This window comes from Pseudomonas imrae (assembly GCF_046352735.2).
Taxonomy (GTDB): domain Bacteria; phylum Pseudomonadota; class Gammaproteobacteria; order Pseudomonadales; family Pseudomonadaceae; genus Aquipseudomonas; species Aquipseudomonas imrae.
In genome coordinates this window covers 4,293,549-4,524,234 of record NZ_CP110853.2, presented here as the reverse complement: position 1 = coordinate 4,524,234, position 230,686 = coordinate 4,293,549, and the positions used below count along the sequence as shown (strand labels likewise).

General features: G+C 59.0%; 202 protein-coding genes, 1 other RNA gene and 1 riboswitch (1 of these 204 running past the window's edge). Of the genes, 112 read left to right on the top strand and 91 right to left on the bottom strand.

The annotated features are described in order from the left end of the window. Positions 1-427, bottom strand: partial view of an NADP(H)-dependent aldo-keto reductase gene (locus tag OQ460_RS20525; protein WP_410019182.1) — the start only. Its footprint begins 614 nt before the window's first position; the window shows 427 of its 1,041 coding nt (coding positions 1-427); the start codon lies at positions 425-427; its stop codon lies beyond the left edge, outside the window. A 247-nt stretch (positions 428-674) separates the two neighbouring features. Here OQ460_RS20525 and rplM point away from each other — a divergent pair, with 247 nt between their 5' ends. From rplM to OQ460_RS20485, 8 genes are all read left to right on the top strand, one after another. After that, on the top strand, positions 675-1,103 hold the full coding sequence (gene rplM, locus OQ460_RS20520; RefSeq protein ID WP_154744692.1) for a 50S ribosomal protein L13: 429 nt from the start codon (positions 675-677) through the stop codon (positions 1,101-1,103). 14 nt (positions 1,104-1,117) lie between these two features. Beyond that, positions 1,118-1,510 carry a 30S ribosomal protein S9 gene (gene rpsI / locus OQ460_RS20515; RefSeq protein ID WP_003171743.1) on the top strand — a complete coding sequence of 131 codons (393 nt, stop codon included), beginning with the start codon at positions 1,118-1,120 and terminating at the stop codon, positions 1,508-1,510. 267 nt (positions 1,511-1,777) lie between these two features. Then, entirely contained in the window at positions 1,778-2,371 is a 594-nt protein-coding gene (petA, locus tag OQ460_RS20510; protein ID WP_038443372.1) for a ubiquinol-cytochrome c reductase iron-sulfur subunit, read from the top strand. Beyond that, positions 2,371-3,582: a cytochrome b gene (locus OQ460_RS20505; RefSeq protein ID WP_084376333.1), complete on the top strand. Its 1,212-nt coding sequence runs from the start codon at positions 2,371-2,373 to the stop codon at positions 3,580-3,582. Before petA ends, OQ460_RS20505 begins: the two co-directional genes overlap by 1 nt. After that, the gene (locus tag OQ460_RS20500) at positions 3,582-4,361 is read left to right on the top strand and encodes a cytochrome c1 (RefSeq protein WP_410019181.1); all 780 of its coding nucleotides are present in this window, start codon (positions 3,582-3,584) and stop codon (positions 4,359-4,361) included. The genes OQ460_RS20505 and OQ460_RS20500 overlap by 1 nt, the downstream gene beginning before the upstream one ends. Before the next feature lie 150 nt (positions 4,362-4,511). Next, positions 4,512-5,129 (top strand): glutathione S-transferase N-terminal domain-containing protein, encoded by a 618-nt coding sequence (locus OQ460_RS20495; protein ID WP_106578651.1) that lies wholly within the window; start codon positions 4,512-4,514, stop codon positions 5,127-5,129. 17 nt (positions 5,130-5,146) lie between these two features. Beyond that, complete coding sequence (locus tag OQ460_RS20490) at positions 5,147-5,566, top strand: ClpXP protease specificity-enhancing factor (RefSeq protein ID WP_410019180.1); 420 nt, start codon at positions 5,147-5,149, stop codon at positions 5,564-5,566. A 163-nt stretch (positions 5,567-5,729) separates the two neighbouring features. Next, positions 5,730-6,482, top strand: a complete 753-nt coding sequence (locus OQ460_RS20485) for a FadR/GntR family transcriptional regulator (RefSeq protein WP_410019179.1) — start codon at positions 5,730-5,732, stop codon at positions 6,480-6,482. A gap of 60 nt (positions 6,483-6,542) precedes the next feature. Here the strand turns inward: OQ460_RS20485 and OQ460_RS20480 are convergent, their stop codons facing one another. Then, positions 6,543-7,700 carry a phospholipase gene (locus OQ460_RS20480; protein ID WP_410019178.1) on the bottom strand — a complete coding sequence of 386 codons (1,158 nt, stop codon included), beginning with the start codon at positions 7,698-7,700 and terminating at the stop codon, positions 6,543-6,545. Between the two features lie 232 nt (positions 7,701-7,932). Between OQ460_RS20480 and kdgD the strand changes: the two genes are divergently transcribed. The 5 genes from kdgD (at position 7,933) to OQ460_RS20455 (ending at position 14,481) form a co-directional block, all read left to right on the top strand. Then, positions 7,933-8,844, top strand: coding sequence for a 5-dehydro-4-deoxyglucarate dehydratase (kdgD, locus tag OQ460_RS20475; RefSeq protein WP_410019177.1), 912 nt, complete (start codon positions 7,933-7,935; stop codon positions 8,842-8,844). A gap of 54 nt (positions 8,845-8,898) precedes the next feature. Next, on the top strand, positions 8,899-10,344 hold the full coding sequence (locus OQ460_RS20470; RefSeq protein WP_410019176.1) for an aldehyde dehydrogenase family protein: 1,446 nt from the start codon (positions 8,899-8,901) through the stop codon (positions 10,342-10,344). A 94-nt stretch (positions 10,345-10,438) separates the two neighbouring features. Continuing rightward, positions 10,439-11,803 carry an MFS transporter gene (locus OQ460_RS20465; RefSeq protein ID WP_410019175.1) on the top strand — a complete coding sequence of 455 codons (1,365 nt, stop codon included), beginning with the start codon at positions 10,439-10,441 and terminating at the stop codon, positions 11,801-11,803. A gap of 12 nt (positions 11,804-11,815) precedes the next feature. Further along, the gene (garD, locus tag OQ460_RS20460; RefSeq protein ID WP_410019174.1) at positions 11,816-13,369 is read left to right on the top strand and encodes a galactarate dehydratase; all 1,554 of its coding nucleotides are present in this window, start codon (positions 11,816-11,818) and stop codon (positions 13,367-13,369) included. Positions 13,370-13,539: 170 nt separating this feature from the next. Beyond that, positions 13,540-14,481 (top strand): AEC family transporter, encoded by a 942-nt coding sequence (locus OQ460_RS20455; RefSeq protein WP_410019173.1) that lies wholly within the window; start codon positions 13,540-13,542, stop codon positions 14,479-14,481. On the opposite strand, the gene OQ460_RS20450 is transcribed toward OQ460_RS20455, so the two are convergent. The 6 genes from OQ460_RS20450 to gatC all read right to left on the bottom strand — a co-directional run bounded on the left by OQ460_RS20450 (position 14,478) and on the right by gatC (position 19,702). Further along, positions 14,478-14,858, bottom strand: a complete 381-nt coding sequence (locus OQ460_RS20450) for a carboxymuconolactone decarboxylase family protein (RefSeq protein ID WP_410019172.1) — start codon at positions 14,856-14,858, stop codon at positions 14,478-14,480. The genes OQ460_RS20455 and OQ460_RS20450 overlap by 4 nt on opposite strands. Beyond that, positions 14,855-15,901 (bottom strand): calcium/sodium antiporter, encoded by a 1,047-nt coding sequence (locus OQ460_RS20445; protein WP_410022068.1) that lies wholly within the window; start codon positions 15,899-15,901, stop codon positions 14,855-14,857. Before OQ460_RS20445 ends, OQ460_RS20450 begins: the two co-directional genes overlap by 4 nt. 59 nt (positions 15,902-15,960) lie before the next feature. Next, a complete protein-coding gene (locus tag OQ460_RS20440; RefSeq protein WP_410019171.1) occupies positions 15,961-16,332 on the bottom strand; it encodes a septal ring lytic transglycosylase RlpA family protein in 372 nt (123 codons plus the stop codon). Between the two features lie 158 nt (positions 16,333-16,490). Next, positions 16,491-17,936, bottom strand: coding sequence for an Asp-tRNA(Asn)/Glu-tRNA(Gln) amidotransferase subunit GatB (gene gatB / locus OQ460_RS20435; protein ID WP_410019170.1), 1,446 nt, complete (start codon positions 17,934-17,936; stop codon positions 16,491-16,493). A gap of 10 nt (positions 17,937-17,946) precedes the next feature. Continuing rightward, complete coding sequence (gatA, locus tag OQ460_RS20430; protein ID WP_410019169.1) at positions 17,947-19,398, bottom strand: Asp-tRNA(Asn)/Glu-tRNA(Gln) amidotransferase subunit GatA; 1,452 nt, start codon at positions 19,396-19,398, stop codon at positions 17,947-17,949. 16 nt (positions 19,399-19,414) lie between these two features. Beyond that, positions 19,415-19,702, bottom strand: coding sequence for an Asp-tRNA(Asn)/Glu-tRNA(Gln) amidotransferase subunit GatC (gene gatC / locus OQ460_RS20425; protein ID WP_410019168.1), 288 nt, complete (start codon positions 19,700-19,702; stop codon positions 19,415-19,417). A 210-nt stretch (positions 19,703-19,912) separates the two neighbouring features. On the opposite strand from gatC, the gene mreB reads away from it, so the two are divergent. The 8 genes from mreB (at position 19,913) to tldD (ending at position 31,106) form a co-directional block, all read left to right on the top strand. After that, positions 19,913-20,950 carry a rod shape-determining protein MreB gene (gene mreB / locus OQ460_RS20420; protein WP_002555108.1) on the top strand — a complete coding sequence of 346 codons (1,038 nt, stop codon included), beginning with the start codon at positions 19,913-19,915 and terminating at the stop codon, positions 20,948-20,950. A gap of 139 nt (positions 20,951-21,089) precedes the next feature. Then, positions 21,090-22,196: a rod shape-determining protein MreC gene (mreC, locus tag OQ460_RS20415; RefSeq protein ID WP_410022067.1), complete on the top strand. Its 1,107-nt coding sequence runs from the start codon at positions 21,090-21,092 to the stop codon at positions 22,194-22,196. After that, entirely contained in the window at positions 22,196-22,684 is a 489-nt protein-coding gene (gene mreD, locus OQ460_RS20410; protein WP_410019167.1) for a rod shape-determining protein MreD, read from the top strand. Before mreC ends, mreD begins: the two co-directional genes overlap by 1 nt. 51 nt (positions 22,685-22,735) lie before the next feature. Then, positions 22,736-23,332, top strand: coding sequence for a Maf family protein (locus OQ460_RS20405; RefSeq protein ID WP_410019166.1), 597 nt, complete (start codon positions 22,736-22,738; stop codon positions 23,330-23,332). 69 nt (positions 23,333-23,401) lie between these two features. Continuing rightward, positions 23,402-24,859 (top strand): ribonuclease G, encoded by a 1,458-nt coding sequence (gene rng, locus OQ460_RS20400; protein ID WP_410019165.1) that lies wholly within the window; start codon positions 23,402-23,404, stop codon positions 24,857-24,859. Positions 24,860-24,934: 75 nt separating this feature from the next. After that, positions 24,935-28,750: a YhdP family protein gene (locus OQ460_RS20395; protein WP_410019164.1), complete on the top strand. Its 3,816-nt coding sequence runs from the start codon at positions 24,935-24,937 to the stop codon at positions 28,748-28,750. A gap of 48 nt (positions 28,751-28,798) precedes the next feature. Then, positions 28,799-29,647, top strand: a complete 849-nt coding sequence (locus tag OQ460_RS20390) for a carbon-nitrogen hydrolase family protein (RefSeq protein ID WP_410019163.1) — start codon at positions 28,799-28,801, stop codon at positions 29,645-29,647. 16 nt (positions 29,648-29,663) lie between these two features. Further along, complete coding sequence (gene tldD, locus OQ460_RS20385; protein ID WP_410019162.1) at positions 29,664-31,106, top strand: metalloprotease TldD; 1,443 nt, start codon at positions 29,664-29,666, stop codon at positions 31,104-31,106. A 44-nt stretch (positions 31,107-31,150) separates the two neighbouring features. Here tldD and yjgA read toward each other — a convergent pair whose 3' ends face one another. Next, a complete protein-coding gene (yjgA, locus tag OQ460_RS20380; RefSeq protein ID WP_410019161.1) occupies positions 31,151-31,672 on the bottom strand; it encodes a ribosome biogenesis factor YjgA in 522 nt (173 codons plus the stop codon). Between the two features lie 108 nt (positions 31,673-31,780). On the opposite strand from yjgA, the gene pmbA reads away from it, so the two are divergent. The 6 genes from pmbA to OQ460_RS20350 all read left to right on the top strand — a co-directional run bounded on the left by pmbA (position 31,781) and on the right by OQ460_RS20350 (position 37,053). Next, positions 31,781-33,127: a metalloprotease PmbA gene (gene pmbA, locus OQ460_RS20375; RefSeq protein ID WP_410019160.1), complete on the top strand. Its 1,347-nt coding sequence runs from the start codon at positions 31,781-31,783 to the stop codon at positions 33,125-33,127. Between the two features lie 155 nt (positions 33,128-33,282). Beyond that, a complete protein-coding gene (locus tag OQ460_RS20370) occupies positions 33,283-33,678 on the top strand; it encodes a FagA protein (protein WP_410019159.1) in 396 nt (131 codons plus the stop codon). Further along, entirely contained in the window at positions 33,671-35,044 is a 1,374-nt protein-coding gene (locus tag OQ460_RS20365) for a class II fumarate hydratase (RefSeq protein ID WP_410019158.1), read from the top strand. Before OQ460_RS20370 ends, OQ460_RS20365 begins: the two co-directional genes overlap by 8 nt. A 27-nt stretch (positions 35,045-35,071) precedes the next feature. After that, positions 35,072-35,515, top strand: coding sequence for a hypothetical protein (locus tag OQ460_RS20360; RefSeq protein ID WP_410019157.1), 444 nt, complete (start codon positions 35,072-35,074; stop codon positions 35,513-35,515). Between the two features lies 1 nt (position 35,516). Further along, entirely contained in the window at positions 35,517-36,128 is a 612-nt protein-coding gene (locus OQ460_RS20355) for a superoxide dismutase (RefSeq protein ID WP_410019156.1), read from the top strand. 31 nt (positions 36,129-36,159) lie between these two features. Further along, the gene (locus OQ460_RS20350) at positions 36,160-37,053 is read left to right on the top strand and encodes a ZIP family metal transporter (RefSeq protein WP_410019155.1); all 894 of its coding nucleotides are present in this window, start codon (positions 36,160-36,162) and stop codon (positions 37,051-37,053) included. 22 nt (positions 37,054-37,075) lie between these two features. Here the strand turns inward: OQ460_RS20350 and OQ460_RS20345 are convergent, their stop codons facing one another. The 10 genes from OQ460_RS20345 to OQ460_RS20300 all read right to left on the bottom strand — a co-directional run bounded on the left by OQ460_RS20345 (position 37,076) and on the right by OQ460_RS20300 (position 44,083). Beyond that, positions 37,076-37,348, bottom strand: coding sequence for an HPr family phosphocarrier protein (locus OQ460_RS20345; protein ID WP_410019154.1), 273 nt, complete (start codon positions 37,346-37,348; stop codon positions 37,076-37,078). 16 nt (positions 37,349-37,364) lie between these two features. Further along, a complete protein-coding gene (gene rapZ, locus OQ460_RS20340) occupies positions 37,365-38,222 on the bottom strand; it encodes an RNase adapter RapZ (protein WP_410019153.1) in 858 nt (285 codons plus the stop codon). A 2-nt stretch (positions 38,223-38,224) separates the two neighbouring features. Then, positions 38,225-38,689 (bottom strand): PTS IIA-like nitrogen regulatory protein PtsN, encoded by a 465-nt coding sequence (gene ptsN / locus OQ460_RS20335; RefSeq protein WP_410019152.1) that lies wholly within the window; start codon positions 38,687-38,689, stop codon positions 38,225-38,227. Positions 38,690-38,699: 10 nt separating this feature from the next. Then, positions 38,700-39,005: a ribosome hibernation-promoting factor, HPF/YfiA family gene (gene hpf, locus OQ460_RS20330; RefSeq protein WP_003171804.1), complete on the bottom strand. Its 306-nt coding sequence runs from the start codon at positions 39,003-39,005 to the stop codon at positions 38,700-38,702. Positions 39,006-39,078: 73 nt separating this feature from the next. Further along, positions 39,079-40,572 (bottom strand): RNA polymerase factor sigma-54, encoded by a 1,494-nt coding sequence (locus OQ460_RS20325; protein ID WP_410019151.1) that lies wholly within the window; start codon positions 40,570-40,572, stop codon positions 39,079-39,081. 185 nt (positions 40,573-40,757) lie between these two features. Beyond that, entirely contained in the window at positions 40,758-41,483 is a 726-nt protein-coding gene (lptB, locus tag OQ460_RS20320; protein WP_410019150.1) for an LPS export ABC transporter ATP-binding protein, read from the bottom strand. Beyond that, on the bottom strand, positions 41,483-42,016 hold the full coding sequence (gene lptA, locus OQ460_RS20315) for a lipopolysaccharide transport periplasmic protein LptA (RefSeq protein ID WP_410019149.1): 534 nt from the start codon (positions 42,014-42,016) through the stop codon (positions 41,483-41,485). The genes lptB and lptA overlap by 1 nt, the downstream gene beginning before the upstream one ends. After that, positions 42,003-42,575 (bottom strand): LPS export ABC transporter periplasmic protein LptC, encoded by a 573-nt coding sequence (gene lptC / locus OQ460_RS20310; protein ID WP_410019148.1) that lies wholly within the window; start codon positions 42,573-42,575, stop codon positions 42,003-42,005. Before lptC ends, lptA begins: the two co-directional genes overlap by 14 nt. Before the next feature lie 8 nt (positions 42,576-42,583). After that, a complete protein-coding gene (locus OQ460_RS20305) occupies positions 42,584-43,108 on the bottom strand; it encodes a KdsC family phosphatase (RefSeq protein WP_410019147.1) in 525 nt (174 codons plus the stop codon). Continuing rightward, the gene (locus OQ460_RS20300; RefSeq protein WP_410019146.1) at positions 43,109-44,083 is read right to left on the bottom strand and encodes a KpsF/GutQ family sugar-phosphate isomerase; all 975 of its coding nucleotides are present in this window, start codon (positions 44,081-44,083) and stop codon (positions 43,109-43,111) included. A 286-nt stretch (positions 44,084-44,369) separates the two neighbouring features. Between OQ460_RS20300 and OQ460_RS20295 the strand changes: the two genes are divergently transcribed. The 10 genes from OQ460_RS20295 to hisC all read left to right on the top strand — a co-directional run bounded on the left by OQ460_RS20295 (position 44,370) and on the right by hisC (position 52,356). Continuing rightward, positions 44,370-45,179 (top strand): ATP-binding cassette domain-containing protein, encoded by an 810-nt coding sequence (locus tag OQ460_RS20295; RefSeq protein ID WP_410019145.1) that lies wholly within the window; start codon positions 44,370-44,372, stop codon positions 45,177-45,179. Continuing rightward, positions 45,179-45,976 (top strand): lipid asymmetry maintenance ABC transporter permease subunit MlaE, encoded by a 798-nt coding sequence (gene mlaE / locus OQ460_RS20290; protein WP_410019144.1) that lies wholly within the window; start codon positions 45,179-45,181, stop codon positions 45,974-45,976. The genes OQ460_RS20295 and mlaE overlap by 1 nt, the downstream gene beginning before the upstream one ends. Continuing rightward, positions 45,976-46,443 (top strand): outer membrane lipid asymmetry maintenance protein MlaD, encoded by a 468-nt coding sequence (gene mlaD, locus OQ460_RS20285; RefSeq protein ID WP_410019143.1) that lies wholly within the window; start codon positions 45,976-45,978, stop codon positions 46,441-46,443. Before mlaE ends, mlaD begins: the two co-directional genes overlap by 1 nt. A gap of 11 nt (positions 46,444-46,454) precedes the next feature. Further along, complete coding sequence (locus OQ460_RS20280; protein WP_410019142.1) at positions 46,455-47,108, top strand: MlaC/ttg2D family ABC transporter substrate-binding protein; 654 nt, start codon at positions 46,455-46,457, stop codon at positions 47,106-47,108. Continuing rightward, on the top strand, positions 47,105-47,410 hold the full coding sequence (locus tag OQ460_RS20275; RefSeq protein WP_410019141.1) for an STAS domain-containing protein: 306 nt from the start codon (positions 47,105-47,107) through the stop codon (positions 47,408-47,410). The genes OQ460_RS20280 and OQ460_RS20275 overlap by 4 nt, the downstream gene beginning before the upstream one ends. Positions 47,411-47,524: 114 nt before the next feature. Beyond that, on the top strand, positions 47,525-47,764 hold the full coding sequence (locus OQ460_RS20270) for a BolA family protein (protein WP_410019140.1): 240 nt from the start codon (positions 47,525-47,527) through the stop codon (positions 47,762-47,764). A 23-nt stretch (positions 47,765-47,787) separates the two neighbouring features. After that, positions 47,788-49,053, top strand: coding sequence for a UDP-N-acetylglucosamine 1-carboxyvinyltransferase (murA, locus tag OQ460_RS20265; protein WP_410019139.1), 1,266 nt, complete (start codon positions 47,788-47,790; stop codon positions 49,051-49,053). Between the two features lie 168 nt (positions 49,054-49,221). Beyond that, entirely contained in the window at positions 49,222-49,857 is a 636-nt protein-coding gene (gene hisG, locus OQ460_RS20260; protein WP_003188599.1) for an ATP phosphoribosyltransferase, read from the top strand. Between the two features lie 126 nt (positions 49,858-49,983). Beyond that, positions 49,984-51,300: a histidinol dehydrogenase gene (hisD, locus tag OQ460_RS20255; RefSeq protein ID WP_410019138.1), complete on the top strand. Its 1,317-nt coding sequence runs from the start codon at positions 49,984-49,986 to the stop codon at positions 51,298-51,300. Between the two features lie 3 nt (positions 51,301-51,303). Further along, positions 51,304-52,356, top strand: coding sequence for a histidinol-phosphate transaminase (hisC, locus tag OQ460_RS20250; RefSeq protein ID WP_410019137.1), 1,053 nt, complete (start codon positions 51,304-51,306; stop codon positions 52,354-52,356). A gap of 130 nt (positions 52,357-52,486) precedes the next feature. Here the strand turns inward: hisC and OQ460_RS20245 are convergent, their stop codons facing one another. Together OQ460_RS20245 and upp are read right to left on the bottom strand one after the other, a co-directional pair. Continuing rightward, a complete protein-coding gene (locus OQ460_RS20245; protein WP_410019136.1) occupies positions 52,487-53,761 on the bottom strand; it encodes a uracil-xanthine permease family protein in 1,275 nt (424 codons plus the stop codon). Positions 53,762-53,763: 2 nt separating this feature from the next. Continuing rightward, positions 53,764-54,402 carry a uracil phosphoribosyltransferase gene (gene upp, locus OQ460_RS20240; RefSeq protein WP_135287439.1) on the bottom strand — a complete coding sequence of 213 codons (639 nt, stop codon included), beginning with the start codon at positions 54,400-54,402 and terminating at the stop codon, positions 53,764-53,766. Positions 54,403-54,564: 162 nt separating this feature from the next. On the opposite strand from upp, the gene OQ460_RS20235 reads away from it, so the two are divergent. The 3 genes from OQ460_RS20235 (at position 54,565) to OQ460_RS20225 (ending at position 55,956) form a co-directional block, all read left to right on the top strand. Continuing rightward, on the top strand, positions 54,565-55,122 hold the full coding sequence (locus OQ460_RS20235) for a hypoxanthine-guanine phosphoribosyltransferase (protein ID WP_025856323.1): 558 nt from the start codon (positions 54,565-54,567) through the stop codon (positions 55,120-55,122). Positions 55,123-55,125: 3 nt separating this feature from the next. Next, positions 55,126-55,593 carry a WbuC family cupin fold metalloprotein gene (locus OQ460_RS20230; protein ID WP_410019135.1) on the top strand — a complete coding sequence of 156 codons (468 nt, stop codon included), beginning with the start codon at positions 55,126-55,128 and terminating at the stop codon, positions 55,591-55,593. 75 nt (positions 55,594-55,668) lie between these two features. Then, on the top strand, positions 55,669-55,956 hold the full coding sequence (locus OQ460_RS20225) for a PA4642 family protein (RefSeq protein ID WP_410019134.1): 288 nt from the start codon (positions 55,669-55,671) through the stop codon (positions 55,954-55,956). An 85-nt stretch (positions 55,957-56,041) separates the two neighbouring features. Here the strand turns inward: OQ460_RS20225 and mqo are convergent, their stop codons facing one another. From mqo to OQ460_RS20210, 3 genes are all read right to left on the bottom strand, one after another. Further along, positions 56,042-57,550 carry a malate dehydrogenase (quinone) gene (gene mqo, locus OQ460_RS20220; protein WP_410019133.1) on the bottom strand — a complete coding sequence of 503 codons (1,509 nt, stop codon included), beginning with the start codon at positions 57,548-57,550 and terminating at the stop codon, positions 56,042-56,044. Next, entirely contained in the window at positions 57,551-57,727 is a 177-nt protein-coding gene (locus tag OQ460_RS20215) for a hypothetical protein (RefSeq protein ID WP_410022104.1), read from the bottom strand. It abuts the gene before it with no gap. 554 nt (positions 57,728-58,281) lie between these two features. Continuing rightward, complete coding sequence (locus OQ460_RS20210; RefSeq protein ID WP_410022066.1) at positions 58,282-58,515, bottom strand: hypothetical protein; 234 nt, start codon at positions 58,513-58,515, stop codon at positions 58,282-58,284. Positions 58,516-58,709: 194 nt separating this feature from the next. Here OQ460_RS20210 and OQ460_RS20205 point away from each other — a divergent pair, with 194 nt between their 5' ends. Continuing rightward, the gene (locus OQ460_RS20205) at positions 58,710-59,294 is read left to right on the top strand and encodes a YajG family lipoprotein (protein WP_410019132.1); all 585 of its coding nucleotides are present in this window, start codon (positions 58,710-58,712) and stop codon (positions 59,292-59,294) included. Between the two features lie 114 nt (positions 59,295-59,408). Here OQ460_RS20205 and OQ460_RS20200 read toward each other — a convergent pair whose 3' ends face one another. Next, positions 59,409-59,615 carry a hypothetical protein gene (locus OQ460_RS20200; RefSeq protein ID WP_410019131.1) on the bottom strand — a complete coding sequence of 69 codons (207 nt, stop codon included), beginning with the start codon at positions 59,613-59,615 and terminating at the stop codon, positions 59,409-59,411. Between the two features lie 182 nt (positions 59,616-59,797). Here OQ460_RS20200 and OQ460_RS20195 point away from each other — a divergent pair, with 182 nt between their 5' ends. Further along, a complete protein-coding gene (locus tag OQ460_RS20195) occupies positions 59,798-60,055 on the top strand; it encodes a hypothetical protein (protein ID WP_410019130.1) in 258 nt (85 codons plus the stop codon). Between the two features lie 58 nt (positions 60,056-60,113). On the opposite strand, the gene OQ460_RS20190 is transcribed toward OQ460_RS20195, so the two are convergent. Then, complete coding sequence (locus OQ460_RS20190) at positions 60,114-61,277, bottom strand: 1-acyl-sn-glycerol-3-phosphate acyltransferase (protein WP_410019129.1); 1,164 nt, start codon at positions 61,275-61,277, stop codon at positions 60,114-60,116. Positions 61,278-61,423: 146 nt separating this feature from the next. Here OQ460_RS20190 and OQ460_RS20185 point away from each other — a divergent pair, with 146 nt between their 5' ends. The 4 genes from OQ460_RS20185 (at position 61,424) to OQ460_RS20170 (ending at position 63,516) form a co-directional block, all read left to right on the top strand. Continuing rightward, positions 61,424-61,606, top strand: coding sequence for a CPXCG motif-containing cysteine-rich protein (locus tag OQ460_RS20185; protein WP_410019128.1), 183 nt, complete (start codon positions 61,424-61,426; stop codon positions 61,604-61,606). A 9-nt stretch (positions 61,607-61,615) separates the two neighbouring features. Beyond that, positions 61,616-61,876: a putative signal transducing protein gene (locus OQ460_RS20180; protein WP_410019127.1), complete on the top strand. Its 261-nt coding sequence runs from the start codon at positions 61,616-61,618 to the stop codon at positions 61,874-61,876. Between the two features lie 36 nt (positions 61,877-61,912). Further along, positions 61,913-62,533, top strand: a complete 621-nt coding sequence (locus OQ460_RS20175) for an SOS response-associated peptidase (protein WP_410019126.1) — start codon at positions 61,913-61,915, stop codon at positions 62,531-62,533. Between the two features lie 164 nt (positions 62,534-62,697). Further along, entirely contained in the window at positions 62,698-63,516 is an 819-nt protein-coding gene (locus tag OQ460_RS20170; RefSeq protein WP_410019125.1) for a M48 family metallopeptidase, read from the top strand. A 71-nt stretch (positions 63,517-63,587) separates the two neighbouring features. Here OQ460_RS20170 and OQ460_RS20165 read toward each other — a convergent pair whose 3' ends face one another. The 3 genes from OQ460_RS20165 to OQ460_RS20155 all read right to left on the bottom strand — a co-directional run bounded on the left by OQ460_RS20165 (position 63,588) and on the right by OQ460_RS20155 (position 66,429). Then, positions 63,588-64,172 carry a TMEM165/GDT1 family protein gene (locus OQ460_RS20165; RefSeq protein ID WP_410022065.1) on the bottom strand — a complete coding sequence of 195 codons (585 nt, stop codon included), beginning with the start codon at positions 64,170-64,172 and terminating at the stop codon, positions 63,588-63,590. A gap of 90 nt (positions 64,173-64,262) precedes the next feature. Beyond that, a riboswitch (yybP-ykoY riboswitch) is annotated at positions 64,263-64,382 on the bottom strand. Between the two features lie 51 nt (positions 64,383-64,433). After that, a complete protein-coding gene (locus OQ460_RS20160; protein ID WP_410019124.1) occupies positions 64,434-65,432 on the bottom strand; it encodes a methyltransferase in 999 nt (332 codons plus the stop codon). Positions 65,433-65,463: 31 nt separating this feature from the next. Next, the gene (locus tag OQ460_RS20155; RefSeq protein ID WP_410019123.1) at positions 65,464-66,429 is read right to left on the bottom strand and encodes a 2-hydroxyacid dehydrogenase; all 966 of its coding nucleotides are present in this window, start codon (positions 66,427-66,429) and stop codon (positions 65,464-65,466) included. A gap of 84 nt (positions 66,430-66,513) precedes the next feature. On the opposite strand from OQ460_RS20155, the gene OQ460_RS20150 reads away from it, so the two are divergent. From OQ460_RS20150 to OQ460_RS20130, 5 genes are all read left to right on the top strand, one after another. After that, positions 66,514-67,143, top strand: a complete 630-nt coding sequence (locus OQ460_RS20150) for a LysE family translocator (RefSeq protein ID WP_410019122.1) — start codon at positions 66,514-66,516, stop codon at positions 67,141-67,143. Between the two features lie 145 nt (positions 67,144-67,288). Next, positions 67,289-68,971: a fatty acid--CoA ligase gene (locus tag OQ460_RS20145; RefSeq protein ID WP_410019121.1), complete on the top strand. Its 1,683-nt coding sequence runs from the start codon at positions 67,289-67,291 to the stop codon at positions 68,969-68,971. Positions 68,972-69,306: 335 nt separating this feature from the next. Next, complete coding sequence (locus OQ460_RS20140; protein WP_410019120.1) at positions 69,307-71,166, top strand: DUF1302 domain-containing protein; 1,860 nt, start codon at positions 69,307-69,309, stop codon at positions 71,164-71,166. 43 nt (positions 71,167-71,209) lie between these two features. Next, on the top strand, positions 71,210-72,574 hold the full coding sequence (locus OQ460_RS20135) for a DUF1329 domain-containing protein (protein WP_410019119.1): 1,365 nt from the start codon (positions 71,210-71,212) through the stop codon (positions 72,572-72,574). Positions 72,575-72,842: 268 nt separating this feature from the next. Then, positions 72,843-75,581, top strand: a complete 2,739-nt coding sequence (locus OQ460_RS20130; protein WP_410022064.1) for a LuxR C-terminal-related transcriptional regulator — start codon at positions 72,843-72,845, stop codon at positions 75,579-75,581. Between the two features lie 422 nt (positions 75,582-76,003). Here OQ460_RS20130 and OQ460_RS20125 read toward each other — a convergent pair whose 3' ends face one another. Genes OQ460_RS20125 through OQ460_RS20105 form a run of 5 tightly spaced genes read right to left on the bottom strand, consistent with a single transcriptional unit; the run spans position 76,004 to position 79,820 of the window. After that, a complete protein-coding gene (locus OQ460_RS20125) occupies positions 76,004-76,348 on the bottom strand; it encodes a hypothetical protein (RefSeq protein WP_410019118.1) in 345 nt (114 codons plus the stop codon). A 23-nt stretch (positions 76,349-76,371) separates the two neighbouring features. Then, positions 76,372-76,929 carry a PqiC family protein gene (locus OQ460_RS20120; RefSeq protein WP_410019117.1) on the bottom strand — a complete coding sequence of 186 codons (558 nt, stop codon included), beginning with the start codon at positions 76,927-76,929 and terminating at the stop codon, positions 76,372-76,374. Positions 76,930-76,946: 17 nt separating this feature from the next. After that, positions 76,947-78,602 carry an intermembrane transport protein PqiB gene (locus OQ460_RS20115; RefSeq protein ID WP_410019116.1) on the bottom strand — a complete coding sequence of 552 codons (1,656 nt, stop codon included), beginning with the start codon at positions 78,600-78,602 and terminating at the stop codon, positions 76,947-76,949. After that, on the bottom strand, positions 78,583-79,227 hold the full coding sequence (locus tag OQ460_RS20110; RefSeq protein WP_410019115.1) for a paraquat-inducible protein A: 645 nt from the start codon (positions 79,225-79,227) through the stop codon (positions 78,583-78,585). The genes OQ460_RS20115 and OQ460_RS20110 overlap by 20 nt, the downstream gene beginning before the upstream one ends. Further along, positions 79,224-79,820 carry a paraquat-inducible protein A gene (locus OQ460_RS20105; RefSeq protein WP_410019114.1) on the bottom strand — a complete coding sequence of 199 codons (597 nt, stop codon included), beginning with the start codon at positions 79,818-79,820 and terminating at the stop codon, positions 79,224-79,226. The genes OQ460_RS20110 and OQ460_RS20105 overlap by 4 nt, the downstream gene beginning before the upstream one ends. 204 nt (positions 79,821-80,024) lie before the next feature. Here OQ460_RS20105 and OQ460_RS20100 point away from each other — a divergent pair, with 204 nt between their 5' ends. Then, a complete protein-coding gene (locus tag OQ460_RS20100; protein WP_410019113.1) occupies positions 80,025-80,669 on the top strand; it encodes an MBL fold metallo-hydrolase in 645 nt (214 codons plus the stop codon). Between the two features lie 211 nt (positions 80,670-80,880). Further along, on the top strand, positions 80,881-81,645 hold the full coding sequence (locus tag OQ460_RS20095) for an OmpA family protein (protein ID WP_410019112.1): 765 nt from the start codon (positions 80,881-80,883) through the stop codon (positions 81,643-81,645). A 62-nt stretch (positions 81,646-81,707) separates the two neighbouring features. Here the strand turns inward: OQ460_RS20095 and OQ460_RS20090 are convergent, their stop codons facing one another. The 4 genes from OQ460_RS20090 to OQ460_RS20075 form a co-directional block, all read right to left on the bottom strand. Beyond that, the gene (locus OQ460_RS20090; RefSeq protein WP_410019111.1) at positions 81,708-82,289 is read right to left on the bottom strand and encodes a BON domain-containing protein; all 582 of its coding nucleotides are present in this window, start codon (positions 82,287-82,289) and stop codon (positions 81,708-81,710) included. Beyond that, positions 82,286-82,879 (bottom strand): phosphoheptose isomerase, encoded by a 594-nt coding sequence (locus OQ460_RS20085; protein ID WP_007904374.1) that lies wholly within the window; start codon positions 82,877-82,879, stop codon positions 82,286-82,288. The genes OQ460_RS20090 and OQ460_RS20085 overlap by 4 nt, the downstream gene beginning before the upstream one ends. A gap of 104 nt (positions 82,880-82,983) precedes the next feature. After that, positions 82,984-83,355 (bottom strand): YraN family protein, encoded by a 372-nt coding sequence (locus OQ460_RS20080; protein WP_410019110.1) that lies wholly within the window; start codon positions 83,353-83,355, stop codon positions 82,984-82,986. Further along, complete coding sequence (locus OQ460_RS20075) at positions 83,355-85,166, bottom strand: penicillin-binding protein activator (protein ID WP_410019109.1); 1,812 nt, start codon at positions 85,164-85,166, stop codon at positions 83,355-83,357. The genes OQ460_RS20080 and OQ460_RS20075 overlap by 1 nt, the downstream gene beginning before the upstream one ends. Before the next feature lie 186 nt (positions 85,167-85,352). Between OQ460_RS20075 and rsmI the strand changes: the two genes are divergently transcribed. The 18 genes from rsmI (at position 85,353) to lpxC (ending at position 104,852) form a co-directional block, all read left to right on the top strand. Further along, a complete protein-coding gene (rsmI, locus tag OQ460_RS20070; protein WP_410019108.1) occupies positions 85,353-86,258 on the top strand; it encodes a 16S rRNA (cytidine(1402)-2'-O)-methyltransferase in 906 nt (301 codons plus the stop codon). A 94-nt stretch (positions 86,259-86,352) separates the two neighbouring features. Then, an RNA gene (rnpB, locus tag OQ460_RS20065) (RNase P RNA component class A) lies at positions 86,353-86,706 on the top strand. 355 nt (positions 86,707-87,061) lie between these two features. Further along, on the top strand, positions 87,062-87,517 hold the full coding sequence (mraZ, locus tag OQ460_RS20060) for a division/cell wall cluster transcriptional repressor MraZ (RefSeq protein WP_410019107.1): 456 nt from the start codon (positions 87,062-87,064) through the stop codon (positions 87,515-87,517). Further along, positions 87,514-88,461 (top strand): 16S rRNA (cytosine(1402)-N(4))-methyltransferase RsmH, encoded by a 948-nt coding sequence (gene rsmH, locus OQ460_RS20055; protein WP_410019106.1) that lies wholly within the window; start codon positions 87,514-87,516, stop codon positions 88,459-88,461. Before mraZ ends, rsmH begins: the two co-directional genes overlap by 4 nt. Next, complete coding sequence (gene ftsL, locus OQ460_RS20050; RefSeq protein ID WP_410019105.1) at positions 88,458-88,751, top strand: cell division protein FtsL; 294 nt, start codon at positions 88,458-88,460, stop codon at positions 88,749-88,751. Before rsmH ends, ftsL begins: the two co-directional genes overlap by 4 nt. Continuing rightward, a complete protein-coding gene (locus OQ460_RS20045) occupies positions 88,751-90,493 on the top strand; it encodes a peptidoglycan D,D-transpeptidase FtsI family protein (protein ID WP_410022063.1) in 1,743 nt (580 codons plus the stop codon). The genes ftsL and OQ460_RS20045 overlap by 1 nt, the downstream gene beginning before the upstream one ends. Further along, entirely contained in the window at positions 90,493-91,956 is a 1,464-nt protein-coding gene (locus tag OQ460_RS20040; protein WP_410019104.1) for a UDP-N-acetylmuramoyl-L-alanyl-D-glutamate--2,6-diaminopimelate ligase, read from the top strand. The genes OQ460_RS20045 and OQ460_RS20040 overlap by 1 nt, the downstream gene beginning before the upstream one ends. Further along, the gene (locus OQ460_RS20035) at positions 91,949-93,319 is read left to right on the top strand and encodes a UDP-N-acetylmuramoyl-tripeptide--D-alanyl-D-alanine ligase (RefSeq protein WP_410019103.1); all 1,371 of its coding nucleotides are present in this window, start codon (positions 91,949-91,951) and stop codon (positions 93,317-93,319) included. The genes OQ460_RS20040 and OQ460_RS20035 overlap by 8 nt, the downstream gene beginning before the upstream one ends. After that, positions 93,319-94,401 carry a phospho-N-acetylmuramoyl-pentapeptide-transferase gene (gene mraY, locus OQ460_RS20030; RefSeq protein ID WP_410019102.1) on the top strand — a complete coding sequence of 361 codons (1,083 nt, stop codon included), beginning with the start codon at positions 93,319-93,321 and terminating at the stop codon, positions 94,399-94,401. Before OQ460_RS20035 ends, mraY begins: the two co-directional genes overlap by 1 nt. Positions 94,402-94,407: 6 nt before the next feature. Beyond that, the gene (gene murD, locus OQ460_RS20025; protein WP_410019101.1) at positions 94,408-95,754 is read left to right on the top strand and encodes a UDP-N-acetylmuramoyl-L-alanine--D-glutamate ligase; all 1,347 of its coding nucleotides are present in this window, start codon (positions 94,408-94,410) and stop codon (positions 95,752-95,754) included. Further along, positions 95,751-96,974 carry a putative lipid II flippase FtsW gene (gene ftsW / locus OQ460_RS20020; protein ID WP_410019100.1) on the top strand — a complete coding sequence of 408 codons (1,224 nt, stop codon included), beginning with the start codon at positions 95,751-95,753 and terminating at the stop codon, positions 96,972-96,974. Before murD ends, ftsW begins: the two co-directional genes overlap by 4 nt. Continuing rightward, positions 96,964-98,034 carry an undecaprenyldiphospho-muramoylpentapeptide beta-N-acetylglucosaminyltransferase gene (gene murG / locus OQ460_RS20015; RefSeq protein ID WP_410019099.1) on the top strand — a complete coding sequence of 357 codons (1,071 nt, stop codon included), beginning with the start codon at positions 96,964-96,966 and terminating at the stop codon, positions 98,032-98,034. The genes ftsW and murG overlap by 11 nt, the downstream gene beginning before the upstream one ends. After that, on the top strand, positions 98,027-99,472 hold the full coding sequence (gene murC / locus OQ460_RS20010) for a UDP-N-acetylmuramate--L-alanine ligase (protein ID WP_410019098.1): 1,446 nt from the start codon (positions 98,027-98,029) through the stop codon (positions 99,470-99,472). The genes murG and murC overlap by 8 nt, the downstream gene beginning before the upstream one ends. After that, on the top strand, positions 99,469-100,425 hold the full coding sequence (locus OQ460_RS20005; RefSeq protein ID WP_410019097.1) for a D-alanine--D-alanine ligase: 957 nt from the start codon (positions 99,469-99,471) through the stop codon (positions 100,423-100,425). The genes murC and OQ460_RS20005 overlap by 4 nt, the downstream gene beginning before the upstream one ends. A gap of 4 nt (positions 100,426-100,429) precedes the next feature. Next, complete coding sequence (locus OQ460_RS20000) at positions 100,430-101,296, top strand: cell division protein FtsQ/DivIB (RefSeq protein WP_410019096.1); 867 nt, start codon at positions 100,430-100,432, stop codon at positions 101,294-101,296. A gap of 15 nt (positions 101,297-101,311) precedes the next feature. Continuing rightward, complete coding sequence (gene ftsA, locus OQ460_RS19995) at positions 101,312-102,571, top strand: cell division protein FtsA (protein ID WP_410019095.1); 1,260 nt, start codon at positions 101,312-101,314, stop codon at positions 102,569-102,571. Between the two features lie 66 nt (positions 102,572-102,637). Further along, the gene (gene ftsZ, locus OQ460_RS19990; RefSeq protein ID WP_057444456.1) at positions 102,638-103,828 is read left to right on the top strand and encodes a cell division protein FtsZ; all 1,191 of its coding nucleotides are present in this window, start codon (positions 102,638-102,640) and stop codon (positions 103,826-103,828) included. Positions 103,829-103,940: 112 nt separating this feature from the next. Then, complete coding sequence (gene lpxC / locus OQ460_RS19985) at positions 103,941-104,852, top strand: UDP-3-O-acyl-N-acetylglucosamine deacetylase (protein WP_410019094.1); 912 nt, start codon at positions 103,941-103,943, stop codon at positions 104,850-104,852. Between the two features lie 71 nt (positions 104,853-104,923). On the opposite strand, the gene OQ460_RS19980 is transcribed toward lpxC, so the two are convergent. From OQ460_RS19980 to OQ460_RS19955, 6 genes are all read right to left on the bottom strand, one after another. Beyond that, on the bottom strand, positions 104,924-106,414 hold the full coding sequence (locus tag OQ460_RS19980; protein WP_410019093.1) for a sensor domain-containing diguanylate cyclase: 1,491 nt from the start codon (positions 106,412-106,414) through the stop codon (positions 104,924-104,926). Between the two features lie 84 nt (positions 106,415-106,498). Further along, entirely contained in the window at positions 106,499-107,821 is a 1,323-nt protein-coding gene (locus OQ460_RS19975) for an OprD family porin (RefSeq protein WP_410019092.1), read from the bottom strand. A 348-nt stretch (positions 107,822-108,169) separates the two neighbouring features. After that, positions 108,170-109,534: a heavy metal sensor histidine kinase gene (locus OQ460_RS19970; RefSeq protein ID WP_410019091.1), complete on the bottom strand. Its 1,365-nt coding sequence runs from the start codon at positions 109,532-109,534 to the stop codon at positions 108,170-108,172. After that, positions 109,524-110,201 carry a heavy metal response regulator transcription factor gene (locus tag OQ460_RS19965; RefSeq protein WP_410019090.1) on the bottom strand — a complete coding sequence of 226 codons (678 nt, stop codon included), beginning with the start codon at positions 110,199-110,201 and terminating at the stop codon, positions 109,524-109,526. The genes OQ460_RS19970 and OQ460_RS19965 overlap by 11 nt, the downstream gene beginning before the upstream one ends. Positions 110,202-110,210: 9 nt before the next feature. Further along, complete coding sequence (locus OQ460_RS19960) at positions 110,211-113,306, bottom strand: multidrug efflux RND transporter permease subunit (protein ID WP_410019089.1); 3,096 nt, start codon at positions 113,304-113,306, stop codon at positions 110,211-110,213. Next, positions 113,303-114,460 (bottom strand): efflux RND transporter periplasmic adaptor subunit, encoded by a 1,158-nt coding sequence (locus OQ460_RS19955; protein WP_410019088.1) that lies wholly within the window; start codon positions 114,458-114,460, stop codon positions 113,303-113,305. The genes OQ460_RS19960 and OQ460_RS19955 overlap by 4 nt, the downstream gene beginning before the upstream one ends. A gap of 212 nt (positions 114,461-114,672) precedes the next feature. On the opposite strand from OQ460_RS19955, the gene OQ460_RS19950 reads away from it, so the two are divergent. Both OQ460_RS19950 and OQ460_RS19945 read left to right on the top strand, forming a co-directional pair. Beyond that, on the top strand, positions 114,673-114,915 hold the full coding sequence (locus tag OQ460_RS19950; RefSeq protein ID WP_410019087.1) for a hypothetical protein: 243 nt from the start codon (positions 114,673-114,675) through the stop codon (positions 114,913-114,915). A 162-nt stretch (positions 114,916-115,077) separates the two neighbouring features. Beyond that, complete coding sequence (locus OQ460_RS19945) at positions 115,078-115,860, top strand: transporter substrate-binding domain-containing protein (RefSeq protein ID WP_410019086.1); 783 nt, start codon at positions 115,078-115,080, stop codon at positions 115,858-115,860. Here the strand turns inward: OQ460_RS19945 and OQ460_RS19940 are convergent. The 6 genes from OQ460_RS19940 to OQ460_RS19915 form a co-directional block, all read right to left on the bottom strand. After that, positions 115,857-116,603 carry a YkgJ family cysteine cluster protein gene (locus tag OQ460_RS19940; protein WP_410019085.1) on the bottom strand — a complete coding sequence of 249 codons (747 nt, stop codon included), beginning with the start codon at positions 116,601-116,603 and terminating at the stop codon, positions 115,857-115,859. The genes OQ460_RS19945 and OQ460_RS19940 overlap by 4 nt on opposite strands. Before the next feature lie 104 nt (positions 116,604-116,707). Next, the gene (locus tag OQ460_RS19935) at positions 116,708-117,190 is read right to left on the bottom strand and encodes a GNAT family N-acetyltransferase (protein WP_410019084.1); all 483 of its coding nucleotides are present in this window, start codon (positions 117,188-117,190) and stop codon (positions 116,708-116,710) included. Between the two features lie 3 nt (positions 117,191-117,193). Then, the gene (locus tag OQ460_RS19930; RefSeq protein WP_410019083.1) at positions 117,194-118,096 is read right to left on the bottom strand and encodes a chemotaxis protein; all 903 of its coding nucleotides are present in this window, start codon (positions 118,094-118,096) and stop codon (positions 117,194-117,196) included. A gap of 125 nt (positions 118,097-118,221) precedes the next feature. Then, a complete protein-coding gene (locus OQ460_RS19925) occupies positions 118,222-119,196 on the bottom strand; it encodes a 2-hydroxyacid dehydrogenase (protein WP_410019082.1) in 975 nt (324 codons plus the stop codon). A 162-nt stretch (positions 119,197-119,358) separates the two neighbouring features. Next, positions 119,359-120,327, bottom strand: coding sequence for a LysR family transcriptional regulator (locus OQ460_RS19920; RefSeq protein ID WP_410019081.1), 969 nt, complete (start codon positions 120,325-120,327; stop codon positions 119,359-119,361). Between the two features lie 109 nt (positions 120,328-120,436). Then, positions 120,437-122,380 carry a hypothetical protein gene (locus OQ460_RS19915; protein ID WP_410019080.1) on the bottom strand — a complete coding sequence of 648 codons (1,944 nt, stop codon included), beginning with the start codon at positions 122,378-122,380 and terminating at the stop codon, positions 120,437-120,439. 500 nt (positions 122,381-122,880) lie between these two features. Here OQ460_RS19915 and OQ460_RS19910 point away from each other — a divergent pair, with 500 nt between their 5' ends. The 4 genes from OQ460_RS19910 to OQ460_RS19895 are packed head-to-tail and all read left to right on the top strand — an operon-like array spanning position 122,881 to position 127,648. Continuing rightward, a complete protein-coding gene (locus OQ460_RS19910; protein WP_410019079.1) occupies positions 122,881-124,392 on the top strand; it encodes an efflux transporter outer membrane subunit in 1,512 nt (503 codons plus the stop codon). An 11-nt stretch (positions 124,393-124,403) separates the two neighbouring features. Beyond that, entirely contained in the window at positions 124,404-126,587 is a 2,184-nt protein-coding gene (locus tag OQ460_RS19905) for an FUSC family protein (RefSeq protein WP_410019078.1), read from the top strand. Then, complete coding sequence (locus tag OQ460_RS19900; protein WP_410019077.1) at positions 126,577-126,777, top strand: DUF1656 domain-containing protein; 201 nt, start codon at positions 126,577-126,579, stop codon at positions 126,775-126,777. The genes OQ460_RS19905 and OQ460_RS19900 overlap by 11 nt, the downstream gene beginning before the upstream one ends. 10 nt (positions 126,778-126,787) lie before the next feature. Then, a complete protein-coding gene (locus tag OQ460_RS19895; protein ID WP_410019076.1) occupies positions 126,788-127,648 on the top strand; it encodes an efflux RND transporter periplasmic adaptor subunit in 861 nt (286 codons plus the stop codon). Positions 127,649-127,655: 7 nt separating this feature from the next. Here the strand turns inward: OQ460_RS19895 and OQ460_RS19890 are convergent, their stop codons facing one another. After that, entirely contained in the window at positions 127,656-128,057 is a 402-nt protein-coding gene (locus OQ460_RS19890) for a nuclear transport factor 2 family protein (RefSeq protein ID WP_410019075.1), read from the bottom strand. Continuing rightward, positions 128,057-129,244 carry an MFS transporter gene (locus OQ460_RS19885; protein ID WP_410019074.1) on the bottom strand — a complete coding sequence of 396 codons (1,188 nt, stop codon included), beginning with the start codon at positions 129,242-129,244 and terminating at the stop codon, positions 128,057-128,059. Before OQ460_RS19885 ends, OQ460_RS19890 begins: the two co-directional genes overlap by 1 nt. A 111-nt stretch (positions 129,245-129,355) precedes the next feature. Here OQ460_RS19885 and OQ460_RS19880 point away from each other — a divergent pair, with 111 nt between their 5' ends. Next, the gene (locus tag OQ460_RS19880; RefSeq protein ID WP_410019073.1) at positions 129,356-130,219 is read left to right on the top strand and encodes a LysR family transcriptional regulator; all 864 of its coding nucleotides are present in this window, start codon (positions 129,356-129,358) and stop codon (positions 130,217-130,219) included. Positions 130,220-130,236: 17 nt separating this feature from the next. Here OQ460_RS19880 and OQ460_RS19875 read toward each other — a convergent pair whose 3' ends face one another. From OQ460_RS19875 to yaaA, 15 genes are all read right to left on the bottom strand, one after another. Then, positions 130,237-131,049 carry an SDR family oxidoreductase gene (locus OQ460_RS19875; protein ID WP_410019072.1) on the bottom strand — a complete coding sequence of 271 codons (813 nt, stop codon included), beginning with the start codon at positions 131,047-131,049 and terminating at the stop codon, positions 130,237-130,239. A gap of 22 nt (positions 131,050-131,071) precedes the next feature. Beyond that, the gene (locus OQ460_RS19870) at positions 131,072-131,536 is read right to left on the bottom strand and encodes a multidrug transporter (protein ID WP_410019071.1); all 465 of its coding nucleotides are present in this window, start codon (positions 131,534-131,536) and stop codon (positions 131,072-131,074) included. A gap of 178 nt (positions 131,537-131,714) precedes the next feature. Beyond that, positions 131,715-133,166: a mannose-1-phosphate guanylyltransferase/mannose-6-phosphate isomerase gene (locus OQ460_RS19865; protein ID WP_410019070.1), complete on the bottom strand. Its 1,452-nt coding sequence runs from the start codon at positions 133,164-133,166 to the stop codon at positions 131,715-131,717. A gap of 149 nt (positions 133,167-133,315) precedes the next feature. Further along, a complete protein-coding gene (locus OQ460_RS19860; RefSeq protein ID WP_410019069.1) occupies positions 133,316-133,972 on the bottom strand; it encodes an alginate O-acetyltransferase AlgF in 657 nt (218 codons plus the stop codon). Positions 133,973-133,986: 14 nt separating this feature from the next. Beyond that, positions 133,987-135,165 carry an alginate O-acetyltransferase gene (locus OQ460_RS19855; protein WP_410019068.1) on the bottom strand — a complete coding sequence of 393 codons (1,179 nt, stop codon included), beginning with the start codon at positions 135,163-135,165 and terminating at the stop codon, positions 133,987-133,989. A gap of 11 nt (positions 135,166-135,176) precedes the next feature. Then, on the bottom strand, positions 135,177-136,709 hold the full coding sequence (locus OQ460_RS19850) for an MBOAT family O-acyltransferase (RefSeq protein ID WP_410019067.1): 1,533 nt from the start codon (positions 136,707-136,709) through the stop codon (positions 135,177-135,179). Between the two features lie 217 nt (positions 136,710-136,926). Further along, on the bottom strand, positions 136,927-138,036 hold the full coding sequence (locus OQ460_RS19845; RefSeq protein WP_410019066.1) for a mannuronate-specific alginate lyase: 1,110 nt from the start codon (positions 138,034-138,036) through the stop codon (positions 136,927-136,929). An 8-nt stretch (positions 138,037-138,044) separates the two neighbouring features. Continuing rightward, complete coding sequence (locus tag OQ460_RS19840; RefSeq protein ID WP_410022062.1) at positions 138,045-139,493, bottom strand: alginate O-acetyltransferase; 1,449 nt, start codon at positions 139,491-139,493, stop codon at positions 138,045-138,047. An 11-nt stretch (positions 139,494-139,504) separates the two neighbouring features. Continuing rightward, on the bottom strand, positions 139,505-141,082 hold the full coding sequence (gene algG / locus OQ460_RS19835; protein WP_410019065.1) for a mannuronan 5-epimerase AlgG: 1,578 nt from the start codon (positions 141,080-141,082) through the stop codon (positions 139,505-139,507). Between the two features lie 14 nt (positions 141,083-141,096). Then, positions 141,097-142,581, bottom strand: coding sequence for an alginate export family protein (locus OQ460_RS19830; RefSeq protein WP_410019064.1), 1,485 nt, complete (start codon positions 142,579-142,581; stop codon positions 141,097-141,099). Continuing rightward, positions 142,578-143,960, bottom strand: coding sequence for an alginate biosynthesis TPR repeat lipoprotein AlgK (gene algK / locus OQ460_RS19825; RefSeq protein WP_410022061.1), 1,383 nt, complete (start codon positions 143,958-143,960; stop codon positions 142,578-142,580). The genes OQ460_RS19830 and algK overlap by 4 nt, the downstream gene beginning before the upstream one ends. A gap of 149 nt (positions 143,961-144,109) precedes the next feature. Next, the gene (locus OQ460_RS19820; protein ID WP_410022060.1) at positions 144,110-145,279 is read right to left on the bottom strand and encodes a PilZ domain-containing protein; all 1,170 of its coding nucleotides are present in this window, start codon (positions 145,277-145,279) and stop codon (positions 144,110-144,112) included. 50 nt (positions 145,280-145,329) lie between these two features. Beyond that, positions 145,330-146,799 (bottom strand): mannuronan synthase, encoded by a 1,470-nt coding sequence (alg8, locus tag OQ460_RS19815; RefSeq protein ID WP_410019063.1) that lies wholly within the window; start codon positions 146,797-146,799, stop codon positions 145,330-145,332. A 103-nt stretch (positions 146,800-146,902) separates the two neighbouring features. After that, positions 146,903-148,219: a nucleotide sugar dehydrogenase gene (locus OQ460_RS19810; protein WP_410019062.1), complete on the bottom strand. Its 1,317-nt coding sequence runs from the start codon at positions 148,217-148,219 to the stop codon at positions 146,903-146,905. Positions 148,220-149,093: 874 nt separating this feature from the next. After that, on the bottom strand, positions 149,094-149,873 hold the full coding sequence (gene yaaA / locus OQ460_RS19805; protein WP_410019061.1) for a peroxide stress protein YaaA: 780 nt from the start codon (positions 149,871-149,873) through the stop codon (positions 149,094-149,096). 153 nt (positions 149,874-150,026) lie between these two features. On the opposite strand from yaaA, the gene OQ460_RS19800 reads away from it, so the two are divergent. The 5 genes from OQ460_RS19800 (at position 150,027) to moaE (ending at position 154,145) form a co-directional block, all read left to right on the top strand. Then, positions 150,027-151,151 carry a polysaccharide deacetylase family protein gene (locus tag OQ460_RS19800; RefSeq protein ID WP_410019060.1) on the top strand — a complete coding sequence of 375 codons (1,125 nt, stop codon included), beginning with the start codon at positions 150,027-150,029 and terminating at the stop codon, positions 151,149-151,151. A gap of 346 nt (positions 151,152-151,497) precedes the next feature. Beyond that, on the top strand, positions 151,498-152,892 hold the full coding sequence (locus OQ460_RS19795) for a PhoH family protein (protein ID WP_410019059.1): 1,395 nt from the start codon (positions 151,498-151,500) through the stop codon (positions 152,890-152,892). Positions 152,893-152,980: 88 nt separating this feature from the next. Then, positions 152,981-153,454, top strand: coding sequence for a cyclic pyranopterin monophosphate synthase MoaC (gene moaC, locus OQ460_RS19790; RefSeq protein ID WP_410019058.1), 474 nt, complete (start codon positions 152,981-152,983; stop codon positions 153,452-153,454). Beyond that, the gene (moaD, locus tag OQ460_RS19785; RefSeq protein WP_410019057.1) at positions 153,451-153,693 is read left to right on the top strand and encodes a molybdopterin converting factor subunit 1; all 243 of its coding nucleotides are present in this window, start codon (positions 153,451-153,453) and stop codon (positions 153,691-153,693) included. Before moaC ends, moaD begins: the two co-directional genes overlap by 4 nt. A 2-nt stretch (positions 153,694-153,695) precedes the next feature. Then, complete coding sequence (moaE, locus tag OQ460_RS19780) at positions 153,696-154,145, top strand: molybdopterin synthase catalytic subunit MoaE (protein ID WP_410019056.1); 450 nt, start codon at positions 153,696-153,698, stop codon at positions 154,143-154,145. A gap of 70 nt (positions 154,146-154,215) precedes the next feature. Here moaE and OQ460_RS19775 read toward each other — a convergent pair whose 3' ends face one another. The 3 genes from OQ460_RS19775 to OQ460_RS19765 form a co-directional block, all read right to left on the bottom strand. Then, the gene (locus OQ460_RS19775) at positions 154,216-155,355 is read right to left on the bottom strand and encodes an NAD(P)/FAD-dependent oxidoreductase (RefSeq protein WP_410019055.1); all 1,140 of its coding nucleotides are present in this window, start codon (positions 155,353-155,355) and stop codon (positions 154,216-154,218) included. 28 nt (positions 155,356-155,383) lie between these two features. Beyond that, a complete protein-coding gene (gene rhlB / locus OQ460_RS19770) occupies positions 155,384-156,841 on the bottom strand; it encodes an ATP-dependent RNA helicase RhlB (RefSeq protein ID WP_410019054.1) in 1,458 nt (485 codons plus the stop codon). Between the two features lie 78 nt (positions 156,842-156,919). Beyond that, positions 156,920-157,594, bottom strand: coding sequence for an alpha/beta hydrolase (locus OQ460_RS19765; protein ID WP_410019053.1), 675 nt, complete (start codon positions 157,592-157,594; stop codon positions 156,920-156,922). A 347-nt stretch (positions 157,595-157,941) separates the two neighbouring features. On the opposite strand from OQ460_RS19765, the gene OQ460_RS19760 reads away from it, so the two are divergent. The 9 genes from OQ460_RS19760 to OQ460_RS19720 all read left to right on the top strand — a co-directional run bounded on the left by OQ460_RS19760 (position 157,942) and on the right by OQ460_RS19720 (position 166,197). Next, complete coding sequence (locus tag OQ460_RS19760) at positions 157,942-158,973, top strand: amino acid ABC transporter substrate-binding protein (RefSeq protein WP_410019052.1); 1,032 nt, start codon at positions 157,942-157,944, stop codon at positions 158,971-158,973. 65 nt (positions 158,974-159,038) lie between these two features. Next, on the top strand, positions 159,039-160,220 hold the full coding sequence (locus OQ460_RS19755) for an amino acid ABC transporter permease (protein ID WP_410019051.1): 1,182 nt from the start codon (positions 159,039-159,041) through the stop codon (positions 160,218-160,220). Between the two features lie 10 nt (positions 160,221-160,230). Further along, on the top strand, positions 160,231-161,328 hold the full coding sequence (locus OQ460_RS19750; RefSeq protein ID WP_410019050.1) for an amino acid ABC transporter permease: 1,098 nt from the start codon (positions 160,231-160,233) through the stop codon (positions 161,326-161,328). Between the two features lie 11 nt (positions 161,329-161,339). Beyond that, positions 161,340-162,104: an amino acid ABC transporter ATP-binding protein gene (locus tag OQ460_RS19745; RefSeq protein WP_410022059.1), complete on the top strand. Its 765-nt coding sequence runs from the start codon at positions 161,340-161,342 to the stop codon at positions 162,102-162,104. 242 nt (positions 162,105-162,346) lie between these two features. Continuing rightward, positions 162,347-163,006, top strand: coding sequence for a FadR/GntR family transcriptional regulator (locus OQ460_RS19740; protein ID WP_410019049.1), 660 nt, complete (start codon positions 162,347-162,349; stop codon positions 163,004-163,006). Next, on the top strand, positions 162,996-164,303 hold the full coding sequence (locus OQ460_RS19735) for a CynX/NimT family MFS transporter (protein ID WP_410019048.1): 1,308 nt from the start codon (positions 162,996-162,998) through the stop codon (positions 164,301-164,303). Before OQ460_RS19740 ends, OQ460_RS19735 begins: the two co-directional genes overlap by 11 nt. Positions 164,304-164,390: 87 nt before the next feature. Continuing rightward, complete coding sequence (locus OQ460_RS19730) at positions 164,391-164,864, top strand: nuclear transport factor 2 family protein (RefSeq protein WP_410019047.1); 474 nt, start codon at positions 164,391-164,393, stop codon at positions 164,862-164,864. A gap of 33 nt (positions 164,865-164,897) precedes the next feature. Further along, entirely contained in the window at positions 164,898-165,182 is a 285-nt protein-coding gene (locus OQ460_RS19725; protein ID WP_410019046.1) for a GIY-YIG nuclease family protein, read from the top strand. A gap of 85 nt (positions 165,183-165,267) precedes the next feature. Then, complete coding sequence (locus tag OQ460_RS19720; RefSeq protein ID WP_410019045.1) at positions 165,268-166,197, top strand: glutathione S-transferase family protein; 930 nt, start codon at positions 165,268-165,270, stop codon at positions 166,195-166,197. On the opposite strand, the gene OQ460_RS19715 is transcribed toward OQ460_RS19720, so the two are convergent. Then, the gene (locus OQ460_RS19715; RefSeq protein ID WP_410019044.1) at positions 166,194-166,562 is read right to left on the bottom strand and encodes a glutaredoxin family protein; all 369 of its coding nucleotides are present in this window, start codon (positions 166,560-166,562) and stop codon (positions 166,194-166,196) included. The genes OQ460_RS19720 and OQ460_RS19715 overlap by 4 nt on opposite strands. Beyond that, positions 166,562-167,566, bottom strand: coding sequence for a nucleoid-associated protein YejK (gene yejK / locus OQ460_RS19710; protein ID WP_410019043.1), 1,005 nt, complete (start codon positions 167,564-167,566; stop codon positions 166,562-166,564). The genes OQ460_RS19715 and yejK overlap by 1 nt, the downstream gene beginning before the upstream one ends. A 397-nt stretch (positions 167,567-167,963) precedes the next feature. On the opposite strand from yejK, the gene OQ460_RS19705 reads away from it, so the two are divergent. After that, on the top strand, positions 167,964-168,245 hold the full coding sequence (locus OQ460_RS19705; protein WP_155581180.1) for an HU family DNA-binding protein: 282 nt from the start codon (positions 167,964-167,966) through the stop codon (positions 168,243-168,245). A gap of 63 nt (positions 168,246-168,308) precedes the next feature. Here OQ460_RS19705 and rlmF read toward each other — a convergent pair whose 3' ends face one another. The 8 genes from rlmF to OQ460_RS19665 form a co-directional block, all read right to left on the bottom strand. Continuing rightward, entirely contained in the window at positions 168,309-169,328 is a 1,020-nt protein-coding gene (gene rlmF / locus OQ460_RS19700; protein WP_410019042.1) for a 23S rRNA (adenine(1618)-N(6))-methyltransferase RlmF, read from the bottom strand. Positions 169,329-169,559: 231 nt separating this feature from the next. Beyond that, on the bottom strand, positions 169,560-172,406 hold the full coding sequence (locus tag OQ460_RS19695) for a valine--tRNA ligase (RefSeq protein WP_410019041.1): 2,847 nt from the start codon (positions 172,404-172,406) through the stop codon (positions 169,560-169,562). Positions 172,407-172,854: 448 nt separating this feature from the next. Next, positions 172,855-177,186 (bottom strand): RHS repeat domain-containing protein, encoded by a 4,332-nt coding sequence (locus OQ460_RS19690; RefSeq protein ID WP_410019040.1) that lies wholly within the window; start codon positions 177,184-177,186, stop codon positions 172,855-172,857. Continuing rightward, positions 177,183-181,358, bottom strand: a complete 4,176-nt coding sequence (locus OQ460_RS19685) for a hypothetical protein (RefSeq protein WP_410019039.1) — start codon at positions 181,356-181,358, stop codon at positions 177,183-177,185. Before OQ460_RS19685 ends, OQ460_RS19690 begins: the two co-directional genes overlap by 4 nt. Positions 181,359-181,568: 210 nt before the next feature. Beyond that, positions 181,569-182,978 (bottom strand): hypothetical protein, encoded by a 1,410-nt coding sequence (locus OQ460_RS19680; protein WP_410019038.1) that lies wholly within the window; start codon positions 182,976-182,978, stop codon positions 181,569-181,571. Between the two features lie 187 nt (positions 182,979-183,165). Continuing rightward, positions 183,166-183,558: a DNA polymerase III subunit chi gene (locus tag OQ460_RS19675; protein WP_410019037.1), complete on the bottom strand. Its 393-nt coding sequence runs from the start codon at positions 183,556-183,558 to the stop codon at positions 183,166-183,168. A 7-nt stretch (positions 183,559-183,565) separates the two neighbouring features. Further along, complete coding sequence (locus OQ460_RS19670) at positions 183,566-183,994, bottom strand: DNA polymerase III subunit chi (RefSeq protein ID WP_410019036.1); 429 nt, start codon at positions 183,992-183,994, stop codon at positions 183,566-183,568. Between the two features lie 135 nt (positions 183,995-184,129). Beyond that, positions 184,130-185,620 carry a leucyl aminopeptidase gene (locus OQ460_RS19665; RefSeq protein WP_410019035.1) on the bottom strand — a complete coding sequence of 497 codons (1,491 nt, stop codon included), beginning with the start codon at positions 185,618-185,620 and terminating at the stop codon, positions 184,130-184,132. 283 nt (positions 185,621-185,903) lie between these two features. Here OQ460_RS19665 and lptF point away from each other — a divergent pair, with 283 nt between their 5' ends. The 10 genes from lptF to tadA all read left to right on the top strand — a co-directional run bounded on the left by lptF (position 185,904) and on the right by tadA (position 196,303). Next, on the top strand, positions 185,904-187,022 hold the full coding sequence (gene lptF, locus OQ460_RS19660) for an LPS export ABC transporter permease LptF (protein ID WP_410019034.1): 1,119 nt from the start codon (positions 185,904-185,906) through the stop codon (positions 187,020-187,022). After that, positions 187,015-188,094: an LPS export ABC transporter permease LptG gene (gene lptG / locus OQ460_RS19655; RefSeq protein ID WP_410019033.1), complete on the top strand. Its 1,080-nt coding sequence runs from the start codon at positions 187,015-187,017 to the stop codon at positions 188,092-188,094. The genes lptF and lptG overlap by 8 nt, the downstream gene beginning before the upstream one ends. 151 nt (positions 188,095-188,245) lie before the next feature. Continuing rightward, positions 188,246-190,045 (top strand): translation elongation factor 4, encoded by a 1,800-nt coding sequence (gene lepA, locus OQ460_RS19650; RefSeq protein ID WP_410019032.1) that lies wholly within the window; start codon positions 188,246-188,248, stop codon positions 190,043-190,045. A gap of 5 nt (positions 190,046-190,050) precedes the next feature. Next, on the top strand, positions 190,051-190,905 hold the full coding sequence (gene lepB / locus OQ460_RS19645) for a signal peptidase I (RefSeq protein ID WP_410019031.1): 855 nt from the start codon (positions 190,051-190,053) through the stop codon (positions 190,903-190,905). 154 nt (positions 190,906-191,059) lie between these two features. Next, on the top strand, positions 191,060-191,749 hold the full coding sequence (gene rnc / locus OQ460_RS19640) for a ribonuclease III (RefSeq protein ID WP_410019030.1): 690 nt from the start codon (positions 191,060-191,062) through the stop codon (positions 191,747-191,749). After that, positions 191,742-192,644, top strand: coding sequence for a GTPase Era (era, locus tag OQ460_RS19635; RefSeq protein ID WP_410019029.1), 903 nt, complete (start codon positions 191,742-191,744; stop codon positions 192,642-192,644). Before rnc ends, era begins: the two co-directional genes overlap by 8 nt. 154 nt (positions 192,645-192,798) lie before the next feature. Next, positions 192,799-193,488, top strand: coding sequence for a DNA repair protein RecO (gene recO / locus OQ460_RS19630; RefSeq protein WP_410019028.1), 690 nt, complete (start codon positions 192,799-192,801; stop codon positions 193,486-193,488). Between the two features lie 51 nt (positions 193,489-193,539). Further along, complete coding sequence (gene pdxJ, locus OQ460_RS19625) at positions 193,540-194,283, top strand: pyridoxine 5'-phosphate synthase (protein WP_410019027.1); 744 nt, start codon at positions 193,540-193,542, stop codon at positions 194,281-194,283. 137 nt (positions 194,284-194,420) lie between these two features. Further along, positions 194,421-195,803, top strand: a complete 1,383-nt coding sequence (locus tag OQ460_RS19620) for a multicopper oxidase family protein (RefSeq protein ID WP_410019026.1) — start codon at positions 194,421-194,423, stop codon at positions 195,801-195,803. Then, the gene (gene tadA, locus OQ460_RS19615; protein WP_410019025.1) at positions 195,803-196,303 is read left to right on the top strand and encodes a tRNA adenosine(34) deaminase TadA; all 501 of its coding nucleotides are present in this window, start codon (positions 195,803-195,805) and stop codon (positions 196,301-196,303) included. The genes OQ460_RS19620 and tadA overlap by 1 nt, the downstream gene beginning before the upstream one ends. 123 nt (positions 196,304-196,426) lie before the next feature. On the opposite strand, the gene cmoB is transcribed toward tadA, so the two are convergent. From cmoB to OQ460_RS19580, 7 genes are all read right to left on the bottom strand, one after another. Next, positions 196,427-197,383, bottom strand: a complete 957-nt coding sequence (gene cmoB, locus OQ460_RS19610; protein ID WP_410019024.1) for a tRNA 5-methoxyuridine(34)/uridine 5-oxyacetic acid(34) synthase CmoB — start codon at positions 197,381-197,383, stop codon at positions 196,427-196,429. Further along, positions 197,380-198,123, bottom strand: coding sequence for a carboxy-S-adenosyl-L-methionine synthase CmoA (cmoA, locus tag OQ460_RS19605; RefSeq protein ID WP_410019023.1), 744 nt, complete (start codon positions 198,121-198,123; stop codon positions 197,380-197,382). The genes cmoB and cmoA overlap by 4 nt, the downstream gene beginning before the upstream one ends. A 157-nt stretch (positions 198,124-198,280) precedes the next feature. After that, on the bottom strand, positions 198,281-198,928 hold the full coding sequence (locus OQ460_RS19600; RefSeq protein ID WP_410019022.1) for a lysoplasmalogenase: 648 nt from the start codon (positions 198,926-198,928) through the stop codon (positions 198,281-198,283). Position 198,929: 1 nt separating this feature from the next. Continuing rightward, positions 198,930-199,319 (bottom strand): protease inhibitor I42 family protein, encoded by a 390-nt coding sequence (locus tag OQ460_RS19595; RefSeq protein WP_410019021.1) that lies wholly within the window; start codon positions 199,317-199,319, stop codon positions 198,930-198,932. Positions 199,320-199,490: 171 nt separating this feature from the next. Continuing rightward, positions 199,491-201,911, bottom strand: coding sequence for an endopeptidase La (gene lon, locus OQ460_RS19590; protein ID WP_410019020.1), 2,421 nt, complete (start codon positions 201,909-201,911; stop codon positions 199,491-199,493). A gap of 239 nt (positions 201,912-202,150) precedes the next feature. Then, a complete protein-coding gene (locus OQ460_RS19585) occupies positions 202,151-204,562 on the bottom strand; it encodes a glucose/quinate/shikimate family membrane-bound PQQ-dependent dehydrogenase (RefSeq protein ID WP_410019019.1) in 2,412 nt (803 codons plus the stop codon). Positions 204,563-204,952: 390 nt separating this feature from the next. Continuing rightward, positions 204,953-210,730: a dermonecrotic toxin domain-containing protein gene (locus OQ460_RS19580; RefSeq protein WP_410019018.1), complete on the bottom strand. Its 5,778-nt coding sequence runs from the start codon at positions 210,728-210,730 to the stop codon at positions 204,953-204,955. Between the two features lie 195 nt (positions 210,731-210,925). Between OQ460_RS19580 and OQ460_RS19575 the strand changes: the two genes are divergently transcribed. Next, positions 210,926-211,171: a VF530 family DNA-binding protein gene (locus OQ460_RS19575; RefSeq protein WP_410019017.1), complete on the top strand. Its 246-nt coding sequence runs from the start codon at positions 210,926-210,928 to the stop codon at positions 211,169-211,171. 4 nt (positions 211,172-211,175) lie between these two features. Beyond that, a complete protein-coding gene (locus tag OQ460_RS19570) occupies positions 211,176-211,799 on the top strand; it encodes a Pr6Pr family membrane protein (protein ID WP_410019016.1) in 624 nt (207 codons plus the stop codon). A 31-nt stretch (positions 211,800-211,830) separates the two neighbouring features. On the opposite strand, the gene OQ460_RS19565 is transcribed toward OQ460_RS19570, so the two are convergent. Both OQ460_RS19565 and OQ460_RS19560 read right to left on the bottom strand, forming a co-directional pair. Then, on the bottom strand, positions 211,831-212,598 hold the full coding sequence (locus OQ460_RS19565; protein ID WP_410019015.1) for a siderophore-interacting protein: 768 nt from the start codon (positions 212,596-212,598) through the stop codon (positions 211,831-211,833). Further along, positions 212,595-213,167 carry a PadR family transcriptional regulator gene (locus OQ460_RS19560; protein WP_410019014.1) on the bottom strand — a complete coding sequence of 191 codons (573 nt, stop codon included), beginning with the start codon at positions 213,165-213,167 and terminating at the stop codon, positions 212,595-212,597. The genes OQ460_RS19565 and OQ460_RS19560 overlap by 4 nt, the downstream gene beginning before the upstream one ends. Positions 213,168-213,688: 521 nt before the next feature. Between OQ460_RS19560 and OQ460_RS19555 the strand changes: the two genes are divergently transcribed. The 7 genes from OQ460_RS19555 (at position 213,689) to OQ460_RS19525 (ending at position 222,046) form a co-directional block, all read left to right on the top strand. Continuing rightward, positions 213,689-214,192, top strand: a complete 504-nt coding sequence (locus OQ460_RS19555) for a CS1 type fimbrial major subunit (RefSeq protein WP_410019013.1) — start codon at positions 213,689-213,691, stop codon at positions 214,190-214,192. Positions 214,193-214,309: 117 nt separating this feature from the next. Further along, positions 214,310-216,829: a CS1-pili formation C-terminal domain-containing protein gene (locus tag OQ460_RS19550; RefSeq protein WP_410019012.1), complete on the top strand. Its 2,520-nt coding sequence runs from the start codon at positions 214,310-214,312 to the stop codon at positions 216,827-216,829. Positions 216,830-216,860: 31 nt separating this feature from the next. Next, positions 216,861-218,108, top strand: a complete 1,248-nt coding sequence (locus OQ460_RS19545) for a hypothetical protein (protein WP_410019011.1) — start codon at positions 216,861-216,863, stop codon at positions 218,106-218,108. Positions 218,109-218,189: 81 nt separating this feature from the next. Beyond that, a complete protein-coding gene (locus OQ460_RS19540; RefSeq protein ID WP_410019010.1) occupies positions 218,190-218,948 on the top strand; it encodes a molecular chaperone in 759 nt (252 codons plus the stop codon). Positions 218,949-218,953: 5 nt separating this feature from the next. Then, positions 218,954-219,436 (top strand): CS1 type fimbrial major subunit, encoded by a 483-nt coding sequence (locus tag OQ460_RS19535; protein ID WP_410019009.1) that lies wholly within the window; start codon positions 218,954-218,956, stop codon positions 219,434-219,436. A 638-nt stretch (positions 219,437-220,074) separates the two neighbouring features. Next, positions 220,075-220,719, top strand: a complete 645-nt coding sequence (locus OQ460_RS19530) for a hypothetical protein (RefSeq protein WP_410019008.1) — start codon at positions 220,075-220,077, stop codon at positions 220,717-220,719. A gap of 73 nt (positions 220,720-220,792) precedes the next feature. Then, complete coding sequence (locus tag OQ460_RS19525) at positions 220,793-222,046, top strand: hypothetical protein (protein ID WP_410019007.1); 1,254 nt, start codon at positions 220,793-220,795, stop codon at positions 222,044-222,046. A 19-nt stretch (positions 222,047-222,065) separates the two neighbouring features. Here the strand turns inward: OQ460_RS19525 and OQ460_RS19520 are convergent, their stop codons facing one another. Both OQ460_RS19520 and OQ460_RS19515 read right to left on the bottom strand, forming a co-directional pair. After that, the gene (locus OQ460_RS19520; protein WP_410019006.1) at positions 222,066-227,180 is read right to left on the bottom strand and encodes an NEL-type E3 ubiquitin ligase domain-containing protein; all 5,115 of its coding nucleotides are present in this window, start codon (positions 227,178-227,180) and stop codon (positions 222,066-222,068) included. Between the two features lie 145 nt (positions 227,181-227,325). Then, entirely contained in the window at positions 227,326-230,424 is a 3,099-nt protein-coding gene (locus tag OQ460_RS19515; RefSeq protein WP_410019005.1) for a transglycosylase domain-containing protein, read from the bottom strand. Positions 230,425-230,686: the final 262 nt, after the last annotated feature.

The window sequence follows — 230,686 nt, the reverse complement described above, 5'->3', positions numbered from 1 at the left end:
GCCCGAAGAAGTTGGTGCTGCGCTCCGGCCAATGCAGCTGGTAAAGGTCGATCCAGTCGGTCTGCAGGCGCTTGAGGCTGGCATCCAGGGCCTCGACGATATGCTTGCGGTTGTGCTTGAGGTGGCCGTCGCGAATATAGTCGATGGTGTTGCCGGGGCCGGCGATCTTGCTGGCGAGGATCCAGTCGGCCCGGTCGCCGCGGCTTTTGAAGTAATTACCGATATAGCGCTCGGTGGTGGCGTAGGTTTGTGCCTTGGGCGGCACTGGGTACATTTCGGCGGTATCGAGGAAGTTGATCCCTGCGGCCTTGGCTCGTTCGATCTGGGCGAAGGCCTCTGCCTCGCTGTTCTGCTCACCCCAGGTCATGGTGCCGAGGCAGATCGCGCTTACATTCAGATCAGTTCGGCCCAGCTGTCGATAATCCATCGGGTGCTCCTTCGGCAAAACAATCATAAAAGCAGGTTGAATTTTTTTTCGCAATCTGCATAATTGCCCACCTCTTTCTGCAGTGGAAGTGATGCGCCGCCTGCCGAAGAATCTTGCCGTTGAACGGACGCGCCGACCCGAGCCCCCGATAGCGTCTGTATCCGGCTGCCTTTGACTTGTCAAAGTACGCACTATTCAGTAAGATCCGCCGTCTAATTTACAGGGCGGCCCCTGAGGCTATTAAAGAATGACAACTTTTACTGCAAAACCGGAAACAGTTCAGCGCGACTGGTTTGTCGTCGACGCCGCTGGTCAGACCCTGGGTCGTCTGGCCACTGAAGTCGCCAGCCGTCTGCGTGGCAAGCACAAGCCTGAGTACACCCCTCACGTTGATACCGGTGACTACATCGTGATCATCAACGCTGAGCAGGTACGTGTTACCGGCAACAAAGCGCAAGACAAAATGTACTACCGTCACTCCGGTTTCCCAGGCGGTATCAAGTCTTCCAATTTCGAAGGCCTGATTGCCAAGAAGCCTGAAGCCCCGATCGAGATCGCGGTCAAAGGTATGCTGCCGAAGGGCCCACTGGGTCGCGACATGTATCGCAAGCTGAAAGTCTATGCGGGCGCTGCTCACCCTCATGCTGCTCAGCAGCCCCAAGAACTGAAGTTTTAACGGAATAGTTCATTATGTCGGCGACTCAAAATTACGGCACTGGCCGTCGCAAAACCGCAACCGCACGCGTTTTCCTGCGTCCGGGCACTGGTAACATCTCGATCAACAACCGCACTCTGGACAACTTCTTCGGCCGCGAAACTGCCCGCATGGTAGTTCGTCAGCCGCTGGAATTGACCGAGACCGTTGAAAAGTTCGACATCTACGTCACCGTTATCGGTGGCGGTGTAAGTGGTCAAGCTGGCGCAATCCGCCACGGTATCACTCGCGCTCTGATGCAGTACGACGAAACCCTGCGTGGCGCTCTGCGCAAAGCTGGCTTCGTGACTCGCGATGCTCGTGAAGTTGAACGTAAGAAAGTCGGTCTGCGTAAAGCGCGTAAGCGTCCGCAGTACTCGAAGCGTTAATTCGCTTTTACGTTCCAGAAAACGCCCAGCCTCCTCACGGAGCTGGGCGTTTTTTATTGCTTGCAATTTATGCAGGTTTTTTCTCTGTGACAACTTGCCACATCCGTAGACCCCCTATACTACAAGGCTTGGAGGCGGGGCTGCGGGTAATTACCTTGTCAGAGGTGGGGCTTTTCATTACCATTCGGCAAAATTTTTATAAGTTCAGATTTAATACTTAGTAGACGCCTGATTTAACAGGCCAAAAAGCTGATGGGAGAGGACTGAATGAGCAATGACGGCGTGAATGCAGGCCGGCGTCGCTTCTTGGTAGCAGCCACATCCGTGGTGGGTGCTGCAGGAGCGGTGGGGGCTGCGGTCCCGTTCGTGGGGTCATGGTTTCCCAGTGCCAAGGCGAAAGCCGCAGGTGCACCGGTGAAGGTGAATGTCAGCAAGATCGAGCCAGGCCAGCAAATGATTGCTGAATGGCGCGGCCAGCCAGTCTTCATCGTTCGTCGTACCGAGGAAATCCTGGGGAATCTGAAGAAGATCGAAGGCCAGTTGTCTGACCCCGAGTCTAAGAATTCCGACCAACCCGCCTACGCCCAGAACGAAGTACGTTCGATCAAGCCAGAGATTCTGCTGCTGGTCGGTTTGTGTACCCACCTTGGTTGTTCGCCTACCTTCCGCCCGGAAGTGGCGCCTGTGGATCTGGGCAAGGACTGGGTCGGCGGTTATTTCTGCCCGTGCCACGGTTCTCACTACGACCTCGCCGGTCGCGTCTACAAGTCGCAACCTGCTCCCCTGAACCTGCCGGTTCCGCCGCACAACTACGAGTCTGACGACGTTATTGTCATTGGTGTCGATAAGGAGAGCGCGTGATGAGCAAGTTCATGGATTGGGTGGATGCGCGCTTCCCCGCCACCAAAATGTGGGAAGACCATCTCAGCAAGTATTACGCTCCGAAGAACTTCAACTTCTTCTACTTCTTTGGCTCCCTGGCACTGCTGGTTTTGGTCAACCAGATCGTTACCGGTGTCTGGCTGACCATGAGCTATACCCCGTCGGCAGAAGAGGCGTTTGCTTCCGTCGAATACATCATGCGTGATGTCGAGTACGGCTCGATCCTGCGCCTGTTGCACTCCACTGGCGCTTCGGCGTTCTTCATCGTGGTCTATCTGCACATGTTCCGTGGCCTGCTCTACGGCTCGTACCAGAAGCCTCGTGAATTGGTGTGGGTGTTCGGCATGCTGATCTACCTGGCGCTGATGGCCGAAGCCTTCATGGGTTACCTGCTGCCGTGGGGCCAGATGTCCTACTGGGGCGCCCAGGTAATCATCTCTCTGTTCGGTGCGATCCCGGTCATCGGCAACGACCTGACCCAGTGGATCCGTGGTGACTACCTGATTTCCGGTATCACCCTGAACCGATTCTTTGCCTTGCATGTGGTGGCCTTGCCGATTGTGATCCTCGGCCTGGTGGTACTGCACATCCTGGCGCTGCATGAAGTCGGCTCGAACAACCCTGATGGCGTGGACATCAAGAAGCACAAGGACGAGAACGGCATACCGCTGGACGGCATTCCTTTCCATCCGTACTACACCGTGAAAGATATCGTTGGTGTGGTGGTGTTCCTGTTCGTGTTCTGCTCGATTGTGTTCTTCTTCCCGGAAATGGGCGGCTATTTCCTCGAAAAACCGAACTTTGAACAGGCGAACGCATTCAAGACGCCGGAACACATCGCCCCGGTCTGGTACTTCACGCCGTTCTACGCGATTTTGCGGGCGATCCCCGACAAGCTCCTGGGCGTTATCGCCATGGGCGCGGCCATTGCGGTGCTGTTCGTATTGCCTTGGCTCGACCGTAGCCCGGTCAAGTCCATGCGCTACAAGGGCTGGATGAGCAAGATCTGGTTGTGGGTATTCTGCATTTCGTTCGTGATCCTGGGTGTGCTGGGCGTATTGGCGCCGACTCCAGGCCGCACGCTGCTGTCGCAGGTCTGCACCTTCCTGTATTTCGCCTACTTCATTCTGATGCCGTTCTACACCCGGCTCGAGAAGACAAAACCGGTTCCGGAAAGGGTGACTGGCTGATGAAAAAATTATTCGCTGCATTGATTCTTGCTGCCCTGCCGGCCCTGTCTTTCGCTGCCGGTTCAGGCGTGGAACTGGAAAAAGTCGACATCGACGTTTCCGACAAGGCTGCCATGCAGGACGGCGCCCGTACGTTCGCCAACTATTGCATGGGCTGCCACAGTGCCAAGTTCCAGCGTTATGAGCGTGTCGCCGATGACCTGGGAATTCCTCATGAGCTGATGCTCGGCAATCTGGTGTTTACTGGTGCCAAGATTGGCGATCATATGAACATCGGCATGCAACCTGATGACGCCAAGGCCTGGTTCGGTGCCGCACCACCTGACCTGACCCTGGTGGCGCGCGTGCGTGGCACCGATTGGCTCTATGGTTACCTGAAGTCGTTCTATGAAGACCCGACGCGCCCATGGGGTGTGAACAACAAGGTGTTCCCGAACGTCGGCATGCCTAACGTACTGGTCGGCCTGCAAGGTCGCCAAGTGGTGGGATGCAAACAGGTTCAGGTCGTTGAAGACGGCAAGAAGCAATATGATCCGTTGACCGGTACGCCTCTGACCCATGAAGCGTGTGATCAACTGACCATCGTGCCCAAGTCTGGTACGTTGAACGAAGAGCAGTTCGATGAGAAGGTCAAGAACCTGGTGACCTTCCTGGCCTACTCGGCCAACCCGGTGAAGCTGGAGCATCAGCGCATCGGTACCTACGTGCTGCTGTACCTGGCTTTCTTCTTTGTATTCGCCTATTTGCTCAAGCGTGAATACTGGAAGGATGTGCATTGATCCAACCGTAGGCAATTGCTGTTAATCTTGCGCGCCCAGCGACATCTCTGAACAGGTAACGATCTGGTTGATCCAGGTGTTACGGGAGATGCTCACTGGGCGCGCTCGTTTTTGAGCTTTCCATAATTTCAACAAGCGAGGAGGACCGCCATGGGCGTGACCAACCGGTTGGCCTGTTACTCCGACCCCGCCGACCACTATTCCCACCGAGTACGTATCGTACTGGCTGAGAAGGGTGTCAGCGCCGAGATCATCAGTGTGGAGGTCGGTCGTCATCCGCCGAAACTGATCGAAGTGAACCCTTACGGCAGCTTGCCCACCCTGGTCGATCGTGACCTGGCGTTGTGGGAGTCAACCGTGGTGATGGAATATCTGGATGAGCGTTACCCGCATCCGCCTTTGTTGCCGGTGTATCCGGTGGCGCGTGCCAACAGCCGCCTGCTGATCCATAGGATCCAGCGTGACTGGTGTGGCCTGGTGGATGTGATACTGGATTCACGCAGCAAAGAAGCTGTCCGTGTTCAGGCACGCAAGGAGTTGCGTGAGAGCCTGACAGGGGTTTCGCCGCTGTTTGCGGATAAACCTTTTTTCCTCAGTGAGGAACAAAGCCTGGTGGATTGCTGCCTATTACCCATACTCTGGCGTTTGCCGATTCTGGGCATTGAACTGCCGCGGCCTGCCAAGCCGCTGCTTGATTACATGGAGCGCCAGTTTGCGCGTGAGGCTTTCCAGGCGAGTCTGTCTGGTGTCGAACGCGACATGCGCTAAGGCTTAAGGAGCCGTTGATGAACTCCAGTCGACCTTATCTGGTCCGCGCGCTCTACGAGTGGATTGTGGATAACGATTGCACCCCGCACATGCTGGTCAATTCCGAGTTTCCTGCGGTGCAGGTGCCACAAGGTTTTGCCAGTGATGGCCAGATTGTCCTGAACGTTTCGCCCAGTGCCGTGCGCCAACTGCATATGGACAATGAAGCGGTCAGTTTTGAAGGGCGTTTTGGCGGTGTACCGCATACGCTCTATGTGCCTATCGGTGCCATCCTGGGGATTTATGCCCGTGAGAATGGGCAGGGCATGGTGTTTGATCTGGAGTCGTCCCTTGAAGACGACGAAGCGATCGAACTCGAAAGTGACGATGATCTGCCACCGCCGGATTCCGAGCCGCCGCGTCCCACCGGCCGGCCGAGTCTGAAAGTGGTGAAGTAATAAGCATGCGCCCATGGGCACGTGTTGGAAAATGCCTCGGCTTTGCCGGGGCATTTTTTTGCGTGAAACAAAATCGTGCAGGTTAAAGTCATGCCCAACGGTGATCGTACAACCGCCTTGGGCTATGATGCACCTTTACGATCGCCGAGATAATTGATTGCCCATGGAAAACACCAACACTGCCCCGCGTATGCCCCGCAAGCGTCGCAGCCTTGCCCAGGAACTGGTCACGGTGTTGTCCGAGCAGATCCGCGATGGGCAACTCAAGCGCGGCGACAAGCTCCCCACCGAATCGGCGATCATGGAGGCCCATGGCGTCAGTCGCACAGTCGTGCGTGAGGCTATCTCGCGCTTGCAGGCTGCGGGGCAGGTGGAAACCCGTCACGGCATCGGCACCTTTGTGCTGGATACGCCCAGCCCCAGCGGCTTCCGGATTGACCCGGCCACTGTGGTGACGTTACGTGATGTGCTGGCAATTCTTGAGTTACGTATTAGCCTGGAAGTCGAGTCCGCAGGCCTGGCAGCCTTGCGTCGCAGTGATGAGCAACTGGCCGGCATGCGTGCCGCGCTCGATGCCCTGAATGAAAGCGCCGCGCATGCCAGTGATGCCGTGGCGTCAGACTTCCAGTTCCATTTGCAGATTGCCCTGTCGACCGGTAATCGCTATTTCACCGACATCATGACCCACTTGGGTACCAGTATTATTCCGCGTACACGCTTGAATTCGGCGCGCCTGGCCCATGATGACCAGCAACATTACATGGGCCGCCTGAGCCGCGAGCACGAAGAGATCTACGAGGCGATCGAGCGTCAGGATTCGGACGCGGCGCGGGCGGCCATGCGCTTGCATCTGACCAATAGCCGGGAGCGGCTGCGCCAGGCTCATGAAGAGGCGCAAGCGCAGCGCGGGTTGTAGGGGCGATCTAGCTCGCTAGAAGCAAGAGCGCCGCCTTAATCCAGCTGGACCAGACTTCGGTCAGGTTGTCGGCGTGTTGGGTTGGTAGTCCTTAAGCAACAGATACGTGCTCCAGCCCCACCAGTCATTGGTCCACTGCTTGTCATTGAGATTGTTGACGTCCGTGCGGCGCAGCACCTTGTCGCCTTCGGCCTTGAACAATGGCGAGAAGTTATTCTGCGGATTGTTCGCAGCATTCAAATCCGGCACATGCAAAGGGGCCTTGAAGGTTGCGGGGGAGGGCAGGACACCGCTGATAAAGGTGTCGAAAATCTCATCCGCCGAAGCCTGCACCGCCCGTTTGACCTGTGTTCGATTGGCGGCGCCGTTGGCCCCGAAATAGCGTTTATCGCCATAGGCATGCCACGTATCGCCCAAGGCGTTGCGTACTTTGAGCCCGAACTTGCTGTCCTCATCGTGCATGAAGCGGCTGATCAATGAGCCCAACTCTCCCGGCGTGACCACGGCTGCCAGTTGCTTGCGCGGCACTCGCAAATGTCCGGCCGAAAAAAGGTCGGTCAAAAAGTGATCAGCAAAGCCGTTCATGGCATAGGCCAATTCAAGTTGCTGGATACTGGCGTTTTGATGGGCCACGACCGCCTGTTGCAGGGCGGCGGTATGGCCTGCAAGGTAGGCCGACAATGCCCACTCCCCGAAATGATCGGCGTTGTCTGCGGCAAGTTGCAGATAACGTCCCAGCGGAACCAGAGCCGATACTAGGCTGCCACCGCCGGTAATACGGTTCCACTCTTCAGACAACGTATCCCCAAGAGCTTCATAGGCATCATGTGCTGGTCTGCCTTCCCTGATGGCTTGGTTGACCGCGTTGATTTCCTTTTGCATCACCTCCAGGATTTTCCCGGCCTCGTCCCGTGACGCTGGCAATACCGCCAGGGAGTTGAACGCTGCGGTAAATCGCTGGATGCGCTCGCTTGTCGACCCTCCGTCGCTGATGGCTTGGCCCGGAACGCCATAGAAATCCCCTCCCAGGGCGATGATCTGGCCATAGGTCAGGGCCAGGCCGTTAGGCAGATGCAACTCGACCTGGGAGCCAGGAATTGCCGGCTCGCCTTGCACAAAGCGCAATAAGGTTTCATCGCCGATGGCGGTGTGTTCGCCGCCTTCGAAGCGCAGGGAAGGGCGGGGGTCGCGGGTGATGACTGCTTCAGCTTCTGACATGTTAGCTCCTTGCTATGTCGTAGGATTGCTCTTTTTTAACTGTATGTATATACAGTTGTAGTTAGCATAGAGGAATAATTTCCTACGTCAAGAAGCCTGATATAGACGCTGCCAAAAGGTTGGGCGCTGTTCGATGGAGCGAAAGACGGTTGACGAATATTTTTATAGTTGTACGATGACGTACGACATAACCGATCAACGAAAAATTGTCTTTATCCAGGGTGTTCGAATAATGAATCCACAAGAACTGAAGTCCATCCTCTCTCACGGCCTGTTGTCTTTCCCCGTGACCGATTTCAACGCCCAAGGTGACTTCCACCAGGCGGGCTATATCAAGCGTCTGGAGTGGCTGGCCCCTTACGGCGCGAGCGCCTTGTTCGCTGCTGGCGGTACCGGTGAGTTTTTCTCCCTGGCGGCCAGTGAGTACTCCCAAGTGGTGAAAACTGCTGTTGATACCTGTGCTACCAGCGTGCCAATCCTCGCCGGCGTCGGTGGCTCTACGCGCCAGGCTATCGAGTACGCTCAGGAAGCCGAGCGTCTGGGGGCAAAAGGTCTGTTGCTGCTGCCGCATTACCTGACTGAAGCCAGCCAGGACGGCGTCGCCGCTCACGTTGAGGCGGTGTGCAAATCGGTAAAAATCGGCGTGGTGGTCTACAACCGCAACGTCTGCCGCCTGACGGCGCCGCTGCTGGAGCGCCTGGCCGAGGCATGCCCGAACCTGATCGGCTACAAAGATGGCCTGGGTGATATCGAGCTGATGGTTTCGATTCGCCGTCGCCTGGGTGATCGTTTCAGCTACCTCGGCGGCTTGCCGACCGCAGAGGTTTACGCTGCTGCCTACAAAGCCCTGGGCGTACCGGTGTACTCATCGGCGGTGTTCAACTTCATTCCGAAAACTGCGATGGATTTCTACCATGCCGTGGCTCGGGAAGATCACGCCACCATTGACAAAATCATCGATGATTTCTTCCTGCCCTACCTCGACATTCGTAATCGCAAAGCCGGTTATGCGGTGAGTATCGTTAAGGCAGGCGCAAAAATCGTCGGCTACGATGCAGGCCCCGTGCGCACTCCGCTGACCGATCTGCTGCCAGAAGAGTACGAAGCCCTGGCCGCCCTGATCGACAAGCAAGGCGCGCAATAACCCATCACCAAAGCCGCTGATTCTTCAGCGGCTTTTTGCGTCAGGAGAAGATTCGTGTCTCAGTCAAAACGTTATGAAAACTACATTGGCGGCCAATGGGTGGCTGCTGCTGACTACTCGGCCAATATCAACCCTTCGGAGTTGTCCGATGTCATCGGCGATTATGCGAAGGCTGACCTGGGCCAGGTCAACGCCGCCATCGATGCGGCTCGTGCCGCATTCCCGGCCTGGTCGACTTCCGGTATCCAGACTCGCCATGATTGCCTGGATAAAGTCGCCAGTGAAATCCTCGCCCGCCGGGAGGAGCTCGGTACCCTGCTGGCCCGGGAAGAAGGCAAGACCCTGCCCGAAGCCATCGGCGAAGTGACCCGCGCCGGTAACATCTTTAAATTTTTTGCCGGTGAGTGCCTGCGGTTATCGGGCGACTACCTGCCGTCAGTGCGTCCCGGCGTTAACGTTGAAGTCACCCGCGAAGCCTTGGGTGTGGTTGGCCTGATCACCCCGTGGAATTTCCCGATTGCCATTCCTGCCTGGAAAATCGCCCCGGCCCTGGCCTACGGCAACTGCGTGGTGCTCAAGCCCGCGGATCTGGTGCCTGGCTGCGCCTGGGCATTGGCCGAAATTATCTCCCGCGCCGGGTTCCCGGATGGGGTGTTCAACCTGGTAATGGGTAGCGGTCGCGTGGTCGGTGATGCGCTGGTCCAGAGCCCGAAGGTCGATGGCATCAGTTTCACCGGCTCCGTCGGCGTCGGCCGGCAGATCGCTGTCAGTTGTGTGTCGCGCCAGGCCAAGGTGCAACTGGAAATGGGTGGGAAAAACCCGCAGATAATCCTCGACGATGCCGACCTCAAGCAGGCAGTCGAGTTGTCGGTGCAAAGTGCGTTCTACTCCACCGGCCAGCGCTGCACGGCGTCCAGTCGCTTTATCGTGACGGCAGGGATTCATGACCGGTTCGTCGAGGCCATGGCCCAGCGAATGAAGTCGATCAAGGTCGGTCATGCCTTGCAAAGCGGTACCGATATCGGCCCCGTCGTTTCCCAGGCCCAGTTGGAGCAGGACCTCAAGTACATCGACATCGGCCAAGGCGAAGGCGCACGGCTGGTGAGCGGCGGTGCTGTGGTGACGTGCGATACCGAAGGTTACTACCTGGCGCCCACGCTGTTTGCCGACAGCGAAGCCAGCATGCGAATCAGCCGTGAAGAGATTTTCGGCCCGGTGGCTAACGTGGTGCGGGTGGCGGATTACGACGCGGCACTGGCGATGGCCAACGATACCGAGTTCGGGCTGTCGGCGGGCATTGCCACCACATCGCTGAAGTACGCCAACCACTTCAAGCGCCACTCCCAGGCCGGGATGGTGATGGTCAACCTGCCGACGGCGGGTGTGGACTATCACGTGCCATTCGGTGGCCGCAAAGGTTCATCCTACGGTTCGCGTGAGCAGGGTCGCTATGCGCAAGAGTTCTACACCGTGGTGAAAACCAGCTACATCGGTTCGTAAACGCAATACTTGTGGGAGCAGGCAAGCCCGCTCCCACATACAGCAGTAACAAACAATTACCCGCAAAAAAAATAACTAGTGGGAGTATTTCTACATGCAAGCGACCAAGCCCACGCACGTCCGTTATTTGATCTTGCTCATGCTGTTTTTGGTGACTACGATCAACTACGCCGACCGCGCGACTATCGCGATTGCAGGCTCCAGCCTGCAAAAAGACCTCGGCATCGACGCGGTCACCCTCGGTTACATCTTCTCTGCATTCGGTTGGGCCTATGTGGCCGGGCAAATTCCCGGTGGCTGGCTGCTGGACCGTTTCGGCTCGAAAAAAGTCTACGCCCTGAGCATCTTCACCTGGTCGCTGTTCACCGTACTACAAGGCTATGTGGGTGAGTTCGGCATCTCCACCGCTGTGGTAGCGCTGTTTATGCTGCGTTTTTTGGTGGGCCTGGCCGAAGCGCCGTCCTTTCCCGGCAACGCGCGCATCGTGGCCGCCTGGTTTCCGACCGCCGAGCGCGGTACGGCATCAGCAATCTTCAACTCGGCGCAGTACTTCGCCACAGTGTTGTTCGCGCCGCTGATGGGCTGGATTGTCTATAGCTACGGCTGGCAGCACGTGTTTATCGTGATGGGGGTGATCGGCATCGTGTTCTCGATGGTCTGGCTGAAAGTTATCTACAGCCCGCGCCAACACCCGATGATCAATGAGGCCGAGTTCAAGCACATCGCTGAAAACGGGGCGATGGTCGACATGGATCAGGACAAGGCCAAGGGTAAGAAATCTGACGGGCCGAAGTGGGATTACATCCGCCAGTTGCTGACCAATCGCATGATGCTTGGCGTGTACCTGGGCCAATACTGCATCAATGGCATCACCTACTTCTTCTTGACCTGGTTCCCGGTGTATCTGGTGCAAGATCGTGGCATGACCATTCTCAAGGCCGGTTTCATCGCTTCGCTGCCGGCGATCTGCGGGTTTATCGGTGGCGTGCTGGGCGGAGTCATTTCCGACTACCTGCTGCGCAAGGGCCATTCGCTGACGTTTGCACGCAAAGCGCCAATCATTGCCGGCCTGTTGGTTTCCAGCAGCATCATTGCCTGCAACTACGTGGATGTTGAATGGATGGTGGTGGGCTTCATGGCCTTGGCTTTCTTCGGCAAAGGCGTAGGCGCACTGGGCTGGGCGGTGGTTTCCGACACGTCTCCAAAACAAATCGCCGGCTTGAGCGGTGGTCTGTTCAATACCTTCGGTAACCTGGCGTCGATTACCACGCCAATCGTCATCGGCTACATCATCAGCACCACCGGCTCGTTCAAATGGGCCTTGGTGTTTGTGGGCGCCAATGCGCTGGTGGCGGTGTTCAGCTACCTGGTCATCGTTGGCCCGATCAAGCGTGTCGTGCTTAAAGAACCGCCGAACAACGGCGCCGAGCTGACCAATCTTTCCCAAGCTCATTCCTGAAGGGGCCGTGTGATGCAGTTGATTGAACATGCCGACTCGCCGCGCTCCATTCGTTTGCATGAACGAGATAACGTGGTGATCGTGGTCAACGATCAGGGCGTACCGGCCGGGACGGAATTCCCGGATGGCCTGGTCACCGTGGATTTCGTTCCTCAAAGCCATAAAGTGACCCTGGAAGATATCCCCGAAGGCGGTCAGATTATTCGCTACGGCCAGACCATCGGTTATGCGCTGCAACCGATACCCCGGGGCAGTTGGGTCCAGGAAGATCAATTGCGCATGCCAACGGCGCCGCCACTGGACAGCTTGCCGCTGTCCACCGAGGTGCCCGAGGCGCAGACGCCGCTGGATGGATTTACCTTCGAGGGCTATCGCAATGGGGATGGCACCGTCGGCACCCGCAATATCCTGGGGATTACCACCACGGTGCAGTGCGTGACCGGCGTGCTGGACCATGCGGTCAAGCGTATCAAGGACGAATTGCTGCCCAAGTATCCGCACGTCGATGACGTGGTGGCGTTGACCCACAGCTACGGCTGCGGTGTCGCGATTACCGCGACGGACGCCTACATTCCGATTCGTACCGTGCGCAATCTGGCGCGTAACCCGAACCTGGGCGGCGAAGCTCTGGTGATCAGCCTTGGTTGCGAGAAATTGCAGGCCGGGCAGGTTATGCATGACAACGACAGCTCTGTCGACCTCAGTGAACCGTGGCTGTACCGGCTACAGGATTCCAGCCACGGCTTTACCGAGATGATCGAACAGATCATGGAACTGGCCGAAACCCGCTTGAAGAGGCTGGATCAGCGCCGCCGCGAGACTGTGCCTGCGTCGGAGTTGATTCTGGGCATGCAGTGCGGCGGCAGTGATGCGTTTTCGGGTATCACCGCCAACCCGGCATTGGGCTACGCCTCCGATCTGTTGCTGCGTGCCGGCGCGACGGTGATGTTTTCAGAAGTCACCGAGGTGCGGGACGCCATCTATCTGCTGACGTCCCGGGCCGAGAACCAGGACGTCGCCCGGGAGTTGGTGCGGGAGATGGACTGGTACGATCGCTATCTGGCCAAGGGCGAGGCCGACCGCAGCGCCAACACTACGCCGGGCAACAAGAAGGGCGGGTTGTCGAATATCGTCGAGAAGTCCCTGGGCTCTATCGTCAAGTCCGGCAGCAGTGCGATCAACGGCGTGCTGGGGCCGGGGGAGCGCGTCACGGGCAAAGGCCTGATCTTTTGCGCAACGCCGGCCAGCGACTTTGTCTGTGGCACGTTGCAGCTGGCGGCCGGGATGAATCTGCACGTATTCACTACCGGGCGCGGCACGCCTTATGGCTTGGCGATGGCGCCGGTGGTGAAGGTTTCGACCCGTACGGAACTGGCGCAACGCTGGCCGGACCTGATCGACATCGATGCCGGACGAATCGCTACCGGTCGTGCGACGATCGAAGAGTTGGGCTGGGAGTTGTTCCACTATTACCTGGATGTCGCCAGTGGCAGGAAGCAGACCTGGGCCGAGCAGCACAAGCTGTATAACGACATCACCTTGTTCAACCCGGCACCCATTACCTGAGACCGAGTAGCCTGCATTCGCGAGCAAGCCCCACATTCGACGGTATTTATCCTGTAGAAATGCGGTCAATGTGGGAGCGGGCATGCTCGCGAAAGCGGCATACCAGACGGAGCGACCTCCACTGGCTTATCATTAGCCACCTGACGACGCTCACCAAGGTTCTCCCCGGCATGCTGGCTATCTTCCTCCAAACCCTCACCATCACCGCGCCGGTGTTTGCCATGCTGTTTCTCGGCGCGCTGCTCAAGCGCATCAACTGGATCAACGACAATTTTATCCACACCGCCTCGGCTCTGGTGTTCAACGTCACCATGCCAGCGCTGCTGTTTCTCGGCATTCTCCACGCGGACCTGCACTCGGCACTCAAACCCGCCTTGTTGATCTACTTCTGCCTCGCCACCCTGGTGAGCTTTGTGGTGGCGTGGTGCTGGGCGATCTTTCGTTGTCCGCGTGAAGACCGTGGCATTTACGCCCAGGGCGCTTTTCGCGGCAACAACGGGGTGATTGGCCTGGCACTGGCGGCCAGTATGTACGGTGACTACGGCATTTCCCTCGGTGCGATCCTCGCGGCGCTGGTGATTCTGTTCTACAACACCCTGTCGACCATTGTGCTGGCGGTCTACAGCCCGGTGATCAAGTCCGATCCCTGGAGTATCTGCAAGAGTGTGCTGGCCAACCCGCTGATCATCAGCGTGATCGCCGCCACGCCATTTGCCTACTTCCAGATTGGTTTGCCCGGCTGGCTGGAGAAATCCGGGCAGTACCTGGCAGACACCACATTGCCGTTGGCGTTGATCTGCATCGGCGGAACCTTGTCCCTGGCTGCGTTGCGCAAGAGCGGCAACATGGCCTTGAGCGCCAGCTTGATGAAAATGCTCTGGTTGCCGGTATTGGCGACGTTTGGCGCATGGCTTTATGGCTTCCGTGGGCCAGAGCTGGGGATTCTGTTTTTGTATTTTGGTGCGCCGACGGCGGCTGCCAGTTTTGTCATGGCTCGGGCCGCGCAGGGCAATCATGAGCTGGCGGCGGCGATTATCGTGATCACCACCTTGATGGCGGCGGTGACCACCAATATCGGGATCTTTGTATTGCAGGCGGGAGGCTGGATCTAGCCTTGTTGCGGGTAGGTGTCGATCACTTCCTGGGCTGCGCGGAACGCATCGATTGCTGCCGGTACGCCGGCATATACCGCGCAATGCAGCAGTGCCTCGCGAATCTCTTCGACAGTGCAGCCATTGTTCAGCGCGCCGCGCACATGGCCCTTGAGCTCTTGCGGGCATTTGAGGGCGGTCAGGGCGGCGAGGGTGATCAGGCTGCGGGTCTTGAGCGGTAAACCTTCGCGGTTCCAGACTCCACCCCAGGCGTGTTCGTTGACAAAATCCTGCAGTGGCTGGGTGAATTCGGTGGCATTGCCCAGGGCACGGTCGACAAACCCGTCACCCATTACCTGGCGACGCATTTCAAGCCCGGACTTGTGTTGATCGGTCATTGCGAATCCCTCTTGTGTTGGCGGTACCAGGCGCGCAGCGAAGTACACAGCAAGAACGCCACCAGCGCCGGCAGGACGTAATACAGCATGAGTTTTTCCAGCTTGTTGGCCAGTGGCATGCCGGTGGTGAACGACATCACGTGCAGCCCATACGCCAAGTACAAGCCCAGCAACAGCAAACCCTCGGCCCGGGTAATCCGGTAGCCGGTATAGAACACCGGCAAACACAGCACTATGACGCCGAGCATGACCGGCAGATCGAAGTCCAGGGCGTTCGGGGACACCGATAGCGCCGACGGCGCGACCAGGGCGGTGAAACCCAGCACTCCCAGCAGATTGAACAGGTTACTGCCGATCACGTTGCCCACCGCAATCTCTCGCTCGCCGCGCAGGGCTGCGATCAACGAGGTCGCGAGGCAGGGCAGGGAGGTGCTGACGCCAACGATGGTCAGGCCGATGACGCGCGCGGACAGACCCAGGTCGTTGGCCACTTCCACGGCGGCGCCCAATACCAAGTGCCCGGCGAGCACCAGCAGCACAAGCCCGCCGATCATCCAGAGCAAACTGCTCAGCCACGGGGCCTGGACCAGCGTGTCGCGGGTGCGCGGGCGGCGGGAATAGCGAGTCTGGTACAGCAACAGGCCCAGGTAGGCGATCAGGGCGAGCAACAGGAGCAGGCCGTCAACCGGCGTCAGCTCATTATTGCTGGCGAGCACGAAGACCAGCAGCCCGGCGAAGATCATCATCGGGATATCCAGGCGCACCAGTTGTCGGGATACCCGCAGCGGAATGATCAACGCCGACAGGCCGAGGGTGACGAGGATATTGAAGATACTGCTGCCGATCACACTGCCCACGGCAATATCGGTACTGCCGGCCAGCGTCGCTTGCAGGCTGACAGCTATCTGCGGTGCGCTGCTGCCGAAGGCAACGATACTCAAGCCAATGATCAGTGGCCTGACCTTGAGGCTGGCGGCCAGGCGCACGGCGGCGCGCACCAGCACTTCGGCGCCGGCTATCAGCAACAGCAAGCCGCTGACCAGTTCGATCAGGCTCAATGGCGAGAGGGAGTTTAATCCGAAAATGGTCAGGGCTCCGTCAGTCAGTTGCTCAGGGCTTGCACACGTACGCGTGCGGTTCCGCTGCGCAGCATACCCAAGTGTTCAGCGGCCTTGCGCGAAACATCGATCAGGCGGCCACGGGTGTACGGGCCGCGATCATTGATTCGGAGCACGACGCTTTTGTCATTGTTCAGATTGGTGACTTTCACCCGCGTACCGAAGGGCAAGCGGCGGTGAGCGGCGGTCAAGGCGTGCTGGTTGAAGGGCTCACCGCTGGCGGTTTTTTTGCCGTGGTGCCTTGCGCCGTAGTAAGACGCGGTGCCGGTCTGGTCATAGCCGTTGGGATCGATTACGCCGCTGGCACAGCCGGTCAACAGAGAGAACAAGGCCAGGAGGCCGAGTAGACGCTTCATTTTCAAGGTGTCCCCGAAATTAATGTGGGAACCGGCTCATGTGGCAGTTGGGTTGCCTGCGATAGCATCACCTCGGTGCATCTGAAACACCGAGGCATTTGCATCGCGGGCAAGCCCGGCTGCCACATGAGCCCGTTCCCACAGGGCGGCAACCGTTATCAGCCCTCGAGCTTGCTTTTCAGCAGTTCGTTGACCTGTTGCGGGTTGGCCTTGCCTTTGGAGGCTTTCATCGCCTGGCCGACGAAGAAACCGAACATTTTGCCGCGCTTGGCTTCATCCGCTGCACGGTATTGTTCGACCTGTTCGGCATTGGCCGCGAGCACCTCATCAAGCACGGCCGAGATCGCGCCGCTGTCGGTGACTTGCTTGAGACCGCGCTGCTCGATGATCTCGTCAGCATTGCCTTCACCGCTGGACATCGCTTCAAACACGGTCTTGGCGATCTTGCCGGAGATGGTGTTGTCCTTGATGCGCAGCAACATGGCGCCCAACTGCTCGGCTGAAACCGGGGCTTCGTCGATTTCCAGGCCCTGTTTGTTCAACAGGCTGCCCAGTTCGACCATGACCCAGTTGGCCGCCAGTTTGGCGTCGCCGGCGATACTCACCACCTTCTCGAAGTAGTTAGCTTGTTCGCGGCTCGAAGCCAGCACGCTTGCGTCGTAGACCGACAGGCCGAATTGCGCCTGGAAGCGCTCGCGTTTCTGCGGCGGCAATTCGGGCAAGGTGGCACGGATATCATCGAGAAACGCGTCCTCAAGTATCACCGGCAACAGGTCCGGGTCGGGGAAGTAACGGTAGTCGTTGGCTTCTTCCTTGCTGCGCATGGCGCGGGTTTCGTCTTTGTTCGGGTCGTACAGGCGGGTTTGCTGGATCACCTTGCCGCCGTCTTCGATCAACTCGATCTGGCGACGCACTTCGGTATTGATCGCTTTCTCGATGAAGCGGAACGAGTTGACGTTCTTGATCTCGCAGCGGGTGCCGTACTCCACCTGGCCTTTTGGCCGCACCGACACGTTGCAGTCGCAGCGCAGGGAACCTTCGGCCATGTTGCCGTCGCAGATGCCCAGGTAACGCACCAGCGCGTGGATCGTCTTGACGTAGGCCACGGCTTCCTTGGCGCTGCGCATGTCCGGCTCGGAAACGATCTCCAGCAGCGGTGTGCCGGCACGGTTCAGGTCGATGCCGGTGGCGCCGTTGAATTCTTCATGCAGGCTCTTGCCAGCATCTTCTTCCAGGTGCGCACGGGTTACGCCGACACGTTTGATCGTGCCGTCTTCCAGCGGGATGTCCAGGTAGCCCTTGCCGACAATCGGCAATTCCATCTGGCTGATCTGGTAGCCCTTGGGCAGGTCTGGGTAGAAGTAGTTCTTGCGGGCGAACACGTTGTGCTGGCCGATCTCGGCGTCAATCGCCAGGCCGAACATCACCGCCATGCGCACCGCTTCCTGGTTCAGCACTGGCAGCACGCCGGGCATGCCCAGGTCTACCAGGCTGGCCTGGGTGTTGGGCTCGGATCCGAACGTGGTGGCGCTACCGGAGAAAATCTTCGATTGGGTGGCGAGCTGGGTATGAATCTCCAGCCCGATCACAACTTCCCATTGCATAGTGTTCTCCTCAGAAGCCGGTAGGGGTGCGAGTGTGCCAGTCAGTGTTCAACTGGTACTGGTGCGCCACATTGAGCAGGCGGCCTTCCTGGAAATACGGGGCAAGCAGCTGCACGCCGACCGGCAGGCCATCGACGAAACCTGCTGGCATGGACAAACCCGGCAGGCCCGCGAGGTTGGCGGTGATGGTGTACAGGTCTTCCAGATACGCGGCCACCGGGTCGCCATTCTTGGCGCCGAGTTTCCAGGCCGGGTTCGGCGTGGTTGGGCCGATGATCACGTCGACTTCATTAAAGGCTGCCATGAAGTCGTTCTTCACCAGGCGACGGATCTTTTGTGCCTTGAGGTAGTACGCGTCGTAGTAGCCGGCCGACAGCGCGTAGGCACCGACCATGATCCGGCGCTGCACTTCGGGGCCGAAACCTTCGCCGCGGGAGCGTTTGTACAGGTCGGTCAGGTCCTTGGGATCTTCACAGCGGTAGCCGAAGCGCACACCGTCGAACCGCGACAGGTTGGACGAGGCTTCCGCCGGGGCGATCACGTAGTAGGCAGGAATCGCGTGCTGGTTGTTCGGCAGGCTGATTTCCTTGATCACAGCGCCGAGCTTTTCCAGCTCCTTGACGCTGTTGTGCACCAGCTCGGCGATACGCGGGTCAAGGCCGGCGCTGAAGTACTCTTTTGGCAAACCGATGCGCAGGCCTTTGATCGAGGTATTGAGGCTGGCGCTGTAGTCCGGCACAGGCTCGTCGATGCTGGTGGAGTCCTTGGAATCGAACCCAGCCATGCCTTGTAACAATATCGCGCAGTCTTCGGCAGTGCGGGCCAACGGGCCGCCTTGGTCGAGACTGGAGGCGTAGGCGATCATGCCCCAGCGGGAGACGCGACCGTAGGTCGGTTTCAGGCCGGTGAGGTTGGTGAAGGCGGCAGGCTGGCGGATCGAGCCGCCGGTATCGGTGGCCGTGGCCGCTGGCAGAAGGCGCGCGGCAACGGCGGCTGCCGAACCGCCGGACGAACCGCCGGGCACGTGTTCCAGGTTCCACGGGTTTTTCACCGCGCCGTAGTAGCTCGATTCGTTGGCCGAGCCCATGGCGAATTCGTCCATGTTGGTCTTGCCCAGGGTCACGGCCCCGGCTTCGGCCAGCTTGGCCACGACGGTGGCGTCGTAGGGTGCCTTGAAGTTGTCGAGCATCTTCGAGCCGCAGCTGGTGCGAATGCCCTGGGTGCAGAACAGGTCTTTGTGGGCGATCGGTGCGCCCAGCAGGGCACCATTCTCTCCGTTGGCGCGACGGCTGTCGGCGGCCTTGGCCTGGCTCAGGGCCAGTTCTTCGGTGAGGCTGATGAAGCTGTTGACCTTCGGGTCCAGCTCGGCGATACGCGCCAGCAAGGTCTTGGTCAGCTCTTCGGATGAAAACTTTTTGTCGGCGAGACCGCGGGCGATCTCGGCCAGAGTCAATTGATGCATTGCAGGCTCTTTCCCTTTAGTCGATGACTTTCGGAACCAGGTACAGGCCGTTTTCGACCGCTGGCGCGATGGACTGGTAGGCCTCGCGATTGTTGCGTTCGGTCACGACGTCTGCGCGCAGGCGCTGGCTGGCTTCCAGTGGGTGAGCCAGGGGCTCGATGCCGTCGGTATTCACGGCCTGCATTTGGTCGACCAGCCCCAGAATGCTGTTCAGGGCTTCGGTGGTCTGTGGAAGATCGGCTTCATTGAGGCCAAGCGAGGCCAGATGAGCGATTTTTTCCACGTCGGAGCGTTCAAGCGCCATGGGATTCTCCAGTGGAAAACAGAACGGAGGCTATCCGTGTGTTAGATTGTCGGAACACTATCGCATTTCTACGGTCATATGGCCGCGATTGTGGGGTTAGGTGCGCAGAAAGTCGGCCAATTTAACATATTGGCGCCTTGCCCAAAATCCCTGTCGTTGTTAGAGTTTGCCGCACTTTTTTACCCACGCGTTGCCTAGGGTCCTTTCCCCATGTTCAAGAAACTGCGTGGCATGTTTTCCAGCGATCTTTCCATTGACCTGGGCACTGCCAACACCCTTATTTACGTGCGCGAGCGCGGTATCGTCCTGAATGAGCCATCGGTTGTGGCCATTCGGACCCATGGTAATCAGAAAAGTGTCGTTGCCGTGGGCACCGAGGCCAAGCGAATGCTCGGCCGCACACCAGGCAACATTGCCGCCATTCGTCCGATGAAAGATGGCGTGATCGCCGATTTCAGCGTTTGCGAAAAGATGCTGCAGTACTTTATCAATAAAGTTCACGAAAACAGTTTCCTGCAGCCCAGCCCTCGTGTGCTGATCTGCGTGCCGTGCAAGTCCACCCAGGTGGAGCGTCGTGCCATCCGTGAATCGGCCCTCGGTGCCGGTGCCCGTGAAGTGTTCCTGATCGAAGAGCCAATGGCGGCCGCCATCGGTGCCGGCCTGCCAGTTGAAGAGGCTCGCGGCTCTATGGTGGTGGATATCGGTGGTGGTACTACCGAAATCGCCCTGATCTCCCTGAACGGTGTGGTGTATGCCGAATCCGTACGTGTAGGTGGCGACCGCTTCGACGAAGCGATCATCACTTATGTGCGTCGCAACTACGGCAGCCTGATCGGTGAATCCACCGCCGAGCGCATCAAGCAGGAAATCGGTACCGCCTACCCAGGTGGCGAAGTTCGCGAAGTCGACGTTCGTGGTCGTAACCTGGCCGAGGGCGTACCACGGGCCTTTACCCTGAACTCCAATGAAGTGCTGGAAGCTCTGCAAGAGTCTTTGGCGACCATCGTTCAGGCTGTGAAGAGCGCCCTGGAGCAGTCGCCGCCTGAGCTGGCTTCTGACATCGCCGAGCGTGGCCTGGTACTGACCGGCGGTGGCGCCTTGCTGCGTGACCTCGACAAGTTGCTGGCCCAGGAAACCGGTCTGCCGGTGATCGTCGCCGAAGATCCGCTGACCTGTGTTGCTCGTGGTGGTGGTCGTGCATTGGAAATGATGGATAAACACACCATGGATCTGCTCTCCAGCGAATAAAACTCACTGGGGCATCCATGTTTCGCTCGCAGGCAGCACTTTGCAGTGCTGCCTGTTGGCGTTTATCTTCTTCAATCTGCATCCAGACCGGTTTGATGCTGTATGAGTAACCTGAACATTTGCCTGGGAGGAGCGGCCTATTAAACCGCTTTTCACCAAGGGTCCTTCGCTGGGCGTGCGCCTGTTGGTGCTGGTCGTGCTATCGGTCGCGCTGATGGTGGTCGATGCGCGCTTCACGCTGCTCAAGCCAGTGCGTAGCCAGATGTCGCTGGTACTGATGCAATCCTATTGGATTACCGACCTGCCGCAACGGCTATGGCAAGGTGTGGCCAGCCAGTTCGGCAGTCGCACTGAACTGGTTGCCGAGAACGAAAAACTCAAGACTGAAAACCTGCTGCTGCAGGGGCGCATGCAAAAGCTGGCGGCCCTGACCGAGCAGAACGTGCGGCTGCGCGAGTTGCTCAACTCTTCTGCGCTGGTCAACGAGAAAGTCGAAGTGGCCGAGTTGATCGGCATGGATCCCAACCCCTTCACCCATCGCATCATCATCAACAAAGGTGAGCGCGACGGTGTGGTTCTTGGACAACCGGTGCTTGATGCCCGTGGGCTGATGGGGCAGGTGGTGGAGCTGATGCCTTACACCTCCCGCGTTCTATTGCTTACCGATACCACCCACAGCATTCCGGTGCAGGTCAACCGCAATGGCCTGCGCGCGATCGCCAGCGGCACCGGTAACCCTGAACGTCTGGAGCTGCGTCATGTGGCCGACACTGCCGACGTCAAGGAGGGTGACCTGTTGGTCAGTTCCGGCCTGGGGCAGCGTTTCCCGGCGGGTTACCCGGTGGCGACGGTCAAGGAAGTGATCCACGACTCCGGCCAGCCGTTTGCCATCGTGCGCGCGGTGCCTACCGCCGCCTTGAACCGCAGCCGTTACCTGCTGTTGGTATTCAGCGACAGCCGCACGCCTGAAGAGCGCGCCAATGAAGCGGCGGTGGCCCAGGAAGCGGAAGATAAGCAGAACGGTATTGTGCCCGCTGCGCCCGCGACCGTACCGACCCCTGCCGTGCCGACGGCGCCCGCCGCAACGCCAGCGATACCGGTAAGCCCGGCTACCCCCGCTGCAGCCGTTCCCTCGCCGGCCGTACCGGCCACCCATGCCAGCCCGGCAACGGTTACGCCTGCAGCCGCGCCTGCCGCGCGCCCTGCGGTGCCTGCACCGGCAACCACTCGGCAGAGGGAGGAATAATGGCCGGTATTCATTCACGCAACGGCTGGATCGTCTGGCTGACGTTCGCCATTGGCTTGCTGCTCAGCGTCTCGCCGATGCCGCAGTTCATGGAAATCCTGCGCCCGTTGTGGCTCGCCTTGCTGCTGGCATTCTGGTCCCTGGCATTGCCTCACAAGGTCGGCATGGTTACGGCCATGTGTCTTGGGCTGGCGGAGGACGTGCTGTATGGCACGCTGTTGGGCCAGAATGCCTTGATCCTGACCCTGATCACCTTTCTGGTACTGTCATTGCAGCAACGCTTGCGCATGTTCCCGATGTGGCAACAGTCGCTGGTGATCCTGGTGATTTTCGGCCTGGCCCAGTTGGTGCAATTATGGCTGAGCGCCTTGACCGGCAATCGCCAGCCGACGCTGGCGCTGGTCTTGCCCGCCTTGGTGAGTGCGCTATTGTGGCCCTGGATCAGCTTTGGCCTGCGTGGTCTGTGTCGTCGTTATAAAATCAATTGAATGGATCGCGAGGCTCTGCCTGGTTATCGAACCCTACAGGGAGAGTCTGGAATGAATTCGCTTTATCTGGCCTCCGGCTCCCCTCGGCGGCGTGAACTGCTGACTCAGATCGGTGTACCTTTCACCGTGGTCAGCGCCTCGATTGACGAGACGCCGTTGGCGGGCGAGTCGCCTGCAGCCTACGTCGAGCGTCTTGCTTGCGCCAAGGCGAAGGCCGGCCTGGCCACGCTTGCCGATATTTGCGGTGTCTGTGTGCTTGGTGCCGATACTGCGGTCATCCTCGACGGGAAAATTCTTGGCAAACCACTGGATCAGGCCGACGCCCAGGCCATGCTGCTGGCCCTTTCTGATCGTGAACATGAAGTCCTGACGGCGATTGCCGTGTTGGATGGCCAGCAATGCGCGACGCGGCTGGTCCGCAGTCACGTGCGTTTGCGCTCGATTTCTGCACAAGAAGCCATGACCTACTGGCACAGCGGTGAACCCCAGGACAAGGCTGGCGGCTACGCTATCCAAGGCTTGGCGGCAGTATTTGTGGCCGGGCTCAACGGAAGCTACTCCGCGGTGGTCGGGCTGCCGGTTTGCGAAACTGCAGAACTGCTGGGGCATTTCGGCATACCCTGTTGGCAACATCTTTCCATGCGCTAAACGCCGTATTTCAGCGCCATACCCAAGCGATCGGCCACTATTGTGAAAACGCCTGAACGAGACCCAGCCATGAGTGAAGAGATTCTGATCAATATCACGCCGATGGAATCACGCGTGGCGGTGGTAGAAAACGGCGTTTTGCAAGAAGTGCATGTCGAGCGCACCCAGAAGCGTGGGATTGTCGGCAATATCTACAAAGGCAAGGTCGTGCGAGTGTTGCCTGGCATGCAGGCGGCGTTTGTCGATATCGGCCTGGACCGAGCTGCGTTCATCCACGCTTCGGAAATCTCCCAGCGTGAAGGTTCGGCCGTGGAAAGTATCAGTGCCCTGGTGCATGAAGGGCAAAGCCTGGTGGTGCAAGTCACCAAGGACCCAATTGGTTCAAAGGGCGCGCGGCTGACCACGCAACTGTCGATCCCCTCGCGGTATCTGGTGTATATGCCGCGCACCGCCCATGTCGGCATCTCGCTGAAAATCGAAGACGAAGCCGAGCGCGAGCGCCTGAAAAAGGTGGTCAGCGATTGCGTCGCAGCGGAAGGCATCAAGGAAACCGGCGGTTTTATCCTGCGCACGGCGGCAGAAGGCGCTGGCGCTGATGAAATCCTCATGGATATTCGCTACCTGCGCCGCTTGTGGGATCAGATCGATACTCAGATCAAGACCATCGGCGCGCCGAGCGTCATCTATGAAGACCTGGGCTTGGCCTTACGCACTTTGCGGGATTTGGTCAGCCCCAAGATCGAGAAGATTCGTATCGACTCGCGGGAAACCTTCCAGCGCACTACGCAATTTGTTGCCGAACTAATGCCGGAAATTGCCGACCGTCTGGAACATTATCCGGGCGAGCGACCGATATTCGACCTGTACGGCGTCGAGGATGAGATCCAGAAAGCCCTGGAGCGCAAGGTGCCGCTCAAGTCCGGTGGCTACCTGGTGGTGGATCCGGCGGAAGCCATGAGCACCATCGACGTCAACACCGGCGCTTTTGTCGGCCACCGCAATCTTGAAGAGACCATCTTCAAGACCAATCTTGAAGCTGCCACGGCGATTGCCCGCCAACTGCGCCTGCGTAACCTCGGCGGGATCATCATCATCGATTTCATTGACATGGAAGATGAAGAGCATCAGCGACAAGTGCTGCGCACCCTTGAGAAGCAGCTGGAGCGCGATCACGCCAAGACCAACATCATCGGCATTACCGAGTTGGGCCTGGTGCAGATGACCCGCAAGCGTACTCGCGAAAGCCTGGAGCAAGTGCTGTGCGAGCCGTGCAGCAGTTGCCAGGGGCGCGGCAAGTTAAAAACCCCTGAAACGGTCTGCTACGAGATTTTCCGGGAAATCCTGCGAGAGGCGCGTGCCTATCAGGCCGAAGGCTATAGAGTTCTGGCCAACCAGAAGGTGGTTGATCGATTGCTCGATGAAGAGTCGGGTAATGTCGCGGAGCTGGAAGGTTTTATTGGCCGAACCATTCGTTTTCAGGTCGAAACCATGTATTCCCAGGAACAATACGACGTGGTGCTGCTCTGATCCGCATCCGTCCTTTTCAACGAGACCGGCAGACGATGATCTGCCGTGCGCCTATTGCTTTGAGGGTCGCCTGACATGGAGCGTCTGACACGCTTTTTTGCCGCACTGACCCGTTGGGGACTTGGCCTTTGTGCGCTGTTGCTGGTACTGGCGGCGGTCTACGTCAGCCTGGGCCGTGAACTGACCCCTCTGGTGGCCGAGTACCGCGCCGAAATCGAGGCCAAGGCGCAGGCTGCGGTCGATATGCCCGTCAGCATCGGCAGTCTGGAAGGGCGCTGGAGCGGTTTTGCACCGGTATTGCTGGCTCACGACGTGATGGTTGGTCAGGGCAGCAGTGCTCTGCGCCTGGACCAGGTGCAAGTGGTGCCCGACTTGTGGGCCAGCCTGCTGGCGCGGGACGTGCGTATCGCTCATCTGGAGGTCAGCGGCCTGCAGGTCAGCGTCAAGGAGGACAAGGACGGTCATTGGACGCTGCAAGGCCTGCCGGTACAGGATGAGCAGCCCCTGGATCCGGAGCAAATGCTCTTGCGGATGCAGCAGGTTGCACAGGTTTTGGTGCTTGACAGCCAAGTCACCTTGCAGCCGTTCGAGCAGGCGCCATCGACTCTGACCTACGTGGGCTTGAGCCTGCAGACCGGCTCTGTCAACCAACGCCTCGACGCCCGCATGACCCTGCCTGACGGCCAGCCGCTGGCGCTCAATCTACGTAGCCGGATTCGTGCCAGCCAATGGAAAGACGCGCAAATCCAGGCCTACCTGAGTCTGCCCCAAAGCAACTGGGCGCAATGGATTCCGGCGAAACTGACCCGGCAATGGAAACTCACTGAACTCAAAGCCGGCGGTGAGGTTTGGCTGACCTGGAATAAAGGCACCGTCCAAAGCGCCGCCGTGCGCCTCAATGCTGCGCAACTCAAAGGCAGTTATGCCGAGCGTAAACCGGCCCATATCGAGAACCTGGCCCTGAACGCTTATCTGCAACGCGATGAGCGTGGCCTCAAGGTGATTTTCGATTCGCTGGCGATGAACCTGGGGCAAACCCGTTGGGAGTCGCGCCTGCAATTGCAGCAGACCCTGGCCACGGACAAGGATCAGGAAACCTGGCACTTGCAGGCTGATCGTCTGGACCTGACGCCAATAACGCCATTGCTCAATGCACTGGCGCCGTTGCCGGAAGGTGTTGCCACAGCGGTCGAGCGCCTGAAGGCCACGGGCATGTTGCGCAATGTGCTGGTGGACTACCGGCCTCAGGAAACCGGCGACCAGCGCGTCAGCTTCGCTGCCAATCTGGAACGGGTCGGTTTTGACGCCTATTTCGGCGCGCCGGCTGCACGCAATGTCAGCGGCAGTATCAGTGGCGACCTGGGACAGGGTGAGTTACGCATGGACAGCAAGGATTTTTCCTTGCACCTGTTTCCGATTTTCGCCAAGCCCTGGCAGTACATCCAGGCCAACGCTCGCTTGACCTGGAAACTCGACAAACAAGGCTTCACGCTGATTGCACCGTATATCAAGGTGCTGGGGGAAGAGGGCAAGATCGCTGCCGATTTCCTGATCCGCCTGCATTTCGATCATAGCCAGGAAGACTATATGGATCTACGGGTCGGCATGGTTGATGGCGACGGTCGCTTCACTTCCAAGTACTTGCCCGCGGTGTTGAGCCCTGCACTCGATGAATGGCTGCGCACGGCAATCCTCAAAGGTGCCGTCGACGAAGGCTTCTTCCAGTATCAAGGTTCGCTGAACCATGACGCGGTAATCGCCGCGCGCAATATCAGTCTGTTTTTCAACGTGCATGACGCCGAACTGGCGTTCCAGCCAGGCTGGCCGCATGTGCGCAACGTCGCCGGTGAGGTGTTTGTCGAAGAGACCGGCGTGCGCATTCTGGCCAGCAAAGGCCAGTTGCTCGACACCCAGGTCAAGGACATCTACGTCAATATTCCCCACGCGCTTCCCGGTCAGGACAGCCACCTGCTGCTTACCGGCGGTTTCTCCGGCGGACTGGGCGATGGTCTGAAAATCCTCCAGGAAGCGCCGATAGGTACGGCTTCGACGTTTGCCGAATGGAAAGGCGAGGGCGACTTGCAGGGCTCGCTCAACCTCGATATCCCCTTGGCCGAGGGCGCCGAACCGAAGATCGTGGTGGATTTCAAGACTGACAAGGCGCGTCTGCAACTGGCGGAGCCCGCGCTGGACCTGAGCCAGCTCAAAGGTGACTTCCGCTTCGACAGCGCCAAGGGGTTGAGCGGCAAGAACATCAGTGCCAAAGCCTTTGATCAGCCGGTCACTGCGCAAATTTTTGCAGAGGGCAAGCCCGGCAGTATCAGCACACGGGTCACCGCCAAGGGCCAGGTGACGGTCAAGCGGCTCACCGACTGGCTGAACGTCAGCCAGCCGCTGCCGGTATCCGGGGATATTCCGTATCAGCTTCAGCTCAACCTGGACGGCGCCGACAGTCAGTTGATGGTCACGTCCAATCTCAAGGGCGTGGCGCTAGACCTGCCAGCGCCTTTTGGCATGCCAGCCAGCCAGGTCCGCGACAGTGTGTTCCGGATGACCTTGCAGGGTGCAGAGCGGCGCTACTGGTTTGATTACGGCGAATTGGCGAACTTCACTTTTGCCGCGCCAGCGAACAATTTTGCTCAGGGTCGCGGCGAGTTGTTCCTGGGGAATGGCGATGCCTTGTTGCCTGGTGGCAAAGGGCTACGCATTCGTGGCGTGTTGTCTGAACTGGATATCACTCCCTGGAAAAAAATGCTGGATGGCTACGCTGGTAGTGATCCTGGGGGCAATGCCAAGCAGCTGCTGAGCGGTGCTGATTTCAAGATCGGCAAGCTGACGGGCTTTGGCAGCGAATTCGATCAGGTCAGTCTGCAATTGGATCGTAAGCCGAGTGCCTGGGGCCTGCGGTTTGATAGCCAGCAAGCCAAAGGCACCGTCGGCCTGCCGGATGCCAAAGGCGCGCCCATTGCGATCAATCTGCAGTATGTGAAGCTGCCAGCGGTCGATCCTACTGTTCAGGCCGACGAAAATGCGCCAGATCCGTTGGCTGATATTGATCCCAAGGATATTCCCGCGCTGGATATCGCTATTGATCAGTTGTTCCAGGGGCCTGACTTGATCGGAGCCTGGTCGCTGAAAGCCCGGCCAACCGCCAAAGGCATGGCTTTCAACAGCCTTGACCTGGGCCTCAAGGGCATGCAGCTCAAAGGCGCCGGTGGTTGGGAAGGTGCGCCGGGAAGTACCAGCAGTTGGTACAAGGGGCGCCTGGACGGCAAGAACATTGCCGATGTGCTCAAGGGGTGGGGTTTTGCTCCAACCGTTACCAGCAAAAGCTTTCATCTGGATGTCGACGGACGTTGGCCAGGCTCGCCCGCCTGGGTAGGACCCAAGCGTTTCTCCGGGAGCCTGGATGCCAGTTTCCGCAAAGGCCAGTTCGTTGAAGTGGAAGGCGGCGCCCAGGCACTACGCGTGTTTGGTTTGCTGAACTTCAACTCGATTGGTCGCCGCTTGCGCCTGGATTTCTCGGATCTGCTGGGCAAGGGCTTGAGCTACGATCGGGTCAAGGGGCTGCTGGCCGCGAGCAATGGGGTGTTTGTCACCCGTAATCCGATCACCCTGACCGGGCCATCGAGCAATCTGGAGCTTAACGGCACTCTGGATCTGGTGGCTGATCGCGTGGATGCCAAATTGCTGGTGACCTTGCCGGTCACCAATAACCTGCCGATTGCCGCGCTGATTGTCGGCGCACCGGCCATTGGTGGTGCGCTGTTCCTGATCGACAAGTTGATCGGTGACCGGGTTTCGCGTTTTGCCAGCGTTCAGTACAAGGTGGAAGGCCCCTGGAAAGACCCGAAAATCAGTTTCGACAAGCCATTTGAAAAACCACAGTAAGTGCCTGTGGAGTAGCATGGCCTCATGCTTTCTATGGAGTGCGAATCCATGACCTTTGCTGTCATTCAGATGGTCAGTCAGAGCGACGTGCTGGCCAACCTGGTGCAAGCCAGGCGGCTGCTGGAGCGGGCTGCGGCAAATGGAGCGCAACTGGCGGTGTTGCCGGAAAACTTCGCCGCCATGGGCCGGCGCGACGTGGCCGATATCGGCGTTGCCGAAGCCTTGGGTGAAGGTCCTATCCTGCCCTGGTTGAAACAGACCGCTTGCGACCTCAACTTATGGATAGTGGCTGGCACGTTGCCATTGCCGCCGCTGGATCAGCCCCGTGCCAAGGCCAATGCCTGCTCGTTGTTGATCGACGCTCAGGGCCAGACAGTCGCGCGTTACGACAAGCTGCATTTGTTCGACGTCGACGTGGCAGATGCACGGGGTCGTTACCGTGAGTCCGATGACTATGCTTACGGTGCGCAAGTGGTGGTGGCGGACACGCCGGTAGGACGCGTCGGGCTGACGGTCTGCTACGACCTGCGTTTCCCGGAGCTATATAGCGAATTGCGTGCTGCGGGTGCCGAATTGATCACAGCGCCGTCGGCATTTACGGCGGTAACGGGAGCTGCACATTGGGACGTACTGATCCGCGCCCGAGCCATCGAGACCCAGTGTTATGTGCTGGCGGCCGCCCAGGGCGGTGTACATCCCGGGCCGCGTGAAACCTATGGGCACGGAGCGATCATCGACCCTTGGGGGCGCGTGCTGGCGCACCAGGATCAGGGTGAAGCGGTGTTATTGGCCGCACGCGACAGCATTGAACAGGCGTCGATACGGGCGCGCATGCCGGTGGCAAACCACCGGCGCTTTTTTTCGCAGGGCGCACAGCGGCCTGTTTCAGAACGATGAATTTAAGGCCAAACCTATGAGCGAGTTGTTGTCCTCAGTCAGTGAACACCTCCTGGCGCCCGGTGGCGTGACCATCGAAAGCCTGCAAACCGTGCTGGGTGACCTCGCCGGTCCCGGTATCGATGCAGGCGACCTGTATTTCCAGGGGCAGATCTCCGAGTCATGGACCCTTGAGGACGGGATCGTCAAGGAAGGCAGTTTCAACCTTGACCAAGGGGTTGGTGTGCGGGCGCAATCGGGTGAGAAGACCGGATTTGCCTATAGCAATGCCATTACTCTTGAAGCCCTGGGGCTGGCCGCCCGTGCTGCGCGCTCGATCTCCCGTGCCGGGCAGAATGGCACCGTGCAGGCATTCCGTACCCAGGACGTGACCCAACTGTACGGCCCGGACAATCCTCTGGAAGTGATCAGCCGGGCGGAAAAAGTCGAGCTGCTCAAGCGCGTGGATGCCGCAACCCGCGCCCTGGACCCGCGTATCCAGCGAGTGACTGTGAACATGGCCGGCGTTTGGGAGCGCATCCTGGTGGCGTCTACCGATGGAGGCCTGGCGGCGGACGTGCGGCCATTGGTGCGCTTCAATGTCAGTGTGATTGTCGAGCAAAATGGTCGTCGCGAGCGCGGTGGGCATGGCGGTGGCGGGCGCACGGATTATCGTTATTTCCTCGCCGAGGACCGTGCGATGGGCTATGCCCGCGAAGCCCTGCGCCAAGCGTTGGTCAATCTGGAAGCGATTCCGGCTCCGGCCGGTACCTTGCCGGTGGTGTTGGGGTCCGGCTGGTCTGGCGTGCTGCTCCACGAAGCGGTGGGCCACGGCCTGGAAGGCGATTTCAACCGCAAAGGCAGTTCGGCTTACAGCGGGCGCATGGGTGAAATGGTCGCTTCCAAGCTCTGCACCATTGTCGATGACGGTACTTTGGCGGGCCGTCGCGGCTCCTTGAGTGTTGACGACGAAGGCACGCCGACCGAATGCACGACCTTGATCGAAAACGGCGTGCTCAAGGGCTACATGCAAGACAAGCTCAACGCTCGCTTGATGGGCGTGGCGCGCACCGGTAACGGTCGTCGAGAATCTTATGCGCACCTGCCGATGCCGCGCATGACCAACACCTACATGCTCGGTGGCGAAAGCGACCCGGCAGAAATCATCGCCTCGGTGAAGCGTGGTATCTATTGCGCCAACCTCGGCGGCGGCCAGGTAGACATCACCAGCGGCAAGTTCGTGTTCTCCACCAGCGAAGCGTATTTGATCGAAGACGGCAAGATCACTGCACCGGTCAAGGGTGCAACCCTGATCGGCAATGGTCCGGAAGCCATGAGCAGGGTGTCGATGGTCGGTAATGACCTGTCGTTGGACAGTGGCGTGGGCACGTGCGGCAAGGATGGGCAGTCGGTGCCGGTGGGTGTCGGCCAGCCAACCCTGAAGATTGATGCGATCACCGTGGGTGGTACGGGGTCGTAAGGAGGGGAGCTTCGGGTGGCGAAGGTCGCCACCCGGGAAGAGGATCAGCGCAGGCCGCGTTGAGTCTCATCCAGCTCACGGATGTACTTGAAGATTTTACGGCTGGAGGCCGGTGCCTTGTTTTGCGCCAGTTCGTGCTGGGCCTGACGGATCATCGAGCGCAATTGCTGGCGATCGGTATCCGGGTAGTCCATGACGAACTTCTCCAGGACTGCGTCATCGCCTGTGATCAGGCGGTCACGCCAACGCTCCAGATTATGAAAGCGTTCGTTGTACTGGCGAGTGGAGGCATCCAGTTGGTCGAGCAAGGTCAAAATGGCGTCAGTGTCCTGGTCGCGCATCAGTTTGCCGATAAATTGCAGGTGCCTTTTACGCGCGATATTCGCGGTGTGCTTGGGGGCATCGTCCAGAGCCCGGCGCAAGGCGTCGGTCAACGGCAGTTTTGCACGCAAGTCGGGCTTGAGTGTTGTAAGGCGCTCGCCGAGATCAACCAGAGCATGCAGCTCGCGTTTGACCTGGGTTTTGCTTTTCTCCCCATCGAGGGAGTCGTCGTAAGAATCAACCATGGTGGCAGTCCGCAAAGAAACGCCGCCATGATAACCAGTCGGGGGCCGCTTGTCCGGCCCGGTCGCTCGAAGGCCTTAACCGAAAGCAGAATTTGAGTGGAGAAAACCATGAGTGCAACCCAAAGCGTCGGTCCGCAAGCGTTACCGGCACTGCAGGAACAAGTCGAGCAGATCCTGGCCGAGGCCAGGCGCCAGGGCGCGAGCGCCTGTGAAGTGGCGGTGTCGCTTGAGCAGGGGTTGTCGGCGTCGGTCCGCCAGCGGGAAGTGGAAACCGTTGAGTTCAATCGCGACCAGGGTTTTGGTATCACTCTGTACGTGGGGCAGCGCAAAGGCTCCGCCAGCACGTCGGCCAGCGGTCCGGAAGCGATCCGCGAAACCGTGGCCGCGGCGTTGGCAATTGCCAAACACACCTCCGAAGATGAGGCCTCGGGTTTGGCGGATGCGGCCTTGATGGCGCGCGACTTGAAGGATTTCGATCTGTTTCATGCCTGGGACATCACCCCGGAGCAGGCGATAGAGCAGGCCCTGACCTGTGAAGCGGCGGCATTTGATGCCGATAGCCGGATCATGAATGCCGATGGCACAACCTTGAGCACTCACCAAGGCTGCCGCGTTTATGGCAACAGTCATGGATTTATCGGCGGCTACGCCTCGACGCGTCACAGCTTGAGCTGCGTGATGATCGCCGAGGCCAATGGTCAGATGCAGCGTGATTACTGGTACGACGTCAACCGCCAGGGTGAATTGCTGGCCGATCCGGTGAGCATCGGCCAGCGCGCGGCGCAGCGGGCGGCGAGCCGTTTGGGGGCGCGTCCGGTGCCGACGTGTGAAGTGCCGGTGCTGTTTTCGGCGGAACTGGCCGGTGGCTTGTTCAGCAGCTTCCTGGGGGCGATTTCTGGAGGCAATCTTTACCGCAAGTCGTCTTTCCTGGAGGGCGCGCTGGGCGAAAAGTTGTTTCCCGAGTGGCTGACCATCGATGAGCGCCCGCATTTGATGGGCGCAATGGGCAGTTCGGCTTTTGACGGTGATGGCCTGGCGACCTACGCCAAGCCATTCGTCGAGAACGGCGAGTTGGTGTCCTACGTGTTGGGCACCTATGCCGGACGTAAGCTTGGCTTGCCCAGCACCGCCAACTCCGGTGGTGTACATAATTTGTTCGTGACTCATGGCGAGGAAGACCAGGCAGCGCTGCTGCGACGCATGGGGCGAGGTTTGCTGGTGACTGAACTGATGGGCCATGGCCTGAATATGGTGACTGGCGATTACTCCCGGGGGGCGGCTGGCTTCTGGGTGGAGAACGGCGAAATACAGTTCGCCGTCCAGGAAGTGACCATCGCCGGCAACATGCGTGACATGTTCAAGCAAATTATCGCGGTCGGTAACGATCTGGAATTACGCAGTAATATCCGTACCGGTTCGGTGTTGATCGAACGCATGACGGTTGCCGGAAGCTAAAACCCAAACGCGATAAACCCAGGCGCGTCATCGATCCGATGGCGCGCTTTTTTTTGCTTGAAATATCACAGGCGCAGAAGAGAGCAGGGTCGAGTACTTGTTTTGATTCTTAATATCATTTAATAATGAATATCATTACCGAATGAGCGCGGATTATGAGTTCTGTCCTGCATGAGGATCCCTATCTGGAAAGCTGGCGCTGGATGAGTCGCCAGATTCGCTGTGGACTTGATCCTGACGAGCCGCGCCTGATCGAACACTATTTGAACGAAGGCCGTTACTTGGGCTGCTGCACAGCAACTCATCCGTGGACCATTGCCGAGACTTCCTTTCGTTTATTGTTGGACACCGCCACAGATATCGCTTTGCCATGGCACTGGCGCTCGCTGTGCCTGGACCAGGCCTGGCGCCCGCTGCGTGACCTGGAAAACCTAGCTCGCTGTGCCTGCCGCCTCAAGCGTTGGCAGACGTTTGCCTGGCAGCTTGCCACGTGTGAGTTGCTGCCCTCGATTTCCCACTCTGACCTGGTGCAAGGATCCTCCGATGATTAACCGTATCGAACGCGACAGCATGGGCGAACTGCAAGTACCCGCCAACGCCCTGTATGGCGCACAAACCCAGCGTGCGGTGAATAACTTTCCGATTAGCCACCAGCGTATGCCGGCGCAATTCATCCGCGCCCTGATTCTGGCCAAGATCGCGGCCGCCAAGGCCAACGTCGAGCTCAAGCAGATCGGTGAGGCCCAGGGCAGGGCGATTGTCGATGCCGCCCAAGGTCTGCTGGAAGGCGACTTCATGCAGCATTTTCCGGTGGATGTCTTCCAGACCGGTTCCGGCACCAGTTCCAACATGAATGCCAATGAAGTAATTGCAACTCTGGCCAGCCGCCTGCTGGGTGAGCCAGTCAACCCAAACGATCACGTCAACTGCGGGCAGAGCAGCAACGACATTATCCCGACGACGATCCATGTCAGCGCCGCGCTGGTGTTGCACGAACAAACCCTGCCGGCTCTGTTGCATCTGGTGCAAGTCATTGAGCACAAGTCCGTGCAAGTGCACCCTTTCATCAAGACCGGCCGTACTCACCTGATGGACGCCATGCCGGTACGCATGAGCCAGGTGCTCAACGGCTGGGCGCAGCAGCTCAAGGCCAATATCGCTCACTTGCAGGATTTGTTACCGAGCTTGCAGGCACTGGCGCAAGGCGGTACGGCAGTGGGTACTGGAATCAACGCCCACCCGCAGTTCGCGGTGGGTTTCAGCCAGCAACTGAGTAACTTGACCCATGTGCAATTTCGACCAGGCAAAAACCTGTTTGCATTGATTGGCTCCCAGGACACGGCTGTTGCAGTTTCCGGCCAACTCAAGGCCACTGCAGTATCGCTGATGAAAATTGCCAACGATCTGCGCTGGATGAACTCCGGCCCGCTCGCCGGCCTCGGTGAAATCGAACTCGAAGGCCTGCAGCCCGGCTCATCGATCATGCCGGGCAAGGTCAATCCTGTTATTCCCGAGGCCACGGCCATGGTCGCGGCACAAGTGATCGGCAATGACACAGTCATCACCGTGGCCGGCCAGTCCGGTAACTTCGAACTGAACGTGATGCTGCCGATCATTGCCCAGAACCTGCTGAGCAGCCTGGAGTTACTGGCCAACTCCAGCCGTTTGTTGGCTGACAAGGCAATTGCCAGCTTCAAGGTCAACGAGCCCAAGCTCAAGGAGGCTTTGTCGCGCAACCCCATCCTGGTTACTGCGCTTAACCCGATCATCGGCTACCAGAAGGCTGCGCAAATCGCGAAGAAGGCCTATGAGCAAGGTCGGCCGGTGATCGATGTCGCACTTGAACACACCGATCTGCCCCGCAGCCAACTGGAAGTCTTGCTGGATCCGGAAAAGCTCACGGCTGGTGGCGTGTAATTACCGACCCTGCTTTGGAGGCTCACCATGGAGCACTGGAAACGCACGATCGAACGAGCCAATCGCTGCTTTATGCAAGGCGAACTGGTGGATGCCCGCGAGCTTTATCTGCAGGCGCTTGCCCTGGCCCAAGTGCTATTCGAGCGTTGGAGCGATGCCGACGAAGCAGTGGCGGCCTGCGTCATTTCCCACCACAACCTGGCGGACCTGCACCTGCGGTTGAACCAGCCGGAGGAGAGTGCGGAGTACCTCTGCGCCATTCACCAATGTTTGCTGCAAGCCATGCAGGACAGCCGGTTGACCCCGGCATTGCGCGAAGCGGCCCTGCGCCAGAGCAGCAAGACCTATGTCGAACTGTTGAATTTCATCAGCGATCACGGCGAGTACCCACGCACCCATCGCTTGCTGGACAGTCGCGCGCAGCAATCGAGCGCACCGAACCGCAGCAGCCCCACCTATGGAGCACATTGATATGACCTACACCTTGCCTGCCTTGCCTTATGCCTACGATGCGCTGGAGCCGCATATCGATGCGCAAACCATGGAAATTCACTACACCAAGCACCACCAGACCTATATCAATAATCTCAATGCTGCGGTCGAAGGCACTGAGTTTGCTGGGTGGCCGGTAGAAAAACTGGTCGCCAGTGTCCAGCAGTTGCCAGAGAAGCTGCGAGCAGCAGTGATTAATCAAGGGGGAGGGCATGCGAACCACTCGCTGTTCTGGGCGGTCATGTCACCCAAGGGCGGCGGTAAGCCGAGTGGAGCGCTGGGCAAGGCTATCGATGAGCAACTGGCTGGCTTCGATGCGTTCAAGGAGGCCTTTACCAAAGCCGCGCTGACCCGCTTCGGCAGCGGCTGGGCCTGGCTGAGCGTGACCCCGAAAAAGACCCTGATAGTGGAAAGCAGCGGTAACCAGGACAGCCCGTTGATGAATGGCAATACACCGATTCTCGGCCTGGATGTCTGGGAGCATGCTTACTACTTGCTCTATCAAAACCGTCGACCCGAATACATCAACGCGTTCTATAGCGTCATCAACTGGCCGGAAGTCGCCGAACGCTACCAGGCGGCCTTGGCTTGATACTTTCTGATAACAAGACCTAAGGTCGACTATGGGCACTGAAATATTGGCCGACAGCCGCGTGCGAATGTTCCGTTATGCGTTTGGATCGCTGCTGCTATTGGCAGGAACTGCATTGCTGGTAGCCCAGGGGCTGGCCTGGTTGAACCTGGAGCCGCGCATGCTGCGCGCGCTGCAGGGCGGTGCCCTGTGTGCCTTGGGAACGGCGCTGGGCGCAGTGCCTGTCTTGGTAATCCGTCGAATGCCGCTGGCGATAAGTGACACTTTGCTTGGTTTCGGCGCCGGCGTGATGTTGGCGGCGACGGCGTTTTCACTGATCGTGCCGGGGATTGCCGCTGCCGAAAACCTGGGGTTGACGCCTTGGGCTTCAAGTGGCTTGGTCAGCTTCGGCATCATGTTGGGTGCATTCGGGTTGTTTCTGGTGGATCGCAAGGTGTCTGGTGCCAGTCCAGACACGCTGGTGGGCACGCCCGAAAAGCCGGTCGTTCCACCGCGCATATGGCTGTTCGTATTTGCGATCATCGCCCATAACATTCCTGAAGGCATGGCGGTGGGGGTGTCGGCAGGCGGCGGCATGCCTGACGCCGACAGCCTGGCCATGGGCATCGCCTTGCAGGATGTGCCAGAAGGCCTGGTAATTGCGCTGGTGTTGGCAGGGGCGGGGATGTCACGGCTCAAGGCGTTTCTGATCGGTGCTGCATCTGGGCTGGTAGAGCCGCTCTTTGCGATACTCTGCGCCTGGTTGGTGAGCCTGGCCGAGATGTTGTTGCCCCTGGGCCTGGCATTGGCGGCTGGGGCGATGTTATTGGTGGTCACGCATGAAGTAATTCCCGAGTCGCGGCGCAATGGCAATGACAAGCTCGCCAGCCTGGGATTGTGTATCGGGTTTTGTCTGATGATGACGATGGACACGGCGCTGGGGTGAAACGATGTAATCGGGGTGGGGGTTACTCACCCTCCCCGAAGTAATCATTGATCAAATCCACCAAGGCTTTCATTGCTTGTTCTTCCTGCTCGCCTTGTGTCTTCAGATGAATCTTGGTGCCTTTGCCTGCGGCGAGCATCATCATCGCCATGATGCTCTTGCCATCCACCATGGTCTCCGGCGTGCGCCCGGCGCGAATATCGCAAGGAAACTGACCTGCGACCCCAACGAATTTAGCTGACGCACGAGCATGCAAGCCCAGTTTGTTGATGATTTCAATTTCCAGAGCGGGCATCGCGGGTGTGTTCCTTTCAGCTAAGGTCGCGGTGGCGGACCTGGACATTCTTGAGGATTTTCTGCAAGGCCTGACCCAGGCGCTCGGTCAGGTAGACAGAGCGGTGGTGGCCACCGGTGCAGCCAATGGCAATAGTGACATAGGCCCGATTGCTGGCTGCAAAGCGTGGCAGCCATTTAAGCAGGTAACTGGAGATATCCTGGAACATCTCCTCGACGTCCGGTTGTGCGGCAAGATACTCGGCCACCGGCAGGTCCAGGCCTGACTGATCGCGCAGTTCCGGCTTCCAGTAAGGGTTGGGCAAGCAGCGCACGTCGAACACCAGGTCGGCATCCACAGGCATGCCTCGCTTGAAGCCAAAGGACTCGACCAGAAAGGCAGTCCCCGGCTCTGGCTGGTTCAGCAACCGAAGCTTGATGGCATCGCGCAGTTGATAAAGGTTCAGGCTGGTGGTGTTGATCTTGAGGTCAGCCAGGTCAATGATCGGTCCCAGTAACTTGGTTTCGTCTTCGATGGCTTCGGCCAGTGAGCGGTTCGCGCTGCTCAGCGGGTGGCGGCGACGGGTTTCGGAGAAACGCTTGAGCAGCGTTTCTTCGTCGGCATCCAGGTACAGCACATCACAATGAATGTGCTTGCTGCGCACCTCTTCCAGTAGCTGCGGGAAGCGTGTGAGATGGCTGGGCAGGTTGCGAGCGTCGATGGACACCGCCACCAGCGGCTGCGCCAGTTCCGTGTGGATCAATGCACGCTCGGCCAACTCAGGCAGCAAGCCGGCCGGCAGGTTGTCGATACAGTAGAAGCCGTTGTCCTCGAGGACATTAAGGGCGGTGCTTTTGCCCGAGCCGGAACGGCCACTGACGATGATCAAACGCATGATTACTGCCCGCTTTGTTCATCCAGGACAACCTGATAGAGCGCCTCATTGCTTTTGGCGCTGCGCAATTTGTCGCGTACATCCTTGCGGTCGAGCATGCTGGCGATCTGCCGGAGTAGTTCCAGGTGTGCATCGGTGGCCGCTTCCGGGACCAGCAGAACGAACAACAGGTCTACCGGCTCACCGTCAATGGCGTCGAAGTCGATTGGGGCGTCCAGGTGCAGCAGGGCGCTGACGGGCTGCTCGCAGCTTTTAAGTCGGCAATGAGGGATTGCGATGCCGTTGCCAAAACCGGTTGAGCCAAGTTTTTCACGGGCGATCAGGGCCTCGTAGACATCTTGCATCTCCAGCTCGGGCACTTCGCGACCGATCAGGTTGGCAATCTGTTCGAGGGCTTTCTTTTTACTGCCGCCCGGCGCGTTCACGAGCGAACGGCCGGGGGTCAGGATGGTTTCAAGTCGGATCATGGGGGGAGAGTTAACGACCTGTACCTTGCATCAGGTGCAGATTCTTTTCCTTATGCTTTATGAGTTGGCGGTCCAGCTTGTCGTACAGCGAGTCAATTGCCGCGTACATGTCTTCATGTTCCGCGTTGGCGACGAGTTTGGCGTTCGGTACGTGCAAGGTGGCCTCGATTTTCTGCTTGAGCTTATCGACCTCCATGATGACTTGCACGTTGGTGATCTTGTCAAAATGCCCCGCAAGCTTGTTCAGCTTGCTCTCGGTGTATTCACGTAGGGGTTTGGTGACTTCCAGCTGGTGTCCACTGATGTTGACTTGCATACAGCTTCTCCTTCGTTGCCAGTGCATAAAGCGGCAGGCAAATGCCTGCCACTGGAACGCTGTGGCCCACCCGTCACATCAACCGTTTACGCTCGCTGGACGGCGCGATTCCAAGGGACTCGCGGTATTTGGCGACGGTTCTACGGGCGACCTGAATGCCTTGTGCCTCCAGTAAACCAGCGATCTTGCTGTCACTCAACGGCTTTTTCTGATTTTCCGCGGCAACCAGTTTTTTGATGATCGCGCGGATCGCTGTGGACGAGCATTCGCCGCCTTCGGAGGTGCTGACGTGGCTGGAAAAAAAGTACTTCAGCTCATAGATACCCCGTGGGGTATGCATGAATTTCTGTGTGGTCACTCGGGAAATAGTCGACTCGTGCATGCCTACCGCTTCGGCAATGTCGTGCAGGACCAGCGGCTTCATCGCCTCATCGCCGTATTCCAGGAAGCCACGCTGGTGCTCGACGATCTGTGTGGCCACTTTCATCAAGGTCTCGTTGCGACTTTGCAGGCTCTTGATGAACCAGCGGGCCTCTTGCAACTGATTGCGCATGAACGTGTTATCGGCGCTGGTGTCTGCCCTGCGGACGAAGCCGGCGTATTGTGGGTTGACTCGCAGGCGTGGCACTGACTCCTGGTTGAGCTCTACCAGCCAGCGTTCGTTGTCCTTGCGCACGATTACATCCGGAACGACATACTCCGCCTCGCTCGACTCGATCTGCGAGCCAGGGCGAGGGTTGAGGCTTTGTACCAGTTCGATGATCTGGCGCAGGTCGTCTTCCTTGAGCTTCATGCGGCGCATCAATTGGCTGTAATCGCGGCCGCCCAGCAAGTCGATATAGTCGGTGACCAATCGCTGCGCTTCTGTCAGCCACGGCGTCTTGGCAGGCAACTGACGCAACTGCAACAACAGGCATTCGCTGAGGTTGCGGGCGCCGATGCCGGCCGGTTCAAATTGTTGGATGCGGTGCAGGACGGCTTCGATTTCGTCCAGTTCGATGTCAAGTTCCGGGTCGAAAGCCTCAAGAATCTCTACAAGGGTTTCGTCCAGGTAGCCCTGGTTATTGATGCAGTCGATCAGGGTTACGGCGATCAGGCGATCGGTGTCTGACATCGGTGCCAGGTTCAGTTGCCACAGCAAATGACTCTGCAGGCTCTCGCCGACAGAGGTGCGGGTGGTGAAGTCCCACTCATCATCGTCGTTGCTGGGCAGGCTGCTGGCGCTGGTCTGGTAGACATCTTCCCAGGCTGTGTCCACCGGGAGTTCATTGGGAATACGCTCGTTCCATTCGCCTTCTTCGAGGTTATCCACCGTCGGGGCGGTTTCCTGATAGGAGGGTTCCTGCACGTCGGTGTTGGGTTTTTGCTCGATGTTGTCGGCCAGGGGGTCGGCGTTATCGAAGTCGTCGCCTTCTTCCTGGCGTTCGAGCATCGGATTGGACTCCAGGGCCTCCTGGATTTCCTGTTGCAGGTCCAGGGTCGACAATTGGAGCAGGCGGATGGCTTGTTGCAGCTGCGGTGTCATCGTCAGCTGCTGGCCCATTCTCAGGACTAGCGATGGTTTCATGGCAGGGGCTTAACACCTTATTCGCCGGCGCAGTGCGCCATCCACGACAGGGCGCGTGAGCGCCAAACATAAGCAAATTATATGCCTGATATCGGTGGCTTTGCCTAGAGCGCGGTAACAATAAAAACTATGAGGTTTTTATTGACTTGCGCGCTCTCTGGCGCTGAGCCATGACACCATGGTGTTTACAGGCGGAACTCATGGCCCAGGTAAACTTCCTTGACCAGTTCGTTGGCCAGGATAGTGGCGGCGTCACCTTCGGCAATCAGTTGGCCATCGTTCACGATATAAGCGGTTTCGCAGATATCCAGGGTTTCGCGCACGTTGTGGTCAGTGATCAATACTCCAATGCCCTTGGCCTTGAGGTGATGGATGATCTGCTTGATATCGCCCACCGAGATTGGGTCCACACCGGCAAAAGGTTCATCCAGCAAGATGAATTTCGGTGCAGTGGCCAAGGCGCGGGCGATCTCCACGCGGCGACGTTCGCCGCCGGACAAGCTCATGCCGAGGTTGTCGCGAATATGGTTGATGTGGAATTCCTGCAGCAGGCTTTCCAGCTCTTTGCGGCGGCCGTCGCGATCCAGTTCCTTGCGAGTTTCAAGGATTGCCATGATGTTGTCTGAGACTGACAGTTTGCGGAAGATCGACGCCTCCTGAGGGAGATAGCCGATACCGGCGCGGGCGCGACCGTGCATGGGCTGGTGGCTGACATCCAGGTCGTCGATCAATACACGCCCCTGATCCGCCTGGACCAGGCCAACAATCATGTAGAAGCAGGTAGTCTTGCCTGCACCGTTGGGGCCAAGCAGGCCGACGATCTGGCCGCTGTCGATCGACAGGCTGACGTCGCGCACGACCTGACGGCTTTTATAGGCCTTGGCCAGATGCTGGGCTTTCAGGGTTGCCATTACTGGGCCTTCTTCTTCGGCTGGATAACCATGTCGATGCGTGGACGTGGCGTAGTGACGTTGCTGCCATTGGCGCGACCAGCGTTGGCGACCTGTTTCACGGTGTCATAGGTGATTTTTTCACCCTCCGTGGAGTTACCGTCGGTGCTCAGGACCTTGGCTTGGTCAATCAGTACAATGCGGTTTTGCTGGGCATGGTACTGGATTGTCTTGCCATAGCCTTTCATCGGGCCGGCGTCGGTTGCCGATTGCTTCTGCTCGAAATAAGCCAGGTTGCCCACCGAGGTCACGACGTCGATATCGCCATTGGCAGTGCGGGTAAGCGTCACCTTGTTACCGGTGATCTTCATCGAGCCCTGGGTGATGATCACGCCACCGGTGTAGGTCGCGATGCCTTGCTTGTCATCCAGTTGCGCATCGTCAGCCGAGATGTGGATCGGTTGCTGGCTATCGTTCGGCAGGGCCCAGGCGCTCACGCTTCCCAGTGCTGCGCCCAGGCCGAGCAAAATAGGGAGGGTTTTAACGAGCCTCATACTGTCCTCTTACGTTCGATAGCAGGTGTATCCTGCTTTCTTTCAAATACGCTTTCATTCCCTTGCCAGTCGATACACCGCCAGCTCCGTCGATTCTAACGTTTTGCTCGGTCTGCGCATATTGCTTCTGGGGGAATACGGTCATGCGACTGCTGGTGATCACGGTCTGGCGATTCTCGGCATCGGTGCGGGCAATGCGTACGGAGTCGATCAATTCCACTTCGGTGCCGTCCGGATTGACTTCGCCGCGCTTGCTGGTGACGTGCCAAGGATATTCAGTGCCGCGATACAGATTCAGGTCTGGGTTGGTCAGCAATGTGACCTCCGTGGCCTTCAGGTGTTCGACCTTGTCCGAAGTCATCTCGTATTGCACCTTGCCATCGGGCAGGAACTGCACGCTGTAGGCGTTGGTGGCGTAATAGTCGATGGCGCCCCCGTCGACCCGCGCAACAGGCTGGTCGAGGAAGCGCTCCGGGCTGATATTCCAGTAGCCCACTGCCAGGAACAGAGCGGCGATGGTCCCGAATATCAAAAAGTTGCGAATCTTTTTACTCAGCATAGATAGCTCTATAGGTAGGCGGCGTGGGCCGCTTCAAGGCTGCCCTGTGCGCGCAGGATCAGCTCGCAGAACTCGCGGGCGGCGCCTTCGCCGCCGCGGGCCTGGGTAATGCCATGGGCGTGTTCGCGCACAAATACTGCGGCATTGGCTACGGCCATGCCCAGGCCGACACGGCGGATCACCGGCAGGTCAGGCAAGTCATCACCCAGATAAGCGACTTGCTCATAGCTTAGGTTCAGTTTGCCAAGAAGCTCATCCAGAACCACCAGTTTATCCTCGCGGCCCTGATAGAGGTAAGGAATCCCCAGATTTTGTGCGCGGCGTTCCACAACCGGCGTTTTTCTGCCGCTGATGATTGCCGTTTGCACGCCAGAGGCCATCAGCATCTTGATGCCCTGACCGTCGAGGGTATTGAATGTCTTGAACTCGCTGCCATCTTCGAGAAAGTACAGGCGTCCGTCGGTCAGTACGCCGTCAACATCGAAAATTGCCAGTTTGATGGCCTTGCCTCGTTGCAACAGATCGGTGCTCATTTACATCACTCCTGCGCGAAGCAGATCGCCAAGGTTGAGGGCGCCGATCGCTCGATCATCGTTGTCGACCACTACCAGGGCACCGATCCTGTGGTCTTCCATGATCTTCAGGGCTTCGGCCGCGAGCATTTCGGCGCGGGCGGTCTTGCCGTGGGGGGTCATCACATCGTCGATGGTCGCTGTGTGGATATCGATAGGGCGGTCCAGGGTGCGGCGCAGATCGCCGTCGGTGAAAATCCCGGCCAGGCGACCATCAGATTCCAGGATTGCCGTCATGCCCAGGCCCTTGCGGGTCATTTCCATCAGCGCATCCTTGAGCAGGGTGCCGCGCGGCACGCTGGGCAATTCGGTGCCGGAGTGCATGACGTTTTCCACTTTCAGCAGCAGGCGACGGCCCAGGGCACCGCCCGGATGGGAAAAGGCGAAATCTTCGGCGGTGAACCCACGCGCATCCAGCAGGGCCACGGCCAGGGCGTCACCCATGACCAGGGCAGCAGTGGTGGAGGAGGTCGGCGCCAGGTTCAGCGGGCAGGCTTCATGAGCCACATTTACATTCAGGTTGACTTCGGCGGCCTTGGCCAGCGTCGAGTCCGGGTTGCCGGTCAGGCTGATCAGCTTGATGCCCAGGCGCTTGATCAGCGGCAGCAAGGTGACGATTTCATTGGTGGTGCCGGAGTTGGACAGGGCCAGGATAATGTCGTCGCGGGTGATCATGCCCATGTCACCATGGCTGGCTTCGGCTGGGTGAACAAAAAACGCAGTGGTACCGGTGCTTGCCAAAGTGGCCGCAATCTTGTTGCCAATGTGCCCTGATTTGCCCATGCCGACCACGACCACGCGGCCTTTGCTGGCCAGAATCATCTCGCAGGCGCGGACGAAATCTGCGTCGATTCGGACCAGCAAGCCTTCTACGGCTTCAAGCTCGAGGCGGATGGTGCGCTGTGCGGATTGGATAAGATCGCTGGATTGGCTCATGTTTGAAATCGTATAGCCTGACGAAAAGTCGGCGATTATAGCGGTAATGATCAAAACCCTCACGCAAGTTCGTCAGGCTTCGTTCGCACGGGCTGCGGGATGCGTCGCAAATAGGCTTTCTCACCTGTCCTGTTTCTGAGCAAGCTCTGTTCCGGCCTTGGGCGCTTTAGCCGAGCAGTGATATAGTTCGCCGCCAGTTCGGTCCGCGCAGCCCATGTGTCTAACTGTGGAAACCAGTTGTCACAAACATGGTCCTGAGTGAGAAGCTGCATCCCAAGGAGTTTAGATGAGTGCCGATAACGCCTACGCGGTCGAGCTGAAGGGTCTTTCCTTCAAGCGCGGTGCGCGCAGCATCTTCAATAATGTCGATATTCGCATTCCCCGCGGCAAGGTCACCGGCATCATGGGGCCTTCCGGTAGTGGCAAGACGACGCTACTGCGCCTGATGGGCATGCAGTTGCGCCCAACTGCCGGTGAAGTGTGGGTCAATGGCCAGAATCTGCCGCAACTGTCGCGTAGCGATCTGTTCGATGCGCGCAAGCAGATGGGCGTGCTGTTCCAGAGCGGCGCTCTGTTCACCGACCTCGACGTCTTTGAAAACGTGGCATTCCCGCTGCGGGTGCACACCCAACTGTCCGATGAAATGATTCGTGACATCGTGTTGCTGAAACTGCAGGCCGTCGGGCTGCGCGGAGCCATCGACCTGATGCCTGACGAGCTTTCCGGCGGCATGAAGCGTCGTGTTGCATTGGCGCGTGCCATTGCCCTTGATCCGCAGATCCTTATGTACGACGAACCGTTCGTCGGCCAGGATCCCATCGCCATGGGCGTACTGGTGCGCCTGATCCGCTTGCTCAATGACGCGCTGGGCATCACCAGTATCGTGGTTTCCCACGACCTGGCCGAAACGGCGAGCATCGCTGACTATCTTTATGTCGTCGGTGATGGCCAGGTGCTGGGGCAAGGTACGCCTGAAGAGCTGATGAACGCCGATAATCCGCGTATTCGTCAGTTCATGACGGGCGATCCCGATGGCCCGGTGCCTTTTCACTTTCCGGCAGCGGACTACCGCTCAGACCTTCTGGGGAAGCGCTGATGCGTAAAACTTCTTTAATCGAGAAGATTCGTCTTTTCGGTCGTTCCGGTATCGACATTGTCGAAGTACTTGGGCGTTCAACGATTTTCCTGTTCCATGCCTTGCTTGGCCGTGGCGGTATCGGCGGTGGTTTTGGCCTGCTGCTCAAGCAGTTGCACTCGGTGGGCGTGATGTCCCTGGTGATCATCGTGGTCTCCGGGGTGTTCATCGGCATGGTGCTGGCGTTGCAGGGGTTCAATATCCTCTCCAGCTACGGTTCCGAGCAGGCGGTCGGGCAGATGGTGGCCCTGACCCTGCTGCGCGAGTTGGGGCCGGTGGTGACAGCGTTGCTGTTTGCCGGTCGTGCCGGTTCTGCGTTGACGGCCGAAATTGGCAACATGAAGGCCACCGAGCAGTTATCCAGCCTGGAAATGATCGGCGTGGACCCGCTCAAATACATCGTTGCACCACGCCTGTGGGCCGGCTTCATATCCCTGCCGTTGCTGGCGATGATCTTCAGCGTTGTCGGAATCTGGGGTGGTTCGTGGGTTGCGGTGGACTGGCTGGGCGTCTACGACGGCTCCTACTGGGCCAACATGCAGAACAGCGTGACCTTTAGCGGTGACGTGCTCAATGGGATCATCAAGAGCATCGTCTTCGCTTTTGTAGTGACTTGGATCGCCGTATTCCAAGGCTACGACTGTGAACCCACTTCAGAAGGGATCAGTCGTGCCACCACCAAGACCGTTGTGTACGCCTCGCTGGCGGTACTGGGCCTTGACTTCATTTTGACCGCCTTGATGTTTGGAGATTTCTGATGCAAAACCGCACTGTGGAAATCGGTGTCGGCCTTTTCTTGCTGGCTGGCATCCTGGCTTTACTGTTGCTCGCCCTGCGAGTAAGTGGCCTGTCGGCCAGCCCGACTACCGATACTTATAAACTTTACGCCTACTTCGACAATATCGCCGGTTTGACGGTCAGATCAAAAGTGACCATGGCCGGTGTGACCATCGGCAAGGTCACGGCAATCGATCTGGACCGCGACAGCTTCACCGGCCGAGTGACTCTGCAACTGGACAAGAAGGTGGATAACCTGCCGACTGACTCCACTGCATCCATTCTTACGTCGGGCCTGCTGGGCGAAAAGTACATCGGTGTCAGCGTGGGCGGGGAAGAAGCCTTGCTCAAGGATGGCGCGACCATTCATGACACACAGTCGTCGCTGGTGCTGGAAGACCTGATCGGTAAATTCCTGCTTAATACGGTTAGCAAAGACGCCAAATGAGGAGCTTGTTGATGATCTCTACCTTGCGACGTAGCTTGTTGGTGCTGCTAGCAGCCTTGCCATTGATGGCTAGCGCCGTGGCGGCGCCTTCGGCACACGACATTATTGATCGGACCACCAAAGAATTGCTGGCAGATCTTGCCGCCAACAAGGAAAACTACAAGCACAACCCGAGCGAGTTCTACAACGCTCTTAACGGGATCGTGGGCCCTGTGGTAGACGCTGACGGTATTTCCCGCAGCATCATGACCGTCAAGTACTCGCGCAAGGCTTCGCCTGCGCAAATGCTGCGCTTCCAGGAAAACTTCAAGCGCAGCCTGATGCAGTTCTACGGCAATGCCTTGCTGGAATACAACAACCAGGGCATCACCGTTTCTCCGGCCAAGGATGAGTCCGGCAACCGCACCAGCGTCGATATGCAGGTCAAGGGCAACAACGGCTCTGTCTATCCGGTTTCCTATACCCTTGAGAAAATCAACGGTGAATGGAAGGTGCGCAACGTGATCATCAACGGCATCAACATCGGCAAGCTGTTCCGTGACCAGTTCTCCGACGCAATGCAGCGCAATGGCAACGACCTGGACAAGACCATCGACGGTTGGGCTGGTGAAGTGGCCAAGGCCAAGGAAGTCACCGACGGCGCAGCAGAGAAGCCGACCCCATGACTGAGACGGCTGTTCGTCAAGGCGAGGCCGGCGAGCTGCTCTTGAGTGGCGTGCTGGACTACCGCACCGGGCCTGCGCTGCGCAAGCAGGGCCAGGCACTGATCAATGCCAGCACCGCGTCCGCGCTGGTGCTGGATTGCTCGGCGGTGGCAAAGTCCAGCAGCGTTGGCCTGTCGTTGCTGCTGTGTTTCATGCGAGACGCAGCAGCCGTCAATAAACCTGTGAGTATTCGTGCATTGCCCGATGACATGCGTGAAATTGCCCAGGTGAGCGGTTTGACCGAGTTGTTGGCACATCCCTAATACACATTATTGAAGAAGCCCCCCGTCAGAGTCCTGCTATGCGGGGTTCGCAGGCGCGGGGCTTTTTTGTATGATGTGCGACCCGTGCGCACTGGGCGCCGATAGAGGTTGAGCATGCAGGCCCTAGAAGTTAAGAGCTTCCTTGAAGGAAAGCTGCCTGGAACGAAGGTAGAAGTTGAAGGCGAAGGCTGCAACTTCCAGCTGAATGTGATTAGTGATGAACTGGCGGCATTGAGCCCGGTCAAGCGTCAACAACAGATCTATGCCCATTTGAACCCGTGGATTACCGATGGAAGCATCCATGCGGTCACTATGAAATTTTTCAGCCGCGCGGCCTGGGCCGAGCGCACCTGAGCCCCCAAGGCGTCGAGATTCTTATGGATAAATTGATTATTACCGGCGGTGCCCGCCTTGACGGCGAAATCCGCATTTCCGGGGCTAAGAACTCGGCCCTGCCGATCCTCGCCGCGACCCTGCTGTGCGATGGCCCCGTTACCGTGGCCAACCTGCCGCACCTGCACGACATCACCACCATGATCGAGTTGTTCGGTCGCATGGGCATTGAGCCGGTGATCGACGAGAAACTGGCGGTCGAAATCGATCCACGCACCATCAAGACCCTGATCGCACCGTACGAACTGGTGAAAACCATGCGTGCCTCGATCCTGGTGCTGGGCCCGATGGTCGCCCGTTTCGGTGAGGCTGAAGTAGCACTGCCTGGCGGTTGCGCCATTGGTTCGCGTCCGGTGGACCTGCACATTCGTGGCCTTGAAGCCATGGGCGCAACCATCGACGTCGAGGGCGGCTACATCAAGGCTAAGGCGCCGGAAGGCGGCCTGCGTGGCGCCAACTTCTTCTTTGATACCGTCAGTGTGACCGGTACCGAGAACATCATGATGGCCGCTGCCCTGGCCAACGGCCGTAGCGTCCTGCAAAACTCTGCGCGCGAGCCCGAGGTGGTCGACCTGGCCAACTTCCTGATCGCCATGGGTGCCAAAATCAGTGGCGCCGGTACCGACACCATCACCATCGACGGTGTGAAGCGTCTGCACTCCGCTACCTATAAAGTCATGCCGGACCGTATCGAAACCGGTACCTATCTGGTTGCCGCCGCCGTGACCGGTGGTCGCGTCAAGGTCAAGGACACCGATCCGACCATCCTTGAAGCCGTCCTGGAAAAACTCAAGGAAGCCGGTGCAGAAATCACCACGGGTGAAGACTGGATCGAGCTGAACATGCATGGCAAGCGGCCAAAGGCTGTGAACGTGCGTACGGCTCCGTACCCAGCCTTCCCGACCGACATGCAGGCGCAGTTCATCTCCCTGAACGCGATTGCCGAAGGCACCGGCGCAGTCATCGAGACTATCTTCGAAAACCGCTTCATGCATGTGTATGAACTGCATCGCATGGGCGCCAAGATCCAGGTCGAGGGCAACACGGCTATCGTCACCGGCACCGAGAAGCTCAAGGGCGCGCCAGTCATGGCGACCGACTTGCGTGCTTCGGCCAGCCTGGTGATTTCGGCCCTGGTTGCCGATGGCGATACCCTGATCGATCGCATCTACCACATAGACCGTGGCTACGAATGCATCGAAGAGAAGCTGCAGATGCTCGGCGCGAAAATCCGCCGCGTACCGGGCTAGTCTTTGCTGCGACAGGCACAGAAACCTGCCTGACCGGGATGAGCACGCGCATTGGCGGTTGCCATCCCGGATGAATTTGTTTCAAATCGAGGCTGTAATGGCCTCGATCTGTGTCTGGCGCCGATTGCGACCAGACAGCAATAGCCTGATGAAGGACTGACATTTTCCATGTTGACCATCGCACTGTCCAAGGGCCGCATCCTTGACGACACTTTGCCGCTTCTGGCTGAAGCGGGCATCGTGCCGACCGAGAATCCGGACAAAAGCCGCAAGCTGATCATTCCCACGACTCAGGACGATGTGCGCCTGTTGATCGTGCGTGCCACAGACGTGCCGACCTACGTGGAGCATGGCGCCGCCGATCTGGGCGTCGCCGGTAAAGATGTGCTGATGGAGTACGGTGGCCAGGGCCTGTATGAGCCTCTGGATCTGCGCATTGCCCTGTGCAAGCTGATGACCGCCGGACGCGTTGGTGATGTCGAGCCCAAGGGGCGTCTGCGAGTGGCAACCAAATTTGTCAATGTGGCAAAGCGTTACTACGCAGAGCAGGGCCGTCAGGTCGACATCATCAAGCTCTACGGCTCGATGGAGCTGGCGCCGCTGATCGGTCTGGCAGACAAGATCATCGACGTCGTCGACACCGGCAATACCCTGCGTGCCAATGGCCTGGAGCCCCAGGATTTCATTGCTGACATCAGCTCCCGCCTGATCGTCAACAAAGCTTCGATGAAGATGCAGCACGCCCGAATCCAGGCGTTGATCGACACCCTGCGCAAGGCAGTGGAGTCTCGACACCGCGGTTGACTCATTCGCGCGGCCTTAGGTTGCGCCCGTCTATCCGCCTCATAGCCAGAATTCTCAGGTGCCCAAGCGGAGCGAACGGTAGTTTAGGGCGCCTGAGTCTTTGCCAATTCTATTGAGGCCCTCGCTATGACCACGTCCACTGCAATTGCCCGACTCAACGCCGCCGACCCGGATTTTGCCCATCATCTGGATCATCTGCTGAGCTGGGAAAGCGTGTCCGACGACTCGGTCAACCAGCGTGTACTCGACATCATCAAGGCCGTGCGCGAGCGCGGTGATGCAGCGTTGGTGGATTTCACCCGCCAGTTCGATGGCCTGGACGTTGCCTCCATGGCGGATCTGATCCTGCCGCGTGAGCGCCTGGAGTTGGCCCTGACCCGCATTACCGTGCCCCAGCGTGATGCACTTGAAGTAGCGGCAGCCCGAGTGCGCAGTTATCACGAGAAACAGAAACAGGACTCCTGGAGCTACACCGAGGCTGATGGCACAGTGCTAGGGCAGAAAGTCACGCCACTGGACCGCGCGGGCCTGTACGTGCCGGGTGGCAAGGCCTCCTATCCGTCTTCGGTGCTGATGAACGCTATCCCTGCGAAAGTCGCAGGCGTGACCGAAGTGGTCATGGTCGTGCCGACCCCACGGGGTGAAATCAACGAGTTGGTGCTGGCAGCTGCCTGCATTGCCGGGGTTGACCGCGTCTTTACCATCGGCGGCGCCCAGGCGGTGGCAGCATTGGCCTACGGCACCGAAAGCGTGCCGAAGGTCGACAAGGTGGTGGGCCCTGGCAATATCTATGTCGCCACCGCCAAGCGCCATGTGTTTGGCCAGGTCGGCATCGACATGATCGCCGGCCCGTCGGAAATCCTCGTGGTGTGCGACGGCCAGACCGATCCGGACTGGATCGCCATGGACCTGTTCTCCCAGGCCGAACACGATGAAGACGCCCAGGCGATTCTGGTCAGCCCTGACGCCGAGTTCCTCGACAAGGTGGCGGCCAGCATCGCCAAGCTGTTGCCGACCATGGAGCGTGCCGAAATCATCGAAAAGTCGATCAATGGCCGTGGCGCGCTGATTCTGGTGCATGACATGGAGCAGGCTATCGAAGTGGCCAACCGAATCGCCCCGGAGCACCTGGAGCTGTCCGTAGCGGACCCACAGGCCTGGCTGCCATCGATTCGCCATGCCGGTGCGATCTTCATGGGGCGCCACACCAGCGAGGCCCTGGGCGACTACTGCGCCGGCCCGAACCACGTGCTGCCGACCTCCGGCACCGCGCGCTTCTCGTCGCCGCTGGGGGTGTATGACTTCCAGAAGCGTTCGTCGATCATCTTCTGCTCGCCACAAGGTGCTTCCGAACTGGGCAAGACCGCTTCAGTACTGGCTCGGGGTGAGTCCCTGAGCGCCCACGCACGCAGTGCCGAATATCGCATCGTCAAGGGAGACTGAAAAATGAGCAAATTCTGGAGCCCTTTCGTCAAGGATCTCGTGCCTTACGTGCCCGGCGAGCAACCGAAGTTGACCAAGCTGGTCAAGCTCAACACCAATGAAAACCCCTACGGCCCATCGCCGAAGGTCTTGGACGCGATGCGGGCTGAGTTGAACGACAACTTGCGCCTGTACCCGGACCCCAACAGCGACCTGCTCAAGCAGGCCGTGGCCAAGTATTACGGGATTAATGCCGACAAGGTGTTCCTCGGTAACGGTTCCGACGAAGTCCTGGCACATATCTTCCATGGATTGTTCCAGCACGATCTGCCGTTGCTATTCCCGGACATCAGTTACAGCTTCTATCCGGTGTACTGCGGGCTCTATGGCATCAAGTTCGATGCGGTGGCGCTGGATCAACAGTTCCAGATCCGCGTGGCGGACTATGCCAGGCCCAACGGCGGGATTATCTTCCCCAACCCGAACGCACCCACTGGCTGCGTGCTGGCGCTGGATGCGGTGGAGCAAATGCTCAAGGCCAGTCCTGACTCAGTGGTGGTGGTCGATGAAGCCTATATCGATTTTGGTGGCGAAACCGCCATCAGCCTGGTGGACCGTTACCCGAACTTGCTGGTGACCCAGACGCTCTCCAAATCGCGTTCCCTGGCCGGTTTGCGCGTCGGGTTGGCCGTGGGACATCCCGATTTGATCGAGGCGTTGGAGCGGGTCAAGAACAGCTTCAACTCCTACCCGCTGGATCGCCTGGCGATTGTTGGCGCAGCGGCGGCGTTTGAAGACCGTGAGTATTTTCAGAAGACTTGCCAATGGGTGATCGACAGCCGCAACAAGGTGGTTGCGCAGTTGGAAGGCAAGGGCTTTGATGTCTTGCCGTCGGCGGCCAACTTCATCTTTGCTCGCCACCCACGACACGACGCGGCCGTGTTGGCAGCCAGGTTGCGGGAGCAAGGGGTGATTGTGCGGCACTTCAAGCAGGAGAGGATTGCCCAGTTTCTGCGGATCAGCATCGGCACGCCTGAGCAGAACCAGGCGCTGATCGATGGCTTAAGCGATCTCTAGCCACACTGAAGACCAAAAAAATGTGGGAGCGGACTTGCTCGCGACAGCAGTGAATCAGTCGATGTATTCGGTGACTGACACACCGCTATCGCGAGCAAGCCCGCTCCCACATTTGGTGCTGCGGCGTTAGTTAGAGCAACGGCTCATCCGGCTTCTTGTGCTTCCAGCCATCATTGCCTGGCAGCAGCAGGTTCAAGCCAATCGCCACCACCGCACACAGGGCAATCCCCTTCAGGCCAAAGTCATCCGGACCCGTGCCGGTGCCAATCAGCACACCGCCGATCCCGAATACCAGGGTCACCGAGACAATCACCAGGTTGCGTGCCTCGCCCAGGTCGATCTTGTGGCGAATCAACGTATTCATCCCCACGGCGGCAATCGAGCCGAATAGCAGGCACAGAATCCCGCCCATCACCGGCACCGGGATGCTTTGCAACAGTGCGCCGAACTTGCCGATAAACGCCAGGCCGATGGCAAATACAGCTGCCCAGGTCATGATTTTCGGGTTGTAGCTCTTGGTCAGCATCACCGCGCCAGTCACTTCTGCATAGGTGGTGTTGGGTGGGCCGCCGAACATGCCGGCGGCGGTCGTGGCGATCCCGTCACCCAGCAGTGTGCGATGCAGGCCGGGCTTTTTCAGGTAGTCACGACCGGTCACGCTGCCAACGGCAATCACGCCACCGATATGCTCGATGGCCGGTGCCAGGGCTACCGGTACGATAAACAGGATCGCTTGCCAGTTGAATTCCGGCGCAGTGAAGTGGGGCAGGGCGAACCACGGCGCAGCCGCAATTTTTGCCGTGTCCACCACGCCGAAGTAGAACGCCATGGCAAAACCCACCAGCACTCCGGCAATGATTGGTACCAGGCGAAAGATGCCTTTGCCGAACACGGCCACGATCAGCGTGGTCAGCAGCGCCGGCATCGAGATCATCATCGCCGTCTGGTAATGAATCAGCTCTGCGCCATCCCCGGATTTGCCCATCGCCATGTTCGCCGCAATCGGCGCCATGGCCAGGCCGATGGAGATGATCACCGGTCCGATCACTACGGGTGGAAGCAGTCGATCAATGAAACCGGTGCCCTTGACCTTCACTGCCAGGCCCAGGAAGGTATAGACGAAACCTGCCGCCATCACGCCCCCCATGGTCGCTGCGAGGCCGAACTGGCCCTTGGCGAGAATGATCGGCGTGATAAAGGCAAAGCTCGAAGCCAGGAATACCGGCACTTGCCGGCCCGTCACGATCTGGAACAACAGCGTGCCCAGGCCAGCGGTAAACAGTGCGACGTTTGGATCAAGGCCTGTGATCAGCGGCATCAACACCAGCGCGCCAAATGCCACGAAGAGCATTTGTGCGCCAGACAGGATCTGGCGCCAAAGCGGGTCGTTGAATTCATCCTGCATGCTTACGCGTCCTTCTGCTTGGTACCGAAGATCTTGTCGCCGGCATCGCCCAGGCCAGGGATGATGTAGCCATGCTCGTTCAGGCGCTCATCAATGGACGCGGTGTAGATCTGAACGTCCGGGTGAGCTTTCTCGACGGCTGCGATGCCTTCGGGGGCGGCGACCAGCACCATGGCGCGGATATCCTTGCAGCCGGCTTTCTTCAACAGGTCGATGGTCGCGACCATGGAACTTCCGGTGGCGAGCATCGGGTCGATGATCATCGCCAGGCGTTCGTCGATTTCCGGAACCAGTTTTTCCAGGTACGTGTGGGCCTGAAGTGTTTCTTCGTTGCGAGCGACACCCACGGCGCTGACCTTGGCGCCAGGGATCAGGCTCAGCACACCTTCGAGCATGCCGATACCGGCGCGCAGGATCGGCACTACAGTGATTTTCTTGCCGGCGATTTTCTCGACCTGGACGGGACCGGCCCAACCGGGGATCTCGTAGTTTTCCAGGGGCAAGTCTTTAGTGGCTTCGTATGTCAGCAACGCTCCGACTTCCTGAGCAAGCTCACGGAAGTTCTTCGTGCTAATGTCGGCGCGGCGCATAAGGCCGAGCTTGTGTCGGATCAGCGGGTGGCGGATCTCGCGAGTGGGCATGGGAAAGGCTCCGGCGGCGGGCAAAAAAACCGGCCTAGATTAATCTATCTCGGGGTGTTGTCCTATAGACATCAAGTACGTTAGTCCATAAAGGCTTGAACGTTGCGTCCCAGAAGCGTACCTTCGCCCGCTTTTCTTGCCACAGTACCCCTGGAGAGCGCCATGTCCGCTGATCTCGAGCATATCCGTCAAATCATGCGCGAGGCTGACTGCCTGTACACCGAAGCGCAGGTCGAAGAAGCGATCGCCAAGGTCGGTGCGCACATTACACGCGAAATGGCCGACACCAATCCTGTAGTGTTCTGTGTAATGAATGGCGGCCTGATTTTTGCCGGAAAACTGCTGACTCACCTGCAGTTCCCCCTGGAAGCGTCTTATTTGCATGCCACCCGCTATCGTAACGAAACCAGTGGCGGCGACCTGTTTTGGAAGGCCAAGCCGGAAGTCTCGTTCATTGACCGGGATGTTTTGATCATCGACGATATCCTTGATGAAGGTCATACGCTGGGTGCGATCATCGATTTCTGTAAACACGCGGGCGCCCGCAAGGTACATACCGCCGTGTTGATCGACAAAGACCACGACCGTAAGGCTCGCCCGGACCTGAAGGCCGATTACGTCGGCCTGCCATGCATTGACCGTTATATTTTTGGTTATGGCATGGACTACAAGGGCTACTGGCGCAACGCTAACGGGATTTTTGCTGTTAAAGGAATGTAACCAATGGCCACTTTTCTCGATCAAACGCTATTTGCCGAATTGGCCGAGAAAGCGGCCACCAGCCCCCGTGGACGGCATCATCACAACTTCCACCAGATGCAAGAGCCTTGTCATCGCCTGGCGGTGGGCATGCGGCCCAACACGTACGTGCCGCCCCACCGGCACTTGAGTGCCGACAAGGCTGAAACCTTGCTGGTGCTCAAGGGGCGCCTGGGTTTGCTGATCTTCAGCGAGAGTGGGGATGTGCTCGCCAAGCGAGTGATGCAGGCGGGCGGCGATTGCCAGGGCGTCGATTTGCCGCCCGGCGTATTTCACGGGCTTGTGGTACTGGAACCCGATACCGTGATGTTCGAATGCAAGGCGGGACCCTATCGGCCGGTGGGCGAGGGTGAACTGGCCAGTTGGGCGCCCCGCGAAGGCGATGACGCAGTGGCCGAGTATCAACGCTGGATGCTTGCCCAGTTCGATTGAGCAACCTGTTTCCTCACTTCTGGCTCACAGGTAGACTTCCAGTCCCGTGTAAATGTCTGCAGGCTGGAGTCGTAAATGCGCAAAGATAAGAAACAGGTGATTGGTGATGAAATCGGTGACGAGCAGATCAAGCTGTTCCTGGATTTCGAGCCGGTCGACGCCACTTCGCCGTCCCTGCACAAGCTGATCAAGGCCTATCGCGGTTTGCGTATCGACGATTTCGAGCGTTTCCTGGGCTTTTTCAAGGAGGCCGGCCTGGATCTGGATGGCAAGGATGAGCATGGCCAGACTTTCGTCGATGTGATCAAGGACCAGCGCAACGCAGCTGAATACATCGAATTGATCGAGCAAGCGCGCGGCTGATTTCCCCGGACAAAAAAAGCGCCCCGTTCTCAGCCAGAGAGCGGGGCGTTTTTTGTTGCTCGACCGTAGGAGTGAGGGGCAAGCCTCAAGCGTAGCTTTCGGTTTCGCTGCTTTGTTCAACAAGTTCCAGGCTGATGTTGTTCTGTGTACTGATCTTGCGGTACAGCTCGGCATCGGTCTCCAGGACTTTTTCCCGGGCCGGGAAAATTTCCTGCAGCTTGGCGGCCCATTCGCCATTCGTCTTGGCCGGGAAGCAACGTTCAATCAGGTCCAGCATGATCGACACGGTGACCGAAGCGCCAGGAGAGGCGCCCAGCAGCGCCGCCAACGAGCCGTCCTTCGCGGCTACCAGTTCGGTACCGAACTGCAGCACGCCACCTTTCTTCGGGTCTTTCTTGATGATCTGCACCCGTTGGCCGGCCACCTCCAGACGCCAGTCTTCGGCCTTGGCTTCGGGATAGAAGCGGCGCAGGGATTCCAGGCGTTGCTCCATGGATTGCATCACTTCGCTGACCAGGTATTTGGTCAGGTCCATGTTATCCCGGGCCACGGCCAGCATCGGGCCAATGTTGCCGGCACGCACCGACATCGGCAGGTCGAGGAACGAGCCGTGCTTGAGGAACTTGGTGGTGAAACCGGCATATGGCCCGAACAGCAGGGACTTCTTGCCTTCGACCACACGGGTATCCAGGTGCGGCACCGACATCGGTGGCGAGCCCACCGCCGCCTGGCTGTAGACCTTGGCCTGGTGCTGCTTGACTACTTCCGGGTTATCGCAGCGCAGCCATTGGCCGCTGACCGGAAAGCCGCCAAAACCTTTGCTTTCTTCGATGCCCGAGGCCTGCAACAGCGGCAGGGCTGCGCCACCGGCGCCGAGGAATACAAACTTGGCGTCCACGTCACGACTGTTGCCGCTGTTGACGTCCTTGATACTCACGGTCCAGCCGGTGCCGTTGCGCTTGAGGCCGGTGACGCGCTTGCTGTATTTGACCTGGGCGTCGGCCGAACTGGTCAAGTGGCTGAGCAACTGATTGGTCAGGGCGCCAAAATTGACGTCGGTACCGTTCATTACACGGGTGGCGGCGATTTTTTCATCGGCGGGACGCCCCGGCATCATCAGTGGCATCCACTCGGCCATTTCCGCGCGATCCTCGGTGTAGTGCATGTCCGAGAACGCGTGGTGCTGGCTGAGGGTTTCAAAGCGTTTCTTGAGGAACGATACGCCTTTCTCGCCCTGCACGAAGCTCAGGTGCGGCACCGGGCTGATAAAGGATTTGGATGAGCCGAACGTGCCTTTCTTGGTCAGGTAGGCCCAGAACTGCTTCGACACCTCGAACTGGGTGTTGATGTGCACGGCCTTCTTGATGTCGATGGAGCCATCGCCTGCCTGCGGCGTGTAGTTGAGCTCACACAGTCCGGCGTGGCCGGTACCGGCGTTGTTCCACGGGTTGGAACTCTCCGCGGCACCCGAATCCATCAGCTCAACGACTTCCAGCTTGAGACCGGGGTCGAGCTCCTTGAGCAGTACGGCCAGGGTGGCACTCATGATGCCTGCACCTACCAGTACTACGTCGACTGCTTCGTTATGCGCCATTTAACGCGTCTCCAAAATCTGCAGCACCATATTGACGGCATGGCTGCCAGGAGTGACGGGGCGGTTCACGTGATGCCCCAGGTTACCCATGGCCAGGATCGCCATGTCCGATTCTTCGCAATTTTTTGCAACTTCAGCGGACGCTGCCGACCGGGCCTGATCTGCGTATGAACGCATTTAAAGGCACCTGTGGCAATTCGACTTATGGTCAAGTACGTCCGATCGTGCAACCAAATCCGTAGCGGACAGGCTTCAAACCCAAGTATCTGGGGAGTACTCGGTCCTGTGTGGTGGTGCAGTGCCAGAGGCTGGTGGTGCTTGTACAAACGCCAAACTATTCATTTGCTCGCCACACTCTTGTGAAGTTGTGAAAACCCGTTTTTTCACGCTCTTTTGAAGACGTGAACCTCAAAAAAGGGCTGCCCCAGCCTGGCACCTGGCCCGAAACTACAGCCGATGGACGGCTAGACGGGCAAACAACTCAAGTGGCCGAGCGCAATGGCAGCTCTGGCAGATTCGGTAAAGACGGTGGTTTTGCAGAAAAACAGCAAGCTCGCCAGCTTCACTCGATCTGTGTGGGCGGCTCTCTGTGGGCGGTGCGGGGGAGCTAATGCCAGGGCATTAGCGATGCTGCGAGGCCCGATCAGGAGACGTCCTTATAATCGGGGGGAGATTGTAGCGAAGAACGCTGGGGAAATGGTCGTGTTTTATGACTTTTATTAGCCGTTCGGTCAGGCAGCCAACGGCTGGCGCGGCAGCGACCGTGGTGCGGGGTGACTCAAGCGGGCACGGGCAGGCAAGGGATGGTGCATCCAGCTCAGGCGGATTTCCTCGACTTCGACCCATCCTTCCCCCACAGGCGGCAGGCTGCACTGCTTGAAAGCCTGGCAGCGGCCTTGTTGATCAAGTAGCGCAAAGTGGCGGTGGACCGGCTTTGGCGTAAACAGGTTCCAGAGAAAACTCATCATGGTTGGCCTCCTGATAGTTGAGGCAAGGTTGCCTTCTGCGGATGACACCACGGTGTAATGGCTGTGACATATCGGTGACACTGAACCGCCTCCGGCGACTCGGGTCCGAGGTTGTAACTGATGCTAGTTCCCGGCAATGGCCCACCGCTATACTGCGGGCCTGTCGGTACCTGATTTCTGGAGAGAAGCGCATGTTGCAACGTCTGTTGTTCGGTTTGATCACTGTGACCTGTTTGACCCTGGTTGGCTGCGCCAACAGCCCGCAACAACTCAGCCCGCAACCGAAGGTCACTGCGCAACTGACCCCGGTGGGTCACGGTCAACCGGTGTCGGTCCGCGTGGTCGATGGGCGCCCGTCGCCAGCCCTGGGTTCCCGCGGTGGCCTATACCCGGAGACCGCCATCATTTCGGTGACCGGCCAGGACCTGCTGCCTAAGCTGCAAGCCCAGGCTGAAGCCGCGGTGCGCCTGCTGGGCTTCACTCCGTCCAACTCCCCTGGTGCTCCCCAGTTGACGGTCACGCTGGCCGAATTGAAGTACCAGTCGCCCAAGGACGGCTTGTATGTGACCGAAGCTTCCATCGGCGCGACGTTCCGCTCCGACGTCAATGCCGGTACCCGCCGCTACAGTGGCCGCTACGCGGCATCCCTGAATCAGCGCTTTGGCATGTCGCCAAACCAGGAAACCAACACCAAGCTGGTCAGTGACGTGTTGAGCGACGCCCTGACTCGCCTGTTCAAGGATCCAAGCATCGGTCAATTGCTCGGTTCGCAATAATCCAGCTCGGCCATGACTGCATTCAAGTAGTGGTCATGAGCTTTTCGTAGCAGCTGTCTAGCGTCAGCTGCTATGCATACTCGGCTCCGAAACCTGCGCCGCTATCTACGGGCTTCAAGCCGCCTCGACGTAAAAATCCAGCACACTCACCCCGGTCAGCAGGTCCAGCTCTGGCAGGTCGGCATGCTCGTGCCCGCCAAGCGCGCAATACACCAGCCAGCGCCGGTCTTGAACATTGAATGCAAGGCTGCCAATCAGCGTCTCCTGCTCGTCGCTTGGGGTGATCAGGTACAGCCGATCCTGGTTTTGCGCGTGCAACATGACAAGCTCCCGGACGTTCGAAGGGCAACAGAGTGGCTTGTTAAGGTGACGTTCAGGTGACGGTGTAAATTACTCGCTACATTGGCCGTCAATGGGGAAGGAGCTTTGATGCGCAGGAGCGTGCACTTCGTTCAGGTGTGCATTTGAACGAGGCCCCGGCCACTGTTATACCGAGGTTTGCGATGTCGCTGTCGGCATTACTGGTCAATACCGCTGCACTGTTGATCGCCTGCCCTGGCGCCGGGTTGCTGTTCATTACCCGCCTGCGGGCGCAACGGGCATCAGCCCACCTTGCCGCATTGAGCGAAGAGCGAGCGATCGACCAACCGATGTTGTTCCTGGATGCGCGCATCGAGCGTAGCCATCGCCTGGGTTACCGCATCGGGTTTGCCTGCCTGACGCTGGCGCTGGCGGCTTCCTGGCTTAGTACCTGCGTGTAAAAACACCATCAAGCAAATGTGGGAGCGAGCAAGCCCTCTCCCACATTTTGATAAGTGTTTACAGGGCAATCCCGGCCTTGACCCGATACTGATTGCGTACCGGTGTCGCATATTGCAGCACCAGATAGGGCCGATGTTCCGCCGGGCAGGCACTCAAACGCTGCTCCCACTCGATTTTCGCCTTGGCCAGCTCATCGGCGGCAAATATCTCGGCAGCCGTTGGCACCTGCAATTGCGGGTCGGCGTCGCTCCACTGGGCATACGCCAGGTAATGCACCGGAAACAGGCGGTAGCCGCCGAGGATCTGACGATCCATCTCGATCGCCAGTTGCTTGGTATCGTCGAAGCGCTCGGTGATCGGCAAGGCAAAGTTGACGTGGACCCGGCCTTTGTAACCAGTGATCCCCAGGGCGATGCTCACGTCATCTTCACCTGGCGCCTTGTTGTAGGTGCCGGTGGTTGCGCGGATATACAGCTCGCGGGCCTTGGCCGAATCGCACGGGTCGTACTCGTAGCTGATGGACACCGGCGTCAGGTTCAGCGACTGGATGACATCGGCGAACGGTTCGTCCTTGCGACTCATGTGGAACATCTTGAGGATCGCAGATTCGGTGCGGTCGTCCCCGTCCTTGGCACGGCCTTCGGCCTGGGCGATCCAGATCGACTGGCAGTCGTTGCGAATCGAATGGTTGATGTACGCCGACAACAATTGGTACGCCGCCATCTTCTCGCGCCGACCGGTAATGGAGCGGTGTACGATAAAACTCTTGTTCAGGCGCATCAGGTCGCTGACAAACGGCTTTTGCAGCAGGTTATCGCCGATGGCGATGCGGGGGGTCGGCAAGCCCGCGTGGTACACCGCGTAATTGACAAAGGCGGGGTCCATCACGATGTCGCGATGGTTGGCCAGAAACAGGTAGGCCATGCCGGACTTGAGTTGTTCGACGCCGGTGTAGGTAACGCCGTCGGTCGCCCGGTCAATCGTGTGATCGACGTAAAACTCGACTTTGTCCTGCAAGGTAGCAACGGTGGTTACACCGGCGAACTCACGGCGCAGCTTTTGCGCGATCAGCGGCTTGAGCAGCCAGCCGAAGGTGCCGGCAAAACGCGGGAAGCGAAAGTGGGTCAGGATGTCCAGAAAGGCCTTGTCACTGAACAGCCTGGCCAGCACTGCCGGGACTTCGCTGTCGTTGTAAGGTCGGATGGTATCGAATTCGCCCATCATGCTCTCTTGTTAGAAACGGCTAAGGTAGGTAAAGGTTTGGATCGATAAGTGACAGGGCGCGATCCGAGCAAATGGCATCAAACGCAAATTGCCCTGCAAATAGACCGGCGATTATACGCACAAGTCACTTGGGAGACCGCGCGATGCTGGAAACCGAATCGTACGATTGTCCTTATTGTGGCGAGCCAGTCGAAGCTGTACTGGACCTGTCCGCTGGCGATCAGAACTATATAGAAGACTGTCCGGTGTGTTGCCGGCCGATTAACTTCGAGCTGCAGGTACACGATGGTGAATGGATGCTTTATGTGAGCAATGAGAACGAATAGGAGGCGGCCATGCAGCGAGTCTACGAGCCGGAAAATCTGATGGAAGGCGAATTGCTGCAACAAATGCTCGCCAGTGAAGGTATCGATGCGCATCTGGTCGGGCGTCATTTGCTCGGTGGTACCGGCGAACTGCCGATATTTGGCCTGCTGGGGCTGGAGGTCGAGAACGACCAGGCCTGTTACGCCCGCGAGCTGATTACCGCCTACATCGGCGCGCAACCGGTGTCAGGCGATGACTCTGACAGCGTTCCCGACGTGCTGGTCTGTTAGGCTGTTGACCGGTTTATCCAAGAGTCGTGTTACCCCATGTGTGGACGTTATGCCCTGTTTCGCTGGAATCCTGCCTTCGCCGCCCTGCCGGGGTTTCCGGCAGATCAGCAAGCCCAGTGGAACATTTCCCCTAATGATTCGGTGTTGATCCAGCGCCAGGCCGGCGGTCAGCGTACGCTGGCGCGGGCGCGCTGGGGGTTGACCCCGCCGTGGCTCACTGACTTGTCCCGTACCCCGGCCCATGCGCGCGCGGAAACCCTGGCCGAACAACCGATGTTTCGCGAGGCATTTCGCCAGCGCCGCTGCCTGTTACCGGCCAACGGGTTCTACGAATGGCGTGGCACCCAGCGTAAGCGACCGTACTGGTTGACGCCAGGAGAGGGCTCGACGCTGTTCTTCGCGGCGATCTGGGAGGCTTATCCGGTGCAGGAGCAGGTCTGGTTAAGTACGGCGGTGGTGACCCAGGCTGCGCAGAACCAGCGGCGCCCGCTGATCCTGGACGCTGCGGGGCAGGCGGCCTGGCTTGATCCCGAGACCCCGCTGCACACATTGCAGGCGCTATTGGCCAGCGACCCCGCAGTGTTGCGTGAGCGGGTGCTGGCCAATCTGGTGAATGACCCGAAGTTGAATGCTCCGGAGTGCCTGACGCCGGGGTGATTCCAGGCCTGTCATATCGGCGTCCTGTGTGTTGCGCGATTCAGCAGCAAGGGCGATCGTCGGAGTGGGCGTTATCCGAAATTCGGCAGTTAGATCTCCTGTGTATCTGGCGCCAATACCATGGACCGCCTACGATACGCATCATGTTTTCAGGGAGAACGTTTATGAAGAAACTTTTGGCGTTAAGTGCATTGGGCGCAGCATTGCTGCTGGCCGGTTGTCAATCGGTCAACACTACCAGCGGCGGTGCTGTCGGGGTAGAGCGCAAGCAGTACATGTTCAGCATGTTGTCGAGCCAGGAAGTCGACCAGATGTATGCGCAGTCCTACCAGCAGACGCTGGGCGAGGCCAGCGGCAAGGGCCTGGTGGACAAGTCCAGCGCCAACGCCAAGCGTGTCCAGGCCATTGCCAAGCGTTTGATCGCCCAGGCGCCCACTTTCCGGGCGGATGCCGCGCAGTGGAAGTGGGAGGTGAACCTGATCAAAAGCGATGAGATGAACGCCAACTGCGGGCCTGGCGGCAAGATCTTCGTCTACAGCGGGTTGATCGACAGCCTCAAGTTGACCGACGACGAGTTGGCGGCGGTCATGGGTCATGAAATCGCCCACGCCTTGCGTGAACACGGTCGTGAAGCCATGTCCAAGGCTTATGGCATCGAGATGGCCAAGCAGGGCGCCGGTGCGTTGTTCGGCCTGGGTCAGGACAGCCTGGCGCTGGCCGACACCGTGGCCAACTACGGCATGACCTTGCCTAACAGCCGCGGCAATGAAAACGAAGCGGACCTGATCGGCCTGGAATTGTCGGCCCGTGCGGGCTACAACCCGAACGCCGCGATCACGCTCTGGAACAAGATGGCGAAGGCTTCGGAGGGCGCGCCACCGGAGTTCATGAGTACGCACCCTGCATCCGACAGCCGGATCGCTTCGTTGCGGGCGGCCATTCCGAAAGTGATGCCGTTGTATCAGCAGGCCAAAAAGTCCTGATTCACGGCTGACCTTTGCAGGTTCCCCGCCTGCCGGCGATGCCGGTAAGCAGGGCTCCTGCAGGTTGTGGGTTAGATCCACCCGCTGCTTTGCATGGCGTTGTACACCGCAACCAGTGCCAGGATGAAAAACGCCGAGGCCGCCAGTCGCCGAATCAGGGTCAATGGCAGTTTCTCCGCAGCGAAATTTCCCGCCAGAACCACCGGCACGTTGGCAATCAGCATGCCCACGGTGGTACCGATAATCACTAGCCATAGTTCCGGATATTGTGCCGCCAGCATCACCGTGGCGATTTGCGTCTTGTCGCCGATTTCAGCGATGAAGAATGCAATCAGCGTGGTCAGGAATGGACCGAACTTGCGCGAGGTGCTGGTTTCGTCGTCATCGAGCTTGTCCGGCACCAGGGTCCACAGCGCTGTGGCGCAGAAGCTTGCGGCCAAGATCCAGTGCAGTACCGCGTCCGAGAAGAAGCTGCCGAACCAGGCACCCACGGCACCGGCGGCCGCGTGGTTGGCCAAGGTCGCGGCCACGATACCGGCGATGATGGGCCAGGGCTTGCGAAAGCGTGCAGCAAGAATGAGCGCGAGCAGTTGCGTCTTGTCGCCGATTTCGGCCAGGGCAACGATTGCAGTTGGAACGAGGAATGAATCCAGCATCAGGTAGGTTTCCAGGGGGCGGGTCGACACGGCTATGACACGTACAGCCTTCCCGCCCCGGGTAAGGTGTGCGTGTCATAGGTCTTGTCAAACCCCGGTCCGTCTATGCGGACTCCTGGGTCGCATACGCCATGGTCTGCTGACCAAGTATGTTGACGTATGCCGGACGAGCATGGTGCTCGTGGGAGACTACTCCCCTAGGACGGAGCGGATTCTGCCTTGGCAAACCCCGTTCGGCAAGCCTTCTTTTTCAAGTCCCCCTCAGCCGCGCTTGGCACGGTAGATGCGAAAGCCCTGGCCTTCGGCCTTGATCGCGCATACGCCAAGATGCTCTTCGATCAGGGGTTGGTATTTCAGGAAGCTATTGGCAACCAGCCGAAGTTCGCCACCGTTTTTCAGATGTTGGCGTGCTTTTCGCAGCAGGTTTTCCGTAGCGAAGTAATCGGTGTGTACCCCGACATGGAACGGCGGGTTGCTCAAGATCGAGTCCAGGCCCATCGGCGCGGCGTCGATGCCATCGCCCGTCAGCACTTGCGCTTCCAGGCCGTTGGCGGCCAGGGTCAGGCGGCTGCTGGCGGTGGCGAAGGCATCCACATCGAGCAATGTGACGGTGTTGTGGGGGTAGCGACGCTTGACCGCTGCGCCCAGCACGCCGGCGCCGCAGCCAAAGTCCAGCAGATGGCCGCTGGGCAGTTTGTCCAGATGCTCAAGGAGCAACGCAGTACCTCGATCCAGGCGGCCATGGCTGAATACACCAGGCAGGCTGACCACTTTGAGCGGCCCATCGGCCATTGGTACCTCAAACACTTGGGCCAGGCTTTCCAGGTCCGGCGCCGCCGGGGCGTTGCCCACGGTGACTTGCCACAATTGGCAATGCCGCGCGTTGTCCAGCTTGCGCGGTTTGCCGAAGGCGTTCAGCTGTTTTGCAGCACTCTCGATACCGCCACGTTTTTCTCCGACCAGAAACATCTCGGCACCGGGCAGGCGCGCGGCTACGGATTTGATGATGTAGTCGGCCAGGTCCTTGGACTTGGGGAGAAACACTACCGCCGAATCGAATGCCGCCGCAGGGACATTCACTCCGAAATGGCTGCGCTCGGCGAAACGTGCGTCCAGCGCAGCCTGATCGCCGGCATGCCAGCACCAACCGTGGGCGTTGGGCAGGCGCCCGAGCAGGTCGTCGGCGGGCAAGCCGGCCAACAGCAGGTTGCCTTGAAAAAGTTCGGCCTGGCGAAGCAGTACTTCACTGCGCGGATCCATGGTCTGCTCCCTGAAAAAGGAGCGCAGTTTATCAACTGACGACGCGCTGCGGTGTACCGCTGAAAAAGCCCTGGGCGTTTTCGGTCAATTGCCCGACGATTCGCTGCCTGGCTTCACGGCTGCCCCAGGCGCTGTGAGGGGTCACGATCAGCCGCGGGATATCGGCGGCCAGCAGTGGATTGCCGGCGGTGGGTGGCTCGACGCTCAGCACGTCGGTAGCCGCACCGCCCAGATGACCATTGCGTAATGCGTCTGCCAGGGCCTGTTCGTCGATCAAACCACCGCGTGCGGTATTGACCACGAATGCGCCGGGCTTGAGCAGTGCCAGTTCGCGAGCACCGATAAAATGGCGCGTGTGCTCATTCAGTGGGCAGTGCAGGGTCAGGGCGTCGATCTGTGGCAGCAACTCATCCAGTGGTACACGGTCAGCCCGTGCCGGGCGGCCGGGAATTGCCCCCAGCAGCACGCGCATGCCAAAGGCTTCGGCCAGGCGCGCGACGGCGCCGCCCAACTCGCCGTGGCCAAGCAGGCCAAGGGTTTTACCTTCCAGCTCGACAATCGGGTAGTCCAGCAGGCAGAACTGCCTGGCCTGCTGCCACAGGCCCGCATCGACGTCTTTCTGGTAATCCTTCAAGCGTGTGGCGAGGTTGAGCAGCAGCATGATCGTATGCTGTGCCACCGATGGCGTGCCGTAGCCCTGGCAGTTACTCACGGTAATGCCCCGGGCGCGGGCGGCGGCCAGGTCGACGTTGTTGGTGCCGGTGGCGGCAATCAGGATCAGTTTCAGTTCGGGGCAGGCCGCCAGGGTCTTGGCGTCCAGCAGGATCTTGTTACTGATCGCCACTTGCACGCCTTGCAGGCGTTCAATGACTTGATCCGAGGTGGTCTGCTGGCACAGCTGCAGTTCGCTGAAGCTTTCCCGCAGCAGGCTCAAGTCCAGATCTCCCAGGTCCAGGGAAGAGTGATCGAGGAAGACGGCGTGGCGATTGTTCGTCATCAACTGTACCTTTTGCGACTGGGTTTGAAGGCGTAATCTGCTGAGCCTATCAGATGAAATAATCAGTTACTTCCTGGAGTGTGCATGTACCTCACTGAGTTCTTGACCGTGGTTCTGATTCACTTGCTGGCAGTGGCCAGCCCTGGGCCGGACTTTGCCGTGGTGGTGCGCGAGAGCGTGACTCATGGGCGCCGCGCAGGCACGTGGACGGCGTTGGGTGTCGGATCGGCGATTTTCCTGCACGTAGGCTACTCATTGCTCGGTATTGGCTTGATCGTGTCCCAGTCCATCGTGCTGTTCAATGCATTGAAGTGGGCAGCAGCAGCTTACTTGCTGTACATCGGCTTCAAGGCCCTGCGCGCGCAACCGGCCAAGCCAGCGGGCGAAGAGGACTTGCACCGGGAAGTCGGCGAGCGCACCGCTCGTGGCGCATTTACCTCGGGTTTCGTCACCAATGGCTTGAACCCCAAGGCCACGCTGTTTTTCCTGTCGTTGTTCACGGTAGTGATCAACCCCCATACACCATTGGCGATCCAGGCCGGTTACGGGGTGTACCTGGCGACTGCGACGGCGGCCTGGTTTTGCCTGGTGGCCATGCTGTTCAGCCAGCAACGGGTTCGCGCAGGGTTTGCACGCATGGGCCACTGGTTCGACCGGACCATGGGCGCGGTGTTAATTGCCATTGGGGTAAAGCTGGCTTTCACCGATCGCTAGTTGTGCAGTAAATCGGCCAGTGCTGGCTTGTGGCTAGCACTGGCTGGGATCTGCAAATCATTCCTTCGGCTGATTTGGCCGGCGCGCAAGGTCTCTAAAGTGCAAATCCTTTAGCCAAGACCGTGCAGTCATAAAAGGGATTCGTATGTTGCAGACTCGTGTCATTGCGCCCGCCAAAGGTGCGTACCAGTATCCGCTGTTGATCAAGCGCCTGTTGATGTCTGGCGTACGCTACGAGAAAACCCGGGAAATCGTCTATCGCGACCAGTTGCGCTACACCTATCCGACCCTCATCGAGCGTGTCGCCCGCCTGGCCAATGTGCTGACCGAAGCCGGAGTCAAGGCGGGTGACACCGTGGCAGTGATGGACTGGGACAGCCATCGTTACCTGGAGTGCATGTTTGCGATCCCGATGATTGGCGCGGTGGTCCACACCATCAACGTGCGTCTGTCGCCGGAACAGATTCTCTACACGATGAACCATGCCCAAGACCGTTTCGTACTGGTCAACGCTGAATTCGTCGGGCTCTATCAAGCCATCGCTGGTCAACTGACCACCGTCAACAACACCCTGTTGTTGACCGATGGCGAGGAAAAAACCGCCGACCTGCCCGGCCTGGTCGGCGAGTACGAGCAATTGCTGGCCGCCGCCAGCCCCCAGTACACCTTTGAGGACTTCGACGAGCATTCAGTGGCCACCACGTTTTACACCACGGGAACCACCGGTAACCCCAAAGGTGTGTATTTCACCCATCGCCAACTGGTGCTGCACACCATCGGCGTGGCGACCATCATGGGCAGCGTCGACAGCGTGCGGCTGCTGGGGACTAACGATGTCTACATGCCAATCACGCCGATGTTCCACGTGCATGCGTGGGGATTGCCCTATGTGGCCACGATGCTCGGGCTCAAGCAGGTCTACCCCGGCCGCTACGATCCCGAATATCTGGTGGAACTGTGGCGCAAGGAAAAGGTGACGTTCTCCCACTGCGTACCGACCATCCTGCAAATGCTGCTCAACGCCAAGGCTGCCCAGGGCGTGGATTTTGGCGGTTGGAAAATCGTCATCGGTGGCAGCGCCCTGAACCGCACGCTCTACGAAACCGCCAAGGCCCGTGGCATTCAGTTGACCGCTGCGTATGGCATGTCCGAGACCGGGCCGCTGGTGTCCTGTGCCCACCTCAACGAAGAATTAATGGCTGGCACCGAGGATGAGCGCACCACCTACCGTATCAAGGCAGGTGTGCCGGGGCCGCTGGTGGAGGCTGCCATCATCGACGGCGAGGGCAACTTCCTCCCGGCCGACGGTGAGTCCCAGGGCGAACTGGTGCTGCGTGCGCCATGGCTCACCGAGGGGTATTTCAACGAACCGCAAAAAAGCGCCGAGCTCTGGGAAGGCGGCTGGATGCATACCGGCGACGTAGCCACCCTCGATGCCTTCGGGGTGATCGACATTCGCGACCGCATCAAGGATGTGATCAAGACCGGCGGCGAATGGATCTCTTCGCTGGCGCTCGAAGACCTGGTCAGCCGTCACCCAGCGGTACGCGAAGTAGCGGTGGTGGGGATTGCCGATCCGCAGTGGGGCGAGCGCCCGTTTGCGTTGCTGGTGGTGCGTGAAGGCCAGGCAATTGGCGCCCGCGAGCTCAAGGACCACCTCAAGCCGTTTGTCGAACAGGGCCACTTGAGCAAGTGGGCCATTCCGAGTCAGATTGCCATTGTTACGGAAATTCCCAAGACCAGTGTCGGCAAGCTCGACAAGAAACGTATCCGTATCGACATCATTGAATGGCAGGCCAATAACAGCACCTTCCTTTCTACACTCTGACGTTGCCTGCCGTGCCCTCGAGGGTGCGGCAGCGCTCTATTACAAGCCTTTGACTTGTTATTTAGCGATTTTCAGCCATCCTCTTTCGCGTCAGCCCTTGCTGGCGTGGCGAAAGGACTGTGGCAGACGGGTTGGTGATGCAAATCACACTTTAGAGGGATCAAGCGATACCCCCTGCTGGCTATAGTTCCTCCGAGAGTTTTTCAAGAGTGCGGCGTTGCGGGCCATGGTGGTTCGACGCTCGTCCGGCCTTGGGATCGTTGTGTCCCGGCCGTTACAAGCATGTTTGAAAGGGCTCGCTGCCATAACAATAAAGTGCACATGGAGTAGCGTCGATGACCTCAGTAAACCAGTTCTGGCGCCGGGCGAGATTGCCCCTGGCGGTCAGTCTTGCCTCGACCCTCGCCGGGCCCGCATTCGGCGTCAGTTTCAACATCGGTGAAATCGAAGGCAGCTTCGATTCGTCCCTGTCGGTGGGCGCCAGTTGGGGCACGTCCAAGCCCAACAAGGACCTGATCGGCGCCAACAACGGCGGCAACGGTTTGTCCCAGACCTCCGATGACAGCCATTTGAACTTCAAGCGTGGGGAGACGTTTTCGAAGATCTTCAAGGGTATCCATGACCTGGAGCTGAAATACGGCGATACCGGCGTGTTTGTACGCGGTAAATACTGGTATGACTTTGAACTCAAGGACGAAGGTCGTCAGTTCAAGGACATCAGCGACAACAACCGCAAAGAGGGTGCCAAGTCCTCGGGCGGGCAGATTCTCGATGCGTTCATCTACCACAACTACTCCATCGCCGATGCCCCGGGTTCGGTGCGCTTTGGCAAGCAGGTGGTGAGCTGGGGGGAAAGTACGTTCATCGGCGGCGGTATCAACTCCGTCAACCCGATCGACGTATCCGCATTCCGTCGTCCGGGGGCGGAGATCAAGGAAGGCCTGATTCCGGTCAACATGTTCTATGTGTCGCAGTCGTTGACCGACAACCTGTCGGCGGAAGCCTTCTACCAGTTGGAGTGGGACCAGACGGTCACTGATAACTGCGGCACGTTCTTCTCCCAGCCGGATGTGATTTCCGATGGCTGCAGCGATAACTTGCGTGTTCTGAACAAGCGCTCGACCATCCCAGGCGCTGCGTTGCCGACGCTCGGTGCATTGGGTGTGGATGTCAATGACGAGGGTGTGTTGGTACGGCGTGGCCCGGATCGGGATGCGCGCGACAGTGGCCAGTTCGGCGTAGCCATGCGCTACAACTTTGAACCGCTGGATACCGAGTTCGGCGCCTACTTCATGAATTACCACAGCCGTGCGCCGATTTTCAGTGCGCAGGGTGCGCCATCCGCGGCCTTCACTCGTCCGCTGGGGCCGCTGGGAGCATTGCGCCCATTGATCGTTGCTGGTAGTTCCAACTACTTCGTCGAGTATCCGGAAGATATCCGCCTTTATGGCTTGAGCTTTTCCACCATGCTGCCTACCGGCACCGCCTGGAGCGGTGAGTTGAGCTACCGGCCAAACGCTCCGGTGCAATTGAGTACTACCGACATTCTGTTCGCCGGTGTTACACCGATACCCGGTTATGGCAACGCTTCAGTGCTCAAAGGCTCGCCGGGTCAGGATTTGCATGGCTACAACCGCAAGGAAATTACCCAGTTCCAGACTACCTTCACGCACTTCTTCGATCAGGTCATGGGTGCGAGCCGCTTGACTACCGTCGGTGAAATCGGTGTAACACGCGTGGGCGGCCTGGAAAGCAGGTCCGAGGCCCGTTATGGCCGTGACCCAGTGTTCGGTCCAGGCGAGCTGCCAGGTGGGTTCTGCAATGCGCTCAATAACTCCACCGCCAACGGCGCCGGTCTGCCAAACGCTGGCGGTCTGAACACCAACTGCAACAATGACGGCTTCACTACCTCCACTTCCTGGGGCTATCGCGCCCGTGCAATCTGGGAATATCCAGACGTCTTTGCTGGGGTCAACCTCAAGCCTAGCGTGGCATGGTCCCATGACGTGAAAGGTTACTCGCCAGGTCCTGGTGCCAACTTTGAAGAGGGTCGCAAGGCTGTCAGCCTGGGTGTCGATGCGGAGTATCAGAACACTTACACCGTCAGCCTGAACTACACCAACTTCTTTGGTGGCGACTTCAGCACGACGGATGACCGCGATTTCGTCGCTTTAAGCGCCGGCGTCAACTTCTAAGCACACTCTTTCAAGCAGTACGTATTTTCAGGAAGTCCAGAACATGAAAATAACCAAAAGTCTGTTGCACGTGGGTGTGCTAGGACTGTCGATCATGGCCAGCAGCGTCATGGCGGCAGTCTCGGCGGATGAAGCCGTCAAGCTGGGAACTACACTGACGCCGATGGGCGCGGAAATGGCCGGTAACGCTGCCGGCACCATTCCTGCCTGGAAAGCGCTGCCAACCAACGCCGGCGCCGTGGATGCCAAGGGTTTCCTGGCCAACCCGTATGCCAGCGAGCAACCGCAGTTCATCATCACCGCGCAGAACGTCGAACAGTACAAAGACAAGCTGGCGCCGGGGCAGTACGCGATGTTCAAGCGCTACCCCGAAACCTTCAAGATGCCGGTGTACACCACGCATCGTGGCGCTACCGTGCCTGCTGAAGTGTTCGCCTCCATCAAGAAGAACGCCACCACTACCAATCTGGTTGGCGGCGGCAACGGCCTGGAAAATTTCGAGACCGCGATCCCGTTCCCAATCCCTAAAAGTGGCGTCGAAGTCATCTGGAACCACATCACGCGCTATCGCGGCGGCAGTGTGACGCGCCTGGTGACCCAGGCTACGCCGCAGGCCAATGGCTCTTACAGCCTGGTGTATTTCCAGGATCAGTTTGTGTTTCGCGACAAGATGAAGGATTACAATCCGGCCAATCCGGGCAATATCCTGTTTTACTTCAAGCAGAAAGTGACCGCTCCGGCGCGTCTGGCCGGTGGTGTGCTGCTGGTACACGAAACCCTCGACCAGGTTAAGGAGCCGCGTGCAGCCTGGGTCTACAACGCGGGTCAGCGCCGTGTGCGCCGCGCACCGCAAGTTTCCTATGACGGCCCTGGCACCGCAGCCGACGGCCTGCGTACCTCCGATAACCTCGACATGTACAACGGTGCGCCGGATCGCTACGACTGGAAACTGGAAGGCAAGAAGGAAATCTACATCGCCTCCAACAGCTACAAGCTCGACGATCCGAAGCTCAAGTACGCCGACATCATCAAGGCCGGCCACATCAACCAGGATCTGGCGCGTTATGAGTTGCGCCGCGTCTGGCACGTGGTTGCGACCCTGAAGGAAGGTCAGCGCCACATCTATGCCAAGCGTGACTTCTATATCGACGAAGACACCTGGCAGGCTGCGGTGATCGATCATTACGATGGTCGTGGCCAATTGTGGCGTGTGGCTGAAGCTCACGGCGAAAACTACTACGACAAGCAAGTACCGTGGTACGCCCTGGAAACCCTCTACGACTTGCAGTCCGGCCGCTACTTGGCACTGGGTATGAAGAACGAAGAGAAAAAAGCGTATGACTTCGGCTTCACGGCTACCACCAGCGACTTCACCCCGGCGGCCTTGCGCCAGGACGGGGTTCGCTAACCTGTTGTAAACGAGGCCGCATCCTCGTAGTGGGAGCGGGTTTGCTCGCGGAGAAGGTGGATCAGTCAATAAATCTGGAGACTGATTCACTACCATCGCGAGCAAGCCCGCTCCCATATTTGTTTCAGGGATATCGGGAGCGTTCCCGGATATTTCTTGTTGTAGTCTTTTTCAGCTAATTGTTGCAAAGATCTACAAAGCACTCGCTTTTACCGCTAGTCTGCGGACATCTGCAATGCCGACCACAGCCTTCTACAAGAGCCCGGCGATGACTGATCTGTCCCGAATCCAAGGGCCTGCCAGTGCGGTAGTTCCCGCCCTGGAAGAGCGCTTCTATCGACCCCCACTGCCCGATGGCTACGTGTTGCGACCGCGCCTGTGCGAGCGTCTGGGCGCGGGCCTGGAGGGGCGGCTATTGCTGGTCAGCGCGCCGGCCGGGTTTGGCAAGAGTTCGCTGGCAGTGGAGTTTTGCCAGAGTCTTCCTGCTCATTGGCAAAGCCTGTGGCTGGGACTCAGCGCTCGGGACAGCGATCCTGGGCGATTCCTGGAGCGCCTGCTCGATGGTCTTCAGCAATATTTCCCGCAGTTGGGCGCCCAGGCATTAGGCCTGTTGAAGATGCGTCAGCGCCATCAACCGTTTGCCTTTGAAGAATGGCTGGATGGTTTGCTTGACGAGTTGACGGTTCACTTGTCCACGCGCGCACCCTTATTGTTGGTATTGGATGATTATCATCTGGCCCAGGGGCCGGTGTTGGACCGTTGCCTGCAATTTTTCCTCAATCATTTGCCCGACGGCCTGCTGGTGCTGGTCACCAGTCGCCAGCGCCCGGACTGGCACCTGGCGCGGCTGCGCCTTTCCAGGCATCTGCTGGAGCTGCATGAGCATGACCTGCGCCTGACTCGCGATGAGTCGCTGGCGTTGCTTGACCGCCACAGCAGCTCATTGCGTGGCGAAGCATTGGATAATCTGATTCGCCGTAGCGAAGGTTGGGTCGCCGGCCTGCGCTTCTGGTTGCTGGCAGCCTCCGAAGCAGGCAATCAGGCGGATTTGCCTCAAGGCTTGAATGGTGGCGAAGGGCTTATCCGCGATTATCTGTTGGAGGAGGTGATCGATTGCCTGCCGCCGGAAGTCCAGGGTTTTCTCTACGATACGGCCTCTCAGGAGCGTTTTTGCAGCGAACTGTGTGACGCGATACGCGAGGCCCATGACAGCGCGGAGATCCTGCGCTACCTGCAATCCCATCAAGTATTCCTGGTACCGCTGGACGAGCAGGGCCATTGGTACCGTTATCACCATCTGTTTTCCGATCTGCTGCGCACACGCCGCTCGGCGAACGCGATGTTGCCCGCTGCCACCCTGCACCTGCGCGCGTGCCGCTGGTTCAATGCCCAAGGGCTGCTGGATGAGGCGGTTGAACAGGCACTGCGCGCCGGCCATCTGGATGTGGCGGCGAACCTGGTGCAAAACCTATCCGAAGAGCAACTGTTGGCCGAGCAAAACGTGGGCATGCTGTTGCGCTGGAAAATGGATTTGCCCGATAGCCTGTTGATCAGCACGCCGCGCTTGATCGTGCTCTACAGTTGGGCCCTTGGGCTGGCGTGCCAGTTGGATGCGGCGCAAGAATTGTCCAGTCATCTCAGTCGATTTCTGCCGGCGCCTTCGGCCACAGCGCAGAAATCGATGCTGGCCCAATGGTTGGCCCTTAGCGGAATTATCGCCCGTGGGCGCGGAGACCGCGAACTGACTCAGTTGTATTGCAGCGAGGCGTTGGAAAGCCTGCCGCAGAAACGTTATGGCCAGCGGCTGATGTGTTTGTCGACGCTGTCTAACCTGGCCATTGCAGACGCCGACCTGTGGCGGGCCCGTGGCTTGAATCGCGAGTCTCTGGAGTTGGCGCAGCGGGTCGGAAACCCGTTGTTCGAGGCGTTGGCGCACTATGACCGAGCGCGAGTGCTGCACGCCCGTGGTGAAATCCTGCGCTCATTGGACGAAGTGCGTGAAGGGCTGCAACGCTTGCATGGCCTGGCACCCCAGCGTCTGTATGCAGTGCGCGCCCGCCTGACGTCGTATGAGGGCTTTTTACTGCTGATGCGCAGCCAACCCGAGACCGGCATGTTGCGCTTACGGGCGGGGATTGCCGAAGCACGTGCCTGCCGCGACATCAGTGTGCTGATCGGCCATTGTGTCATCGCCAATCATGAGGGGCGTCGTGGCGATTTCCCCAAGGCCTTTGCCGAGTTGGCCGAGGTGGAGCGGCTGATGCACATCTGGGACGTGCCACCGATTTACTATCTGGCCATGATCACCCTGATCAAGTGTGAGCTGTGGCTGGCTCAAGGACGCACCGACCTGGCCGGTGCCTGGCTGACGCGATTGGGGCAGACCTATAGCGGCGAACAGGCCGCCGCTGCTCCGGAGTTTCATCCGCAACTGGCGCAACATATCGAACTGCAACAAGCGGCGTTGGATGCCATTCGCGGGCAACCCGAAGCGGCACGGCACCGGCTTGAAGCGTTGGCTTGCCAATCCAAGGCCAATGGTCGGCAGATGGTTGCGGTGATGGCCCTCACGCAACAGGTATCGTTACTGCTGGGTGAGGGCCAGGCCACGTTGGCCCGCCCGGTTTTCGCTCAGGCCTTGCAAGCAGCTGCGGGCGGTGCATTGCAACCCTTTCAGCGGATTTTGGAGCATTATCCCGACTGGACGCGCGAGCAATTGGACCAGGCACCAAATAACCTGTTGAGCCAAAGCCTATGTGCGCTTTTACCGACCGTCGTGCCACGGGTGTCGAGTGACCCTGGGCATACCAGTGAAACGTTGAGCGTGCGAGAGGTGGCGGTGCTGCAATTGATCGCGCAGGGTTTTTCAAACCAGGAGATCAGCAATCAGTTGTTTATCTCCCTGCATACGGTCAAGACCCACGCCAGCCATATCAACAGCAAGCTTGGCGTCGAGCGTCGCACTCAGGCTGTGGCCCGGGCGCAAGCGTTGGGACTTATTGGCTAAAGTTGTCTTGGGGCACGGCACGAGGGACGCTTGGGAAGAATTCCAATATCACGATGAAACACTGTTCTTCGTTCTGGTATTGGAGCCTCCAGCCGAGCTTATCGCTTAACCATTGCACCAGTTCCAGGCCCAGGCCGTATCGAAAATCCGTGCCGTCTTCCCCATGATCACTGACTCCTATGTGATTGACCATGCTCAGCATTTTCGGCGTACAGGTGATTTCTGCAGTGCATTGGTAGCAGGTTACCGATGCTGATTCAGCACGCGTTGTAGGGGAACGGGTAGACACCATCCTGGATATTCAGTACGAGTGTGCGATTCGGGTACTTAAGCGGTGCGCCCAATGTTCCGAGACGTGTGTCGTGCTTCCTGCCTCTCCACGGACCTGAAATCGCTATACCGTCTTGGGGGGATCCTGCTTTTCAAAGTGATCGAAAGTTCCAGACGATCTCCACCACCCGTCCTGCGATCAAGACATAGGTCAGAAGCAGCAATATCTGCAGCACCAGGTGATAACGCAGCCTGGCAAGCCTGCGAATGCCATCGCTGATATTCAGCAGCATCAGCAGGGTAGACACTATGATCAGGCCCAATCCTGCAAGGCTGGATGCCAGGACCCCGAGGAAAAGCTCATAGCTTCCACTCAGCACGTCGGTCCCTGCGGCAAAAAGCAGGGCGCAGACCAGCAGGTTCTTTACATTGTCGAAGATCTTCGTACACAGGTCGTTGTCCAGTAGATGTATATAGCGCTTCCAGATCTTGTGCATGGCTTACTCCGTCGGATCACTGTTCACTGGGAGGCAGGGCAATCCGCCGCCCCACGGTCTGCAGCCTGATTGATCACGGTGGCCAGTCGTCTGACGTTGTTTTGATGGGCAATCACCAGTTCATCGATGCCTTGGCCCGAAGGCGATTGCAAAACTGTTCGGCAGGTCAGCAGCGGGCTCTTGCTGGCTGGGCTCTGGCGAAGGCGCCATTTGACATCAAGCAGCGCGTACTGGCCGGGAATCGAGTCAAAACGCTGCACGTCCAGGCGCACCGACACACTATGTCGAGGGTTGCTGCTGCTCAGTTGATCGGCCAGGGCGCTGCGCAACTCATCCACCAGGCTGGCGGCCCACCACTGGGTTTCAAGAATCGCCACACCACTGTCACCCTGGCGGATTACCACCTGCGGTCGGTCGACCTGGGGCGGAACACTGATGCTTTCAATGCGAATCTCCGCACCCTGTGGTGGCGTGGCCGCGCTCACGGGAGTCAGGGTATGGAACTGGATCGGTTCACTGCGGCAGGCGCTGAGCAGCAATAGCCCGGTAATGACCAGCGTGACTCTTGACGAGAAAACCATGGCAGTTACTCCTGTGGTCAGTTACGGGGCGGCCCTTGCAGATCTCGTGGGGCAGCATTGTCGGGGCGGCCGCGAATCAGTGACTCCGGATGGCGTCCCAGGTAATCCGAGAGTTCACGCAGGGAGCGTGACATGCGCTCAAGCTCGCCCAGGGTCTGGGTCAGTTGCTCCCGTTGCGGTGAGTCTTCGGCCAGGGTTGCACTGGCCGATTGCAAGGTTTTGCTGACGTCTGTCAGGGTGGTTTGCACGCCAGGCAGGGTCTTGGCATTGAATTGGACAAGACCCTTGCGCAGCTCGACGAGATTGCTGTCGAGATTGCCAGCGATGCGTTCGATCGGCAATTGGCTGATCTTGTTGACGATGCCTTCAAGCTTTTCCTGGAGTTGCTCCAGGTTGCCAGGAATGGTTGGAATGCTGACGGGCCGAACACTTGCATCAAAGGTGACTTTCTCGGCTTTCGGATAGAAGTCCAAGGCAATATAGAGCTGACCAGTCAGTAAGTTGCCGCTGCGTGCCTGGGCGCGCAAGCCGTTCTCGATGAATGTGCCCATCAGCCGGACGCCCGCGGCTTCATCGTTGGGATCATGATTCAGCACCTTGAGCATCTTGGTATGGGCCTGGCCGAGCCGTTGTGGGTAAATCACGATACCGACGTTGACCGGGAAGCTGCGTTTTTCTGCATCGAAATCCAGGTTGATGGCCACCACCTTTCCAAACTCGATCCCCAGGAACTCCACCGGAGCACCGACCCTGAGCCCGCGCAACGCCTGCTCGAAACGCAGGCTCAGGTATTGCGCCTGGCCATTGGGGGGGGCGAGGGCAGTTTGCTGGTCGGGGAACAGTTCATAGGCATATTCTTCGGCAGCGGGCTTGTCACCGGGGCTGTATTCCGGTGCGCGAAAGGCAATGCCGCCCACCAGCAGGGTCGACAAGGACTCGGTCTTGAGCGAGAAACCATTGGCGCCGAGGCTCATGTCGATACCGCTGGCGTTCCAGAAGCGAGTGTTTTCCGTAACGTAGACATCGTTGGGCGCGTGGATGAACACGTCGATGTCCACCCCTTTGCCGTCAGCGGCCAGCGCGTAGGTCACGACCTGGCCGACGGGGATCTTGCGGTAGTACACCGGCGAGCCGATGTCCAATGACCCCAGGTCCTGGGTGCGCAAAGTGAAGCGCTTGCCCGGCTCGCCATAGGTAATGGCCGGCGGGGTTTCCAGGCCCTTGAACTGCTTGGCGCGTGTGTTGGACTGGCCGATGTCGGCGCTGATGTAATCCCCGGACAGCAGCGTGTCGATGCCTGAAACCCCGCCTGCGCCTATACGCGGGCGTACGACCCAGAATTGCGAGTCCTCGCGAGTGAAGCTCTCTGCCTGCTTGGCGAGCTTGATGGTCGCCTTGACGCTTTTTTGATCATCACTCAGTGCAACATCGGATACCTGGCCGATGACCACGTTGCGGTATTTGACTTCGGTTTTGTTGGCGGTCAAGCCACTGCCGGTCTTGAAGGTGATGGTAATGGAGGGGCCTTCCTGCAGCAGGCTGTGGACGACCAGCGATAGACCTACCAGCACCGCGACGATCGGCACGATCCACACCAGCGAAACACTCAAACGTCGGGTCTTGATCGGCGCCTGGCCGGGGGGCTGCGCTGTGTCAGTGCTGTGCGGCTTCATCGGCGATCTCCTCAATGCGTGGGGTTTCCCAGATAAGGCGCGGGTCGAAACTCATCGCCGACAACATGGTGAATACCACCACCAGGCCAAAAAACAGAATGCCCAGGCGTGGTTCGATAGTACCCAGGGCCTGAAACTTCACTAGTGCAGCAACCAGGGCTACCACAATCACATCAAGCATCGACCAGTAACCGATCAGTTCGACGAAGCGATACAGCTTCGAACGCTCCTTGCGCGCCCACAGGCTGTTGCGCTGTACCGTCACCAGCAGCAGGCTCAGTACGACAAACTTGATCCCAGGCACGGCAATACTGGCGATGAAAATGATCAGGGCAATATCCCAGGCGCCGTGCTGCCAGAATTCCAGCACGCCGCTCATGATGGTGCTGTCAGCGCCGGAGCCGAGCATTGTGGTGTTCATCACCGGCAATAGATTGGCGGGTATGTAAAGCACCAGCGCTGTGAGCAGATAGGCCCAGGTACGTGTCAGGGAATTGGTCTTGCGCCGATGCAAGGCAGCGCCGCAGCGCGGGCATTGCTCGGGCTCCTCGCGCATGTCACATGGCAGGCCGCACCCATGGCATAGGCAGAGATTGAGCTCGCTGGCGGTCGGAGGCCGGCTCATAAGGTGTCCCACAGATCACGCACATCACGCCCGGCGATCCGGATCAATAACAGGCTGAGTGCCGCCAGGGCAAAGAGGCCGATACCCGGCAGCACGTCAAGCATCCCCGCCAGCTTGAACACGGCGACCATCGCACCCAGCAGGCAGACCTCCAGCATGCTCCATGGCCTGAGCGCTTCCAGCCAGCGCATGCACGTCTTGAATGCCGGCGAGCGCCTGCCCGCCATGGCGAAGCTCAGTACCCATATCAGCAACAGCAACTGAAAAACCGGTGCGATGATGATCGAGATCGCCGCCACCAGCGCGATAAAGGTAATCGGCCCCAGGCTCAGCGCCAGCACCGAATCCCATAACGTGGCGCTGTTTTTCAGCCCTTGCAGGCTAATGCTCATCACTGGATAGAAGTTGGCAAAAACCCACAATACAGAGGCGGTCACGGTCAGCGCCAGACGCTGCTCCACCGACAGCCCGTTATAGCGCTGGAGTACACTGGCACAACGACTGCAGAAGGTTTTCTGATGTTTGGCGAGCGTGACTTTTTCATACACACAGTCGCAGTGCTCACAGATAATCAGCGGTTTGTCAGTCGCCATAGGCTCCACTCGAAACACTAGGGTTTTCAGGGCTATCATTGAGCGTTTTCAACTGAGTGAAAGGCGCTTGAAAAGCTTAGCAGTTGGTAGCTTGTGCGCCTGTCTGAATCCAGGCGATGTACCAATCCCGATTGACCGGTCTGTTGTTGCGCTAGTCGGGCCTACTCTGTAACCACTATGCCATCGACCCAAGCAGGCTCATCCATGACTTTCGCAACACCCACCTTGATCCGCGAAACCTTCCCCGTCGGCCCGTTGCAGTGCAACTGCACTATCATCGGCGACCCCATCAGCAAAAAGGCGATCGTGGTCGATCCCGGTGGCAACCCCGAGTTGATCCTGGCGCGACTCGATGCGCTGGGCCTGAAGGTGGTCAGCATCATCCATACTCATGCACATCTTGACCATTTCCTGGCCTCCGGGCAGTTGAAGGAAAAGACTGGCGCCACGTTGCACCTACACAAGGAAGATCAGTTTCTTTGGGATAACCTGGAAATGCAGTGCCAGATGTTTGGTGTGCCGTATACGCCGGTGCCATCGCCGGATCGCTGGTTGACTGATGATGAAGAACTGGCCTGTGGCTGCGGCGTGGCGCTGCATACGCCGGGGCATACACCAGGTTCCATGAGTTTCTGGTTTGCCGATGCCAAGTTGCTGATTGCCGGGGATACGCTGTTCCGGCGCGGGGTGGGGCGTACGGATTTGTGGGGCGGCGATCAGGCAACCATCGTGCGGTCCATCAAGCAGCGGCTCTACACCCTTGATGAGGAGGCTACCGTGGTGACGGGGCATGGCCCGGATACGCGCCTGGGGGAGGAGATGCGGGAGAACCCATTTGTCCGGGCTTGACGGGACGTTGGTCTGCAAGCGCGTTGTTGCAAAATGGCAGGTGGTTGGTTGCGCGCATCTGCTACGGTTTCTGTAGGCACTCTGTTGTCATCTTTTGTTGCGTGTGCAGGTGTGGTCGCGGAATTTTTACCGTTTGTCGCGATCAAAACCCCGCACAGGTCCATTGCCAATGTCCTCTGCATCACAGAATGCAAAAGTAGGAGCTTCCTTCATGTTCACTTCACGTCGTCTGCTTGTTGTTGCTACGGCTGTAGCCTTGTTGTCGGGCTGTGCTTCACCCAATCCTTACGATGGCAGCCAAGGACAGGCCAACACTGGTTCTCAAGGCATGAGCAAAACCGCCAAATACGGTGGGCTCGGTGCACTGGCCGGCGCATTGGCTGGTGCGGCCATCGACCATGACAACCGTGGCAAGGGTGCGCTGATTGGCGCCGCCGTCGCCGGTATTGGCGCTGCGGGCTACGGGTACTACGCTGACCAGCAGGAAAAGAAACTGCGTGAAAGCATGGCCAATACCGGGGTTGAAGTTCAGCGTCAGGGCGACCAGATCAAATTGATCATGCCGGGCAATATCACCTTCGCAACTGACTCCGCGGCGATTGCCAGCAGTTTCTACACGCCGTTGAACAACCTGGCGGGCTCTCTCAAGCAGTTCAGCCAGAACACCATTCAGATCGTCGGTTATACCGACAGTACCGGCAGCCGCCAGCACAACATGGACCTGTCCCAGCGTCGTGCGCAAAGCGTGGCTACTTATCTGACGTCCCAGGGTGTCAGCGAGGCCAACCTGAGTGCTCGCGGAGCCGGCCCGGATAACCCGATCGCCAGCAATGCCGACGTCAACGGACGCGCCCAGAACCGTCGTGTCGAGGTTAACCTTGGCCCGATCCCAGGCCAGCAGTATGGCCAGCCCCAGCAACAAGCACCTCAGCAGAACAATGAGTTCCAGGGCAATCCGTACCAGCAATATCAATAAGCGACAGCCAAAAAAAGGCGCCGTGCAGTCAATGCACGGCGCCCTTTTTTGTGCCGACTACATCAGTCGATGTATTCGAATACTTTGACGATCTTCTGTACGCCGGAGACGCCCTGTACTAGGTTGGTGGCGCGGGTGGCTTCCTGTTGAGTCAACAGGCCCATCAGATAAACGATACCGTTGTCGGTGACGACCTTGATGCGTGAGCCGGGAATCGCGCTATCGGCCAGCATTTGTGCCTTGATCTTGGTGGTCAGCACAGCATCGTTGCTGATTGCCAGCAGCGTGATGGGTTGCATCACCTGCAATTCGTTGTGAACCTTTTTGACCCGTTGAACGGTCGAGGCCGCTTGTTCTGCCTGGGACTTGAGAGTCTCGTTCGGAGTTTGCCCGGCGAGCAGCACGATACCGTTGAAGCTGGTCACGACGATGCGCGATGCACCGTTGCCCAGGTCGGGAGCAGCTTTGGAAACATTGACACCGACCTTGGTTTCGATCAATGAGTCGTCAATCTTGCTGCCAAAGGTGCGTGTACCCCTGTCATCCTGGATTGGTGTATCGCGTGTCGCGGTAATTGCCGAGGTGCAGCCGCTGATACCGAGGCACAGCGTGATGGCCAAAAGGCTGAGGCGGTTAACGGTCATTCTTCACTCCCGAACAGTTGGCTGTCGATCAGATCGCACAGGCAATGGATCGCCAGCAGATGGACTTCTTGAATACGTGCGGTGACATTGGCCGGGACGCGAATTTCCACGTCCTCGGGCAAAAGCAGCGAGGCCATGCCGCCGCCATCACGCCCGGTCAATGCTACGACAATCATTTCGCGATCATGTGCGGCCTGGATCGCTTGAATAATGTTCGCCGAGTTACCGCTGGTGGAAATCGCCAGCAGTACATCGCCCGGTTGGCCGAGGGCGCGAATCTGTTTGGAAAAGATTTCGTTGTAGCTGTAGTCGTTGGCGATCGAGGTAATCGTCGAAGAGTCTGTGGTCAGGGCGATAGCCGGCAAGCTCGGCCGCTCGCGCTCGAAGCGGTTGAGCAGTTCGGAGGAGAAATGCTGGGCATCGCCGGCTGACCCACCGTTGCCGCACGAAAGCATTTTGCCCTCGTTGAGCAGGGCGTTGACCATGACTTGGCTGGCTTGCTCGATGTGCGGTGCAAGTACGTCCATCGCCTGTTGCTTGGTATCGATACTGGCCTGGAAAAGCTGGCGAATTCTGGATTGCATGTCCATCTGTGTGACCTTAAGTAGCGCGGCTGTTTGGCACAGGAAATGTGCAGCCCGCAAAGCAAAGAGCAAAAATATGCAGTAAAAAAACGATTCGGCCTGGATGTTGCTCAGCCGTCAAAGGCATTGCGCAACCAGTTCAGGTCAGCGGTTCCGTGCGGGGTGCTTTCTATGGCTACCACATCGAAACGGCAGGGAGAGTCGGCCCAGCGATGTTCACTGAGCAGGAAAAACTGCGCGGCGAGTATCAACTTTTGACGCTTGCGCTCATCGACACTGGCGAGCGCACCACCCCATTGTGCGTGTTTTCTGTAGCGGACTTCGACAAATACTACTGTATCGCCGTCAAGCATGACCAGATCAAGCTCGCCGCGTTTACACAACCAGTTCTGCGCCAAGAGGCGCAGACCCTGTTGCCGCAGGTGTTCAAGCGCTTGATGTTCGGCATCCTTGCCGCTTTGCGAGCTGGACCGCTGGGGCATCAGCGCGAAGTGTCGGGCAGGCGTTGAACCTGGCCGCTGACGAACTGCGCCCATGGCATCTGGCGTTCGACTCGTTGGCTCGGGCTCATGCCCAGGTTGCCGGAAAGGCCATCAATACGTGTATCCGGCAGTGCCTTGAGCTGACCCAGTCGCGGCACCAGGCGATAGGCATCGACGCCCATCGCATAGAGCCGGCCCAGGCTTCCATTGGCTTGCGGCCACTGTGCGGCAACCTGATTACGCAATGGATCGGTGGTGTCGAGCAGCCACGGCGTTTCGCAAAACATGACACCGTTCATGTCGTTGTACTGGTTCCTGTCGCCACTGGCGCTGAAAACGTGGGACGTGGCATACACCGGAACATCCCCTGCGTACTGGAAGTTCAGGGTCGGCTTGATCTGCTGGGCCTGTTGTGGCGTTACCGCGAGGAAGAGGAACTCGATGTCCCGGCTGCGCGACGGCTGTGCCGAGACGTCGGTGCCGACCGTGCTTTGCAGGCTCTTGGCGCGACCTTCGCTTTGGCGCAGTTTGAACAGATCGGCAATCTGTTGGGCCAGGGCAACGGGCTGGTCAACGTGTTCGACCCCGATTATGGTGCCGCCGTTGGCTTCCCAGTCCTGGCGGAAGGCCCTGAACACCCGATCGCCCCACTCACCTTTGGGCACCATCACGGCGGCACGGTGCAGGCCGTCGGCGCGAGCCCGGCGAGACGCTTCGCGAGCTTCGTCTTCGGCAGCCAGGCCAAACTGGAACAGTTGTGCCGGACCTTGGTCGTTTTCGCTGTAGTTCAGGGCCAGGGTAGGGATGGGCAACTGCGCGCGGGCACTGAGTTGCTTGACCAGGGGTTTTTCCAATGGGCCGACCACCAGTTGCACGCCGGCAGCCTGGGCCTTGCTGTAGAAGTCATCGATGGATGTCAGACGCGAGGTGTCATAGAACTCGATGACCGGTGGTTTCTGCCCGGCTTGTTCAGCCTGGTAGTGCGCGGCCATGAACCCTTCACGCAACGCCTTGGCGACGGAGGCAAGCGGGCCTTCCTGAGGTAGCAACAAGGCGATCTTGTTCAGGGGCTGGCTGGCAAGCTCCTTGAGCTTGACCAGTGGCATCGGCAACTGCACTGCAGCTGGATGGCTAGGGTTCTGCGAGCGCCAGGTATCGATGGCGGCTTGCTGTTGTTCCAGGGTGCCAGCGCTCTTGATGGCCTGCGCCAGGCTGATCCAGCCATCCAGTGTCGGATTGCCGGATGCCTGCAACTGCTCGGCAGGCAAGGCCGCAATCAAGGTCCAGATGGCTTCATGATTGCTGCTTGCCGCTTCGCCGGCCAGCAGTGGGGCCAGGGCGACACGCTCGCGAGCGGCAGCCAGGGTCTGGCCATCGGCTTCATAGGCGCGGGCATGTACAGTCCCGGTGCGAACCTGTTGTTCCGGCGGCAACTGCCCAAGGTTTTGCAGGCTTGGATGGTTCAGTGCTGTCAACGCCGCCTTGGGTTGGTTGCGCGTCATGGACAGTTCTGCTGCCAGGGTGCTGGCAAATACTTGGGCAGCAGGCTTGAGGCCGCCCAATGGCACTTGTGCCAGGATCTGCGCGGAGCGTCCGGGATTGTTCTGGTGGAATGCCATGTCTGCCGCGCTCAGGCGTAGCAGTGCAGCTTGTTCCGGGGTCTTGGCCGAACTCGCCTGTTCGAGCAGTTGCTCGATGCTGGCATCCGGGGTCCGTGGGAGTTCGCCAAGGCTTGACGAGGGCGAGCTGGCGCAAGCCGCCAATAGGGCAGCGAGGCAGAAGGCAGAGAACAGCCGCAGGCAAGCGATCATGTAAGTGTTCCTGATACCGATCAAATTAGCGTGGAATTGTACCCAAGCACTGGCCGGGGCGCGATGTTACTGGCGTGAAACCGTCTATTTAGATCGTGAAAATGTTGCGCAGCGTCACGATAAACGACAAACAGACAGGTCGAGCACGCTTTCGGTGACGCATTTTTTTGATGTCTACGCGCTACAATGTGGCTTTTGCCAATCATTGAGGTGTGCGCTTTGACTGCTCCAGGTCCTTTGAATTCCACTGCTGGCTCGCTTTTTGTGGTGGCGACGCCCATTGGCAACCTGGACGACATCAGTGCGCGGGCGTTGAAAGTGTTGCGCGAAGCTAAATTGATCGCGGCTGAAGACACTCGGCATTCCCTGCGGTTATTGCAGCATTTCGGTATCACGACGCCATTAGCCGCCTGCCATGAGCACAACGAGCGTGAAGAGGGCAGCCGTTTTATTACGCGTTTGCTTGCGGGTGATGACGTGGCGTTGATTTCTGATGCAGGGACGCCACTTATCTCCGACCCGGGGTACCACTTGGTACGCCAAGCGCGAGCCGCAGGTATCAATGTAGTGCCTGTTCCGGGTGCGTGCGCGCTGATTGCTGCATTGTCGGCGGCGGGGTTGCCGTCGGACCGCTTCATTTTCGAAGGCTTCCTGCCAGCCAAGGCCGTCGGGCGCCGTGCACGGCTCGAGCTGTTAAAGGAAGAGCCGCGCACCCTGATCTTCTACGAAGCTCCTCATCGCATCCTTGAATGCCTGCAGGATATGGAGTTGGTGTTTGGGGGGGAGCGCTTGGCGTTACTGGCGCGGGAGCTGACCAAGACCTTCGAGACCCTCAAGGGCCTGCCTCTGGCCCAGTTGCGTGAGTTCGTCGAGAGTGACAGCAATCAGCAGCGCGGCGAGTGCGTCGTGTTGGTTGCTGGCTGGACGGCGCCAGAAAGTGAAGATGCGGTAGGCAGCGAAGCCATGCGAGTCCTGGATTTGTTGCTCAAGGAAATGCCTCTCAAGCGGGCTGCCGCGTTGGCTGCCGAGATAACCGGTGTGCGCAAGAACGTGTTGTATCAGGTGGCCCTGGATAAGCAAAAGGGCGAATAGTTCCGACCTTTGTCCGCATTACGTCGGAAGGTGATGGCAATGCTGTCTTTTATTGCTTGTCCTCAGGGCTCGGTGCCGTTAACCTTCGCGGCGGAGAGTCGATTGGACAGTCGCTGCCCTCTATGAAAATTAGGGGGGGGAGGAAAGTCCGGGCTCCATAGGGCGAAGTGCCAGGTAATGCCTGGGAGGCGTGAGCCTACGGAAAGTGCCACAGAAAATAACCGCCTAAGCACTTCGGTGCCGGTAAGGGTGAAAAGGTGCGGTAAGAGCGCACCGCACGACTGGCAACAGTTCGTGGCTAGGTAAACCCCACTTGGAGCAAGACCAAATAGGGTTCCAAGGCGTGGCCCGCGCTGGAACCGGGTAGGTTGCTAAAGATGTCCAGTGATGGCCATCGTAGACGAATGACTGTTCAAGACAGAACCCGGCTTATAGATCGACTCTCCACCTTATTTCCTTCTGTGCGAGTCTCGGGCAGAAACCAGGTAGTAGCGCAAGAATCCCTCCCTGCCAAATCAATGGCAGATGTGTCTTCGTAATACCAAAAAAATCTTACTCTTAATAAATTACTTTAAGTTCAAGCCCTAGCTCTATGAGCTATTTGGGTTTGTTGAGTCAAAAACATCGTCAAACTCTCGTTTCTCCTCGTGTTGCGCTCCTAAATCTCCGTTCTGTAAGGCTTTTCCTTTAATCCGCGCCTTGACGGTGTGGTAGGCGCATTCCTATAGTGTGCGCAAGTGGCGGAAAGTGGCACAAAGTGGGTTTTTTGAACGTAAAACGCTAAAATTTGGAGAAACGCACCGGTGTTTCGCGGAGCTAACGCTATCAGTCTCGATGCAAAAGGCCGTCTCGCCATGCCGAGCCGGTATCGTGACGAGCTCAATTCGCGAAGTTCCGGGCAGTTAATCATCACCATCGATGCCGTTGACCCTTGTTTGTGCGTTTACCCCCTCGATGAGTGGGAGTTGATTGAAACCAAGTTGCGGGCCTTACCTTCATTGCGTGAAGAAAACCGTCGCCTGCAACGATTACTGATTGGTAATGCCGTCGATCTCGAACTCGACGGTAGTGGTCGTTTTCTGGTTCCGCCACGTTTGCGCGAATACGCCAAGTTGGATAAGCGCGCGATGCTGGTGGGCCAATTGAACAAGTTCCAATTGTGGGACGAGGATGCCTGGGACGCTGTTTCTGCAGCTGACCTGGCTGCTATTCAACAACCGGGCGCCATGCCTGATGAACTGCGTGATTTGATCCTGTGACTATTGATAGCGGCTTTAACCACATCACCGTACTGCTTGACGAAGCCGTCGAGGCTCTCGCCGTACGCGCGGATGGCTGCTATCTGGACGGGACCTTCGGCAGGGGCGGGCACAGCCGGTTGATACTCAGTCAGCTCGGGTCCGACGGCAAACTTCTCGGGTTTGACAAAGACCCTCAAGCGATTGCCACCGGGCAAGCGCTAGCGGCCGAAGACGGCCGCTTTGTCGTTGTGCAGCGCAGCTTTGCCGAGCTGGGTGCCGAAGTGGCCGAACGCGGCATGGCGGGCAGGGTGGCCGGGATCCTGCTCGACCTGGGCGTGTCCTCGCCACAGCTCGATGACCCGGAGCGCGGCTTCAGTTTCATGAACGATGGCCCGCTCGATATGCGCATGGATCCCTCTCGTGGCATCAGCGCTGCGCAGTTCATTGCCACCGCTCCAGTGGAGGAAATCGCCCGCGTATTCAAGGAGTACGGTGAAGAGCGTTTCGCTGGACGCATGGCGCGTGCCGTGGTCGAGCGCCGGGAAATCCAGCCGTTTGAACGCACTGCCGACCTTGCTGAAGTATTGAAAGTCGCCAACCCGGCGTGGGAAAAGGGCAAAAACCCGGCCACCCGTGCATTCCAGGGCCTGCGCATTTATGTGAATAACGAACTCGGTGATCTGGAGGCTGGCCTCGAAGCCGCCCTGGAGGCCCTGGAAGTGGGCGGTCGCCTGGTGGTGATCAGCTTCCATTCCCTGGAAGACCGTATCGTCAAATTGTTCATGCGTCGCTTGGTCAAGGGCGAGTCCGACAACCTGCCACGCAACCTGCCGGTACGTTTCGAAGCTTTTGTGCCGAAAATCAAAATCCATGGCAAAGCGCAGTTCGCTTCCGAAGCCGAACTCAAGGCCAACCCACGCTCCCGTAGCGCCGTCATGCGCGTCGCGGAGAAGCTGCGTTGAGCAGGCTCTTTGCCAAGCCCCTCCCGGGCGGCAGCTTCTTTATGTTGCTGTTGTTTGTCGGCGTGTTGGTGTCCGCGATTGCGGTGTCCTACAGCGCCCACTGGAACCGTCAATTGCTTAATACCCTGTACGGGGAATTGAGCGTGCGCGACAAGGCGCAAGCAGAATGGGGTCGGTTGATTCTCGAGCAAAGCACCTGGACGGCTCACAGCCGTATCGAGGTGTTGGCCGCCGAGCAACTGAAGATGCGTATTCCGGGCGCTGCAGAAGTTCGAATGGTGGCGCCATGATGAAGCTTGAAGGCGCACTTTACCCGTGGCGTTTCCGGCTGGTGCTGGGGCTGCTGGCATTGATGGTGGGTGCGATTATCTGGCGCATTATCGACCTGCAAGTCGTTGATCGAGACTTCCTGATCGGCCAGGGCGACGCTCGCAGCCTTCGCCATATTCCGATTCCTGCACATCGCGGCCTGATAACCGACCGTAATGGCGAGCCGCTGGCCGTCAGTACGCCAGTAACGACCTTGTGGGCCAATCCCAAGGAACTGCAAGTCTCCAAGGACAAGTGGTCAGAGCTGGCGATAGCTCTTGATCAGGACCCGAAGGCCTTGAAGGAGCGTCTGCAGGCCCAAGCCAGTAAAGAATTCATCTACCTAGTGCGTGGTCTGACTCCCGAGCAAGGCCAGCGGGTACTTGACCTGAAAATCCCTGGTGTCTATGGCATCGAGGAATTTCGGCGCTTTTATCCCGCGGGCGAAACTACAGCCCATATGGTTGGTTTTACTGATATCGATGATCGCGGTCGTGAAGGCGTAGAGCTTGCCTATGATGAATGGCTGGCCGGTGTTCCCGGCAAGCGGCAGGTGATCAAGGATCGGCGCGGCAGATTGATCAAGGATGTGCAGGTCACCAAAAACGCCAAGGCCGGCAAGCCCTTGGCGTTGTCGATTGACTTGCGTCTGCAATACCTGGCCAATCGTGAGCTGCGCAACGCCATCATCGAAAACGGCGCCAAGGCTGGCAGCCTGGTGATCATGGATGTGAAGACCGGCGAGATTCTGGCCATGGTCAACCAGCCAACCTATAACCCGAATAATCGTCGTAACCTGCAGCCGGCGATGATGCGTAACCGCGCCATGATCGATGTGTTCGAGCCGGGTTCGACGATGAAAGCCATCTCAATGAGCGCCGCTCTGGAAAGCGGGCGCTGGAAACCTGCCGACAAGGTCGAGGTTTACCCGTACACCATGCAGATAGGCAAATATACGATTCGTGATGTGTCTCGCGGTGAAGGTCCTGTGCTGGACTTGGCCGGTATCCTGATCAATTCCAGTAACGTCGGCATGAGCAAGGTGGCCTTCGATATAGGCGGCGAGTCCATTTACCAGCTGGCGCAAAAAATCGGTCTGGGCCAGCCCACGGGCCTGAACTTTCCGGGCGAGCGCGTCGGCAACCTCCCGAACTACCGCGAATGGCGCAAAGCTGAAACCGCGACCTTGTCTTACGGCTACGGCCTGTCGGTGACTGCCATCCAATTGGCCCATGCCTTTTCGGTATTGGCCAACAATGGCCGGATGACGCCGCTGAGCCTGATCCATCTCGACGAAGCACCGAAGTCCGAACAGGTCATTCCGGAAAACGTCGCCAAGACCATGCAGACCATGTTGCAACAAGTGATCGAAGCACCGCGCGGTGTATTCCGCGCCAAGGTGCCGGCGTATCACGTGGCAGGCAAATCCGGTACTGCACGTAAAACCTCGGTGGGCACCAAGGGCTATGCAGAAAATTCCTACCGTTCGTTGTTCGCTGGTTTCGGCCCTATGAGCGATCCGCGTTACGCCATCGTCGTGGTCATCGATGAGCCGAGCAAGGCGGGTTACTTCGGTGGCCTGGTGTCGGCACCAGTGTTCAGCAAAGTGATGTCCGGCACTCTGCGCCTGATGAACGTCATTCCCGACGATCTGCCGCCTACCCAGCAAGCGACCGCTGGGCCGCCGGTAGCTGTCGCAAAAGCCAATGGAGGGCGCGGCTGATGTCTCTTAGCCTGAACAAGATTTTCGCCCACGCTGGTCGCGACCTGCTGATTCGCGAGCTGAGCCTGGATAGTCGTAGTGTGCGTGCCGGTGATCTGTTCCTCGCCGTACCGGGCGGCAAGCTCGACGGTCGTGCGCACATTGCCGACGCCTTGCAGCGCGGTGCGGCGGCAGTGGCCTATGAAGTGGAGGGCGCGACTGTACTGCCGATCACTGATGTGCCGTTGATCCCGGTCAAGGGCCTGGCGGCGCAATTGTCGGATATCGCAGGGCGTTTTTACGGTGATCCCAGCCGCCAGCTCAACCTGATCGGCGTTACCGGCACCAATGGCAAGACCAGCGTTACTCAACTGGTGGCCCAGGCTCTTGACCTGCTGGGGCAGCACTGCGGCATCGTCGGTACACTGGGCACCGGTTTTTATGGTGCGCTGCAAAGCGGCCTGCACACTACGCCTAACCCGATTGCGGTCCAGGCGACCCTGGCTGACCTGAAAAAGGCCGGTGCCAAGGCTGTGGCCATGGAAGTGTCGTCCCATGGCCTGGACCAGGGGCGTGTGACTGCCTTGGCGTTCGACGTGGCAGTGATGACCAACCTGTCGCGCGATCATCTGGACTATCACGGTTCCATGGAAGCTTACGCCGCTGCCAAGGCCAAACTGTTTGGCTGGAATGACCTGAAGTGCCGGGTGGTGAACCTGGACGATGAGTTCGGTCGCCAACTGGCGGCTGAAAAAAGCGAAGCGCGCCTGATCAGCTACAGCCTGGAAGACGCCAGCGCCTACCTGTATTGCCGACAGGCCCAGTTCGATGACGAGGGCGTGCGCGCTACGCTTGTGACGCCGCAGGGCGAACATCATTTGCGCAGCACCTTGCTCGGGCGCTTCAACCTGAGCAACGTGCTCGCGGCCATCGGTGCCTTGCTTGGCCTGGATTACGCCCTGGACGAAATCCTGCGTGTACTGCCCAAGCTTGAAGGTCCTGTCGGTCGCATGCAGCGTCTCGGCGGCGGGACTCAGCCGTTGGTAGTGGTCGATTACGCTCACACCCCGGATGCGCTGGAAAAGGTTCTGCAGGCACTGCGTCCTCACGTCAAGGGCGAGTTGTTGTGCCTCTTCGGTTGTGGTGGTGATCGTGACCGTGGCAAGCGCCCGTTGATGGCCGAAATCGTCGAGCGATTGGCAGACCGTGTATTGGTCACCGATGACAATCCGCGCAGCGAAGCGCCGAGCCAGATTTTCGATGATATTCGCGCAGGCTTTAAAGACGCATCGCAAGTGACGTTCGTCGCCGGTCGCGGTGCAGCCATTGCCCAATTGATCGCCAGCGCCGGTGTTGATGATGTGGTGGTGCTGGCTGGCAAAGGCCACGAGGACTACCAGGAAATCAACGGTGAGCGTCATGCTTTCTCTGATCTGGTGGAGGCCGATCATGCCTTGACCGCGTGGGAGGTTGCCCATGCTTGACGCGATGAAATTCAGCGAACTGACCCAGGCCTTGTCGGCCCGTGTGGTGTCGAGTGATTGCAGTTTCGACGGCGTCAGTATCGACAGTCGCAATATCAAGCCGGGGCAACTGTTTGTCGCCCTGGCCGGTCCGCGTTTCGATGGGCACGACTATTTGAATGAGGTCGCCGCTAAAGGCGCGTTCGGTGCCTTGGTGCAGCGTGAAGTTGCCGACTCGACACTGCCGCAGTTACTGGTGGCTGACACCCGTCTGGCCCTTGGCCAATTGGGCGCGCTGAACCGCGCCGCGTTCGCCAATCCGGTTGCAGCCATCACTGGCTCCAGCGGCAAGACCACCGTCAAGGAGCTGCTGGCGGGCATCCTGCGTACGCGCGGGCCGGTACTGGCCACCCGTGGCAACCTGAATAACGATTTCGGCGCTCCGCTGACCCTGCTCGAACTAGCCCCGGAACATACCGCGGCCGTGATCGAGTTGGGCGCATCGCGTGTTGGCGAAATTGCCTACACCGTGGCCATGACCCGGCCGCACGTTGCCATTATCACCAATGCGGGTGCTGCTCACGTTGGCGAGTTTGGTGGGCCTGAGAAGATCGTCCAGGCCAAGGGCGAAATCCTGGAAGGCCTGGATTCTTCCGGTACCGCCGTACTGAACCTCGACGACAAAGCCTTTGAAACCTGGCGTGTACGTGCTGCCGGACGCAAAGTATTGAGCTTTGCGGTGCAGAACACGGCGGCTGATTTTCATGCCTCCCATATCACCATGGATGCCCGTGGCTGCCCGGCCTTCATCCTGCACACCCCACAAGGTGACGAGCAGGTGCAACTGAACCTGCTGGGCAACCACAACGTCGCCAACGCCCTGGCCGCCGCCGCCGCCGCCCATGTCCTGGGCGTGTCGCTATTCGGTATTGCCACCGGCCTGGGCGCGGTGCAGCCGGTCAAGGGGCGCACCGCGGCTCAGCTGTCCACCAATGGCATGCGCGTTATTGATGACACTTACAACGCCAACCAGGCCTCGGTCTGTGCCGCCGTCGATCTGCTCAAGGGTTTTGACGGGCGCAAGGTGCTGGTCCTCGGCGATATCGCCGAGCTGGGCGATTGGGCTGAGCAGGCTCACCGCGAAGTCGGTGCCTATGCCATTGACAAGGTCGATGCCCTTTACGCCGTCGGTCCGAACATGTTTCACGCCGCCAAAGCCTTCGGCGCTGGCGCGCAGCACTTCGCCAGCCAGGCCGAGCTGATCAAAGCGCTGATTGCGGCTGAACAAGACCAACACACAACCATTTTGATCAAGGGATCGCGCAGCGCGGTGATGGAAAACGTCGTCGCGGCCTTGTGTGGCTCAAGTACGGAGAAACATTAATGCTGCTGCTGCTGGCTGAGTATCTGCAACAGTTCCACAAAGGCTTCGCGGTCTTTCAGTACCTGACCCTGCGCGGGATTCTGGGTGTGCTGACTGCGCTGTCTTTGTCGCTGTTCCTGGGGCCATGGATGATCCGCACCCTGCAGAGCCTGCAGATCGGTCAATCCGTGCGCAATGATGGCCCGCAGTCGCACCTGTCCAAGTCCGGGACGCCAACCATGGGCGGTGCGTTAATCCTGTCGTCCATCGGTATCAGCACTTTGCTCTGGGCTGACCTGAGCAACCGCTACGTCTGGGTGGTGTTGCTGGTGACCCTGTTGTTCGGTGCCATTGGCTGGGTTGACGACTACCGCAAGGTGATCGAGAAGAACTCGAGGGGGCTGCCAAGCCGCTGGAAGTACTTCTGGCAGTCGGTATTCGGCCTGGGCGCGGCAATCTTCCTCTACATGACTGCGCCAAGCGCCGTGGAAACCACCCTGATCCTGCCGATGCTCAAGGATGCCAGCATCCCGCTGGGTGTTGGTTTTGTAGTCTTGACCTACTTTGTGATCGTCGGCTCCAGCAACGCGGTCAACCTGACTGATGGCCTCGACGGTCTGGCCATCATGCCAACCGTGATGGTCGGTGGTGCGCTAGGTATTTTCTGCTACCTGTCGGGCAACGTGAAGTTTGCCGAGTACCTGTTGATTCCGTATGTGCCGGGAGCGGGTGAGCTGATCGTATTCTGCGGTGCGCTGATCGGTGCAGGCCTGGGCTTCCTGTGGTTCAACACTTATCCGGCCCAGGTTTTCATGGGCGATGTAGGCGCTCTGGCGCTGGGCGCCGCGCTCGGCACGATTGCGGTGATCGTGCGCCAGGAAATTGTCCTGTTCATCATGGGCGGTGTGTTCGTGATGGAAACCCTGTCAGTGGTGATCCAGGTCGCCTCCTTCAAGTTGACCGGACGCCGGGTGTTCCGCATGGCACCGATTCACCACCACTTTGAACTCAAGGGCTGGCCTGAGCCACGTGTGATCGTCCGTTTCTGGATCATCACCGTGATTCTCGTACTGGTTGGCCTTGCCACCCTGAAACTGAGGTAGAAACGAGTGTCCCTGATCGCTTCTGACCACTTCCGCATCGTTGTCGGCCTCGGCAAGAGCGGCATGTCCCTGGTTCGCTTCCTGGCGAACAGGGGCACGTCGTTTGCCGTCGCCGATACGCGGGAAAATCCACCGGAGCTGGTCACGCTGCGCCGTGACTACCCGCACGTGGAAGTGCGTTGTGGCGAGCTGGACGTCGAATTCCTGTGCCGTGCCGATGAGCTCTATGTGAGCCCAGGCCTGGCGCTGGCGACTCCTGCCCTGCAAGCGGCAGCGTCCCGCGGCGTGAAGCTGTCCGGTGATATCGAGTTGTTTGCACGTAACGCGAAAGCTCCCATCGTTGCGATCAGCGGTTCCAACGCCAAGAGCACGGTTACTACCCTGGTTGGCGAAATGGCCGCTGCGGCCGGCAAGCGTGTGGCGGTGGGCGGCAACCTCGGCACTCCTGCCCTGGATCTGCTCAGCGACGACATCGAGTTGTACGTGATGGAGCTGTCGAGCTTCCAGCTGGAAACCACCGACCAGCTCAATGCTGAAGTAGCCACCGTATTGAACGTCAGCGAAGACCATATGGACCGCTACAGTGGCCTGCCAGCCTATCACCTGGCCAAGCACCGGATCTTCCGTGGTGCGCGGCAAGTGGTGGTCAATCGTCAGGACGCCCTGAGTCGTCCGCTGATGGGCGAAGGCCTGCCGTACTGGACCTTCGGCTTGGGCAAACCCGATTTCAAGGCGTTTGGTATCCGCGAAGAGAACGGCGAGAAATACCTGGCCTTCGAATTCCAGACACTGATGCCCGTACGTGAGCTGAAAGTTCGCGGGGCCCACAACCAGTCCAATGCCCTGGCGGCCCTGGCGTTGGGGCATGCGGTTGGCTTGCCGTTCGATGCCATGTTGTCGAGCCTGCGCTCCTTTGGCGGCCTGGAGCATCGCTGCCAGTGGGTTCGTGACCTCGATGGCGTCAGCTACTACAACGACTCCAAGGCGACTAACGTCGGCGCGGCATTGGCGGCTATCGAAGGCCTTGGTGCCGACATCGAAGGCAAGCTGGTGTTGATTGCTGGCGGTGATGGCAAAGGTGCCGACTTCAAGGACCTTAAAGGTCCAGTGGCTGATCATTGCCGTGCCGTGGTGCTGATGGGGCGGGATTCGGACTTGATCGCCGCTGCCCTGGGTAACGCCGTGACACAGGTGCGTGCTACCTCTTTGGACGACGCTATCGCCCACTGCCAAGCCCTGGCCCAGCCGGGTGACGCGGTGCTGCTGTCGCCAGCCTGCGCCAGTTTCGACATGTTCAAGAACTACGAAGAGCGCGGCCAGCTGTTCGCCCGTGCCGTGGAGGACCTGGCATGAGCCTCGACCTCAAGAACATCATCAAGCCTTACCCGTCGCCAATCATTACCGGGCGCGGGATCGACCTTGACTTCCCGATGCTTGCCGGTTGCCTGGCGTTGTTGGGCCTGGGCCTGGTGATGATCACCTCGGCTTCCTCGGAAGTGGCTGCCGTGCAGTCGGGCAACACCCTTTACCATATGATCCGGCACCTGATTTACCTGGTGATCGGTCTGGGCGCCTGCATTGTCACGATGATGGTCCCGATTGCCACCTGGCAGCGCCTGGGTTGGTTGATGCTGCTCGGTGCCTTCGGCTTGCTGGTGATGGTGATCATTCCCGGCATTGGCCGTGAAGTGAATGGTTCGATGCGCTGGATTGGCTTTGGGGCTTTCAACGTACAGCCGTCGGAAATCGCCAAGGTGTTTGTAGTGATCTACCTGGCGGGTTACCTGGTACGTCGCCAGAAAGAAGTACGCGAGAGCTGGATGGGCTTCTTCAAACCATTCATCGTGTTGTTGCCCATGGCTGGCCTGTTACTGATGGAGCCGGATTTCGGCGCCACCGTGGTGATGATGGGGGCAGCCGCGGCGATGCTGTTCCTCGGTGGTGTGGGTCTGTTCCGCTTTGCCTTGATGGTCGGGCTGGCGGTGGCGGCAGTGACGATTCTGGTGCAGGCGCAACCCTATCGAATGGCGCGACTGATCACCTTTACCGATCCCTGGGCCGACCAGTTCGGTTCCGGCTATCAACTGACCCAGGCGTTGATCGCCTTTGGTCGCGGCGAGTGGCTCGGCGTCGGCTTGGGCAATAGCGTGCAGAAGCAGTTCTACCTGCCTGAAGCACATACCGACTTTGTGTTCTCGGTGCTGGCCGAAGAGTTGGGCGTGGTCGGTTCTCTGGTCACCGTCGGCCTGTTCGTGTTCGTCTGCGTGCGGGCCATGTATATCGGTTTGTGGGCCGAGAAGGCCAAGCAGTTCTTCGCGGCTTATGTGGCGTATGGGCTGGCTTTCCTGTGGATCGGCCAGTTCCTGATCAACATCGGCGTTAACGTCGGCCTGCTGCCGACCAAAGGCCTGACCTTGCCGTTTCTCAGTTATGGCGGTAGTTCCCTGGTGATTTGCTGTGCCTGCCTTGGCTTGCTGCTGCGTATCGAGTGGGAGAGTCGAACCCATCTGGGCAGCGAAGAGATGGAATTCAGCGAAAGCGACTTTGCCGAGGAGCCGACCCATGGGCGCTAACGTGCTGATCATGGCGGGCGGCACCGGTGGCCATGTGTTCCCGGCGCTGGCTTGCGCCCGTGAGTTCCAGGCCCGTGGCTACACGGTGCATTGGCTCGGCACGCCGCGCGGCATTGAGAATGAGCTGGTGCCGAATGCCGGCTTGCCGCTGCATTTGATCAACGTCAGCGGCCTGCGCGGCAAGAGCAAACTGGCCCTGCTGAAGGCGCCGTTCGTGCTGCTCAATGCGGTATGGCAAGCGCGCAAGGTGATCGCTGAATTGAAGCCGGTTTGCGTGCTGGGATTTGGCGGCTATGTGACCGGTCCGGGCGGTGTCGCCGCTCGGTTGTGCGGTGTACCGGTGATTGTCCACGAACAGAACGCCGTCGCCGGGACTGCCAACCGCTTGTTGGCGCCATTGGCGGCGCGGGTCTGCGAGGCGTTCCCGAATACTTTTGCGGCTATGGACAAACGCCGTACTACCGGCAATCCGGTGCGTACCGAGTTGTTCATGGATATCGCGCGCCAGGTCCTGGCCGGGCGCAAGGCGCATCTGCTGATCCTGGGTGGAAGCCTGGGCGCCGAACCGCTGAACAAGCTGCTGCCTGAAGCCGTGTCGCAACTGCCCCTGGAACTGCGCCCCGAGATCTTCCATCAGGCGGGCAAGAACCACGATGAAGTGACCGCCAATCGCTATCGCGATGCCGGTGTCGAGGCCAACGTACAGCCTTTCATCAAAGACATGGCCCAAGCCTATGGCTGGGCCGACCTGGTGGTCTGTCGCGCAGGTGCGTTGACCGTCAGTGAATTGGCTGCAGCCGGCCTGCCGTCCTTGCTGGTGCCTTTGCCCCACGCCATCGACGATCACCAGACCCGCAACGCCGAATATTTGGCCGGGGAGGGCGCTGCCTTCCTGCTGCCGCAAAGAACGACTGGCGCCGCCGATTTGGCCGCACGCCTGACAGAGGTTTTGATGCAACCGGAACGACTCAATAGCATGGCGAGCACCGCAAGCCGCCTGGCCAAACCCGATGCCACCCGTAACGTGGTCGATATCTGCCTGGAGGTGGCCCATGGTTGAGAATCAAAAAGCCATGCCGCAACCGGAAATGCGCCGTATCCGTCGTATCCACTTCGTCGGGATCGGCGGTGTGGGGATGTGCGGGATTGCAGAGGTGCTGTTGAACCTGGGTTATCAGGTTTCCGGTTCCGACCTGAAGACCTCGGCGGTCACTGAGCGCCTGGAGTCCTTCGGTGCGCAGATCTTTATCGGCCACCGTGCCGAGAACGCCGCCCAAGCCGATGTGCTGGTGGTTTCCAGTGCCGTGAACACCTCCAACCCGGAAGTCGCCACCGCGCTGGAGCGCCGTATTCCTGTTGTGCCACGCGCTGAGATGCTCGCTGAGCTGATGCGCTACCGCCATGGCATCGCCGTCGCCGGTACCCACGGCAAAACCACCACCACAAGCCTGATCGCCTCGGTGTTCGCGGCCGGTGGCCTGGACCCGACGTTCGTGATTGGCGGCCGGCTGAATGCAGCAGGCACCAATGCACAACTGGGGACCAGCCGTTACCTGATCGCCGAAGCCGATGAAAGCGACGCCAGCTTCCTGCACTTGCAGCCGCTGGTGGCCGTGGTTACCAACATCGACGCCGACCACATGGCGACTTACGACGGCGACTTCAACAAGTTGAAGAAAACCTTCGTCGAATTCCTGCACAACCTGCCGTTCTACGGATTGGCGGTAGTGTGCCTGGACGACCCGGTAGTGCGTGAAATCCTGCCACAGGTCAAGCGTCCAGCCGTGACCTACGGCTTCAGCGAAGATGCCGACGTGCGTGCGATCAATGTGCGCCAGAAAGGCATGCAGACGTTCTTCACCGTGCTGCGCCCTGATCGCGAACCGCTGGATGTGTCGGTGAACATGCCCGGCAACCACAACGTGCTCAACTCCCTGGCGACTATCTGCATCGCTACCGACGAAGGCGTCAGCGATGAAGCCATTGTCGAAGGCCTGTCGGGCTTTGCCGGTGTGGGACGGCGCTTCCAGGTCTATGGGCAATTGCCGGTCGAAGGTGGCGACGTGATGTTGGTGGACGACTATGGTCACCACCCCACCGAAGTCGCTGCCGTGATCAAGGCCGTGCGCGGTGGCTGGCCGGAGCGTCGCCTGGTGATGGTCTACCAGCCGCACCGCTACAGCCGTACCCGCGATCTATACGACGATTTTGTCAATGTACTGGCTGACGCCAACGTATTGCTGCTGATGGAAGTCTACCCGGCCGGTGAAGAACCGATCCCCGGCGCCGACAGCCGCAAGCTGTGCAACAGCATTCGCCAGCGCGGTCAATTGGACCCGATCTACATCGAGCGCGGCGTCGACCTGGCGCCCATCGTCAAGCCGTTGCTGCGGGCAGGCGACATCCTGCTTTGCCAGGGCGCCGGTGATATCGGTGGCCTTGCTCCGAAACTGTTGGCAAGCCCGTTATTCGCTACTGCACAGGGAAAGTCGAAATGAGCAATGACTATGGCTCTCTGGTCTCCACCATCAAGCCCGCTGAGTTTGGCCGCGTCGCTGTGTTGTTCGGCGGCAAGAGCGCCGAGCGCGAAGTGTCACTGAAGTCTGGCAATGCGGTGCTCCAAGCCCTGCAAAGTGCGGGTGTGGATGCGTTTGGCATCGATGTGGGCGACGACTTCCTGGCGCGCTTGCAGACCGAGAAGATCGACCGTGCCTTCGTTATCCTGCACGGCCGTGGTGGTGAAGACGGCAGCATGCAGGGCTTGCTGGAGTGCGCCGGCATTCCTTACACCGGTAGCGGCATCCTCGCCTCGGCGCTGGCCATGGACAAGTTGCGCACCAAGCAGGTATGGCACAGCCTGGGTATTCCGACCCCGCGCCACAGCGTTCTGTGCAGTGAAGACGATTGTATTTCCGCAGCCAAGGAACTGGGCCTGCCTTTGATCGTCAAACCTGCCCATGAAGGCTCCAGTATCGGCATGGCTAAAGTGAACTCGGCCGCCGAATTGATCGACGCATGGAAAGCGGCAAGTACCTACGATTCGCAAGTGTTGGTGGAACAGTGGATCGCCGGTCCCGAATTCACCATCGCAACCCTTCGTGGCCAGGTATTGCCGCCTATCGCGCTGGGCACCCCCCACACGTTTTATGACTACGACGCCAAGTACCTGGCCTCCGATACCCAGTACCGGATCCCATGCGGCCTTGACGCAACCAAAGAGCAGGAATTGATGGACCTCACGGCGAAGGCCTGTGAGGCACTGGGTATTGCCGGTTGGGCACGGGCAGACGTGATGCAGGATGACCAGGGCAACTTCTGGTTCCTTGAAGTCAACACTGCTCCGGGCATGACCGACCACAGTTTGGTACCGATGGCTGCACGCGCAGCCGGACTGGATTTCCAGCAGTTGGTGCTGGCCATCCTGGCTGCAAGCATTGAGGCGCGGGGTTAACACCATGCAAGGCGCATCGCTTCGTCATCAGCCACCCGCTCCCGGCCGCAAGCCGGTGCCGCGTGGTGCCAGCCGGATGGTGGCTAAAGAGCCGATGTCGGCGCGCCTGCCGAAAGCCAATTTTGGTTTTCTCAAGGCCTTGTTCTGGCCAGTGCTGTTGGTGGCGTTGGGCTTTGGCACTTATGAAGGTGCGCAGCGCCTGCTGCCTTACGCCGACCGGCCGATCACCAAGATCAGCGTGCAGGGTGATTTGAGCTACATCAGCCAGCAAGCCGTGCAGCAGCGGATCGCGCCTTATGTGGCGGCCAGCTTCTTCACTGTTGACCTGGCGGGTATGCGCTCGGAGCTGGAGCAAATGCCTTGGATCGCTCACGCCGAGGTGCGTCGGGTTTGGCCGGATCAGGTGACTATCCGCCTGGAAGAACAACTGCCCGTGGCCCGTTGGGGTGACGAAGCGCTGTTGAACAACCAGGGCCAGGCTTTTACCCCGAGAGAGCTGGCCAACTACGAGCATTTGCCGCAGTTGTTCGGGCCACAACGGGCGCAGCAACAAGTGATGCAGCAGTACCAGGTCTTGAGCCAGATGCTGCGGCCACTGGGCTTCTCCATCGCGCGACTGGAATTGCGTGAACGGGGCAGCTGGTTTTTGACGACCGGGGCAGGCAGTTCCGGCCCGGGCATCGAGTTGTTGCTGGGACGCGACCACTTGGTGGAGAAGATGCGCCGCTTTATCGCCATCTATGACAAAACCTTGAAAGAACAGATTACGAACATTGCGAGCATCGACCTGCGTTACGCCAACGGCCTGGCTGTTGGCTGGCGGGAACCGGCTGCGCCCACGGCAGCGCAGCCCGCTGTCGCGAAGAATTAAGAAGAGGCAGGACCCATGGCAAACGTGCAAAGCGGCAAAATGATCGTCGGTCTCGATATCGGCACCTCCAAAGTGGTGGCGCTGGTAGGCGAGGTCGCGGACGACGGCACGCTGGAAATCGTCGGTATCGGCACGCATCCGTCGCGGGGCCTGAAGAAAGGCGTGGTGGTCAATATCGAGTCCACCGTGCAATCGATCCAGCGCGCCATCGAAGAAGCGCAACTGATGGCCGGCTGCCGGATTCACTCGGCATTCGTTGGCGTCGCGGGCAATCACATCCGCAGCCTGAACTCCCACGGCATTGTTGCGATCCGCGACCGTGAAGTCAGCTCGGCTGACCTGGAACGTGTGCTGGACGCTGCACAGGCCGTGGCTATCCCGGCTGACCAACGAGTGCTGCACACCCTGCCGCAGGACTACGTGATCGATAACCAGGAAGGCGTTCGTGAGCCCCTGGGCATGTCGGGCGTGCGGTTGGAAGCCAAGGTTCACGTGGTGACCTGCGCCGTCAACGCAGCGCAGAACATTGAAAAATGCGTGCGTCGCTGTGGCCTGGAAATCGACGACATCATTCTTGAGCAACTGGCTTCGGCGTACTCGGTATTGACCGACGACGAAAAAGAACTGGGCGTGTGCCTGGTGGACATCGGCGGCGGCACCACCGACATCGCGATCTTTACCGAGGGTGCGATCCGTCACACCGCGGTGATCCCAATCGCTGGCGACCAGGTGACCAACGACATCGCCATGGCGTTGCGTACCCCGACCCAGTACGCCGAAGAAATCAAGATCCGTTACGCCTGCGCCCTGGCCAAGCTGGCCGGTGCCGGCGAGACCATCAAGGTGCCAAGCGTGGGCGACCGTCCACCGCGCGAACTGTCGCGCCAGGCCCTGGCTGAAGTGGTCGAGCCACGCTACGACGAACTGTTCACCCTGATCCAGGCGGAACTGCGTCGCAGCGGCTACGAAGATTTGATCCCGGCCGGCATCGTGCTGACCGGCGGCACCTCGAAGATGGAAGGCGCGGTCGAACTGGCCGAGGAAATCTTCCACATGCCAGTGCGCCTGGGCGTGCCCCATGGCGTCAAGGGCCTGGGCGACGTGGTGCGCAACCCGATTTATTCCACCGGTGTGGGCCTGCTGTTGTACGGCCTGCAAAAGCAGACCGACGGCATTTCCTTGTCGGGCATCGGCAGCCGCGAAAGCTACAGCAGTGACGAGCCGAAAACGCCGTTGCTGGAGCGTCTGCAAGCCTGGGTGAAAGGCAACTTCTAAAGATTTACCGCAACACCGTTTCAAGTAGTAGGCGAAAAAACTAGAGAAAATGAAAGGAGAGGGAAAATGTTCGAACTCGTAGACAACATCCCCGCAAGCCCGGTCATCAAAGTGATCGGTGTCGGCGGTGGCGGCGGCAACGCTGTCAACCATATGGTCAAGAGCAACATTGAAGGCGTTGAGTTCATCTGCGCCAACACTGATGCCCAGGCCCTCAAAAGCATCGGCGCACGCACCATCCTGCAATTGGGCACAGCTGTGACCAAGGGCCTGGGGGCTGGCGCCAATCCGGAAGTCGGCCGTCAAGCCGCACTGGAAGACCGTGAGCGCATCGCGGAAGTATTGCAGGGCACCAACATGGTGTTCATTACCACCGGCATGGGTGGTGGTACCGGTACCGGTGCTGCGCCGATCATTGCCGAAGTGGCGAAGGAAATGGGGATTCTCACCGTTGCGGTGGTGACTCGTCCGTTCCCGTTCGAAGGCCGCAAGCGCATGCAGATCGCCGATGAAGGCATCCGTCTGCTGTCCGAAAGCGTCGATTCGTTGATCACTATTCCCAACGAGAAGCTGCTGACCATCCTGGGCAAGGATGCAAGCCTGCTGTCCGCGTTCGCCAAGGCTGACGATGTACTGGCCGGTGCCGTTCGCGGTATCTCCGACATCATCAAGCGACCAGGCATGATCAACGTCGACTTTGCCGACGTACGTACCGTGATGAGCGAAATGGGCATGGCGATGATGGGCACTGGCTGCGCCAGCGGTCCGAACCGTGCGCGTGAAGCCACCGAAGCGGCGATCCGCAACCCGCTGCTCGAAGACGTGAACCTGCAAGGTGCGCGCGGCATCCTGGTTAACATCACTGCAGGTCCTGACCTGTCCCTGGGTGAGTACTCCGACGTGGGTAGCATCATCGAGGCGTTTGCTTCCGAGCACGCGATGGTCAAGGTCGGTACCGTTATCGATCCGGACATGCGCGACGAACTGCACGTGACCGTGGTTGCCACTGGCCTGGGCGCAAAAATCGAGAAGCCTGTGAAGGTTATCGACAATACCGTTCATACCAGCCAGGCCTCGGCTGCCGCTCCAGCACCTGCTCGCCAGGAACTGCCGTCGGTGAACTATCGTGACCTGGATCGTCCGACTGTGATGCGTAATCAGGCTCAGGCCGGTGCTGCTGCGTCCCGTAGCCCGAATCCGCAAGATGATCTGGACTATCTGGACATCCCGGCATTCTTGCGTCGTCAGGCCGATTAATGGAATGTATCAGGGCTATGAAGGTGATTGGTGTTCAGCAAAGGTCTGGTCTGCTATTATCGCCAGCCTTTGTTGATACCAGTTCGCAATTTGCGCTGAAGCGGTCCAAGCCATGATTAAACAACGCACCCTGAAGAATATTATTCGTGCCACAGGTGTAGGTCTGCACTCCGGGGAGAAGGTATACCTGACCCTCAAGCCTGCACCTGTCGACACCGGCATCGTGTTTGTGCGTGCCGACCTGGACCCAATGGTGCAGATTCCTGCTCGCGCGGAAAACGTTGGCGAAACCACGATGTCGACCACATTGGTCAACGGTGACGTCAAAGTGGATACGGTGGAGCACTTGCTCTCGGCCATGGCTGGCCTGGGCATCGATAACGCCTACGTCGAGCTCTCCGCGTCCGAAGTCCCGATCATGGATGGCAGCGCTGGACCTTTTGTATTCCTGATTCAATCTGCCGGCCTGGAAGAACAGGACGCAGCCAAGAAGTTCATTCGCATCCTGCGGGAAGTGACAGTAGAAGATGGCGACAAGCGCGCTACCTTCGTCCCGTTCGAAGGCTTTAAAGTGAGCTTTGAGATCGATTTCGATCACCCGGTATTCCGTGACCGCACCCAAAGTGCAAGCGTGGATTTTTCCAGCACTTCGTTCGTAAAAGAAGTCAGCCGCGCCCGTACCTTTGGTTTCATGAGTGACATCGAGTACCTGCGCAAGCACAACCTCGCACTCGGCGGCAGCGTTGAAAACGCCATTGTGGTCGACGCGGATGGTGTACTGAACGAAGACGGCCTTCGCTACGAAGACGAATTCGTGAAGCACAAGATCCTCGATGCAATCGGTGACCTCTACCTGCTGGGCAATAGCCTGATAGGCGAGTTCAAAGGCTTCAAGTCGGGTCATGCATTGAACAACCAGCTCCTGCGCAAGTTGATTGAGCAGAAAGATGCTTGGGAAGTCGTGACCTTCGAAGATGCCAGCACCGCACCGATCTCTTACATGCGTCCCGTTGCGGCGGTGTAAGTAACAACTCTCTTTCTTTAGTTTTTAAAGGCTGCCTTCGGGTGGCCTTTTTTATGGGCGATTGTTGCCCCTTATAGAAGGTCGGCATCAACGGTGCGGTTACGCCCGCCATGCTTGGCCGCATACAGCGCCTGGTCAGCGCTGAGCAGCAGTTGCTCCAGACTGGACGGGTTTTTTCGGTCCCCGGTACTCAAGCCAACACTTACGGTGATAGGCCCCACGCTTCCTGCTACCGGAGGCAGTTTTTCGACGCTGCTGCGGATCTGTTCGGCAATCACTCGCGCGCCTTTGGCGTCGGTATGGGGCAGGATCACCGCGAACTCTTCCCCACCATAGCGCGCCGCCAAGTCGGCAGGTCGGCGGATGTTACTGGCGATCACCTGTGCCACGTTGCGCAAGGCGTCGTCACCGCCCTGATGGCCGTGCCGGTCGTTGAAGGCCTTGAAGTGGTCGACGTCGATCATTAATAGCGCCAAAGGCTCGCTGGAGCGTTGGGCGCGGTCCCATTCCAGGCGTAGCCGCTGGTCCAGGATGCGGCGGTTGGCCAGGCCGGTGAGGGCGTCTGTGGCTGCCAGTTCTGACAGCACCTTCTCGGCACGGTAGCGGCGCCGCAGTTCCAGGCGCAGCATCCAGGTCAGCCATAACAGGCCGATACACAACACGCCGGTGGCGCCAGCGGTGAGCCACGCCGCGCGCCTCCAGGCAGCGAACACGTCGTCGTTGGCCAATGCTACCACTACGATCAACGGCAAATGTCCGACGCTGGTAAAGGTAAAGAGCCGCAATGTGCCGCTGCTGGCGGAGATCGCCCTGAAGCTGCCGCTGCCTTCTTGCAGCATGCGTTTGAAGTTGGGGCGCGAGCTCAGGTCTTTATCGATCATGTTGCGTTCCAGCAATGGTTGCTGGGCCAGCAGGATGCCCTGATTGTTCAGCAAATTGATGGTATTGCCGCTACCGATGGTCAGGCTGTTGAACAATTGGTCGAAGTACGCCAGGCGCATGGTTGCCACGGCGACACCGGAAAACTCGCCGTTGGGCCCGTTCACCCGGCGGCTGAATGCAATACGCCATTCCTGGTCGCAATCACAATGGATCTTGAATGGGCGGCTGATGAACAGTCCGATCTCGGGGTTATTCTGGTGGACCTGGAAGTAGTCGCGGTTGGCGAAGTTTCGCGCAGTGGGCCTCAGCGTGGAAGAGTCGGCTATCACCTGGCCGGTGGCGTCGAGAAGCAGGACTTCGCCCTTGTAGGGAGCTGCTGTGGATTGATCGAATTGCAGTTTGTGCCGAACATCGAGCGGCACCCCCGGTAAGTCATTACTCGCGGCGCTGATCAATCCTTGCAGCGCCAGTTCATACAACTCGATGTTACGCAGTACATCGGCGTTGATCAGTTGGGTGATGTTGCTGGTTGAACGTTGGGCGGTCTGCAGCGTGCTGGCATGTTCGCGGATCAGCAGCACGGCGACGATGATCATGATCAGCGTAACGGTAAGACCACTGCCCAGAATCAGCAAAAGCTCCGGGCGGGCGGGCAGTTTATGGGCGCGGCGATGGCTCATCGAATTGGTTTCGGCGGTGACGATGATGGCAGTTTAGTTCGGCGCGCTGAAAATTAAGTCATTGGCAAAAAAGAAAATTCACCCTCAGAAGACATCGATTGGGTAGTCGACAATCATTCGGTACTCATCCATATCCCGATCCACTGCCCCATAGCCATTGCCCCCGCGATTGCTCGCCCATTGCAGGCGCACCGAAAGATCCTTGGCCTTGCCACCCTGCACCACATATTTGAGATCGATATCCCGTTCCCAGTGCCTGGCGTGCTTGCCGTCGGCGCTGTACCAGGCCGAATAGCCACGGCTGTTGGGGTCGACCTTGGTCAGGTCGGTCTTGCCGCTGGAGTAGGACACGGCCGAAGTCAGGCCCGACAGGCCAAGGCCGGCGAAGTCATAGGCGTACTTGAGTTTCCATGAGCGCTCGTTGGGGCCGTTGAAGTCCGAGTATTGTTGGGAGTTGTCCAGGTACACGCTGTCGCCCTGGGCGATGTAGTCGAACGGCGTGTCGCCGTTGACCCGCTGGTACGCGGCGGTGACGCTGTGATTGCCCACGCCCACGGTGAAATGCAGGCTGTAGGTGTTGTTATCGATATTCCCCAGCAGGGCATGGCCGGTGTCTTGGGTATGGTAGAAGTGCAGGCCGGGGTTGAGGCTGACCAGGTCATTGAGCGCGTAGGTGTAGTCCAGGTCGTAGTAGTACTGGTTCCACACATCCTTGAGTTCGGCGGCGTACAGGTTACTGGTCAGCCCTGGCAGGCCGCTCCAGGCTACACCGGCCCAGTTCATGTGCTGGCTGTCCTGGCCCTTGGGCAGTGCGCCATAGCTGGTGCCGATGCGTCCGTGGCCGCTCTGGTTGTAGAGCTTGGCAAAACTGGCCTGGCCGCCTTCGAACATCCAGTCGTCAAGGCTGTGATTGGTCAGGCTGACGCCACGGAAGGTCTCGGGCAGCATGCGCGTCATGCCGCCGGCAATCACCGGGTTGTTGAGGAACAGGTCACCGGCTTTGAGTTCGGTATCGAAGGCGCGCATTTTCAGGGTGCCGCCACCGGTGGAGAACGAGCCGGGCGCTTTGCCGTTGCCGCTGCCGTACGGCAGGATGCTGGAGCCGTCGGTGCCACCGCCGCCGTCCAGTTTCAGGCCGAGCATTGCATGGGCGTCCAGGCCAAAACCCACGGTGCCCTGGGTGTAGCCAGACTCGAAGATCCCGAGAAAGCCCTGGCCCCACTCCTTGCTGTCGTCAGTGTGGATGTCGCGGCGGTCGCGATTCATGTAGTAGTTGCGGGTGTTGATAATGAGGCTGGAGCCTTCGACGAATCCGTCGGCGGGAGGGGCATCTGCGGCATGGGCGAGAGGGGAGATAGTTGCTGCAATCGCGAGGAATAACGGGGTGAATGTCTGCACGGGTTTCACCGGGGGAGCTCCTTTGGGTAAGTCTGAATGGCCAATGTTGTGGGGTGTTCCTGGCCTTTTTTACGGCAAAAAAAAGCCGCTGAAGTCAGCGGCTTTAAGACAGATTCCCAGTGTAGAGCCCTGGAAATAAGTCGAGGGAAATAGCAGGGCGGGTCGGCTGTCTTTGCCGTCTCGCTCGTCGATGCGACATATTGGCGCAGGCGAGCGGTACGGTACAGAGTGTAACAAGATAATGACTGTTACCAAAATAGCAACAGTAAAGGCGGTGAGGATCTGCCTATGGGGAAGGGCTTGTGTGGGAGCGGGCTTGCTCGCTCCCACATTTTGATTGTGTAGCGGTTTTAAAATTCAGCTCGGCAGAGTGATGCCAAAGGTGTTGCCACCGTGCTCGCTGCGCACGAACACATCCCCGCCATGCATCAAGGCAATCGCCTTGACGATGGCCAGCCCCAACCCATGATTGGCCCCGCTGTTACTGCGCGAGGCGTCGACCCGGTAGAAGCGCTCGAACAACCGGGGCAGATGTTCGCTGGCGATCAGTTCCCCTGGATTGGTTACGCCGATCAGCACTTGTTGCTCCTGCGCTTCAATCCACACCTCGATCACCTGCCCCGGCGAGGTGTGCTGTACGGCATTGTTCAGCAGGTTGATCAGGGCCCGACGCAAATGGGCCTTTTCGATCCGGACCTGCGCATCGCCGAGTACCGTGACCTGCACCTGGGCGTCTTCGAGGATAAAGTCCAGGTAGTCGAGAGTAGTCGCCACCTCAGCGGCCAGGGAGCATTCAATCAGCTTGGTGGCCTTGCTGCCCTGGTCGGCGCTGGCCAGGAACAGCATGTCATTGATGATCGAGCACAGGCGCTCCAGTTCTTCCAGGTTCGATTGCAGTACTTCGAAGTAATGCTCGGCTGAACGACCACGGGTCAGTGCCACCTGGGTCTGGCCGATCAGGTTGGTCAGCGGCGAGCGTAACTCGTGGGCCACGTCGGCGTTGAACGATTCCAGGCGTGAGTAGGCGGTTTCTACCCGTTCCAGGGCCGAGTTAAAGGAATTGACGAACTGCTTGAGTTCCGGCGGCAACGGCGACAGTTGCAAGCGGCCTGAGAGTTTGGGTGGTGCCAGTCGTTGCGCTTCATTCGAGAGTTTGATCAGCGGCTCGAGGCCGATGCGCGCGACCCAGAAGCCCAGCAGCGAAGCCAGTACCACGCCGACAAACGACAGGCTGATCAACGCCATCAGCAAATGATGCTGGGTAGCGCGGAAGTTGGCTGTATCGATGGCGATCATGAACCGCAGCGGCGGACGCTGGTCCTTGGCGGGGAACTGACTGACCAGCACCTTGAAGGGATACGCATGCTCCGGCAGGTATAAGTCGCGCTTGCCCATCGGCCCTGCGGCGAATTCGCGGATGCGCGCATCCGGGTTGCCGTACTCATAGGCCGGGTCGCTGCTGACCACCCAGAAGCGAATACGCTTGTCCTCTTCCCCCAGCAACTTGAGTTTGCTGGCCATCTTCCCCCAGTGATCCGGCGTACCGAAGCGGGTGATCGACGACTCCAGTACGCTGTAGCGCGCATCCAGCTCGGCCCCCGGCAGCAGCCCCAGGCCACGGTCAACCTGTTGATACAACGCACCGCCGATCAGCAGGAAAATCACCAGCGCCACCAGGCTGAACATGCCGCTCAGGCGCAGGGCGATGGAGTTACTCGACATTGCGGTTCTCCAGCACATAGCCCATGCCGCGGATGGTGTGCAGCAGCTTGTGCTCGAAGGGCCCGTCGAGCTTGGCCCGCAGGCGCTTGATCGCCACTTCGACCACATTGGCATCGCTGTCGAAATTGATGTCCCAGACCATTTCCGCAATCGCCGTCTTCGACAGGATTTCCCCCTGGCGCCGGGCCAGGATGCTGAGCAGCGAGAACTCCTTGGCGGTCAGGTCCAGGCGCAGGCCGGCGCGGCTGGCTTTGCGGCTGATCAGGTCTATCCACAGGTCGGCGATGGTCACCTGCACCGGCTCATGCCCGCCGCTGCGCCGGGTCAGGGCTTGCAGGCGGGCGACCAGTTCGAGGAAGGAAAACGGCTTGCCCAGGTAATCGTCGGCGCCTTCGCGCAGGCCGCGAATGCGGTCCTCCACACGCTCGCGGGCGGTGAGCATGATCACCGGCGTCTGCTTGCGTGCCCGCAGTGCGCGCAGCACGCCAAAACCGTCGAGGCCGGGCAGCATCACATCGAGCACGATCACTGCGTAGTCGCTTTCCAGGGCCAGGTGCAGGCCCTCGATGCCGTCGCGGGCCACGTCCACCGTGTAGCCTTGTTCCGTCAACCCGCGATGCAGGTAGCCGGCAGTCTTTTCTTCGTCTTCAATAATCAGGACGCGCATGACCCCGCCTCACTGTGTGGTCGCCAGCCCGAGGGCCGACTTGGGTCTGTGGAAAAGTTTCTCGAGATACAAGTATATGACCGGCGTGGTGAACAGCGTCAGCGCCTGACTCACCAGCAACCCGCCGACCACCGCGATCCCCAGGGGCTGGCGCAGCTCAGCGCCGGGACCTGAGCCGAGCATCAGCGGCACTGCGCCCAGCAACGCGGCGAGGGTGGTCATGATGATCGGCCGGAACCGCGTGACACAGGCTTCATAAATCGCATCGGCGGGCGCCAAGCCACGAACGCGCTGGGCTTCCAGGGCAAAGTCGATCATCAGGATGCCATTTTTCTTGACGATGCCGATCAACAGTACCAGGCCGATCAAGGCCATGATGGAAAAGTCCTGGCCCAGCAGCCACAGCATGATCAGTGCGCCCAGGCCGGCAGAGGGCAGGGTCGAGATGATAGTCAGCGGATGCACGAAGCTCTCATACAGCACGCCGAGGATGATGTAGACCGCCACCAACGCCGCGAGGATCAGCCACGGTTGACTGGCCAATGAACTCTGGAACGCCTGGGCTGCGCCCTGGAAGTTTCCGATGATGGTGCTCGGCATGCCGATCTCGTTCTTGGCCTGGTCGAGCATGATCACCGCGTCTCCCAGGGCCACCCCCGGCGCCAGGTTGAACGACAGGTTGGCCGCCGGGAACATGCCGTCATGGCTGATGGACAACGGCCCGACGGTCGGCGGATCAACCTTGGCCAGGGCCGACAGCGGCACCATTTCACCGTTCAGGGGCGAGCGCAGGTAGAAGTAGTTCAGACTCTCAGCCTTGCCCCGCTGCTGGCTGTCCAGCTCCAGCACCACTTGGTACTGGTTGGTCTCGGTCTGGAACTCATTGACTTGGCGTTGGCCGAATGCATCGTAAAGCGCTTGGTCGACATCGGTGGCAGTCAGGCCGAAACGCGCGGCAGCCTGGCGGTCGATGCTGATGTGGGTGATGCTGCCGCCCAGTTGCAGGTCGTTGGACAGATCGCGAAAGGCCGGGTTGGCACGCAGTTTTTCGGTCAGGCGCTGGGTCCAGGTGTTCAGAGTCGCACCGTCGTTGCTCTTGAGCACGTACTGGTACTGGCTGCGGCTGGGCCCGGAACTGAGGTTGATGTCCTGGCCGGCGCGCAGGTACAGCACGATCCCCGGGACCCGGGCCAATTTGGCGCGGATCCGGTCGATAAACTGGCTGGCCGACACATCACGCTCACCCCGATCCTTCAAGGCAATCCAGAAGCGGCCGTTGGCGATGGTCTGGTTACTACCGGTCACGCCCACGGAGTGAGAGAAGTTTTCCACAGCTGGGTCAGCCTGGATGATCTCGGCCAGGGCTCGGTGCTTGGCCACCATATCCGGGTAGGACACATCGGCCGCCGCCTCGCTGGTGCCGAGAATAAAACCGGTGTCTTGTACCGGGAAAAAACCCTTGGGAATAAACACGTAGCCGGCCACGGCCAGGCCCAGGGTTACGGTGAAGATAGCGAGCATCGTGCGCGGATGGGCCAGTGCCCGTCGCAGGTTCCGGGCATAGCTGGCCAGCAGGCGTTCGCCAAAGCCCGGCTGGTCGTGGGGGCGGTGAGTGGGGGCGCGCATGAACTGCCCGGCCAGCATCGGCGCCAGGGTCAGGGACACCACCACTGAAATCAGAATGGTCGCCGTGGCGGTCAGGGCAAACTCCTTGAACAGCCGCCCGACCACGCCGCCCATGAACAGCAGCGGGATAAATGCCGCCACCAGCGAAAAGCTGATGGACACCACAGTAAAACCGATCTCGCCGGTGCCCTTGATCGCTGCTTCCCGCTTGTCCAGGCCCGCCTCAAGATGGCGATGGATGTTCTCCACCACCACAATCGCATCGTCCACCACAAATCCCACGGCGATGACGATGGCCACCAGCGTCAAGTTATTCAGGCTGAACCCCATCACATACATCAAGGCAAAAGTGGCCACCAGCGATACCCCCAGCACGCTGGAGACAATCAGGGTTGCCGACCACTGGCGCAAGAACAGCGCCATCACTGCCACCACCAGCAACACCGCGATCAGCAGGGTGATTTCCACTTCATGCAGCGAGGCACGAATGGTCTTGGTGCGGTCTGACAGCGAGCTGACCTCCACCGACGCCGGCAGCATCGCCTGCAGGCGCGGCAGCTCGGCCTGGATGCGATCGACTGTGTCGACGATATTGGCCCCTGGCTGGCGGAAAATCACCAGGTTGACCCCTGGCGTATCACCGGACCATGCCTGCACGTAGGCGTTCTCCGGACCATTGATCACCCGCGCCACATCGCGCAATTGCACCGGCGCGCCGTCCTTGTACGAAACAATCAGCTCACCGTATTCCTCGGGGTGGAACAGTTGATCGTTGGTCGACAACGTCGACACGCTGTCGCGCCCATACAGCGCGCCCTTGGCCAGGTTCAGGCTCGATTGCTGGAGCACCAGGCGGATGTCGGCCAGGGTCAGGCCAATGGCGGCGAGTTTGTCCGGCGAGGCTTGCACGCGGATCGCCGGGCGTTGCTGGCCGGTGATGCTGATCTGGCCGACCCCCTCGATCTGGCTGATCTGCCGGGCCAGAAGGGTTTCCACGTAGTCGCTCAGTTCGGTTCCGGGCATGTTGTTGGAGCTGATGCTGAGGATCAGCACCGGGCTGTCCGCCGGGTTGACCTTGCGCCAGGTCGGCAGGGTGGGCATATCGCTGGGCAACTTGCCGGCCGCGGTGTTGATCGCCGCCTGCACTTCCTGGGCGGCGGTATCGATGCTCTTGTCGAGGGTGAACTGCAGGGTCAAGAGGCTGGAGCCCAGGGCACTGCTGGAAGTCATCTGTGTCATTCCAGGGATGGCGCTGAATTGCACTTCCAGGGGCGTTGCCACCGAGGACGCCATGGTATCGGGGCTGGCTCCGGGCAGTTGGGCGGTGACCTGAATCGTCGGAAACTCCGCCTCTGGTAGTGGTGCGACGGGCAGTCGTGAGAAGGCGATCAAGCCCACTAGCACCAAGGCAAAGGTCAGCAACAGCGTGGCAACCGGATGGTCGACGCACCAGGCGGATAGCGAACGCTGGCCTCTCATGACGCGGGCTCCGCCTGGACGGCTTGCGGCGCCTCCTTGAGAATATTCACCCGGGCGCCGGCCGTGAGCCGCGATTGGCCGTCGCTGACCAGTACATCACCGACCTGTACGCCCCGGATGACGTTCACGTCGCTGTTTTGATAGCTCACTTGCACCGGCACGATGTCCACTTTGTCGCCGTTGACCCGATACACAAAGTGCGAGTCCAAACCGCGCTGGACGATCGTTGGCGGCACCACTAGGGCGTCTTTGTCGATGGCCGTCTGGATTTTCACCGTGACCAGTTGGCCGGGCCAGAGTTTTTGCGCAGCATTGGTGAATTCGGCCTTGGCGCGAATGGTGCCAGTGGTGGCACTGATCTGGTTGTCGATCAGGCTCAGGTGTCCTTCGCCCAGCAGATTGGCGGTTGGGCCATCGGTATCGGCGCCCATATACGCGTCGACACTGGCCGACTGCTGTGCCGCGATCAGGTTTTGCAGGGTCGGCAACATCTGTTGTGGCAAGGAAAACTCGACGGCGATCGGGTCGATCTGAGTCACGGAGAACAATCCCTGGGCATCGCTCATGCGCAGGAAGTTGCCTTCATCTACGCTGCGGATGCCGACGCGGCCGGTGACCGGTGAGTGGATCTGCGTATAGGACAGTTGCACCTGGGCTGCATCGATAGCCGCCTGGTTGCCTAGAACCGCGGCCTTGAGCTGGTTGACCAGCGCCTGCTGCTGATCGTAGGTCTGCCTGGACACGCCATCGTCGGCACTCAGCAGTTTGTAGCGCTTGAGATTGACCAGTGCCACTTGCAGTTGTGCCTGACTCTCCCCCCGCTGAGCCTTGGCCTGGTCGAGACTGGCGCGGATCGAGCGGTCGTCGAGGGTTGCGAGTAGCTCGCCAGCCTTGACCAGTTGACCCTCCTTGACCAGCAAACGAGTGAGGATACCGTCGATTTGCGGCCGGATCACCACGCTGTGCAGCGACAGTACCGAACCGATGCCCGTGACATAGCGCGGCAAGTCCTGCTCAACGACTGTCATCACCCGCACTGGCACGGCGCTGGAGGGCACCAATCGGGTTTTGGCCGGTCGAGTCAGGGCCCAAACTGCAATAGCCAGCACCACGATACCACCCACGACTAATAGCATTTTTCTTCGAATGAGCATGTTATGAGGCGCCAAAGTAGAGGGCTGAGAGATTTGGGGGCGTATTTATAGCCTGCCAATCCGGTCAGTAAGGTGACCGCTATCTGACAGGCGCGTCAGCAAACTCGCGACCATTCATAAGGCAATGGTCAAAGACTCAGGCCGCACAGGTATACTTCCTGCCAGCGTGACACCACTTGGGTCCGCGTCATTTTTGTACTCCCGGAGCTTTCATGAATTCCCCGACACAACACCCTGTTGATGCTGTCGACGCTGTTGAACACGCCGACACTGACAGCGTAGAGACAGCCGCGACAACCGAGATCCCGGCATTCAAGTTTCCGTTCAAGCCGGGCGAGCTGGCCGGGGCCAAAAGTGCCGCCCAGCCCTGGTACAAGAACGGTGCCAAGAACGGCCACACCAAGTCCCCGGGCATGGCTCCTCCGGGCACTCGTCGTTCGATGGGTAAACGCTGAGAGTAATAAGTTTCACGCATGGTGGGATTTTGCCTACGGTCTTTGCGGATATTTCTGCTTGTAGGCCTACGACCGTTTCTTGAAAGCTTGCACCGCCTCTGCTCACCGGCTCTTCTCCGGGACTGGGCGTGAGGCTGGACTTTCCGGAAAAGGACGTTTCCCGTGGCCCTGATACGTACCTGTGTAGTGCTCGCCCTACTGCTTTCGTTGGATGCCGCCGCGGCGCTTGATCAGCCTCGGCGTGAAATCCGTTTTGCCGTTGCTGCGCAATTTCCCCCCTTCCAGAGCCGCAACCCGCAAGGGCAGTTGGTTGGCCTGAACATCGAACTGGGCAACGCCCTGTGCGTGCAGCTGAATGTGCGGTGCATCTGGGTTGATCAGGTGCTTGTGGAAGATTTTCCCGCCCTTGAGGCCCGGCAATTCGATGCGATCATGGGCATGGCGCCCACCTCCAAGCGACGGCGCTGGGTGAGCTTCACCGATAATCTCTACCCCTTCACCACACGTCTGGTCGCACGTAGAAACTCAGGCCTTATACCTACCGTAAGCTCCCTCAAGGGCAAGCGTGTCGGTGTATTGCTGGGGAGCAACCGCGAGGCTTTTGCCCTGTCGAAGTGGGCGCGCAAAGGCGTCACGGTCAAGAGTTTCTGGCTTAATGACGAATTGGTACGCAGCCTGGTGGCGGGCGATATCGATGCGACCTTGCAAGGCACCGTGGAGATCCGTGATGCCTTGCTCGACACCGCTGACGGGCAGGCTTTCGACTTCCTGGGGCCAGCTGTTTCGGCTGAGCTGCTGGGCGATGGGGTGGCGATCGCGCTGCGCAAAACCGATACGGCGTTGCGCAGTGAACTCAACTGCGCCCTTGCACAACTGATGCAAAACGGCGAGTACCAGCGGATCATCCAACCCTATCGTCTTGAAGCACCGCCCTTTGGACGTTAAGCCGCGCGCAACGGGATAAACGCATAGTTGGAGGGCTCCTCAGTGGCGATCTGCGCCCCTGCATCCAGCAACTTTTCGGCAACATCCAGCCCCGATACATGAAACACCCATTCATTGGCGGTCGACGGCTGGCCGCCAGCCAACTCCAGCGCCTGGGCAAACGCGCCCATGTCTGGCAGGTAGGCGGTAAACCCGTCGCCCTTGAGCGCCGTGGTGCGGATACCCAGCAGGGTGCAGACCGCTTCCTTGGCCCCTACGTCATTACGGTCGGCCTGGCGTGAGCGCTGGATCAATGCTGCCAGCTCCTGGTCCATCAACTCGCCACCGGCGATCAGTAGCGGACCCTGTTCCCAGGATTGCGGTGGGCAATCCTTGGCGACGGGGTTCAGCGCAATATGTGGGTTGATCTCCATCGGGTAGATGCGACATACCAACGGGCGACGCTCATAAATGCGGCACAGGTTGTCTTCGTCAAGATTCCGGCAGCGTCCGGCGTTATAGGCCGCAAAGGTGATTGCCACAAACGCCTCGGTCGTGCCGCTGGGTACTACCACCGAGCGACGTTGTGCATGCTCGCGTTGCTGCGGCGCCAGGCCCAGGCCATTGCCCAGGAACCCCTCCACTAGAATGATGACATTGCCGCCGTCTGCCGCCCACATCCGGGCTTCGTCGAGGGTCAGGGGCACATGATGGTCAGTGCAGCATTTGCCGCAACCGACGCAGGAAAAGTGGGTGGTGGTCATGGGAGTCTGTCACCAGGCTAGGTCAGAAGGCGCATGGGCTCGGTGACGGGTTTACACCTCCGCCCACCGCGCAGGCCTTGGGCAAAGCAAGTTATGCGCCAGCCTCAGTCTTCGGTAACCCGGTCGCGCAGCACAAACACCATGCCGGCGGTTTCATACAGATGACGGGCGCGGGTATTGGATTCGCGCACCTTGAGGTCGACAAACGCCTCGCCACGCTGCTGGAACACCAAAAAACTGTGCAGCAGCAAGGCTCGGCCCAGGCCTTGCCCCTGCGCCGTAGGGTGAATGGCCAGGCTCTTGATAAAGGCACTGGTCCAGCACTGCGCTACCCCGAGAATGCCGTGGGCGTTGCTGGCTACCAGACAAAGCCTGGGGTCGAACTCGGCATTGGTGACGAACTGTTGACGCCACTGGTCAAGACTGCCCACACGGCCACCGCCTTGCTCCTGCGCCATGCACAGCACCGCATGGATCGCCGGGGCTGAGGCGTCTCGGTAGTGGTCCAGGCGAATATCCGCCGGCCATTGCGGCGCGGGCAGGGCACCCATGAGGTCTCGGCGCAGCAGCTGGAAATACTCGCTCATTCGTTACCTGCCCTGCTGTGCCACACAGTGGGCTGCGACGACCAGGCATTTGGTCAGCTCTGGTGACGAGAACTTTGTCAGCACCGCATCGGCGCCTGCCAGGCGGGCTTTTTCACTGTTCATCGCGCTGTCGAGCGAGGTGTGCAGCAAAACGTAGAGGTTCTGGAAATCCGGGGTTTCGCGCAAGGTGCGGGTGAGAGCGTAGCCGTCCATCTCGGACATCTCGATGTCGGAAACCACCACATTGATTTGTTCGGCCGTACCTTGCAGCTCCAATAGGCAGTCGATGGCCTCCCTGGCGCTTCGGGCAGTGTGGCATTGCAGGCCGAGATTGCGCAGGGTGTGTACCGATTGCTGCAGGGCGACCTGGCTGTCATCCACCACCAGGATCCGCGCCCTGCCCAGTATTTCGGCTTCTTCCATGGTCAGGTCGGTAGGCGCTACTTCGATCGGTGCAGGTGCGATGGCGTGAATGACTTTTTCGATATCCAGCACTTGTACCAACACCCCGTCGACCTGGGTGACACCGGTGATAAACGAACGACTGCCACCGGAACCAAACGGCGGCGGGCGAATATCGGTAGTCAGGCAATGGACGATGCGGCTCACTGCCTGTACATGCAGGCCTTGCTTGGAGCGGCTGACGTCAGTGACGATCAGGCAACCGCCGTCCGGGTCTTTCAAGGGCATTTCGCCCAGCGCTCGACTGAGATCGATCACCGACAATGCAGCCCCGCGCAGGGTGGCGATGCCTTTGACGTGGGGGTGGGACTCCGGCAGCTTGGTCAAGGGCGGGCAAGGGATGATTTCGCTGACTTTCAGCAGGTTGATTGCCATCAGCTTGCCGCTGCGCAAGGTAAAGAGCAGAAGCGAGAGAGAGTCTGCGCGGGCTGTGGTGGTGGACATGGCAACCTTCTGTGGATCAGCGGGAACGAGCTATGAAAGGTTATCGACGCACATGCCAAAAACTATAGGAGCGTGGGCGTTGCCACGTTCTCGCTCGCTTCTGAGCAGATCGGCTTGCCTAAGGCTCAAGCCTTCCATACCTGCGGGTTGACCAGATCCTGCGGCCGCTTGCCCAGCAATGCGCTGCGCAGGTTATCCAGGGCGCGGTTGGCCATGGCGTCGCGGGTTTCATTCGTGGCCGAGCCGATGTGGGGCAGGGTTACGGCGTTACTCAATTGGAACAACGGCGACTCACTCAGCGGTTCTTGTTCATAGACATCGAGCCCGGCGCCGCGAATGCGCTGGTTCTGCAAGGCTTCAATCAGCGCTGGCTCATCGACTACCGGCCCGCGGGAAATATTTACCAGAATTGCACTGGACTTCATCAGCCCCAGCTCGCGATGGCTGATCAAATGCCTGGTCTTCTCGCTCAATGGCACCACCAGGCAGACGAAATCCGCCTCGCCCAGCAATTGGTCGAGGCTGCGAAACTGCGCGCCCAGTTCGTGTTCCAGCGCAGTCTTGCGGCTGTTGCCGCTATAGAGGATCGGCATGTTGAAACCCAGGCGAGCGCGACGGGCAATGGCTGCGCCGATATTGCCCATGCCGACGATACCCAGTGTCTTGCCGTGTACATCACAACCAAACAACGGTGCGCCGACGCTGGCTTTCCATTGCCCTGCCTTGGTCCAGGCATCCAGCTCGGCGACCCGGCGGGCGCTGCTCATCAGCAGGGCAAAGGCCAGGTCTGCGGTGCTTTCGGTGAGCACGTCCGGGGTGTTGGTGAGCATGATCCCGCGTTCATTGAAGTACGCCACGTCATAGTTGTCGTAGCCGACCGACACGCTGGAGACCACCTCCAGTTTGCTCGCGCCTTCAAGCTGTGCCCGCCCCAACTTGCGACCAACACCGATCAGGCCGTGGGCATGAGGCAGAGCCTCGTTGAATTGAGCACCGATATCGCCCAGCTTGGGGTTGGGGGCGATGACGTCGAAGTCCTGCTGCAGGCGTTCGATCATTGCGGGCGTGACACGGCTGAAGGCAAGAACGGTCTTTTTCATTGCGGGCTTGGCTCATCGACAGGAGGAATGCCAAGCAAGCTAACATTTATCCCGATGCTGCAAAACCACTCTGTGGCAGCAGGGCGCAGGCTTATGTGGGAACGGCGGTGCGACGATTGGACTTGCTCGTTCCCACACAAAGCCCGCCCTGATTTGCAATGCCTACAAGGGCAGCCGTGTGCTGCCGACATTCCCGCTCAGCTCATACGCCACCAATTCCGCCTGGTGCGCAGCCAGTATTTCCGGCAGCGAACCACGCAGGTATTCCACCCAGGTCTTGATCTTGGCATCCAGGTACTGGCGGGACGGGTAGATGGCGTACAGGTTCAGTTCCTGGGACCGGTAGGTCGGCATCATCCGCACCAGCGTGCCGTTGCGCAGGCCCTCGATGGCCGCGTACACCGGCAGCAGGCCGACCCCCATGCCGCTGATGATCGCAGTCTTCATGGCGTCGGCGGAGTTCACCAGAAACGGCGAGCTGTTAATGCTCACGCTTTCCTGGCCGTCAGGGCCGTTGAAGGCCCACTTGTCCAGTTGGATCACCGGGCTGACCAGGCGCAGGCAGGCGTGGTTGAGCAAGTCACTGGGCCGTTGCGCGCAGCCGTTGGCTTTGACGTAGGCCGGCGAGGCACAGACGATGCTGTAGGTGATCCCCAGGCGCTGGGACACGAATCCGGAGTCCGGTAGCTCGCTGGCGAGCACGATGGACACGTCGTAGCCCTCGTCCAGCAAGTCCGGCACGCGGTTGGCCAGGGTCAGGTCAAACGTCACGTCTGGATGGGTACGGCGGTAGCGCGCGATGGCATCGATCACAAAATGCTGGCCGATGCCGGTCATCGTATGCACTTTCAATTGCCCGGCGGGGCGTGCATGGGCATCGCTGGCCTCGGCCTCGGCTTCTTCGACATAGGCCAGGATTTGCTCGCAGCGCAACAAATAGCGCTTGCCAGCCTCGGTCAGGGCGATGCGACGGGTGGTGCGGTTGAGCAAGCGGGTTTGCAGGTGGGCCTCAAGATTGGAGACCGCGCGCGATACGTTGGCTGTGGTGGTGTCCAGTTGCACGGCGGCAGCGGTGAAGCTGCCGGCCTCGGCGACACAACTGAAGGCGCGCATGTTTTGCAAGGTGTCCATGGGGTGCTCTCAAGGGAGATGGCAAATTGTGACACGAAGTTACCCGTGGGTGTGCCTGACGATGAGCTGACGTCAAGAGTATCGCTTTGGGTACCGGGTCCGGGTCAGCTCAGGACAGTTTCCAGGCTTCACTGACTTTAGCCTTGTAATAAGTGTCAAGGTAGGTCTGCAGCATGTGTTTGAACGCTATCTTGGCTTGGGCGTGATGCCCGTCTTGCGGGCTGTCCTGGGCCTTTTTCGCCTGTTGGAGCAGCGCTTCGACATCACGGCAAAGCTGGGGGTTGATACGCCTGATGGTTTCAATTTCTCCAGTCAATACCGCGCCATGGTTTTGTTCGGCAATGTTGTCGAGCAGGGCCTTGATATCGTTCTCGTGTGCGTTGACATAGGTATCCCATGCCCGGTTGCCGTGATCGCCCCCCAGCAGTTGATAGGCGATGGGCAGGATGAAGTCGAGGGAGTCGCAACCCAACTGCTCGTTTTGAATGTGTCGCTTGATACGGGTTGATTCTATTTCCACGTCGATAAGCTGGCTGGCCATTTCGGGAAGCCTGACCGTTGAATGTTTACTGGTCATATGGAGCGTGCGCAGTATCACCGGTTGATGATCCTTGATTTTTACCAGGATATTGCTGGATCGGCGGTTAGGGGTGCCAAGCACGGAGTCAGTTATGGAACCAATCAGGTTCTCCCATGAGAAGTTTTGTTGGCCAATGCCTGACAGCACGCAGCCCAGAGCCTTTTTCAAGGCTTTCGCTGCATCAACCTCGTCAATATGGATCTCCAGGTAGTCGCCGCTCAGGTGCGGGTCGTCTTCATGCCTGTGGATAAAGTGAATGGTTATGCCTTTGCCCGGCGACGCTTGCGCCGTATCGGATAAGTCTGCGCGTGCCGTAGCGGTTGCGGTGCGGGTGTGGGTGCTGGAAGTGAATGTCTTGAGGGCCGGCGGGCGGAGCAGATCATGATTTTTGGCCATCAACTCACGCAGTTTTTTATCGGTGGGTTCATCGACGCCCGACCGCAACTTGCGTACGACATAACGTTCGAGCAGTGCCTGGGATTGCCGATTGATTTCGTGCAGGGTGTCGTTCAATTCGCTAGGTAATACAGGCAGGCAGGCCTGATGGGTAAAGCGTCGGCTGCTGGATAGCCGATGCTGCTGCATATCCCTGAGCAACTGGGCACTATCATCGCCCGCATGCTGGCGGGCATTGAGTTTGCGCTCGGCCATTGCGGGATACCGGTCATATAAGTCGACAATATCCATGGCTCTGTATTTTTTTGCCAGGGTCAGGTTGAGCGCAATATCGGTGTTGAAGTTTAAAAATTCAAAACACTCGATGGCCGTGCGAGTGCCACAACTGAGGACCATTCCACGTTGTTTTTCCACGGCTTCAGGCGTGGAGCCAAAGCTTGAGAACGCAATGTCGCCGAGTCCATTCACGGCCAGGCTCTCCTTGACAAAAGACTGGCTGAGGTTGGCATACAGCCGGTTCCGTTCAAGGTGATTTGAAACGCTTGTGATTTGGGTGAAGTACTTTGCGGCGCTCGTGCGACTTTCGCTTGCGCGGGCACTCAGCGAATGGCTGTTCGTTTCGACGTAGGCCTTGAGACTTTTATATTCCCGGGACGTCAGCAGGCCGATGCCAAGGGTGCTTTTGTGCTTGCTTACGTTGGGGAACGTGGATTTCACCTTCAGCAACAGGCTGTTGATGCGGGTGTCTTGCAGGCGCATGTCTGCAGTCAGGCCCAGGTGTGAATCGTTGGCAAGGTAAGGCCCTGCACTGAGTTGCCTGCTCGGTATCAACTGATACTCGTAGCCGATATGCCGGTGGTTGGACCGCACACCTGCGGTGTTGATGTAGCCAAGGGCGGCGGACATTGTTTCTGTGAGCTGTTGATGTTTTTGTTCACTGGACGCGGCCCGGAACTGCCATTTGAGCGCACGACATAATTTGTAGTCTTCGTGGCTGCCGGTTTGTCGGGCCAGGAGATGTTCGGCTTTTTTGAAGAAATCGTAGAAATCCGAGAGTTCCTGGGCATCAAGCTCCAACTGCGGATCAGTGTGGGTGATTTTATGATGCAGCTCGGTGATGGCCCGAATCTTATCGGTCCCTGGCGAACCGGCCTGCAGTTTTTTCAAAACCACGTCTACGATCCACCGCGCATCCCGTTGCGGCGGCAGGGGCAGGGCGCTTGAGTTGCCTGAGGTGCTCTTCAACTGCCTGGACAAGGGGCTCGAAGTGCCCGACTCGAGAGGGGCAGTGGCGAGTTCGCGTGAAGTTACGCTCAGTACCGGTCGCATACCAATTCTCCTGCTCTCCTGAAGATGGGAAGGATATAGCGAAGAAATTCTGACGGAAGATGTGCGAGGTGGTTGTCAGAGTACTGCTCGGCGTCTCGGGGAAATGGTTAGAACGTATTTCTATTGCCGTTCGGATTATCGTCCGTACGGTAACAAAGATTCACAGGAATCCCACCTTATCGCCACCCGGCCTGCCCCCTAGAATTGTCCCTCCTTACCCCGCCATACCAGCTCAGGAATTCACAGCAGTGCCGCGTCGCATCAGCAGAGAGCTGAAGACTCTCAGTGTTTGGGCTTTATCGTTAGCAATCAGCGGCTGCATCTCAAACGCAGGCATCGCGCCCCAGGGCCAGGCCCTGAGTGCCGACAACCTTGCCACCGACGACGCCATCCGAAGCGCCGCACAGGACGCCCGTTGGCCCACCGTCAAATGGTGGCAAGCCTACGGTGATCCCCAGCTCGACCGCTGGGTCGAACTCGCCACATACGACAGCCCGAGCATGGCCATGGCCGCCGCTCGGGTACGTGAAGCGCGAGCGATAGCCGGGATTGCCGAATCGGCCGAGTCGTTGCAGATCAATAGCGATTCCACCTTGAAACGCCATAACTGGCCTAAGGATCAGTTCTACGGACCTGGCGAACTGAGTGATGCCACTACCTGGGACAATAACTCCACCCTGGGCCTGAGCTACGCGTTCGACCTTTGGGGACGCGAGCGTAACGCCAGCGAGCGCGCCGTCGACCTGGCGCATATGCGCGCCGCCGAAGCGCGCCAGGCCCAGCTCGAATTGCAGAGCAACGTAGTTCGCGCCTATATCGAGCTGTCGTTGCATTACGCCAACCGCGATATCGTCGCCGCCACGCTGGCCCAGCAACAACAGATTCTCGAGCTGGCCAACAAGCGCCTGGAGGCAGGGATCGGCACGCATTTCGAAGTCAGCCAGGCCCAGACCCCGTTGCCGGAAACCCACCGCCAACTGGACGCCCTGGATGAAGAAATCGCCCTGAGCCGTAATCAACTGGCGGCGTTGGCCGGCAAGGGGCCGGGAGCGGGCGCACAACTGCAACGGCCGGGCCTGTCACTTGCCGCGCCATTGAAGCTGCCGTCCACCTTGCCCGCGCAATTACTCGGTCAGCGCCCGGACGTGGTCGCCAGCCGCTGGCAAGTCGCGGCGCAAGCGCGTGGTATCGACGTTGCTCACGCCGGTTTCTACCCCAACGTCGATCTGATTGGCAGCCTCGGTTACATGGCGACCGGTGGCGGCATGCTGGAGTTTCTGGCCGGCGGCAAATTCAACTACAGCGTCGGTCCGGCGATTACTTTGCCGATCTTCGACGGCGGCCGGCTGCGTTCGCAGTTGGGCAAGGCCAGCGCGGGTTATGACATCGCTGTCGCCCATTACAACCAGACGTTGATCAACGCCCTCAAGGGCATCAGCGATCAGTTGATCCGCCGCGAATCCATGGACAAGCAACAAGGCTTCGCCGCCCAATCGCTGGCCTCGGCGCAGAAAACCTACGACATCGCGATGATCGCCTACCAGCGCGGTCTCACGGACTACCTCAATGTGCTGACTGCGCAGACTTTGCTGTTTCGCCAACAGCAGGTGCAGCAACAGGTCCAGGCCGCGCGCTTGCGTGCCCATGCCGAGTTGGTAACCGCACTGGGCGGTGGTGTAGGCGCCGGTGATGACGTACCGGCGCCAGGCAAAACCTTACCCGGCAAAATCCCGGCGGCATTGGCCGTGTTTGATCACTGATCAGGTTTCCCATGACTCCCTTGCTTGTACCGCTGCGTTGGTTGCATTCCCTGGAATGGCGGCGTGGATTCTTCGACTGGGTACGCAGCGACGGCGTGACCTGGGTCTACATCTTCAAAGTGTTGGTTGCCGCGTTCCTGACGCTGTGGCTGGCGATGCGTCTGGAGCTGCCGCAACCGCGTACCGCGATGATCACCGTGTTTATCGTCATGCAACCCCAGAGCGGCCAGGTGTTTGCCAAGAGCTTCTATCGCTTCCTCGGCACCCTGGCGGGGTCGGCGGTGATGGTGCTGTTGATTGCCTTGTTTGCGCAGAACACCGAGTTGTTCCTCGGCTCGCTGGCGATCTGGGTGGGCATCTGCTCGGCAGGTGCTGCGCGTTATCGCAATTTTCGCGCCTACGGGTTTGTCCTGGCGGGATATACCGCGGCAATGATTGGCCTACCTGCTTTGGCCCACCCGGACGGCGCGTTTATGGCGGCGGTATGGCGGGTGCTGGAAATCTCCCTGGGGATACTCTGCGCGACCCTGGTCAGCGCTGCGATCCTGCCCCAAACCGCCAGCGCCGCGATGCGTAACGCCTTGTACCAGCGCTTCGGGGTGTTCGCGTTGTTTGTCACCGACGGTCTGCGCGGTCGCAGCCCGCGCGACGGCTTCGAAAGCAGCAATGTGCGTTTCATCGCCGAGGCTGTGGGGTTGGAGGGGCTGCGCAGCGTCACGGTATTTGAAGACCCGCACATGCGTCGGCGCAATGGGCGCCTCAGTCGCCTGAACAGTGAATTCATGGGCATCACTACACGTTTCAACGCCTTGCATCAATTACTCGAGCGCCTGCGCAGCGATGCGGCAGACCATGTGGTCGCCGCCATCAAGCCGGGCTTGCAAGACCTGGCCGAATTGCTCGATGGCTTCAGTGGGCGTGCGTTGACCAGTCCCGATGCCGCTCGGCTGGTGGGGCAATTGACGGCCTACAAAGAGCACCTGCCCGCCAAGGTGCGCAGCCTGCGCTCGAGTTTTCAGGAGGCCGCGCCCAGCGACGCCGAACTGTTGGATTTCCATACGGCTTACGAATTGCTGTATCGCTTTGTCGATGACTTGCATGGGTATGCACAGACCCACGCGTCCCTGGCCGATCACAGTCATGCGCGCGAGCATTGGGATGAGCCGTATACCCCGCAGACCAACTGGCTGGCCTGTGCCGCTTCGGGCATTCGCGCAGCCTTTATTTTGGTGGTGCTGGGCAGTTACTGGGTGCTCACGGCATGGCCCAGCGGCGCCACCATGACCCTGATTGCGGCGGCCACCGTGGGCCTTTCGGCCGCCACACCGAACCCCAAGCGCATGGCGTTTCAAATGGCTTGCGGCACCTTCATTGGTGCCTTGGTGGGGTTCGTCGAAATGTTCTTTGTATTCCCCCGCATCGATGGTTTCCCCCTGCTGTGTGTGATGCTTGCTCCGGTCATTGTATTCGGCGCCTTCCTCTCTTCGCGGCCGCGTTACGCGGGGGTCGGCCTGGGTTTACTGATCTTCTTCAGCACGGGCTCGGTGCCGGACAACCTGACGATCTACAACCCCTATAGTTTTATCAATGACTATATTGCGATGATCCTCGGCATGTTGGTGTGCGCCGCCGCCGGCGCGATCATTCTGCCGCCCAACAGCCCGTGGTTGTGGCGCCGCCTGGAGCGGGACCTGCGTGAGCAAGTGGTGTATGCCATCAGCGGCAAGCTCAAGGGCCTGGCATCGAGTTTCGAAAGCCGCACCCGCGATTTGCTGCATCAGGCTTATGGCCTGGCTGTCGGCCAGCCGTTGGTGCAGCGCAACTTGTTGCGCTGGATGTTCGTGGTGCTGGAGGTCGGCCACGCGATCATTGAGTTGCGCAAGGAACAGGCGATCCTGCCGATTCACCCGGCCTATGCCCAATCCCAGCCCTGGCGCCAGGCGATCCGGGTGATGGGGCGTTCGTTGATGCGTCTGTTCCTGCAACCTGGCCAGAGCAATCTTGAGCGCGCACTGGTGGCTGTCGACCACGCCATCAGCCGAGTGCAGGCCACCGACGAACCGTTCGCCCCGCACTTCGACACCTCGGCCCTGCGTCGGGTGAAAAGCTACTTGCACTTTATTCGCACCTCCCTGCTGGACCCGCAATCGCCGCTGGCTGCCCTTAAGCTTGAAGGATCCACCGATGCCCCGTGAAATCGCATTCCACGGCGTTTACATGCCAACCATGACCTTAATGTTCTTCATCGCGGCAGGGCTTGCCTGGGCGCTGGATCGCTTCCTCGCAGGTTTTGACCTGTACCGTTTTTTCTGGCATCCGGCGCTACTGCGCTTGAGCCTGTTCGCTTGTCTGTTCGGCGCTCTGTCGCTGAGCGTCTACCGTTGAGAATGTCCCGATGAAAAAGTTTTTCAGCCTGCTCGCGACTCTGTTGGTGCTGGCCCTGGCGATCTGGATCGGCCGCACGTTGTGGGTTCATTACATGCAAACCCCGTGGACCCGTGACGGTCGGGTGCGCGCCGATATCATCAACGTCGCGGCCGACGTTAGCGGCGAGGTGATCGATGTCCCGGTACGCGATAACCAGTTGGTGAAAAAAGGTGATCTGCTGATGCAGATCGACCCCGAGCATTACCGGATCGCGGTAAAGCAGGCGCAATCGCTGGTGGCGTCACGCAAGGCCACGTGGCAGATGCGCAAGGTCAATGCCCACCGCCGCGCCGATCTCGACGCGCTGGTGATCTCCAGGGAAAACCGCGACGACGCCAGCAATATCGCCGATGCTGCCCTGGCTGATTATCAACAGGCCCGGGCACAACTTGAGGCTGCCGAACTGAACCTCGAGCGCACCCAGGTGTTGGCGGCGGTGGACGGTTATGTGACCAATCTCAATGTGCATCGCGGGGATTACGCACGTATCGGTGAAGCAAAAATGGCCGTGGTGGATATGAATTCGTTTTGGGTCTACGGGTTTTTCGAAGAGACCAAGCTGCCGCATGTAAAGGTGGGCGCCAAGGCTGACATGCAGTTGATGAGTGGTGAAACCCTCAAGGGGCATGTGGAGAGCATCTCCCGGGGGATCTATGACCGCGATAACCCCGAGAGTCGGGAGTTGATTGCTGATGTGAATCCGACCTTTAACTGGGTGAGGCTGGCCCAGCGGGTGCCGGTGCGGATTCACATCGATCAAGTGCCGCCAGGGGTGCTGCTGGCGGCGGGGATGACGTGTACTGTTATTGTCGAGCCAGCGTTGGAATGATTCTGGATCACCCCTGACAGTACGTCTCGTGCAAATGCCGCCATAACAATGCGCCACTGGCCTGCTTCTCAAACACCACGGTAGCCCGCCGATCGGTCTGGGCTCCACTGTCATCGACCTGATGCTCGCGGTAAGTCACGGTTGCGCCTCGCGCATGACGGTCGATGCCGCTCATTTCGCTCAACGTGATTTTCAACCCCGGACGCTGGCCACCCAGGCGGTTGAACAAATCACGCACCCCAGCCGCGTCCACTCGTGCGCCGCTGGACGGTGCGATCATGCTGAAGTCCGGGGAGAAGCGCGCCAGCAGGTTTTCCAGGGTGCCCTGGGGCGCAACACCGGCAAACCATTGTTCGATCTCGACGTGGGTCTGGATCACTTCTGCAAAAAAATCACGGTAATCAATCATCAATGAGGCTCGCAGGCTGGGTGTAGCAGTGTGCGCACTCTGGACGTATCCAGGCGCAGCACTGCAAAGAGCGGAAGCAGTGTCAGGGCTGCCGCCATCGTGAAGGTTATGGTGAAGGAATCAAAGGCTGACAACAGCGCACTGAGCGCCGCCGCGCCCAGGCAGAAGCTCAATTGCCGATTGATATTCCACAACGCGCTGGCATGCCCCATGTGTTCGGCGCGGATATCGACAAACGCCAGGGTCTGCGCGGTGCTGCTGCACAGGCTGGAGCCCAGGCCCATCAAGGCGTAGGCGCAAATGATCAGGGCAGGTTCGGCGGTGTTGAGCAATAAGATACCGCCGCATTGCACGAGCATGCCCACCAATAGCAGCGGCTTCGGCCCCCAGCGATTGAACAGTTTCTTGCCCAGGTAAATCGCCAGCGCCGATGCCAGTGCCCAGGGCAACATCAGCGCGCCGGTGCGGGTTGCGTCATATCCCAGGCGGTGCAGATACAGGATGGCGATCAGGCTTACGCCGATAAATACCCCTGGAACAAACAGGTAAATCAGCATCGCGATTCGCAGCATCGGGTTGTTGGCGTGTTTGAACAGGCTGCCCAGTTCCAGCTTGGGGCGGATAGCGCTGGGGGTGTCGGGTTTTATCCACAGCATGGCCAGCAGCAGGGTCATCAGTGCCAGCGGCAGGTTGGCATAGAAGATCCAGCGCCAGGACACACTGTCGACAATCAAGCCACCCAGTGCCGGTGACAGCGCCGGAACCAGCAACGCCACCGACATCACCCTGGCCGTCAGTTGGCTGCGTTCGGCTGCCGGAAAATGCCGGTAGGCCATGGCTTGCCCCACCGGAATCAGCAGTCCGCCGCCCACGCCTTGCAACAGGCGCCAGCCGATCAGCGCTTCAATCGAACCGGCCTGGCCCACCAGCATCGAGGCAACCGCGAACAGCAGCAGGCTGACAGCAATCAAACGTCGTTCGCCCATGGCAGCAGCCAGCCAGACGCTCAGTGGAATAATCAGCGTCAGGCCGATCAGGTAGGCGTTGCTGATCCACGCCAACTGCGAGACCGAGGCCTGAAGCTCCCTGGCGATATCCGGGTAGGCAATCGTGGCGACAAACATGTTCACCAGGTCCAGCGCGAAGCCGAGCAGAAAGATCCAGGCGATTTTTGAACGGTAGGCCATCGGGGTGTTCCTGGGTTGAGTGACGGCAGGGTAGAGTGCCGGCAGTGCTTGGGAAACCTCGCTTTGACTGTTAGTTTGTCAAAATTATTTTGACAAACGAGAGCGCCGCCGATGGTCAGCCTGGACCGATTCGATACTTTCAAGGCCGTGGTCGAAGCCGGTTCGCTGACCGCTGCGGCGGACTTGCTGGGGCAGACCCGAGCGGTGGTCAGCTTCAATCTCAAGCGTCTGGAAGCCGAGTTGGGCGTGACCCTGCTGACCCGCAGCACTCGTCAATTGGCGCTCACTGATGCCGGCGAACGCTTCTACCTGCGTTGCACGCGGATGCTGGAGGAGGCGCGGCTGGCAGTGGAGGAGGCGCGCTCCGAGCATGCCCAGCTCAAGGGCACGCTGCGTATCACCACCACCGTGGAATATGCCTTGGCCGTGGTCGCGCAGGCGGTGGAAGCCTTCCGACGGCTACATCCGGACCTCAACATTCACTTATCCACATCCTCGACCCATGCCGACCTGATTTCCGAACGTTTTGACGTGGCTATTCGCCTGGGGCGCCTGCTGGACTCCAACCACCGGGCGGTGCAGTTGTCGAGTTTCGAGGTGTTTGCGGTGGCGGCGCCAGAGTTTTCCGGGGTCAGTACGCTGGAGGAGTTGGAACAGTTGCCGAAGTTGGGACATGGTCGGCTGACCGAGTTATCTGTGACTGACCCGGCCGGCCTCGAACATCTTTATCGACCGGGTCCCGGCAAGACGTCGCTGGTGGCCGATAGCGCGGCTATCCTGCAAGCCTTCGCCCTGCGTGGGCATGGCGTGGCGATCTTGCCGCAATGGCTGGTGCAGGAGGACCTGGAGGCAGGAAGGTTGGTGCGCCTGTTGGCGCGCTACCGCTTCGCCCCGCAGGGCGTGTATGCGATGTACCCGGATACCCGGCATTTACCGATGAAGGTGCGGGCGTTTATTGATTTCATGAAGGGATAGAGCCCTGCCCCAGGGCATTACAGCGTCTTATCGAGCCCAAAGCGCTTCTTCAAGACCTTCTCCAGCAATCCCTTGGGCAACAGCGCCGCCATCAACGGCAACGCCCGGCTGCCATTGCCTGAGCGCAACAGGCGTGGTGGCGAGTCTTGTTGCACGGCCTTGAACACTTGTGCGGCAAACGCCGTGGCCGGTGTCGGTTTGTCCTGGGAGGCTTGGCTGCGCGCACGGATGTTCTCGCGCAGCGGCCACCATGGCGATTGTTGATTGATCAACAATTCGGCCTGGGTGCCGGCGTTTTTCGCAAAGTGGGTATCGATGGCACCTGGCTGCACTTCCATCACCCGCACGCCAAACGGTGCCAGCTCCATGCGCAACGCATCGCTCACGGCATGCACGGCGGCCTTTGAGGCGCAGTAAGCGCCGGCAAATGGCGTCACCAACACCCCGGAAACGCTGCCGATGTTCACCACCAGCCCTTTGCGCTGGCGCAGGGCCGGGAACAGTGCCTGGGTTACGCCGACGATGGAAAAGACATTGGTCTCGAATTGTCGCTGCATCGCTTCGGTACCGCCATCGAGCAGCGGGCCCATGGCGCCGTAGCCGGCATTGTTGACCAGCACATCGAGCTCGCCCAATTGCGCGGCCAGTGTCTTGAGTGCAGCGCCGTCGTTAACGTCCAGTTGCACAGCATGAAAGCCTGCGCTGGCGAGCGCGGCGACGTCTTCATGGCGACGGGCGCTGGCCCATACTTCATAGCCGGCCGTCTTGAAGGCATCGGCCAGGGCGCGGCCAATGCCGCTGGAGCAACCGGTGATAAGTGCGTTAGGCAATGGGGGCAGTCCTTTGTTGTTGTCAGTCAGAGAAGCTGCCTTGCAGGTGCTCGGCACGAAACTCCAGGGTTTGTGGGCGATAACCAGGGCGCAGTGGCGGGATCGGCAGGCAGTCTTCCCAACTCGCTCCGGCCTGTAACTCGCCGGGGCCGCGGTAGCGTGGAGCAGCATAGACGTTGTCAGCCAGGTTCACCGTATCGCCTGGCGCATACGCGGCGACCCGCCAGCGCAATTCGGTCAGGGGCACGTCGTTGCCGTTGTTCAGTTTGAGTTGCAAGGGCCGGTCTGCCGGGCATTGCTGGGGGGCGTAGTTGATGCGCAGTTCCAGGCGTGCCAGTTGCGAGGCTTCGCGGTTGTCCAGCCACACAACCCAGACCGCCACCAGCCCGAGGCCGACGGCTGCCGCCAGGGAAACAGGCAGAGCCCTGGCCGGGTAGCGCAGCAGCAGGACCAGCCAGGTGATGATCAGTAGGACGCCAAAGAACATGGGAACCGCCTCGCGAATGGATGAACCATCCTACCTGTGGCTGGGTGAGGTTGCCTATCGCGACTTGCTCGCGATGAGTTCCTCAAAGTCGCCACAAGGCCCAAACAAAAAGCCCCCACCCAACCCACTGCGGATAGGGGACGCAATGGGTTGGGTGAGGGCTTCTTGTACGACTGTTTTACTGCGCGATAGTTTTCACCGACACGCCACGTTCAACCGGCGTGGAGCGCCCGTAGATATCCTCAAACCGCTCGATATCGTCTTCGCCCAGGTAACTGCCCGATTGCACTTCGATGATCTCCAACGGGATCTTGCCCGGGTTGCGCAGGCGATGTACCGAGGCAATCGGGATATAGGTGGATTGGTTCTCGGTGAGCAGGAACACGTTCTCGTCACAGGTCACTTCGGCCGTACCGCTGACCACGATCCAGTGTTCGGCGCGGTGGTGGTGCATCTGCAGTGACAGGCACGCGCCCGGCTTGACCGAGATATGCTTGACCTGGAAGCGCCCGCCCATGTCCACCGAGTCGTAGGAGCCCCACGGCCGGTAGACTTCGCAGTGGTTCTGGGTCTCGCTGCGGCCCTGCTGGTTGAGGGTGTTGACCATCTGCTTGACGCCCTGGACCTTGTCCTTGTGGGCAATCATCATTGCGTCCTTGGTTTCCACCACCACGATGTTGTCCAGGCCGATCACCGACACCAGCTTGCCATTGCCGTGGATCATGCAGTTACGGCTGTCCTGGATCACCACGTCGCCTTTGCTGACGTTACCGTCGGCGTCTTTGTCGTTGACGCTCCATAGCGAAGCCCAGCAACCCACGTCGTTCCAGCCGGCGATCAGCGGTACCACGCAGGCGCGTTGGGTTTTTTCCATCACGGCGTAGTCGATGGAGTTGTCCGGGCAGCATGCGAACGTGGCTTCATCGAAGGTCACGGTGTCGGCATCTTGCTGGCTGCGCTCGAGGGTCAGCATGCAGGTGTCGTAGATGTCCGGGTCGTGCTTTTTCAGCTCTTCCAGGAAACGGCTGGCGCGGAACAGGAACATGCCGCTGTTCCAGAAATAGCCACCGCTTTTGACAAACTCGACTGCACGCTTTTCATCCGGCTTTTCGACGAACTGCTGCACGCGGCTGACACCTTCGGGCAGCAGCGAATCATTGGTCGACTTGATGTAGCCATATCCGGTTTCCGGGCGCGTGGCCGGTACACCGAACAGCACCATCTCGCCACGCTCGGCCGCCACAGTGGCCAGGGCCAGGGCGCGTTGCAGGGCTTTCTGATCGTCCAGCACATGGTCGGCCGGCAGCACCAGCATCAGCTCGTCACGGCCTTCGTTGACCAGCATCATCGCCGTCAGTGCTACTGCCGGAGCGGTGTTGCGGCCAAAAGGCTCCATCAGGATGCGCTGGGTGTCGAGCTTACGGGCGCTCAGTTGTTCGTTGACGATGAAACGATGGTCCTTGTTGCAGACCACGATAGGCGCGTCCATGCCCTCGAACACCAGGCGCTCCAGGGTCTGCTGGAACAGCGTGTGTTCACCGGTCAGGGCCAGGAACTGCTTGGGAAACTGCTTGCGCGAAAGCGGCCAAAGACGTGAGCCGCTACCACCGGAAAGGATTACTGGAATCATGGTGTATCTCCTTGAATCTGTATGGGTCAGAGCCTGTAGGCGCGGGCTTGCTCGCGATGGCGTCAGCTTGGTGTAACTGAGACACCGAGTCGCCTGCATCGCGAGCAAGCCCGCTCCCACCAGGGGAAATGCGTCAATTCAACCGTTGTTTAGCGGGTCGACACCGGGCGCTTTACCCAGACTGGCGACAGGCTCGAACCGGAACCGGTGACATACAGCACGGCAGCCTCACCGCGCTCCAGGGCCACCGGCTTCACGTCACCGACTTTCTGGTCACCTTCGTACAACGCCAGGCTGACCTTCACCGGGTTGATTTCACGCTCGCCCCGAGCCTTGGCCGCCACGGCCTTGACCACTTCGGTCTTGCCATCGGCGGTCTTCAGGCTCAGGGACTTGTCACTGAGGTTCTGCACGCGTACCAGGGATTTTTGCTTGTTCTTGAATGGTGGCTCTTCGATCAGTTGCGGCTGGCCGCTGGCGCTGTTGACCAACGTGTAGTAGTGATCGGCTGCCAGCTTGACCGTTACGTTCTGGCTACCGACTTTGGCGCTGTAATCGCCGCCTGGCAAGAAACTAAAGTCACTGCTGCCCAATGGCGCAACGTCGTTCAGCGCGGTATTGCCGACAGTGGCGCTGACTTCCTGATTGCTGGCGTTGAACAGGCGCACGAAGCTTGAGCCTTTCGGCGCGACGGGACCGTACAGCGCGGCATCGCCACCGGCAAAGGCAGACATCGATACCACGCTCATGCCAGCAACCAGTGCAAGGGTCTTGGCGAGACGACGAGGAGTTTTAGTGAAAGTCATGGTGTACCTCTCTTTCAGTTTTGCGCCCGGTCGGGCGTCTCGGATTTTGGGGTGTTGATTGCCATGTTCTGTTGGTGCGTACCGGCTTCTCTGAGTTGTGCGACCCACTGCGGGTCGGCATCGCCGATTTCGTTGTTGACTGGCAGATAGCGTTCAGGAAACTCCCAGATCAGTACCTGTGGCGGGCTGTTCTTGAAGTCATCGCTTTTGAGGTAGCTGAGCATCGGCAGGATCGGGCCGTGGCCGTCTTCGGAGTAATTCACCACTTCGCTGCCCAGGGCTTGTTTCAACGCTCCGACGAAGTTCCAGTTGGGGTTGGCGCTGTAGCTGGTGCCCACCAGGGCCACCGGCATTTCGCTGTCGGCGAACAACGCGTCGTCGCCGGCTGCCTGGGACTGCACTGCGTGGGTCACGCGTTTTTGCAGCGGTTCCTTGGGCGGCATCAGGTTTTCGAACAGCGGATCCAGCGGCAGGAACAAGCGCAGGTCACCGCTGTGTGGGGCAATGCCCTCGGCATCGGTGACAAAACGCTGGGGTTCGCCGCTGAGCAGGGTCCTGGCGTTGATGGCCTTGGCCAGTTGCCTGGCCGCGACTTCAGCGCCGTCCGGGGTCCAGTGGGTGTCGGTGCGCAGGAACACTTGCTGGCCGTGGAGCTTGGCCTGTTGCAATGGGCCCAGCAGGTCAGGAGCGATGATCTTGTCGGCGGCGACCCGCGCATGGAAGTCCTGGTAAAGACCGCCATGAACATTCGCCGGGCGCACTTCCCCCAAGTGTTCCGGATACAGGCGCACCTTGGCCGGGACAATCGCCATCACCAGTTGCACACCCTTGGCCTTGAGTTGCTGGCGTACGCCTTCGACCAGGGCATAGTTATCTTGCAGGTTTTGCTCTGCGTTGGCCGTGGGGTTGAATTCCTCGTCGCTGTACAGCCAGTGATCGCGACCCAGCACCACGCCGGGGCGTCCTTCGTTGAACAACTTGTAGTCCAGGGCGGCCCAGAGATTGGTGCCCAGGCGCTTGATCGGGAACTCATCGTCATAATGGGTTTCGACCGCCTTGGCCCAACGCCCATTGAGCACGCTGGCATCGGCGTTGGTGGTGAAACCGAAGAAACTGCGGATCGACCAGGCGCCCAGGGCGACTAGCAGGGCCATGAACAGCGCGGTGTAGAGGACGCGTAATGAACGGGTCATGGTCGGCTCCCTCAGAACTGAAAGTAAAGGAACGGCGAGAAGCTTTGCGCCGAGAGTTTGAGTATCGAAGCCACGAACAACAGCAGGATCAGTGCGCGCATGGCGTAGCGGGGCCAGTCGGCCGCCCAGTAGGCCGGTTGCACGGCGGCGTTGCTGCCGACGCTGAAACCGGGCTCCTGGATACTGCCGGGGTTGTCGCCAGGCACGGCCTTGATCAGGCTTGGGTCGGCAGGCCGGGTTTTTTCGGCCGGACGATCGCGGTAAAAGTCCCGCAGCCCGAAGAACGCCAGCGTGGCGTACGCCACCACCATGGTCGCTACCTGCAGGCCGGTGAGGTTGGCGCGGTTGAGTTCCGACAGCGACCACTCGCCAAAGCTGAACATCGCACCGTACATGCGCCCGGCAACGTGCAGGTTCTCGGCGCGGAAGATCACCCAACCCATCACCACCAGCAAGAAAGTAAAGGCCCAGCGCACCGGGTTGAAGCTGCGCGGCGAGGTGTTCAGTCCGATGGCTTTTTCAATCGCCAGCCACATGCCATGCCAGGCACCCCAGACGATGTAGGTGATGTTTGCACCGTGCCACAGGCCGCCGAGCAACATGGTCAGGAACAGGTTGCGGTAGGTGGTCAGCGTGCCCTTGCGGTTGCCGCCCAGCGTGATGTACAGGTAGTCACGCAGCCAGGTCGACAGGCTGATGTGCCAGCGCCGCCAGAACTCGGTGATCGATTGGCTGATGTACGGCTGCTTGAAGTTTTCCATGAAACGGAAACCCATCATCAAGCCCAGGCCGATGGCCATGTCGCTGTAGCCGGAGAAGTCGAAATACAGCTGTGCGGTATACGCCAGGGCGCCCAGCCAGGCGTCGCCGGTAGTCGGGTTTTGCAGGGCGAAACAATGGTCGGCGACCACCGCGAGGGTGTCGGCAATGAATACCTTCTTGATGAACCCCTGCATGAACCGCGTGCAGCCCTCGGAGAATTTATCCAGGGTGTGGGTGCGGTTGTTGAACTGGTCCGCCAGGTCGCGAAAGCGCAGCACGGGGCCGGCAATCAAGTGCGGGAAAATCGCCACGAACGCCGCAAAGTCGATCAGGTTGCGGGTCGCCGGCGTATCGCCCCGGTAAACGTCGATGATGTAGCTGATGGACTCGAAAATGTAGAACGAGATACCGATCGGTAACAGCACATGGGTCAGGATAAACGGCTCAAGGCCCGCTGACTTCATCATCAAGTTGATGCTGTCGACGCCGAAGTTGGCGTACTTGAAGTAGCCGAGGATGCACAGGTCGACCGCCACGCCGAGCAGCAGCCAGCGCTGCGCCGGCTTGGTGCGCACCCCGGCTGCACCGACCTTGAGGCCGATCCAGTAGTTCCACAGGGTGACGGCGGCGAACAGCGCCAGGAAGTCCACTCGCCACCAGGCGTAGAACACATAGCTGGCAATCAGCAACAGCAGATTGCGATAGCGTTGCCCGCTCAAGTAGTACATGCCGAGAAAGATCGGCAAGAACAGAAACAGGAACACATTGGACGAGAAAACCATCCCGATCTCTCCACGTTTAACCAACAGTCAAGGGCCAACGGCCCCCCCAAACCCCCCCCACGAAAAACGGGGAGGGCGGTATTACATTTCCACTGTCGAAACCGGCTCGAAATGTGGGAGCGGGCTGCTCGCGATGACGGTGTTTCAGTCGACATCGATGTTCAATGTCAGACCGCAATCGCGAGCAAGCCCGCTCCCACATTTGGACCGAGCACGGTCAGCTGCCTTTGTTGCCTTTCTCATGTGCCGGGTCGTAGACCTTGGTCAGGTCGCCGCCCAGGCGAAACGTCTTGAACGGCTGCATTTCATGCTTGCGCTCCAGCACATCCGGGGCGCAGGTGTAGAGGGTGCAGAACGGTTCGAGCCAGGCGAATTTCGAGTCCTGCTTCAGGTCTTTCATGTCCTGCTCTTTGCCGTTCTTCTGTTCGAAGATGTCCGGGTCTTCAACTCCCGCCAGCACCTTTTCACCCAGGCGCTTGAGCGCGCCGTTGTTTTCACCGCGCACATCCACGCCGTTGACCAGGGCAAAACTGGCGATCATCGACAACGGCGGCAGGGCGTAGTTGTGGTAGGCCAAGGCCCGCTGCTGACGCTTCATTTCATTGGGCAGGAACCCCTGGGCATCCACCTGGTTGGCGCCGACCTTGTATTCCTTCACCGCCCAATCAAATAGGTCGCGACGGTTGGTGGCGATGGATGTCGCCATCACCGACCAGGCGGCCCAGTACGAGTGGTTGTTGATTTTTTCCAACGGCAGGTTGTCCCAGTCACTGACCACCTGGTCGGCCAGTTTGTTGAACCAGGCCTCGATCAGTTGCGACTCCTGCTGGTGGTTGGCCAGCGGACGGGATTCGGAGAACTTCAGGCGTACATAAGCTGAAGCCATGCTGCCCAAGGCCCATTTGCGCATCGACTTGCCGGTGTGGTTGAAATCCTTGGACATCAACGCATCCGCCTTGGCCCAGGAAACCAGCCAGTTCAACGTGCATTCCAACTGCTCTGGGCGGCCATCGCGCATGAATTGCATGACGCGCTTACTGGTGTCTTTTTCCAGCCTGGTGATGTCGGCGGTACTGTCGCGAAAGGCTTTTTCCGATTGCACATTCAGCGTCGAGCGCGCCTTGTCGGAGCCTTCATACTTGCTGCGAAACTGCAGTGGCCCGGTGTAGGGCGTCGGCATGGTGTCGCAACCGTCCTTGAAATCGCCGGTCTTGAACGCCTCGATCGGCGCGAAATAGCCTTGTGGTGGACGCAATGGCGCGGCGGCATTCACCGCGCCGGCAAACATTGCCAGGCCCAGCAGTGTTGGAGTCAATAGCTTGTGCATAAGTAACCTCATTGCCCGACCGATGCGGTCTGTTGACCACCGGAAGGGAATACGTTGCGTGTGCAGATTTTTGCTTCGACTTTTTGCGCGGCGCCACCTGCTTCGGGGCCCTGGACTTCCACGGCCAGCAGGTTTTGCGAGGCCCAGTCTTCATCGGTGCGCAGTTCAAAGGCGAAACGCCCGTCTGTGTCGGATGTCTCGGGTTTGTCGATCTTGATGTCTTCGTGGCGACCGTTCATGTACCAGAGGGTGGCTTGCAGGGTTTTCACCGACGGGTCGGCGAAGCGAATGTCGACCTGATGGTTGCGGTTGCGCAGGTCCATGTTCTGGCTGTTGACCATCAGCTCATTCTTGCCGGGCTTGAGGGTGGTGCTGGCGCTCATCTGCGCCGGCTTGCCTTCGCAGCCGTTGTCCAGCAGCGACATCATCTGGCGATAGATGGTCTCCTGGTCGAGTCGATACAGCGGTGAGAACTCCCAGATCAGGATTTTTGGTGGGTTTTTCTGGAACTCGTCGCTGCCCAGGTATTGCAACATCGAGCCTTCCAGGCCGCCGCCGGGGAAGGCGACATTGAGGATATCGGCGCCGATCTCTTCTTGAAGAAAACCGGCGAAGTTGTAGTTCTTGCCACTGTGGCTGGTGCCCACCAGGGTGATCTGCGGGTTGCCGGAATCGCCGAACAGGTCGCCGTCGCCCGCTTCGCCCTTGGGTTCGGTGGTGAACTGGTCCATATACTGGATGGCGTAGCTGGTGCCGCACAGTTGCCCTGCCATGTTGTGCAGGGTGCCAGTCTTGCCCATGCGCCCGGACTTCTTGGTCTGGAACTCACGCTTGGGAATGTCGGCAAACTCAGGCATCTGCTTGACCCTGGCCGCCACGATCTTCGCGGTGCGCTGGGCGCCGTAAGGGGTCCAGTGCTGGTCACCACGAAAGTAGAAGTCATGGGCCGGCAATTCATCAGGCAGTTGTTCGTTGGTCAGTGGCGAAAGGTCCGGCACCACATAGCCCATCTTGGCAAAGCGACCGAGCATGGACTTGTAATTGCCCAGCGCCTTGTTGAAATCGAACCTGGCTTTCTCTTCTGGATTGAGCTTGTTGCGATTCACCAGGCCACGGGTCGGCTGGTACACCATGACCAACTCCACGCCCTTGCTCTTGAACGCATCGTGCAGTTGCTGCATGCGTTTGTAGCCGGCGGGGCTGGTGTCGAACTCGGTGCGCAGGTCTTCCTGGGTACGGAACAACCAGTCGCCCTGGGCTTGCACCAGGGTGGTGAAGTTCTGCTGGTAGCGCGTGGTGTAGTTTTTCGCGTCATGGGCGGCCGGGCACAGGTTGCAGCATGGCTGGGCAGTGAACGTCGGTGCTTGAACTTCATCGGCGCGCGCGCCGCTGCTGGCAGCCAGGATGCCGAGGGTCAGGCCCGAGAGGCTGAGTAGCTTGATCATGTGTGGGTGCATAAAGGTCATCCTCAGTCCTGCAATTGGGTCTGGCGTTCGACAGGGTCGATCAGCACGGCTTTCTGCTGGCGTACCAGCAGGTCGAGAATTTCATCCTGGCGTTCGCCGAGAATCCCCGAGAAGCTGATGCCGCTGGATTTGGTTGGCGCAAGCATCGAGACGCGATACAGCTCGATACTCAACGGCGAGTCGATGGACAGCGGCCCACTGCCGTTGGCGGCCAGTTCACCGCCCACCACAATCAGCGACACCTGGGCGTCGAACGGGTCGAGGGCGATGTCGCGGTCGGTATCGGTCAAGTCTTTGATGTGGCCGTAGACGCCCGTCAGGCCGTTGGCCATGGCAATGTTTTCGTACAGGCGAATGTTCACGCTGTTACGCACCCGGATGCCGTGGCGGCGGTTGCTGATCACCCGGTTGCCCCACAGCAGGTTGTCACCGCTCTCATAGAGGGTGATGCCATCGGTGTGGTTGCGGTAGATCTCGTTGTCGGCGATCAGGTTGTTGACGCTGTTACGGTCGATCACCAGGCCCGAGAGCTTGTTGTCGTAGCTTCGGTTGTTGAAGATGAAGCTGTCGTTCACTTCTCGGGAAATGATGATGCCGTGTTTCTTCTTCGTCCCGTAGACGGTGTTGTCGGCGATGATCAGCCCGTGGGAACGGTCATGGGGGTCGATGCCGTAGACGATGTTGTCTTTGTAGGTGCTGCCCTTGATCACAAAGCCTTCGGTTTCGTAGCAGTAGAAGCCGTACCACATGTCCGAGAATTCGGAATCGATAATCCAGCCGGTGGGCTCTTTACGCTTGAGCACCTTGGCCATGTTCGGCGTGTACTGGGAAATACTCACGCCGTAGGACTTACTGTTGGCGTAGCCGAAGCTGGCCATCTTGCTATTGACGATGTAGGTCTCGGTGCCGCCCCAGGCCAGCAAGAACGGGCGGAATTCCTTGGCTGACTGGAATGTCGCCGGGCCATTGCTCTTCTCGCGCCAGCCGGTGATTCTGGTATCGCTGACAAACAACTGGCCGTCGTTGACCAGGAACGAGCCGGCTTCCTGGGACAGGCGCAACTCCTGGGTCTGTTTGTCGATTTCCAGGATGCCGTTCTGGCCGACCACGATCGGCAACTTGGCCAGGAATACGCCGGGCGAGGTTTCGCGCAGGTATTGCCTGGGCACCTTCTTGACCAGGTCCTTGAGGTTCATGTAGCCGTCATCGACAAAAATCGCCTGGGGAATACCGTGCTGGCGCACCACCCATTCGGCCATTTTGTTATCGCCGCCGATAAAATCCTTGAGGGCGTTTTCCTGCATCATCCGGCGAACGCTGACCTTGCCGGGTTTGCTGCGCACGATCTTTGCCGCAGCCGCTTCGGCGGTGTAACCCGACAGGTCCGGCAGTGTCGGCTTGGCCATCTCCAGCGGCGCGGTGGGCGGGCTGGTGATGGTGTAGGTCTTGGCTTGTTGCAGCTCTTTGGCGGTGGTCGGCGCTTTGACTGCGGGCTCGACATTGGCCATGGCCGAAGCGCTGGCCAGCAGCATCGCTGCAACCAGCAGGCTGACCGAGCCTTTGCGGGCTTGAGAATTCATTGCGCAGGCTCCCATCAGAAGCGCCAGATCACGTCGACAAAGGCGCGGTGCATGTACGAGTCGACTTGCTTGCCATAGGCATCCCCCGGCTTGAACACACCGCCACGAAAGCGCACCAGCGCCGAAGGTTCGTCAATGGACTGGCTGAGGGCGGCCGGCAGCAGGCCGTTCTTGAAGTACTTGGTGACCACCAGGTCCATCTCCTGGCCGAGGTCCTTGTTGCCGTCTTCAAGGGGCAGGGAGGTGCTGGACAGAATCGCACCGGTTGGATCGGTGGTGTTTTCCAGTGCATCGATGCCGTTGCTGCCGACGGGTTTGTTACCGTCCACGCGCCAGAATTTGTGATAGACCAGGCTGGCGTCGTAGTCGGCGTTCAGTTGCCAGGAGCCGAACAGGCTCATGGACTGCAGGTTATTCATCTCGCCACGGAACGCTTCACCGAAACGGTGAACCCGCGAACGGGTACCGGTGAAGTTCGAACGGTTGCTTTGCAGGCCGTTCTGTTCGTAGTCGGCGCTGGCACGGGCGTAAGCCGCCCCTACCTGCCACTGTGGGTCAAGGCGCAGGCGGACGCCGAGGTCGGTGGCCCAGCCGTCGACATCGGTGTTGCGCTTGGCGTTGGCGGGAGGGGTGCCGTCGGCGTTCAGGGCGTTGACGTTACTACGCTCGCCCTGCATGCCGGTGACGCTGGCCCAGTAGTTGAGCGTGTTGGTGTTGCGCCAGTTATAGGCATCACTGTTGGCTTCGATGCCGAGCCAGGTCAGGTCGCCATTTTCGCGCTTGTCCAGCGAGTCGGCGGCCACGCCCGGTTGCGGGTAATCGAGCTTGCCGTCGTCCTGGGTGTGATGGCCGTGCAGGCCGATCCAATGGCCGGGCGTCCACTGGTAGGCCGCATCGGCATAGAAGTGCTGGCGGTCCTTGTCCTCTGGGGACAGCTCCTTGAGGTCGGTACGGTACTCGCTGAAACGTTCGGCGGCGCCGACATTGGCCTTGAGCAACGTGGTGTCGAAGGTCCAGTTCAGCGCTTCGATGTTGGTGTCGCGCCATTGCCCGTCGTCGTTGCGCAGGCGCTGGCGGCCGAGCTTGAGGATCTCGCCGGGGTAGGGCGTGAAGCCGCTGTAGCCGACCCAGAACTCACGCAGGGCCAAGTAGTTCTTCTTGGTCTTGCGGTCGTCGTTGCTCGACTGTTCAGTGCTGTCGCCATCGGACTGTTGCAGCGTGTCGGTCTCGATGATGTCGCTGGAGGCAACTGCCTGGCCCATGGCATAGGCGCTCCAGTTACCGCGTTCGCCATAGATCCACGGGCGCACATCCAGGCCGATCCCGTTGACGTCGCCGCCACGTTGGGTGCCGAGGTCGCGGTCGTCCTCGGACTGGCCGGTGATTTTCACGTCCAGGCCGAAGTTCTTGCTTTCGGTCAGGGCCGCCAGGGTCGGGCACGACCACAACAGGGCGAAGGTCAGGCCAATACCGGCCTTGACGAATGGATTGAGTTTCATAGGGATTCCTCGCCGTCTTCTTCTTGCAGGGCGTGCAGTTGCAGCGTGTTTTTCTGCGGCAGGGCGCCACGGGCGGCCAGTTCCTGTTGCAGCAGGCGTTGACCTTCGGCGCGCTGGGCCGGCGGCAGTTGGGCTTCGAGCTGCGCGGCCAGTTCGTTGGCCTGTGGTGTGTCCTGGGTTTTCGCCAATTGACTGAACACGTAGGCATTCAGCGGATCGGGCTTGGTGCCCTTGCCTTGGGAAAACAGCTGGGCGATGGCGAAGTCGGCGCTGTTCTGACCATTGCGCGCAGCAGTCAGCAAGTGATCGAGTGCCTTCTGCGAGTAGACCTGGCCCAGGTAGCCACGGCGGTAGATCTGGCCCAGGTAATAATCGGCGGCCACTTCCTGGCCCTGGGCTTTCTGGAAATGCGCCTCGGCGGCCTTGGCATCGGCCGGGACCCACTTGCCTTCGTAGTAGAGCTTGCCCAGCAACAGTTCGGCGCGGGGCTGGTCGGCGGCGCGGCCGTTGTCCAGGTACTTCATCATCTGGTCGACGTCGCCCATCTCGGGGAAGTCGTAGAGTAACTGCGCGAGGCTGACCCAGGCCGCCGGGTAGCCAGGGGCGATTTTTTCCAGCAGGGCCTGGGCGGTCTTCTCATCGGGTGTGCCCAGGGTCGAGTCGGCCAGCACCCGGGCCACACTGTCCACCCGTTGCGCGGTAACGGTGCCACGGTTGTAGCCTGCTTCCACTTGCTTGAGCAGCTCGGCTTGTTGCTCGGGCTGCTGGCGTTTCTGGTAGACGGTGGCGAGTTCGACGTAGCAGATATCCGTGCTGTTCAGCGCGGCCTTGCAGATTTTTTCGATGTCGTCCAAGTTCTGATCGTAAGTACCCTGGGTGCGGTACAGCAGCACTTGCGCCAGGCCCGCCTCCGGGTAACCGGCGGTACGCCAGGTATTGATCTGTTGCTGGGCGTTGATGCTCGGGAAATCCTGGGGGTACTGCAGGTACAGCATGGCCAGCGGGATCAGGGTGTTGCCTTGACCATTTGCAAAAGCTTTTTTCAACAGGCTTTCGGCTTCATGGTGCTCGGCCTCGGTGGCGCCGGGCTTGGCCACCAACAGGCGACCCAGGCGCGCCTGGGCCCGCGGAGAAATTGCAGCGGCCGTCCGGTAGGTCGCCTCTGCCTGCTTGATTTGTGCAGGGTCGCGGCTGTCGACCTGGATATCCGCCAGGCCTACCTGGGCTTCGCTGTAGCCCAGGTCCGCCAGTTGTTGGTAATTCTGCGCCGCGGTGGCGGTGTCGCCACGCTTGAGGGCCTCGTTGGCCAGGCGCTGGTCGGGCAGTCCGGCGCAACCGGCGAGGCTGACCGCAAGGGCCAGCAACGCCACAGGTCGGATGTGGGAGCGGGCTTTTGTGGGAGCTGACTTGCCTGCGATGCGGGCGGCTCGGTTTGGCTGATGTACCGAGTCGATGCAATCGCGGGCAAGCCCGGTTCCCACAGAATCGGGCTCCCACAGGGATTGTGGTGATTTTAGATTTTCCATGGTTACAGACCTGCAGCCATGGCTTTGTCGATCAGCCAGTTCAGGGACGGGCCACGGTCGCTGGTGACTTCCACCGGGCGGCCGGCGTAGATGCTGTCCAGCGGTGCATCGGGCTTGATCTGTACACGGATGTCGGAGGACAGGTCAGCGCTGTTCAAGCTGGTGCTGCTGACGATGGTGCCGGTGCGTACCTGCGCCTCATCGGCTACCTGGAAGCTCACGGCGGTGCCCGGGCGCACATCGGCAAACTGGCGATAGGTAAAGCGCGCCTCGACATTCGCCTGGCTGCCGCGTGGAACCAGTTGGAAGATCACGTCGCCTTTGCTGGCGTACTGGCCGTCAGCGACCAGTTGCTGGGCCACGACGCAGTCGCATGGTGAGGTCAGGGTGCCGGTCATTTGCTTGCCGAACAGCTCTTCAACCTTGGCTGGCTGCAACTGGTCTTCGCCCAGATGCCCCTTGAGCACATCGAGCATGCTGGTGCTGAAGGTCGCCAATGGTGCGCCCTTGGCCGCCACGCCGTTGCCTTTGATCAGGCTCTGCACCGTGCCGTCGCGGGGCATGGTCACGTTCATGCCCGGCACGCTCACCAGCCCGGCCTGGGCGTGGCTGACAAAATACATGCCATACATCGACTTGAAGATGAAACCGAACGCCGCCAGGCCCACCAGGAAGATTGCCAGGCTGAAGGTCACCGCGCGCAAGCGGCCAAAAGCGCTCATGCCGCTGCCGCCGTCCTTGATCTTGCGCGCCTTGGTGAAGTTGTCGCGCTGCAGGGTCGCCAGTACGTCGCCCATGGTCACGATGTCGCCGGACAAGTGCGAGGTGATCAGGTGGCGCAGGGTGGAAATGTCTTGTGCGTCGAGGTTCTGGAACTGGCAACCGGTGCGGCCGGTCTGGCGATCATGGGAACGCACCAGCAGCTCCACATCCATCGCCAGCCCCAGGTTGTCGATCACAAATTGCAACCGGCCCTTGTGTACATCGCCTACCTTCAACGGTTGCTGGGCCGCGTTGAAGGCCAGGCCCCCGGCGGACAGGTCGATGACCCGCACTTCCGTGGGCGTGCGGTCGGCCCCGAAAAAGCGCAGCTTGGCCGGGATCTTCACCCGGGCGTGCTGGCGCTGGGCTTCAGACTCGTGGACAACGTTGGCGTTTACAGAAGGGTTCATTGGGCTATTCATGGCGGTGTAATTCCTCAGTTAATTCAGGCGTGGCTGGGTCAGACCATCATCAGCAACACGGCGACGAAAATGCTGCCGGCGGAGAAGGTCATGGTCCGAGACGACCAGGTGTTGAACCAACGTTGTGCGCTTTCCAAATCGCGGGTCAGTTTGGTGTCCTGGCGGGTCCAGGACTGTTGATCAAGGCGGAAGAACACGTAGATCTTCACCAGCGCGCCCATGATCTGGTTGTAATAGAGAATCAACGGGTAGGCCGGGCCGATCTTGTGGCCGGAGCACGACAGCAGCAGCGTCAGGATCAAGCGTGTGATACCGATCCACAGCAGGTAGGCGAGGATGAATGCACCGCCGTACTTGAAGGTGGCAATGATCGCGACCGTCAGGCCAAGCAGCGACGTCCACATCGACACGCGTTGGTCGAACAGCACCACGCTGGTGAACGCGCCCAGGCGTTTCATGCCCAGGCCCAGGGCCCGCGAGTTCTGGCGCAGGTTGTTGCCGTACCAGCGGAACATCAGCTTGCGGCTGGCCTTGATAAAGCTCTTCTCAGGTGGATGCTCGACCGTGTTGATCGCCGCGTCCGGCACATAGAACGTGTCGTAACCCAGGCGCATCAGGCTGAACCAGCTGGACTTGTCATCGCCGGTGAGGAACTTGAAGCGGCCCAGGCGCCAGTGTTGCAGCGAGTCACTTTCCACATCGGCGATAAAGCCTGGGTCAGTGACCACGCTGGCGCGAAATACCGACATGCGTCCGGTCATGGTCAATACGCGCTTGGACAGGGCCATGGAGCACATGTTGATGTGACGCTGGGCGAAGCGCAGTTTGTGCCACTCGCTCATGATGTAACCGCCGCGCACTTCGCAGAACTCATTGGTGGTCAGGCCACCGACATTGCCGAACAGTTGGAACCACGGCACGGTCTTGCGCACAACACCTTCGGCGAGCACGGTGTCGCCATCGATCACCGCCACTACGGCGCGCTCGTCCGGCAAGTGGCGTGAGATGGCGCGGAAGCCGAAGGCCAGGCCGTCGCGCTTGCCGGTCCCGGCGATACGCACGAAATCCAGTTTGACGTGGGCGGGTGGGTTCATTTTGGCCCACAAACTCTTGACCAGCAGTTCATCGGACATTTCCACCAGCGAGCAGACCACCGTGGTGGGGAAGCCGCATTCGATCGCTTCGCGAATGACCGAGCTGTAGACCTGTGCGGTGGTCAGCGCGTCGATACGGAAGCTGGTGACCATCAGGAACACATGGGAAGGGTCCGCGGCCTTGCCCAGCTTGCGTACCTTGCGGCGCAGATGCGGGTAGACCACGTACAGGAACACCATGCCGCGCACAAAGTGGGTGGCACCCATCGAGTAGCGCCAGATACCGACGGCGCCAATCAGGAAGATGAAATTCTTCGACTCCGAGTCGAACGTGCTCGCCGGCAACATCAGGGCAAGGAGCATTAAAAGCCCTATAAATAACAGCCAGCCAGTAACTTGGTTTAGCCTTTGCATATGTCATCCGTCACAGAGAAGTAGGGCTGCAAGCCGCAAGCCGCAAGCCGCAAGAAAACCGCTTCTAACTTGCCGCTTGCCGCTTGAAACTCGCCGCTGCTCCTTACCAACAAATGCCTTCGGTGCGGCCCGATACGCTGGTGGCCTTGGACATGAAGCCCACCAGGTCGATCACTTGCTTGCCGTGTGGTGCGTTGTGCGCCAAGGCCCGGAATTTCTCGTCGCGATTGCCGAGGATGATCACATCGCAGTTGTTGATCACTTCGTCGAAGTTGGCGTTGAGCAGGGACGACACGTGGGGGATTTTCCCTTCGATGTAATCCTTGTTCGCGCCGTGAACGCGGGCGTATTCGACGTTGCTGTCGTAGATGCTCAGGTCGTAGCCCTTGCCGATCAGCATTTCCGCCAGCTCGACCAGCGGGCTTTCGCGCAGGTCATCGGTGCCGGCCTTGAAGCTCAGGCCCAGCAGGGCGACTTTGCGTTTGTCGTGGCTTTCGACGATATCGAAGGCGTTCTGTACCTGGGACTCGTTGCTGCGCATCAGGGAGTTGAGCAGCGGCGCTTCGACGTCCAGCGCACCCGCGCGATAGGTCAGGGCGCGTACGTCCTTGGGCAGGCAGGAGCCGCCGAACGCAAAGCCCGGGCGCATGTAGTACTGGGACAGGTTGAGGGTCTTGTCCTGGCACACCACGTCCATCACTTCGCGGCCATCGACGCCTACGGCCTTGGCGATGTTGCCAATCTCGTTGGCAAAGGTCACTTTGGTCGCATGCCAGACGTTGCAGGTGTACTTGATCATCTCGGCGACAGCGATGTCCTTGCGGATAATCGGCGCGTCGAGTTCTTCGTACAGCGACTGCAGCACGTCGCCGGAGGCCGTGTCGAACTCGCCGATAACGGTCATCGGTGGCAAGTCGTAGTCAGCGATAGCGGTGCTTTCGCGCAGGAATTCCGGGTTGACCGCTACGCCGAAATCGACACCGGCTTTCTTGCCGGAGCAATCTTCGAGGATCGGGATCACCACATTGGCCACGGTACCGGGCAGCACCGTGCTGCGCACGACGATGGTGTGGCGGCTGGTCTTGTCACGCAGGACAAAACCAATCTCGCGGCACACCGATTCGATGTAGTTGAGTTCCAGGTCGCCGTTCTTCTTGCTCGGCGTGCCGACGCAAATCATCGACAGGTCGGTGTCACGAATCGCTTCGGCGAAGTTGGTGGTGCCGCGCAGTCGGCCGGTTTGGATACCCTGGCTCAACAGTTCGCCCAGACCCGGTTCAACGATCGGGGATTTTCCCGCATTGATCAGGTCGATCTTTTCCTTGGAGATGTCTACGCCCACCACTTCGTGGCCCCGTGCAGACAGGCAACCGGCACAGACAGCGCCCACGTAACCCAAACCAAATATGCTGATGCGCATCGCATTTACCTCTGTATTAATCACGCCATTCAATGGCCGGAGTTCATGTTTTCAAGCATCACTCATGCATTGGAAAGTTCGGCGAATAGACGCCGAAGTACCATATGCAGGCATAATAAAAGTCGAGTGACTAACTAATGCACTCAAGTTGTGCGCAGCGTGGCCTTGTTATTGAAGCTTGCCCTGAAATGCAGCCAGCCTTCCTCGTGGAAGCGCTTGGCGCCAGTGCCGAAAGGGTTTTTGCATGTATAAAGTCTATACATTTCAACCGCTTATGGTGTGTCACTGACCCATGTAGGGGACTCAGCCTTGGCCTTTTGGGAAATAGCAATAAAGTGTTATCGCTTGCCCTCAACTAAAAGCGGGTGTTTAGACCGTAGTGTTAAAGTTGATATGACAACTTCGTTACTGCTCTTTGGTCACCGTGTAAGTCATCTCGTACGAATACAGAGATAATCGTTACCGGTGGTATGAGCGGCACCTGAAGACATAGTTCCTGTCCGCTCATCCTGTTTCCGGAATTTTTTTGAAATATTAGTAAAGATGGCACTAGTGCTATATTGATGGCACTTGTTATTTTAACGCGTAGTTATGGGGAGTTCAGCGAGAGGTATAGTTTTGTGCCACTACTGTTTGAAAAAAGTGGTGCCACTACGAAAAAAAATGCCGAATGTCGAGTGAAAGAAATGTAAGACATTTATCTGGTGTGTTTTTGACGCCAAATAAATGGCATTTTGGGGCGCAGCGCGGATAAAAACGTGGGAGGGGGCTTGCTCCCGATAGCGGTGTGTCAGTCACTTCATATATCGACTGCTCCACTGCAATCGGGAGCAAGCTCCCTCCCACATTTGGATCTCTGGATGCTGGTGCGGCCTTATTCCGGTGCGTGATCGCGCAGGAACACCAGGTTGTCGGGCCTGGACTGCTCGGCATTGAAGCGATAGCCCTGCACATCGAACTGTTGGAGTTGGGCCGGATCATTGATGCGTTCTTCGATGACGAAGCGGCTCATCATGCCCCGGGCCTTCTTGGCGTAGAAACTGATGATCTTGTACTGGCCGTTTTTCAGGTCCTTGAATTCGGTGTTGATGATCCTCGCGTTCAGGGCAGGGCGCTTGATCGCCGAGAAGTACTCGTTGGACGCCAGGTTGAGCAGCACGTCATCACCTTGCTCGGCCAGGGCTTCGTTGAGCCACTCGCTGATACGCTCGCCCCAGAAGGCGTAGAGGTCCTTGCCACGGGCGTTGGGCAGCCGGGTGCCCATTTCCAGGCGGTACGGCATCATCAGGTCCAGCGGGCGCAGCAGGCCGTATAGGCCGGAAAGCATGCGCAGGTGATCCTGGGCGTAGGCGAAGTCCGCTTCCTTGAAGGTTTGGGCATTCAGGCCGGTATAGACGTCGCCTTTGAATGCCAGCAACGCCTGTTTGGCGTTGGCCGGTGTAAAGGCCGGAGTCCAGCTGCCGAAGCGCGCGGCGTTGAGGCCGCCGATCTTGTCGGAAACATGCATCAGCTCGCTGATCTGCGCCGGGCTCAATTCGCGCAACTGCTCGATCAGTTCCTGGGAGTGGTCCAGGTATTGCGGCTGGGTAAAGCGCGCAGTCACCGGCGCTGACTCGAAATCGAGGGTTTTGGCTGGGGAAATCACCATCAGCATGAAGTCGTCTCCTGTAATCGTCGGGGGATTCTAGGGGGTTGGGGCGCATGACTCCACCTATCACGCCAATAGATGCCATATGGTTCTCCCTGTGGGAGCCGGGCGATTGTGATCGTCTATAGTGGCCGACGACTCTGGAGGGGGAGACCCGTTGTGCGAATTATGCTTTTGTTGTGTGCCTGGCTGACGTGCCTGGGCGCCCAGGCGGCCAGTGTGGATGTCGCCAGCCTGGACCGCAGTTCCTGGCCGGAAAACCTCGGCAGCCCGGCGCTGTTCGATGTGGCGTCACGGGCCGAAATCCTGATGTTCGCCAACGCCCTGCTGACCACCGAGGCTCTTGACGAATCAGCACTTAAACAGCGCCTGGGGTTGAGAAACATCAACCTGGGTGCGATTGACGACCTGCGCCGCCGTCTGTGGCAACGGCTGCTGGAGAACTACGCGTTCGCCGAGCAAAGCTGTGAGCAGGACGCCTCGTTTTGCTACCTGGTGGACAACATGGACGACCTGCGCAAGCAGGCCGGCAAGTTCGCCGTCGGTGCGGACTCTTTCTATGCAGGCTGGGCCGAGCCCAGCCGAATGTTTCACCTGCGCTATTTGGATGAACAACTGCGCAAGGCCGCCTTGTTCCCGCAGATCAGCAGTGAAGTGGCGCGTTTTGGCGACGTTGAGCGCAACGGTGATGAACTGAGAGACCGGCTGTTTGTACTGACATTCGACGGCGGCCCGACACCGGTCGACGGCAATACCGACTGGCTGGCCGACTACCTGCGCAAACAGAAAATGAATGCTGTGTTCTTTGTGCTCGGCAACAGCCTGCAAACACGCCTGGAGCGCAGTTCAGGCGCCGATATGCAGGCGCTCTACCAAGGCCAGTGCGTGGGCGTCCAGGGCTGGCAGTACCGTTCTCACAGCCATTGGGTCGACTGGCAAGACTCCATCACGCGCAGCGCTGCGTTGGTGCAAAACCTGCTGCCGGAGAATTATCTGCCGTTGTTTCGCCCGCCCTATGGCCAGCGCCGTGCCGACAGCCAGGGCTTTTTCCAGGCTCAGGGTCTGCAGGTGGGTTTGTGGGACATCGACTCGCAGGATGACGCCGGCAAGCTCAAGGCCGAGGAGTCGGCACAGCGGGTGCTGACACTGATGTTGCTCTGGCGCAAAGGGGTGATTGTGTTTCATGACACTCAGGACAAGGCACGCACAGCTCTGCCGTGGTTATTGCAGGCGACGGCGCAAAGCGGGTTGGGTTGGCAGGATTGTCGCGAGGCGTTTCGCTGAAAAGAGCAAGTGCCCGGCCCTGTTGGAGATAAGGCATTTTTGGGCTGAATTGGTGCGACATTTCGATGCAGGCGGACTTCCGACTTTAACGGGGTGCGCGGCCCTCGGCTAGTGCTATTCGTCATCCTGAAAAATAAACTTCAAAAAAGCGTCAAAGTGCTTTTTCCTGTCATCGGTTTTGCGGTATTACGAAGTCAGACCGCCGAAACCTGCAACACAGGTGGCGTCTTCCAAGACTCCTCTTGTGGCAATGCACTTGACGCCCCTCAAGTGTGTTCGGTGGTCGAATCGAGGCGCAGCACTGTCATGGTATTGCGTCGACTGGCTCCCACAAAGGTGACCGAGTATGGATGATCATGGACGTACCCCTTCTTCCAACCAGCCAATCCTTTATGTGCTTGATACCAACGTATTGATCCACGATCCAAATGCGCTGCTCAATTTCGAAGAACATCACGTCGCCATCCCGATGATCGTGCTTGAGGAGCTGGACAAGCTCAAGAGCGGGCACCACAGCGTTGCCGCCGAATGCCGCCAGGCGATCCGCCTGATCGACAAGACCCTGGGAGAAGCTTCGCCCGAAGATGTCGAGGTCGGTGTACCGATCCAGCGTGGCAAAGGCGGACCCAAGGGATTGCTGTCGATTCTGATGAACAAGCGCAGCGAACCCAACAGCCTGCTGCCGGAAAACCTCAACGACAACAAGATCATCAATCAATTGATCGACCTGCACGCGCGCGACAAGGACCTGCGCCTGGTGCTGGTGACCAAAGACATCAATATGCGCCTCAAGGCACGAGCGTGTGGGATCGCTGCCGAGGACTACAGTACCGACCAACTGGTCGACGATGTGTCGATGCTGTCCCGTGGATATCACATGATGACCGGCTCGTTCTGGGACCGTGTCAGCAAGGTCGAGACCCGCCAGGACCATGGTCGCACCTGGCATCAGGTGCAACTGATCGACAATCTGCCGGCAGTGCATATCAACGAATTCATCGTTGACGAACAGGGCTTTGTCGGCTGGATCAAAGAGATTCAGGTCGATAAGCTGCTGATCCTCGACCTGCATCAGGAACCCCTGTTGCACCAGGAAGCCTGGGGCCTGAAACCGCGTGATATCTACCAGAGCCTGGCGCTGTACGCGCTGCTCGATCCGGACATCCACCTGGTCAACCTGACCGGCGCCGCAGGCTCGGGCAAGACCATCCTCGCCCTGGCAGCCGCGATCGAACAGACCATGGTCACCAAGCGCTATCGCCGCATCATCGCCACTCGCAGCGTGCAGGGCCTGGACCAGGAAATCGGTTTCCTGCCCGGAACCGAGGCGGAGAAAATGGAACCGTGGCTGGGGGCGATTACCGATAACCTCGAAGCCTTGCACATGGATGACGAAAACACCCATGGCAGCGTCGACTACATCCTCAGCAAAGTGCCGTTGCAGTTCAAATCCCTCAACTACATACGGGGTCGCAGCTTCCAGCAAAGCCTGATTTTGATCGATGAATGCCAAAACCTTACGCCGCACCAGATGAAAACCATCATCACCCGTGCCGGCGCCGGTTCAAAAGTGGTGTGCCTGGGCAACCTGGCACAGATCGACACTCCTTACCTGTCCGCGACCAGCTCCGGGCTGACTTACCTGACGGAACGCTTCAAGGACTTCCCCAACGGCGTGCATATCGCCTTGCAGGGCGTCCCTCGTTCGATTCTGGCCGAATACGCCGAATCTCATCTGTAAACGCGGTTAGTGTGGTAGGGGGCTTGCTCCCTCCCACATTTATTGTGTGTTAGGTTTACAATCCAGGCTCCTGATCAGGAGTATCCCTGTGCTGACTCATCTCGATTCCCAAGGTCGCGCCCATATGGTCGACGTCACCGATAAATCCGTGACGTTCCGTGAGGCCGTGGCCGAAGCGCGGGTGCGCATGTTGCCCGACACCCTGAAAATGATCGTCGATGGTGCCCATCCCAAGGGCGATGTGTTCGCCGTGGCGCGGATCGCCGGGATCCAGGCGGCGAAAAAGACCAGTGATCTGATTCCGCTATGCCATCCGCTGATGTTGACTGGAGTCAAGGTCGAACTCAGCGCCGAAGGTCATGATGCGGTGCATATCGTTGCCCGCTGCAAGCTCTCCGGGCAGACCGGCGTGGAGATGGAAGCACTGACCGCCGCCAGCGTTGCTGCGTTGACCATCTACGACATGTGCAAGGCGGTGGATCGGGGCATGACCATCGAAAACATTCGCCTGCTGGAAAAGCTTGGCGGCAAGAGTGGGCATTTCAAGGCGGACCAGGCATGAGCGTCAACGTGCTGTTTTTTGCTCGCTATAGCGAGGCGGTTGGCCTGGACTCGTTGGAAATGGAAGGCGACTTCGCCACCGTTGGCGCTGTGCGCGAGGCGTTGGCAGGCGACTCGGGCTTTGAAGTGCTCAACGAACCGAGCTTGATGTGCGCGCGTAATCAAGAGCTGTGTTCCCTCGACGAGCCGCTGGATGACGGCGACGAGGTGGCCTTCTTTCCACCTGTGACCGGAGGCTGATCATGGCCATCCGTGTGCAGCCTGAACCCTTCGATCCGGGTGCCGAAGTCAATGCCATGCACGCGGCCAACGTTGGCGTCGGTGCGGTGGTGAGTTTTGTCGGTTATGTCCGCGACTTCAACGACGGTCTGGATGTGGCAGGAATGTTCCTGGAACACTACCCGGGCATGACTGAAAAGGCCCTCGGCAAAATCGCCGTCGAGGCTGAGCAGCGCTGGCCGCTGCTTAAACTGCAAGTGCTGCACCGCATCGGCGCCCTGGAGCCGGGTGAACCCATCGTGTTCGTTGCGGCGGCCAGTGCCCATCGCCAGGCGGCGTTCGATGCCTGTGGGTTTGTCATGGATTACCTGAAGACGCGTGCGCCGTTCTGGAAGAAGGAAGCCACTGCCGAAGGTCCGCGCTGGGTAGAAGGGCGCGCCAGCGATCGCGCCGCTGCCGACCGCTGGAAGTAACAGGCCTGGAATCAACCGAGATTCAAATGTGGGGCTTGTGTGGGAGCGGGCTTGCTCGCTCCCACAGGGGTTATGTGTTGGTTTTGAGGAGGCGTTTGGGCGACAGTAATGCCTCAGTCAATCCAAAATCGGCCAGTGCGTCGGGTATTGGCTCACCCCGCACCAACGCCGCACTGGCCTGGCCCATGGCCGGTGAAGTCTGGATCCCGTAACCTCCTTGGGCGGCCACCCAGAACAGGCCTTCCACCTGCGGATCGAACCCACACACTAGGTCGCCATCGCTGACAAAACTGCGCAGGCCGGCCCAAGTCCGCGCGGGACGGCGGATGGTCAAGGTGGTCGCTTCTTCGATCTGATAAATACCCATGGCGATGTCCAGCTCTTCGGGCTGAACGTCGTGTGGCTCAACCGGGTCGGCATTGGCCGGTGAACCCAGAAACATGCCGGCATCGGGCTTCATGTAGAACGAGCCGTCGAGGGCCGCCAGTTCCGGCCAGCCATGGATATCCAGGCCGGCAGGCGGGGCGAAGACAAAGGCGCTGCGCCGTTTGGGTTGCAGGCCGATTTTTCTTGCGCCGGCCAACTCACCGACATGATCGGCCCAGGCGCCCGCCGCATTGATAATGACCGGCGCACTGAAGCGTTGCTGCGAAGTGCGCACCTGCCATTGGCCTTCCGGATCACGGCTCAGCTTCTGCACTTCGTGGTCGGTATGGATGACGCCGCCGTTGCGCCGGATACCACGCAAATAGCCCTGGTACAGCGCATCAGTGTCGATATCGCAGACCGTCGGGTCGTAGATGGCGCCATGGACTTTTTCACGGCGCAGGATCGGCATCATGGCCATGGCTTCCTCGATGTCGAGCAAGCGAGTCTGTGCAACCAACGCCTTGGCGCTCAAATACTGGCGCTGCAGTTCGTCAGGGTCACCGATAAAGTCCACCAGCAGTTCGGCACGGGGCGTCAGCAACGGATGTTCGGTGAAACCTCCCGGAGGGTGATCGAAGAAGGCGCGGCTGCCCAGGGTCAGGGCACGCACTTGCGGCGTGCCATAGGCCGCGATATACAGCGCAGCGGAGCGGCCGGTGGAGTGATAGCCGGGCATTGACTCACGTTCCAGCACAATCACCCGGGCGTGATGCGACAGCCAGTAGCCGGCGGATGCGCCGGCAATGCCGCCACCGATAATGATGTAGTCGGCCTGGTTCACGCCGTCCTCCTCGCTCCTGCCGGAGGGTTTATGGGCGTTTGCGCTCGACCGCACGCAGCAGGTGCGTCGCTGGCGTTTCGCAACTGATCTTGCGACCCAACAGAGCTTCGATCGACGGCAATTGATACGAGTCGTCTTCACCGGCAAAGCTGATGGACACGCCTGCAGCCCCCGCGCGGCCAGTACGTCCAATGCGGTGCACGTAGTCGTCCGGCACTTCCGGCAGTGTGAAGTTGATCACGTGGCTGATGCCATCGATATGAATCCCGCGACCGGCCACGTCGGTGGCTACCAGCACACGGATCTTGCCTTCGCGAAAGCCTTCGAGGGTCTTGATCCGCTTGTGCTGCGGCACATCGCCAGACAGTTGCGCGGCGTTGACGCCATCGCGTACCAGGCGCTCTTCGATGCGTCGCACTTCATCCTTGCGGTTGGCGAACACCATCACCCGCTCCCAACCGTTGTCGTTGACCAGGTTGTAGAGCAACTTGTACTTGTCGGCACCGGCTACGGCGTAGATGTGTTGTTCTACGTTTTCACTGGCGACGTTCAGCGCTTCGATCTCGACGATGGACGGCTCGGTGGTCCACTGCTTGGCGAGGTTCATCACGTCTTCGGTGAAGGTTGCGGAGAACAGCAGCGTCTGGCGCTCGTTTTTCGGCGGGGTCTGGCGAATGATCTGGCGTACTTGGGGGATGAAGCCCATATCGAGCATACGGTCGGCTTCGTCCAGCACCATTACTTCAACCATGTCCAGGTGGACGTCGCCGCGCTGGTTGAAGTCCAGCAAACGGCCCGGCGTGGCTACCAGGATGTCGCAATGACGCGCTTCCAGGTGCTTGAGCTGTTTGTCGAAGTCCATGCCGCCGACGAACGTCATGACGTTGAGGCCGGTGTACTTGGTCAGGTCGGCGGCGTCCTTGGCGATCTGCACTACCAGTTCCCGGGTCGGGGCGATGATCAGTGCGCGCGGCTCACCCATGTAGCGCTCTTTGGGCGGCGGGGTCTGCAGCAACTGGGTAATGATCGAAATCAGGAACGCAGCGGTCTTGCCGGTGCCGGTCTGGGCGCGGCCGATGGCGTCCTTGCCCGCGAGGGTAAAGCCCAATACCTGCGCCTGGATCGGCGTGCAGTACGGGAAGCCCAGGTCCTGGATGGCGTGCATCAGTTCCGGGGCGAGCTTGAAATCATGAAAGCGGGTTTTGCCTTCCTGGGGTTCGACGACGAAGTCTTCCAGTTTCCACGGCTTTACGACAGGCTTTGGTGCGCGTTCGCGGCGTGGTTTTTCAGGCAGGGGGACGGTGGCTTGAACCTCAGCTGCGGGCGTTGCGGGCGACTGTTTCGGCGAGGCAGCGGGGGCGCTTCGGCCGGGCTGTCGAGGCTCGTTGCGGCTGCCCGAAACTTTTGCAGGTACGCCGGCAACAGGGGGGAGCGGCTCAGCCTCGCTTTTACCGAACATCTTTTTGAGTGCTTTGAGCACGGTCATCTCATCAATTGGTTAAGGAATATACGCCGGCCAGTGTAATGCAAGAATCGGGCGCGGCGTAGTGCGTTGGTCATACGGCTACACAATGTTTGTTTTTCCGCCCAGGCGGGCAATCAGCCAGGTACCGATATCGCGTATCTCCTGGGGTAACACTTCATGGCCCATTGGGTATTCCTGCCATGTAACGGTGACACCGCGCTGCTTTAAATGCTCGTAGGCGCTGCGGCCCATGGCATTTTGCACCACCTCGTCGTATTGGCCGTGCAGGCAGAGGGTGGGAATGCGTTGCTGGCTGGCGGATAACTCAAGCTCATCGCTGAAGGTCGGCGCATAGGTCGACAGCGCGATAACACCACCCAAGGCGCCCTGCCATTTGAGAAACGCGGTGTGCAATACCACGGCTCCACCTTGGGAAAAACCAGCAAGGAAAATTCGCGAAGCGTCTATCCCGCTGCTTTTTTGCGCCTCGATCAAATCAGTGACGGTTTTCGCCGAAGTCTCCAACTCTTCCAGGCTGATGGAACGAGCGGGGCTCATGGCCTTGATGTCGTACCAACTGGGCATCTCGTAGCCGCCATTAATAGTCACCGCGCGGGTTGGCGCCTGAGGCAAAACGAAGCGGGTGGACAGCAGCGCTTCCTGCAGCGCCTCGGCCACCGGCAGAAAGTCGTAGCGGTCGGCGCCCAGGCCATGCAACCAGATAACGCAAGCGTCTGCGGGCTTGGCGGGCTGAAGAATCAAGGGTTCGCTCATGTGTGCTCCATTAATGTGCGCGCGCAACGCGGCGGTGCATCGGCGCAGTGCGCGACAGGTTGATCTGTTAAGAAGATGTCGCCAGGTTGAATCTTTTTCTATTGACCGCAGGCTGAATCGACTTAGTCGACACTCTGGTACGGCGCTTGCTATGCCTAAGGCGATGTCAGGTCTCTTCTGTGACGGTAACACTATCAGTGACGACCGCTTGCAGGATAGCAACTGGACTTACAGCAACAGCTTCGTACCGTTCGACCCCAAAAAAAACCAACATGGGTCGATATCGCCTCAAAAGGGTGCGGTGAAGCTGCAGCTCCGACACAACAAGAGCAAAACTGGAGGTTTGAATGAAGGTATTGAAATCCACCCTGGCCATCGTGACTGCGGCGACCGTATTGGGTATCAGCGGTTTCGCGCAAGCGGGCGCCACTCTGGATGCGGTACAGAAGAAGGGCTTTGTGCAATGTGGTGTGAGCGACGGCTTGCCGGGTTTCTCGGTACCGGATGCTACTGGCAAGATCCTCGGCATCGATGCTGACTTCTGCCGTGCTGTCGCCGCCGCTGTATTTGGCGACGCGACCAAAGTCAAATTCAGTCAATTGAATGCCAAGGAGCGTTTCACCGCGCTGCAGTCCGGCGAAATTGACATCCTGTCGCGCAACACCACCATGACCAGCTCCCGTGACGCGGGCATGGGCCTGAAATTCCCGGGCTTCATCACCTACTACGATGGCATTGGCTTCCTGGTAAACAAAAAGCTTGGGGTCAAGAGCGCCAAGGAACTGGACGGTGCAACCATCTGCATCCAGGCCGGTACCACCACTGAGCTGAACGTTTCCGATTACTTCCGTGGCAACGGCCTGAAATACACCCCGATCACGTTCGACACCTCCGACGAAAGTGCCAAGTCACTGGAGTCCGGGCGTTGCGACGTGCTGACCTCCGACAAGTCCCAACTGTTCGCCCAGCGCAGCAAACTGGCTGCGCCGAAAGACTACGTGGTGCTGCCGGAAACAATTTCCAAGGAACCACTGGGCCCGGTCGTGCGTAATGGCGACGACGAGTGGCTGGCAGTCGTGCGCTGGACTGGCTACGCCATGCTCAATGCTGAAGAAGCCGGCATTACCTCGAAAAACGTCGAAGCCGAAGCCAAGTCCACCAAGAACCCGGACGTCGCTCGTATGCTCGGTGCCGACGGCGAATACGGCAAGGACCTGAAACTGCCGAAAGACTGGGTTGTGCAAGTCGTCAAGCAAGTCGGCAACTACGGCGAAGTATTCGAGAAAAACCTGGGCAAGAGCACCCCGCTGGAAATCGACCGCGGCCTGAACGCGCTGTGGAACAACGGCGGCATTCAATACGCACCACCAGTGCGCTGATGGTTCTGTCACCCGGTGGGCCAACCGCCGGGTGATGTTCTGTTCCATTCTTTGCGGGGCACTTCATGCAAAATTCAATTGGCGCACCCAAGCAGAGGCTCAGCCTCAGCGATCCACGCGTGCGTGCCTGGGTATTTCAGATCGTCACGATTGTGGCGGTCGTCTCGTTGGGCTGGTTTCTGTTCGATAACACGCAAACCAACCTTGAACACCGGGGCATTACCTCCGGTTTCAGCTTTCTGGAGCGCAGTGCCGGTTTCGGCATCGCTCAAACCCTGATCGACTACACCGAAGCGGACAGTTATGCCCGCGTCTTCGTCATCGGGCTGCTCAACACGCTGTTGGTGACGTTCATCGGTGTAATCCTGGCGACGATTCTGGGTTTCATCGTGGGTGTGGCCCGACTGTCGAAGAACTGGATCGTTGCCAAGCTGGCAACCGTATTTGTGGAGGTTTTTCGCAACATTCCGCCACTTCTGCAGATCCTGTTCTGGTACTTCGCCGTGTTCCTGACCATGCCTGGACCGCGCGCCAGCCATAACTTCGGTGATGTGTTCTTTGTCAGCAGTCGTGGTCTGAACATGCCGGCGGCACTGGCCGCTGACGGGTTCTGGCCATTCGTGACCAGCGTTGTGCTGGCTGTCGTTGCCATCGTGCTGATGACCCGTTGGGCCAACAAACGTTTTGAAACCACCGGTCAGCCGTTCCACAAGTTCTGGGTCGGACTGGGGTTGCTGCTGGCGATCCCGGCGCTGTGTATCCCGATCTTCGGCGCACCAGTGCACTGGGAGATGCCGGAACTCAAGGGTTTCAACTTCGTCGGTGGCTGGGTGCTGATCCCCGAACTGCTGGCGCTGACCTTGGCCCTGACGGTTTACACCGCAGCGTTCATCGCTGAAATCGTGCGCTCCGGGATCAAGTCGGTGAGCCACGGCCAAACCGAAGCGGCGCACTCGTTGGGGCTGCGCAATGGTCCGACCCTGCGCAAAGTGATCATCCCGCAAGCCCTTCGCGTGATCATTCCACCGCTTACCAGCCAATACCTGAACCTGGCGAAGAACTCTTCGCTGGCGGCCGGTATCGGGTATCCGGAAATGGTCTCGCTGTTTGCCGGTACGGTGTTGAACCAGACCGGGCAGGCAATCGAAGTCATTGCCATCACCATGAGTGTGTACCTGGCGATCAGTATCAGCATTTCCTTGCTGATGAACTGGTACAACAAGCGCATTGCGCTGATCGAGCGGTGAGGAAACGCGCATGACATCCCATACTTTCAAACCCGACATGCCCCCGCCAAGCAGCAGCATCGGCGTGGTGGCATGGATGCGCGCGAACATGTTCTCCAGTTGGCTCAACACCTTGCTGACATTGTTCGCGTTCTACCTGATTTACCTTGTGGTCCCGCCGATTCTCGGTTGGGCGATCATCGACGCCAATTGGGTCGGCACCACCCAGGCTGACTGCACCAAGGAAGGCGCCTGCTGGGTGTTTATCCAACAGCGCTTCGGCCAGTTCATGTATGGCTACTACCCGGTGGACTTGCGTTGGCGCGTGGACCTGACCGTATGGTCGGCGATTGTTGGCGTGGCGCCCTTGTTCATCTCGCGCTTCCCGCGCAAGGCAATCTACGGCCTGGGTTTCCTGGTGCTGTATCCAATCATCGCCTGGTGTCTGTTGCACGGTGGCGTGTTCGGCCTGACTACCGTGGCGACCAGCCAATGGGGCGGGTTGATGTTGACGCTGGTGATCGCCACGGTCGGCATTGCTGGCGCCTTGCCGCTGGGGATTGTGCTGGCGCTGGGACGACGCTCCAACATGCCGGCGATTCGTGTGGTCTGCGTGACCTTCATCGAGTTCTGGCGCGGCGTGCCGTTGATCACTGTGCTGTTCATGTCTTCGGTGATGCTGCCGCTGTTCCTGCCCGAAGGCATGAACTTCGACAAGCTGCTGCGAGCACTGATCGGGGTGATTCTGTTCCAGTCGGCCTATGTGGCTGAAGTGGTGCGCGGTGGCTTGCAGGCGATTCCCAAGGGGCAGTACGAAGCCGCTGCCGCGATGGGGCTGGGTTACTGGCGCAGCATGGGCCTGGTGATTTTGCCGCAGGCCTTGAAGATGGTGATCCCGGGGATCGTCAACACCTTCATCGCGCTGTTCAAGGACACCAGCCTTGTGATCATTATCGGCCTGTTCGACCTGCTCAACAGTGTCAAGCAAGCCGCCGCCGATCCCAAATGGCTGGGCATGGCCACCGAAGGCTATGTGTTCGCCGCCCTGGTGTTCTGGATTTTCTGTTTTGGTATGTCGCGCTATTCCATGCACCTGGAACGCAAGCTCGACACAGGCCACAAGCGTTAGGAGTTCCAATGATGAGCGAAGCAATCAAACAGCCTGTGAGCCCTGAAGGCATTATCCAGATGCAGGGCGTCAACAAGTGGTACGGCCAGTTCCACGTATTGAAAGACATCAACCTCAACGTCAAGCCGGGCGAGCGTATTGTGCTGTGCGGTCCGTCGGGCTCGGGTAAGTCGACCACCATCCGCTGCCTCAATCGCCTGGAAGAGCATCAGCAGGGCCGCATCGTGGTCGACGGCGTAGAACTGACCAACGACCTCAAGCAGATCGAAACGGTGCGCCGTGAAGTCGGCATGGTGTTCCAGCACTTCAACCTGTTCCCGCACCTGACCATCTTGCAGAACTGCACGCTGGCGCCGATGTGGGTGCGCAAGATGCCCAAGCGCAAGGCCGAGGAAATCGCCATGCATTACCTGGAGCGGGTGCGTATCCCGGAGCAGGCCCACAAGTTTCCGGGGCAACTGTCCGGGGGGCAGCAACAGCGCGTGGCGATTGCCCGGGCGCTGTGCATGAAGCCGAAAATCATGCTGTTCGATGAGCCCACTTCAGCGCTCGATCCGGAGATGGTCAAGGAAGTGCTCGACACTATGATCGGCCTGGCCGAAGACGGCATGACCATGCTCTGCGTAACCCATGAAATGGGCTTTGCGCGAACCGTGGCCAACCGCGTGATCTTCATGGACAAGGGCGAGATTGTCGAACAGGCGGCGCCGAACGACTTCTTCGACAACCCGCAGAATGACCGGACCAAGCTGTTCTTGAGCCAGATCCTTCATTGATTGAAGTGTGACGCCTGACAATAAACCCGGTTCTGGAGCCTAATGCCGGTCAGTTAAGCAACCCCCCTGTGGAGCAAGCCCGCTCCCACAGGTTCTGCTTTTTGACTGACCGGCATTAGGCTCCAGGGCCGGGTTTGTTTTTGTCCGCTTCCCTTCTTAAAAACCGATGCGTTGTTTCTGTAGGAAAGTCCGAATAAGCTGTAGGTAAATTCATCCTATGATTGGACGAAAGCCTGCAGGTCATGACAGATATCGCTCCCTTGATCAAACGCTCCCTGGTCGATCAGGCCCTGGAGCAGTTGCGCCAGCGCATCACCCAGGGCAAATGGGCGGTGGGCGCGCGCTTGCCCACCGAACCCGAACTGTCCGCCGAGCTGGGCATCAGCCGCAATACCGTGCGCGAAGCCATGCGCGTATTGGCGTTTTCAGGGTTGATCGAGATTCGTCAGGGCGATGGCAGTTACCTGCGTTCGATGACTGACCCGTTGGGGGCGATGAGGGCCATGTCTCATTGCTCTTTGGCCCAGGCCCAGGAGACACGGCAGATTCTTGAAGTCGAAGCCGTTGGCCTGGCCGCGTTGCGGCGTACCGATGAAGACCTGCAGGCCTTGCGTGAGGCGCTCGCCAAGAGTGCGGCGCATTACCATGGTGAACTGGAGGCGTATATCTGCGCCGACCTGATCTTCCATCGCCGTCTCGTGGAGGCTGCGCACAACCCTGCGTTGAGCGAGTTGTATCACTACTTTTCGAGCATTGTCGGCGCGCATCTGCGTCAAACCCTCAGTGCCCAGCCACGTCGCCAAGCCGTTTTCGACCTGCACGGTGCGCTGCTTGATGCCGTGGAGCAACAGGACGCGGAACTCGCCAAGACCCTTTCCCGGCAATTGATCAATGAACCTTGAACCCGAGCAGGCCATGTTGCGTAAAGAACAGCCCGATTCAAAAAGTGCCCTTGAAGAACTGCTGATCGACGCGGAGGCCGATGATGCGCAAGTTCAGCACCACGTGCCTGTGGTCAACCGCCCATGGCTGTTGCTGCTGGGCCTGATTCTGGTTGCGTTGAACCTGCGCCCGGCGCTATCGAGCATGGCGCCGTTGCTCAGCGAAGTGTCGGCAAGCCTCGGCCTTTCAGCGGCCAGGGCCGGCTTGCTGACCACCTTGCCGGTACTCTGCCTGGGCCTGTTTGCACCGCTGGCTCCGATCCTGGCACGGCGCTTTGGCGCCGAGCGGGTCGTGCTGGGAATCTTGTTGACCCTGGGCGGCGGGATCATTTTGCGCAGCTCCTTTGGTGAGGTCGGACTGTTTGCCGGCAGCCTGTTGGCCGGTGCCAGTATCGGCATCATCGGCGTGCTGTTGCCCGGTATCGTCAAGCGTGACTTTGCCAGGCACGCCGGGACCATGACCGGCGTCTACACCATGGCCCTGTGCCTGGGTGCGGCGCTTGCAGCCGGTGCCACCGTACCCTTGAGTCATTATTTTGCTGACAGCTGGAGTATCGGCCTGGGTTTCTGGGTGCTGCCGGCACTGGTGGCGGTGCTGTGCTGGTTGCCCCAGATCGGCCAGAAGCAGGGTACGCACCAGGTGGCGTACCGCGTGCGCGGTTTGCTGCGTGATCGTCTGGCCTGGCAAGTGACCGTGTACATGGGGCTGCAATCGTCCCTGGCCTATATCGTTTTTGGCTGGTTGCCTTCGGTCCTTATCGGGCGCGGGCTAACCGCGACCCAGGCGGGGCTGGTGTTGTCGGGCTCGGTGATTGTTCAACTGGCCAGCTCCCTGGCGGCGCCGTGGCTGGCCACCCGCGGCAAGGATCAGCGCCTGGCAATCGTGATTGTGATGCTGCTGACCCTCGGCGGGTTGTTCGGTTGCCTGTATGCACCGCTGGAAGGTTTGTGGGGCTGGGCGATTCTCCTGGGGCTGGGGCAAGGCGGCACGTTCAGCCTGGCCCTGACCTTGATTGTGCTGCGCTCACGGGACTCGCATGTTGCTGCCAACCTTTCGAGCATGGCCCAAGGTATCGGTTACACCCTGGCCTCCCTGGGGCCCTTGGCGGTCGGCCTGGTGCACGATTGGACCGGTGGCTGGGACGCGATCGGATGGATATTCGCGGTCATCGGCCTGGGTGCGATCATCGCCGGGCTCGGGGCGGGCAGGGCGTTGTACGTTGGGGTCAGCAGTGAAAAAGTCACAGATCAGCGCTGAGGCTATTTGCGTGGCGAATGACGATAGTCTTCGCCGCGATGCCGGATTATCTTGCAGGTCTATTGAAACGACTTTCGGAGGTTGCCCATGAGTGATGCCCACAACGCCCTGATCACCCGTTTCTATGAGGCCTTTCAGCGTCTGGATGCCGAGGCCATGGCGGCCTGCTATACGGACGATGTGGTGTTCAGCGATCCTGCCTTCGGTGAGTTGCACGGGCATGCCGCTGGCGATATGTGGCGTATGCTGACCACACGCGCCAAGGACTTTTCCCTGACCTTTGATACTGTGCGCAGTGACGAGTCCACTGGCAGTGCCCATTGGGTGGCGACTTACCTGTTCGGCGCCACAGGCAACACCGTGGTCAACGATATCCAGGCGCGGTTTGTGTTTCGCGACGCCAGGATTTGCGAACACCATGATCACTTCGACCTGTGGCGCTGGTCTCGCCAGGCCCTGGGCACCAAAGGCCTATTGCTGGGCTGGACGCCGTTAGTGCGCAATGCGGTGCGGGTCCAGGCCTTGAAAGGGTTGAAGGCGTTTCAGGCCGGTCGTGGATAAGAGGGAGATCCGTTGCGTTTGCCAGAACACCTTGTGAACAATCCGCTTGAACCCGTCGCGCCGAAGCCTTGGTTTGTCTATCTGGTTCGCGCGGCCAATGGCTCGTTGTATTGCGGGATCAGCAATGACCCGGTACGCCGCTTTGCCTCTCACCAGAGCGGCAAGGGCGCGCGCTTTTTTCTCTCAAGCCCTGCGGTGGCGCTGGTCTATACCGAAGCCTGCCCCAGCAAGAGTGAAGCGCTGCGCCAGGAACGCCTGATCAAGAAGCTCAAGAAAAGCGCCAAGGAGTGCCTGGTGGCCAGTGCATCATCACGCTGATTGATAAATGCCCATCAGGCGTACGGGTAGGCCACGATGTATTGGCGCGTTAAGCTGCACGCCCACCCATCAAGCGGATGCCAGTATGTCTGAGTTGATTCTTCATCATTACCCTGCATCACCGTTTGCACAAAAGGCTCGCCTGTTGCTGGGCTTCAAGGGCCTGTCCTGGCGCTCGGTGCATATCCCACCGATGATGCCTAAGCCGGACCTGACGGCCTTGACTGGTGGCTACCGCAAAACCCCGGTATTGCAGATTGGCGCCGATATCTATTGCGATACCGCACTCATCGCTCGCCGCCTGGAACAGCAACAACCAACACCGACCCTGTTTCCCGCACAACAGGCAATGATCGCGCAGGCGTTTGCCGGTTGGGCCGATTCCGTGGTGTTCGCCCATGCGGTCAGCCTGGTGTTCCAACCTGAGTCGGTGGCGGTACGTTTTGCCAAGCTGCCCCCGGAAGCGCTCAAGGCGTTTATCGCCGACCGTACGGGCCTGTTCAGCGGCGGCAGCGCAACACGCGTACCGTTGGCGCTGGCGCAGCATCAATGGCCGACAATCATGGCACGCCTGGAGCAACAGTTGCAGGAGCAGCCAGGCGGCTTTCTGTTCGGTGAGCCGTGCATTGCTGACTTTGCCATGGCGCACCCCTTGTGGTTCCTCAAGGCGACGCCGGTGACCGCACCTTTGGTCGATGCCTATCCTGGCGTTGCGGCATGGTTGGCCCGGGTACTGGACTTCGGGCAGGGCTCCGCCAGCGAAATGAGCGCCGAACAAGCGCTGGAGGTGGCTCGAAACGCCACGCCCGCCGCTTTGCCCCGGGACATGTTCGAAGACCCGAATGGCTTCAAGGCGGGCCAGCAGGTGACGATTGCCGCGATTGACTACGGGATTGATCCTGTGGCGGGAGAGTTGCTGTTTGCCGGTCGCGAAGAGCTGATCCTGCGTCGTAGCGATGAGCACGGCGGTACGGTGCATGTGCATTTCCCGCGCCTGGGGTTTCGCATCGACTAAGGCAACCGCTGTTGCTGTTTTAGCGCAGTGTCGATTGCCTCCGGATTGTAATCGCGCAGCAGCGTGCCATTCACATCGGCAAATGGAATCCCGCCGCCGCCCAGGGCTGTGTAGGCCTTGCGGCCCTCGGCGTCTTTGTCGATATCGATCGTGGTGTAGGGAACGCCTTTCTGATCGAGAAAACGCTGGATCTGTTTGCAGTACCCACACCAGTCTGTGGTGTACAGCGTGACCCGAGCGTTGGCGCGGACCTGCTCGGTTGCCACTCCGGAAGGGTTGAACAAACGCTCGATCTTGCCCCAGTTCTGGATAACGACCACCACCAGCAACACCAGCAGGACTTTCTTCAGGACCCCGCCGAGCATCAGTTGCGGCGCTTGAGCTGGTCGGTCAGTTGCGTCGGCAGACCCTTGATGATCAGCGTGCCGGCTGCTTCGTCGTATTCGATCTTGTCACCCAGCAGGTGCGCTTCGAAACTGATGGACAGGCCTTCGGCGCGCCCGGTGAAGCGGCGGAACTGGTTGAGGGTGCGCTTATCCGCCGGAATCTCCGGCGACAGGCCGTAATCCTTGTTGCGGATATGGTCGTAGAAGGCTTTCGGCCGATCTTCGTCAATCAGCCCCGACAGCTCTTCCAGGCCCATCGGCTCACCGAGCTTGGCCTGGCTGCTGGCATAGTCCACCAGGGTCTTGGTTTTCTCGCGGGCGGATTCGTCCGGCAGATCTTCGCTTTCGACGAAGTCACTGAAGGCCTTGAGCAAGGTGCGGGTTTCACCCGGACCGTCGACGCCTTCCTGGCAGCCGATAAAGTCGCGGAAGTATTCCGAGACCTTCTTGCCGTTCTTGCCCTTGATAAACGAAATGTACTGCTTCGATTGTTTGTTGTTCTGCCACTCGGAGATATTGATCCGTGCGGCCAGGTGCAACTGCCCCAGATCCAGGTGACGCGAGGGCGTCACATCCAGTTGATCGGTCACCGCCACGCCTTCACTGTGGTGCAGCAGGGCGATGGCCAGGTAGTCGGTCATGCCTTGCTGATAGTGGGCAAACAACACGTGGCCACCGACAGAAAGGTTGGACTCTTCCATCAGCTTTTGCAGATGTTCAACGGCAATCCGGCTGAATGCCGTGAAGTCCTTGCCGCCGTCGAAATACTCCTTCAACCAGCCGCTGAACGGGTGCGCGCCGGACTCGGCATGGAACAAGCCCCATGCCTTGCCTTGTTTGGCGTTATAGCTCTCGTTGAGGTCGGCAAGCATGTTCTCGATGGCCGCCGACTCGGCAAGTTCGGAGTCGCGGGCATGGAGAACTGCAGGTGTGCCGTCGGGTTTTTTGTCGATCAGGTGGACAATGCAATGACGGATCGGCATGGGCTTCTCGGCTGGTTGAATGGGAGCAGCGCAGCTCCCCGGAAAAAGTCGCCAGTGTACCGCACCCGTTGGTCGTAGAGGGTCTGATGGGCAGTTTGGCTGCCTTCCGACGGCCCATATGGGGTTTTTTCACGTTTTAGAGCGATAAAGCTGACCAAATGGGTAGCTAGAGGCGGATATTTCCCCGTCTCTGTGCTAGTTTTGCCCCGTCTTACGCGAAGTCTCAGCGTTAAGCGTGCATTCAGCATTTGTCAGGTCGAACCAAACCCCGTTTCTGGTATCTATAACCCCGATCTCTCGTGGTTATGGCCAGGGGTGCCAGACCATGACGGTCGGGCTCGATAGCTGACACTGCACTCTGCAATCCAAATGAATTTGATAGGGAAGGAACACCACAATGGCTATTACTAAAGACCAACTGATCGCTGACTTGGCTGAAGCTGTAGACGCACCTAAAACCACCGTGCGTGCTCTGCTGGACCAACTGGGCCAAATCGTTGCTGATCAGCTGGAAAATGGCGGCGAAATCACTCTGCCAGGCGTTGGCAAATTGAAAGTGACTGAGCGTCCTGCCCGTACTGGCCGTAATCCGTCGACTGGCGCAGCCATCGAAATCGCTGCCAAGAAAGTGATCAAGCTGGTTGTGGCCAAAGGCCTGACCGACTCGGTCAACAAGTAAGACGCAGCAAAAAAACCGTGCTCCGGAGCGATCCGGGCACGGTTTTTTGTTGCCTGCGATTTATCAGTCGCGAACCCAGCGCTGACGCCAGATCTGCTGTTCGTTCTTGGTCTGGAAGGTCCAGGCGACAAAGCGGCTTTGCTTCTGGCCTTGGGACATTTCCACCACTTGGCTTTCCAGCGCGCCGGCTTTTTTCAGGGCTGTCTCGATCGCGGGCAAGTTTGACGCTTTCGACACCAGGGTGCTGAACCACAACACCTTGTGGGCAAAGTGCGCGCTCTCAGCAATAAGCTGTGTCACAAAACGCACTTCGCCGCCTTCACACCACAACTCAGCCGACTGGCCACCAAAGTTCAGCACCGGCAACTTGCGCTTGGGATCGGCTTTGCCCAGGGCGCGCCATTTACGCTCGCTGCCTTTGGTGGCTTCGTCCATGGAGGCGTGGAACGGTGGGTTGCACATCGTCAGGTCAAAGCGCTCACCCGGCTCCAACAGGCCCAGCAGGATGTGCTTGGGGTTGGCTTGCAAGCGCAACTGGATGACCTTGCTCAGGTCGTTGGACTGCACGATCGCCTTGGCCGCGGCCACGGCGGTCGGGTCGACTTCCGAGCCGAGGAAGTTCCAGCGGTACTCCATGTAGCCAATCAGCGGGTAGACACAGTTGGCGCCCATACCGATGTCCAGCACTTTGACGATCGAACCCCGCGGAATCTTGCCTTCATTGGTGCTGGCCAGCAGATCGGCGAGGAAGTGTACATAGTCCGCGCGTCCTGGTACCGGTGGGCACAGGTAATCTGCCGGGATATCCCAATGCTGGATGCCATAGAACGATTTGAGCAACGCCCGGTTGAACACCCGCACCGCATCGGGGCTGGCGAAGTCGATGCTTTCCTTGCCATACGGGTTGATGATCACGAATTGCGCCAGTTCCGGTGTGGTCTTGATCAGCGCCGGGAAGTCGTAACGGCCCGTGTGGCGGTTGCGCGGGTGCAGGGTGGCCTCTTTGCGCAGTGCGACGGGTTTGGCCGTGGCTGCGGTTTTAGGCTTCTTGCGCGGAGGTTTAGGTGTGCTGGGGGCGGTCATGTTGATTCTGGTGTTGGCTCAAAGTGACGTGCATTGTCACACATCTTGATGAGCACAACTCGTTCAAATGTGGGAGCTGGCTTGCCTGCGATGCAGGCGACGCGGTGTAACTACCAAGCCCGGGTGATGCCATCGCAGGCAAGCCAGATCCCACACTGATTGGGTTTTCAAGCAGAAAAAAGAGGCCCGGACAGACTGTGTAAAGGCCCCTTTTCCTACACGGTGCCCACCTTACAGGCTGGAAATCCGCGCATGTTGCTCTGCCAGCTTGCCCAAAGCCTGTTCAGCTTCAGCCAGTTTGGCGCGCTCTTTGTCGATGACTTCGGCCGGCGCCTTGTCGACGAAGGCGGCGTTGGACAGCTTGCCACCCACTCGCTGTACTTCGCCTTGCAGACGCAGGATTTCCTTGTCGAGACGGGCCAGTTCCGCGCCCTTGTCGATCAGGCCGGCCATCGGCACCAGCACTTCCATCTCGCCGACCAGTGCGGTGGCGGACAGCGGTGCTTCGGCGTCTTCGGCCAATACAGTAATCGACTCCAGCTTCGCCAGCTTCTTGAGCAGTGCATCGTTCTCAGTGAGACGGCGCAGGTCTTCGGCACTGGCATTCTTCACGAACACGGCCAACGGCTTGCCCGGCCCGATGTTCATTTCGGCGCGGATGTTGCGCGTGCCGAGCATCAGGGTCTTGAGCCATTCGATATCGCTTTCGGCGGCTTCATCGATGCGTGATTCATTGGCCACCGGCCAAGGCTGCAGCATGATGGTCTTGCCTTCGATACCAGCCAGCGGCGCCAGGCGCTGCCAGATTTCTTCGGTGATGAACGGCATGAACGGATGTGCCAGGCGCAACGCCACTTCCAACACGCGCACCAGGGTGCGACGGGTGCCGCGCTGGCGTTCAACCGGCGCGTTTTCGTCCCACAGCACCGGCTTGGACAGTTCCAGGTACCAGTCGCAATACTGGTTCCAGATGAACTCGTACAAGGCCTGCGCCGCGAGGTCGAAACGGAACTGGTCGAGCTGGCGGGTCACTTCGGCTTCGGTACGTTGCAGCTGCGAGATGATCCAGCGGTCGGCCAGGCTCAGCTCATAGGCTTCGCCGTTCTGGCCGCAGTCTTCGCCCTTATCCAGCACGTAGCGCGCGGCGTTCCAGATCTTGTTGCAGAAGTTGCGATAGCCTTCGACGCGGCCCATGTCGAACTTGATGTCGCGACCGGTGGATGCCAGGGAGCAGAAGGTAAAGCGCAGGGCATCGGTGCCGTAGCTGGCGATGCCATCGGCGAATTCGTCGCGGGTCTGCTTTTCGATCTTCTTCGCCAGTTTCGGCTGCATCAGGCCCGAGGTGCGTTTCTGCACCAGGGTTTCCAGGTCGATGCCGTCGATGATGTCCAGCGGGTCGAGGACGTTGCCCTTGGACTTGGACATCTTCTGGCCCTGGCCATCACGCACCAGGCCGTGTACGTACACGGTCTTGAACGGAACCTGCGGCGTGCCGTCCTCGTTCTTCACCAGATGCATGGTGAGCATGATCATCCGGGCAACCCAGAAGAAAATGATGTCGAAGCCGGTAACCAGCACGTCAGTGGAGTGGAATTTCTTCAGGAACTCGGTCTGCTGTGGCCAGCCCAGGGTCGAGAAGGTCCACAGGCCGGAGCTGAACCAGGTGTCCAGCACATCGTTGTCTTGTTGTAGCGCAACATCCGGGCCCAGGTTGTGCTTGGCACGCACTTGGGCTTCGTCGCGGCCTACATAGACTTTGCCCGACTCGTCGTACCAGGCCGGGATCCGGTGGCCCCACCACAGCTGACGGCTGATGCACCAGTCCTGGATGTCGCGCATCCACGAGAAGTACATGTTTTCGTACTGCTTGGGCACGAACTGGATACGACCATCTTCCACGGCGGCAATCGCAGGCTCGGCCAGCGGCTTGGTGGACACGTACCACTGGTCGGTCAGCCACGGCTCGATTACGGTGCCGGAACGGTCGCCCTTCGGCACTTTCAGGCCGTGGTCGTCGACGCTCACCAGCAAACCGGCGGCGTCGAACGCGGCCACGATCTGCTTGCGTGCTTCGAAACGGTCGAGGCCGGCGTATTCGGCCGGGATCTTGCTGTCGATGCTGTCGTTCAGCGTGCCGTCCAGGTTGAACACCTGGCAGGCCGGCAATACGGCGGCGTTCTTGTCGAAGATGTTCAGTAGCGGCAGGTTGTGGCGCTTGCCGACTTCGTAGTCGTTGAAGTCGTGGGCCGGGGTGATTTTCACGCAGCCGGTGCCGAACTCGGGGTCGCAGTAGTCGTCCGCGATGATCGGGATGCGGCGGCCAACCAGCGGCAGCTCGACAAACTTGCCGATCAGCGCCTGGTAGCGCTCGTCGTTCGGGTTAACGGCGACGGCGGCGTCGCCGAGCATGGTTTCCGGACGGGTGGTGGCGACGATCAGGTAATCGTTGCCCTCGGCGGTCTTGGCGCTGTCAGCCAGCGGGTACTTGAGGTTCCACAGGAAGCCTTTCTCGTCGTGGTTTTCCACTTCGAGGTCGGAAATCGCCGTGTGCAACTTGGTGTCCCAGTTGACCAGGCGCTTGCCGCGGTAGATCAGGCCGTCTTCATGCAGGCGCACGAAGGCTTCTTTAACGGCTTCCGACAGCCCGTCGTCCATGGTGAAGCGCTCGCGGCTCCAGTCGACGGACGAGCCGAGGCGGCGAATCTGACGGCTGATATTGCCGCCGGACTGGTCTTTCCATTCCCAGACTTTCTCGAGGAATTTCTCGCGACCCAGGTCATGACGGTTCTGGCCGGTGGCTTCGAGTTGGCGCTCCACCAGCATCTGCGTGGCGATACCGGCGTGGTCGGTACCCGGCTGCCACAGGGTGTCTCGACCCTGCATGCGGCGGAAACGGATCAGCGCATCCATGATCGCGTTGTTGAAGCCATGGCCCATGTGCAGGCTGCCAGTGACGTTCGGTGGCGGGATCATGATGGTGTAGGAATCGCCCGCGCCTTGCGGGGCGAAATAATTCTCGGACTCCCAGGTGTTGTACCAGGAAGTTTCAATGGCGTGCGGCTGGTAGGTCTTATCCATGCGCGGCGGGACCCTAGTTGGCATTAATTCAGGAAAGCCGGCAAGTATAACGGGGATAGCGGGCTGCGCGTAGAGCGAGGTGCCGAAGGGGGACCGAAATTTGCGTCACCCTGAAGGTTTCAGGCATGTAGATGCGTCGCCGCCGCGAGCTACAAATAACACCTACGTCTGCGAGAACTCGGAACTGAGGCAATTCTGGACAAGGAGACTGCCGCAAACGCAATCGGCTGAGGACTGTGAAGCTTTACTACTGGAAGGCGCGAGCCTGGAAATGGTCATGGGGTAATAGCAATAAAACCTTTGAATATCCGATCAAGCTTGGGGTTTGAAATTTCCATCAGCAAAAATATAAAAACTATGATTCTTCAGGTTGTTATATTAGTGAGGTTTTTATAAAAGGACGGAGCCTCACAAGAGGCTCCTATATAAAAAATGATAAATCGGTTGATCACGAAACTTTTACAGGTCTGCTAGGGAACCACTGCGGCCTATAGATAGGCATGAGGATTTCTTTGGTCGAACTGTCCATGTAGCCTGATTTTCTTACAGTGAAGTAGCGCTTTTGTGCATAAGTATTTTTAATTTGGGTGCTTAGTGAGTATTTTTGAGCCTCTATAAGAATTTCAGCCACTTCCTCAGGTTCATGAGCTGCTGTGAGGGGCTGAATAAAGCCCTTGACTGGCCTCCTTGTAAGCTTCGAAAATTGAGCCGCGAACGAATTGGGCCCCTCTGAAGAGTGACACATAAGTAAACGAATAGTATCGTATTGATCAAAGTCGACGCCTCGATGGATCAGCTCAGAGTATAATTTTTTAGCGTTCCACACAGTTTCTGTTCCGAATAATTCAAGGGTGCCGGGAGTTTTAGGTATTTTTATGTCCCTTCCTAAAATGGTTATTGGTTTGATTTGGCGATTTATAAAGATGTTGAATTCACCAGGGTTAACTTCAATGCCGTGCCCGGCGATATTAAGACGACGCCCTTTGTTGTAAGTATCTTCAAACATGTAAGTGCTGTCTTGAATGTGGGCGATCTCTTTCATCGTGCCACCAAGTTCAACGTTAGCTCGCGCCCGTGGGTTTTGGGTAACCCAGCTCCTCGCCTTTAGCGCTCGCGCTTTAAGTAGCTTGCTAACGCAGTGGAGTTTCACGGTAGTACGCAGGACGCGCAAAGCTTGAGCGCCCGCGCGAGCGCCGCTTACGATTGCTGCCCCTATTTTCGCGATGCCCCCGGCGAAGAGATCGAGCATGCTCACCCCAAGTGATACCCAGCCGAGTGCTTGCGACAGGGCCGGGTTGCTTTGTTGAAGTGCCAGGGACGCGGCTCCCGTGGCAAATGCTGCCGTTCCAACTGTGAGGAGAATCGCGGCCAGCAACCCCCCGGACGCGATTGATCCGATAATTGCCAGAGCAAAAAACACTCCCAGCAGCGCCCATTCCCACCACTCTGCCGGTTCGTGGTAGGGAGGGGCCGTATCCCGGATCATGTCGTCAAGCGAAGTCAGGCTCATGGCTTCGTCACGGCGGCTCATCATGATATGCCCGCTTGGGTCATGCCAGTTCACCGGATCTCTGCCGGCACAATACGCCCTGTCGTTAAGCCCGCCAGCTCCAAACGGGCTTAGGTTATCGCCTTGATAAAACGCCTGGTGCCTTGGGTCATATACCCGGTAGCCGTGCCCGGGGTGGTAGCTCCCGGTGATCGGATCGACACATTGGCTGTTATAGCCCATGCCGCTTTTCATAGCATTCAATCCCGCCAGTGGCGCTTCGCCCCATGGCGTAAAATTGACCGATCGGCTCTGCCATTCTCCCTGGCTGTTCAGCGAAAACTCTTCGCCACCGCCATGTTGGGGGTCTGGCATGATAAATAAGATTGCGGTGGTTTCGCTTGCGCCCAGACCTTCGCGCATGTGCACTGCCAGGCCGGCTTCTTCATCCAGAGCACGACGTCTGATAGTTTGTCCTTGCGCATCCAGCCACACTTCACCGCACAACTGGTCATTGCTGTATTGCAATATCCTGCGTTCTTGCTTCGCTTCATCCCACTGTGCCGCCAGACGCCCTTCTTCATCATATTCATAGGAGGCAAGCAAGGCCGCGGTTTCTGGAGCGTAGACGGATTGCAACTGGCCGGTGGCGGTGTAGGTGAGTGTCTGTTTCTGCTGATTGGTCGTCAGGTTGCCGTTAGAGTCATAATCCAATGTTGTTGTTACTGTGCCAGATGCGTTACTGACACTAACCTTTGTGCGCCAAGTGGGTTGGGTATTGTTTTCATAACTGTAAGTTCGCGTTTCAATTTCACCCCCCACAAAGGTGGAGGTACAGGTCAGAAGATTACCTATTGCATCATAGGTATAGGCCTGATCGATGAGGGGCTCGCCATTTACATCCAGAACGTCGTAGCCGTCGACAGTGTCAACGGACCAGGCTTTCAGTTCGTCGCGCCCACCGTCCCCTGTCGTGTAATACTCGAATGTTTCCGTTCTGGTAGCCGTGCTTTCCCCGTCTCGATACCATGCCTTGGTTAATAGTTGCCCAATAGAAGACCAAGTCTGTACGTATCGGCTCCTGACCTTATCGTCCAGCCGATAAGTACGCTGCGCTTCCCTGCCGAACGCGTCGTAAACATAATCCACCGTCTGTTTTCGCCCCGTGCCCATGTCCTGTACGGTCACCTGCTCGCACTCCCCCTGTGCGCCATATCGATAACGGTATTCCAGACGGCCACGTCGTACCCGAGTACGGCGGTTTTGTGTATCCGTCCAGGCACGGGTTGCAATCCCACTGGGGTGCAGCACATCGGCTATCTCACCCCGCAGGGAGTGTCGACTGCGCCGCGTCTGTGAGAAACCACGTATTACTCGATCAGTGCGATAGAGCCCCAGGAGTTGTGGATACACGCTCGAATAGGTGATCGTGCTTTGGGGAGCGTCTGGTGTTGCTGGGCGGTTGGCATGCATTGCTCGGGTCAACGTGTTGTAACTGAAGACACCCAGCAACCTGCCAGGGCTTTTACTAGGTGACGTTGTTTTTTTTTCATACCAGGCAACGGTATTGCCGTCATCACTGTGTATGGCGTAGACCCGAGTGTTGTCTGGCCTGACATATCCTGTGTCATCAAACGTGTATTGCTGGGTTGAGCCAGCCGCTCCCACAGTCAGAGCGCTAATCTTGTCTCCCTGATTGCCGTCGCCGTGCAAGCGCCGTTGCCCCAGTACCTTCGTCTCGCCGCTTTGGGCCTTCACGCTGATGTGGGTGGGGATGCTGCTGAGTCCCTGGTATGCCCATTCGACCACTGTCCCGTCAGGAGCATTGATCTGGCTGCGGCGGCCCAGTTCGTCATAGGCTGTATCCCATTGACGCGCTTTTTCGTTGCCGGGCAGTATTTCTGTAACGCGGGTGCGTTGACCCCTGGCATTAACGAACGCTTCAGTCGAAAAGCCCGTGTCGACTGCTGCTTTGCTGTCGGCGTCCCAGCGCTTATATATCTGCTTGAGCGTTACCTGGCCGTTATGATGATTGCGCTGCGTCATCTCCAAGGCGTTCTGCGGCCCCTTGAGCAGGGTGCCCGTCAGGGTTTCGGTGGTCAGGGTCTGGCTATCCGCTTCATTTTTCGTGGCGCTATTTTCTGCCTGCCAGAACCAGTCTCCAAGCTTGTCCGACAGACGGATGCCGTTATTGCTCAGGCGCAGGCCTCCCGGCAGATAGTCATATACGCGCTGCTGTACAACCTCTCCATCCACGCCATAAATGACCTCCTGCAAGCACACGTAGTTGCTTTGAGCGTGATCAGTGCCGGCGGTACGCTGAAGTTCCCAGCGTATCGGGCGCTGCAGGCCGTCATATCTCACCTGTCCACAACGACCGTCTGGCCCGATAGTCCTGATTAAGGGGCCATTGTCATCGTCTATCCACGCAAATGTCTGGAGAGGTTGGCCACCATCTGGTGCCGTACCCTGTAAAAAGCGGTTTAAGTCGTATGGAGACTTAATGCTGCTGAGCAGCCGGTCGCGGGCATCATAGGTGTGATGCACCATGTTTATTGGCTGGCCCAGTTCATCCTGTTGGGTTTCGCGTAAGACCTGCCCGCTGCGGGCTGACCGGATCTGTTGGGAAAGGATGGATGTAAATGTGCTGTTCTTGATTTTTAATGTGGTTTCACTTTTCGCATGCAATGTCCCAGCGGTCGAATCAGCGGTTAAGGTCTCTACCAGCACGCGGGTTTGACGGGCGCTGTTGTCTTTGTACCAAACGGTGGTGGTTGTCACGGTTTTGAGAGCATCACCGCTGTCGCTACGTACAACTTGCTGCAGGCTCACTGACAACCCTGTGCGCCCTGGCGCCATGGTTACGATCCAAGGCTCCTCGCTTGTATCCACGGCGACGCCTTCCAGGCTCAAAACAGTGTCTGGAGTCAGCACGCCCTGCTGGTTTTTTGTTGCTTGCGCGTAGCCGTACAGGGTGAGTGTTGCCTGCGACACACTGTTGTCAGGGAACCTCAGATACTGACACTGGCCCATCAACGGCGGCTGTTCGGTATCAGGTATTTGTGCGCATCTCAGCTTGACGGCGTCCGATAGCAGCGTTGCGTCTTCCAGCTTTAGAGCCTCTAGCAGGCTCTCGACCTTGGGGACTTTATTGTCGGTAGTGTCAGGGTAATAGCACAGAAATGTAGTCTGGCCATCGTCAGTCACGATTTGTTGTGGCAGCCCCAGTACCACGTCATAGGTCATGGTGGTGGTTTCAATCGCGGCTGTGCTTTCGGTTATCTGACTCATGACTGACTCTCCTCGGTGGTGACCGGGGCCACCTGCAAACCTTCAGTTGTCACGGTGGTTTTGATGGGTTGAGTCGCCCAGCGGTACTGCGCAGTGATGCTGCTACCTTGAACTTCGTCGGGGTATTCCATTTGCGTGGTCGTACGGGAGTATGCCGGGGTCTCTTCAATCGTTTCCGTCAGTACGGGATAACCATTCTTCAGCGTCCACGTGCGACGGGTGAACGGGCCGCCCAGGTCGTCGCCGTTATCCAGCGTTTGCGTGGAGGTAAATGTACTGCCATCTTCTTGGGCTAAATTGTTGATGCCTCGCCATTGCCAGGTGTGGCTGATCGCTGGCTGACCCGCGCCAGGCACCAGGGTATGGCGTGCTACCCGTGACAAAGGAATGAGACTGCTACTTTCGGTGTCCCACGTTTTCCAGGTTGATGCATAGCTCACCACCTCCAGTGAGCCGTCCTCCTCCGCCACCGAGTTCAGCACTCGGTCCAGTACGGGTTCACCGCAGTAGCCGAACACGACGGTTTGGGTTGGCGCAGCGTCGTTCTTTCCCTTGCGGGTCAGCGTGGTCAACAGGCAATCCTGGATCTCAAGCTTGACGCTGTATTCCTCTCCCGTATCTGGCCAGACCCTGAACGTGCTTTCGTATTTTCCGGTGGCGACGGGGGCTTCGTGGGTCGCGGTCAGTAAGGTGATGCTGCCGTCTTTAATTGCGTTTAGCTGAATGTGTCCCTCTTTGCCTGTCCACTCCAGTGTCAGTGTCCCGCCCAGTGGCGAAGTGATAATGGACGGTACAAGTATCAGGGCCTTGCGGTTGATATCGGATTTAAGTTTGGCGACTTCTTTGAGTTGTTTATCGATACCGTCAATGTCGTTACGCGACATTCCAGCTTCTTTGAGCCACTGTTCGAGGTTTTCCTTAATTTTATCCAGTTTGTTCGAAAATGCTTTTTTATAATTCTCGCTGGGCTCTCTTCTGTCGAATATCTGAGGCTCGGTCAGTACTTCTCGTCGTCCGGAAGGAAACGTTACGGTGAGTTGTGCAAGTTCCTCGAATGTGCCTTGCGCGTTGGACAATGAAATGCCGTTGATACGCAGCGAATTTGTGCCTTTGGCGCCAGTGATGTGATCGGAGCTTAATGTCACGGTTTGCCCGTTGCTCAGTGTCAGTCGATGCAAACGGTTGTCATAGGATGAAAAACGTAAGGCCCAGCCGTCTCCCTGCCCGCCTTCGTTGGCGCGTGTAGCCGAGTAGTGCAGCCTGAGGTCGATTTCCGGGCCTTTGCCGGCAAGACCGCGGATGACGCCTATGGGGTAATGGGCATGGAACAGTCCCGTTCTGGGATCGACACCGTTCTCGGTGGCGCCAGTGACATCATATACTTCCGACCCCAGGGTATTGGCATAGTCGGCGCAGAGTGAGTCAGCGGGGGTAAAGGCTTTTCCGGTGAACGGTGGGTTGATGGTCAGCGCGGTGGGTGCTGCTGCGACGATGCCTGCCTCGCTGATGTAGCTGGCGCTGGCTATGGAGAGGTCTTGGGGTATGGCTACATTGGCGGGGATATGCAGGTAGAGACCGTTATTAACCCGGTGTTTGCTTGTGCCATAGCGGTCGTTTCTGTTGTCGTTGTTTTCCGCTACTGCATTTCTGTGATTGAGGATTTCTTCAGTTGACGACGACTGGTAGAAGGCAAACTGAATGCCAAGATTAGAGGCCTCGGGCGATAGTTTTAGCGTCAGGGTGAGGCGGGAGGGATCTGAGATTTTGATTAGTATTTTTAATGTTTGATCCAAGTTGATTGATTCGAAGGTGTCAAGATGTTTAATGGTCTCAACTAATGCTTCTCTTCTTGGGTCCTTTGAGTCCTTAAGAAAATCACGTAAGACGATAAGTAGGTCGCAAGTTTGTTTTATAATCTCTAAAGGGGGCGGTGCGCTTGTTGTTGCGATTGCCTCTGTGATGCCAAGATTTTTCAATAAATCGAGGGAGATAAGTTTCTCTGCTTCGGACATATTTGTTATAGATAGCTTGTGTAGGGATTTTATCTCGCGGGATATGTTGGAAGCTGTATTCTCTATTTGAAATTCTGTTCTTTGTGTTCTTTCAAGAAGTAGGCTGTCGATGATTTCTCCTGTGATGAGTTTCTTGTGTAGATTTACTAGTTTTAGTTGTTGTGACAGCAGCGTGTGAAGTTTGGAGAGTTTTCTGAGGGTGGACAGTAGTGTGATAATGTTATTGTTTAGGGTGTTTGCATTGAGAATTTTCAATGTCATGCTTTTCTTTGAGCATGTTACGCAATCTTCAATCCAGAATGGCACTGGCAGGCCTAAATCCCAGATGTCGGCTTCTTGGCTAGGGGCGTCAATTCTAGATAGTCGAGAAGCTGAAAGCGCGGAGACATTAGAAGATGGTAATGTGGTGCCAAAAATAGGATTAAGGCTAATGTTTCTTGGTAAGCTATTAAGGAATATCGAGTGAAGTAGATCTTTTCTGTTGTCATCATCTTGCAGTATGTTGTCTTTAAGGTCTGCATAAAGTTTTACGGGTTTTTCATAATCTGTTGCGCTGATGGATGTATCCCCCCATGATAATAGTTTGTCAAAGTATGCCTCTTCTGGGAAGGACCGGTTTTCAGAGTTTCCAGTAAATCCTTTTACAATACCTATTGTTAAAATTTCCTCGCATACAAGTGTGTCTCTGCGAAATGTAATCTGCGTACTTAATGGCAACGGCTCCGCTCTTTTTTCAACTGTTATCGCCATGCTGGGCTCAGCCGTCAAAACCATCCCCGTTTCCGGTGGGAGCCACAGTGTCCAACGGCCTATCTGCACATCAGTATCGGTGGGCACGGCTGGCTGGGCAGTCGATTCTCCGAACCACACAAACGGTACATCCGGGGTGAGGTTCGCCTTGAGAAAGTTGCACAGTGCTATTACCCAAGCATCTTTTGTAGCCTTGCTGGTATCTTCCGGCTGAAATGATCGGGAAATCACGGTATCGCCATTCCATCGATCACTTAGCCGGATCGTGACACCTTCTTTATAGTCATCATATAGCTCGCCCAGAGACAGCGGTTTTCCTTCAAGTGTTTCCAGTGCTTGTGCATGGGCAGAGCTGATACCTGGCAACCCCAGCGTCACCACTCTGATGGGAAGGCCTATTACCCATAAGGTTTGGTTATCCTCGCCCATTTTCACGTAGCGTCCCAATGCACTGGTGCGTAGTGCCTCAGTAAGGGCGGCCAGGCATGTTGCGCTATCGGTATCCGTGATGGTGTAGCGAAACGGAGAGCCTGGCAGTTGCGTGTCGGAATAGCGGTCATAAACAAATATTTGAATAACTTCATCTAAATTGGCGGTGAACTGCTGCAGTGATCCATGGTTTTGCCAAGTAACAGTGTCCAGTTCTACGGATAAGTCTGAATTCTGGGGGATCCATAGCGCATTGCCTGTTTCCATTGGGGAGATGTTTATTTCGAGCGTGTCCAATACCCCTGCGCGTAACATTCCATAACTGTCTTCGGGGTGTGTATTTTTATCATTAACCTGCTGGCATAATATTTTCGACCAGTTTTTTGTTGGTGTGTTATTTGATTGTGGTGTGAATAGATGAGTTTCATATAGTCGCAAGCTGGTTCTATCGCGCACTTGTATGGCCGCACTTTCGTCTGCAGTTAATTTGGTTTCCGGGATCGGTAGGGCGGCAACTTGATTGGCAATAAATGGAGCGGAGGTAAATGCACGGCAACCATTGTCATAATGCCAGAAGCGATTGACTTGGGTTTTCTCTGTCGACGACATACGGGAAAAATGATATGAGGTTGGACTGCCTGTTGGGTAGACTTCTAACGCTCCGTTGTCAGCGAGGTTTCCTGCGAGTAATCGCCTTGAGCTTTCTTCAGGTATGATCACCGAGTTAATGGCTCTCAGGAACTCCGCTGGCCATTTGGCCATGTCTCGATGATTTGGTTCGCTGGCGGTAAACGAAATGCGCGACATGATACGTCCGTCGCTTTCTCTCACTGCCCAGGCATGGATGTGTTCTTTGTCATTCAAAGCCCGATCCGACAAGATATAACTGGGGCTTCTCCATATATGTTCGCCTGCGCCGATACTGTCTTCCTCGATACCGATCATGGAAGGTAAAGTGTCATTCGAGCCTTGATAAATCATTTTTTTGTACTCCTGTTGTACATAGGGCTCCTGATCGACTCACGTAAATATCCGACTTTGAAATTGTCTTATCTACTGTCAGAGTTAACAGGTCGCTTCATGCCAAAAGTATTGATTTCTCCATTCGACTTGGTTGAGTCTCGCCAATAATGGGTTTCATGAGCGCTCGTAAGGGGCGGGGAGTCACCTGTGGGCTGTCCAATTAACTCATCAGTTTTCAGGAGCGGCGTCCGTGACAGTCAGGGTGACCGATGTCCAATCAGAAACATCCAGGTCAGCAGCGTCATATTCAGCCATGCTGAGTGTGGTCTGGGGGGTGTAAAGGTCTCGGCCCAGTAGCACCTGCCAATCACCGTTTTGATCGGCATATGCCGTATCAAATGAACCGGCCTCGCCATCAAAATAGACGCGCACGGTGGCATAGGCAGTGGCCTTGCCCTGAAGCAGAGGGCGCAAGGTGTCGACGGTGGTTGGGCTGGTAAGCGTCGGAGCGCTGCCCGCTGGAAGGGCGGTACTCGCGATCGTTAGGGTGACTTCTGTCCAGTCAGAAGCCACTGCGCCAGCAGCGGTGTATTCAGCCAGGCCGAGTGGGGTCTGGGGGGGGTATAGGTCTTGGGTCAGTGGCAGTTGCCAATCGCCGTTTTCGTTAGCTTGCGGGCTACCAAATAACACGGCTCCACCTTTTAGATAGACGCGCACAAGGGCATAGGCAGCGGCCTTGCCCTGAAGCAGAGGGCGCAAGGTGTCGACGGTGGTTGGGCTGGTAAGCGTCGGAGCGCTGCCCGCTGGAAGGGCGGTACTCGCGATCGTTAGGGTGACTTCTGTCCAGTCAGAAGCCACTGCGCCAGCAGCGGTGTATTCAGCCAGGCCGAGTGGGGTCTGGGGGGGGTATAGGTCTTGGGTCAGTGGCAGTTGCCAATCGCCGTTTTCGTTAGCTTGCGGGCTACCAAATAACACGGCTCCACCTTTTAGATAGACGCGCACAAGGGCATAGGCAGCGGCCTTGCCCTGAAGCAGAGGGCGCAAGGTGTCGACGGTGGTTGGGCTGGTAAGCGTCGGAGCGCTGCCCGCTGGAAGTGCGGTACTCGCGATCGTCAGGGTGACCTCTGTCCAGTCAGAAGCCACTGCGCCAGCAGCGGTGTATTCAGCCAGGCCGAGTGGGGTCTGGGGGGGGTATAGGTCTTGGGTCAGTGGCAGTTGCCAATCGCCGTTTTCGTTAGCTTGCGGGCTACCAAATAACACGGCTCCACCTTTTAGATAGACGCGCACAAGGGCATAGGCAGCGGCCTTGCCCTGAAGCAGAGGGCGCAAGGTGTCGACGGTGGTTGGGCTGGTAACCGTCGGAGCGCTGCCGGAGGGATAGAATTCCAGGTCGAATGCATATTCTTCGCTTCCCTCGTCGTAGGCAGATATTGAGTACAGAGAATCTGGAGGCAGCTCTTTGTCGGACCTGACCAACCAATAGCCGTCTATGTCGGCTCTTGCATGAGCCAGAATTTCATTGGGTGCGTTGCTTTTGCACACGATTACTTTTGCGAAGGGGGATGACGTCCCATTAAAAATGGGATTCTGTTTGGGAGGTAAGCTAACAATGGGAGGGAAGAGAGTGGGGGCGGCCATAACATCTTCTCTGAGCTGAGGTGTGTTATGGCACGATGGTCCGAGCTGTGCATTTCATCTACTGTCAGAAATAGCAGTAGCGACAAGCGGTCTAGGACGGTGGGCCGCTCATTGCGCTATACGCTACAGAAAGAAAAGCTTCGGCTTTGTCGAGGTCGCGACGGCAGCAAATCGAAAACCGCCCCTCTCAGGTCTGATACTGACTCAACAACCGCTCCATCCGCGCATCCAGCCGGCGCTTGATCTCGGTTTCGATATGCGGCGCAAAATCGTCGATCACATCTTGCATGATCAATTGCGCAGCGGCGCGCAGCTCGTTGTCCAGGTGCAACAACAAGGCGTCCGGCGCTTTTTCGGCGGCAGGTTCTGCCGGTGCGACCTTGTTGGCCGGCGGCTCGACAGGCGTGGCGACGGCTGGCTGGTCTCCGACCCTGTCGAACAGCAGGGGGATTTGTTCGTCGCCGGTGACGGTATCGGTCAGCAGTGGCGGTTGCAGGTTTTCATCGCCGAGCAACTGACGGATCGACTCAAGGTCATCCAGCAGGTGGTCAGACGTTTTGATCGGGTTTGGAGTGTCCATCGTGGGCTCAGAGTCGCTGTAATCGGTGATCTTGCAGAGAATAGCCCTGTTCGCGGTAGAAACGGAAACTCTCCCGCGCGGCCTGACGAATTGCCGGGTCCTCCACCACCACTTCGGCCACGCGGGCGAAGCTCTTGGCGAAAGGCGGTACTTTCAGGTCCAGGTTGACCAGCAGGTCATGGTGATCGCCACAGTTGTCGCCCAAGCCCAGCACCACAACGCCGTCTGGTTCCGATTCTGCGGGACCGTGGGGCACGAAGCTTTCACCCTTGAAGCGCCAGAGGCGGGCGTCGAGCTCTTCACGCTGGGCGGCATCGCTGCAGTGCAGATAGATGCGATGCCCCATGCGCCAGGCTTTTTCGCTGAGTTTGCAGGCAAAGTCCAGGCGGGCCGAGGGATCGGCGCTGGGCAGGATATAGAAATCGACTTGAGTCATTGAGCTACCTCAAAACCTGTAGGAGCGAGCTTGCTCGCGAAAAACGCCAGGACGACGCGTTCATCCAGAATGACCGCGTCATCGTTAACGACCTTCGCGAGCAAGCTCGCTCCTACAGTAGTGCGCGGTCGTCGCTTAGGCTTTGGCGCGATCCAACAGGTACTGGGTCAGCAGAGGCACCGGGCGGCCGGTTGCGCCCTTGTCCTTGCCGCCGCTGGTCCAGGCGGTGCCGGCGATATCCAGGTGGGCCCAGTTGAAGTTCTTGGCAAAGCGCGACAGGAAGCAGGCCGCAGTGATAGTGCCGGCTTTCGGGCCGCCGATGTTGGCGATGTCGGCGAACGGGCTGTCCAGTTGCTCCTGGTATTCGTCGAACAGCGGCAGTTGCCAGGCGCGGTCGTCGGCTTGCTTGCCGGCGCTGAGCAGTTGTTCGATCAGTTCATCGTTGTTGCCCAACAGGCCAGAGGTATGAGCGCCCAGGGCGACCACGCAGGCGCCGGTCAGGGTGGCAATGTCGATCACCGCTTGCGGTTTGAAACGTTCGGCGTAGGTCAGTGCGTCGCACAGCACCAGGCGGCCTTCGGCGTCGGTGTTGAGGATTTCCACGGTCTGGCCGCTCATCGTGGTGACGATGTCGCCCGGGCGGGCAGCGCCGCCGCTCGGCATGTTCTCGGCGCAGGCCAGGATGCACACCAGGTTGATCGGCAGCTTGAGCTCGAGCACGGCGCGCAGGGTGCCGAAGACGCTGGCGGCGCCGCCCATGTCGTACTTCATCTCATCCATTCCGGCGCCCGGCTTGAGGCTGATGCCGCCGGTGTCGAAGGTGATGCCTTTACCTACCAGGGCAAATGGTTTCTCGGACTTCTTGCCGCCGTTGTACTGCATGACGATCAGGCGTGGCGGCTGGTCGCTGCCCTGGCCCACGGCATAGAACGAGCCCATGCCCAGTTCCTTGATCTTCTTTTCATCCAGGATTTCGACTTTCAGGCCCTTGAACTCCTTGCCCAGCGCCTTGGCTTGCTCACCAAGGAAAGTGGGGTGGCAGATGTTCGGTGGCAGGTTGCCCAAATCGCGGGTGAACGCCATGCCGCCAGCGATTGCCTGGGCGTGAGTCACGGCACGCTCAACCTCTGCCTGCGCGGCCTTGATGGTCAGCAGGGTGACTTTCTTCAGGGCGCGGGGCTCGGCTTTCTGGCTTTTGAATTGATCGAAAGTGTATTCGCCATCGGCCAGGGTTTCTGCCAGCAGGCGGGTCTTGCCATAGCTGTCACGGCCCTTGACCACGATTTCGTCGAGTGCCAGCGCGGCGTCGCTGCCGCCCAGGCCCTTGAGGGTGTTGAGGACGGCGCTGATGATCTTGCGCAACGTACGGTCGCCCAGTTCGGCATCCTTGCCCACGCCCACCAGCAATACGCGGTCGGCTTTGAGGTTGGGCAGGTTGTGCAGCAGAAGACTTTGGCCGACCTTGCCGGCCAGGTCGCCACGCTTGAGCACCGCGCTGATGGCGCCACCGCTCAGTTCGTCGATTTGCCTGGCGGCGGCGCCGAGCTTGCGGCCTTCGCCGACAGCGACCACGAGGGTGGCGGTTTTCAACGTTTCGGGGCTAACGCTTTTTACAACCAATTCCATTTTCGGGTCCCTTATATAAGGTCAAAAAGCCTGGAGTCTGTACCCCGGCCTATAAGCATGGTCGCCTGTGGGCAGCCTGCGACAAAGCCCGCAGTTTGAACCTCGCCGCCCGAGCCTGACAACCCTTGCGGGCAGCTTTGTACATGCGTATGAGTAAGCTCCGTGACAGGCGCACCCAATCACAGGATAATGCGCCATCTTTTTAGTCGACCCTTGCCACAGGTTCGGCTTGATCTGCTTGCTTGTTTGGCCACTTTAGCCTGACAACCCTGGAGTGTCTGGTTTGATTGTCTTCCGTTATCTGTCCCGCGAAGTCCTGTTGACCCTGAGTGCCGTGAGTGCGGTGTTGCTGGTCATCATCATGAGTGGTCGTTTCGTCAAATACCTGGCCCAGGCCGCTTCCGGTGCCCTGGATCCGGGGTCGTTGTTCCTGATCATGGGGTTTCGCCTGCCAGGCTTCCTGCAACTGATCCTGCCGCTGGGCCTGTTCCTGGGGATCTTGCTGGCTTATGGCCGGCTTTACCTTGAAAGCGAGATGACCGTGCTGTCGGCCACTGGCATGAGCCAGCAACGACTGCTGGGCATGACCATGATCCCGGCCACGTGCGTCGCGCTGCTGGTGGCCTGGTTGAGTTTGAGCCTGGCCCCCCAGGGCGCCATGCAGTTTCAGCTGGTGCTCAACAAACAGGACGCGATGACCGAGTTCGATACCCTGGAACCGGGTCGCTTCCAGGCGCTCAACGACGGTACACGGGTGACCTACACCGAGCAGTTGTCCGATGACCGGGCTAACCTGAGCGGCGTCTTCATTTCCGAGAAGCGCCTGAGCCAGGACAAGAAAGACCGCGGTATTTCCGTACTCGTGGCCGAAGGCGGTCGCCAGGAAGTGCGCCCGGATGGCAGCCGCTACCTGATCCTGGAAAACGGCTATCGCTATGACGGCAACCCCGGCCAGGCTGACTACCGTGCCATTAAGTACGATACCTATGGCGTGATGCTGCAGCGGCCGGAAGTCAGTAACGAGGTCACCGACCGTGACGCTATCCCAACCCTGGATCTTTTCGGCAGCAAGGAGCTGCGCTCCATTGCCGAGCTGCAATGGCGGCTCTCGTTGCCGTTGCTGGTGTTCATTGTCACGTTGATGGCCGTTCCGCTGTCCCGTGTCAATCCACGCCAGGGCCGTTTCCTCAAGCTGTTGCCGGCCATCTTGCTGTACATGGCCTACCTGACCATTCTCATTTCGGCACGGGGCTCGTTGGAGAAAGGCAAGCTATCGCCCGTTCTGGGGTTGTGGTGGGTCCACGGGGTCTTTCTGATGATTGGCCTGGGCCTGCTTTACTGGGAACCGATTCGCTTGAAAATGCAGAGCCGTCGCGGCATGAAGGAGCTGGCTCGTGGGTAAGTTGGATCGCTACATCGGCAGCAGTGTACTGGTCGCCATCCTGGCGGTTCTGGGCATTATCCTGGGCCTGGCCTCGTTGTTTGCCTTTATTGATGAAGTGGGCAATGTCAGCAACACCTACACCGTGACGGACGTCTTGAGTTATGTGGCGCTTACGGCGCCCCGTCGTCTCTACGACATGATGCCGATGGCGGCGCTGATCGGTTGCCTGATCGGCCTGGGCAGCCTGGCCAGCAACAGTGAGCTGACCATCATGCGTGCGGCGGGTGTTTCGATTGGCCGTATCGTCTGGGCGGTCATGAAACCGATGCTGTTGTTGATGGCTGCGAGCGTGTTGATCGGCGAATACGTGGCACCACCGGCCGAAACCACGGCCCAGGCCAACCGTGCGCTGGCCCAGGGCTCCGGCAGCGCGCAAAGCTCCAGGCATGGTCTATGGCACCGTCAAGGGGATGAGTTCATCCATATCAACGCGGTGCAACCTGGTGGCCTGTTGGTCGGTGTCACTCGATATCGCTTCGATAAAGAACGGCACATGTTGTCTTCCAGCTTCGCCAGGCGTGCGCAGTTTGCCGACAACCAGTGGCAGTTGAGCAACGTGACTACCACGTACTTCCACAACCCTGGCAAGGGCACCGAGGCGAGTACCGAGGTGGTCAATGAGCGAACGCAAATCTGGGACATCGCTCTCAAGCCAGAACTGCTCAATACAGTGGTGATGATCCCGGAAAGCCTGCCGATCTCCGGTTTGTGGAGCTATATCCACTACCTCAAGGATCAGGGCCTGAACAATGGCCGTTACTGGCTGGCGTTTTGGGTCAAGGTGTTGCAGCCGGTGGTCACGGCGGCGTTGGTGCTGATGGCGATTTCGTTCATTTTCGGCCCGCTGCGCTCTGTAACCCTGGGGCAGCGAGTATTTACCGGTGTGTTGGTGGGATTCACCTTTCGCATCGCCCAGGATTTGCTGGGGCCCTCGAGCCTGGTATTTGGCTTTTCGCCGCTGTTTGCGGTGCTGGTGCCGACCGGTATCTGCGCCCTGGCCGGGTTCTGGCTGCTGCGCCGGGCCGGTTGAACCGCGACCTATGAACACAAAATGCCCCGTTCGCCAGATCGGGGCATTTTGTTATTGGTCGGCAAGGATGACGTCTGGCCTGAGCATCAGGTACAATTCCCGGCTATTTTTCAGCGGGCAGTCTGCCTGCAGCCTTTTTGAGTGTTGATCCGTGAGTGATTTGAGTCATATCCGCAATTTCTCCATCATCGCCCACATTGACCATGGCAAGTCGACGCTGGCCGATCGATTCATCCAGATGTGCGGTGGCCTTGCCGAGCGTGAAATGGAAGCCCAGGTACTGGACTCCATGGACCTCGAGCGCGAGCGCGGGATCACCATCAAGGCCCACAGCGTTACCCTGTACTACACCGCCAAAGACGGTATCAAGTACCAACTGAACTTCATTGACACCCCCGGCCACGTTGACTTCACCTACGAAGTCAGCCGCTCGCTGGCCGCCTGTGAGGGTGCATTGTTGGTGGTCGACGCAGGCCAGGGCGTTGAAGCGCAGTCCGTGGCCAACTGCTACACCGCGATCGAGCAAGGCCTCGAGGTCATGCCGGTACTGAATAAAATCGACTTGCCACAGGCCGATCCAGACCGCGTAAAAGAAGAAATCGAAAAAATCATTGGCATTGACGCCACCGACGCCGTCGAGTGCAGCGCCAAGACCGGACTGGGCGTCGACGAAGTGCTCGAGCGCCTGGTCAAGACCATTCCTGCCCCAACCGGCAACATCGAAGATCCGCTGCAAGCGTTGATCATCGACTCCTGGTTCGACAATTACCTGGGCGTCGTGTCCCTGGTACGCGTGCGCCATGGCCGAGTGAAGAAGGGCGACAAGATCCTGGTCAAATCCACCGGCAAGATCCACCTGGTGGACAGCGTCGGCGTATTCAACCCGAAACACACCGCCACCACCGATCTGAAAGCCGGTGAAGTGGGCTTCATCATCGCCGGTATCAAGGACATTCACGGTGCCCCGGTGGGTGACACCCTGACTCTGAGCTCCACCCCCGATGTCGACGTGCTGCCAGGCTTCAAGCGTATCCAGCCGCAGGTCTACGCCGGCCTGTTCCCGGTCAGCTCCGATGACTTCGAGGACTTCCGCGAAGCCCTGCAAAAACTGACCCTCAACGACTCGTCGTTGCAGTACACGCCAGAGAGCTCCGACGCCTTGGGCTTCGGCTTCCGCTGTGGGTTCCTCGGCATGCTGCACATGGAAATCATCCAGGAGCGCCTCGAGCGCGAATACGACCTGGACCTGATCACCACTGCCCCAACGGTAATTTTCGAGCTGGCGCTGAAGACCGGTGAGACGATTTACGTCGATAACCCGTCCAAGCTTCCGGACCTGTCGTCGATAGAAGACATGCGCGAGCCGATCGTGCGGGCCAATATTCTTGTGCCGCAAGAACACTTGGGCAACGTCATCACCCTGTGTATCGAAAAGCGTGGCGTGCAGCACGACATGTTGTTCCTCGGCACCCAGGTGCAGGTGACCTACGATTTACCGATGAACGAAGTGGTCCTGGACTTCTTCGACCGTCTCAAATCCACCAGTCGCGGCTATGCTTCGCTGGACTACCATTTCGACCGCTATCAATCGGCCAATCTGGTGAAACTGGACGTGTTGATCAACGGTGACAAGGTCGACGCCCTGGCGCTGATCGTGCATAAGGACAACGCGCACTACAAAGGTCGCCAGTTGACCGAGAAGATGAAGGAACTGATTCCGCGCCAGATGTTCGACGTCGCGATCCAGGCCGCCATTGGCGGGCAGATCATTGCGCGGACCTCCGTCAAGGCTCTCAGAAAGAACGTACTGGCCAAATGCTACGGTGGCGACGTCAGCCGTAAGCGCAAGCTGCTTGAGAAGCAAAAGGCCGGTAAAAAACGCATGAAGCAAGTGGGCAACGTGGAAATTCCACAAGAAGCCTTCCTTGCGGTGCTCAGGTTGGATAGTTAGGTCCTATGTCGCTAAATTTCCCGCTGTTGCTGGTCATCGCCGTTGCCGTCTGTGGTTTCCTGGCGTTGCTTGATCTGGTGTTCTTCGCCCCGCGTCGGCGCACAGCCATTGCGTCCTATCAGGGCAGCGTCAGCCAGCCTGACGTGGCCGTGATCGAGAAGCTGAACAAGGAACCGCTGCTGGTTGAATACGGCAAGTCGTTTTTCCCGGTTCTGTTTATCGTGCTGGTGCTGCGCTCGTTTCTGGTCGAGCCGTTCCAGATTCCGTCGGGATCGATGAAGCCGACCCTGGATGTGGGCGACTTCATTCTGGTGAACAAGTTTTCCTACGGGATTCGCTTGCCGGTGATCGACAAGAAAATCATCGAGATCGGTGATCCGCAACGCGGTGATGTGATGGTGTTCCGTTATCCAAGCGATCCTAACGTCAACTACATCAAGCGTGTAGTCGGCTTGCCGGGTGATGTGATTCGTTACACCAGTGACAAGCGCCTGTTCGTCAACGGCGAATCGGTGGCAGAAAAACTGTTGGGTGCGGAGCCCAACACCCTGGGAAGCGCCGCGCTGTACCAGGAGAAACTCGGAGCGGTAGAGCACCAGATCCGCAAAGAAATGAGCCGCTACCGTTCGCCGCCTGATAACCAGTGGACAGTGCCTGCCGGGCACTACTTCATGATGGGCGACAACCGCGACAACTCCAATGACAGCCGCTACTGGGACGATCCGAGTATTCCCAAGGAGCTGCTGGGCATGGTCCCCGACCAGAATATCGTCGGCAAGGCCTTCGCAGTCTGGATGAGCTGGCCAGAACCCAAGCTCAGCCACCTGCCGAACTTCTCGCGGGTCGGGTTGATCAAGTAATCCATGCGGCGCTGTGAACACAGCGCCGAATGCTTTTCTGGGGCCATGACAATTGTCCGGCCTTGAGCAATATGCAGCATTGCCAGGATTTGAATTTGAACACAGCGTTAATTGTCGATGGCCGCCGGTGCCACGAATTGAATGTGGGTAAACCGTGAGCGTTTCTCTAAGTCGTCTCGAGCGTCAGCTCGGCTACACCTTCAAGGATCAAGAGTTAATGATCCTTGCCCTGACACACCGCAGCTTTGCCGGGCGTAACAATGAACGCCTGGAATTCCTCGGTGATGCCATCCTGAATTTTGTCGCCGGTGAAGCGCTGTTCGATCGCTTCCCCTTGGCCCGTGAAGGCCAGTTGTCACGCCTGCGCGCGCGGCTTGTCAAGGGAGAGACCCTGGCCGTACTGGCTCGTGGTTTCGACCTGGGCGAATATTTGCGCCTGGGGTCCGGCGAGCTGAAAAGCGGCGGTTTTCGCCGCGAGTCGATCCTGGCCGACGCCCTTGAGGCGCTGATCGGTGCCATTTACCTGGACGCCGGAATGGATGTCGCCAAGGAACGCGTACTGGCTTGGTTGGCTTCGGAGTTCGAAGGCCTGACGCTGGTGGACACCAACAAGGACCCCAAGACACGCCTGCAGGAGTTCCTGCAATCTCGCGGGTGTGACCTGCCACGTTACGAAGTGGTGGATATCCAGGGTGAACCGCATTGTCGAGTGTTCTTCGTCGAATGTGAAATCACCTTACTGAATGAAAAAAGCCGAGGTCAGGGTGTGAGCCGTCGTATTGCCGAACAGGTAGCGGCCGCTGCAGCACTGATTGCCCTGGGCGTGGAGAATGGTCATGACTGATTCAATCGCAACTCGCTGTGGCTATGTTGCCATCGTCGGCCGTCCCAACGTGGGCAAGTCCACGCTGCTGAACCATATCCTGGGGCAGAAGCTGGCGATCACCTCGCGCAAGCCACAAACTACCCGTCACAACATGCTGGGTATCAAGACCGAGGGCCATGTGCAGGCGGTGTACGTAGATACCCCCGGCATGCACAAGGACGGCGAAAAAGCCCTGAACCGTTATATGAACAAGACCGCTTCGGCGGCGTTGAAAGACGTCGACGTGGTGATCTTCGTGGTTGACCGCACCAAGTGGACCGACGAAGACCAGATGGTCCTTGAGCGCGTGAAGTACGTTACCGGGCCCCTGATCGTGGCGCTGAACAAGACTGATCGCATCGAAGACAAGGCCGAGTTGATGCCGCACCTGAGCTGGCTGCAGGAACAACTGCCGAACGCGCAGATCATGCCGATTTCGGCCCAGCACGGGCACAATCTCGATGCGCTGGAGCGGGTGATTGCCGATTACCTGCCGGAGAACGAGCACTTCTTCCCCGAAGACCAGATCACCGACCGCAGCAGCCGTTTCCTTGCCGCCGAGTTGGTACGTGAGAAAATCATGCGCCAGATGGGCGCCGAGCTGCCTTACCAGATCACCGTCGAAATCGAACAGTTCAAGCAGCAAGGGAAAACCCTGCATATTCACGCGCTGATCCTCGTCGAACGTGACGGCCAGAAAAAAATCATCATTGGCGACAAGGGCGAGCGGATCAAGCGCATCGGCACCGAAGCGCGCAAGGACATGGAAGTGCTGTTTGACTCCAAGGTCATGCTTAACCTGTGGGTGAAGGTCAAGGGTGGCTGGTCCGATGATGAGCGCGCGTTGCGTTCCCTGGGCTACGGCGACCTGTAAAAACACCGCAGGACAAAATGTGGGAGGGGGTTTGCTCCCGATGCAGTGGGTCAGTTGATAGAGTAAGTGACTGAGCCACCGCCATCGGGAGCAAGCCCCCTCCCACATTGGAGAGTCGCAGGTTTCAAGATCGTGCTCCGTCAGCGAGAACCTCATGTCCCAAAATCCGCCCCCCAGCCATCCCGCCTACGTTTTGCACAGTCGCGCCTACCGCGAGACCAGCGCGCTGGTGGATTTCCTCACGCCCCAGGGACGCCTGCGTGCGGTATTGCGCAGCGCACGCGGCAAGGCGGGAACTCTGGCGCGGCCATTCGTGGCGCTGGACGTGGAGTTTCGTGGCAAGGGCGAGCTGAAAAACGTCGGCCGGCTAGAGAGCGTCGGTACCTCCAGCTGGCTGAACGGTGAGGCGCTGTTCAGCGGTCTCTACCTCAATGAACTGCTGATTCGTTTGCTGCCCGCCGAAGATCCGCACCCTGCGGTTTTCGATCATTACGCGGCCACCTTGCTGGCCCTGGCCGAAGGCCGCCCGCTGGAACCGCTGCTGCGCGCTTTTGAATGGCGCCTGCTGGATGATCTGGGCTACGGCTTCGAACTGAGCAATGACTTGCACGGCGAGCCCATTGCCAGCGACGGCATGTACCGTCTGCAAGTGGACGCCGGGCTTGAGCGGGTCTATCTGCTACAGCCGGGGCTGTTCCAGGGCGCCGAGTTGCTGGCCATGAGTGAGGCCGACTGGAGCGCTCCCGGCGCCTTGTCTGCCGCCAAACGCTTGATGCGCCAGGCCCTGGCCGTGCATTTGGGCGGGCGCCCGCTGGTCAGTCGCGAGTTGTTTCGAAAGCCCTGAGCTCCCCGTGTATGCTGTGCACCGATTCTTTCCCTTTTCAGGAGCGCTTCCGTGACCACCAGCAATCGCATTCTTCTCGGCGTCAACATCGACCACGTCGCCACCCTGCGCCAGGCCCGGGGCACCCGTTACCCTGACCCGGTCAAGGCCGCGCTAGACGCAGAAGAAGCGGGTGCCGACGGCATCACCGTACACCTGCGCGAAGACCGTCGGCACATCCAGGAGCGTGATGTACTGCTGCTCAAGGATGTACTGCAAACCCGCATGAACTTCGAAATGGGTGTCACCGAAGAAATGATGGCGTTTGCCGAACGCATCCGCCCGGCGCACATCTGCCTGGTGCCGGAAACCCGTCAGGAACTGACCACCGAAGGCGGTCTCGATGTGGCCGGCCAGGAGGCGCGCATCAAGGCGGCTGTGGAGCGTCTGTCGCAGATCGGCAGCGAAGTCTCGCTGTTTATCGATGCCGATGAGCGGCAGATCGAAGCCTCGCGCCGTGTCGGTGCGCCGGCCATCGAACTGCACACCGGTCGTTACGCGGACGCCACCACCCCAACTGAAGTTGCCGATGAGTTGCAGCGTATTATCGACGGCGTCGCCTGCGGCCTGCGCGAAGGCCTGGTCGTCAACGCCGGCCACGGTCTGCATTATCACAACGTCGAAGCCGTGGCCGCGATCAAGGGTATCAACGAGCTGAACATTGGCCACGCCCTGGTGGCCCACGCGCTGTTCGTCGGTTTCAAAGGTGCCGTTGCCGAGATGAAAGCGTTGATCCTGGCCGCCGCCAGAGGCTAAACACAGCGTTAAAAAATGTGGGAGGGCCTGATTGTTTCAGCCATGCGGCAATGCGAAGCCTTACTGTTTAGGCGGTGCAGGTGTATCGTATCAGCCCTTTGCAGGCCCCTGGCCCGCGGCAGATACGTGAGGTTGTTGTGTCCCGATCCTTTTCCCGTCGACAAATCCTGGGTGGTCTTGCAGGCCTGGCCGTAGTAGGCGTCGGTGCCGGTGGCGCCTACCGCTACTGGCTGGGGAAAGTCGCCGAGGCCGAGGCTGGGCACGATTACGAGCTGATCGCTGCGCCCTTGGACGTCGAACTGGTGCCCGGCCACAAGACCCAAGCCTGGGCCTTTGGCCCTTCGGCACCCGGTACTGAATTGCGCGTACGCCAGGGCGAATGGCTGCGGGTGCGCTTTATCAACCACCTGCCGGTCGCCACGACCATTCACTGGCACGGCATTCGCCTGCCGCTGGAAATGGACGGAGTACCCTACGTCTCGCAATTGCCGGTGCTGCCCGGTGAGTATTTCGACTATAGATTCCGCGTGCCGGATGCCGGCAGCTATTGGTATCACCCCCATGTCAGCAGCAGCGAAGAGTTGGGGCGTGGCCTGGTCGGACCGCTGATCGTCGAGGAACGCGAGCCCACCGGTTTCAAGTACGAGCGCACCTTGAGCCTGAAAAACTGGCACATCGATGAAGAGGGCGGTTTCGTCGATTTCAGCATTGCGCGCGAAGCGGCCCGTGGCGGGACTGCCGGGCGTCTGTCGACCATCAACGGCGTGCCCCAGGCCGTGATCGACTTGCCAGCAGGGCAGATCACCCGGGTGCGGCTGCTCAACCTCGATAACACCCTGACCTATCGCCTGAATATTCCCAATATCGAAGCGCAGATCTATGCCCTGGACGGCAACCCCATTGAGCCGCGGCCACTGGGCAAGGAGTATTGGCTGGGTCCGGGCATGCGTATTTGCCTGGCGATCAAGGCCCCGCCGGCCGGCGAAGAGCTCTCGATCCGCAATGGCCCGGTTCGCCTGGGCACTTTCCGCTCGGTGGCCAATACCGATGCGCCCACCGATTGGCCGCCAGCGTTGCCGGCCAACCCGATTGCCGAACCGGACCTGGCTAACGCCGAGAAACTCAATTTCAATTTCGAGTGGGTAGGCTCGGTTTCGGTCAACGTCGAGAACGGCAGGCCGCCGAGCCTGTGGCAGATCAATGGCCAGGCTTGGGACATTACCGACAAGACCTGTGCCGACCGCCCGATTGCCAGGCTGGAGTTGGGCAAGAGCTATATTTTCGAATTGAAGAACATGACTCAGTATCAGCATCCGATTCACTTGCATGGGATGAGCTTCAAGGTGCTCGCCTCGAACCGACACAAGGTCACGCCGTACTTCACCGATACATATCTGTTGGGCAAGAACGAGCGCGCCCGTGTTGCGCTGGTGGCGGATAACCCTGGGGTGTGGATGTTCCATTGCCATGTGATCGACCACATGGAAACCGGCCTGATGGCCGCTATCGAGGTAGCGTGATGCGCCAGTTTCGCCCCACGTCGATTATCGACCGCAGCCGCGACCAGGACTTCATGCGCCAAGCCCTGGCCCTTGCTGCTCAAGGCGCAGCACTGGGCGAAGTGCCGGTGGGAGCGGTGCTGGTGCAGGACGGTGAAATCATTGGTCGCGGTTTCAACTGCCCGATCAGTGGCAATGACCCTAGCGCCCACGCCGAAATGGTCGCCATCCGCGCTGCGGCCCAGGCGGTCAGCAACTACCGCCTGCCGGGCAGCACGCTTTATGTGACGCTGGAACCGTGCAGCATGTGCGCCGGCTTGATCGTCCACTCGCGGATTGCCCGGGTGGTCTATGGGGCGCTGGAACCCAAGGCCGGGATCGTGCAAAGCCAAGGGCAGTTTTTTACCCAGGGTTTTCTGAACCATCGAGTGCTGTTTGAAGGCGGCGTGTTGGCCGAGGAGTGCGGAACTGTCCTGAGCGAATTCTTCAAGGCGCGCCGGGCAAAACCCACTGAGGCGTAAATGTAGGAGAGGGTTTGTTCCCGATAGCGGTGTATCAGTCAGCTTATCTGTAGCTGACCCACTGCAATCGGGAGCAAGCCCCCTCCCACATGTTTGATCTCTATTTGGCAGGAAGCGTGAGGGTTATTTCCTGGCGATGACGACGGCGCGCATCGGCGCCGGTAGGCCTTCGATGGTCTTGCTGTGATCATCGGGGTCGAGGAAGTCGCTCAAGGACTGATACTTCATCCACTCGGTGCCGCGCTGTTCCTCGACCGTGGTTACGCTGACATCCACGCAGCGCACTTCACTGAATCCGGCCCGGCGCAGCCACAGCATCAATGCCGGTACGGATGGCAGGAACCACACGTTGCGCATCTGCGCGTAACGGTCTTCCGGCACCAGCACTTGCTGTTGGTCGCCTTCAATCACCAGCGTCTCCAGCACCAGTTCGCCACCCTTGACCAGGCAATCCTTGAGCGCCAGCAAATGTTCGATGGGCGAGCGGCGGTGGTAGAACACACCCATGGAAAATACTGTGTCGAAACCTTCCATGTTGGGCGGCAGGTCTTCGAACGGGAAGGGCAGGTGCCAGGCATTCGGCGCCGAAAGGTAACGCTGCACCGCTTGGAACTGGCAGAAAAACAGCCAGTTCGGGTCGACACCAATCACGCTGTCGGCCCCCGCGCCGAGCATGCGCCACATGTAGTAGCCGTTGCCGCAACCGACATCGAGGATGCGCTTGCCCTTGAGATCCAGATGCGGCGCTACCCGCGACCATTTCCAGTCCGAGCGCCATTCGGTGTCCACATGCACCCCGAACAGATTGAACGGGCCCTTGCGCCACGGGCTCAGCCCCATCAGCGCTGTGTGCATCTGTGCACGGGTTTCGTCATCGCAATCGGTGTCGAGGGTCAGGCCGTTGAGCAGGTCGACCTCGCTCGGCTGGATCTTGGGCAGCGCATCCAGTGCCCCCTGCCAGCGGTCCAGGTCGCCATGACCCTTTTCCATTTTTGCATCGAGTTGCGCTTGCAGGCCTTGAGCCCACACGGCCAGAGGTGTGCCGACCAAATGGCGGGCGAGAGGAGACAGATCAATCATGGCAAGGCAATCAACGAGGCAAAGTTAAGACACTGGAACCACGGCACGACTTTCGAGAACCCTGCCGCCAGCAGGCGTTCGCGGTGTTCTTCGAGACTGTCGGGCTTCATGATATTTTCGATGGCGCTGCGTTTCTGGGCGATTTCCAGTTCGCTGTAGCCGTTGGCACGCTTGAATGCGATATGCAGATCGGTGAGCAGTGCATGCTCTTGGGGATCATTGAAGCGCAGCTTCTCCGAAAGAATCAATGCGCCGCCCGGTAGCAGCGCCTGGCGAATCCGCCCGAGCAACGCCAGGCGCTCTTGTGGGGCGATGAACTGCAAGGTGAAATTCAGCGCCACCACCGATGCAGGCTGAAATTGCAGCGCGAGGATATCGCCCTCGAGCACCTCAACCGGCAACAGCTCCTGGAACATCGAGTCCTGGCCGTTGAGGTACTCCCGGCACCGCTCGACCATCGCTGCCGAGTTATCCACAGCCATCACCCGGCAACCGTCGGTGCGCACATGCCGGCGCAAGGCCTGCGTCACTGCCCCGAGGGACGAACCCAAGTCGTAGAGCACGCTATTGGGCTGGGCGAACTGTGCTGCAAGTACGCCGAGGTTTTCGACGATGGTCGGGTAGCCCGGCACCGAGCGCTTGATCATGTCCGGGAACACCCGCACCACGTCTTCGTTGAAGGCGAAGTCCGGCACCTGGGGCAAGGGCTGGGCGAATAGGCGGTCGGGTTCTTTGCTCACGGTTGTTCCGGCGACGAAAGGGGAGGGCCGGCATTTTAGCCAAGTTGTTCGAGGGATGCGCGGGTTCTCTGATAAACCGTGGCACAGCAGGCAGGCCTGAAGTCAGTCACTCCCAGATAGACCGGGGAGCGACTGATATGCACGTCAGTGTTTATGCTTACGGGTGGGCTTCATGTGGTTTTACCGCAAAGGCAGATGCGGTAATCCCCCATTGGCCGAGCCAGTACGTAGCGATCAACAAGTACGGCGCTGCATCGAATGCCATCACAAAGCGGTCGATGCCGATTAATGCGTCGGAAAACACAAACGACACCGCACCCGCCGCTGCCAACAGTGCTGACCGCCTGGGCACATTACTTCCCAGCCGTGCCAGCGCGCGCCATAACATGGCGCTGATCACCAGTGCATAAACCACTACGGGAATCAGCAAGTCGCCAAGACCGTGGGAAATCAGGACACTCAGCAGAATCGCACCTACCCCCAAGGCCAATACCAATGGCAGCAACGCCAAACGGCGGCAATCGCTGAAATAGGCCTTGAGGTAGGCCAAATGTGCAAACAGGAAAGCACCCAGGCCAAAGATAAACAGGTCACCCGGCCAGGCGAGCAGCACATCGCCTACCAGGGAAAAAATCAGTCCCAGGCTGATCCAGCGTCGATAGTCGGTGGGTGGCGCATCATGCAGCCAGCCCAGCAGCGCCAGCACCGGCAAGGGTTTGACCAGCAGGCACAACAATGTGGCATGGGTGGCCAGGCCGTAGATAAAGGTGCCAGCACCCATCAACGCAAGAATCATCCATGGCATATCAGTTCACCGTGATGGCGCAGTCAAAGGTCTCGGCGGGCTCGGCTTCCGGTTCCCAAGGTTGCTGGGAGGTCAGGCGCAAGCGACCCGCGCCAGCGGCGAAAGCCTGGAAGCGCCAGGTGGATTGGCCGCCACCTCCGACCACCCCGGATTCCGAGCTGCTGTAGATCTCGGGGCTCAGGGCGCGCAGCACGCCGCCGGCAGAGTCCTGGATCGCCCAGCGGTAGCCGGTGGTGGGGTTGCTGGGCAAAATCAGGGTCAGGCTTTGTCCTGTTTTAAGCTGGAGCGGGCAGGCGCTCTGTTTTTCCACGGTGACGTTTTGCTTGGGCGCGGTGGCGCAGGCGGCGAGCAAGGCGAGGCTCAACGGGAGAAGCAGGCGGGCAGCGGTCATGAGGGCTCCGTTTGTTTACGACGAAGGGCGAGCATAACCGAAGATGAGACAAGGTGTGACAAGAGGGATTCGTGGGGGACTGGGCGGGCCTCATCGCGAGCAAGCCCGCTCCCACAAAAATCTGGGAGCGGGCTTGCTCGCGAAGGGGCTCGTCTCGGTACTGCATGATTATCAGAAGAGCACTTTCGCCACATCCGCAAAGCGCTTGGCAAAGTGCACGGTCATCCCTTCTTTCAGGTACTCCGGCAACTCCTCATAACTCCCACGATTAGGCTCCGGCAAGATCAGCTCATGAATCTTCTGGCGCCGCGCCGCGATCACTTTTTCGCGTACTCCGCCAATCGGCAGTACATGCCCGGTCAGCGTCAGTTCGCCAGTCATGGCCACGCCTTTTTTCGGCGGCTGGTTACGCGCCAGCGACAGCAACGCACTGGCCATGGTCACCCCGGCACTCGGGCCGTCCTTGGGCGTGGCGCCTTCCGGTACGTGCAGGTGGACGAAGGCTTCATCGAAGAACTTCGGGTCACCGCCAAACGACTTCAGGTTCGAACTGACGTAACTGTAGGCAATCTCGGCGGATTCCTTCATCACGTCACCCAGTTGCCCGGTGAGCTTGAAACCGCGGTTCAACGTGTGGATACGGGTCGCCTCGATCGGTAAGGTCGCGCCGCCCATGCTGGTCCAGGCCAGCCCGGTGATCACCCCGGTGCCCGACAACACGCGCTCGTTACGGAAAACCGGCATGCCCAGGGAGCTTTCCAGGTCCTTGCTGCCGATCTTGATAACCGACTTTGGCTCATCCAATAACTTGACCACTGCCTTGCGTACCAGTTTGCCCAGTTGTTTTTCCAGTTGGCGTACCCCGGCTTCCCTGGCGTAACCGTCGATCAGCGCGCGCAGGGCACCGTCACTGATGCTCAGGCTGCTTTTCGCCACGCCGGCTTTTTCCAGCTGTTTTGGCCACAGGTGACGCTTGGCGATCGCGACTTTTTCTTCGGTGATGTAACCCGACAGGCGAATCACCTCCATGCGGTCCAACAGCGGGCCGGGGATCGAGTCCAGGGTGTTGGCGGTGCAGACGAACAGCACTTTCGACAAGTCCAGGCGCAGGTCCAGGTAATGGTCGAGAAACTCGACGTTCTGCTCAGGATCAAGGGTTTCCAGGAGTGCCGACGCCGGGTCGCCCTGGAAGCTCTGGCCCATCTTGTCGATCTCGTCGAGCATGATCACCGGGTTCATCACTTCGACATCTTTAAGCGCCTGCACCAGCTTGCCCGGCAGGGCGCCGATGTAGGTGCGACGATGGCCCTTGATCTCGGCCTCGTCGCGCATGCCGCCGACGCTGAAACGATAGAATGGCCGCCCGAGGGATTCGGCGATCGATTTGCCGACACTGGTTTTACCCACGCCCGGCGGGCCGACCAGCAGCACAATGGAACCGGCGACCTCGCCCTTGTAGGCACCTACGGCAAGAAATTCGAGAATACGGTTCTTGATGTCGTCCAGGCCAGCGTGATGCTTGTCCAGCACCTTGCGAGCGTGCTTGAGGTCGAGTTTGTCCTCGCCGTACACGCCCCACGGCACTGATGTCGCCCAGTCCAGGTAGTTGCGGGTCACGCCATATTCCGGTGAGCCGGTTTCCAGGATCGATAGTTTGTTCATTTCATCGGTGATGCGCTTCTGCGCCTGTGGCGGCAACACCTTGCCTTCCAGGCGCTGTTCGAACTGTTCGACATCGGCGCTGCGATCATCCTTGGTCAGTCCCAGTTCCTGCTGGATAACCTTGAGCTGTTCCTTGAGAAAGAACTCGCGCTGGTGCTCGCCGATCTTGCGGTTGACTTCAGCGGAGATCTCTTTTTGCAGGCGCGCGACTTCGACTTCCTTGCGCAGCATAGGCAGGACTTTTTCCATGCGCTTGAGCATCGGTACACAGTCCAGCACTTCCTGCAGCTCATTGCCTGTGGCCGAAGTGAGGGCGGCGGCGAAGTCGGTCAACGGCGATGGATCGTTGGGGCTGAAGCGGTTGAGGTAGTTCTTTAATTCTTCGCTGTACAGCGGGTTGAGCGGCAACAGTTCCTTGATCGCATTGATCAGGGCCATGCCGTACGCCTTGACCTCATCGGTCGGCTCGGTTGGCTGGTGCGGATATTCGACTTCTACCAGGTACGGTGGGCGATGATGCTTGAGCCAGGTCTTGATGCGCACTCGGGTCAGGCCCTGGGCGACGAACTGCAGCTTGCCGTTTTCGCGACTGGCGTGATGGACCTTCACCAAGGTGCCATACAGGGGCAAGGCGCGAGTATCGAAATGCCGTGGATCTTCTGGCGGGGTGTCCATGAAAAACAGTGCAAGGGAATGGTGCTCGGATTTACTCACCAGCTCCAGGGTCTCGGCCCAGGGTTCTTCATTGACGATCACCGGCAACACTTGCGCTGGAAAAAACGGCCGATTGTGGATTGGGATGATGTAGACCTTGTCCGGCAGATTTTGCCCAGGCAGGGCCAGGCCGGTGTGGGATGAACTGCTTTCAGCGCTTTCGGGGTCGGCGTAGTCGTTGAGGTCGATATCGGGGAATTCTTGCTGGTCGCTCATGGGGCACCTGCATTAGGAAGTATGCAGGTTAGATGGGGCGGGTGAGCACTGGTTTCAATGGTGAAGTCAGGTTGGCAACATATTGCATGGATTTGCCGATGGGGCGACTTCATGCGTGCCTGGCCTGTTGAACCGGTGCGCCGCCGAAAATCTCTCGGGCAATCAAGCAAAAGGACACCTGCAACAAAAAAGGCGGCTACCGATCAAGGTAGCCGCCTTTGTCTTTCCTGCCGACTTGCTTAATCCGGCAGTTTGAACGCCATCACATAGTCACCCTGCTTGGTACCCAGTGAACCATGACCGCCGGCCATGACCAGCACGTATTGCTTGCCGTCCTTGCCGGTGTAGGTCATCGGTGTGGTTTGCGCGCCTGCTGGCAGGCGGCCTTCCCACAGCTGCTTGCCGTTTTTCACGTCGTAGGCACGCAGGTACTGGTCGAGGGTGCCGCTGAGGAACGCTACGCCACCGGCGGTGGTGAAGGGACCACCCAGGCTTGGCACGCCCATGGACAGCGGGATTGGAACCGGCGAGCTGTCGCGCACGGTACCGTTTTTGTGCATCCAGATGGTCTTGTGGTTGGTCAGGTCGACCGCGGCCACGTAACCCCAGGCCGGCGCCTGGCAGGGCAGGCCCATTGGCGAGAGCATCGCTTCCAGGACAACACCGTACGGAGTGCCTTTGTTTGGCTGCACACCTTCGGTTTCGCTGACACGCGGACCTTGCTCGGCGATTTTTTCCGCCGGGATCATAGTCGACTTGAACGCCATGTAGCTTGGGTTGACGAAGGCGATCTGGCGCACTGGGTCCACTGAAATACCGCCCCAGTCGAACACGCCGAAGTTACCTGGGTAAACAATCGAGCCTTGCAGCGACGGCGGGGTGAACGGGCCGTCGTAGCGCAGGGACTTGAAGTCGATCCGGCACAGCAGTTGGTCGAACGGCGTTACGCCCCACATGTCACGTTCCTTGAGGGGCGGTGGCATGAAGTTCAGGTCGGATTTTGGCTGGGTTGGCGAAGTGTGATCGCCTGCCACTGCGCCTTGGGGTACCGGAATTTCGTTGATCGGCACCACAGGTTCGCCGGTAGCGCGGTCCAGCACGTAGATGCTGCCTTGCTTGGTCGATGTCATCACCGCTTGTTTCACACCGTCGGCGGTCTTGATGTCGATCAGGCTTGGCTGGCCGCCCACGTCCATGTCCCACAGGTCATGGTGAGTGAACTGGTAGTGCCAGCGCACTTTGCCGGTGTCGATGTCCAGGGCGGTCAGGCCTGCGGCGTGCAGTTCCGACTCAGGGGTGCGGTAGCCACCGAACTGATCCGGGGTCTGGTTGCCCATCGGCAGGTACAGCATGCCGAGCTTTTCATCTACCGCGAACATCGACCACATGTTGGGCGAGTTGCGGGTGTAGGTCTTGCCTTCGGCAATCGGCGTGGTGTCATCCGGGTTGCCGCTGTCCCAGTTCCACACCAGCTTGCCAGTGTGCACGTCGAACGCACGGATCACACCGCTTGGTTCGTCGATGGAGACGTTATCGGTCACGTGACCGCCGATGACCACCAGGTTTTTGGTGACGGCTGGCGGCGAGGTGGAGTAGTAACCACCCGGGGCGAAGGTGCCGATGTTGGCGCCCAGGTCGACCTGGCCTTTGTCACCGAAGTCTTCGCACATCTTGCCGGTGTCGGCGTTCAAGGCGATCAGGCGGGTGTCGGCAGTCGGCAGGAAGATCCGGCGCGGGCAGACGTTGGCTACAGGTGCTGCGGCGTCAGTCGCCGGGCTTTGCTCGGTAGCGGCGTAGGCGGCGTCATCGTGATATGACACACCACGGCAAGTCATGTGCGCCCAGCCCTTGAAGTTCTCGGCTTTTTGCGTCGAGATCTTCGGATCGAAACGCCAGATTTCCTTGCCGGTATCCGGGTCCAGCGCAATCACCTGGCTGTGTGGCGTACACACATAAAGCATGCCATTGACTTTCAGCGGGGTGTTTTCCGCGGTGGTTTCGCCTGGATCGTTCGGGCCAGGGATGTCACCGGTACGGTAGGTCCACGCCGGCACCAGTTTGTGGGCGTTTTGCGGGGTGATCTGCGTCAGTGGCGAGTAGCGATCACCAAACGCCGAACGACCGTAGGAGTTCCAGTCGCCATCGTCCTGGGCTGGCGCAGCATTGGTCATGCCCGGTACTGCGTCACGGTCCAGTTGGCCCTTGAGCTCACCCGGGTTGGTAAATTGGCTGGCGATGGCGGTGGCGCCGGCCAGCACTACGGCCACGCTCAGTGCGCCGGTGCCCAGCGGCGCAGGTTGGCCACGCAGCAACGGACGGCGAAACCACGGCAACAACATGACGATGCCCAGGGCGAACAGCAATGCCAGGCGCGGCACCAACTGCCACCAGTCCAGGCCGACTTCCCACAGGGCCCACACGGTACTGGCGAACAGCACCAGCGCATACAGGCCCAGCGCGTGGCGGCGGGTGGCCAGCAGCAGGACGCCGGTCAAGGTGATGCCGATACCGGCCAGCAGGTAATACAGCGACCCGCCAAGCATCGTCAGCTTGATACCCCCGGCCAGCAAGGCCAGGCCCATGATCAGCAGCAAGACGCCTAGCAGCCTGGGCAACAGGCGGCTTGGGCTTGAGGCACCATCAGTGCTCATAGTGTGTTTCTCCGTGACGTTGGAATAATTATGTAACCCCGTGCTTCTTCACTGTAGATGACGATTCGGCTCGGGCTTGGTTCAGCGTTCTTTGGGTTTTTAAATGGAGCAGACTGGACGGGCACTTTATCTTCAGGCGCATGAAGGTGTGAGACAGCGCTGTCCGAGCAAAAGGAAGTAACTCAACGCAATTGGGTTGACCGGGAGGTGAAACGTTTCAGGTTATTGCTGCCAAGGATAAAGCGAGTTCTCTGCGAGAGAAAGGGCGTTTCGCAATATGGAGCGTTTCGGATTTGGTAACAGTGGGCGCAGGCCGAACCTGGCGGCGTTTTTTGCGGCGCTGCCAAAGCCTCGCCCAATGGTAGAGCGAGGCTTTTTGGTGGGAAAGGATCAGCCGTAGTACTTCAGCCCTACAGAAGTAAGAGCAGACTGCAGATGATACAGGTTGGCGTAACGTTTCGCGTTGAGGCTCCAGCGCTCGATGAATAAATAACCCCTGTCATCGAACTGAACAGGGGTTTCCAGAATTTCCCCCGATTTTGAGTGATGCACGATACGCACGGTTCTCGGCGAAACGTGCTCCACGGTGTAGTCGCCGGGGTTACGCAGGCGTGTTCTGTCAAATGCTACGAACGCTGGCAGGGGGGGACGTCCTTTTGTGGCTACGTCCAGGCGGAAGTCGGCGTCGAGTGTAAGCCCCATGGGATGCAGTTCGCGGCTGGCTTTTGCAATGGCTTTGGCCTGCTCGGGCGCGACATCGCGAACATGCAGGCTGGCAGCGTCCAGCAGGTCAACCATGCCGGGCACGTTCTGGAACCAATTGGTATGGGATTCTCCCACCAGGGAAATCCATCGATGGGCACCTTGCGCCGCCTGATCGGCCTCTATGGTGCGCATCGCGAAATAATTCATCATTTCGGTGCGCGAGTATCCGCCCTTGTCCAGCCGTAGGCTCGCCACACAATCAATGGCTCTGACGCGGATGTTGTATTTATGGGCGTACTCCACCAGCGTTGTGAAGGAGTATTTGCTGTCGCTCGGCACGCGATGACCCACGTCCAGATCGTTCAACCGGGCTCTCAAGAGTTCAGGCATTTTCATCCCGGCGTGAAACGAATCCAGGAGGGCTTGATGAAGATCGGTGGTCAGCTGCTCCAGGTACAGGGTCTTGACTTCAGCCTTCTTGGCCAAGTGTTTCATGTTCTCGATCAGGAAGCGTTTGCTGGATGTTGCGGCATGGGTTTCGCCGATGATGAGGCCGTTCCTTTGGCTGAAGACAGTGTCGATGAATTCGGTCTGGGGGATGTTGTCCTTCAGTGCTGTAAACGCGGTACGGGGTGTGGGGGTGTAGGTTGTGAAGAACGCTTGGGCCTCTGTCTTCAGTCTGACTTGGGTTGCGTTGAACGCGTTCTGCGCATCGGTTCTGGTCTTATCGCTTGAGACATAATTCGTATCGAAAAAGCTTTTTTGGGCGCTTGGCGCGCTAAGTTCTTTGCGGTAAGTGGCAAAGTATTTTTCCGGCACATCAAATTGGCTGTAGCGTTTAGCCGGGGTCGGTACCCCTGCGGTCGAGGGCCCGGGTTCTTCGGGGGCTTTGTAGTCGGTCCCAAGCTTTAAGCGAAAGTCGGCCTTGGCCAGCGGGTCTCCCGCAATACCGCCGGCGACGTCTGCGCTGATGTCGGAGGGGCTGCCCACAGGGACGTCAACGATGCGCAGGCTTGGGGTTTTTGCCAGGTCGGCGATCCCAGGAACCCCGTCATACGTGTTGGTGCGTTTTTGCTCTACCAACGCTATCCAGCCTTCACTGGGCTTTTGCGCGGTGTCGGTGCCGATCACCTTGTGTGAATAGAAATTGGTGGTGGTGTTGGCGCGATGAGCAAACGATGGGTTATCGGCCAGCTCCAGCGCGCCGTCGAGGTCATAACTGGTGGAGGCGTCCAGCGCCTTGACCCGGATATTCTGAGCGCGCGCGGCGGCTACCAGTTTGCCGTAGTTGTATCGGGGGTTCTTATCCAGCCCCCAATGCTTATCTACCTCTTTTAACCGCTGGGTGACCGTACGGGAAGACCCGGTGGTAGCGTATTGGTCGAGCTTGCCTTGAAACACGTCCCTGGGCAGATGTTCCAGATAGAGCGTCTTGACCCCTTGCTTGCTGAAGGTCGGCATGTTGTCGATCAAAAATTGTTTGCTCGCGATCGAGCGGTGGTTTTCACCGATCACCAGGCCGTTCGACTCTTTAAAGAGTTGCTCGATGATGTGCGTGTGCGTGTCGGAGGGCTCGAAGGTCAGCACGTCGGCCCGCGGGACGATAGGCTGCAGGTCGTCAAAGAACTGTTTGCCATCGCGGGTGAGCTGGTGTACCTGCCGCAGGTAATGTTCACGAAGCGGGCGTAGTTCCTCGATTTGCGCCCTGATAGCTCCCGGCACGCTGTGCTTAAAGCTAATGTCTTTGAAACGTGCGATCAACTCGTCCTTGGCATCGGGATTCAGGGCAGAGATCAGCAGGTTCCGGTAGTGCCCAGGCATCTCATAATTACCCAGAGGGGCAGCGGCCTGCGGTGTCGGGGCCCCGCCACTGACGCCGGTGCGCACCCATTGGCCCTGCGCGTTCTTGTTCACCAGCCGTGCGGTGGACTGTAGCGACTGGGTGGCGGCGTCGTAGCGATACAACAGGAAACGACCGAGTGGATCGGCGGTGTGAGCTGCCCAGAAGGTCTCACCGTTGTGAACCACCAGTTGCATGTCGGCGGCGGCAAAGGCCGGTATCTGGCGCGCGGAATCCAGCGGTTGCAGCTGCCGGACGGAGTCGATGAGCTGGCGGTTTTCCAGGGTTCGGAAAGTAGGCCGCAGCGGCAACTTACTGAATTTCCCCAATGCCCGCAGGGTGGGTTTGAGGTCTGTCAACAAGCCGCCCCCGGCATTTGCCAGCGCGGCGAGGTAATGGCCGAACGCCGCTTCCTTATCGCCCTGGGCGTAGGCCATCAGCGCCAGCATGGAGTCTTTGAGCATGAAGGCTGCGCCAACGGCCAGGCTCAGCGGCGGAAATGGCATGGTCACCACCGCGAGTACGATTTCCAGTGCGTCGACGCACGTCCAGACCACGTTCATCAGCGCCTCGAGGCGGCTGGTGGTGGTGGCTTTGACGTTGTCGATAGTGAACTGGAGCTTGTTGTCGTAGAACGCAACTGTCGGGTCGTTCAGCACTGACAACGCCGGGCCTGTGTGTTCCGGCGCGTCATACAAGGGGCGACCGGGTGTGGTGCGGTCCTGGGCGGGCAGTGCGGCTTTGGACGTTTCCAGGAACGTGCGTAGTGTCGGCTGGTTGTTCAGCAGGCACCGTGTGCAGTAGTAGTCGATGATTTCACTGACATTTTTCAGCACATAGTTGAACAACCTGGCTCGCCTGAAGGCAATGCCATCCGGTGCGTTGGGGGTATAGAGCAGTGACTGTTCATCCGGGTAGACGAACACGTAGTTGCCATCGATCACATGGCCGTCGATTTGCAGCGGATACACCTTGAAGCGTTGGCGCGTGGCCTGGGAGTTGTCCCCCAAACTTTCAATGCTCTGCACCAGCCACTGCTGTTCGGCCGTGGAGATATGGCCGAGCAAGCGGCTTTCCAGTGCGGCGCTTTTCATTTGCAATTGGTGAATGGTCAGCACCGCAGTGCGTCGCTTGCTGTAACGAGGATCGCTGGGGCTGGTCAACAGGGTCTTGATCGAGGCGGCATAGAGTTCGCCGATCCAAATGTTTTTGGCTGACTCAACGGCGCTTTCAAGGGTCAGGCCCTTGAGGTCAACGCCCGGAGGGGCTTTGATGACCGTTGTTTTGTTGATTTGGTTGAGCAGGTGATAGGCCGGAATCAGATCCTTCAGGCCAAATGAGTTGTATCCGTCTCGAAACAGTTGCAGGTACGAGAAGCTTTTGATGCGGTTCAGCAGGTCGGTAGGTCTTCGCGAAGGGTAGAACCACACATCGCGGGGATCCACGTCGCCTTCCGGGTCGCCCAGCAGGGTATTGAGGTGTGCCTTCGCCTTGGTCAGCAAAAAACTGTCGAAGCTGGGGAACTGCGTGTGTTCCTTGAATTCGTCCTGGTAGGTGCGTTCGGCCCCGAGCGCGTCGTCCGCCAGGGTCAAGCGCAACTGCCGGTCGGCGCTCGAACAACTGCGCAACCAGGCCGGAGTTGCCAGGCTTTGTTCTTCCTCTTGTGTCGCCAGCATGAAATCGACCATTTGTTTCATGCAGTCGGCATAACTCGACGTCGTTTTGAAGCTGATGAAGTCTTCAGGCAGTGCTCGTCGTTGCTTGTAATACGCCATGGCTTTTTTTAGCGGTGGGCTGAGCCTGGACAGCACTTGATCGAGCAGGTAGGTGCTCATGGTGTCTGTTTCATCCGCGCCCGGGTTGGCATACCAGCCGAAAATGTGATCCTTGCACGCCTGTTCGCTGTTGAAACCTTTGAGTTGTTGGCTTCGAGGTGCCCCAGGTGTGTAAAGCAGCACTCGAGTGATTTCGCCATCCTGGTCGGTGCGGCACAGCACCATGACGTCCTTGAGTTGCGTCTCGTGGACCGCCACCAGTTTGGCGCTCAGGTCTTGCCCTGCGTGCTGGCGGCCGGACAGCCATTGATGCTCCTCGGCGGTGATGTGCCCGTGTAGCAGCGCCAGGTAATTGAGTGTCTCGGTACGCTCTTCAAGCTTCGTTTGCAGGGCCTGTTTCAACCCCGGTTGAGCGTGCGCCTGGCGTTGCTCTGCGGCGAAATCCAGTCGGGGACTCATCGATTGGGTCAGGCCAAGCAGATAATTGAGGGTCAGGTCTTCATATTTTTGCGGCAACGACCGGCCCTGATAGGTCAACACGCTGTGGTTGAGAAAATCCGAGCCTGGCTGGTCGTCCCCGACATGCACACCTCGCAGCAGCAGTTCCACCAGAGTGCGTGAGTCCTGGTAGGTACCGACCCCCGCCACCTGGCGGCGAGTGCTGATCACCAACTGATCGGGGTGCAGGTCGTCATAGTCATGATCCTGCTCCAGCCGTTCGATCAATTGCAGGTGGGCGCAGGCGTGCGGGGAGGCGCCTTTGCCGAGCAGGGCCAGGGTCTGTCGGTGACTCGCGTCGTATTTCTCCAGGTGGTGGGCCAACCGTTGGCGCTGTTCGGCGGTGGCGCTGCGGTACCAGTCCGGTGCCGCGAGCAGCAGGGTACGGTCCTGAAGCATTTTTGTGTACAAGTCCAGGCGTAAACCCAAGTCCAGTTGGGAGGAGGCTACCGCCCGGTCCAGTTCGAGAACGATCTGCGGGGGCCGCAGGTCAGGGCTTTTCTCTGCGTTCAGGATATGCTCGATGTCCCGCGTCCGCTTGGCCTGCAAGGCGTTATAGGTATGTTCCATCACCAGGCCCGGGGTGATCGCTGACAGCCCGATCGGCCAGAGGGTGCTGGCGCCTAGATGTTGATACTCGCGTGGCAGGCAGCCCAGCACTTCATTGCGCGAGGAGCCGGATCGCATGCATTCGAACAGCGTCTCGTCCAGTTGCGTGAGCGAGGTGAAGGATTCCAGGCCACGGGTTGGCGTGAACAGCAAAACCGGGCCGACGTCGATATCGGTGTCCAGCGAACTGACAGCATCGGTGCGCGTGGTCAGCACGAAGGCGCCGGCGAACTCAATCTCCTCTTCACGGTATTCGAACGACAGGGCATAGGTGCCCGGTCGTGACGTTGAAGGCAGAAACCCCAAGGCGCGTTCGACGAGGTCCTGGTCGCTGGGGGCCAGCAGGTGGTTTTTGACTTTCAGCTTCACTTCGTCCAGCAGCGCTTCGCCGGCTCGATCGATGAGGTGGTTTTTGCGAGATTTACGGTGTGAGCCCACCTGCTGCTCCAGGAAGGTCAGCCTGGCTCGCAGTGCGTCGTGCGCGACACCTCTGAGTGACTTCCCCACAGTCCCTGTCAACTTGAGGCCGGCCAAATGCTGGTAGGTCAATTTCGCCGCGCCGCACACCGTGTGGTTATCCAGCATCATTTCCCCATTGAGCCTTTTCAATCGGCCAAATTCCGGCGGCAGGCTTTCCGGGACGTGCCCGTTATTTTCCAGAAGCCCCGTCGATTGGGCGACCTGGTTGAGGCTGTTCTTGAGCTGCTCAAAAGTGAGGGGCGTGTTGTTTGAAGAGGTCATGGCACATTCCTTGTTGTGAAGAAGGAATATTGTGGGGGCCCCGACCCAGGGGCCGGTGGTACACAGGTGTATGCCGAGGGCAGCCTCTGCCGGATTTGTGGGGGTACAGTTAAGTAAGCTGATGCTTCCACCTGCCGGGCCCCTCGGCTAAGGTGTGCAGCGTGTTCTTTCCTCTCTCGGCAAAAAAGGCCTGGCATGACCGTACAGCATCCCCCTCAATCGCAGGACCCCCTGCACGGCGTCACCCTGGAGCAGGTGCTCAGCGCACTGGTGGCGCATTACCAATGGGAAGGGTTGGCAGCGCGTATCGATATCCGTTGCTTCAAGAGCGACCCGAGTATCAAGTCGAGCCTGACGTTCTTGCGCAAGACGCCGTGGGCCCGAGACAAGGTCGAAAAGCTGTACGTCAAGCTGATGCGCACCAAACGGCCGCTGGATTGATGGCATGAAACGGTGGTGTATCACAGCGGTTGCGTTGGCCGGTTGGGTGGGGCTGGCGATCCAGCAGTACCTGATTCTCCATTCGCGCTGGGCCACCGGCGCCAGCCTGTTGGGCGGGCTGATCAGCTTTTTCAGTTTTTTCACGGTGTTGACCAACACCCTGGCGGTAGTGGTGTTGAGCTATGCGCTGGTGCAACGCGACAGCGCCGCCAAACGGTTCTTTCTGATGCCGGTGGTCAGCAGTGCCATTGCCGTGAGCATCATGGTGGTGGGGCTGGCCTACAGCCTGCTGCTGCGGCATTTGTGGCAACCCGAAGGGTTTCAATTCATCGCTGACGAATTGCTGCACGATGTGATGCCGGTGCTGTTCGTCGTGTACTGGTGGTGTTGCGTGCCCAAGGGCGCTTTGCGTATCAGGCACATCGGCCTGTGGGTAATCTACCCGCTGGTGTACTTCGCCTATGCACTATGGCGCGGGGATGCGCTGGGGCAGTATCAGTACCCATTTATCGATGTCGGCACCTTGGGTTATCCCCAGGTGTTCATCAATGCCTCGGGAATATTGGCCGGGTTTGTGCTGATTGCGTTAGTGGTGGTGGGAGTGGACAGGTTGTCGAAGCGGGCATAAGCCCACTCCACACAAGCGCACAGGATGGGGCTTACTCTTCTTCGCTGCCGTCGGCGCGCCAGTAGCCCACGGCCTTGAGGTATTGCTCATTGACCTGATGCGTATCCAGCAGCACCCGGCGCAGTTGGCGCGACAGCTTGGTTTCGGTGGCGACAAAGCTGTACAGCGTGCCGGTGGGCAGTGTCAGGTTGCGTACGGTGTCGAGCAGATCATCCTGGCCACGCAGTACCCAGATCAATTCGACGTCGGCAGCACTGCTCAGCACCTGCCGTTGCGCCGCGTCGGCGATTTCAATCACCGCCAGCACCTTGCGCCCGGCTGGCAGTTCTTCCAGGCGCCGGCCAATGGCGGGCAGGGCGGTTTCATCACCGATCAGCAGGTAGCTGTCGAAGATGTCCGGCACGATCATCGAAGCGCGTGGCCCGCCGATATACAGGTGCTGGCCAACCTTGGCCTGTTCGGCCCAGGTGGCGGCGGGGCCGTCGCCGTGCAGCACGAAGTCGATATCCAGTTCACCGATTTGCGGGTCATAGCGGCGTGGCGTGTAGTCGCGCATGGCCGGCTGCGGGCCGTCGCCCTTGATGGTGAAGGTCGGGCTTTCCAGCGCGGCTTGCTCGGCGGCGTTCTGTGCAAATAACAGCTTGATATGGTCGTCGCTGCCCAGGCTGACAAACCCGGCCAACTCAGGGCCGCCAAGGGTGATGCGGCGCATGCGCGGGGTGATATCGACCACGCGCAACACCTGCAGGCGCCGACGCTTGATGTCGTGGGTAACGCGATGAATGCCTTGGGTGTTCATTGAGCTTTCTCCGGTTCAGGTGGGACGGCCGAGCCGTCGACAATGGCTTTGGCGGTGACGTTGAGCAGGTTCGCCACGCGGGTGATTTCTTCCGGTGTCCAGCGCCCGTGATGCATGTGCATGGCATGGCGCAGGTTATGCACAGCCTCGTGGATCTGCGGCGGGCGGTCGTGCCCGCGTAGCGAGCGCTTGCTCACCTCGATGCGCATGCGCAAGCCGTCGAGGGCAACCGCCTGCTCACTTAAGAACAGACGTCCGGCGTCGGTGATGATGTAGCGTTTTTTCCCGCTTTCGGCGTCGCCACTGATCAATTCGCTTTCTTCCAGGAATGTCAGTGTCGGGTAGATCACGCCGGGGCTCGGGGCATAGGCGCCGTCAAACAGGCTTTCGATGCGGCGGATCAGGTCGTAGCCGTGGCACGGTTGTTCGGCGATCAGTGCCGGCAACAGCAATTTCAGATCGCCCGGGGCAAACACTCGTGGACCACGCCCACTGCGTTCGCGGCCTGGACGCTTCTCGAAACCGTCATGGTCATTGCCTGGGCTGCGTTGGTGGGGATGATCACGCATGGCTGTTCCTCTGGGAAAGATTTAGACATAACTTAAGATATATCTTTATCGTAAACCAGAGCAGCACGACCAACGGTCGCCTCAGCGCTTGCGGCAAAGCGGCAATAATGGCTGGGCAAATAAAGCTGGACGATCGAACAACAATAGTCTTATAACTCTAATTAGAGTTAAAGCTCCACTTCAGTTGAGTAGTTATTGTTCTGGGCTAGTGTTTTTGTGGTCCTATTCTTACAGTTATTTCTGCAGCCTAAAGAAAAAAAGATGCGTGTAGTCCGGTTCTTACGGATACTTTGTTAGTTTTGGCAAAATGCCATCTTTTTCTCTCGACCCTTGTTCCATTAGGCTTCCGGCTATGAGGAATAAGCCTGCATACCTGTTTTTTCATTTGGTGGATCATTGTCCGGCGTTGCAGCAGTTCAACTAGCTGGCAACGTTATTCGTTGGAAGTCAGCTAAAGCCCGGTGCTTTTAATTCAACTTGCCGACGAGCCACTTAATGTTAAAAACCTATAGGTATTGACCATGTTCAAGAAGTTTGCGATTGCTGCTCCATTGGCTGTTATGGCACTGAGTTCGTCGATGGCATTTGCTGCCGGCGAAGCCAGCCATACCGTCAATATCAAGGCGAGTATCCCAACCACGGTATTCCACGCCCAGCCACGTGATCCGAACTGGGGTCGTGACGAAACCATGACCTACAACCTGGTGAGCGGTGAGTTGGCTCCGTTGAGCGCGATCTACGACCTGCGCAACACCAACGGCTCAATCAACGCCTACATCGAAGGTGGCCCGGCTGTGTTGTTCAACGGTGACGTCGCGCAGAACATCCCGCTGACCACCACCCTGAACGGCGTCACCCTGACCGGTACCCCGCTGGAAGTGGTCAACGAAGCTGACTCCACCCCAGGTGTAGGCGCTGAACTGCGCATCGTTGCAGCCAAGCCTACGGCCACCCAGCGCGGTGCCTACACCACCGTCATGCCGCTGATGTTCGATGCGGTACTGCCGCCTGCCGTGAACCTGTGACGGCAACGAATGCCCGCTGAGCCTCGCGCTTTCGGGCATTCATTTACAGGTCGGCTGGGCCTCCCCACTCCGCCGACCTGGTTTTGATCCCCTGTATCCTGGTCAGAGTATCCGCTCATGTTCCCGATGACTCCCATCGCGGCGACGCTTGCCCTTTTACTAGGTGCAAGTGCCTTGGCGACACCGGCATTCGGTGCACCGACGCCGGGCAGCCTGATTGCTCAAGCCCAAGGCCTCCCGGCCGGGTTTACCGATCACTTTTTCGACGTGCCGCTGGCGGTACGTGTGGACCTCGATGAGCAATCGTTGGGCGAAGCCTTGATCGTCCTGTCGCGTGACGACCGCGTAACACTGCTCGAATTTACCGATACCGACGACAGCAAAGTGCCAGCCGCGACCCGCGACACCTGGCAGTCGATCCTGGAAAACGGCGTGGCCCTGGGTGCCTGTACCCAGTCGTGCCCGCAACAACTGGTGTCGGCGTTCTACAACCTGGAAAACTCCCAGCTCTCGATCATCACTCAGAACGTGGAACACACCGACGAAGCTCCGCGTTTCTACGAACAACCCGAAGGCGGCAGCCTGGGCCTGATCATCAACAATCAGCTCAACCTCAACGGCGGTCAGGACGAGGACCTGGGCGGGCGTTACGGCCTGCAGGCCAGCTCCAGCATCGGTAACTGGAGCCAGGTATTCAACCTGCAACTGGCGCGCCAAAGCGGTGATGAAGAGCAACTGCGCCACGCGATCCACGAGCTGTATACCCAGCGTGAACTGGAAGGAAAATTCTTGCGCCTGGGCCATTTCACTCCCAATTCCGATGGCTTGACCCGTCAGCTGCGCAGCTTTGGCGCCAGCCCCGATACGGCGCTGGGAGCTATGTACGGCAGTTCCGACAGCCTGGCCATCAGCAGTGCCAAGCCCAGCGTCTATCCCATTTACGTCACCGCCAACCGCCAGGCCGCGGTGGAGATCTACCGCAACGGCCTGTTGATCAATACCCAGGCTGTCGCCGCCGGTTTGCAAACCCTGGATACCCGGTCATTGCCAGGCGGTATCTATGAAGTGGAAGTGCGCCTGATCGAAGACGGGCTGAGCGTCAGCACCACGCAAGAGCTGGTCTACAAGCCGACCAACTGGCGCAACGCCGATGACCGCTGGCGCTACAACGTATTTGCCGGGCGCGAGACCAAGTTGTTCAGCAACTGGGACGAACAAGCCTCGGGGGCGATCACCGCCGGTGCTTCGCTCAACTATCTGCTGCACCCGCGTGTGATCGTCGGGCTATCGGCCCGTGAAGTGCGCGAGCAACTGCAGTACGGCGGCTCGGTGGACTGGACGGTGGCCAACAACACCAGTGTCTACGCCAACGTGTACCAGACCAAGGAACACGGCACCGGCATGGACCTGCAGGGGCTGTTCACCTTTGGCGCCACCAACCTGGTGTTCAGCCACAACCGCAGTTGGCTCGACACCCGCGACACCTACGAGACCCTGCCGGACGGCACCCGCCTGCGGCGCAACACGTTCATCGGCCAGACCAGCAATACCGCGTTGTCGGTCAACCACCGCATCAATGCGGAAAACTCCGTGAACATGCGGGTTTCCCACAGTGAAGGCAATGTTGAAGGCGCCGGTGTAGACCTCGGCTGGAGCCGGCGCGACAAACTGTTGGGCAGTGACGCCAACTGGCGTTTCTCGTTGTTCGACCGCCCCGGCACCAGCGGCACCAACGACAAACGCAGCCGCGGTGTCGACGTGAGCCTCAGCCTGGCCCTGGGCAGCGATGGTCGGCAGATTTCCGGCAGCGTTGGCAGCCGCACCGCCCGGGACGGCGGGCGCGACAACAACGCCTCGGTCACCTACCGCCAGGACCTCACTGACCACCTGCTGCAAAGCGTCTCCGCCACGGCCATCACCGACACCTATGGCGTCGGCCTCTCCGGCATGGCCAACTTCAGCACCGACTCGGTCAGCGGTGACGGGTTTGTGCAGCGCAGTTCCTACAACGGAGACCTCACTGGTGGCCTGAACCTCAACAGCACCTTGGTGGTGGGTGCCGGCAAGGTGTTGCTGAGCAGCCAGTACCAGGGCAACGGCGCGGGCATGATCATCGATGTGGAAACCGACCTGGACGAAATTGCTCTGCGCGCCGACGACCTGAGCGGCGGCAGCGCGGTGCTGCGCCCCGGTCGTAACTACGTGCCGGTGTCCGCCTACAAGAGCAGCAGCGTCAGTTTCGACTTCGACGGCAACCACCCACCGGCGGCCAATATCCAGCCGGCGCGTTCCAGCTACCACCTGAACAAGGGCGGGGTGGACTACCGCAAGATCACTGTAATGAAAACCGTCACCGTGCTGGGCCGCTTGCTCGACGCCGAGGGCACACCGCTCAAGGGCCATCACGTGATCAACCACGCCAGCCGTGGGGTCAGCGAAGTCGACGGGTTCTTCTCCATGGAAATGAGCGCCAGCGCGCCAACCCTGGAAGTGCGTTACCAGAACCGCCTGCTCTGCCAGTTCCGCCTGGACCCTTCCAATGCACCGAGCGAAAACGACGTGTTGATGATTGGTGACTTGCGCTGCACGCCGGACACCCTGGCCGATGCCACCTACAAGGCCGCAACTGCCGGCTGACGGCGGTCTGGATGATGGACCCGGAGTTCTCATGAACGTAGTAGCAACATTGAAAAAAACCTTGCTGCCCTGTGCGTTGGCGCTTGGTGCAGCGTCCATCAGTGTGCCGGCGATGGCGTTTGTCGAGGCGATCACGGCGGTGTTTCGCCCTGATCCTACTAACCCGATGAGCAACAAGTTCGTCAATACCACGCCGCAAAGCGGGCTATGCCCTTGGCATGCGCCTGCAAAATGCGAAGCGGTCAACACGTTCAGTATTCGCAATGAGCAGTTCAGGGCCAGTTCGAGCGGGCCAATAGCGGCCTATCCTGACGATCCGCGCAAGAGTGCCTATTTCAAGGTGCCTTCGGCGTTCCGCGACGTGCAGGTGATCCACCAGGGCACAGGAAACGTCGAAACGGTGCAGATGCGCATAGCCGGTATCGGTGCCGCCTGGCGCTTGTCCTACCCCCCGGGTGTGTCGGGATGGGCTACGACGACGGCACCAAACTGGGGAACCTACTGGAGGGGAGCACCGGCGCCGTGTATGCCGATCAATCACATTTCCGCCGGAACGAACTTCGCGCTGTTTTTCTGGATCGTGCCTGAAAACGCCGGGGCGTGCAGCGTGACTAACGGTTACGCCATTCCGTGGTTGAACTATTACCACCTTGAGTACGGTTACGAACTCAAGACCCCCGACCCTCTCGGGATGGAAGCGGGTGTGTATGAGGGGGCCGTGACCTACAGCATGGGCCCTGGCGCTGATTTCGATTTCGGCGACACCATGATCCCCAACGACAACGTCGCCACGTTCAACTTCATCCTCAGCGTGGAACACGTCCTCAAGGTTGACCTGCCCCCCGGCGGCAATCGCATCGAGCTGCTGCCCCAGGGCGGCTGGCAAGCCTGGCTCAACCAGGGCCGTCACCCGACGCGGCTGTACCGTGACCAGACCTTCAGCATCGCTGCCAGCACACGTTTCAAGATGACCCTCGAATGCGGGCTGGTCAGCGGTAACACCTGCGGCCTGCGCAACGGCAATGGCGATGAAGTGTCGGTGCAGATTGCCGTGTCCCTGCCTCACGGCCTGAGCGACGCATCCGGCCAGGCGGTGAACAAGCGTGCGCTGCGCCTGGATGGCAGCGGTACTGAACTGTTCCAGGCCACGCAGTACGTGAATAACCGGCCCGCCACCTTGCATTTCGAAGTCGGCAAGGAAGACGTGAGCGAAATGCTCAAGCACCCGGGCACCACCTATTCAGGCGCGGCGACGGTGGTGTGGGACTCGGAAATTTAAACCCCCTTGCAGGTATTCGAAACACCGACCCCGGGCACCTTTGCCCGCGCGGTCGAGGTCAAATAATGAGGCGTAGTAACCATGAAAAAAGCAGTGTTGGCGGTCGGGTTGTTCCTGTGTTCGATGGCGGCCCAGGCCGGGCCCGCGATCAATGTCGGGGTGGTGTATGACTATCTGGAAGAAGACCGCAGTTCCTTCCTCAAGCGGGTCTTCAACGGCGGTACCAGCACCGCTTTTGTCAAAGTCAATGTGCTGGAAATCCTCTACAACGCCGACGGCACGTCCCGGGAAGTGCCGGTGGCCTCGCTGACCAACGCCAAGGGCGCCACCACCAGCCGCGACGGCCTGATGGCCAGCCCGGCGCGGCTGATCGTACCGGCTGGCGGGCGCCAGGGATCGCGGCTGTTGTACATGGGCCCGCGTGACAAGGAGCGTTATTTCCGCGTGCGCTTCGTTCCCGTGGTGCCGGAGAAAGAAGATGACTTTGCCGTCACCGATGAGGAACGCGCCGATTACAAGAGCGGCCTGGCGGCCGGGGTCAACGTCTTGGCCGGGTACGGCACGGTGTTTTTCGTGCGCCCCAAGAACACCCGCTTCGACACGCAAATCACTGAAACCGCCGAGCGCTACCAACTGCGCAATGCCGGCAACAGCGTAGTGGTGCTGGACGAGTTCAGGGACTGTTCAAAAGCGGACAAAACCAAGTGCGAGCCCACCACCAAGCATCACATTCTGCCGGGCCGTGGGTTGGCCTTCGACAAAAAAGCCGACCGTCAGTACAGCTTCCAGATGATTGAAGGGCGCGACAAAAAGCCGATGACGTTCGACAGCAACGGGTGATAAGCATGTTCAAGCAACTGACATTGATCGGCGCGCTGGCGGTTTCGCTGCTGGGCTCGCCGCAGGCCTGGGCGTTTCAAGAGCGCCAGACCTTCGATATCTCGGTGACCATCCCGGTTCATGAGGCGTACGTGCTGCCCTCCGAACCCGACTGGATGGGCCAGGACCAGCAACTGGCCTGGAACCTGGTGACCGAGCAGCTCTCACGGCTGCGCAAGAACTTCGATGTAAAAAACCTCAACGGTGGTGTTGCCGCCCGCCTGGGCGATGTTCCTTACCTGTACAGCGGTCGCGACCGCATCGACTTGCAGGTGCAGTTCAATGGCGTGCCCCTGACGCTGGACAGCACTGAAGTGGTCAATGCCGACCAGGCGCGAGTCGGGCGGCGTGCCGAGCTGGAAATTGCCGCGATCAAGCCCGAGGGCGGCTACCCGTCGGGTGAGTATTACGGGACGGTGCATGTGATGTTCGATTTTCAGGCGCCATGAGTGAGTCAATGATGAAGCGTGCATTGAGAGGTTCCATGCGCTGGTCTGCGCTGTCAAAAGCCGCGTTACCGTGTGTATTGGCACTGGGTGCAGGAGTGGCCAGCGCGCCGGCGATGGCCTTGGTCGAAGAGATCACAGCGGTGTTTCGCCCTGATCCTTCGAACCCGATGAGCAATAAGTTCACCAATACCACGCCGGAAAGTGGCATGTGTGCCTGGCACGCTGGGGCTATTGCGCGGTGTAAGGCGCTGGGGATTTTTGGACTTCGTTATAACGATTTCTTTGCTGACTCAACTGACATTATTCCCGCCAATCACGATGATCCGCGTAAAGCCGCGTATTTCAAGGTGCCTTCGGCATGGCGGGATGTTCAAGTGACCCATGCGGGCACTGGCGCTACAGAAACCTTGCAAATGCGAATTGCGGCGGTCGGCACGGTTTGGATAGTGTCGCGTCCTCCAGGTGTCAGTGCGTGGGCTGCGCCTGGGATGAACTGGTCGCACTACTGGTACAACGGTGCGCCGCCTTGTCAGGGAGTTGGCTATATTGCAGCGTCGGAGATTTCGGCCATGTTTTTCTGGATAGTGCCGGAGGGGGCTGGTGCTTGCTCTACGAGGCCCAGTGTCCCCATCCCACGAATGAGCTACAGACAGCTGGAATATGCCTACGAACTTAAAACCCCCAACCCCCTGGGCATGGAGGCCGGTGAGTATAAAGGTACCATCAGCTACACCGTGGGGCCTGGCGGTGACTTCGATTTTGGCGATGCGATGATTCCTCCTGACAACGTCGCCACCTTCAACTTCACCCTCAATGTCGAACACATCCTCAAGATCGACCTGCCCCCCGGCGGCAACCGCATCGAGTTGCTGCCCCACGGCGGTTGGCAAGCCTGGCTCAACCAGGGCCGTCAGCCGACGCGGTTGTACCGTGACCAGACCTTCCGCATTGCTGCCAGCGGGCGTTTCAAAATGACCCTTGAATGCGGCCGGGTCAACGGCAACACCTGCGGCCTGCGCAACGGCAATGGTGATGAAGTGCCGGTGCAGATTGCCGTGTCCCTGCCTCACGGCCTGACCGACGCATCCGACGAGGCGGTGAACAAGCGTGCGTTGCGCCTGGATGGCAGCGGTACCGAACTGTTCCAGGCCACGCAGTACGTGAATAACCGGCCCGCCACCTTGCATTTCGAAGTCGGCAAGGAAGACGTGAGCGAAATGCTCAAGCACCCGGGCACCACCTATTCAGGCGCGGCGACGGTGATCTGGGACTCGGAGGTCTAGGCCCACTCGCGGGTATTCGCCGTAACGCCCCCAGGCACCTTTGCCCTGGGGGTATCTGATCGACGGAGTCAATATGCAACATGGATTCAAGCTTTGCAGCGGCCGATGGGCATTGTCTTCCCTGCTACTGAGCAGCCTGCTGTGGGCGGGCCCGGCCGCGGCGCAGGTCCAGGACATCACGGCGACGTTCCGGCCGAACCCTTCCAGCCCGGATCAGAACCGATTTACCAATACCACGCCGGTCAGTGGTTACTGTGCAAGTTACCCGGGCCAGTGCGCTGTCAATAATACCTTCAGTATCAGGTTGCCGATTCGCGCGCACTCCAGCGGGCCGTTGCCGGCCCAACCAAGTGATCCGCGCCAGAGTGCGCTGTGGAAAGCTCCCGCGCAGTGGCGCCAAGTCACCGTGACCAATGCCATGGGGGATCAGGAAACCGTGGAAGTGCGTATCAGCGGTGTCGGTTCGCGCTATGTGTTGGATCGCTCGGTTGTCGAGTTGGTAGGCGGGGGGGTAACACCTATTGCAGGCCACAATCTTCTGTGGCGGTCAAGCTGGGTGAACGCGCCAGCACCGTGTGGTTACAGTGGGGTGGGTTATTATGGGAACTCGTACTACCAGTTTTTATGGCGAACACCGGTGGAGCAAAGCTGTGTCAAGGTTGCCCAGTTTGAAATTCCTTCCATGTCTTACGAATATATAGACATGGCCTATGAACTGCGCACTCCCAACCCCTTGGGCATGCCGACGGGGGTTTATTCCGGAGTATTGAACTACGGCATCGGCCCTTATCAGGATTTCGACCTGGGCGATATCATGCTGCCCACCGACTCGATGCTGACCCTCAATTTCAGCCTGGATGTAGAGCATATCCTCAAGGTCGAGCTGCCACCGGGCGGCGACCGCGTTGAGTTGTTGCCCCAGGGCGGCTGGCAGGCCTGGCTCAACCAGGGCCGCAAACCGGCGCGCTTGTTCCGTGACCAGACCTTTCGGATTGCCGCCAGCTCGCGTTTCAAGATGCAGCTTGAATGCGGGCTGGTGGTCGGTAATACCTGCGGCCTGCGCAACAAGGACGGCGATGAGGTACCGGTGCAAGTCGCCGTCACGCTGCCCTACGGGTTGTTTGATGCTAACGACCTGCCGGTGAATAAACGCCCGTTGCGCCTGGACGGGGTGGGCACCGAACTGTTCCAGCCGACGCGGTACGTGGATAACCGGCCCGGCACTTTGCACTTCAGCATCGAGCGCAATGACGTCGACGGCATGCTCGAACACCCCGGCACCACCTATTCGGGGTCGGCGACGGTGATCTGGGACTCGGAGGTCTAGTCCCGGATCGGCCTGCCGGTTACAGCTGGGGGGTGGCGAGGGCCTGGTTCGTCAGGTTACGTGCCATCTCCAGGTAGGACTGCTCAACGGCGTGATACAAGGCGTTGCGTGTTGCGTCCGACATGGGCTGGTCAACCAGCACGCTGTCCTCCGAGATCGCCGCGCCCAGGTGGTTCAGGTGCTCGATCTGTGCGCTCATTTGTGCGCGCAGTTGCGTCTTGCGCTCAGGCGAGGTGTCGCTGGCGACCCATTCCTCATGCGCTTCAAGCACGTCCTCGAGTTCGCTGGCGGCAGTTTCGCGTGCGCTGTGTGCCCGCTCGAACTGCTCGGTGTAGGTGCTTTCCAAATAGTCGCGCCAGAAGTCGATATTTTTAAGCATGCCGTCCACCAGCCCGTTGTTCGCTTCGGCCTCGTTCACGGCAAGGAAGGCGCTGTCCAGTTGCGCCTGGGTGACCTGCGCCGTGTCGCGATAGGCCATGTGCTCGGACATCCAGGGCAGATCGAGGCGTTGCTTGAGCGCGGTCTGGTAGGCAAGGTAAACCTCCGTCTCATCCACACCGCCCTCGCCAAATTGCTCGCCTTCACCTGCAGCGACAAGGTCGAGCCGACGCTTGACCTCCTTCGATATATGTTCGTTGAGCGTGTCAAGGCGCCACTTTTGCTTGGCCAACCTGGCCAGTTTACCTTGGCGTTCCGCCAGCCCGGCGACGCTCTTGTCGGCGTTAATTTCGGCCAACATGATCTTCACCCCCATCGAGTTGAAAATATTCGCTCCGGCATCGACGCAGTTGGCGGGATCGCTGGAGTTCATGAATACTTCCTGGCGCAGGTCCGAGTCGAGGTCTATCGCCTTGAGCATTTCCCATACCCGGCCCCTCAGGTCGTTGGCACCTAAGTGATAGAGCCGTATGTCGGCCGCGGTTTGTACCGTTTCGGGCGGGCGGAGCAATCTGATCATGTCGAAAAAACCTGCGGAACCCCGTTCCTTCTTAAGGTCATCCCATAATTCTTGCAGTCCGTCCTGGAGCTCGGGCTTGAACCCCTCCAGCCAAAACTCGATTTCCTCGGGGCTGCCTGGTGGGATGATGCGATCAGGGTCTATGCCCGAAGCGCGGCGGTAGTCGGCAAAGCGCAGCCCATCGGTGGCATCGAGTTGGGTGCGGTCCAGCCAGCTACGGCCGACCACCCGTGCGCCGGGTGAGCCTTCCGGGTACTCGGGAACGGTTTTTATCTGGGTGTTGAGCAGGTCCAGTTCCAGGTCGCGCTCACGTGGCAGTTCGATCCCCGCCGGCCATTGGTCGAGACTGGTTCTGCGCAGCACCATTTGGTTGAGATGGGGCAACCGTCGCACATCGGGGGCTACCCGTAAGAGTGGGTTGTCTCCCAGTTTCAGGCTTCTCAGGTCTTTGTATTGGTACAGAACCTTGAGGTCTTCGCTATCCCAATTGATAGGGTTGGCGCTGATGTCCAGATTGGTCAGCTCCGGCAGGGCCGTCATCACTTTGGGTAATCTGTCGATCTCGTTATGGCTCAGGTTCAGCTTGCGCACTTTGGGAAAGTTTTCCAGAAAGTCCAAGTCCCGGTAAGAAAGGCGCGTGTCACGGGCTATCAGGTTCGTGACATGGTCAAAGTTGCTGCGCAAGTGGCCCAGGCTGCGCACGTAGCGGCCCAGCACCATTTCACTCAAATCAAGCACGGCGCCTTGCGGTACCAGGCCGTCAGTGGTGAGTTGGCCCCATGAACGGTTTTCCCAGCACAGTTTCAATTCGTCGATGATGCGCTTGCGCATCAGTTGTTCGTCCGCCGCAAGCATGCTGTAGCGCTGGCTGAGCGTGGGCTTTTTTTTCCAGTCACTGAGGTCTTGCAGCAGGTTTTTTCTTTCGGCTTCCAGGCCTGTGAGAATGGCCGGCCCGTTCTCCAGCGTCTTGAGCGTTTGCACAAAATCTTCCACGCGCGATGTGGTCATGCTCGGAAACACCGCGCTGACGCGTGCATGATCGCTTGGCGCCTCTAGGCGCAACACTCTGCGAAACGTCGTCCACATTGGTTTTCGCAGCAGGGCTTGAGTGATACGTTCATCGGTTTGGCGCAGGGTCGGCTCCTCAAGCGCGGCACGCCTTACGGTCGGCTCGACGGCCAGGTCTCTGAGCCATATTTTGAACACGCGCCCCTGGCCGGGCACGTAGTCCACGCGGTTGTCCGGGATCACACGCAGCAAGGCTTCGAAAAAATCGTATTGCACCGCCGGCGAAGTGCTTTTGGGGGCGTAAATTTCATAACGACCGTTGGCTTTGCGCAGCAGGAACTTTTGCATGCCGGCGTCGGTGGGCCCGGCCTGGCAGCGCAATTTTCCGCTGGGTGAGTGATCACGCACGCTGATGCTCAGGTCGTTGTACGTGTTGGTTTGCTGACGCAGCAGGTTCAGCGCCATGCGCTCGGTGTCCGGAGTGATCAGGTCATCGTTGTAGAACCCCTCGAACGCATGGCTGGCAATGGTTTCGTTTTCCAGCGCAGTGGCCAGGTTTTTCAGGCGCAGCGGGATATGCTGTTCGTTGGTCATGATCGCGACTTCGTCGGAGGAGGCGCGCAGCATGAGTTCATTCACCAGCTCTGCCGGCAGTTGCGGGAAGCGTTCTCGTAACAGCTTGGCGGGCGCGGTGTCGAGTACTTCGCTGGTGCTGTAGAGGTGGTTGAAAATGGCCACCTTCTCCTGAGCCAGACGATCGGCCAGTTGGTTGCGCAAGGCCTCGGTGCGGCCTTGCGCGGTAGGCGGCAGAGGGGCGGGCAGCATGGCTCGCAACTCGGCGTCGGTTAAAAAGTGGTTGAGTTGTTCGGGTAGCTTGCCGTCGTTCAGGTCCTGCAGGCTGATTTTCAGGCTGTGGGCCGCATCGGCGTTGCGAGCGCCGTAAGTCATGGGCTCGCCGGTCAGGTCAGGGTTGTCGAAAACCTGGATGGCTTTGTCCGACGGCCAGTTTTCCAGCTCGCTGCTGATTTGCGCCGACCAGTTGAACGACTCGTCTATCGGTTGGCCGGCACGGACTTTATCCGGCAGGCTCGCGGCCCTGTCGTAAAACTTCATGCGTTTGAGGCTGTCGGCCAACAGCGGTGGCGGTGGCGTGAGGTCCAGGTACATTTTGCGCAGGGCGTTCGGTCGCGTGCCGCTGAGTGTGCAGGCCTGCTCCACTTGATCAACGGTGAACCCATGGGTTGGCGAGCCCAAGCGGTTGCGCAGTTTCTCGTCGTCCCAACTGCGCGGGACTTCACCTTCATGTACCCAGGTTCCTTTACCGTTGTGCTCCAGCAGCGGCGAATAGGCGCCGGGCCGGGAGGGATGCTTGACCCGATACGTATCGCTTTGCACGTCGTGGTCTACCATATAGTGCTGGTTGTCCAGGGGCAGAACCTTTTTTTGCTGGTGATCATGCAGGCCCCGCTCATTGGGGGTGGAGTCACTGGCCAAGCGCAGGTTTTTGTCGGCGTAAGGGCTCAGGTCCGGGTTCCATAAGCGCGGCTTGTCGTTGACCTTGACTGCAAGCATGTCGTTGACGAAGGGGGAGGGCTTGAATAACACCCGGTTGGTCACGACCCCGCCACCGGCCATGGCCAACAATTGCACCACGTCGGTGACCACGCCGACAATGTGCTGGGTGGCCTCTTCGAATTGGCCCAGTGTCAGGTCGACAACCCCTTCGATCACCTCGCTGGCCAACTGATAGGCGGTATAGGCCAACATCAATTCGCCCAGTCCCGGTACGAAAGGCGCGGCGACCAACAGCGCAATATTCAGAATGTCGGAAAGTATTTTCGTGAAGTTGGCCCACCAGGCCCAGCGTGCATCACTGTCGGCATCGGCCGTGGACACGGCAATGGTGCGGGCATCATTGAGTATTTTGTTCAAGTACGCCTGGTAGCGCTGCTCCCACAGGTTACCGTGGATTTTCTGCGCGCTGATTTGCAGCCTGGGGTTGTTTACAGCGACTTCTTGCCAGGTCGGACCTGCATCGAGAGGGTCTTTCTTGTGCCATTTCACCGTACACAGGCGTTGCTCTAACTCAGCGAAAAAGTGACCGCGTTTGTCGTGACCGACAAATTGGCTGAAGAACTGGCGGTAGGTTTGTTTGGGCACTGGCTGGCTGGACGGCAGCACGGCGTTGGCCCGCAGTTTGCGGATCAGGTCGCGCATGAAGTCCTGGGACGAGGCGTACTCCTTGACCGGGCTTTCGGGGTCGTGGGGGATATAGGCGATCAGCCTCGACACGCGGGTAGCTTTCTCCAAATCGGCGGCAATCAACAGAACCCCGGTGAGCGGCGCCTCCAGCAGGCTCATTTGGTAGTACTGCAAGCCACCGGGGTCGCCGTCCAGGATGCGCATCAGCGCACGATGGCCGCTTTCACTCAGGTCGTAGTAGCCCTGCGCATCGGTTCTTATCCGTGCCATATGCGCCGCGGCTTTAAGGGCGGCCTTTTGGCTGGCGGTGACTTGAACTTGCAGCAGGCTGCGTGCAACCGGGTTTTCGGACAGCAGATAATCATTGAGGTGTTGCTGGTAACGTTTGCCCAGGTCCAATTCACGGCACAGTGTTTTGAAGGCTTCGATGGGCATTTTGTGGTCGTGATGCAAAACAATATATTGCCCAAGATAATCGGGTTTGCTGATATAGCTGGAGCCCTTTTCGAATGTTTCGCTATGGGCGAAGTTATGCAAGGCCGCGTCGAGTAACGAAACAACACGGCTGGTGACGCCGTTGGAAAAATCAAACGCGTACCACGGCAGTTTCTTGGAAATATACAGTTGTAAAAACGTTTCCTGAACATTCAGGTCAAGTTTGTACTGGTCGCGAATGGCATCTTCAAGCAGCGGTTTGGCAAAGGCATAGATGTCTTTCACATCGCGCAGCCGCTGGTCCACGGTATTCTGGGTACGCCAGCCTTCGGCGTTGGCGGCCTTGAGAGCCAAGTGGTCGCTGGTGCCGGCGCTGTCGTACCAGGGCGCTTTGTTCAGGCCGGCGGCGTACAACGCGTGCATACGCGGTACGGCGGCGGAGGTCAGCCATTGTGGCGCGATCTGTTGGATCAACGCGTAGTGGGGACCTTTGTCGATAGTGGGTGTTGGGGCGGGGGGTAGTTCAGGCATGGGTAGGGCCTTGATGGTTGGCTTAAACCATTAGCCTAATACCGCAGGAGGGGAATAAAAGTTCAAAGTCTATGGGGTTTCAAGCATTAGTTAGTGATTGGCGACAACTATTTAAATGCACAGGTTATATAACCAATACCTTGATTTAATATCCAGAGGGTGTCCGGCAAAGTGTCTGGCCACCGCTCAGTAAATAAGGATTGAGAATCGGCGCCATACCCTTGAGCACCTGTACCGGCAGGGCGGAAGTAAAGCGAAATTGCTGCGCCGAACTACCGGGAACGAAGGCTGTCAGCGTGCCGAAATGACGCTCGCCCAGGTAGAACACGAACGTAGCGGTGCGGTTGATCGACCGCGAACTGAGCACCCGCCCGCCGGAGCCGATGGCCTCGATGCGGTTGTCACCGGTGCCGGTCTTGCCGCCCATGGCCAGGGGCGTGCCGTCGTCCAGCTTGAAACTGCCGGCGACGCGTTTGGCGGTGCCGGCGTCGACCACTTGCGACAGGGCCTCGCGCAGGGCTTGCGCCACCTCGATTGGCATCACGCGCTCGCCTTGATTCGGGGCGTTGACCAGGTGCGTTTCGTAGGGTGTGTCCGCAGCGAAGTGCAGGCTGTCGATACGCAGCGCCGGTAACCGCACGCCGTCGTTGAGGATGATCCCCATCAACACGGCCAGGGCCGTAGGGCGGTCGCCGGAACTGCCGATGGCGGTGGCCAGCGACGGCACCAGGTGATCGAACGGATAGCCCACTGCTTGCCAGCGCTGATGGATATCCAGGAACGCTTCGATTTCCAGCATGGTCCGAATACGACTGTTCCTGGCGCTTGCGTGACGGCTTTTGAATAGCCAGCCATACACTTCCTGGCGCTCGAATTCGCTGGCCTTGACGATTTGACTGAAGGTTGCCTCGGGGTGATTGAGCAAGTAACCGAGCAGCCATAGGTCCAGTGGGTGGACCTTGGCGATGTAGCCTTGGTCAGGCAAGTCGTAGGCGCCGGGGCCGTAGCCGGCGTAGAGCTTTTGCAGGCGCGCATCGCTGAGCTTTTCCTGGCTTTTGGCGCTGACCAGATGTGAGCGCACGAACCGATCAAAGGTTTCCTGGTCTGCATCGGGCAGCAGGTAGCGGTGTACCGCCGCGAGGCGTATAGGCGTAGGACGCAGGCTGTCGAGGAAGGTTTCGAGGCGCGCCTGGGTGTCTTTCTTGCGGTACTTTTTCCAGAACTTGAGCAGGAAGGCGGTGCCCTCGCGGTCAGCGAACCGGGCCAGGTATTCCTGGCGGCGTGGGTCGTGGTCATCCTTGAGCAGTTGTGCGCTGTTGTTGGGGCCGGCGTAGGTGCTGTAGCGCACCACATCGCGCATCAGGCGAATGAATGGCAGGTTGATCGACTCACGTAACGCATCACGCAAAGTCGGGTTGCGGCCATTATCCTGGGGGCGAAAGTTATGGAAACGATGCAAGCCGCCGCCGGTGAAAAAGCTTTCGCCAGGGCTTGCCGAATAGGTGCGGTCGAGGGCTGCGTCGAGCATCGCAGGCAGTTGTTTGTCCGGCGAGCGCAGCAGGTAATCCAGCGCCCAGCGACTGAGGCGGTCCTGCTCGTCCACCTCGGCCTGTTTCAACGCCTTTGCCGGTAATGCTGCGTAGCGCTCATGCAGTTCGGCGACGATTTGCAGGTAGGTGGTGAGTACCCGCAGCTTGGCGGTCGAGCCCAGCTCCAGCTTGCTGCCTTCGTTGATATCGAACGGCTGGTCGGTGTTGTCGGTTTGCACCCGCACCCGTGAACCTTCGTCACTGTGCTCGAACAAGGTAAAGCTGTAGCGCACTTGCGCGGTGGTGGCGGGCGTAAGCAAGCGTTCGCCAAGCAGACCGACCTGTGCCGCGAAGCTCGGTTCGGCCAACTGCTTGAGGTAGGCGCTGACCTGTTGCTGCAACTCACCCTGCAAGGTGCTGGTGGCCGATAGGTCCAGGCGATCAAGGTCGTACAACGAGCGATTGAGCAGGACGGCCAGCCGACTGCGGGCGACGCTGATGCCCTTGTTGGTATCGATCATCTTGATCGTCGGCTGCCGTTGCCAATCGCGGTAGCTGACCTTGCTCGCCAGGGCCGCAGTCAACAGAGCAGGTTCCAGCATGCCGTTCTGTGCCAGCAGCCGCAGGTGGCTGTCGGTCAGTTGCGCCAGCTCGTCGCGCCCGTTGGTCAAGTAATAGGAAGGCCGGCGCTGGGCGATGATCAGCGACAGCACCTGACGCAACGCCAGGGCTTGCTGTGCCAGGCTGTGTGGGTCTTGGGCGCGCTGGGTCAAGGCTTGGTTGACCTGCACGAAGTCGGCGCCGTACCAAACCCGCAACCCTTCGGCCATACCGTGGACTTCACCGTGCCCGGGCACGGCCGACAGCGGCACGCTGTTGAGATAGTCACGCACGATGGCTTGCCGGGCCGTCAAGGTGTCGGGGCCGCCGGCGTAGGCACGGACGCTGGCGGAGAGTATCTGGCGGATCTTTTCAGCACCGCTTTGGGTCAGGCCATCCGGCGAGTGACGGTATTTTTCCAACTGGGTCGCCAGGGTACTGCCCCCGGCACTCTGGCCGGGCAGGTGCAGGCGCCTGGCGACTTGCGACCACGCCGCCATGGCAAATCGCGGCCAGTCGACAGCGGGGTTGGCCAGCGGGCGATGGGTGTCCAGCAGGTCGCGGTTTTCGATGAACAGCAAACTGTGCACCACCAGGGGCGGGATGGCGGCGAACTCACTGTAGAGTTGCTGCGGATAGTTGAATTGATACAGAGGCACGGCACGACAATCGGTGATCGACAGGCCTGCCTGGATTTTTTCGATGTAGGGCACGAACAGACCTTTGCCCGCGTAGTTCATCAAGGCATCGGAGAAGCGCGCCTGCGCGGCGATCACATAATTGCGTTTGAGCAGCCTTGGCAGGAACTCATCAAGGTCGCTGTAGCCCAGGCGCTTGTCGAAGGGACCTGCGCCGGGATACACCACCGCGGTACTGGCGCCTGGGGCCAAGTGATACTCAAGGTCGGCTGCCAGATTGCTGAGTTGGCGGGCCTGCCATCTGGAGGTGTTCATCTCCCGCGACAGCGCATACCCGAAGGCCATGAGGGCCATCAGCACAAGCAGCCAGAACAGTCGTCGCCAGTAACGGCGTGTGGACGGATTTTGTGGCAAAGGCGCCGTATCGCCCGTATGGATCGCAGCCTTGCTCGAGTCGTTTTGTCGCAGAGCGCCCATAGTCGACTGATCCATTCACGCAGATTGATCGCACTTGTCTGAAGCTTAGACGGTGGCAGACCTGTAGGAAAAAAAACTGTGGGCGAGGCGATTGTTCTGTGTGGTGTCCGAAAAAACGGCGGGCCTGCGGCTGCCGCGCGGCAAACCAGATATGGGAAGAGGCACAGCCTAGAGCGGTCGAGGTCTTCGAAACCGCCATGGCGAAGGCATGACGCTGCACCATGGCTGTGCAATACTCGCCGCCGTTTTGCCCTGTGGGAAC

What these genes read in the sequence shown, in the direction of transcription:
- OQ460_RS19885 (WP_410019074.1), bottom strand. Translation starts at nt 129,244, where the DNA reads ATGGCCTACCGTTCAAAAATCGCCTGGATCTTTCTGCTCGGCTTCGCG.
- yejK (WP_410019043.1), bottom strand. Translation starts at nt 167,566, where the DNA reads ATGCCGATCCGTCATTGCATTGTCCACCTGATCGACAAAAAACCCGAC.
- OQ460_RS20185 (WP_410019128.1), top strand. Translation starts at nt 61,424, where the DNA reads ATGCTGGAAACCGAATCGTACGATTGTCCTTATTGTGGCGAGCCAGTC.
- OQ460_RS20345 (WP_410019154.1), bottom strand. Translation starts at nt 37,348, where the DNA reads ATGCCCGCTCTGGAAATTGAAATCATCAACAAACTGGGCTTGCATGCT.
- moaE (WP_410019056.1), top strand. Translation starts at nt 153,696, where the DNA reads ATGGCCATCCGTGTGCAGCCTGAACCCTTCGATCCGGGTGCCGAAGTC.
- era (WP_410019029.1), top strand. Translation starts at nt 191,742, where the DNA reads ATGACTGATTCAATCGCAACTCGCTGTGGCTATGTTGCCATCGTCGGC.
- pmbA (WP_410019160.1), top strand. Translation starts at nt 31,781, where the DNA reads ATGAGTGCAACCCAAAGCGTCGGTCCGCAAGCGTTACCGGCACTGCAG.
- rpsI (WP_003171743.1), top strand. Translation starts at nt 1,118, where the DNA reads ATGTCGGCGACTCAAAATTACGGCACTGGCCGTCGCAAAACCGCAACC.
- murC (WP_410019098.1), top strand. Translation starts at nt 98,027, where the DNA reads ATGGTTGAGAATCAAAAAGCCATGCCGCAACCGGAAATGCGCCGTATC.
- OQ460_RS19550 (WP_410019012.1), top strand. Translation starts at nt 214,310, where the DNA reads ATGTTCCCGATGACTCCCATCGCGGCGACGCTTGCCCTTTTACTAGGT.
- OQ460_RS19670 (WP_410019036.1), bottom strand. Translation starts at nt 183,994, where the DNA reads ATGACTCAAGTCGATTTCTATATCCTGCCCAGCGCCGATCCCTCGGCC.
- OQ460_RS19880 (WP_410019073.1), top strand. Translation starts at nt 129,356, where the DNA reads ATGGTCAGCCTGGACCGATTCGATACTTTCAAGGCCGTGGTCGAAGCC.
- OQ460_RS20305 (WP_410019147.1), bottom strand. Translation starts at nt 43,108, where the DNA reads ATGAGCACCGATCTGTTGCAACGAGGCAAGGCCATCAAACTGGCAATT.
- OQ460_RS20180 (WP_410019127.1), top strand. Translation starts at nt 61,616, where the DNA reads ATGCAGCGAGTCTACGAGCCGGAAAATCTGATGGAAGGCGAATTGCTG.
- OQ460_RS19565 (WP_410019015.1), bottom strand. Translation starts at nt 212,598, where the DNA reads ATGAACACCCAAGGCATTCATCGCGTTACCCACGACATCAAGCGTCGG.
- OQ460_RS20270 (WP_410019140.1), top strand. Translation starts at nt 47,525, where the DNA reads ATGCAGGCCCTAGAAGTTAAGAGCTTCCTTGAAGGAAAGCTGCCTGGA.
- OQ460_RS19925 (WP_410019082.1), bottom strand. Translation starts at nt 119,196, where the DNA reads ATGAAAAAGACCGTTCTTGCCTTCAGCCGTGTCACGCCCGCAATGATC.
- moaD (WP_410019057.1), top strand. Translation starts at nt 153,451, where the DNA reads ATGAGCGTCAACGTGCTGTTTTTTGCTCGCTATAGCGAGGCGGTTGGC.
- lptC (WP_410019148.1), bottom strand. Translation starts at nt 42,575, where the DNA reads ATGCTGAGTAAAAAGATTCGCAACTTTTTGATATTCGGGACCATCGCC.
- lon (WP_410019020.1), bottom strand. Translation starts at nt 201,911, where the DNA reads ATGAGCGACCAGCAAGAATTCCCCGATATCGACCTCAACGACTACGCC.
- OQ460_RS20120 (WP_410019117.1), bottom strand. Translation starts at nt 76,929, where the DNA reads ATGGTTTTCTCGTCAAGAGTCACGCTGGTCATTACCGGGCTATTGCTG.
- OQ460_RS19745 (WP_410022059.1), top strand. Translation starts at nt 161,340, where the DNA reads ATGAGCGAAGCAATCAAACAGCCTGTGAGCCCTGAAGGCATTATCCAG.
- OQ460_RS20390 (WP_410019163.1), top strand. Translation starts at nt 28,799, where the DNA reads ATGACCTTTGCTGTCATTCAGATGGTCAGTCAGAGCGACGTGCTGGCC.
- recO (WP_410019028.1), top strand. Translation starts at nt 192,799, where the DNA reads ATGTCCCAAAATCCGCCCCCCAGCCATCCCGCCTACGTTTTGCACAGT.
- OQ460_RS20280 (WP_410019142.1), top strand. Translation starts at nt 46,455, where the DNA reads ATGATCTCTACCTTGCGACGTAGCTTGTTGGTGCTGCTAGCAGCCTTG.
- OQ460_RS20485 (WP_410019179.1), top strand. Translation starts at nt 5,730, where the DNA reads ATGGAAAACACCAACACTGCCCCGCGTATGCCCCGCAAGCGTCGCAGC.
- OQ460_RS19855 (WP_410019068.1), bottom strand. Translation starts at nt 135,165, where the DNA reads ATGACCCGTTCATTACGCGTCCTCTACACCGCGCTGTTCATGGCCCTG.
- cmoB (WP_410019024.1), bottom strand. Translation starts at nt 197,383, where the DNA reads ATGATTGATCTGTCTCCTCTCGCCCGCCATTTGGTCGGCACACCTCTG.
- OQ460_RS19675 (WP_410019037.1), bottom strand. Translation starts at nt 183,558, where the DNA reads ATGGACACTCCAAACCCGATCAAAACGTCTGACCACCTGCTGGATGAC.
- OQ460_RS20080 (WP_410019110.1), bottom strand. Translation starts at nt 83,355, where the DNA reads ATGCCCCAGCGGTCCAGCTCGCAAAGCGGCAAGGATGCCGAACATCAA.
- OQ460_RS19890 (WP_410019075.1), bottom strand. Translation starts at nt 128,057, where the DNA reads ATGATTGATTACCGTGATTTTTTTGCAGAAGTGATCCAGACCCACGTC.
- OQ460_RS19810 (WP_410019062.1), bottom strand. Translation starts at nt 148,219, where the DNA reads ATGCGCATCAGCATATTTGGTTTGGGTTACGTGGGCGCTGTCTGTGCC.
- OQ460_RS20350 (WP_410019155.1), top strand. Translation starts at nt 36,160, where the DNA reads ATGGGCACTGAAATATTGGCCGACAGCCGCGTGCGAATGTTCCGTTAT.
- ftsA (WP_410019095.1), top strand. Translation starts at nt 101,312, where the DNA reads ATGGCAAACGTGCAAAGCGGCAAAATGATCGTCGGTCTCGATATCGGC.
- OQ460_RS19560 (WP_410019014.1), bottom strand. Translation starts at nt 213,167, where the DNA reads ATGCGTGATCATCCCCACCAACGCAGCCCAGGCAATGACCATGACGGT.
- murG (WP_410019099.1), top strand. Translation starts at nt 96,964, where the DNA reads ATGGGCGCTAACGTGCTGATCATGGCGGGCGGCACCGGTGGCCATGTG.
- OQ460_RS19860 (WP_410019069.1), bottom strand. Translation starts at nt 133,972, where the DNA reads ATGACTTTCACTAAAACTCCTCGTCGTCTCGCCAAGACCCTTGCACTG.
- OQ460_RS20100 (WP_410019113.1), top strand. Translation starts at nt 80,025, where the DNA reads ATGACTTTCGCAACACCCACCTTGATCCGCGAAACCTTCCCCGTCGGC.
- OQ460_RS19950 (WP_410019087.1), top strand. Translation starts at nt 114,673, where the DNA reads ATGAATTCCCCGACACAACACCCTGTTGATGCTGTCGACGCTGTTGAA.
- OQ460_RS20170 (WP_410019125.1), top strand. Translation starts at nt 62,698, where the DNA reads ATGAAGAAACTTTTGGCGTTAAGTGCATTGGGCGCAGCATTGCTGCTG.
- OQ460_RS20210 (WP_410022066.1), bottom strand. Translation starts at nt 58,515, where the DNA reads ATGAGTTTTCTCTGGAACCTGTTTACGCCAAAGCCGGTCCACCGCCAC.
- OQ460_RS20370 (WP_410019159.1), top strand. Translation starts at nt 33,283, where the DNA reads ATGAGTTCTGTCCTGCATGAGGATCCCTATCTGGAAAGCTGGCGCTGG.
- OQ460_RS20000 (WP_410019096.1), top strand. Translation starts at nt 100,430, where the DNA reads ATGCAAGGCGCATCGCTTCGTCATCAGCCACCCGCTCCCGGCCGCAAG.
- OQ460_RS20465 (WP_410019175.1), top strand. Translation starts at nt 10,439, where the DNA reads ATGCAAGCGACCAAGCCCACGCACGTCCGTTATTTGATCTTGCTCATG.
- OQ460_RS19755 (WP_410019051.1), top strand. Translation starts at nt 159,039, where the DNA reads ATGCAAAATTCAATTGGCGCACCCAAGCAGAGGCTCAGCCTCAGCGAT.
- ptsN (WP_410019152.1), bottom strand. Translation starts at nt 38,689, where the DNA reads ATGATCCGACTTGAAACCATCCTGACCCCCGGCCGTTCGCTCGTGAAC.
- ftsZ (WP_057444456.1), top strand. Translation starts at nt 102,638, where the DNA reads ATGTTCGAACTCGTAGACAACATCCCCGCAAGCCCGGTCATCAAAGTG.
- OQ460_RS19525 (WP_410019007.1), top strand. Translation starts at nt 220,793, where the DNA reads ATGCAACATGGATTCAAGCTTTGCAGCGGCCGATGGGCATTGTCTTCC.
- OQ460_RS20440 (WP_410019171.1), bottom strand. Translation starts at nt 16,332, where the DNA reads ATGAAGCGTCTACTCGGCCTCCTGGCCTTGTTCTCTCTGTTGACCGGC.
- OQ460_RS20095 (WP_410019112.1), top strand. Translation starts at nt 80,881, where the DNA reads ATGTTCACTTCACGTCGTCTGCTTGTTGTTGCTACGGCTGTAGCCTTG.
- OQ460_RS20480 (WP_410019178.1), bottom strand. Translation starts at nt 7,700, where the DNA reads ATGTCAGAAGCTGAAGCAGTCATCACCCGCGACCCCCGCCCTTCCCTG.
- gatC (WP_410019168.1), bottom strand. Translation starts at nt 19,702, where the DNA reads ATGGCGCTTGAACGCTCCGACGTGGAAAAAATCGCTCATCTGGCCTCG.
- OQ460_RS19940 (WP_410019085.1), bottom strand. Translation starts at nt 116,603, where the DNA reads ATGACCACCACCCACTTTTCCTGCGTCGGTTGCGGCAAATGCTGCACT.
- OQ460_RS19850 (WP_410019067.1), bottom strand. Translation starts at nt 136,709, where the DNA reads ATGGTTTTCTCGTCCAATGTGTTCCTGTTTCTGTTCTTGCCGATCTTT.
- OQ460_RS20205 (WP_410019132.1), top strand. Translation starts at nt 58,710, where the DNA reads ATGTTGCAACGTCTGTTGTTCGGTTTGATCACTGTGACCTGTTTGACC.
- rplM (WP_154744692.1), top strand. Translation starts at nt 675, where the DNA reads ATGACAACTTTTACTGCAAAACCGGAAACAGTTCAGCGCGACTGGTTT.
- OQ460_RS19520 (WP_410019006.1), bottom strand. Translation starts at nt 227,180, where the DNA reads ATGCCTGAACTACCCCCCGCCCCAACACCCACTATCGACAAAGGTCCC.
- OQ460_RS19935 (WP_410019084.1), bottom strand. Translation starts at nt 117,190, where the DNA reads ATGAGCGAGTATTTCCAGCTGCTGCGCCGAGACCTCATGGGTGCCCTG.
- OQ460_RS19690 (WP_410019040.1), bottom strand. Translation starts at nt 177,186, where the DNA reads ATGAGTCAGATAACCGAAAGCACAGCCGCGATTGAAACCACCACCATG.
- OQ460_RS19740 (WP_410019049.1), top strand. Translation starts at nt 162,347, where the DNA reads ATGACAGATATCGCTCCCTTGATCAAACGCTCCCTGGTCGATCAGGCC.
- OQ460_RS20135 (WP_410019119.1), top strand. Translation starts at nt 71,210, where the DNA reads ATGAAAATAACCAAAAGTCTGTTGCACGTGGGTGTGCTAGGACTGTCG.
- OQ460_RS20115 (WP_410019116.1), bottom strand. Translation starts at nt 78,602, where the DNA reads ATGAAGCCGCACAGCACTGACACAGCGCAGCCCCCCGGCCAGGCGCCG.
- rhlB (WP_410019054.1), bottom strand. Translation starts at nt 156,841, where the DNA reads ATGACCGTGCTCAAAGCACTCAAAAAGATGTTCGGTAAAAGCGAGGCT.
- OQ460_RS19845 (WP_410019066.1), bottom strand. Translation starts at nt 138,036, where the DNA reads ATGCACAAGCTATTGACTCCAACACTGCTGGGCCTGGCAATGTTTGCC.
- algG (WP_410019065.1), bottom strand. Translation starts at nt 141,082, where the DNA reads ATGAATTCTCAAGCCCGCAAAGGCTCGGTCAGCCTGCTGGTTGCAGCG.
- tldD (WP_410019162.1), top strand. Translation starts at nt 29,664, where the DNA reads ATGAGCGAGTTGTTGTCCTCAGTCAGTGAACACCTCCTGGCGCCCGGT.
- petA (WP_038443372.1), top strand. Translation starts at nt 1,778, where the DNA reads ATGAGCAATGACGGCGTGAATGCAGGCCGGCGTCGCTTCTTGGTAGCA.
- rng (WP_410019165.1), top strand. Translation starts at nt 23,402, where the DNA reads ATGAGTGAAGAGATTCTGATCAATATCACGCCGATGGAATCACGCGTG.
- garD (WP_410019174.1), top strand. Translation starts at nt 11,816, where the DNA reads ATGCAGTTGATTGAACATGCCGACTCGCCGCGCTCCATTCGTTTGCAT.
- OQ460_RS19665 (WP_410019035.1), bottom strand. Translation starts at nt 185,620, where the DNA reads ATGGAATTGGTTGTAAAAAGCGTTAGCCCCGAAACGTTGAAAACCGCC.
- OQ460_RS20110 (WP_410019115.1), bottom strand. Translation starts at nt 79,227, where the DNA reads ATGAGCCGGCCTCCGACCGCCAGCGAGCTCAATCTCTGCCTATGCCAT.
- upp (WP_135287439.1), bottom strand. Translation starts at nt 54,402, where the DNA reads ATGCCCACTCGCGAGATCCGCCACCCGCTGATCCGACACAAGCTCGGC.
- OQ460_RS19535 (WP_410019009.1), top strand. Translation starts at nt 218,954, where the DNA reads ATGTTCAAGCAACTGACATTGATCGGCGCGCTGGCGGTTTCGCTGCTG.
- OQ460_RS20105 (WP_410019114.1), bottom strand. Translation starts at nt 79,820, where the DNA reads ATGGCGACTGACAAACCGCTGATTATCTGTGAGCACTGCGACTGTGTG.
- OQ460_RS19905 (WP_410019078.1), top strand. Translation starts at nt 124,404, where the DNA reads ATGACTCCCTTGCTTGTACCGCTGCGTTGGTTGCATTCCCTGGAATGG.
- OQ460_RS19595 (WP_410019021.1), bottom strand. Translation starts at nt 199,319, where the DNA reads ATGACCGCTGCCCGCCTGCTTCTCCCGTTGAGCCTCGCCTTGCTCGCC.
- OQ460_RS19680 (WP_410019038.1), bottom strand. Translation starts at nt 182,978, where the DNA reads ATGGCCGCCCCCACTCTCTTCCCTCCCATTGTTAGCTTACCTCCCAAA.
- OQ460_RS19930 (WP_410019083.1), bottom strand. Translation starts at nt 118,096, where the DNA reads ATGTCCACCACCACAGCCCGCGCAGACTCTCTCTCGCTTCTGCTCTTT.
- mlaD (WP_410019143.1), top strand. Translation starts at nt 45,976, where the DNA reads ATGCAAAACCGCACTGTGGAAATCGGTGTCGGCCTTTTCTTGCTGGCT.
- OQ460_RS19585 (WP_410019019.1), bottom strand. Translation starts at nt 204,562, where the DNA reads ATGAGCACTGATGGTGCCTCAAGCCCAAGCCGCCTGTTGCCCAGGCTG.
- alg8 (WP_410019063.1), bottom strand. Translation starts at nt 146,799, where the DNA reads ATGCAAAGGCTAAACCAAGTTACTGGCTGGCTGTTATTTATAGGGCTT.
- tadA (WP_410019025.1), top strand. Translation starts at nt 195,803, where the DNA reads ATGCGCCAGTTTCGCCCCACGTCGATTATCGACCGCAGCCGCGACCAG.
- OQ460_RS20495 (WP_106578651.1), top strand. Translation starts at nt 4,512, where the DNA reads ATGGGCGTGACCAACCGGTTGGCCTGTTACTCCGACCCCGCCGACCAC.
- lptA (WP_410019149.1), bottom strand. Translation starts at nt 42,016, where the DNA reads ATGAGGCTCGTTAAAACCCTCCCTATTTTGCTCGGCCTGGGCGCAGCA.
- OQ460_RS20075 (WP_410019109.1), bottom strand. Translation starts at nt 85,166, where the DNA reads ATGATCGCTTGCCTGCGGCTGTTCTCTGCCTTCTGCCTCGCTGCCCTA.
- OQ460_RS20395 (WP_410019164.1), top strand. Translation starts at nt 24,935, where the DNA reads ATGGAGCGTCTGACACGCTTTTTTGCCGCACTGACCCGTTGGGGACTT.
- OQ460_RS20045 (WP_410022063.1), top strand. Translation starts at nt 88,751, where the DNA reads ATGAAGCTTGAAGGCGCACTTTACCCGTGGCGTTTCCGGCTGGTGCTG.
- OQ460_RS19760 (WP_410019052.1), top strand. Translation starts at nt 157,942, where the DNA reads ATGAAGGTATTGAAATCCACCCTGGCCATCGTGACTGCGGCGACCGTA.
- OQ460_RS19865 (WP_410019070.1), bottom strand. Translation starts at nt 133,166, where the DNA reads ATGATTCCAGTAATCCTTTCCGGTGGTAGCGGCTCACGTCTTTGGCCG.
- OQ460_RS20230 (WP_410019135.1), top strand. Translation starts at nt 55,126, where the DNA reads ATGGCCACTTTTCTCGATCAAACGCTATTTGCCGAATTGGCCGAGAAA.
- OQ460_RS19720 (WP_410019045.1), top strand. Translation starts at nt 165,268, where the DNA reads ATGTCTGAGTTGATTCTTCATCATTACCCTGCATCACCGTTTGCACAA.
- OQ460_RS19765 (WP_410019053.1), bottom strand. Translation starts at nt 157,594, where the DNA reads ATGAGCGAACCCTTGATTCTTCAGCCCGCCAAGCCCGCAGACGCTTGC.
- OQ460_RS19895 (WP_410019076.1), top strand. Translation starts at nt 126,788, where the DNA reads ATGAAAAAGTTTTTCAGCCTGCTCGCGACTCTGTTGGTGCTGGCCCTG.
- OQ460_RS19960 (WP_410019089.1), bottom strand. Translation starts at nt 113,306, where the DNA reads ATGAGAGGCCAGCGTTCGCTATCCGCCTGGTGCGTCGACCATCCGGTT.
- OQ460_RS19600 (WP_410019022.1), bottom strand. Translation starts at nt 198,928, where the DNA reads ATGCCATGGATGATTCTTGCGTTGATGGGTGCTGGCACCTTTATCTAC.
- OQ460_RS19920 (WP_410019081.1), bottom strand. Translation starts at nt 120,327, where the DNA reads ATGGACACCTTGCAAAACATGCGCGCCTTCAGTTGTGTCGCCGAGGCC.
- OQ460_RS19970 (WP_410019091.1), bottom strand. Translation starts at nt 109,534, where the DNA reads ATGTCGAGTAACTCCATCGCCCTGCGCCTGAGCGGCATGTTCAGCCTG.
- OQ460_RS20165 (WP_410022065.1), bottom strand. Translation starts at nt 64,172, where the DNA reads ATGCTGGATTCATTCCTCGTTCCAACTGCAATCGTTGCCCTGGCCGAA.
- OQ460_RS20125 (WP_410019118.1), bottom strand. Translation starts at nt 76,348, where the DNA reads ATGCACAAGATCTGGAAGCGCTATATACATCTACTGGACAACGACCTG.
- OQ460_RS20150 (WP_410019122.1), top strand. Translation starts at nt 66,514, where the DNA reads ATGTACCTCACTGAGTTCTTGACCGTGGTTCTGATTCACTTGCTGGCA.
- OQ460_RS20500 (WP_410019181.1), top strand. Translation starts at nt 3,582, where the DNA reads ATGAAAAAATTATTCGCTGCATTGATTCTTGCTGCCCTGCCGGCCCTG.
- OQ460_RS20130 (WP_410022064.1), top strand. Translation starts at nt 72,843, where the DNA reads ATGACTGATCTGTCCCGAATCCAAGGGCCTGCCAGTGCGGTAGTTCCC.
- mraY (WP_410019102.1), top strand. Translation starts at nt 93,319, where the DNA reads ATGCTGCTGCTGCTGGCTGAGTATCTGCAACAGTTCCACAAAGGCTTC.
- hisG (WP_003188599.1), top strand. Translation starts at nt 49,222, where the DNA reads ATGTTGACCATCGCACTGTCCAAGGGCCGCATCCTTGACGACACTTTG.
- OQ460_RS20140 (WP_410019120.1), top strand. Translation starts at nt 69,307, where the DNA reads ATGACCTCAGTAAACCAGTTCTGGCGCCGGGCGAGATTGCCCCTGGCG.
- hpf (WP_003171804.1), bottom strand. Translation starts at nt 39,005, where the DNA reads ATGCAAGTCAACATCAGTGGACACCAGCTGGAAGTCACCAAACCCCTA.
- OQ460_RS20235 (WP_025856323.1), top strand. Translation starts at nt 54,565, where the DNA reads ATGTCCGCTGATCTCGAGCATATCCGTCAAATCATGCGCGAGGCTGAC.
- gatA (WP_410019169.1), bottom strand. Translation starts at nt 19,398, where the DNA reads ATGCATCAATTGACTCTGGCCGAGATCGCCCGCGGTCTCGCCGACAAA.
- OQ460_RS20040 (WP_410019104.1), top strand. Translation starts at nt 90,493, where the DNA reads ATGTCTCTTAGCCTGAACAAGATTTTCGCCCACGCTGGTCGCGACCTG.
- OQ460_RS19575 (WP_410019017.1), top strand. Translation starts at nt 210,926, where the DNA reads ATGACCGTACAGCATCCCCCTCAATCGCAGGACCCCCTGCACGGCGTC.
- OQ460_RS19980 (WP_410019093.1), bottom strand. Translation starts at nt 106,414, where the DNA reads ATGAGCCATCGCCGCGCCCATAAACTGCCCGCCCGCCCGGAGCTTTTG.
- OQ460_RS19965 (WP_410019090.1), bottom strand. Translation starts at nt 110,201, where the DNA reads ATGCGCGTCCTGATTATTGAAGACGAAGAAAAGACTGCCGGCTACCTG.
- OQ460_RS20035 (WP_410019103.1), top strand. Translation starts at nt 91,949, where the DNA reads ATGCTTGACGCGATGAAATTCAGCGAACTGACCCAGGCCTTGTCGGCC.
- OQ460_RS19515 (WP_410019005.1), bottom strand. Translation starts at nt 230,424, where the DNA reads ATGGGCGCTCTGCGACAAAACGACTCGAGCAAGGCTGCGATCCATACG.
- OQ460_RS20160 (WP_410019124.1), bottom strand. Translation starts at nt 65,432, where the DNA reads ATGGATCCGCGCAGTGAAGTACTGCTTCGCCAGGCCGAACTTTTTCAA.
- OQ460_RS20275 (WP_410019141.1), top strand. Translation starts at nt 47,105, where the DNA reads ATGACTGAGACGGCTGTTCGTCAAGGCGAGGCCGGCGAGCTGCTCTTG.
- OQ460_RS19955 (WP_410019088.1), bottom strand. Translation starts at nt 114,460, where the DNA reads ATGCTCATTCGAAGAAAAATGCTATTAGTCGTGGGTGGTATCGTGGTG.
- OQ460_RS19795 (WP_410019059.1), top strand. Translation starts at nt 151,498, where the DNA reads ATGGATGATCATGGACGTACCCCTTCTTCCAACCAGCCAATCCTTTAT.
- OQ460_RS20505 (WP_084376333.1), top strand. Translation starts at nt 2,371, where the DNA reads ATGAGCAAGTTCATGGATTGGGTGGATGCGCGCTTCCCCGCCACCAAA.
- OQ460_RS20195 (WP_410019130.1), top strand. Translation starts at nt 59,798, where the DNA reads ATGTCGCTGTCGGCATTACTGGTCAATACCGCTGCACTGTTGATCGCC.
- kdgD (WP_410019177.1), top strand. Translation starts at nt 7,933, where the DNA reads ATGAATCCACAAGAACTGAAGTCCATCCTCTCTCACGGCCTGTTGTCT.
- gatB (WP_410019170.1), bottom strand. Translation starts at nt 17,936, where the DNA reads ATGCAATGGGAAGTTGTGATCGGGCTGGAGATTCATACCCAGCTCGCC.
- OQ460_RS19705 (WP_155581180.1), top strand. Translation starts at nt 167,964, where the DNA reads ATGGCTATTACTAAAGACCAACTGATCGCTGACTTGGCTGAAGCTGTA.
- OQ460_RS19695 (WP_410019041.1), bottom strand. Translation starts at nt 172,406, where the DNA reads ATGGATAAGACCTACCAGCCGCACGCCATTGAAACTTCCTGGTACAAC.
- OQ460_RS19545 (WP_410019011.1), top strand. Translation starts at nt 216,861, where the DNA reads ATGAACGTAGTAGCAACATTGAAAAAAACCTTGCTGCCCTGTGCGTTG.
- OQ460_RS20145 (WP_410019121.1), top strand. Translation starts at nt 67,289, where the DNA reads ATGTTGCAGACTCGTGTCATTGCGCCCGCCAAAGGTGCGTACCAGTAT.
- OQ460_RS19750 (WP_410019050.1), top strand. Translation starts at nt 160,231, where the DNA reads ATGACATCCCATACTTTCAAACCCGACATGCCCCCGCCAAGCAGCAGC.
- OQ460_RS19685 (WP_410019039.1), bottom strand. Translation starts at nt 181,358, where the DNA reads ATGATTTATCAAGGCTCGAATGACACTTTACCTTCCATGATCGGTATC.
- rlmF (WP_410019042.1), bottom strand. Translation starts at nt 169,328, where the DNA reads ATGACCGCCCCCAGCACACCTAAACCTCCGCGCAAGAAGCCTAAAACC.
- mlaE (WP_410019144.1), top strand. Translation starts at nt 45,179, where the DNA reads ATGCGTAAAACTTCTTTAATCGAGAAGATTCGTCTTTTCGGTCGTTCC.
- OQ460_RS19580 (WP_410019018.1), bottom strand. Translation starts at nt 210,730, where the DNA reads ATGACCTCTTCAAACAACACGCCCCTCACTTTTGAGCAGCTCAAGAAC.
- rsmI (WP_410019108.1), top strand. Translation starts at nt 85,353, where the DNA reads ATGTGGCTTTTGCCAATCATTGAGGTGTGCGCTTTGACTGCTCCAGGT.
- OQ460_RS20245 (WP_410019136.1), bottom strand. Translation starts at nt 53,761, where the DNA reads ATGCAGGATGAATTCAACGACCCGCTTTGGCGCCAGATCCTGTCTGGC.
- OQ460_RS19735 (WP_410019048.1), top strand. Translation starts at nt 162,996, where the DNA reads ATGAACCTTGAACCCGAGCAGGCCATGTTGCGTAAAGAACAGCCCGAT.
- lepB (WP_410019031.1), top strand. Translation starts at nt 190,051, where the DNA reads ATGTCGCTAAATTTCCCGCTGTTGCTGGTCATCGCCGTTGCCGTCTGT.
- OQ460_RS20450 (WP_410019172.1), bottom strand. Translation starts at nt 14,858, where the DNA reads ATGACCGATCAACACAAGTCCGGGCTTGAAATGCGTCGCCAGGTAATG.
- OQ460_RS20360 (WP_410019157.1), top strand. Translation starts at nt 35,072, where the DNA reads ATGGAGCACTGGAAACGCACGATCGAACGAGCCAATCGCTGCTTTATG.
- OQ460_RS20155 (WP_410019123.1), bottom strand. Translation starts at nt 66,429, where the DNA reads ATGACGAACAATCGCCACGCCGTCTTCCTCGATCACTCTTCCCTGGAC.
- OQ460_RS20215 (WP_410022104.1), bottom strand. Translation starts at nt 57,727, where the DNA reads ATGCGTTCATACGCAGATCAGGCCCGGTCGGCAGCGTCCGCTGAAGTT.
- OQ460_RS20455 (WP_410019173.1), top strand. Translation starts at nt 13,540, where the DNA reads ATGCTGGCTATCTTCCTCCAAACCCTCACCATCACCGCGCCGGTGTTT.
- murA (WP_410019139.1), top strand. Translation starts at nt 47,788, where the DNA reads ATGGATAAATTGATTATTACCGGCGGTGCCCGCCTTGACGGCGAAATC.
- hisD (WP_410019138.1), top strand. Translation starts at nt 49,984, where the DNA reads ATGACCACGTCCACTGCAATTGCCCGACTCAACGCCGCCGACCCGGAT.
- OQ460_RS20300 (WP_410019146.1), bottom strand. Translation starts at nt 44,083, where the DNA reads ATGAGCCAATCCAGCGATCTTATCCAATCCGCACAGCGCACCATCCGC.
- mreD (WP_410019167.1), top strand. Translation starts at nt 22,196, where the DNA reads ATGGCCGGTATTCATTCACGCAACGGCTGGATCGTCTGGCTGACGTTC.
- OQ460_RS19840 (WP_410022062.1), bottom strand. Translation starts at nt 139,493, where the DNA reads ATGCACCCACACATGATCAAGCTACTCAGCCTCTCGGGCCTGACCCTC.
- OQ460_RS19530 (WP_410019008.1), top strand. Translation starts at nt 220,075, where the DNA reads ATGAGCTACAGACAGCTGGAATATGCCTACGAACTTAAAACCCCCAAC.
- OQ460_RS19730 (WP_410019047.1), top strand. Translation starts at nt 164,391, where the DNA reads ATGAGTGATGCCCACAACGCCCTGATCACCCGTTTCTATGAGGCCTTT.
- rapZ (WP_410019153.1), bottom strand. Translation starts at nt 38,222, where the DNA reads ATGCGTTTGATCATCGTCAGTGGCCGTTCCGGCTCGGGCAAAAGCACC.
- OQ460_RS20005 (WP_410019097.1), top strand. Translation starts at nt 99,469, where the DNA reads ATGAGCAATGACTATGGCTCTCTGGTCTCCACCATCAAGCCCGCTGAG.
- OQ460_RS19870 (WP_410019071.1), bottom strand. Translation starts at nt 131,536, where the DNA reads ATGTTCTTTGGCGTCCTACTGATCATCACCTGGCTGGTCCTGCTGCTG.
- OQ460_RS19570 (WP_410019016.1), top strand. Translation starts at nt 211,176, where the DNA reads ATGAAACGGTGGTGTATCACAGCGGTTGCGTTGGCCGGTTGGGTGGGG.
- OQ460_RS19830 (WP_410019064.1), bottom strand. Translation starts at nt 142,581, where the DNA reads ATGAAACTCAATCCATTCGTCAAGGCCGGTATTGGCCTGACCTTCGCC.
- lpxC (WP_410019094.1), top strand. Translation starts at nt 103,941, where the DNA reads ATGATTAAACAACGCACCCTGAAGAATATTATTCGTGCCACAGGTGTA.
- OQ460_RS20090 (WP_410019111.1), bottom strand. Translation starts at nt 82,289, where the DNA reads ATGACCGTTAACCGCCTCAGCCTTTTGGCCATCACGCTGTGCCTCGGT.
- ftsW (WP_410019100.1), top strand. Translation starts at nt 95,751, where the DNA reads ATGAGCCTCGACCTCAAGAACATCATCAAGCCTTACCCGTCGCCAATC.
- yaaA (WP_410019061.1), bottom strand. Translation starts at nt 149,873, where the DNA reads ATGCTGATGGTGATTTCCCCAGCCAAAACCCTCGATTTCGAGTCAGCG.
- OQ460_RS20175 (WP_410019126.1), top strand. Translation starts at nt 61,913, where the DNA reads ATGTGTGGACGTTATGCCCTGTTTCGCTGGAATCCTGCCTTCGCCGCC.
- yjgA (WP_410019161.1), bottom strand. Translation starts at nt 31,672, where the DNA reads ATGGTTGATTCTTACGACGACTCCCTCGATGGGGAGAAAAGCAAAACC.
- mqo (WP_410019133.1), bottom strand. Translation starts at nt 57,550, where the DNA reads ATGGCGCATAACGAAGCAGTCGACGTAGTACTGGTAGGTGCAGGCATC.
- OQ460_RS20405 (WP_410019166.1), top strand. Translation starts at nt 22,736, where the DNA reads ATGAATTCGCTTTATCTGGCCTCCGGCTCCCCTCGGCGGCGTGAACTG.
- OQ460_RS20200 (WP_410019131.1), bottom strand. Translation starts at nt 59,615, where the DNA reads ATGTTGCACGCGCAAAACCAGGATCGGCTGTACCTGATCACCCCAAGC.
- lptB (WP_410019150.1), bottom strand. Translation starts at nt 41,483, where the DNA reads ATGGCAACCCTGAAAGCCCAGCATCTGGCCAAGGCCTATAAAAGCCGT.
- OQ460_RS20190 (WP_410019129.1), bottom strand. Translation starts at nt 61,277, where the DNA reads ATGGGCGAATTCGATACCATCCGACCTTACAACGACAGCGAAGTCCCG.
- OQ460_RS20355 (WP_410019156.1), top strand. Translation starts at nt 35,517, where the DNA reads ATGACCTACACCTTGCCTGCCTTGCCTTATGCCTACGATGCGCTGGAG.
- OQ460_RS20085 (WP_007904374.1), bottom strand. Translation starts at nt 82,879, where the DNA reads ATGGACATGCAATCCAGAATTCGCCAGCTTTTCCAGGCCAGTATCGAT.
- OQ460_RS19715 (WP_410019044.1), bottom strand. Translation starts at nt 166,562, where the DNA reads ATGCTCGGCGGGGTCCTGAAGAAAGTCCTGCTGGTGTTGCTGGTGGTG.
- OQ460_RS20225 (WP_410019134.1), top strand. Translation starts at nt 55,669, where the DNA reads ATGCGCAAAGATAAGAAACAGGTGATTGGTGATGAAATCGGTGACGAG.
- hisC (WP_410019137.1), top strand. Translation starts at nt 51,304, where the DNA reads ATGAGCAAATTCTGGAGCCCTTTCGTCAAGGATCTCGTGCCTTACGTG.
- OQ460_RS20295 (WP_410019145.1), top strand. Translation starts at nt 44,370, where the DNA reads ATGAGTGCCGATAACGCCTACGCGGTCGAGCTGAAGGGTCTTTCCTTC.
- OQ460_RS20365 (WP_410019158.1), top strand. Translation starts at nt 33,671, where the DNA reads ATGATTAACCGTATCGAACGCGACAGCATGGGCGAACTGCAAGTACCC.
- OQ460_RS19820 (WP_410022060.1), bottom strand. Translation starts at nt 145,279, where the DNA reads ATGAACCCTTCTGTAAACGCCAACGTTGTCCACGAGTCTGAAGCCCAG.
- mreB (WP_002555108.1), top strand. Translation starts at nt 19,913, where the DNA reads ATGTTCAAGAAACTGCGTGGCATGTTTTCCAGCGATCTTTCCATTGAC.
- OQ460_RS20490 (WP_410019180.1), top strand. Translation starts at nt 5,147, where the DNA reads ATGAACTCCAGTCGACCTTATCTGGTCCGCGCGCTCTACGAGTGGATT.
- OQ460_RS19900 (WP_410019077.1), top strand. Translation starts at nt 126,577, where the DNA reads ATGCCCCGTGAAATCGCATTCCACGGCGTTTACATGCCAACCATGACC.
- OQ460_RS19540 (WP_410019010.1), top strand. Translation starts at nt 218,190, where the DNA reads ATGAAAAAAGCAGTGTTGGCGGTCGGGTTGTTCCTGTGTTCGATGGCG.
- OQ460_RS20325 (WP_410019151.1), bottom strand. Translation starts at nt 40,572, where the DNA reads ATGAAACCATCGCTAGTCCTGAGAATGGGCCAGCAGCTGACGATGACA.
- OQ460_RS19555 (WP_410019013.1), top strand. Translation starts at nt 213,689, where the DNA reads ATGTTCAAGAAGTTTGCGATTGCTGCTCCATTGGCTGTTATGGCACTG.